The 227,620-nt window shown below is 67.2% G+C and carries 200 protein-coding genes, 3 tRNA genes and 1 pseudogene (1 of these 204 running past the window's edge); 88 read left to right on the top strand and 116 right to left on the bottom strand.

What is annotated here, in order from left to right:
• Positions 1-65: 65 nt before the first annotated feature.
• From CAL15_RS02825 to CAL15_RS02800, 6 genes are all read right to left on the bottom strand, one after another.
• Positions 66-1,262, bottom strand: coding sequence for an IS91 family transposase (locus CAL15_RS02825; RefSeq protein WP_086077242.1), 1,197 nt, complete (start codon positions 1,260-1,262; stop codon positions 66-68).
• A gap of 7 nt (positions 1,263-1,269) precedes the next feature.
• On the bottom strand, positions 1,270-2,145 hold the full coding sequence (locus tag CAL15_RS02820; protein WP_086077241.1) for a tyrosine-type recombinase/integrase: 876 nt from the start codon (positions 2,143-2,145) through the stop codon (positions 1,270-1,272).
• 333 nt (positions 2,146-2,478) lie between these two features.
• Positions 2,479-4,332, bottom strand: coding sequence for a tyrosine-type recombinase/integrase (locus CAL15_RS02815; RefSeq protein WP_033470438.1), 1,854 nt, complete (start codon positions 4,330-4,332; stop codon positions 2,479-2,481).
• Between the two features lie 238 nt (positions 4,333-4,570).
• A tRNA-Gly gene (locus tag CAL15_RS02810) sits at positions 4,571-4,644 on the bottom strand.
• Positions 4,645-4,757: 113 nt separating this feature from the next.
• Positions 4,758-7,484: a hybrid sensor histidine kinase/response regulator gene (locus CAL15_RS02805; RefSeq protein ID WP_232468104.1), complete on the bottom strand. Its 2,727-nt coding sequence runs from the start codon at positions 7,482-7,484 to the stop codon at positions 4,758-4,760.
• Entirely contained in the window at positions 7,477-8,286 is an 810-nt protein-coding gene (locus CAL15_RS02800; RefSeq protein WP_420042532.1) for a response regulator transcription factor, read from the bottom strand. The genes CAL15_RS02805 and CAL15_RS02800 overlap by 8 nt, the downstream gene beginning before the upstream one ends.
• A 234-nt stretch (positions 8,287-8,520) precedes the next feature.
• Between CAL15_RS02800 and CAL15_RS02795 the strand changes: the two genes are divergently transcribed.
• Positions 8,521-9,441, top strand: coding sequence for a hypothetical protein (locus tag CAL15_RS02795; RefSeq protein ID WP_086077240.1), 921 nt, complete (start codon positions 8,521-8,523; stop codon positions 9,439-9,441).
• 36 nt (positions 9,442-9,477) lie between these two features.
• Here CAL15_RS02795 and CAL15_RS02790 read toward each other — a convergent pair whose 3' ends face one another.
• The 4 genes from CAL15_RS02790 to CAL15_RS02775 form a co-directional block, all read right to left on the bottom strand.
• Entirely contained in the window at positions 9,478-10,476 is a 999-nt protein-coding gene (locus CAL15_RS02790; protein WP_232468103.1) for a Bug family tripartite tricarboxylate transporter substrate binding protein, read from the bottom strand.
• Positions 10,477-10,595: 119 nt separating this feature from the next.
• Positions 10,596-11,546 carry a hydroxymethylglutaryl-CoA lyase gene (locus CAL15_RS02785; RefSeq protein ID WP_086077239.1) on the bottom strand — a complete coding sequence of 317 codons (951 nt, stop codon included), beginning with the start codon at positions 11,544-11,546 and terminating at the stop codon, positions 10,596-10,598.
• Positions 11,543-12,736, bottom strand: a complete 1,194-nt coding sequence (locus CAL15_RS02780; protein ID WP_086077238.1) for a CaiB/BaiF CoA transferase family protein — start codon at positions 12,734-12,736, stop codon at positions 11,543-11,545. The genes CAL15_RS02785 and CAL15_RS02780 overlap by 4 nt, the downstream gene beginning before the upstream one ends.
• A gap of 640 nt (positions 12,737-13,376) precedes the next feature.
• Entirely contained in the window at positions 13,377-14,276 is a 900-nt protein-coding gene (locus CAL15_RS02775; RefSeq protein WP_086077237.1) for a LysR family transcriptional regulator, read from the bottom strand.
• Positions 14,277-14,406: 130 nt separating this feature from the next.
• On the opposite strand from CAL15_RS02775, the gene trmB reads away from it, so the two are divergent.
• The 4 genes from trmB to CAL15_RS02755 are packed head-to-tail and all read left to right on the top strand — an operon-like array spanning position 14,407 to position 17,222.
• A complete protein-coding gene (trmB, locus tag CAL15_RS02770; RefSeq protein ID WP_198299130.1) occupies positions 14,407-15,174 on the top strand; it encodes a tRNA (guanosine(46)-N7)-methyltransferase TrmB in 768 nt (255 codons plus the stop codon).
• Between the two features lie 2 nt (positions 15,175-15,176).
• The gene (pip, locus tag CAL15_RS02765; protein WP_086077235.1) at positions 15,177-16,127 is read left to right on the top strand and encodes a prolyl aminopeptidase; all 951 of its coding nucleotides are present in this window, start codon (positions 15,177-15,179) and stop codon (positions 16,125-16,127) included.
• A gap of 18 nt (positions 16,128-16,145) precedes the next feature.
• Positions 16,146-16,346, top strand: coding sequence for a sulfur carrier protein ThiS (gene thiS, locus CAL15_RS02760; RefSeq protein ID WP_086080891.1), 201 nt, complete (start codon positions 16,146-16,148; stop codon positions 16,344-16,346).
• 48 nt (positions 16,347-16,394) lie between these two features.
• A complete protein-coding gene (locus tag CAL15_RS02755; RefSeq protein ID WP_086077234.1) occupies positions 16,395-17,222 on the top strand; it encodes a hypothetical protein in 828 nt (275 codons plus the stop codon).
• A 74-nt stretch (positions 17,223-17,296) separates the two neighbouring features.
• Here CAL15_RS02755 and ffh read toward each other — a convergent pair whose 3' ends face one another.
• Positions 17,297-18,700: a signal recognition particle protein gene (ffh, locus tag CAL15_RS02750; RefSeq protein ID WP_086077233.1), complete on the bottom strand. Its 1,404-nt coding sequence runs from the start codon at positions 18,698-18,700 to the stop codon at positions 17,297-17,299.
• An 87-nt stretch (positions 18,701-18,787) separates the two neighbouring features.
• Between ffh and CAL15_RS02745 the strand changes: the two genes are divergently transcribed.
• From CAL15_RS02745 to CAL15_RS02730, 4 genes are all read left to right on the top strand, one after another.
• Complete coding sequence (locus tag CAL15_RS02745; RefSeq protein ID WP_086077232.1) at positions 18,788-19,633, top strand: cytochrome C assembly family protein; 846 nt, start codon at positions 18,788-18,790, stop codon at positions 19,631-19,633.
• 1 nt (position 19,634) lies between these two features.
• On the top strand, positions 19,635-19,904 hold the full coding sequence (locus CAL15_RS02740; RefSeq protein WP_086077231.1) for a PP0621 family protein: 270 nt from the start codon (positions 19,635-19,637) through the stop codon (positions 19,902-19,904).
• 97 nt (positions 19,905-20,001) lie between these two features.
• The gene (gene ampD / locus CAL15_RS02735) at positions 20,002-20,580 is read left to right on the top strand and encodes a 1,6-anhydro-N-acetylmuramyl-L-alanine amidase AmpD (RefSeq protein WP_086077230.1); all 579 of its coding nucleotides are present in this window, start codon (positions 20,002-20,004) and stop codon (positions 20,578-20,580) included.
• A gap of 18 nt (positions 20,581-20,598) precedes the next feature.
• Positions 20,599-21,222 carry a glutathione S-transferase family protein gene (locus CAL15_RS02730; RefSeq protein ID WP_086077229.1) on the top strand — a complete coding sequence of 208 codons (624 nt, stop codon included), beginning with the start codon at positions 20,599-20,601 and terminating at the stop codon, positions 21,220-21,222.
• A gap of 39 nt (positions 21,223-21,261) precedes the next feature.
• Here CAL15_RS02730 and CAL15_RS02725 read toward each other — a convergent pair.
• Both CAL15_RS02725 and CAL15_RS02720 read right to left on the bottom strand, forming a co-directional pair.
• A pseudogene (locus CAL15_RS02725) lies at positions 21,262-22,143 on the bottom strand (spermidine synthase); the annotation flags it as partial.
• A 22-nt stretch (positions 22,144-22,165) separates the two neighbouring features.
• Entirely contained in the window at positions 22,166-22,963 is a 798-nt protein-coding gene (locus tag CAL15_RS02720) for an IclR family transcriptional regulator (RefSeq protein ID WP_086077227.1), read from the bottom strand.
• Positions 22,964-23,147: 184 nt separating this feature from the next.
• Here CAL15_RS02720 and CAL15_RS02715 point away from each other — a divergent pair, with 184 nt between their 5' ends.
• From CAL15_RS02715 to CAL15_RS02700, 4 genes are read left to right on the top strand one after another with little or no spacing between them, the layout of a single operon-like run.
• The gene (locus CAL15_RS02715) at positions 23,148-24,137 is read left to right on the top strand and encodes a 2-dehydro-3-deoxygalactonokinase (protein ID WP_086077226.1); all 990 of its coding nucleotides are present in this window, start codon (positions 23,148-23,150) and stop codon (positions 24,135-24,137) included.
• A gap of 10 nt (positions 24,138-24,147) precedes the next feature.
• Positions 24,148-24,801 carry a 2-dehydro-3-deoxy-6-phosphogalactonate aldolase gene (locus CAL15_RS02710; protein ID WP_086077225.1) on the top strand — a complete coding sequence of 218 codons (654 nt, stop codon included), beginning with the start codon at positions 24,148-24,150 and terminating at the stop codon, positions 24,799-24,801.
• Complete coding sequence (gene dgoD, locus CAL15_RS02705) at positions 24,798-25,946, top strand: galactonate dehydratase (RefSeq protein WP_086077224.1); 1,149 nt, start codon at positions 24,798-24,800, stop codon at positions 25,944-25,946. Before CAL15_RS02710 ends, dgoD begins: the two co-directional genes overlap by 4 nt.
• A gap of 35 nt (positions 25,947-25,981) precedes the next feature.
• Positions 25,982-27,298 carry an MFS transporter gene (locus CAL15_RS02700; protein WP_086077223.1) on the top strand — a complete coding sequence of 439 codons (1,317 nt, stop codon included), beginning with the start codon at positions 25,982-25,984 and terminating at the stop codon, positions 27,296-27,298.
• Positions 27,299-27,331: 33 nt separating this feature from the next.
• Here the strand turns inward: CAL15_RS02700 and CAL15_RS02695 are convergent, their stop codons facing one another.
• The 3 genes from CAL15_RS02695 to htpG form a co-directional block, all read right to left on the bottom strand.
• Entirely contained in the window at positions 27,332-27,655 is a 324-nt protein-coding gene (locus CAL15_RS02695) for a helix-turn-helix domain-containing protein (RefSeq protein ID WP_086077222.1), read from the bottom strand.
• Entirely contained in the window at positions 27,639-28,022 is a 384-nt protein-coding gene (locus CAL15_RS02690; RefSeq protein WP_086077221.1) for a type II toxin-antitoxin system RelE/ParE family toxin, read from the bottom strand. Before CAL15_RS02690 ends, CAL15_RS02695 begins: the two co-directional genes overlap by 17 nt.
• 325 nt (positions 28,023-28,347) lie before the next feature.
• Complete coding sequence (gene htpG, locus CAL15_RS02685) at positions 28,348-30,249, bottom strand: molecular chaperone HtpG (protein WP_086077220.1); 1,902 nt, start codon at positions 30,247-30,249, stop codon at positions 28,348-28,350.
• Positions 30,250-30,521: 272 nt separating this feature from the next.
• On the opposite strand from htpG, the gene CAL15_RS02680 reads away from it, so the two are divergent.
• From CAL15_RS02680 to CAL15_RS02670, 3 genes are all read left to right on the top strand, one after another.
• A tRNA-Leu gene (locus tag CAL15_RS02680) sits at positions 30,522-30,606 on the top strand.
• A gap of 350 nt (positions 30,607-30,956) precedes the next feature.
• Complete coding sequence (locus CAL15_RS24495) at positions 30,957-31,448, top strand: hypothetical protein (RefSeq protein ID WP_198299275.1); 492 nt, start codon at positions 30,957-30,959, stop codon at positions 31,446-31,448.
• A 91-nt stretch (positions 31,449-31,539) separates the two neighbouring features.
• Positions 31,540-31,935 (top strand): hypothetical protein, encoded by a 396-nt coding sequence (locus tag CAL15_RS02670; RefSeq protein WP_086077219.1) that lies wholly within the window; start codon positions 31,540-31,542, stop codon positions 31,933-31,935.
• Positions 31,936-32,010: 75 nt separating this feature from the next.
• Here the strand turns inward: CAL15_RS02670 and CAL15_RS02665 are convergent, their stop codons facing one another.
• The gene (locus CAL15_RS02665) at positions 32,011-32,520 is read right to left on the bottom strand and encodes a hypothetical protein (RefSeq protein ID WP_086077218.1); all 510 of its coding nucleotides are present in this window, start codon (positions 32,518-32,520) and stop codon (positions 32,011-32,013) included.
• 114 nt (positions 32,521-32,634) lie between these two features.
• Positions 32,635-33,492 (bottom strand): NAD(P)-dependent oxidoreductase, encoded by an 858-nt coding sequence (locus CAL15_RS02660; RefSeq protein WP_086077217.1) that lies wholly within the window; start codon positions 33,490-33,492, stop codon positions 32,635-32,637.
• Positions 33,493-33,702: 210 nt separating this feature from the next.
• Here CAL15_RS02660 and CAL15_RS02655 point away from each other — a divergent pair, with 210 nt between their 5' ends.
• On the top strand, positions 33,703-34,311 hold the full coding sequence (locus tag CAL15_RS02655; protein WP_086077216.1) for an alpha-ketoglutarate-dependent dioxygenase AlkB: 609 nt from the start codon (positions 33,703-33,705) through the stop codon (positions 34,309-34,311).
• Here CAL15_RS02655 and CAL15_RS02650 read toward each other — a convergent pair.
• The 6 genes from CAL15_RS02650 to CAL15_RS02625 form a co-directional block, all read right to left on the bottom strand.
• Positions 34,308-35,084 carry a sulfite exporter TauE/SafE family protein gene (locus tag CAL15_RS02650; RefSeq protein ID WP_086077215.1) on the bottom strand — a complete coding sequence of 259 codons (777 nt, stop codon included), beginning with the start codon at positions 35,082-35,084 and terminating at the stop codon, positions 34,308-34,310. The two genes, CAL15_RS02655 and CAL15_RS02650, sit on opposite strands and share 4 nt — an antisense overlap.
• 17 nt (positions 35,085-35,101) lie before the next feature.
• The gene (locus tag CAL15_RS02645; RefSeq protein ID WP_232468102.1) at positions 35,102-35,536 is read right to left on the bottom strand and encodes a sel1 repeat family protein; all 435 of its coding nucleotides are present in this window, start codon (positions 35,534-35,536) and stop codon (positions 35,102-35,104) included.
• 160 nt (positions 35,537-35,696) lie between these two features.
• Positions 35,697-38,060, bottom strand: a complete 2,364-nt coding sequence (gene bglX / locus CAL15_RS02640) for a beta-glucosidase BglX (protein WP_086077214.1) — start codon at positions 38,058-38,060, stop codon at positions 35,697-35,699.
• A gap of 154 nt (positions 38,061-38,214) precedes the next feature.
• On the bottom strand, positions 38,215-38,673 hold the full coding sequence (locus tag CAL15_RS02635; RefSeq protein WP_086077213.1) for a DUF3597 domain-containing protein: 459 nt from the start codon (positions 38,671-38,673) through the stop codon (positions 38,215-38,217).
• 176 nt (positions 38,674-38,849) lie between these two features.
• Positions 38,850-41,213, bottom strand: coding sequence for a mechanosensitive ion channel domain-containing protein (locus CAL15_RS02630; protein ID WP_086080888.1), 2,364 nt, complete (start codon positions 41,211-41,213; stop codon positions 38,850-38,852).
• Positions 41,214-41,412: 199 nt separating this feature from the next.
• Positions 41,413-42,357 (bottom strand): LysR substrate-binding domain-containing protein, encoded by a 945-nt coding sequence (locus CAL15_RS02625; RefSeq protein ID WP_086077212.1) that lies wholly within the window; start codon positions 42,355-42,357, stop codon positions 41,413-41,415.
• Positions 42,358-42,487: 130 nt separating this feature from the next.
• On the opposite strand from CAL15_RS02625, the gene CAL15_RS02620 reads away from it, so the two are divergent.
• Positions 42,488-43,189, top strand: coding sequence for an FMN-dependent NADH-azoreductase (locus CAL15_RS02620; protein WP_086080887.1), 702 nt, complete (start codon positions 42,488-42,490; stop codon positions 43,187-43,189).
• A gap of 34 nt (positions 43,190-43,223) precedes the next feature.
• A complete protein-coding gene (locus tag CAL15_RS02615) occupies positions 43,224-44,156 on the top strand; it encodes an NADP-dependent oxidoreductase (protein WP_086077211.1) in 933 nt (310 codons plus the stop codon).
• Between the two features lie 32 nt (positions 44,157-44,188).
• Here CAL15_RS02615 and CAL15_RS02610 read toward each other — a convergent pair whose 3' ends face one another.
• Positions 44,189-44,587 (bottom strand): YidB family protein, encoded by a 399-nt coding sequence (locus CAL15_RS02610; RefSeq protein WP_086077210.1) that lies wholly within the window; start codon positions 44,585-44,587, stop codon positions 44,189-44,191.
• A gap of 197 nt (positions 44,588-44,784) precedes the next feature.
• On the opposite strand from CAL15_RS02610, the gene CAL15_RS02605 reads away from it, so the two are divergent.
• Positions 44,785-46,038 carry an Hsp70 family protein gene (locus tag CAL15_RS02605; RefSeq protein ID WP_086077209.1) on the top strand — a complete coding sequence of 418 codons (1,254 nt, stop codon included), beginning with the start codon at positions 44,785-44,787 and terminating at the stop codon, positions 46,036-46,038.
• Positions 46,039-46,093: 55 nt separating this feature from the next.
• On the opposite strand, the gene CAL15_RS02600 is transcribed toward CAL15_RS02605, so the two are convergent.
• Positions 46,094-47,572, bottom strand: a complete 1,479-nt coding sequence (locus CAL15_RS02600) for an NAD-dependent succinate-semialdehyde dehydrogenase (protein ID WP_198299219.1) — start codon at positions 47,570-47,572, stop codon at positions 46,094-46,096.
• Between the two features lie 105 nt (positions 47,573-47,677).
• Here CAL15_RS02600 and CAL15_RS02595 point away from each other — a divergent pair, with 105 nt between their 5' ends.
• The gene (locus CAL15_RS02595) at positions 47,678-48,622 is read left to right on the top strand and encodes a LysR family transcriptional regulator (RefSeq protein ID WP_086077207.1); all 945 of its coding nucleotides are present in this window, start codon (positions 47,678-47,680) and stop codon (positions 48,620-48,622) included.
• A 27-nt stretch (positions 48,623-48,649) separates the two neighbouring features.
• On the opposite strand, the gene CAL15_RS02590 is transcribed toward CAL15_RS02595, so the two are convergent.
• Positions 48,650-50,092 (bottom strand): aldehyde dehydrogenase family protein, encoded by a 1,443-nt coding sequence (locus CAL15_RS02590; RefSeq protein ID WP_086077206.1) that lies wholly within the window; start codon positions 50,090-50,092, stop codon positions 48,650-48,652.
• Between the two features lie 675 nt (positions 50,093-50,767).
• Between CAL15_RS02590 and CAL15_RS02585 the strand changes: the two genes are divergently transcribed.
• A complete protein-coding gene (locus CAL15_RS02585; protein ID WP_086077205.1) occupies positions 50,768-51,556 on the top strand; it encodes an SDH family Clp fold serine proteinase in 789 nt (262 codons plus the stop codon).
• Between the two features lie 97 nt (positions 51,557-51,653).
• A complete protein-coding gene (locus tag CAL15_RS24315; RefSeq protein ID WP_157666585.1) occupies positions 51,654-51,863 on the top strand; it encodes a hypothetical protein in 210 nt (69 codons plus the stop codon).
• Positions 51,864-51,969: 106 nt separating this feature from the next.
• On the opposite strand, the gene CAL15_RS02580 is transcribed toward CAL15_RS24315, so the two are convergent.
• Positions 51,970-55,914: a DUF3683 domain-containing protein gene (locus tag CAL15_RS02580; RefSeq protein ID WP_086077204.1), complete on the bottom strand. Its 3,945-nt coding sequence runs from the start codon at positions 55,912-55,914 to the stop codon at positions 51,970-51,972.
• 156 nt (positions 55,915-56,070) lie between these two features.
• Positions 56,071-56,643 (bottom strand): YqaA family protein, encoded by a 573-nt coding sequence (locus CAL15_RS02575; RefSeq protein WP_086077203.1) that lies wholly within the window; start codon positions 56,641-56,643, stop codon positions 56,071-56,073.
• 104 nt (positions 56,644-56,747) lie between these two features.
• On the opposite strand from CAL15_RS02575, the gene CAL15_RS02570 reads away from it, so the two are divergent.
• From CAL15_RS02570 to CAL15_RS02555, 4 genes are all read left to right on the top strand, one after another.
• Entirely contained in the window at positions 56,748-57,218 is a 471-nt protein-coding gene (locus CAL15_RS02570) for a type III secretion system chaperone (RefSeq protein WP_157666584.1), read from the top strand.
• A gap of 16 nt (positions 57,219-57,234) precedes the next feature.
• Positions 57,235-59,535: a hypothetical protein gene (locus CAL15_RS02565; RefSeq protein ID WP_086077201.1), complete on the top strand. Its 2,301-nt coding sequence runs from the start codon at positions 57,235-57,237 to the stop codon at positions 59,533-59,535.
• Positions 59,536-59,617: 82 nt separating this feature from the next.
• On the top strand, positions 59,618-61,126 hold the full coding sequence (gene ilvA / locus CAL15_RS02560; RefSeq protein ID WP_086077200.1) for a threonine ammonia-lyase, biosynthetic: 1,509 nt from the start codon (positions 59,618-59,620) through the stop codon (positions 61,124-61,126).
• Positions 61,127-61,305: 179 nt separating this feature from the next.
• A complete protein-coding gene (locus tag CAL15_RS02555; RefSeq protein WP_086077199.1) occupies positions 61,306-62,196 on the top strand; it encodes a LysR family transcriptional regulator in 891 nt (296 codons plus the stop codon).
• A gap of 10 nt (positions 62,197-62,206) precedes the next feature.
• Here the strand turns inward: CAL15_RS02555 and CAL15_RS02550 are convergent, their stop codons facing one another.
• The 8 genes from CAL15_RS02550 to purT form a co-directional block, all read right to left on the bottom strand.
• A complete protein-coding gene (locus CAL15_RS02550; protein WP_086080886.1) occupies positions 62,207-62,761 on the bottom strand; it encodes an adenine phosphoribosyltransferase in 555 nt (184 codons plus the stop codon).
• Positions 62,762-62,814: 53 nt separating this feature from the next.
• The gene (gene cydC / locus CAL15_RS02545) at positions 62,815-64,563 is read right to left on the bottom strand and encodes a thiol reductant ABC exporter subunit CydC (protein ID WP_420042531.1); all 1,749 of its coding nucleotides are present in this window, start codon (positions 64,561-64,563) and stop codon (positions 62,815-62,817) included.
• Positions 64,560-66,338, bottom strand: coding sequence for a thiol reductant ABC exporter subunit CydD (cydD, locus tag CAL15_RS02540; RefSeq protein ID WP_086077198.1), 1,779 nt, complete (start codon positions 66,336-66,338; stop codon positions 64,560-64,562). Before cydD ends, cydC begins: the two co-directional genes overlap by 4 nt.
• Positions 66,335-66,451: a cytochrome bd-I oxidase subunit CydX gene (cydX, locus tag CAL15_RS02535; RefSeq protein ID WP_086077197.1), complete on the bottom strand. Its 117-nt coding sequence runs from the start codon at positions 66,449-66,451 to the stop codon at positions 66,335-66,337. The genes cydD and cydX overlap by 4 nt, the downstream gene beginning before the upstream one ends.
• 16 nt (positions 66,452-66,467) lie before the next feature.
• Complete coding sequence (cydB, locus tag CAL15_RS02530; protein WP_086077196.1) at positions 66,468-67,622, bottom strand: cytochrome d ubiquinol oxidase subunit II; 1,155 nt, start codon at positions 67,620-67,622, stop codon at positions 66,468-66,470.
• A gap of 11 nt (positions 67,623-67,633) precedes the next feature.
• Complete coding sequence (locus CAL15_RS02525; RefSeq protein ID WP_086077195.1) at positions 67,634-69,205, bottom strand: cytochrome ubiquinol oxidase subunit I; 1,572 nt, start codon at positions 69,203-69,205, stop codon at positions 67,634-67,636.
• 123 nt (positions 69,206-69,328) lie between these two features.
• Positions 69,329-69,874 (bottom strand): GbsR/MarR family transcriptional regulator, encoded by a 546-nt coding sequence (locus tag CAL15_RS02520; RefSeq protein WP_086077194.1) that lies wholly within the window; start codon positions 69,872-69,874, stop codon positions 69,329-69,331.
• 219 nt (positions 69,875-70,093) lie between these two features.
• A complete protein-coding gene (gene purT, locus CAL15_RS02515) occupies positions 70,094-71,308 on the bottom strand; it encodes a formate-dependent phosphoribosylglycinamide formyltransferase (protein ID WP_086077193.1) in 1,215 nt (404 codons plus the stop codon).
• A gap of 139 nt (positions 71,309-71,447) precedes the next feature.
• Between purT and CAL15_RS02510 the strand changes: the two genes are divergently transcribed.
• From CAL15_RS02510 to CAL15_RS02465, 10 genes are all read left to right on the top strand, one after another.
• A complete protein-coding gene (locus CAL15_RS02510; RefSeq protein WP_086077192.1) occupies positions 71,448-72,437 on the top strand; it encodes a KpsF/GutQ family sugar-phosphate isomerase in 990 nt (329 codons plus the stop codon).
• A gap of 11 nt (positions 72,438-72,448) precedes the next feature.
• On the top strand, positions 72,449-73,048 hold the full coding sequence (locus CAL15_RS02505) for a KdsC family phosphatase (protein ID WP_086077191.1): 600 nt from the start codon (positions 72,449-72,451) through the stop codon (positions 73,046-73,048).
• A gap of 9 nt (positions 73,049-73,057) precedes the next feature.
• Complete coding sequence (gene lptC / locus CAL15_RS02500; protein WP_086077190.1) at positions 73,058-73,702, top strand: LPS export ABC transporter periplasmic protein LptC; 645 nt, start codon at positions 73,058-73,060, stop codon at positions 73,700-73,702.
• Positions 73,699-74,346: a lipopolysaccharide transport periplasmic protein LptA gene (gene lptA, locus CAL15_RS02495; RefSeq protein ID WP_086077189.1), complete on the top strand. Its 648-nt coding sequence runs from the start codon at positions 73,699-73,701 to the stop codon at positions 74,344-74,346. Before lptC ends, lptA begins: the two co-directional genes overlap by 4 nt.
• A 38-nt stretch (positions 74,347-74,384) precedes the next feature.
• Positions 74,385-75,176, top strand: coding sequence for an LPS export ABC transporter ATP-binding protein (gene lptB / locus CAL15_RS02490; protein WP_086077188.1), 792 nt, complete (start codon positions 74,385-74,387; stop codon positions 75,174-75,176).
• 218 nt (positions 75,177-75,394) lie between these two features.
• Positions 75,395-75,733, top strand: a complete 339-nt coding sequence (gene hpf, locus CAL15_RS02485; protein ID WP_086077187.1) for a ribosome hibernation-promoting factor, HPF/YfiA family — start codon at positions 75,395-75,397, stop codon at positions 75,731-75,733.
• Between the two features lie 309 nt (positions 75,734-76,042).
• A complete protein-coding gene (locus tag CAL15_RS02480) occupies positions 76,043-76,498 on the top strand; it encodes a PTS sugar transporter subunit IIA (RefSeq protein WP_086077186.1) in 456 nt (151 codons plus the stop codon).
• 7 nt (positions 76,499-76,505) lie between these two features.
• On the top strand, positions 76,506-77,432 hold the full coding sequence (gene hprK / locus CAL15_RS02475; protein WP_086077185.1) for an HPr(Ser) kinase/phosphatase: 927 nt from the start codon (positions 76,506-76,508) through the stop codon (positions 77,430-77,432).
• Positions 77,433-77,669: 237 nt separating this feature from the next.
• Positions 77,670-78,539 (top strand): RNase adapter RapZ, encoded by an 870-nt coding sequence (gene rapZ, locus CAL15_RS02470; RefSeq protein ID WP_086077184.1) that lies wholly within the window; start codon positions 77,670-77,672, stop codon positions 78,537-78,539.
• A gap of 19 nt (positions 78,540-78,558) precedes the next feature.
• Positions 78,559-79,524, top strand: coding sequence for a septal ring lytic transglycosylase RlpA family protein (locus tag CAL15_RS02465; protein ID WP_086077183.1), 966 nt, complete (start codon positions 78,559-78,561; stop codon positions 79,522-79,524).
• Between the two features lie 34 nt (positions 79,525-79,558).
• Here the strand turns inward: CAL15_RS02465 and CAL15_RS02460 are convergent, their stop codons facing one another.
• Both CAL15_RS02460 and rsmI read right to left on the bottom strand, forming a co-directional pair.
• A complete protein-coding gene (locus CAL15_RS02460; protein WP_086077182.1) occupies positions 79,559-80,122 on the bottom strand; it encodes a methylated-DNA--[protein]-cysteine S-methyltransferase in 564 nt (187 codons plus the stop codon).
• On the bottom strand, positions 80,119-81,063 hold the full coding sequence (rsmI, locus tag CAL15_RS02455; RefSeq protein ID WP_086077181.1) for a 16S rRNA (cytidine(1402)-2'-O)-methyltransferase: 945 nt from the start codon (positions 81,061-81,063) through the stop codon (positions 80,119-80,121). Before rsmI ends, CAL15_RS02460 begins: the two co-directional genes overlap by 4 nt.
• Before the next feature lie 154 nt (positions 81,064-81,217).
• Here rsmI and CAL15_RS02450 point away from each other — a divergent pair, with 154 nt between their 5' ends.
• From CAL15_RS02450 to CAL15_RS02435, 4 genes are read left to right on the top strand one after another with little or no spacing between them, the layout of a single operon-like run.
• Positions 81,218-81,715 carry a YraN family protein gene (locus CAL15_RS02450; RefSeq protein ID WP_086077180.1) on the top strand — a complete coding sequence of 166 codons (498 nt, stop codon included), beginning with the start codon at positions 81,218-81,220 and terminating at the stop codon, positions 81,713-81,715.
• Positions 81,716-81,731: 16 nt separating this feature from the next.
• Positions 81,732-82,325 carry a phosphoheptose isomerase gene (locus CAL15_RS02445; RefSeq protein ID WP_198299129.1) on the top strand — a complete coding sequence of 198 codons (594 nt, stop codon included), beginning with the start codon at positions 81,732-81,734 and terminating at the stop codon, positions 82,323-82,325.
• Positions 82,325-83,080 (top strand): BON domain-containing protein, encoded by a 756-nt coding sequence (locus CAL15_RS02440; protein ID WP_086077178.1) that lies wholly within the window; start codon positions 82,325-82,327, stop codon positions 83,078-83,080. The genes CAL15_RS02445 and CAL15_RS02440 overlap by 1 nt, the downstream gene beginning before the upstream one ends.
• Entirely contained in the window at positions 83,077-83,568 is a 492-nt protein-coding gene (locus CAL15_RS02435; RefSeq protein ID WP_086077177.1) for a peroxiredoxin family protein, read from the top strand. Before CAL15_RS02440 ends, CAL15_RS02435 begins: the two co-directional genes overlap by 4 nt.
• A gap of 38 nt (positions 83,569-83,606) precedes the next feature.
• Here CAL15_RS02435 and CAL15_RS02430 read toward each other — a convergent pair whose 3' ends face one another.
• The 3 genes from CAL15_RS02430 to CAL15_RS02420 all read right to left on the bottom strand — a co-directional run bounded on the left by CAL15_RS02430 (position 83,607) and on the right by CAL15_RS02420 (position 87,846).
• Positions 83,607-85,346, bottom strand: a complete 1,740-nt coding sequence (locus CAL15_RS02430; RefSeq protein ID WP_086077176.1) for an ATP-binding protein — start codon at positions 85,344-85,346, stop codon at positions 83,607-83,609.
• Positions 85,339-86,826 carry an ATPase domain-containing protein gene (locus CAL15_RS02425; protein WP_086077175.1) on the bottom strand — a complete coding sequence of 496 codons (1,488 nt, stop codon included), beginning with the start codon at positions 86,824-86,826 and terminating at the stop codon, positions 85,339-85,341. The genes CAL15_RS02430 and CAL15_RS02425 overlap by 8 nt, the downstream gene beginning before the upstream one ends.
• Before the next feature lie 231 nt (positions 86,827-87,057).
• Positions 87,058-87,846 carry a MetQ/NlpA family ABC transporter substrate-binding protein gene (locus tag CAL15_RS02420; RefSeq protein WP_086077174.1) on the bottom strand — a complete coding sequence of 263 codons (789 nt, stop codon included), beginning with the start codon at positions 87,844-87,846 and terminating at the stop codon, positions 87,058-87,060.
• 249 nt (positions 87,847-88,095) lie between these two features.
• On the opposite strand from CAL15_RS02420, the gene argB reads away from it, so the two are divergent.
• From argB to slmA, 3 genes are read left to right on the top strand one after another with little or no spacing between them, the layout of a single operon-like run.
• Positions 88,096-88,998 (top strand): acetylglutamate kinase, encoded by a 903-nt coding sequence (argB, locus tag CAL15_RS02415; protein WP_086077173.1) that lies wholly within the window; start codon positions 88,096-88,098, stop codon positions 88,996-88,998.
• Positions 88,998-89,747, top strand: a complete 750-nt coding sequence (locus tag CAL15_RS02410) for a pyrimidine 5'-nucleotidase (RefSeq protein ID WP_086077172.1) — start codon at positions 88,998-89,000, stop codon at positions 89,745-89,747. Before argB ends, CAL15_RS02410 begins: the two co-directional genes overlap by 1 nt.
• A 46-nt stretch (positions 89,748-89,793) precedes the next feature.
• Positions 89,794-90,387, top strand: coding sequence for a nucleoid occlusion factor SlmA (slmA, locus tag CAL15_RS02405; RefSeq protein ID WP_086077171.1), 594 nt, complete (start codon positions 89,794-89,796; stop codon positions 90,385-90,387).
• On the opposite strand, the gene CAL15_RS02400 is transcribed toward slmA, so the two are convergent.
• From CAL15_RS02400 to CAL15_RS02360, 9 genes are all read right to left on the bottom strand, one after another.
• Positions 90,361-91,629, bottom strand: a complete 1,269-nt coding sequence (locus CAL15_RS02400) for a complex I 51 kDa subunit family protein (protein WP_086077170.1) — start codon at positions 91,627-91,629, stop codon at positions 90,361-90,363. The two genes, slmA and CAL15_RS02400, sit on opposite strands and share 27 nt — an antisense overlap.
• Positions 91,626-93,245: an FAD-binding protein gene (locus tag CAL15_RS02395; protein ID WP_086080884.1), complete on the bottom strand. Its 1,620-nt coding sequence runs from the start codon at positions 93,243-93,245 to the stop codon at positions 91,626-91,628. The genes CAL15_RS02400 and CAL15_RS02395 overlap by 4 nt, the downstream gene beginning before the upstream one ends.
• A complete protein-coding gene (locus CAL15_RS02390; protein ID WP_086077169.1) occupies positions 93,245-93,940 on the bottom strand; it encodes a 2Fe-2S iron-sulfur cluster-binding protein in 696 nt (231 codons plus the stop codon). Before CAL15_RS02390 ends, CAL15_RS02395 begins: the two co-directional genes overlap by 1 nt.
• Before the next feature lie 25 nt (positions 93,941-93,965).
• Positions 93,966-95,471, bottom strand: a complete 1,506-nt coding sequence (locus CAL15_RS02385) for a DASS family sodium-coupled anion symporter (RefSeq protein ID WP_086077168.1) — start codon at positions 95,469-95,471, stop codon at positions 93,966-93,968.
• 236 nt (positions 95,472-95,707) lie between these two features.
• Positions 95,708-96,844, bottom strand: a complete 1,137-nt coding sequence (gene rodA / locus CAL15_RS02380) for a rod shape-determining protein RodA (protein ID WP_086077167.1) — start codon at positions 96,842-96,844, stop codon at positions 95,708-95,710.
• Positions 96,841-98,958: a penicillin-binding protein 2 gene (mrdA, locus tag CAL15_RS02375; RefSeq protein ID WP_086077166.1), complete on the bottom strand. Its 2,118-nt coding sequence runs from the start codon at positions 98,956-98,958 to the stop codon at positions 96,841-96,843. Before mrdA ends, rodA begins: the two co-directional genes overlap by 4 nt.
• A 17-nt stretch (positions 98,959-98,975) precedes the next feature.
• Positions 98,976-99,494, bottom strand: coding sequence for a rod shape-determining protein MreD (gene mreD / locus CAL15_RS02370; protein WP_086080883.1), 519 nt, complete (start codon positions 99,492-99,494; stop codon positions 98,976-98,978).
• A gap of 31 nt (positions 99,495-99,525) precedes the next feature.
• Complete coding sequence (mreC, locus tag CAL15_RS02365; RefSeq protein ID WP_086080882.1) at positions 99,526-100,413, bottom strand: rod shape-determining protein MreC; 888 nt, start codon at positions 100,411-100,413, stop codon at positions 99,526-99,528.
• A gap of 80 nt (positions 100,414-100,493) precedes the next feature.
• Positions 100,494-101,537: a rod shape-determining protein gene (locus CAL15_RS02360; RefSeq protein ID WP_086077165.1), complete on the bottom strand. Its 1,044-nt coding sequence runs from the start codon at positions 101,535-101,537 to the stop codon at positions 100,494-100,496.
• A 286-nt stretch (positions 101,538-101,823) separates the two neighbouring features.
• Between CAL15_RS02360 and gatC the strand changes: the two genes are divergently transcribed.
• From gatC to gatB, 3 genes are read left to right on the top strand one after another with little or no spacing between them, the layout of a single operon-like run.
• On the top strand, positions 101,824-102,132 hold the full coding sequence (gene gatC / locus CAL15_RS02355) for an Asp-tRNA(Asn)/Glu-tRNA(Gln) amidotransferase subunit GatC (RefSeq protein WP_086077164.1): 309 nt from the start codon (positions 101,824-101,826) through the stop codon (positions 102,130-102,132).
• 3 nt (positions 102,133-102,135) lie between these two features.
• Entirely contained in the window at positions 102,136-103,833 is a 1,698-nt protein-coding gene (gene gatA, locus CAL15_RS02350; RefSeq protein WP_086077163.1) for an Asp-tRNA(Asn)/Glu-tRNA(Gln) amidotransferase subunit GatA, read from the top strand.
• 1 nt (position 103,834) lies between these two features.
• Positions 103,835-105,292, top strand: coding sequence for an Asp-tRNA(Asn)/Glu-tRNA(Gln) amidotransferase subunit GatB (gene gatB, locus CAL15_RS02345; protein ID WP_086077162.1), 1,458 nt, complete (start codon positions 103,835-103,837; stop codon positions 105,290-105,292).
• 90 nt (positions 105,293-105,382) lie between these two features.
• On the opposite strand, the gene CAL15_RS02340 is transcribed toward gatB, so the two are convergent.
• Positions 105,383-105,772: a VOC family protein gene (locus tag CAL15_RS02340; protein WP_086077161.1), complete on the bottom strand. Its 390-nt coding sequence runs from the start codon at positions 105,770-105,772 to the stop codon at positions 105,383-105,385.
• Between the two features lie 103 nt (positions 105,773-105,875).
• Positions 105,876-106,559, bottom strand: a complete 684-nt coding sequence (gene pyrE, locus CAL15_RS02335; protein ID WP_086077160.1) for an orotate phosphoribosyltransferase — start codon at positions 106,557-106,559, stop codon at positions 105,876-105,878.
• Between the two features lie 160 nt (positions 106,560-106,719).
• Between pyrE and CAL15_RS02330 the strand changes: the two genes are divergently transcribed.
• Positions 106,720-107,508 (top strand): exodeoxyribonuclease III, encoded by a 789-nt coding sequence (locus tag CAL15_RS02330; RefSeq protein ID WP_086077159.1) that lies wholly within the window; start codon positions 106,720-106,722, stop codon positions 107,506-107,508.
• A gap of 3 nt (positions 107,509-107,511) precedes the next feature.
• Here CAL15_RS02330 and CAL15_RS02325 read toward each other — a convergent pair whose 3' ends face one another.
• On the bottom strand, positions 107,512-107,880 hold the full coding sequence (locus CAL15_RS02325) for a VOC family protein (RefSeq protein ID WP_086080881.1): 369 nt from the start codon (positions 107,878-107,880) through the stop codon (positions 107,512-107,514).
• Between the two features lie 68 nt (positions 107,881-107,948).
• The gene (locus CAL15_RS02320) at positions 107,949-108,647 is read right to left on the bottom strand and encodes a helix-turn-helix transcriptional regulator (RefSeq protein ID WP_086080880.1); all 699 of its coding nucleotides are present in this window, start codon (positions 108,645-108,647) and stop codon (positions 107,949-107,951) included.
• Between the two features lie 287 nt (positions 108,648-108,934).
• Between CAL15_RS02320 and CAL15_RS02315 the strand changes: the two genes are divergently transcribed.
• Positions 108,935-110,329 carry an APC family permease gene (locus CAL15_RS02315; RefSeq protein ID WP_086077158.1) on the top strand — a complete coding sequence of 465 codons (1,395 nt, stop codon included), beginning with the start codon at positions 108,935-108,937 and terminating at the stop codon, positions 110,327-110,329.
• Between the two features lie 92 nt (positions 110,330-110,421).
• Here the strand turns inward: CAL15_RS02315 and CAL15_RS02310 are convergent, their stop codons facing one another.
• Positions 110,422-111,519 (bottom strand): porin, encoded by a 1,098-nt coding sequence (locus tag CAL15_RS02310; RefSeq protein ID WP_086077157.1) that lies wholly within the window; start codon positions 111,517-111,519, stop codon positions 110,422-110,424.
• Between the two features lie 147 nt (positions 111,520-111,666).
• Positions 111,667-112,929 carry a muropeptide transporter gene (locus CAL15_RS02305; protein WP_198299218.1) on the bottom strand — a complete coding sequence of 421 codons (1,263 nt, stop codon included), beginning with the start codon at positions 112,927-112,929 and terminating at the stop codon, positions 111,667-111,669.
• 439 nt (positions 112,930-113,368) lie between these two features.
• Between CAL15_RS02305 and mqo the strand changes: the two genes are divergently transcribed.
• Positions 113,369-115,006: a malate dehydrogenase (quinone) gene (gene mqo, locus CAL15_RS02300; RefSeq protein WP_198299217.1), complete on the top strand. Its 1,638-nt coding sequence runs from the start codon at positions 113,369-113,371 to the stop codon at positions 115,004-115,006.
• A 100-nt stretch (positions 115,007-115,106) separates the two neighbouring features.
• Here mqo and metW read toward each other — a convergent pair whose 3' ends face one another.
• From metW to CAL15_RS02285, 3 genes are all read right to left on the bottom strand, one after another.
• Complete coding sequence (gene metW, locus CAL15_RS02295; protein ID WP_086077155.1) at positions 115,107-115,721, bottom strand: methionine biosynthesis protein MetW; 615 nt, start codon at positions 115,719-115,721, stop codon at positions 115,107-115,109.
• 7 nt (positions 115,722-115,728) lie between these two features.
• Complete coding sequence (gene metX / locus CAL15_RS02290; protein WP_086077154.1) at positions 115,729-116,958, bottom strand: homoserine O-succinyltransferase MetX; 1,230 nt, start codon at positions 116,956-116,958, stop codon at positions 115,729-115,731.
• Between the two features lie 107 nt (positions 116,959-117,065).
• Positions 117,066-117,815 carry a GntR family transcriptional regulator gene (locus CAL15_RS02285; protein WP_086077153.1) on the bottom strand — a complete coding sequence of 250 codons (750 nt, stop codon included), beginning with the start codon at positions 117,813-117,815 and terminating at the stop codon, positions 117,066-117,068.
• 164 nt (positions 117,816-117,979) lie between these two features.
• Here CAL15_RS02285 and CAL15_RS02280 point away from each other — a divergent pair, with 164 nt between their 5' ends.
• From CAL15_RS02280 to CAL15_RS02260, 5 genes are all read left to right on the top strand, one after another.
• Positions 117,980-118,261: a UxaA family hydrolase gene (locus tag CAL15_RS02280; RefSeq protein WP_086077152.1), complete on the top strand. Its 282-nt coding sequence runs from the start codon at positions 117,980-117,982 to the stop codon at positions 118,259-118,261.
• Positions 118,262-118,296: 35 nt separating this feature from the next.
• Positions 118,297-119,472 (top strand): UxaA family hydrolase, encoded by a 1,176-nt coding sequence (locus tag CAL15_RS02275; RefSeq protein ID WP_086077151.1) that lies wholly within the window; start codon positions 118,297-118,299, stop codon positions 119,470-119,472.
• Positions 119,473-119,677: 205 nt separating this feature from the next.
• A complete protein-coding gene (locus CAL15_RS02270) occupies positions 119,678-120,685 on the top strand; it encodes a Bug family tripartite tricarboxylate transporter substrate binding protein (RefSeq protein ID WP_086077150.1) in 1,008 nt (335 codons plus the stop codon).
• A gap of 53 nt (positions 120,686-120,738) precedes the next feature.
• The gene (locus tag CAL15_RS02265) at positions 120,739-121,671 is read left to right on the top strand and encodes a hydroxyacid dehydrogenase (RefSeq protein WP_086077149.1); all 933 of its coding nucleotides are present in this window, start codon (positions 120,739-120,741) and stop codon (positions 121,669-121,671) included.
• Positions 121,672-121,731: 60 nt separating this feature from the next.
• A complete protein-coding gene (locus CAL15_RS02260) occupies positions 121,732-122,742 on the top strand; it encodes an Ldh family oxidoreductase (RefSeq protein WP_086077148.1) in 1,011 nt (336 codons plus the stop codon).
• An 81-nt stretch (positions 122,743-122,823) separates the two neighbouring features.
• Here CAL15_RS02260 and CAL15_RS02255 read toward each other — a convergent pair whose 3' ends face one another.
• Positions 122,824-123,714: an AEC family transporter gene (locus CAL15_RS02255; protein WP_086077147.1), complete on the bottom strand. Its 891-nt coding sequence runs from the start codon at positions 123,712-123,714 to the stop codon at positions 122,824-122,826.
• A gap of 92 nt (positions 123,715-123,806) precedes the next feature.
• Here CAL15_RS02255 and CAL15_RS02250 point away from each other — a divergent pair, with 92 nt between their 5' ends.
• Positions 123,807-124,082 (top strand): helix-turn-helix domain-containing protein, encoded by a 276-nt coding sequence (locus CAL15_RS02250; RefSeq protein WP_198299128.1) that lies wholly within the window; start codon positions 123,807-123,809, stop codon positions 124,080-124,082.
• Here CAL15_RS02250 and CAL15_RS02245 read toward each other — a convergent pair.
• Positions 124,054-124,602, bottom strand: coding sequence for a hypothetical protein (locus CAL15_RS02245; protein ID WP_086077146.1), 549 nt, complete (start codon positions 124,600-124,602; stop codon positions 124,054-124,056). The genes CAL15_RS02250 and CAL15_RS02245 overlap by 29 nt on opposite strands.
• A gap of 44 nt (positions 124,603-124,646) precedes the next feature.
• On the opposite strand from CAL15_RS02245, the gene CAL15_RS02240 reads away from it, so the two are divergent.
• Both CAL15_RS02240 and gshA read left to right on the top strand, forming a co-directional pair.
• Positions 124,647-125,582: an alpha/beta hydrolase gene (locus CAL15_RS02240; RefSeq protein ID WP_420042530.1), complete on the top strand. Its 936-nt coding sequence runs from the start codon at positions 124,647-124,649 to the stop codon at positions 125,580-125,582.
• A gap of 35 nt (positions 125,583-125,617) precedes the next feature.
• On the top strand, positions 125,618-127,201 hold the full coding sequence (gene gshA, locus CAL15_RS02235) for a glutamate--cysteine ligase (RefSeq protein ID WP_086077145.1): 1,584 nt from the start codon (positions 125,618-125,620) through the stop codon (positions 127,199-127,201).
• A gap of 29 nt (positions 127,202-127,230) precedes the next feature.
• On the opposite strand, the gene CAL15_RS02230 is transcribed toward gshA, so the two are convergent.
• From CAL15_RS02230 to CAL15_RS02220, 3 genes are all read right to left on the bottom strand, one after another.
• Positions 127,231-127,719, bottom strand: coding sequence for a hypothetical protein (locus CAL15_RS02230; protein ID WP_086077144.1), 489 nt, complete (start codon positions 127,717-127,719; stop codon positions 127,231-127,233).
• 77 nt (positions 127,720-127,796) lie between these two features.
• Positions 127,797-128,366, bottom strand: a complete 570-nt coding sequence (locus CAL15_RS02225; protein WP_086077143.1) for a hypothetical protein — start codon at positions 128,364-128,366, stop codon at positions 127,797-127,799.
• The gene (locus CAL15_RS02220; RefSeq protein ID WP_086077142.1) at positions 128,363-128,887 is read right to left on the bottom strand and encodes a hypothetical protein; all 525 of its coding nucleotides are present in this window, start codon (positions 128,885-128,887) and stop codon (positions 128,363-128,365) included. Before CAL15_RS02220 ends, CAL15_RS02225 begins: the two co-directional genes overlap by 4 nt.
• Positions 128,888-130,035: 1,148 nt before the next feature.
• Here CAL15_RS02220 and CAL15_RS02215 point away from each other — a divergent pair.
• Positions 130,036-132,135: a TonB-dependent siderophore receptor gene (locus CAL15_RS02215; RefSeq protein ID WP_157666583.1), complete on the top strand. Its 2,100-nt coding sequence runs from the start codon at positions 130,036-130,038 to the stop codon at positions 132,133-132,135.
• Between the two features lie 65 nt (positions 132,136-132,200).
• Here the strand turns inward: CAL15_RS02215 and CAL15_RS24310 are convergent, their stop codons facing one another.
• A complete protein-coding gene (locus tag CAL15_RS24310) occupies positions 132,201-132,428 on the bottom strand; it encodes a hypothetical protein (protein WP_157666582.1) in 228 nt (75 codons plus the stop codon).
• 338 nt (positions 132,429-132,766) lie between these two features.
• Here CAL15_RS24310 and CAL15_RS02205 point away from each other — a divergent pair, with 338 nt between their 5' ends.
• A complete protein-coding gene (locus CAL15_RS02205) occupies positions 132,767-134,170 on the top strand; it encodes an FAD-binding oxidoreductase (RefSeq protein ID WP_086077139.1) in 1,404 nt (467 codons plus the stop codon).
• A gap of 100 nt (positions 134,171-134,270) precedes the next feature.
• On the opposite strand, the gene CAL15_RS02200 is transcribed toward CAL15_RS02205, so the two are convergent.
• The 8 genes from CAL15_RS02200 to CAL15_RS02165 all read right to left on the bottom strand — a co-directional run bounded on the left by CAL15_RS02200 (position 134,271) and on the right by CAL15_RS02165 (position 140,312).
• Entirely contained in the window at positions 134,271-134,789 is a 519-nt protein-coding gene (locus CAL15_RS02200) for a hypothetical protein (RefSeq protein WP_086077138.1), read from the bottom strand.
• Positions 134,790-135,021: 232 nt separating this feature from the next.
• Positions 135,022-136,008 (bottom strand): FecR family protein, encoded by a 987-nt coding sequence (locus tag CAL15_RS02195; RefSeq protein WP_086077137.1) that lies wholly within the window; start codon positions 136,006-136,008, stop codon positions 135,022-135,024.
• 100 nt (positions 136,009-136,108) lie between these two features.
• Positions 136,109-136,639, bottom strand: a complete 531-nt coding sequence (locus tag CAL15_RS02190; protein ID WP_086077136.1) for an RNA polymerase sigma factor — start codon at positions 136,637-136,639, stop codon at positions 136,109-136,111.
• 24 nt (positions 136,640-136,663) lie between these two features.
• Positions 136,664-137,272 carry an STN domain-containing protein gene (locus CAL15_RS02185; protein WP_086077135.1) on the bottom strand — a complete coding sequence of 203 codons (609 nt, stop codon included), beginning with the start codon at positions 137,270-137,272 and terminating at the stop codon, positions 136,664-136,666.
• 266 nt (positions 137,273-137,538) lie between these two features.
• The gene (locus CAL15_RS02180; protein WP_157666581.1) at positions 137,539-138,048 is read right to left on the bottom strand and encodes an RNA polymerase sigma factor; all 510 of its coding nucleotides are present in this window, start codon (positions 138,046-138,048) and stop codon (positions 137,539-137,541) included.
• Positions 138,049-138,233: 185 nt separating this feature from the next.
• Positions 138,234-138,842, bottom strand: a complete 609-nt coding sequence (locus CAL15_RS02175; RefSeq protein WP_157666580.1) for a transposase — start codon at positions 138,840-138,842, stop codon at positions 138,234-138,236.
• Between the two features lie 69 nt (positions 138,843-138,911).
• Entirely contained in the window at positions 138,912-139,574 is a 663-nt protein-coding gene (locus CAL15_RS02170; RefSeq protein ID WP_086077132.1) for a transposase, read from the bottom strand.
• A gap of 285 nt (positions 139,575-139,859) precedes the next feature.
• Positions 139,860-140,312, bottom strand: a complete 453-nt coding sequence (locus CAL15_RS02165; protein WP_157666579.1) for a general secretion pathway protein GspC — start codon at positions 140,310-140,312, stop codon at positions 139,860-139,862.
• Between the two features lie 150 nt (positions 140,313-140,462).
• Here CAL15_RS02165 and CAL15_RS02160 point away from each other — a divergent pair, with 150 nt between their 5' ends.
• Genes CAL15_RS02160 through CAL15_RS02150 form a run of 3 tightly spaced genes read left to right on the top strand, consistent with a single transcriptional unit; the run spans position 140,463 to position 142,050 of the window.
• Positions 140,463-140,951: a prepilin-type N-terminal cleavage/methylation domain-containing protein gene (locus CAL15_RS02160; protein ID WP_157666578.1), complete on the top strand. Its 489-nt coding sequence runs from the start codon at positions 140,463-140,465 to the stop codon at positions 140,949-140,951.
• On the top strand, positions 140,951-141,346 hold the full coding sequence (gspI, locus tag CAL15_RS02155; protein ID WP_086077129.1) for a type II secretion system minor pseudopilin GspI: 396 nt from the start codon (positions 140,951-140,953) through the stop codon (positions 141,344-141,346). The genes CAL15_RS02160 and gspI overlap by 1 nt, the downstream gene beginning before the upstream one ends.
• Positions 141,343-142,050, top strand: coding sequence for a prepilin-type N-terminal cleavage/methylation domain-containing protein (locus CAL15_RS02150; RefSeq protein WP_157666577.1), 708 nt, complete (start codon positions 141,343-141,345; stop codon positions 142,048-142,050). Before gspI ends, CAL15_RS02150 begins: the two co-directional genes overlap by 4 nt.
• Before the next feature lie 160 nt (positions 142,051-142,210).
• Here CAL15_RS02150 and CAL15_RS02145 read toward each other — a convergent pair whose 3' ends face one another.
• From CAL15_RS02145 to CAL15_RS02100, 11 genes are all read right to left on the bottom strand, one after another.
• On the bottom strand, positions 142,211-155,521 hold the full coding sequence (locus tag CAL15_RS02145) for a filamentous haemagglutinin family protein (protein ID WP_442857421.1): 13,311 nt from the start codon (positions 155,519-155,521) through the stop codon (positions 142,211-142,213).
• Positions 155,522-155,744: 223 nt separating this feature from the next.
• Entirely contained in the window at positions 155,745-156,881 is a 1,137-nt protein-coding gene (locus CAL15_RS02140) for a substrate-binding domain-containing protein (RefSeq protein WP_198299125.1), read from the bottom strand.
• Complete coding sequence (locus CAL15_RS24305; protein ID WP_157666575.1) at positions 156,878-157,039, bottom strand: hypothetical protein; 162 nt, start codon at positions 157,037-157,039, stop codon at positions 156,878-156,880. The genes CAL15_RS02140 and CAL15_RS24305 overlap by 4 nt, the downstream gene beginning before the upstream one ends.
• Positions 157,040-157,610: 571 nt before the next feature.
• The gene (gene gspF, locus CAL15_RS02135) at positions 157,611-158,813 is read right to left on the bottom strand and encodes a type II secretion system inner membrane protein GspF (RefSeq protein WP_086077126.1); all 1,203 of its coding nucleotides are present in this window, start codon (positions 158,811-158,813) and stop codon (positions 157,611-157,613) included.
• Positions 158,813-160,270: a type II secretion system ATPase GspE gene (gene gspE, locus CAL15_RS02130; protein WP_086077125.1), complete on the bottom strand. Its 1,458-nt coding sequence runs from the start codon at positions 160,268-160,270 to the stop codon at positions 158,813-158,815. Before gspE ends, gspF begins: the two co-directional genes overlap by 1 nt.
• A complete protein-coding gene (gene gspD, locus CAL15_RS02125) occupies positions 160,267-163,038 on the bottom strand; it encodes a type II secretion system secretin GspD (RefSeq protein WP_232468100.1) in 2,772 nt (923 codons plus the stop codon). The genes gspE and gspD overlap by 4 nt, the downstream gene beginning before the upstream one ends.
• Positions 163,035-163,661 (bottom strand): type II secretion system protein GspM, encoded by a 627-nt coding sequence (gene gspM / locus CAL15_RS02120; protein ID WP_086077124.1) that lies wholly within the window; start codon positions 163,659-163,661, stop codon positions 163,035-163,037. The genes gspD and gspM overlap by 4 nt, the downstream gene beginning before the upstream one ends.
• Positions 163,658-164,887 (bottom strand): type II secretion system protein GspL, encoded by a 1,230-nt coding sequence (gspL, locus tag CAL15_RS02115; protein WP_232468196.1) that lies wholly within the window; start codon positions 164,885-164,887, stop codon positions 163,658-163,660. Before gspL ends, gspM begins: the two co-directional genes overlap by 4 nt.
• Positions 164,888-164,913: 26 nt before the next feature.
• A complete protein-coding gene (gene gspK, locus CAL15_RS02110; protein ID WP_086077122.1) occupies positions 164,914-165,966 on the bottom strand; it encodes a type II secretion system minor pseudopilin GspK in 1,053 nt (350 codons plus the stop codon).
• A gap of 9 nt (positions 165,967-165,975) precedes the next feature.
• On the bottom strand, positions 165,976-166,413 hold the full coding sequence (gene gspG / locus CAL15_RS02105) for a type II secretion system major pseudopilin GspG (RefSeq protein ID WP_198299215.1): 438 nt from the start codon (positions 166,411-166,413) through the stop codon (positions 165,976-165,978).
• Positions 166,414-166,712: 299 nt separating this feature from the next.
• A complete protein-coding gene (locus CAL15_RS02100; protein WP_157666573.1) occupies positions 166,713-167,765 on the bottom strand; it encodes a Bug family tripartite tricarboxylate transporter substrate binding protein in 1,053 nt (350 codons plus the stop codon).
• A gap of 318 nt (positions 167,766-168,083) precedes the next feature.
• Between CAL15_RS02100 and CAL15_RS02095 the strand changes: the two genes are divergently transcribed.
• The 7 genes from CAL15_RS02095 to CAL15_RS02065 all read left to right on the top strand — a co-directional run bounded on the left by CAL15_RS02095 (position 168,084) and on the right by CAL15_RS02065 (position 177,719).
• Positions 168,084-169,187: a TauD/TfdA family dioxygenase gene (locus CAL15_RS02095; protein ID WP_086077119.1), complete on the top strand. Its 1,104-nt coding sequence runs from the start codon at positions 168,084-168,086 to the stop codon at positions 169,185-169,187.
• Between the two features lie 120 nt (positions 169,188-169,307).
• Positions 169,308-170,051: a class II aldolase and adducin N-terminal domain-containing protein gene (locus tag CAL15_RS02090; RefSeq protein WP_086077118.1), complete on the top strand. Its 744-nt coding sequence runs from the start codon at positions 169,308-169,310 to the stop codon at positions 170,049-170,051.
• A 28-nt stretch (positions 170,052-170,079) separates the two neighbouring features.
• Positions 170,080-171,342 carry a flavin-containing monooxygenase gene (locus CAL15_RS02085; protein WP_086077117.1) on the top strand — a complete coding sequence of 421 codons (1,263 nt, stop codon included), beginning with the start codon at positions 170,080-170,082 and terminating at the stop codon, positions 171,340-171,342.
• Entirely contained in the window at positions 171,339-172,481 is a 1,143-nt protein-coding gene (locus CAL15_RS02080) for an alpha-hydroxy acid oxidase (RefSeq protein WP_086077116.1), read from the top strand. The genes CAL15_RS02085 and CAL15_RS02080 overlap by 4 nt, the downstream gene beginning before the upstream one ends.
• A 186-nt stretch (positions 172,482-172,667) precedes the next feature.
• Positions 172,668-173,342 carry a protein-L-isoaspartate(D-aspartate) O-methyltransferase gene (locus CAL15_RS24575; RefSeq protein ID WP_086077115.1) on the top strand — a complete coding sequence of 225 codons (675 nt, stop codon included), beginning with the start codon at positions 172,668-172,670 and terminating at the stop codon, positions 173,340-173,342.
• Positions 173,332-174,651 carry an erythromycin esterase family protein gene (locus tag CAL15_RS02070; RefSeq protein WP_157666572.1) on the top strand — a complete coding sequence of 440 codons (1,320 nt, stop codon included), beginning with the start codon at positions 173,332-173,334 and terminating at the stop codon, positions 174,649-174,651. Before CAL15_RS24575 ends, CAL15_RS02070 begins: the two co-directional genes overlap by 11 nt.
• Before the next feature lie 173 nt (positions 174,652-174,824).
• The gene (locus tag CAL15_RS02065; protein ID WP_086077113.1) at positions 174,825-177,719 is read left to right on the top strand and encodes an autotransporter family protein; all 2,895 of its coding nucleotides are present in this window, start codon (positions 174,825-174,827) and stop codon (positions 177,717-177,719) included.
• Between the two features lie 12 nt (positions 177,720-177,731).
• Here CAL15_RS02065 and CAL15_RS02060 read toward each other — a convergent pair.
• A tRNA-Arg gene (locus CAL15_RS02060) sits at positions 177,732-177,806 on the bottom strand.
• 213 nt (positions 177,807-178,019) lie between these two features.
• Between CAL15_RS02060 and CAL15_RS02055 the strand changes: the two genes are divergently transcribed.
• The gene (locus CAL15_RS02055) at positions 178,020-178,952 is read left to right on the top strand and encodes a c-type cytochrome (RefSeq protein ID WP_086077112.1); all 933 of its coding nucleotides are present in this window, start codon (positions 178,020-178,022) and stop codon (positions 178,950-178,952) included.
• A 130-nt stretch (positions 178,953-179,082) separates the two neighbouring features.
• Here CAL15_RS02055 and CAL15_RS02050 read toward each other — a convergent pair whose 3' ends face one another.
• The 4 genes from CAL15_RS02050 to CAL15_RS02035 form a co-directional block, all read right to left on the bottom strand.
• Positions 179,083-180,606 (bottom strand): 3-hydroxyacyl-CoA dehydrogenase, encoded by a 1,524-nt coding sequence (locus tag CAL15_RS02050; RefSeq protein WP_086077111.1) that lies wholly within the window; start codon positions 180,604-180,606, stop codon positions 179,083-179,085.
• A 64-nt stretch (positions 180,607-180,670) separates the two neighbouring features.
• Entirely contained in the window at positions 180,671-181,897 is a 1,227-nt protein-coding gene (locus tag CAL15_RS02045; RefSeq protein WP_086077110.1) for a CaiB/BaiF CoA transferase family protein, read from the bottom strand.
• Between the two features lie 127 nt (positions 181,898-182,024).
• Positions 182,025-183,173, bottom strand: coding sequence for an acyl-CoA dehydrogenase family protein (locus CAL15_RS02040; protein ID WP_086077109.1), 1,149 nt, complete (start codon positions 183,171-183,173; stop codon positions 182,025-182,027).
• Between the two features lie 42 nt (positions 183,174-183,215).
• Positions 183,216-183,839, bottom strand: a complete 624-nt coding sequence (locus CAL15_RS02035) for a TetR/AcrR family transcriptional regulator (RefSeq protein WP_086077108.1) — start codon at positions 183,837-183,839, stop codon at positions 183,216-183,218.
• 145 nt (positions 183,840-183,984) lie between these two features.
• On the opposite strand from CAL15_RS02035, the gene CAL15_RS02030 reads away from it, so the two are divergent.
• Positions 183,985-184,983 carry an NAD(P)H-dependent flavin oxidoreductase gene (locus tag CAL15_RS02030; RefSeq protein ID WP_086077107.1) on the top strand — a complete coding sequence of 333 codons (999 nt, stop codon included), beginning with the start codon at positions 183,985-183,987 and terminating at the stop codon, positions 184,981-184,983.
• Complete coding sequence (locus CAL15_RS02025; protein WP_086077106.1) at positions 184,980-185,726, top strand: enoyl-CoA hydratase-related protein; 747 nt, start codon at positions 184,980-184,982, stop codon at positions 185,724-185,726. Before CAL15_RS02030 ends, CAL15_RS02025 begins: the two co-directional genes overlap by 4 nt.
• A gap of 105 nt (positions 185,727-185,831) precedes the next feature.
• Here CAL15_RS02025 and CAL15_RS02020 read toward each other — a convergent pair whose 3' ends face one another.
• Positions 185,832-186,665: an enoyl-CoA hydratase/isomerase family protein gene (locus CAL15_RS02020; protein WP_086077105.1), complete on the bottom strand. Its 834-nt coding sequence runs from the start codon at positions 186,663-186,665 to the stop codon at positions 185,832-185,834.
• A 79-nt stretch (positions 186,666-186,744) separates the two neighbouring features.
• Here CAL15_RS02020 and CAL15_RS02015 point away from each other — a divergent pair, with 79 nt between their 5' ends.
• Both CAL15_RS02015 and CAL15_RS02010 read left to right on the top strand, forming a co-directional pair.
• Positions 186,745-187,593, top strand: coding sequence for an NAD(P)H-hydrate dehydratase (locus CAL15_RS02015; protein WP_086077104.1), 849 nt, complete (start codon positions 186,745-186,747; stop codon positions 187,591-187,593).
• 161 nt (positions 187,594-187,754) lie between these two features.
• Complete coding sequence (locus tag CAL15_RS02010; protein ID WP_086077103.1) at positions 187,755-187,991, top strand: hypothetical protein; 237 nt, start codon at positions 187,755-187,757, stop codon at positions 187,989-187,991.
• 409 nt (positions 187,992-188,400) lie between these two features.
• Here the strand turns inward: CAL15_RS02010 and CAL15_RS02005 are convergent, their stop codons facing one another.
• Positions 188,401-188,985, bottom strand: coding sequence for a class I SAM-dependent methyltransferase (locus CAL15_RS02005; protein WP_157666571.1), 585 nt, complete (start codon positions 188,983-188,985; stop codon positions 188,401-188,403).
• A 445-nt stretch (positions 188,986-189,430) separates the two neighbouring features.
• Here CAL15_RS02005 and CAL15_RS02000 point away from each other — a divergent pair, with 445 nt between their 5' ends.
• From CAL15_RS02000 to CAL15_RS01990, 3 genes are all read left to right on the top strand, one after another.
• Positions 189,431-190,390, top strand: coding sequence for a succinylglutamate desuccinylase/aspartoacylase domain-containing protein (locus tag CAL15_RS02000; RefSeq protein WP_086077101.1), 960 nt, complete (start codon positions 189,431-189,433; stop codon positions 190,388-190,390).
• A 153-nt stretch (positions 190,391-190,543) separates the two neighbouring features.
• The gene (locus CAL15_RS01995) at positions 190,544-191,449 is read left to right on the top strand and encodes an alpha/beta hydrolase (RefSeq protein ID WP_086077100.1); all 906 of its coding nucleotides are present in this window, start codon (positions 190,544-190,546) and stop codon (positions 191,447-191,449) included.
• Positions 191,450-191,495: 46 nt separating this feature from the next.
• The gene (locus tag CAL15_RS01990) at positions 191,496-192,626 is read left to right on the top strand and encodes a M20 family metallopeptidase (RefSeq protein WP_086077099.1); all 1,131 of its coding nucleotides are present in this window, start codon (positions 191,496-191,498) and stop codon (positions 192,624-192,626) included.
• A 131-nt stretch (positions 192,627-192,757) separates the two neighbouring features.
• Here the strand turns inward: CAL15_RS01990 and CAL15_RS01985 are convergent, their stop codons facing one another.
• From CAL15_RS01985 to CAL15_RS01910, 16 genes are all read right to left on the bottom strand, one after another.
• Entirely contained in the window at positions 192,758-193,480 is a 723-nt protein-coding gene (locus CAL15_RS01985; protein ID WP_157666569.1) for a HepT-like ribonuclease domain-containing protein, read from the bottom strand.
• Positions 193,481-193,610: 130 nt separating this feature from the next.
• A complete protein-coding gene (locus CAL15_RS01980) occupies positions 193,611-195,683 on the bottom strand; it encodes a UvrD-helicase domain-containing protein (protein WP_086077097.1) in 2,073 nt (690 codons plus the stop codon).
• A gap of 25 nt (positions 195,684-195,708) precedes the next feature.
• Positions 195,709-197,826, bottom strand: a complete 2,118-nt coding sequence (locus CAL15_RS01975; RefSeq protein WP_086077096.1) for a primosomal protein N' — start codon at positions 197,824-197,826, stop codon at positions 195,709-195,711.
• Between the two features lie 327 nt (positions 197,827-198,153).
• A complete protein-coding gene (gene hemE, locus CAL15_RS01970; RefSeq protein WP_086077095.1) occupies positions 198,154-199,230 on the bottom strand; it encodes a uroporphyrinogen decarboxylase in 1,077 nt (358 codons plus the stop codon).
• 57 nt (positions 199,231-199,287) lie between these two features.
• Complete coding sequence (locus CAL15_RS01965; protein ID WP_086077094.1) at positions 199,288-200,118, bottom strand: helix-turn-helix domain-containing protein; 831 nt, start codon at positions 200,116-200,118, stop codon at positions 199,288-199,290.
• Between the two features lie 169 nt (positions 200,119-200,287).
• The gene (locus CAL15_RS01960; RefSeq protein WP_086077093.1) at positions 200,288-200,713 is read right to left on the bottom strand and encodes a F0F1 ATP synthase subunit epsilon; all 426 of its coding nucleotides are present in this window, start codon (positions 200,711-200,713) and stop codon (positions 200,288-200,290) included.
• Between the two features lie 163 nt (positions 200,714-200,876).
• Positions 200,877-202,277 carry a F0F1 ATP synthase subunit beta gene (gene atpD, locus CAL15_RS01955; RefSeq protein ID WP_086077092.1) on the bottom strand — a complete coding sequence of 467 codons (1,401 nt, stop codon included), beginning with the start codon at positions 202,275-202,277 and terminating at the stop codon, positions 200,877-200,879.
• Between the two features lie 43 nt (positions 202,278-202,320).
• Positions 202,321-203,220: a F0F1 ATP synthase subunit gamma gene (atpG, locus tag CAL15_RS01950; protein WP_086077091.1), complete on the bottom strand. Its 900-nt coding sequence runs from the start codon at positions 203,218-203,220 to the stop codon at positions 202,321-202,323.
• Between the two features lie 99 nt (positions 203,221-203,319).
• Positions 203,320-204,861, bottom strand: coding sequence for a F0F1 ATP synthase subunit alpha (gene atpA / locus CAL15_RS01945; protein ID WP_086077090.1), 1,542 nt, complete (start codon positions 204,859-204,861; stop codon positions 203,320-203,322).
• Between the two features lie 43 nt (positions 204,862-204,904).
• The gene (locus CAL15_RS01940) at positions 204,905-205,444 is read right to left on the bottom strand and encodes a F0F1 ATP synthase subunit delta (protein WP_086077089.1); all 540 of its coding nucleotides are present in this window, start codon (positions 205,442-205,444) and stop codon (positions 204,905-204,907) included.
• Between the two features lie 93 nt (positions 205,445-205,537).
• Complete coding sequence (locus CAL15_RS01935) at positions 205,538-206,008, bottom strand: F0F1 ATP synthase subunit B (RefSeq protein ID WP_086077088.1); 471 nt, start codon at positions 206,006-206,008, stop codon at positions 205,538-205,540.
• A gap of 134 nt (positions 206,009-206,142) precedes the next feature.
• Positions 206,143-206,385, bottom strand: a complete 243-nt coding sequence (gene atpE / locus CAL15_RS01930; RefSeq protein WP_003815363.1) for a F0F1 ATP synthase subunit C — start codon at positions 206,383-206,385, stop codon at positions 206,143-206,145.
• 119 nt (positions 206,386-206,504) lie between these two features.
• Positions 206,505-207,386 carry a F0F1 ATP synthase subunit A gene (gene atpB, locus CAL15_RS01925; protein WP_086077087.1) on the bottom strand — a complete coding sequence of 294 codons (882 nt, stop codon included), beginning with the start codon at positions 207,384-207,386 and terminating at the stop codon, positions 206,505-206,507.
• A gap of 68 nt (positions 207,387-207,454) precedes the next feature.
• The gene (locus CAL15_RS01920) at positions 207,455-207,871 is read right to left on the bottom strand and encodes an ATP synthase subunit I (protein ID WP_086077086.1); all 417 of its coding nucleotides are present in this window, start codon (positions 207,869-207,871) and stop codon (positions 207,455-207,457) included.
• Positions 207,872-208,239: 368 nt separating this feature from the next.
• On the bottom strand, positions 208,240-209,787 hold the full coding sequence (locus CAL15_RS01915) for a DUF1254 domain-containing protein (RefSeq protein ID WP_086077085.1): 1,548 nt from the start codon (positions 209,785-209,787) through the stop codon (positions 208,240-208,242).
• A 275-nt stretch (positions 209,788-210,062) separates the two neighbouring features.
• Complete coding sequence (locus CAL15_RS01910; protein WP_086077084.1) at positions 210,063-210,839, bottom strand: enoyl-CoA hydratase; 777 nt, start codon at positions 210,837-210,839, stop codon at positions 210,063-210,065.
• 30 nt (positions 210,840-210,869) lie between these two features.
• Here CAL15_RS01910 and CAL15_RS01905 point away from each other — a divergent pair, with 30 nt between their 5' ends.
• Complete coding sequence (locus CAL15_RS01905) at positions 210,870-212,669, top strand: M61 family metallopeptidase (RefSeq protein WP_086077083.1); 1,800 nt, start codon at positions 210,870-210,872, stop codon at positions 212,667-212,669.
• Here the strand turns inward: CAL15_RS01905 and CAL15_RS01900 are convergent.
• The gene (locus tag CAL15_RS01900) at positions 212,666-213,568 is read right to left on the bottom strand and encodes an NAD(P)/FAD-dependent oxidoreductase (protein WP_086077082.1); all 903 of its coding nucleotides are present in this window, start codon (positions 213,566-213,568) and stop codon (positions 212,666-212,668) included. The two genes, CAL15_RS01905 and CAL15_RS01900, sit on opposite strands and share 4 nt — an antisense overlap.
• A 273-nt stretch (positions 213,569-213,841) precedes the next feature.
• Here CAL15_RS01900 and folB point away from each other — a divergent pair, with 273 nt between their 5' ends.
• Together folB and ttcA are read left to right on the top strand one after the other, a co-directional pair.
• Positions 213,842-214,219 carry a dihydroneopterin aldolase gene (folB, locus tag CAL15_RS01895; protein ID WP_086077081.1) on the top strand — a complete coding sequence of 126 codons (378 nt, stop codon included), beginning with the start codon at positions 213,842-213,844 and terminating at the stop codon, positions 214,217-214,219.
• Positions 214,216-215,184 (top strand): tRNA 2-thiocytidine(32) synthetase TtcA, encoded by a 969-nt coding sequence (gene ttcA / locus CAL15_RS01890; RefSeq protein ID WP_086077080.1) that lies wholly within the window; start codon positions 214,216-214,218, stop codon positions 215,182-215,184. The genes folB and ttcA overlap by 4 nt, the downstream gene beginning before the upstream one ends.
• 22 nt (positions 215,185-215,206) lie before the next feature.
• Here ttcA and CAL15_RS01885 read toward each other — a convergent pair whose 3' ends face one another.
• The 5 genes from CAL15_RS01885 to apaG are packed head-to-tail and all read right to left on the bottom strand — an operon-like array spanning position 215,207 to position 219,955.
• Positions 215,207-216,169 carry a D-2-hydroxyacid dehydrogenase family protein gene (locus CAL15_RS01885; RefSeq protein ID WP_086077079.1) on the bottom strand — a complete coding sequence of 321 codons (963 nt, stop codon included), beginning with the start codon at positions 216,167-216,169 and terminating at the stop codon, positions 215,207-215,209.
• A 56-nt stretch (positions 216,170-216,225) separates the two neighbouring features.
• Positions 216,226-217,023 carry a DsbC family protein gene (locus tag CAL15_RS01880; RefSeq protein WP_086080874.1) on the bottom strand — a complete coding sequence of 266 codons (798 nt, stop codon included), beginning with the start codon at positions 217,021-217,023 and terminating at the stop codon, positions 216,226-216,228.
• Positions 217,024-217,060: 37 nt separating this feature from the next.
• The gene (locus CAL15_RS01875; protein WP_086077078.1) at positions 217,061-218,230 is read right to left on the bottom strand and encodes a UbiH/UbiF family hydroxylase; all 1,170 of its coding nucleotides are present in this window, start codon (positions 218,228-218,230) and stop codon (positions 217,061-217,063) included.
• Complete coding sequence (gene mltA / locus CAL15_RS01870; RefSeq protein WP_086080873.1) at positions 218,227-219,537, bottom strand: murein transglycosylase A; 1,311 nt, start codon at positions 219,535-219,537, stop codon at positions 218,227-218,229. The genes CAL15_RS01875 and mltA overlap by 4 nt, the downstream gene beginning before the upstream one ends.
• Before the next feature lie 43 nt (positions 219,538-219,580).
• The gene (apaG, locus tag CAL15_RS01865) at positions 219,581-219,955 is read right to left on the bottom strand and encodes a Co2+/Mg2+ efflux protein ApaG (protein WP_086077077.1); all 375 of its coding nucleotides are present in this window, start codon (positions 219,953-219,955) and stop codon (positions 219,581-219,583) included.
• A gap of 136 nt (positions 219,956-220,091) precedes the next feature.
• Here apaG and rpe point away from each other — a divergent pair, with 136 nt between their 5' ends.
• The 4 genes from rpe (at position 220,092) to CAL15_RS01845 (ending at position 224,927) form a co-directional block, all read left to right on the top strand.
• Complete coding sequence (gene rpe, locus CAL15_RS01860; RefSeq protein ID WP_420042529.1) at positions 220,092-220,796, top strand: ribulose-phosphate 3-epimerase; 705 nt, start codon at positions 220,092-220,094, stop codon at positions 220,794-220,796.
• Positions 220,796-221,521, top strand: a complete 726-nt coding sequence (locus CAL15_RS01855; protein WP_086077075.1) for a phosphoglycolate phosphatase — start codon at positions 220,796-220,798, stop codon at positions 221,519-221,521. Before rpe ends, CAL15_RS01855 begins: the two co-directional genes overlap by 1 nt.
• Positions 221,522-221,850: 329 nt before the next feature.
• Positions 221,851-223,419, top strand: a complete 1,569-nt coding sequence (locus CAL15_RS01850) for an anthranilate synthase component I family protein (RefSeq protein ID WP_086077074.1) — start codon at positions 221,851-221,853, stop codon at positions 223,417-223,419.
• Positions 223,420-223,586: 167 nt separating this feature from the next.
• Positions 223,587-224,927, top strand: coding sequence for a PQQ-dependent sugar dehydrogenase (locus CAL15_RS01845; protein ID WP_086077073.1), 1,341 nt, complete (start codon positions 223,587-223,589; stop codon positions 224,925-224,927).
• A gap of 36 nt (positions 224,928-224,963) precedes the next feature.
• On the opposite strand, the gene CAL15_RS01840 is transcribed toward CAL15_RS01845, so the two are convergent.
• Positions 224,964-225,605, bottom strand: coding sequence for a DUF1109 domain-containing protein (locus CAL15_RS01840; RefSeq protein WP_086077072.1), 642 nt, complete (start codon positions 225,603-225,605; stop codon positions 224,964-224,966).
• Positions 225,602-226,174: a sigma-70 family RNA polymerase sigma factor gene (locus tag CAL15_RS01835; RefSeq protein ID WP_086077071.1), complete on the bottom strand. Its 573-nt coding sequence runs from the start codon at positions 226,172-226,174 to the stop codon at positions 225,602-225,604. Before CAL15_RS01835 ends, CAL15_RS01840 begins: the two co-directional genes overlap by 4 nt.
• Positions 226,175-226,433: 259 nt before the next feature.
• Here CAL15_RS01835 and CAL15_RS01830 point away from each other — a divergent pair, with 259 nt between their 5' ends.
• The 3 genes in view from CAL15_RS01830 to CAL15_RS01820 are tightly spaced (at most 22 nt apart) and all read left to right on the top strand, a layout consistent with a single transcriptional unit that may run on beyond the window.
• Positions 226,434-226,727 carry a BufA1 family periplasmic bufferin-type metallophore gene (locus CAL15_RS01830; RefSeq protein ID WP_086077070.1) on the top strand — a complete coding sequence of 98 codons (294 nt, stop codon included), beginning with the start codon at positions 226,434-226,436 and terminating at the stop codon, positions 226,725-226,727.
• A 22-nt stretch (positions 226,728-226,749) separates the two neighbouring features.
• The gene (gene bufB / locus CAL15_RS01825; protein ID WP_086077069.1) at positions 226,750-227,583 is read left to right on the top strand and encodes an MNIO family bufferin maturase; all 834 of its coding nucleotides are present in this window, start codon (positions 226,750-226,752) and stop codon (positions 227,581-227,583) included.
• Positions 227,583-227,620, top strand: the 5' portion of a protein-coding gene (locus CAL15_RS01820; protein WP_086077068.1) for an HvfC/BufC N-terminal domain-containing protein. It continues 808 nt past the right edge of the window; 38 of the gene's 846 nt are visible here — the first part of the coding sequence; its start codon is at positions 227,583-227,585; its stop codon lies off the right edge, out of view. The genes bufB and CAL15_RS01820 overlap by 1 nt, the downstream gene beginning before the upstream one ends.

The following is a 227,620-nucleotide window of genomic DNA, read 5'->3' as shown; positions in this document are numbered from 1 at the left end:
CGGCTGTGCCGGCCATGAATGGATCATGGCCAGCGCGCGGATTGAGTGCCGGCGTGCGACGGCAGTCATGGCGAATCCGCCGGATGCGGCGGTGCGCGAATGGGCGGGGTGCGCGCCAGAACCTCGACGACGTGCATCGCACTGCCGCAATGCCAGCACACGAAGGTCGGTCGCTCGCGCGGCTGTTGTGCCGCGGGTTCGGCATTCGGTGCGTCCGGGGCAGGCGCCACGTGCAGCAGTTCGCGCGCAAGTGCCAGCTTGCTCTTGCGCACTCTGTTGGCGAGCAGCCCGTAGTGACGGATGCGATGAAAGCCGCTGGGCAGCACATGCAGCAGGAAGCGGCGCATGAACTCGTCGGGGCTGAGTGTCATCGTCTTGTGGCGCGTCCGGCCCTTGGCCCGATGGTCCTTCCAGCGGAACGTGACGCCGCGCTCGTCCATCGCGACGAGTCGACTGTTGGAGATCGCCACGCGGTGCGTGTAGCGCGACAGGTAGGCCAGCACGGCTGAAGGCCCGGCGAACGGCCGCTTGGCGTAGACCACCCATTCGCACTTGCGCAGCGGCGCCAGCCACCGCGCGAACACGCGTGCGTCGCTGAGCGCGGCGTACTCGCCGAAGAACTGCAACCGCTCGCAGGCGTGCGCACGGCCGAGTTCTTCGAGGAAGCGCCGCCGGAACAGCCGTGACAGCACGCGCACGGGCAGGAAGAAGCCCCGCTTACACGAGATCCAATGTTGGCCGTCCGGTGACAGGCCGCCGCCTGGAACGATCCCGTGCACATGCGGGTGGTGCGTGAGCGCCGAGCCCCAGGTGTGCAGCACCAGCGTGACGGCGATGCGAGCGCCGAGGTGCTTGGGGTCGGCAGCGATGGTCTGCAGCGTCTCGGCTGCCACGTCGAACAGCAGCTCATAGATCACGGCCTTGTTGTAGTACGCGATGTCGGCAATGGGCGCCGGCAGCGTGAAGACCACGTGGTAGTAGTCCACCGGCAGAAGATCGGCCTGTCGCGCCTCGAGCCAGCGTTGCGCCGCACTGCTCTGGCACTTCGGGCAATGCCGGTTGCGGCACGAGTTGTAGGCGACCGTGTCCGTGCCGCAGCCCTCGCAGCGCAGCACGTGTCCGCCCAGCGCCGCGCTGCGGCACTGCTCGATGGCCGACATGACCTTGAGCTGCGTCAGGCTCAGATGACCGCGCCGCGCCTCGCGCCACGCGGGTCCGTGGATGCGGAAGATGTCGGCAACTTCGAGGGCGGCGCGCCCCACCGGCCGCCTATGACGGTGGCAGGTTCTCCAACGGGCTGATCACCTTGCGCAGCACTTCGGTCGCCACGTGCGTGTACAGGGCAGTGGTCTCCAGCCGCTTGTGGCCCAGCAGCACCTGGATCACACGGATGTCGACCTTCTGCTCGAGCAGGTGAGTGGCGAAACTGTGCCGCAGCGTGTGCATCGACACGCGCTTGTCGATGTGCGCGGCTTCAGCTGCAGCGTGGATGGCGCGGTTGAGTTGGCGCGTGGTCAACGGGTCCGTCACGTTCATGCCGGGGAACAGCCATCCGTTAGGCAGCATCTTGCCTTGCGCGTGTCCAAGGCGCCACCACGCGCGCAGCCGCTCGAGCAAGATCGGCGAGAGCATGGCATAGCGATCCTTGCGGCCCTTGCCCTGCTCGACGCGCAGCGTCATGCGCTCGCTGTCGATGTCGGTGACCTTCAGGGAGATGACTTCGCTGGCGCGCAGCCCCGCGCCGTACGCCACCGACAGCGCCGCCTGGGACTTGAGGTTCGGCGCCGCGGCGATCAGGCGTGCGACCTCCTCGCAGCTCAGCACGACGGGCAGCTTGCGCGGCTGGGGCACCGGCTGCATCTTGACCAATAGATCGGCGCGGCCGAGCGTGACGTCGAAGAAGAACTTCAGTCCGCTGAGGGTGCTGTTGATCGTGGCCGGCGAGGTGCCGGTGTCGACCATGTGCAGTTGGAAGCGCCGGAGCTCGTCGGCGTCGGCGGTGTCCGGCGAACGCTTCAGGAACGCGGCGAGTCGGCGCACAGCGCGGATGTAGCCGATCTGGGTCTTGCCTCCCATCTTGCGCATGCGCATGTCTTCGATCATGCGTTGGCGCAGTGGCGAGACGTTGGGCGTCAATGAGACCATGGCTCTGCTCCAGTCGATAGGCGAGGCGGATTGCCTCGCCCGTCAACATGGCAGAACAACGGGCGCCACGAACACACTCAACGCTTCGTCGAAGGGTTACCGCGCGAGCGGTTTAGTCCTTCGCTACAGGAATGACCGGTCTTCTGTTGAACCGCCGGCTGCTATGGGTCGAGTCCCGCCGTTGGCTCGATCACGCTGTCTGAATTACTAACCAAGATCAATCAGACTGGGTGGTCATGAGCGATCAGAGTCTGCATTCTCGACGCGCAGTTCGATAGGCATCTTACCGGGATGCATGCCAAGCCCGAGAGGCCGGCGTTCGCCGCGCGCCGCTCAGGCCAACCTCGCCTGCTGCGGGGACCACTCGTTTTCCTTTACGGTCGTGCTCACCGCCATCACGAGCTTGTCGAGATTGCCGGCCGTCACGCCCTCCAGTGCCGAACACCCCCGCAGCATCGAGCGCGGTTGCAGCAGTGCATGGTAGATCTGCCAAGGGTCCGCACCCCTGGTCAGCTTCAGGACGGACTGGATCAGCTCGTGCTTGAGTGGGTCGAGGTGCCAGTCCGGCACGCGCTGGCCGCGGTTGCCTACGTTCAACGCCAGCAAGTTGCCCGCCTTGATCTCGTAGCTGATCCACCTGCGGGATTTGCCCGCCATCTTGGCAAACGCAGCGACGGGAAGGTTGTGCGGCGCTTCGAAGACATCGAACAGCTCCATCCTCTCGCGCTGAATGTCCGAAGGCACCAGCGGCGCGGCTGATCGAGGGGGCGGAACCGCCGGCAGCCGATGTGTGGCGGCAGAAACCAACGGCATGGCGTCACCCGGCTTCGTCACGAGCAGGATTGGCGAAGCGGCAACCGGCGTGGAGGGTGCGCTTGCGGTTTGCTCATTCGGGAACGCGGGCACGCCTTCCAGATGCACGGTGAGCGGCATGCTGGCCGCCTCGACCTGGTTCTGCTCGAAGAGGTCGAGCCGATCGGCCCAGTCCTGCATCATGCGGCGACGCTGCTCCACGTACTCGGCATGGTTGTAGGTCGCGCTGACCTTGTTGGGATCGACGTGCGAGAGCTGTGCATCCACCCAGACCTTCGGGTAGCCGATCTCGTTGAGCGCAGTGGACATCGTGCCACGGATACCGTGTCCGGTCAGGCGTTCCTGATAGCCCATGCGTTTGAGCGCACCATTGAGCGTGTTCTCGCTGATGCGCTTCTTCAAGTCGCTGTCGTGCCGGAACAGGTAGCGCTGGGCCGGCTTGAACTCATCCAGCAGGTGCCGGACGATCTCCATGGCCTGAATCGACAGTGGCACGATGTATGGCGGGATGTCCTTCGGCTGCTGCCGCTTTTTGCGCATGTCCACCTGGAGTTGCTTCACGACCTCGGGCGGGATGATCCACAGCCCACGGTCCAGATCGAATTGATCCGGCGTCGCCTGCCGCAGCTCACCGGTTCGCACGCCCGTCAGCAGCAATAGCCGCAGCCCGAGCTGGGTCTGCCGCCGGCCGCGATAGCTCCGCAGCCGCTGCAACAGCTTGGGCAGCTCGGCCATGCGCAGGAACGGGTTGTGGTTGACGGGTGGCAGTGGCAGCGCCACCACATCGAGATCGGAGGCAGGGTTCTGCTCCAGGCCCGGCACGATCACCAGCGCGTAGCGGAACAGTTGGTTGAACCACGTCCTGACTTTCTCGGCGACGGAGAGCGCCCTGCGCTTCTCGATTTTGGCGATCACCTCCAAGAGGTCGGGACGCTTAATCTCATAGATCGACCGCTTGCCCAAGGTCGGCAGCACATCCTTGTCGAAGATGCGCGGAAGGATCGAGAGAGTCGTCTGCCGGCCTTCCTTGAGGCTGAGCCCGCGATGCTTGAGCCACTTGCGATACACCGCCTCGAAAGTGTTTTCGTCGGCGAGCCGGACAGCGGTGCGCTTCTGCTTGCGGTGAACGCGAGGATTGATGCCTTTGGCCAGCAGGGCGCGGCCGTCATCGCGTAGGCTGCGGGCCTCTCGAAGCGTCACCTCCGGGTAGGTGCCGAGCGACATCCGCTTCTGCTTGCCCGCCCAGTAGTAGCGGAAGTGCCAAGTCCTGCCCCCTGCCGCCGTGACGGCCAGGGAGAGGCCATCCAAGTCAGGGAGGGTGTATGCCTTGCCAGTTGCCTTGGCCTGTCGAACGGCCAGGTCTGAGAGTGCCATGCTCTTGCTCCTGAACATGAGTCAGGAACCAGATGCTGGTCACGTCGACCTCGCCCCTCCATCAACAATCCGGAATCAGCCGCGCCCGCAAAAATGGACTTGTTTGTGGACTTAAAAGTCCCGGCTGTAGGCGGATCGCAGTGGACCACAGCAGAACATCAAAGAGAGGAAAAGTCTTTGCGTGGCAACGACTTACAGACTCTCTTGGACTTCTGCGGAAGTCCGCAGATTGATGCGGTGGAGCGGGTGATGGGAATCGAACCCACGCTTGAGGCTTGGGAAGCCGCCGTTCTACCATTGAACTACACCCGCATCGACGCAATGCCGCCATGCTGCGGCACTGCCGACGCACCGATCGCATGGCGCGTTGTCCATGCGGTGCGTCGAACTCGGGATTCTAACTCAGAAAGCCTGGCCGGCAGCACCTACGCCGCCCCTCCCTCGCACAACGCCTGCAACCCCGCCAGGTCTCCCATACGAGCCAGCCGCCGCGCTTCGTCGCAGAACGGCGCCAGGCGCGCGTCTTCGGCCTGCAGCCCGTCCGCCCAATCGAGCAGATCGGTCACGGCGCCGCTATCCAGCAGCCTGCGCCCGTGCGCCAAGGCACCCGCCGGAGGCATCAGCATCCCTGCATGAGGCGCCGCGGGCGCAGACTGCGCTGCGTCCGTGCGAGGCAGGTCCAGCAGGCGCGCCAGGGTATTGCGCAGTTCGGCGAGGTTCACGGGCTTGAGCAGGCTGGCGTCATAGGCCGGCCCGTCGCTCGCGTCGTCCGCCGAGCCGGTAGCATGCGGCGTGGCCGAGACCGCGACCACCGGCACGCCCGGCCAACGGCCTCGCGCGGCGGCCAGCACGGCGGTGCCGTCGGCGCCGGCCATGTGATGGTCGGTCAGGATGAGATCCGGAGGCGTCGCATCGGGCGCCTGGATCCGCGCCAGCATCGCCAGCCCGTCGCCTTCGCTCTCCACCCCGAAGCCCAGGCTGGCCAGCTCCTCGGCGAGAAAGTCGCGGATCTCGGGCGTGTCTTCAGCCAGCCAGATGCGCCGGCCCTGCCCGTCGATCGCCGGCAACACGCCCGCGGCATCCTGCACGTAACGCTGCACCACTTGCGATTCGTCCAGCGGCTGCACCGGCAGAGTCAGCGTGAACACGGTACCCGCGCCCGCCGCGCTTTCCACCGCCAGCGTTCCTTCCATGCGCTGCACCCACTGCTGCACGATCGCCAGCCCAAGGCCCACGCCCGGCTGGTCGTCCGCCTGGTCCAGGCGCTGGAAAGGCTCGAAGATGCGTTGCAGATCCTGCGGTGCGATCCCGCGCCCGGTATCGGCAACGGCCAGCGTGACGACTGCCGAACCGCTGTCGGCAGGCGGTGCATAGCCCACCCGCAACGACACCGTGCCGTCGCGCGTGAACTTCACCGCGTTGTCGATCAGGTTGCCCAGCAGTTGCCGCACGCGCTTGCCGTCCATCTCGAGCACGGGCGGCAGGCCCTCCTGCACGTCCAGCATGAAGCGGTTGCCGTGGCGGGCCGCCAGGCTGGCGCTCTCCTTGGCCACGGTATCCAGCAGCGCGTACACGTACACCGGCGCCAGCCGCACGGCCTGGCCGTCCGCGCCGGCCGCGTAGTCGATCAGGTCGTTGACCATGCCGAGCATGTGGTCGGCGCTGCGCCGGATGATGGCGCCGCGCGGCGCATCGTCGCGGCCGCCCGCCTGGATCAAGTCCGCGAAGCCGATGATGGAAGTCAGCGGCGTGCGCAGGTCGTGGCTGATGCGGGCCAGGAAGTCCTGCCTGACCCGGCTGGCCTCGTCGGCGGCGATCAGCGCGGCCTGCAGCGCCTGCGTGCGCTCGGTGACGGCACGCTCCAGGCGCTCCTGCTCGCGGGCGCGCCCATCCAGCAGTTCGCGCTGCGCGGTCTCGCGGGCCTGGCGCAGCTGGCGCGACCGCCCGTACAGAATCATGGACATCATCAACGTGACGAACAACAGGTCCCACGCGACCTCGGGCCCGCCGCCCCAATGCCCCGGCAGCAGGCCATGGACGAAGGCCAGCCTCGCAAACAGGGCGACGCAATAGATGGCGAACGACAGCAGGATCAGGCGCGCATTGGCGTGGCCGCGACGCCACGCATGGATCATCGACACTACCCAGATGACGTTGCCTAGGAAGATCACGCCGATCATCGTCTGCGCGCTGACGCGGTAGTCGCCCAGCGCGGCCCACAGCGCGCCGCCCGCGGCGCAGGCGATCAGCCCGATATACGCCCACTTCCAGAACCGGATGCGGTGCAGCTCGGCGAACAGCATGACCATCGCGCTGAAGAAGACCGTGGCAAGCGACCCCAGCACGCTGGGCGCGCGCAGCACGGCCTCGCCGCCATCGGTCAGCACATAGCGATACAGCAGGCCCTGGAAGGACAGGCTGTAGAGAATCTCGGTCACCATCGCGGCCGCGAACAACAGGAAGACCCGATCGCGCTGCGCCACGCCCTGCACCACGGCATAGATGGCGGTCATGGCCAGCGCGCCTTCCAGCAGCATGAGAATCACGCTGGTGCGCTCATCCGCTTCCCTGAAGACGGAGGGCTCCCACAAGGCGGGGTCGATGCTGACGGCCGAACGGCTTTGCACGCGGACCAGCACAGTAGCCCGCTCACCGGGCTCGAGAGTGACCGGAAACACCGATAGCGCCGAGGGCACCGGTCCGTTGTCCAGCGGCAGGCGGTTGCCGGACAGCTGGGCGGCGCGCGGCGTGGCCTGCCCCGGCGCGAACAGGAAGAAGCGCACGTCCTCCAGGCGCGGCACGCCTATGGACAGCCAGCGGGTCTGCGGACGGTCGCTGCCGTTGGAAAATTCCGCGCGCAGCCAGACCGCCACCGGAGTGAAGCCGTGATTGAGCATGCGGCCGGATACCGGCTGCCAGTCGTGCCGCAATGCCTGGGCGGCGTCCAGCGCACCTGTGGGGTCCTCGAATCCGGCCAGATGCGGCGCCAGCGGAAGATGGCCTGGCGCCTGCGCAAGATCCACCGCCGCGGGCAAGGGCTCGGCCCGGGCCGCGCCGCACACCTGCAGCCAGGCGCACAGGCAGGCCAGGCACAGCGCCCACATGACGCCGCGCGATCGGCCGCGCCAGGCCGGCAGCCAGCCGCTAGACATCGGCGCCGGGCGCCTGGCGCAGGGCGCTGGGCGACATGCCGAAACGCTCGCGGAACGCGGTGCTGAAGTTGCCCCGATTGCCGTAGCCCACGGCTTGCGCGATGGCCTGGATATCCAGCCCGGTATCGCACAGCAGCCTGCGGGCCTCGCGCATGCGCTCTTCGCGCAGGAACTCGAATACCGTGGTGCCGGCGCAGCGCCGGAACGCCATGTTCAGCCGCCGCGCGTTGGTGCCCACCGCATGGGCCAGCTCTTCGAGCTCGGGCGTGCGGTCCAGGCGCTCGGAGAGCATCTTGCGCGCCGCGCGGAACAGCACGCCGTCCAGCGAGGGACTCGCCTCGGCGTCAGCGGCCTGCGGCTGCCGCGCGGGGCGCGCCGCCGGCAGGGATCCCCGCAGGTGCACCAGCACGCGCAGCCGCACTTCCTCGAAGTCGAAGGGCTTGGCCACGTAGTCGACGGCGCCCGCCGCCAGGCCCGCCACGCGCTCGGCGGGCAGCACGGCGGCGCTAAGGAAGATGACCGGGATGCCGCGCGTGACCTGATCGGCCTTCAGCAGCCGACAGGCAGCCAGTCCGTCGCAGACGGGCATGGTGACATCCATCAACACCAGGTCGGGCACGACCAGCTGGGCCTTGCGATATCCATCGTGGCCATCGACAGCCATATACACCCGGCACCCCTGGCTGCCCAGGAAATCCATCAGCAGCATGCGGTCTTCCGCACAGTCGTCGACGATGAGCACGCGCAGGCCGGCGAAGGGGCCCGTGCCAGGTTGGGTCGGGGAGGCAGTCATGGAGCGCATTCTTCCACGCCGCGGCTGGATGGCGTGGCGTGCAGGCGACAGTGCGGCCCCTCGCTGCAAATATTTTTCCGTCCGGCAAACGTACCCTGCATTTCGGCAAACCTGCGATGGGGCGATATATGTTCGGGTTTGATAAGGTCTGTTACAAGACGCCAGGAAGCATCCAGGACCGATCGCATCGCCCGAGCCTCCCGCATGCCCCCCGGCGTCGTCTGAAAGGAAAGGACAGACGCCATGACGGATTCATCCACGCACCCGGCCGACCGCACAATGCCGGGCACGATACCCCCCATCGAAGCCGCACCGGGCTGGGAGGTGGTATGCGCGGTGAAATATAGCACCCTGAACAAAGCCCTCCTGGCCGGCGCCCGGCCGACGCCTCAATGGAGGCGCGGTGGTCCCGTCGACCTGCAGGGCAGCAGCACCGCGGGCCGGCTGGCGCAAGGCTTGATCGACGCCATACAGCTGGCGCCCGGCTGCGGCGGTCTCCTGAGATGGCGGATCGAGGTGAACGCCGCCCAATATCACAACCTTTCCTCGCGGCTGCGCATCGACGGAGCCTTTCGCTTCAGCGTGCTGATCCGCACGCAACTGTGCTTCGCGGCCACGCCCGGGCAGCCCGGCCTGCTGTGCGTGCAGGTGGACCCGGATGCTTCCCTGCCCGCGCACATGCCGCAGGTGACCAGCGTGACGCTCGACCCGGAGTTCCTGGCCGACACGCGCCTGAACATCTTCGACGTGGCGAATATCGAGGCCGACCTGAAGGCCATCGTGGCGCGCACGCTGCCGGCGCATCTGCCCGAGATGCTCGGCGCCATGCCGCTGTCCGGTCCGCTGTCGCCGCCCGCGCTGCGGAGCGAGCTGTCGCGTTCGAGCCCCCAGGCCTATACCTACGGCGCCGGACAGATCGGCGCGCAGCACGAGGAACTGCTGGTCGTGCTGGTGCCTGCCGATGAGTCGGTGGACTTCCACGGATACGCGGCGCGCGACAGCGCGCCGCTGCTGCGCCAGGCGCGTGCCGCGGGCGAACCTTACCGGGACGACGCTCCCTCCATGTTCGAAGACAACGACGAGCTCGCGGCGCAAGCGTCGCGCGTGCCGCACGGCCTGTGGCTGTCCGGATACTCGCGGGCGGTCAATACCCTGGCTCCATGACGATCCTGCTCTACCGCACGGCAATGCACGAGGCCCTTACTCCGCAGTGATGTTCGCGGCCTTCACCACCTTGTTCCAGCGCGCGAGTTCCTCGCGGGTGTAGTCGCCAAGCTCCTTCGGACCCATGAAGCGCGCTTCCGCGCCCTGCTCCGCCGCCTTTTGGCGGAACGCATCGGTCTTCATGATCTTCTCGATCTCGCCGGCCAGCTTGTTCACCACCTCGGGCGGCGTGCCCGCCGGCGCATACATGGCGAACCACGACGAGACCTGAAGGTCGGGGTAGCCGGCCTGCGCGGCGGTGGGCACATCGGGCAGGGACGGCAGACGGTTCTCGCCCGTGACGGCCAACGCGCGCAGCTTGCCGGCGGCGATCTGGCCCAGCAGAGGCGGCGGCGTGGTGATGGTCATGTCCACCGACCCGCCCAGCAGGTCGTTCAGCGCGGGGCCGGTGCCCTTGTACGGAATGTGCGTGGTCTTGATGCCGGCCATCTGGTTCAGCAGCTCGGTGGCGACCTGCTGCAGCGAACCGTTGCCCGAGGACGCGTAGTTCAGCCCGCCCGGGTTGGCCTTGGCGTAGTCCACCAGTTCCTTCAGGCTGTTGATGGGCAGGCCGGGACGCACCACGATGACCTGCGGCGCCGACAACACATTCGCCACGGGCGCGAAGTCCTTGATCGGATCCCAGCCGATGTTCTTCATCACGCTGGGCGTGATGACCTGGAATCCCGAGTACTGCAGCAGCAGCGTGTAGCCGTCGGGCTTGGCGCGCGCCACGGCCTGCGCCGCGATGCCGCCCGAACCGCCCGGGCGGTTTTCCACCACCACGCTCTGGCCCAGCGCCTGGGCGAGCGGCTGGGCGATCAGGCGCGCCGCGATGTCCGTGGTGCCGCCGGGCGCCGCCGACACGATCAGCGAGATGGGGCGGTCGGGATACTCAGCCGCCGCGGCGGTTCCTGCCGACACCAGCATGGCGGCGCCGGCCGCCAGGCCGAGCAATAGCGAGTGCATGGGTTTGCGAGCAAAGCGGAAAGTCATGAGTCGTCTCCTGGATGTTGTGAAAGTCGTTGCAGCAGGATGGCGCGCGCGAGCGCGCCCCCGCCGCCCGCAAGGAACGGCGGAATCGAAAAAGGGAATGTGAGCGAGCCTGCCCGCCGTCAGCCCGGGCTGAAGCGCTCGGCCAGCCAGGCCGGCGGCTCGTGCGTGGCCAGCCGCGGGCCCGCCGCGATGAGCGGATTGGCCAGTTCGCGCTCGACCAGCCTGGGCAGACCGCGCACCACGTCCATCAAGGGCGGCAGCGCCACCCCGGTGTCCACGCCCATGCAGGCGAACATGTGGACTAGCTCTTCGGTATTGACGTTGCCGCTGGCGCCGGGCGCGTACGGACAGCCGCCCAGGCCGCCGGCCGCCGCGTCGAAGCGCACGATGCCGGTTTGCCAGGCCGCCACCGCATTGGCCAGGGCCATGCCGCGCGTATTGTGCAGATGCACGGTCAGCGCGGCGCCTGGCAGTTCGCGCGCCGCACGCTCGCACAGCTCGGCCACCTGCGTCGGATACGCCATGCCCGTGGTGTCGCACAATGTGATGCCGACGGCGCCCGCGTCCACCAGGCTGTGCGCCAGGCGCATCACCTCGTCGGGCGACACGTCGCCGTCGAACGGGCAGCCGAACACGGTCGACAACGAGACGTTGCACGGCGCGCCGGCCTCGCCCGCGGCGCGCAGCACCGCCGTCAACTCGGCCAGCGACTGCTCGCGCGTCATGCGCAGGTTGGCGCGGTTGTGCGTCTCGCTGGAAGACATCACCAGATTCATTTCGTCGGTGCCGCACTCCAGCGCACGCTCCAGACCGCGTATGTTGGGCACCAGGGCGGTGTAGACCACGCCCGGCTTGCGCCGGATGCGGCGCATCACTTCCTGCGCATCGGCCAGCGCGGGAATCGCCTTGGGCGACGTGAAACTGGTGACCTCGATGCGCGCGAAGCCGCACTCGGACAGCGCGTCGACGAAAGCCACCTTGTCGTCGGTGGCCACCATGGCCTTCTCGATCTGCAGGCCGTCGCGCGGCCCGACCTCGTTGATCTCGATGCGGGCGGGACCCTGGTTCATGCGATGACTCCCTGGGCGCGCAGGTGCGCCCGCTGCGTCTCGTCCAGGCCCGCGGCCTGGAGCACGGCATCGGTATGCTCGCCGAGCGTGGGCGCGCGATGATGGACCTCGCCGGGATTGCCCGACAGGATGGGGAACACGGCGGGCATCTCGACCTGGATGCCGCTGGCCGCCTGCACGCCCACGATGGCCTGGCGCGCGCGATAGTGCGGGTCGGCGGCGATGTCGGCCACGGAATACACGCGCCCGGCCGGCACGTCGGCCTCGCGCATGGCCTCAAGCACCTCGTCGATGCTGCGGTCGGCAGTCCACGCGCCGATGGCGGCGTCCAGCTCCTCCACGCGGGCGGCGCGGCCATCGTTGCGCGCCAGGCCGGGATCCTGCGCCAGGTCTGCACGGCCGATGCGCGTCATCAACCGCACGAAGATGCCATCGCCATTGCCCGCGATCAGCACGTAGCCGTCGCGGCACAGATAGGCGTTGGAAGGCGCGATGCCGGGCAGCGCCGCGCCGGAAGGCTGGCGCACCGTGCCGAATACCGAGTACTCGGGCAGCAGGCTCTCGGTCAGGTTGAACAGGCTTTCGTACAGCGCCGCGTCGATCACCTGCCCCTGTCCCCCGCGCGCATCGCGCTGGTACAGGGCCAGCATCACGCCCAGCGCGCCATGCAGCCCCGCAATGGTGTCGCCCAACGACAGGCCGCCGCGCACGGGCGCCCGGCCCGGTTCGCCATTCAGGTATCGCACGCCCGCCATGGCCTCGCCGATGGCGGCAAAGCCCGGCTCGCGCGCCTTGGGACCAGTCTGCCCATAGCCGGAGACACGCAGCATGATGAGCCGCGGATTGAGGGCATGCAGGGCCTCCCACGACATGCCCCATTTCTCGAGCGTGCCGGGACGAAAGTTCTCGATGAGCACGTCGGTCTCGGCCGCCAGCATGCGAACGATGTCCTGTCCTTCGGGCTGCCGCAGGTCCACGCACACGGACTGCTTGTTGCGGGACTGGGCCTCCCACCACACCGAGGTGCCCTCATGCAACAGACGCCACTTGCGCAAGGGATCGCCCTGCCCGGGCGGCTCGATCTTCACGACCTGCGCACCGAAATCGGCCAGCGTCTTGGCCGCAAAAGGTCCGGCGATCAATTGGCCGAGTTCCAGCACACGTATGCCGGCCAGTATCTGCGCAGCCATGTCTCCTCCGTTGTGCGACGTATCCGTCTGTCAGGTCCGAAAGTCTGCGCGCAAAGCCGCGCCAAGGGGAATCGACTTTACGGGAAAAGGGGTTTCTCGGTATGCGAAAGGGATCAACATTGGGTTCTTGAGGCGTCCTTCATGATCCCTTCGCGGCCGTGCCGGCCAAGTCGTTCGGCTCGGGCGCGCCATCAGGCGCCCTCGGCCCCCTGCGGGGGCTTCCCTCTCTCCAATTGGCCGGCACGGCCGCGAAGGGATCATGAAGGACTCAAGACAATGTTGATTGGGCGATGGGAAAAACCGCTCGTCTATGGTGCGGTGTATGCAGGGCGATAGAAGCCCTGTCTCTCACCACGTCTTCAGTGCCGCGCATTCATCGACGCCGCCATAGACCAATCCCACACCGCACGAAGCCAACGCCGTCGAGGAATTTGATCTCATGCAGCATCGTTGGGGTGGGTGGGGTGGCACGGCCAATTGGAGGAGGGGAAGTCCCCGAAGGGGACCGAGGGCGCCTGATGGCGCGCCCGAGCCCGACGACTTGGCCGGGACGCCCCGCGCCAGCCCGCCCACCCCAACGATGCGTCTGAAGAACCCAAACCTTCCACAAAGACACCCCCCTTCCAACCCCCCCCTCCCGTTACGGTTCGTCGCTGCGCAGATGCATCACGAGCGAACGAGCCGCAACGGTCAACGTCTCCACGTCCCGCACGGCGAGCAGCAATCCGCGATGCGCCCACTCGTCGGTCAACGGGATCAACCGCAACCGCATCGACCTGGCATGCGGCTCCGCCGCCAGGCGCGGCAACAGTCCCACGCCGCCGGTTGCCGCCACCATCCGGCAGATCGCGTCGAAGCTGCGAACCTGGATCCGCAGCCGCATCGGCTTGTCCAGCTGCGCGCTGGCCTCGGCCAGGCGCATGGCCAGCGAAGTGGCCGGCGGGAGACTCACGTAGTCGTAGTCCAGCGTGTCGGCGAAGTCCAGGCGGCGGCGTCCCGCCAGCGGATGGCCTGGCGGCGTGACGAGCACCAGCTCATCCAGCCGGTACGGCATGGTCTGCAGGCCCTGCATGGGCGTGCGGTCGGCCACGATGCCCACGTCCGCGCGGTTCTCCACCAGCGCCGCCACCACGTCGCTGCTGTTCTGCTCTTCCAGCTGCACGTTGACCGCCGGGTGCGCCTCCATGAAGGTCGTCAGGTCTTCGGGCAGGAACTGCGTGATGGACGAGGTATTGGCGGCGACGCGCACCTGGCCGCGCACGCCTTGCGCATAGTCGGACAGCGTGCCGGCCATCTGTTCGATTTCCTGCAGCACGCGGCGGGCGTGCGCCAGGCAGGCCTGGCCGGCGTCGGTCAGGGCCACGCCGCTGGCATTGCGGAACAGCAGCGGCGTGCCCAGCGCGTTCTCGAGATCGGATATACGTCGGCTGGCCGCGCCCACCGCCAGATGGGAATGGCGCGCGCCCCCCGAGATGCTGCCGTGCCGGGCCACGGCGATGAACAGCGCGAGCGTGGTGAGGTCGATACGGGCGAGATTCATGCGCCGATGCTACTCCAGGAGGACGATGTCCACATCGGCGCACCGGATGGGATTACGCCCCTGCCTCGGCCGGCCGGCCGATCCTCACGCCGCAGGACGCGGAGCGTCGCCGCCCACTACAATCCCAGCCATGAACACCCGCATTCCCGAACAGAACGACCCGGCCGCCCCGCTGTCGCCGGCCACCCAGGCTGCGCTCGAACCCGCCGCCCATGCGCCCGACAGCCCGGGCGCCACGCACATCCGCAGCTTCGTGCACCGCCGCGGCCACATCACGCAGGGCCAGCGCGACGCACTGGAACGCCTGCTGGACAAGTGGTCGCTGCCCTATGCCCCGAAACCGCTCGACCCCGCGGCCGCCTTCGGACGCTCGGCCCCCACCATCCTCGAGATCGGCTTCGGCATGGGCGAGACCACCGAGAAGATCGCCCTGGCCCGCCCGGGGGACAACTTCCTGGGCGTCGAGGTGTTCAACGCGGGCGTGGGCTCGCTGCTGCGCCGCATCGAAGACTCGTCCATCGCCAACCTGCGCATCATCCAGCACGATGCCGTCGAGGTGGTCCGCGACATGATCGCCCCCGACTCGCTGGACGGCGTGCACGTGTATTTTCCCGACCCCTGGCCGAAGAAGCGCCACCACAAGCGCCGCCTGATCCAGCCGCCCTTCGTGGCGCTGCTGGCCAGCCGCATCAAGCCGGGCGGCTATCTGCATTGCGCCACCGACTGGGAAGACTACGCGGTGCAGATGCTCGAGGTCCTGGGCGCCGAGCCGCTGCTTCGCAACACGGTGGACGGCTACGCGCCGCGCCCCGACTATCGTCCCCAGACCAAGTTCGAGACGCGCGGCCTGCGTCTGGGCCATGGCGTATGGGACCTCATTTTCAAGCGAGCCGCCTGACCATGCTGTATCCACCGATCGAGCCGTATCGCCACGGCATGCTGGATACCGGCGACGGCCACCAGGTCTATTGGGAGATGGCCGGCAATCCCATGGGCAAGCCGGCCGTGTTCCTGCATGGCGGCCCGGGCAGCGGCTGCTCGCCGGTACATCGCCAGTTGTTCGATCCGCGCCGCTACAACGTGCTGCTGTTCGACCAGCGCGGCTGCGGCCGGTCGCAACCCCACGCCAGCCTCGAGAACAACACCACCTGGCACCTCGTATCCGACATCGAACGGCTGCGTACCGAAGTGATGGGCGCCGAGCGCTGGCTGGTATTCGGCGGCTCATGGGGGTCGACGCTGGGGCTGGCCTATGCGCAGCGCCATCCCGAAAGCGTCAGCGAACTGGTGTTGCGCGGCATCTTCGGCCTGCGGCGCGCCGAAATCCAGTGGTTCTACCAGGAAGGCGCATCCTGGCTGTTTCCCGACCATTGGGAAGACTACCTCGCGCCCATTCCGCCCGAAGAGCGCGGCGACATGGTGGCCGCCTATCGCAGGCGCCTGACCAGCCCCGACCCGCAGGAGCAACTGCGCGCCGCCAAGGCCTGGAGCCGCTGGGAAGACAACACCATCACACTGCTGCCCAGCCCGCGGCATCAGCAAAGCCACGCCGCCGACCGCGCCGCGCAGGCCTTCGCCCGCATCGAGAACCACTATTTCGTGCACGGCGGATTCATGGAAGTCGACGGCCAGCTGCTGCGCGACGCATACAAGCTGCATGGCATCCCGGGCACCATCGTGCAGGGCCGCTACGACGTCTGCACGCCGGCGCGCACCGCATGGGAGCTGCATCGCGCCTGGCCGCAGGCGCGCTTTCACCTGGTGCCCGATGCGGGCCATGCCTTCGACGAACCCGGCATCCTGGCGCACCTGGTCCAGGCTACCGCCGCCTACGCCGCCAACGGCGGCTGACGGATCATCATCATGGAAATGCACATCACCCTGAACGGCGACCGACGCCCCCTGCCGCCGGCCACCACCGTCACCGGCCTGCTCGAAACCCTGGGCTACGCGGGCAAGCGCGTGGCGGTCGAGCGCAACGGCGAGATCGTTCCCAAAAGCCAGCACGCGCAGACGGCGCTGGCCGATGGCGACCAGATCGAGATCGTGGTGGCGGTGGGCGGCGGCTGAGCACTGCGCCCCCTTCCCTTTTTTGCACCGCAGGACAATCCCGGATCCATGCTGCCCGACCATCTACACGCCGTGTGCGTCAGTACCGGCGAGGCGTTCGACGACCTCGACATCCATCGCCTGTACAACATGCTGCGGCGGCATTGCCCCATTCCGTTCACGCTGCATTGCATGACGGACCGGCCCCGCAACGTGCCCCCGGCCGTGCAGGTGCACGTGCTGGACGACTGGCACGAGCTCGAACGCCCGGACATGCGGCAGACCACCAAGAAGCTGCGCCTGTTCGCCGAGCACGGCATGCCGGCGCCCGAGTTCCTGTACATGGACGTCAGCCTGGTCATCCGCAGCGACATGCGGGACATGCTGGAGTTCGCGTTCAACTCGCCCGCCGACCTGGTCATCGTGCCGCACTGGCGCAACGAGGGGTTCAACTCGTCGGTGATGCGCATCCGCAGGGGCGCGCTGTCAGTGATATACGACGCGTTCCGCGCCGGCGAACACTACGTGCAGACCGTGAAGGGCGACCAGGAGTTCATCTATTTCAGCCTGCGGGCCCGCAACATGCTGGACCGCACGATGACCTTTCCGGATGGACAGATCATCAGCTACAAGACGACCCGCCGCCTGGATCGCAAAGACCACAAACGCGCGAGCGCACGCCTGGCCAATGCGATCATCGTCAAATTCCACGGCAGGCCCAAACCGGCCCAGGTGCTGGGCGGCTTCTGGGAAAGCCTGCATGCCCGCCTGCGCCGCAGCGGCAACTTCGGGCGCCGCGATCTGCAGGAACACTGGCGGCTGCCGGCATCATGGCCCGAGTTGGAAGAGCCGCAAACCGGGCAACAACGCCCCATCGCGGTGGAACAACACAAGTAGCCCGTGCGCATGCGGCGCTGCACCGGCCGGGCGCCGCAAGACGCGCCGCCCCCGGGCGCGCCGCGTCCGCGGCATCAGCGCCCGAAGCGCCCCAGCCCCTTCATGCCGCCCATGGCCCGCATCATCTTGGCCATGCCGCCCTTCTTCATCTGCTTCATCATTCCCTGCATCTGCTCGAACTGCGACAGCAGGCGGTTGACCTCTTGCACCGGCACGCCGGCGCCCGCGGCGATGCGGCGCTTGCGCGAGGCCTTGATCAATTCGGGCTTGGCGCGCTCGCCCGGGGTCATGGAATTGAGGATGCCTTCGGTGCGGCGCATCTGCTTCTCGGCCTGGCCGCCTTGCAGCTGGCCCGCGGCCTGCTGGAACTGAGCCGGCAGCTTCTCGAGCAGCGAGTTCATGTCGCCCAGCTTCTTCACCTGGCCGATCTGCTCGCGGAAGTCGTTCAGGTCGAACTTGTTGCCCGACTTGATCTTGGCCGCCAGCTTCTGCGCCTCGGCGATGTCGATGTTCTTCTGCGCCTGCTCGACCAGCGACACGATGTCGCCCATGCCCAGCACGCGCTGCGCCATCCGCTCGGGGTGGAAGGGCTCGATGCCGTCGAGCTTTTCCGAGACGCCGACGAACTTCAGCGGCTTGCCGGTGACGTGACGCACCGACAGGGCGGCGCCGCCGCGCGCGTCGCCGTCCAGCTTGGTCAGCACCACGCCGGTCAGCGGCAGCGCGTCGGCGAAGGCGCGCGCGGTGTTGACCGCGTCCTGCCCTTGCATGGCGTCGACCACGAACAGCGTCTCGACCGGCTTGACCAGGTCGTGCAGCGCGCGGATCTCGCGCATCATGGCCTCGTCGATGCCCAGGCGGCCGGCCGTGTCGACGATGAGCACGTCGTAGTGATGGCGGCGCGCGTGCTCAACGGCGTTGCGCGCGATGTCCTCGGGCTTCTGGCTGGCGTCGGACGGCAGGAAATCGACCCCCGCCTGCGCGGCCACGGTTTTCAGCTGCTCGATGGCGGCCGGACGATAGACGTCGGCGCTGACCACCAGCACTTTCTTGCGGCCGGTCTTGCGGCCGGCCTGGCTGTGCTGGCCCTCGGCCAGCCAGCGCGCCAGCTTGCCGGTGGTGGTGGTCTTGCCCGCGCCCTGCAGGCCCGCCATCAGGATGACGGCCGGCGGCTGCACGGCCAGCGACAGTTCGCCGGCGGTCGGCCCCAGGTCGCCGCCCATGAGGCTGGTCAGTTCCTTGTGGACGACGCCCACCAGGGCCTGGCCGGGGCTGAGGCTGGCGGCCACCTCTTCGCCCAGCGCGTTTTCCCGCACGCGCGCGACGAAGTCGCGCACCACCGGCAGCGCCACGTCGGCCTCCAGCAGCGCCATGCGCACTTCGCGCAGCATCTCCTGGGTATTGGCCTCGGTCAGGCGGGCTTCGCCGCGCAGCGTCTTGACGACGCGCGACAGTCGTTGGGTAAGGTTATCGAGCATGAGAGACGTTTCGCTTACACTAGCCGGCTGAACCGAAGCTGCGGCGGGCGGCTGCGCCCGCGTGCTTCCATCCAAACGACGGTTTCTATGTCACCAGGCATTGTATTTCACGCCGGGGCGGCCCTGGCGTACGCGACGCTGGGTGTCGTGCTGGGCCGCCGGCTGCAGCAGGGCGCGGACAGCGTCGAGCAGGCAGGGCGCACGGCTCGCCTGTGGCTGCTGGCCGCGCTGGTGCTGCACGGCATCGGCCTCTACCAGGCGATGCTGGGCTCGGGCCAGCTGTTCGTGGGCTGGGCGCTGGCGCTGTCGGCGGCCGTTTGGCTGGGCCTGGTGGTGTTCTGGCTCGAAAGCCTGCTGGTGCGCCTGGACGGCCTGCAGCTGCTGCTGGTGCCGGCCGGCATGCTGGTCACCCTGCTGGCCGCCGTATTTCCGCAGGGCGTGTATGTACAGCACGCCGACAGCAACTGGCTGCGCGCCCACCTGCTGGTGGCACTGGCCGCCTACGGGCTCATCACCATCGCCGCCCTGCAGGCCACGCTGATGGCGCTGCTCGACCGGCACCTGCATCGCCCCCAGGCCGCGCCCGGCGAGCGCGGCCTCGTGGGCCGGGTGCTCGACGTGCAGCCCCCGCTGCTGATGCAGGAACAACTGCTGTTCCGCGTCATCTGGATCGGTTTCGTGGTGTTGACGATGGCGGTGTGCCTGGGATCGGTGGCCTCGCTCAGCCTCACGGGCCAGGTGCTGCCTTTCGACCACAAGACCGTCTTCACCCTGCTGTCGTGGCTGACCTTCGGCGTGCTGCTGCTGGGTCGCCACATCCGCGGCTGGCGCGGCCGCGTGGCGCTGCGCTGGACGCTTACCGGCTTTGCCCTGCTGATCCTGGCCTATACGGGCAGCCGGTTCGTGCTCGAAGTGATATTGCATAGAGGTTGACGTGAGCAAGCTGCTGTTGTGGGTTCTCATCGTGCTAGTGGTGCTGGTCGCATGGCGCATCATCAATGCGCGCGCCGCGGCGCGCGTCGACAAGGGGCGGCAGCCGGCGGCCGACCGGCCCGTCCGCGGCAAGGGTGGCCCGGCCACGCCGGCCGAAACCATGGTCCGTTGCGCCCATTGCGGCATCCATCTGCCGCGCTCCGAAGCCGTACAGATCGATGGCCGCTCATGGTGCAGCCAGGAGCACGCAAGACTGGGCCCGGGCGCCTGAGCGCCATCGGCAAGCAGCAGGCGCCCTGCTCCCAGGGCTTTTTGCATCCTGCCTGCCCCCCGGCATAATGGCCGCTGGATCAACAACCGAGTCGCTCATGCGCTTGCACCTGGATCGGCATGGCTGGCTGGCGCCCGGACCTTCCGTCGCGCTGCTGCCTTCTCCCAACGTGGACGCGCGCCCCCGTGACGCCCAGGTGTCGCTGCTGGTGCTGCACAACATCAGTCTGCCTCCGGGCCGCTTCGAAGGCCCGTGCGTCGCCGACCTCTTCCTGAACCGGCTCGACCATGGCGCCCATCCCTGGCTGGAACGCCTGCGCGGCCTGCGCGTCTCGGCCCACTTCTTCATCCGCCGCGACGGCTCGGTGATCCAGTTCGCCTCCACCGACGCGCGCGCCTGGCATGCCGGCGCGTCGTGCTTCCTCGGGCGCGAACGCTGCAACGATTTCTCGGTGGGCGTCGAACTCGAAGGCGCCGACACCACGCCCTATACCGACGCGCAGTACGCTACGCTAGCGCGGCTCGCCCGCGTGCTGCGGGTGCGCCACCCCATCGCCCACGTGCGAGGCCACGAACACATCGCGCCGGGCCGCAAGACCGACCCCGGGCCGGCCTTCAAGTGGGCGAAGTTCGGCCGCGACAGCGGTTTCCCGCGGCGCGCCTTGCCGCCCTACTGACCAGACCGAAGGATCGTCATGCTGAAGATCTGGGGCCGCCAGAGCTCCGTGAATGTGCAGAAAGTGCTGTGGACCGTGCGCGAGCTGGCGCTGCCGCACATCCTTACCGCGGCGGGCGGCGCCCACGGCGGCCTGGACACCCCCGAATTCCTCCGCATGAATCCGAACCGCCAGATTCCGGTGATCGACGACGGCGGCTTCGTGCTGTGGGAGTCCAACGCCATCGTGCGCTATCTGTCGGCCCGCTACGGCGAGGGCACGCTCAGCCCCGCCGGCCACGTCGGCCGTGCCGACGCGGACCGCTGGATGGACTGGCAGGCCACCGAATGGCAGCCCTCGATGCTGCGGGCCTTCCTGGGCCTGGTGCGCACGCCCGAGGCGCAGCGCGATGCCGCCGCCATCCAGGCTTCCTTCGAACTGTCCGTCAAGCGCGCGATGGTGCTCGAGGACGCCCTGCAGGGCAAGGACTACGTGACGGGGTCGCGCTTCACCATGGCCGACATCGTGCTGGGCTGCGCCGCGCACCGTTGGCTGGGCCTGCCCGGCGTGCAGCATCCGCCGACGCCGGCCATATCGGCCTGGTACCGCAGGCTGATGATGCGCCCCGCCACGCAAGGCGTGCTGACGCTGCCGCTGGCGTGAGCGCCGCCTGGCGCGCGATGCGCCCGAAGACTGCAGTCTTCAGCCGCCGTCGCGCAAAACCTGGGTGCCTTCCGGAAATGTCAGCCCGCGCTGGAACCGCTCGCGTTCGCGCTCGAGATCCACGCCATAGCGCTCCAGCGGCTTGGCCCAGCGCGCCTCGTTGCGCGCCAGGGCCGCGTCGTCCGGCAGCGGGCCGTTGACGGCGATGATGACGCGATTGTTGGCGCGCAGGTTGAAAGCGGATTCGAACACGCCGGCATAGGTGGCCGACTCGCGATCGTAGAAATCGCTGTTCGAGAACGTGTTGGCCGCCGCCACGCCCTGCGGCGACAACAGCGCGCGCACCTGCTGCAGAAATTCGAGCGTGGTCAGGTGGCGGGGAATGTAGTCGGCGTCGAAGGCGTCGATCAGGATCAGGTCGTAGCGCCCGCCTTCGCGCACGCGCCGTTCGACGAAGGCGCGGCCGTCCTCGTGGTGCACCCTCACGCGTTCCGACACGCGAAAGCCGAACCACGCGCGGGCCACGCGATCCACCGCCGGGTCGATCTCGACCACGTCGATCTCGGCCGCGGGCAGCACCTCGCCCAGCGCCTTGGGCAGCGTGCCGCCGCCGAGGCCGATGATCAGTATGCGCGACGGCTCGGGCTGCACCAGCAGGGTGGACATCATCATGCGCGTGTAGGTGAACGGCATGCGCGGCGAGCCGTCGACGTAGATGCAGGTCTGCCGGGCGTCGGTATCGGCCTGGCCGAACGACAGGCAGCGCTGCCCGTCGCCGGTGTCGTAGACCACCACCGGCGCGTATTCCGATCGTTCGGTATGCAGCACCTGCGCCGCCGGCGCCGGCCCGCATGCCAGCGCCAGCAGCAGCGCGGCCGCTCGGCGTAATGCCCTCAACTCTTTCATCGATACCCTCGCTTCGAGTAGGACCGCGGTAGCGCCGTCAACGCAGGCCGAAACCCAATTCCGCCGAAATGCCGGCCGCCGCCTGGCGGACCTGCGGTGCCAGTTCCCACATGCGCTCCAGTGACAGGTACGGCACCGTGCTGGACACGCTGATCGCCGCCACGATGCCGCCCGTCATGTCGCGCACGGGCGCGGCGACGCAGCGGATGGAGGGCTCATTGTCTTCCAGATCGAAGGCATGGCCCGCGACCGCGTATTCAGCCATGCGTGCCCTGAAGGCATCCCATCCCTGCCTGGCTCCGGGTGCATTGCCCGACACCGGCGCGCCGATGTCGTACAGCGCCCGCCACTGGGCCTCGTCGGCGTCCAGCAGCAGGGCCTTGCCGACGCCTGTCGCCGTCATGGGCATGCGGTGGCCGACGCGGGATCGCATCTCCAGGCCTTTCTTGCCGGGAATTTTTTCCAGGTAGAGCACTTCGTCATTGTCGCGGACCGCCAGATGAATGGTGTCTCCGGTGTCATGCGCGAGGCGGTCGAGATAGGGGCGCGCCAGCGTGGCCAGCGGTATCGCTTCGCGAGCCTGGAAGCCCAGCTCGATGAGCCGCGGGCCCAACACGTAGCCCACGCCGGGCATCACGCGCAGATAGCGCTCCTGCACCAGGCAACTGGCCAGCCGGTGCGTGGTGCTGCGGGCGGCGCCCACGCGCGCGGACAACACCTTCAGGTTGCGGGCGCCCTCGGCCACCGCCTGGATGACGGCCAGGCCGCGGAACAGCGTTTGCGTACCGGTGGGCGCGGCGGCCTCGCCGTCGGGGGGAAATGAAGAACGTGCCATGGATCCTCCGCGCTCGACGCGCGCCACGCATCATATCATCCCTATATATGGGATTTAATTCCTATTTTTGAGATTTTTCCATGACTCCTCTAGAATTCGGCCGGAACGGACACGGCGCCGCAGCGCCGTACCCAGAACTACACCGCGGATCTGGCAGCGCCTGGCCGCATAAACGAGACGACTCATGAATTCCGCCCTTCCCGGACGCGCGCGCCTGATCGCGCTGGACTGGGGCACGTCCTCCCTGCGGGCCTATCGCCTCGGCGACAACGGCGCGATCCTGGACACCCGCCATCTGCCCTGGGGCATCATGCGGCTGCCGCAATCGGTTTCGGTGGGCGCGGCGCCCGCGGTGACCTCTTCCGGGTTCGAACTGGCGTTCGAGCAGGCTTGCGGCGACTGGCTGCGCGCCGAGCCCGGCACGCCGGTCATCGCCAGCGGCATGGTCGGCAGCGCGCAGGGCTGGAAGGAAGCCGCCTATCTCGACGTGCCTGTGCAGCTGGACCAGATCGGTTCCGCGCTTACCGTCATCGACCGCCCCGGCGGACAACCGGTGCACCTGGTGCCCGGCCTGATCCAGCGCCAGGGCCTGCCCAACGTGATGCGCGGCGAAGAGACCCAGGTGTTCGGCGCCCTCGGCCGAGACGACGCCGGCGACGTGCTCGTCGGACTGCCCGGCACGCATTCCAAGTGGGTCACCGTGCGCCAAGGCGGCGTCACCCACTTCGACACTTTCATGACCGGCGAGGTATATGCCGCGCTGCGCGGCCACACCATTCTGGGCCGCACCATGAGCGAAACCCCGGCCCCCGACATGACGGCCTTCGAGCACGGCATGAAAGTTGCCGGCAGCGAGGCGGGCCGGGCCGGCGTGCTCTCCACCATCTTCAGCACCCGCACGCTGGGCCTCACGGGCGCACTGCCTGGACACGCCCAGGCCGAATACCTGTCGGGCCTCCTGATCGGCCACGAGATCGCTGCCCTGGCGGACCTGGTGCGTACGCGCGGCGAGCCGTCGCGCATCGTGTTCTGCGGCGAGGCGTCGCTGTGCCGGCGCTATGGCCTGGCCGCGCAGCATTACGGCCTGGGCTCGCCCGAAGTCGCGGAACACGCGACCGAGCGCGGCCTGTGGCGCGTGGCGCTGGCGGCCGGCCTGGTCTCAACCCAATCCTGAAGGAGCGCCCATGATGCATTCCGCCCTGCAAACCGCCATGGCCCACTGCGGGCTCGTCGCCATCCTGCGCGGCATGCGGCCCGAAGAATCCGTCGAGGTCGGCCAGGCCCTGTACGACGCGGGCTTTCGCGTGATCGAGGTGCCGCTGAATTCCCCCGAACCGCTGCAGAGCATCCGCCTGATGCGCGAGGCGCTGGCCATCGATTGCGTGATCGGCGCCGGCACGGTGCTGGATCCCGACGATTGCACGAAGATCCGTGACGCCGGCGGCGAGCTCATCGTCATGCCGCACAGCGACCCGGCGGTGATCGGCGCGGCCAAGAACGCCGGCATGGCCTGCACGCCCGGCGTGGCCACGCCCACCGAAGCCTATGCCGCGCTGGCCGCTGGGGCCGACGCGCTGAAGCTGTTTCCCGCCGAGCAGCTCGGCCCCGCCGTGGTGAAAGCCTGGCGCGCCGTGCTGCGCAAGCCCGTCGGGCTGATTCCCGTGGGCGGCATCACCCCCGAAACCATGGCCCCCTATGTGCAGGCCGGAGCCAGCGGCTTCGGCCTGGGCTCGGCCCTCTACAAACCCGGCTACACCGCCGCCGACGTCGCCCAGCGCGCCGAGTCTTTCGTAGCCGCATGGCAGCAGGCGCTTTCCAGTCAGGAGACCCAAGCATGAAGATCACCAAACTCACCACCTACATCGTGCCGCCGCGGTGGTGCTTCCTGAAGATCGAGACCGACGCGGGCATCGTGGGCTGGGGCGAACCCGTGGTCGAAGGCCGTGCGCATTCCGTGGCCGCCGCGGTCGAGGAACTGGCCGACTACCTGGTCGGCAAGGACCCGCGCAACATCGAGGACCACTGGACCGTGCTGTACCGCGGCGGCTTCTACCGCGGCGGCGCCATCCACATGAGCGCGCTGGCCGGCATCGACCAGGCGCTGTGGGACATCAAGGGCAAGGACCTGGGCGTGCCGGTGTCGCAGCTGCTGGGCGGCAACGTGCGCGACCGCATCCGCGTGTACTCGTGGATCGGCGGCGACCGCCCGGCCGATACCGCCGCCGCGGCCAAGGGCGCCGTCGAGCGCGGCTTCACCGCCGTCAAGATGAACGGCACCGAAGAACTGCAGTACATCGACACGCACGACAAGGTCGAGAAGTGCCTGGCCAACGTGGCGGCGGTGCGCGATGCGGTGGGCCCGAACGTGGGCATCGGCGTGGACTTCCACGGCCGCGTGCACAAGCCCATGGCCAAGGTGCTGATCAAGGAACTCGAGCCGTACAAGCTCATGTTCATCGAGGAGCCCGTGCTGAGCGAACACTACGAGGCCCTGAAGGAACTGGCGCCGCTGAGCTCCACGCCCATCGCACTGGGCGAGCGGCTGTACTCGCGCTGGGACTTCAAGCGCATCCTGTCGGAAGGCTACGTCGACATCATCCAGCCCGATCCTTCGCATGCGGGCGGCATCACCGAGACGCGCAAGATCGCCGCCATGGCGGAAGCGTACGACGTGGCCCTTGCGCTGCATTGTCCGCTGGGTCCGATCGCGCTGGCCACCTGCCTGCAGATCGACGCCGGCTGCTACAACGCCTTCATCCAGGAGCAGAGCCTGGGCATTCACTACAACGCGGCCAACGACCTGCTCGACTACGTCGTGAACCGCGATGCCTTTGCCTACCGCGACGGCATGGTCACCATTCCGCAAGGGCCCGGCCTGGGCATCGAGGTGAACGAAGAGTACGTGAAGGAACGCGCCACGACGGGCCACCGTTGGCGCAATCCCATCTGGCGCCACGCCGACGGCAGCTTCGCCGAGTGGTAAGCAAATAATCAAACCGCGCTTTCGAGGAGACACCCGTGTCCACGTCCGCTTCCACGCACGTCGGCGCAGCCGCGCAACAGCCGACGCGCAGCCGCTACATCATCATGGTGATGCTGTTTATCACCGTGGTCATCAACTATCTGGACCGCAGCAACCTGTCCATCGCCGCGCCCGCGCTGCGCGATGAACTGGGCCTGGACACGGTGCACGAAGGCCTGATCCTGTCGGCCTTCGGCTGGACCTACGCCGCCATGCAGATTCCCGGCGGCTGGCTGGTCGACCGCGTCGCGCCGCGCGTGCTGTACGCGCTGGCGCTGATCCTGTGGTCGGCCGCCACCTTCGTCATGGGCTTCGCCACCAGCTTCATCGCGCTGTTCGTGCTGCGCCTGGCCGTCGGCGCGCTGGAAGCCCCGGCGTACCCGATCAACAACCGCGTCGTCACCGCATGGTTTCCCGAGAAGGAACGCGCCTCCGCCATCGCCTTCTACACCTCGGGCCAGTTCGTGGGCCTGGCCTTTCTCACGCCGGTGCTGGCCTGGCTGCAGCACGCGTACGGCTGGCACATGGTGTTCGTCAGCACGGGCCTGATCGGCATCGTGTGGGGCGTGGTCTGGTACCTGGTGTACCGCGAGCCGCGCCAGTTCAAGGGCGCGAACCAGGCCGAACTCGACCTGATCCAGCAGGGCGGCGGCGTCATCGACCTGAACCAGCGCGTGGCCGAGAAGAAGAAGGAGCCCTTCAGCTGGAGCGACCTGGGCCTGGTGATGTCCAAGCGCAAGCTGTGGGGGGTGTACCTGGGCCAGTTCTGCCTGACCTCCACGCTGTGGTTCTTCCTGACCTGGTTCCCCACCTATCTGGTGAAGTACCGCGGCATGGACTTCATCAAGTCGGGCTTCCTGGCCTCCGTGCCCTTCCTGGCCGCGTTCATCGGCGTGCTGTGCTCCGGCGTGGTGTCCGACTTCCTGGTCCGGCGCGGCGCCAGCCTGGGTGTGGCCCGCAAGCTGCCCATCATCCTGGGCCTGCTCATCTCCACCAGCATGATCGGCGCCAACTACACCGATTCCACCTCGTGGGTGATCTTCTTCCTGGCGGTGGCGTTCTTCGGCAACGGCCTGGCGTCGATCACGTGGTCGCTGGTGTCCACGCTGGCGCCCGAGCGGCTGCTGGGTCTGACGGGCGGCGTGTTCAACTTCGTGGGCAACCTGTCGTCCATCTGCACTCCCATCGTGATCGGACTGCTGGTGTCCAAGGACAACTTCGCGCCCGCCATCGTGTACGTGTCCACGCTGGCGCTGCTGGGCGCGCTGTCGTACATCCTGCTGGTGGGCAAGGTGGAGCGTATCGAGGCTTGATGGTTCGCGAGGGGTTCTCTGACCTGGATCAGGTCAGAGAACTGCCTCGAGCCCCTTGCGTTCGATAATGTCGAGCAGGCGCTGCGAGGGGCCGCTGGGCCGCTTGTCACCAGTTTCCCATTTGCGGACGGTGGACGGGCTGGTATTGAGTACGGACGCCAACACGGCTTGGCTCAGCTGCAGGCGCTCACGCAAGGCCTTCACCTTGGCGGCGTCATAATCCTGGACCGGCTCCAGGCACAAAGCCTCGTACTTCTGCATCTTGCGCTTGTCTATGAAGCCCAATCGATGCAGATCGAGGGCACCTTCATGCACCGCTTCCATGATGCGGCTCTTGGGTCTAGCTTTTGCAGTCATCGGTAATCTCCAGCAGAGCGCCGTCGGCAACAGCGTTGTCCAGCTGCATGGCCGTGCGCTTGAGCCAGTCGGCAGCGTAATCTTGCAAGGCCTGTAGTTCCTCGTCGTGGATACTGTCGCGGTCGTTGTTCTCGAATCCGAATACGAAGATCCAGCGGCTTTCCTTGTTTGTGGCGACCAGCGTGCGAGCGCCGCCACGCTTGCCGCGCCCACCCAGTCCAACACGCTTCTTGACCACGCCGCTTCCGAGATCCGCGTCGATCAACCCTGCGGCCATTTCAGTGACGGCGTTGCACAGAATGACATCGGTCAGTTCCGTCTTGCGCATCCACCGCTGAAAATACCGGGTCTTGAAGACTCTGATCATAGCGCCTTTCCCTGCCACCAGGTGGCATAGTTTCATGGTGAGAAGGCGCACGGAAACCAACCCTGCCAGGAGCAGCGTGTCGCATCCTTCATGAAGAAAGTCTAAAAGGGTCGCGGCCGGAGTCGCTTGTCACCGGGGGCGTTCTTGTCACGGCAAACAGAGGCTCTAGCAGCCAGCCATGGCGTGCGGCTGGACTCAAGCCGGCGGACAGGCGTCTGCCTCCGCCTCTTTGGTCAGCTTTGCCGACAAAAAGAAAAAAACCCAGCCACCCCACAGGAGCGGCTGGGCGCAGCAGGAACCCATGCCCCGCCCTCGATAACGCCGATCAGCCCTTCAGCAGCAATGCATTCATGCGCTTGACGAAAGCCGCCGGATCGGCGATTTGCGCGCCTTCGGCCAGCATGGCCTGGTCCAGCAGCAGATGCGCCCAATCGGCGAACTCTTCGTCGGACGCGCTGCGGATGCGGCCGACCAGCGCGTGTTCGGGATTGATCTCGAGCACGGGCTTGACGTCGGGCGCTTCCTGGCCGGCCGCCTTCAGCATGCGCAGCAGGTGCGGGCTGAGTTCGTTCTGGCCCACCACCACGCACGCCGGCGAATCGACCAGGCGCAGGGTCACGCGCACTTCCTTCACCTGATCGGCCAGGGTCTGCTGCAGGCGCTCGACCAGCGGCTTGAAATCTTCGGCCACTTCGGTCTGGCGCTTCTTTTCTTCCTCGTCGGCCAGGTCGGCCAGGTCGAGGCCGCCCTTGGCCACCGAGACCAGCGACTTGCCGTCGAACTCGCGGAGGTACGACAGCATCCATTCGTCGACGCGATCGGACAGCAGCAGCACCTCGATGCCCTTCTTGCGGAAGATTTCCAGATGCGGGCTGCTGCTGGCGGCGGAATACGAATCGGCCGTCACGTAGTAGATCTTGTCCTGGCCTTCCTTCATGCGCGACACGTAGTCGGCGAAGGACACCGTCTGCGCGGCATCGCCGCCGTGCGTGGACGCGAAGCGCATCAGCTTGGCGATGCGTTCCTGGTTGGCCGTGTCCTCGCCCGCGCCTTCCTTCAGCACCTGGCCGAACTCGCTCCAGAACGCCGCGTAGTCCTCGGGCTTGTTCTCGGCCAGGTCTTCCAGCAGCGACAGGATGCGCTTGGCCGAGCCCTCGCGGATCGCGCGCACGTCGCGGCTTTCCTGCAGGATCTCGCGCGACACGTTCAGCGGCAGGTCGGCCGAGTCGATCACGCCGCGCACGAAGCGCAGGTACGAGGGCAGCAGTTGCTCGGCGTCATCCATGATGAAAACGCGCTTCACGTACAGCTTCACGCCGCGGCGCGCGTCGCGGTCCCACAGGTCGAACGGCGCGTGCTTGGGCACGTACAGCAGCTGCGTGTACTCGCTGCGACCCTCGACGCGGTTGTGCGTCCAGGCCAGCGGATCGTCGTAGTCGTGCGAGACGGTCTTGTAGAACTCGCGGTACTGCTCGTCGTCGATCTCGCTCTTGCTGCGCGTCCACAGGGCATTGGCCTTGTTGACGGTTTCCAGCTCTTCGGTCTTGGCCTGCTCGTTCTTCTCGGCGTCCCACTGTTCCTTCGCCATGCGGATGGGCAGCGAGATGTGGTCGGAGTAGCGGCGCAGGATCTCGCGCAGCTTCCAGCCGTTCAGCAGGTCGTCCTCATCGGCGCGCAGGTGCAGCGTGACGTCGGTGCCGCGGCTGGCGCGCTCGGCCTCGGCGATGGTGAACTCGCCCTGGCCATCGGACTCCCAGCGGATCGCCTGCGTGGAGCCCGCGCGGCGGCTGACCACCGTGACCTTGTCGGCCACGATGAACGACGAATAGAAGCCGACGCCGAACTGGCCGATCAGCTGCGCGTCTTTCTGCTTGTCGCCGGTAAGCTGGCTGAAGAACTCGCGGGTGCCGGAGCGGGCGATGGTGCCCAGGTTGGCGATGGCCTCGTCGCGCGACAGGCCGATGCCGTTGTCCGAGATGGTGATGGTGCGCGCGGCCTTGTCGTAGTCGACGCGGATGCCGAGTTCGCTGTCGCCCTCGAACAGTTCGGGCTGGTCGATGGCCTCGAAGCGCAGCTTGTCGCAGGCGTCCGACGCGTTGGACACCAGCTCACGCAGGAAGATTTCCTTGTTGCTGTACAGCGAGTGGATCATCAAGTGCAGCAATTGCTTCACTTCGGCCTGGAAACCCAGGGTTTCGGGTGCGGAAGAGGCGGCGGATTGGCTCATGGCGGTCCGGAATGTAGATGTCGGATTTGGGAAATTTGTTGCGCTGCGGTGTCGCCCTGGCGTGACGCTTCGGACGACGTGCCCAGTGTTGTGGGGTCGGGCGTGGGGTTTTTCAAGAGGCGAGATGGCGGCGTCCCCGCTCGTTCGCTCTCCCGGCATGCCCGCTGGCGCGGGACAGCGGCGCAAAGTCGGCATATAATCACTGGCTTCGCACCGCCCGCCGACGCATCGGCATCCCGGCGGCGCGCGCCTCGGCACCCCTTGCCGACGCTGCCCGAGTGGTGAAATTGGTAGACGCAGGGGACTCAAAATCCCCCGCCGCAAGGCGTGCCGGTTCGATTCCGGCCTCGGGCACCACAGATAAATCGAGCGCTTACGTCAGAACGCCTTCCCTTGCCGGAAGGCGTTTCGCATTGGCGGCGAGCCGTGCGCGCGCCCTTCGTTGGGGATGACGAAGGAGGCCTTCGCATGCGCCCGGTGCGCCTGGAAATCCAGGTATGAGCGACCGGACGCCGGCGACCGAGCCACGCCGACAAACAGACAGGGTGCTGAATCGTAAGACTACGGAACAGGTTGCAAAGCATCGGTCGGAGTATCCCGCTACTGTCGCAGCGGCCAGAATAGCGGGGCCATGCGTGACCCTCGCACCGCCGATCCGTTGTGCCCGGCGGCAGGCCGCCACGCGCCTGTAAGTTCGACGAACCGATATGCACGAACCCATGAAGTCGTCAGCGGATTTGCCAAGGCGACGCAAGCAACTGCAATCCATCATAGGGGGCAACGCGCGGGCCATTGCTGTCTTCCAGCGCATACTGGCGGGCGAGCAGCCGCTGGCAGAGACGCGCCTGTTGTTGGCCGAGCACAAGAGTCTGGATCTGATGGCGGAATATCGAATGCGGCTGGCTGAAGCGCAGGAGAAGGTGGCATCCGCACAGGCCGAGCTGGAGCAATTGGAGAGCCAGGAGCAAGGCACGCACGTCGCGCGCTTCCCGTCGCGCGAAGTCAGTGTTCTGAATCACCGCGACTTCTATATCGGAAAGGAGTTCTGGACCGAGTCGGGGCCCTGGCGCTGTACGGATGTGGGCACTAGGACGATCTGTGCCATCCGTTTGGTGGGAGACCCGCGCGGGTGGGCAGGCCCGCCGTATGGCGTACCTGAGGTCGTCTTCGACGAACGACATTTCTCGACCCCGCCCTGATTTGGCGGTTACGTAAGCATCGGTCACTGGCCTTGCTATTCCCGTTGCGGTTCTGTTCTCATGAATTTCCCTTGGCAACCGGAGAAAGGCGATGTCCGAATTTCCCTCAGCCTTGGTCGTCGCGGAACCGCACCCTCTGATCCGCACGTTGCTGTCCGACGCGCTCAAACGCCAGGGCATCCAGGCGTTACCCGTGGCGGACACGGACGAAGCTATCGTGGCTTTGGAAACCCGTGGCGATGTATGCGCAATCATCTGCGACGCTACCGTCGCCGGCACCCTGGACGGCTACATGCTGGCGTGGGCGTCCAACCAGCGTTGGCCCCTTGTGTCCTTTGCTTTGACGGCGGAGCATTTTTCGGCCGACCTTGAAAAGGTCCCGGACGATGTATTCGTCATGCGCAAGCCGTATGCGCTGTCCACCATGCTGACCTGGGCGGATCAGGCAAGGCGCGCCGCCGCTTTGCGGCGCGACACTCACCCGTAGCGGCACTGCCACATCAAAAAGCCGCTGCTGCCCGAGGGGCAGCAGCGGCTTTTTGCTTTGGTAGGTCCAACGGCCTTAAACGCGCGCTTCCTTCGAGCGCCAGTTCTGCGGCATCTCGAAACGGCCATCATCCCGCCTCGCACGCAGATACGGAAGCTCTTCCGGCGGCACGACCATCTGCAGCCACTGCGCATCCGCCGCCGGGTCCAGTCCGGGGCCGCCGTTGTTGTAGAGCGCGGCCTTGATGAACGACAGGTCGCCCTGGTTCATGATGTTCCACTTGCAGCGCTGCAGCGGACGCGTGGAGTAGATCTTCAGGATTGCCCGCTTGGCGCCGCTTTCGAGCAGCGGATTCCTCGCTTCGCCGGTAAGCATGCTGAGCATGCGAACGTAGAATGGCTGGCGCCCGCGCGCTTGTTCGGTCGCGTTTACGGCGCCCCACTGCGGCAGCGTACCGTTCATTTTCGCCACGTAGAAGCCTCGGCCGATCTGCCCCGTGGGTGGAAGGAACTTCTCCTGGATCCCTACGGTAAGTATGTTTACGGCCGAAGCCTCGCTGGTGCCGTGATAGCCAATGAAGTACATGCTGATCTTCCACGTCGAGTTGGATGGGGCAGGTCTTTCAGCGTCCGACTGTACCGGTTTTCGTCGGCCAGGCGTGAACTGTCCCCAGTTGAAAACGCCTGGATGCCCCGCTGCTCAGCGCGCCTTTGCGTTGTCGATGGTAAGTTTCGCCATCGCCGACCAGTCGAGTTCCCCCCAACCGGCGTCCACCGCTTCGCTCATGCGCGAGTGCACAGCCGCCAGCATCGGCAGCGCGCCGCTGGCCGCGCCCGCCGCTTCCTTCGCCAGGCGCAGGTCCTTCAGGCCCAGCGTGGCCTTGAATCCGGGCTCATGGTTTTCCGAGGCGATATTCGCCGAGTAGGTCTGGTAGGGACGGCTGCCGAACAAGGTGCCCAGGATCAGTTCGAAGAAGCTGTCCCGAGACACGCCGTTGGCCTCGGTCAGCACCACGGCCTCGGCCATGGCCTCGATGGCCATGGCGATCATCATGTTGACGGCGATCTTCGCCGCGTTCGCCGCGGGGGCTTCGTCGCCCATCGGCCAGATGCGCCCGCTGACTGCCTCGAGCGCCGGCCGCACGCGTTCGATCGCCGCCGGCGCGCCTCCCACCAGTACGTTGAGCTTGGCCTGCGCGGCAACGTCCGGCCGTCCCAGCACCGGCGCCGACACGAAGCCGACGTTGGCCTGCTCGTGGGCGGCGGCCAGTTCTTGCGCGAACGCGACCGAGATGGTCGAAGAGACGACATGGACCAGGCCGGGGCGCGCCGCGCCCAGCAGATCCGGATCCAGGATCACGCTGCGTATCGCCGCATCGTCCGACAGCATCGTGAAGACCACGTCCGCGTCGAAAGCCTCGGAAGCCGAACCCAGCATGGTGACGCCCTCGACCGAACCGCCCGACCGGTTCCAGGCCTGTACGAGGTGGCCCGCGGCCGCCAGGTTTCTTGCCATGGCGGAGCCCATCGCGCCCAAGCCTATGAAGCCGATATCCATATTTTCACCCGTTCGTTGAAGTTGAATGCTTGCCGTGCCGCTGCTTGAAGAAATACCGTCGGGGCGCGGCGCAGTCCGGCGCCAGTTGCCGCGGCCCATCCCCAATCACAACACAGACTTCCGGTACCGCACACTCTCTACCGCCAGCCACACCGGCGCGACGCGTTACATTGGACCCACGGCCTGCGCCACCAGCAGCCGGAACCTGCGATGACGACGATACAAGGCAGCCTGTTCGAAGAGGGGCCGTTCGATGCCTCGATACCGGGCCTGGTCTACCAGCCCGGGTTCCTGTCCGCGGCCGAGGAAAGCGAGCTGCTGGAGATCATCGCCACCCTGCCGCTGCGCGCGGCGCGCTACAAGGGATACCTGGCGCGCCGGCGGGTGGCCAGCTTTGGCGGGTCTTATGACTTCGACGCCAACCGGCTGCTGCCGGCGGCGGAGCTCGATACACGACTGGAACCCTTGCGCGCCCGCGTGGCGGCGTGGCTGGGGACGCCGCCGGAGAGACTGCAGCATGCCCTGGTGGCCGAATACGCGCCGGGCACGCCGCTGGGCTGGCATCGCGACGTGCCCGATTTCGAAATGATCGTGGGCGTGTCGCTGGGCGGCGCCGCGACGCTGCGATTCCGCCCCTATCCCTACGACCCCGGACTACGAAACAGAATGATGCGGCTGGAGGTCGCGCCGAGATCGATCTACCGCCTCGAGGCCGAGGCGCGCTGGAACTGGCAGCACAGCGTCGAACCGACGCGAGAGCTGCGCTGGTCCATCACGTTCAGGACCAGGGCCCCGAGGGACCGCTCGCGGCGCGGCTAGAACGCCCACACGCCCGCCTCGAGGATCTGGTACAGCCCCAGCACGATGAGGCTGATCATGAACCACAGTTTGAACACCGGCGGCGACAGCGCCTGGCGCAGACGCGTGCCGGCCCACATGCCAGCCAGCGCCGGCGCCAGCATCAGCAGCGAAGCGCCGGCCGCGCCCGACGCGTAGTCGCCGGTCAGCCACAGCCCCGCGGCCAGCGCCAGGGTGGACACCGTGAAAGACACGCCCATGGCCTGTATCAATCCGTCCTTACCCAGGCCCAGCGCCTGCAGATAGGGCACGGCGGGCACCACGAACACGCCGGTGGCCGCGGTGACGGCCCCCGTGACGATGCCCACCAGCGGACCCAGCCACGGCTCGGCGTTCGGATCGACGCGCGGCGCCTTGCCGAACAGGCCCCACAGCGCATAGGCCACCAGCGCCACGCCCAGCGCAGCGGTCGCCCAATCGCCAGCGGGCGCGCCCAGCAGCAAGGCGCCTCCCACCGTGCCCACGCACACGCCGACCTGCATGCCGCCGATGCGGCGCAACAGCGGCCCCAGCGCGACGAACGGCCGGCCCTGCCAGACGTTGGTGACGAACGAGGGCACGATCAGCAGGGCCGCGGCCTGCGCGGGCGGCATGGCCAACGCCAGCAGCGCCATCGAGATAGTGGGCAGTCCCAGCCCGACCACGCCTTTCACGATGCCGGCCAGCACGAACACCATGGCGATGAAGCCCCACGCGCCCGCGGGCAGGTGCGAGGTCATTACTGCGAGATCCATTCGCTTCGATCCCTTGTTCAGCGGCAGGCGCCCGGCGCTTGGCCGTGCGGCCGGCCCACCAGCGCGCGCGGCATGCTGGCCACGCTGCCGTTCAGCGCGGCCTGGCCCAGCCAATGGCGCGCCTCGCAAGGATCGGCCGACATACCGTCGCCATACAGTACGGGCCCGCCCAACAGGACCACCCCCAGCAGTTCCTGCGCGGGCAGGTGGCCGGCGCTTGCCGATGCGCGCAGCCAATACAGCAGGGCGGCATGGTCCTGCTCCGTCTGCGCTTCCAGCGCCAGGCCATACTGCTGCGCGGGCGTCAGGGCGTAGACGGCCTCGCGCGGGATATCGGCAGCGGCCCGTGGCCGGGTTTCGGCCAGCGCCAGCGTTGCGAAGCCGAGGGACGCTGCCGCCAGCCAGCCGCCGGCACACGTGGCGCCTACCCAGGCCTGAAACGGGATCTTCATGCTGTTCTCCTGGTAAAGGCCGCGGCGCGCGCCGCGCCTGCATGGCGCGGCGGGCCGGGGCTTGCGGCCACGACGCGTGCCCGATGCGGGCATTCTGCCAAGGAAGCGCGGGCCGGCGTTATCAGGAACTTCAGGAGCCAGGCTAAGGCAGCGCCTTAGGCTAATGCAGCGTGAAACTGGCGGACTGGGCGGCTCGCGAATCGAGCCCCAGGAACACGTTGAACTTGCCGGGCTCGACGTTGAAACGGCCCTGCGCGTTGTAGAAACCCAGCTGTTCGTCGCCGATCTCGAAGCTGACTTCGCGCGACTCGCCCGCCTTCAGGAATATCTTGGAAAAGCCCTTCAATTCCCTGACGGGGCGGCTGATCGACGCCACCGGGTCCTGCACGTACAACTGCACCACGGTCTCGCCGTCGCGGCGTCCCGTGTTGCGGATGGTGGCGCTGGCGGTCAACTGGCCTCCGCGGGCCATCTCGGCGCGCGACAGCTTCACGTCCGACACGTCGAACGTGGTGTAGCTCAGCCCATAGCCGAACGGATAGAGCGGGCCGTTCTCATGGTCGAAATAGCGCGACGTGTACTTGTTGGGATTCTCGGGATCGAAGGGGCGGCCCGTGTTGAGATGGTTGTAGTACAGCGGCACCTGCCCCACCACGCGCGGGAAAGTCATGGGCAGCTTGCCGGAAGGGTTGTAGTCGCCGAACAGCACGTCCGCGATGGCATGGCCGCCCTCGGTGCCGGCGAACCAGGTCTCCAGCATGGCATCGGCATTGGCATGCTCCCATTCCAGCGCCAGCGGGCGCCCGTTCATCAGCACGATCACCAGCGGCTTGCCGGTGGCCTTCAGCGCATGCAGCAGGCGGCGCTGGCTTTCGGGAATGACGATGTCGGTACGGCTGGAGGCTTCGTGGGCCATGCCCTGCGATTCGCCCACCACGGCCAACACCACGTCGGCCTTGCGCGCGGCCTGCACGGCCTCGGCGATCATGGCCTCCGCGGTACGCGAATCCACCTCGACGTCCTTCTCGAACTCGTTCAGATAGGTCACGACCTCGGCGTCGTCGATGACGTTGGCGCCCTTCGCGTAGAGCAGGGTCGCCCGGCCCGCGGTGGCCTCGGCCAGGCCCTGGTACACCGACACGGCCTGGCGCGCCTTGCCGGCCGCCGACCAGTTGCCCATGACGTCGCGCTGGCTCTTGGCAAGCGGGCCGATCACGGCGATGGTGCCCTGCTTCTTCAGCGGCAGCGTGTCGCCCTCGTTCTTCAGCAGCACCAGGCTGCGGCGCGCCACCTCGCGCGCGTCGGCGCGGTGCAGGCGGCTCTCGGCCTCGGTGTCCGCGGGATCGTCCTCGGCCCGTCCGATGTGGCGATAGGCGTCGCGGAACAGGCCCAGGTCATACTTCACGCGCAACACGTGGCGGACGGCCTCGTCGATCTCGGCCATGGAGACCTCGCCGCTTTCGACGAGCGGCTCGAGGTCCTTGCCATAGACCTTGTCGTTCATGCTCAGGTCGGTGCCCGCCTTGATCGCCAGTCGCGCCGCATCGCGGCCGTCGGCCGCCACGCCGTGCCGGATCAGTTCGAGAATGGCGCCGTGATCGCTGACGGTGATGCCCTTGAAGCCCCATTGCTTGCGCAGCAGCTCCTGCAACAGCCACGGATCGGCAGTGGCGGGCACGCCGTTGACGGCGTTCAGCGCCACCATCACGCCGGCCGCGCCGGCATCGATGGCGGCCTTGTAGGGCGGCAGGTAGTCCTGGTACATGCGCTGCGGGCTCATGTCCACGGTGTTGTAGTCGCGCGCGCCTTCGATGGCGCCATACATCGCGAAGTGCTTCACCGCGGCCATGATGGTGCCGGGCTGCGAAGGATCGTCCCCCTGCAGCGCCTTGACCAGCGTCGCGCCGATGCGCGAGGTCAGGTAGGTGTCCTCGCCATAGCCCTCGGAATTGCGGCCCCAGCGCGGGTCGCGCGAGATGTCCACCATGGGCGCGAACGTCATGTTCAGCCCGTCGGCGTTGGCCTCGATGGCCGAGATGCGGCCGCTGCGCGCGATCGCGTCCATGTCGAAGCTGGACGCCAGCCCCAGTCCGATGGGGAACACCGTGCGGTGTCCGTGGATCACGTCATACGCGAAGAACAGCGGCACCTTCAGGCGGCTCTGCATGGCCGCGTCCTGCAGCACGCGCATGCCCGGGCGGGTCACGGTGTTGAAGATGGCGCCGACCTGGCCCGAGCGGATTTCCTGCAGCAGGGCCTCTTTGTCCACGTTGGGGCCCGCGTCCACGCTGCGCAGGCGCAGCTGGCCGATCTTCTCCTGCAGCGTCATGCGTTGCATCAACTCGCTGACGTAGCGCTCGCGCTCCTGCTGGGCGGCAAGCGTGGGCGCGGTATCGGGGCCGGTGGAAGGAGAGGACGAAGCCTGCGCGGACAACGACTGTGCCGGCGGCGTCTGCACGCACGCGGCGAGCAATGCGGCAGCCAGCAAGGCCGGCAGCAGCCTGGGAAGGAATAGCCTGTTCATGTACGAGTCCCGGACCGGCCGGCATGGCGCCGGCTGCGGATATTCAAATCGCGCAGTTTGCCATACCGTACCCGCACCGTGTCCCGTGCGGATGCGGCCATGAACGCACCCGGGGCGCGCACGGACCGGCCGAAGCCGGCCCCACTGAGCGATGTCAGTCCTGCAAGTCGGCGGGCAGTTTGCCGCCGTTCTGGGCCAGCTTGGTCATCACCTGTTTGTGCAGCCAGATGTTCATTGCGGCGGAATCACCGGTATCGCCGGTGTAGCCGAGTTCCTGCGCCAGTTGCTTGCGCGCCGCCAGGCTGCTGTCCAGGCCCAGCAGCTTGAGCAGGTCGACGATGGACGTCTTCCAGTTCAGCTTCTCGGAATGCTTGGCCTGCATGCCGCTCAGCACGGCATCGACGTCGACCGGTGCGGCGGAGGCTGCCGGCGCCGCGGGAGCGGTCGGCGCCGCGCCAGCGCCAGGGGTAGTCGGAGTGCCGGGCGTAGCCGGAGCACCCGGCGCCGCGGAAGCGGCGTCGGTCGTCTGCGCAGGGGTGGGGCTGGCCCCCTCGGCGTTGGCGGGATGGTCGGACGGGAAGATCTTGTTGAGGATGGCTTTGAAAATGTTCATTTTCCGTATCTCCAGACAGCGACTGCGGGGCACAGTGAAAGGACGCCGCCACCGGACTCGAGCGGCAGCGCGTTCCAAGCATACCGGCGCGCCGCCGCAAGAAGGGCCGATGGACATAAGACGTTTCACTTCGCGCGTTCGCGCAGGCAGCGCCGCCCGACCGTCGCCCGCCGCATTCACTCGCGTCGCGGCTCCAGCTCGTTGCCCAGCACTTCGGCCGTATCCTCGCCGCCCGCCTCCTGCCGCAGACCTCGACGCGTGTGCCCCGCGGCGCGTGCGTCGCCGTCCTGGTCCGGACGGTCGGTCTGCACGGCCACGTTGGCCGGCGGCGCGTAGCCTTCCTTGTCCTGCCCGAAGTACAGCACCATGTGCGGGTACGGCAGCTCGATGCCGGCCGCGTCGAAGTGCTTCTTGACCAGCCGGTTGTAGCCGCGCTGCACGGCCCACTGCATGCCCGGCGCGGTCTTGATCAGCACGCGCACGGTCACGCCCTTCTCGTTGACGGCCGTCACGCCGGCCACGGTCATCTCTTCCAGCACCTCGGGCGCCAGCACGGAATCGGTCATCAGTTCGGCGAACGCCGCGCGCAGATGTTCGATCGCGTCGTCCACGCTTTCGCGGTGCGCGATGGTGTACTCGCCCAGGTGATACGAGAAATCGCGCATGTGATTGGTGACCACGTCCACCGACGAGAACGGCACCAGGTGATAGGCGCCGTCCAGCGTGCGTATGCCCACCGACCGTATCGTCATCTTCTCGACGGTGCCGAACACGCCGGCGACCTGCACCACGTCGTTCTCGTTCATGCCGTTTTCCAGCTGGATGAAGACGCCCGTGATGATGTCCTGCACCAGCTTCTGCGCACCGAAGCCGATGGCCAGGCCGACCACGCCGGCGCCCGCGATCAGCGGCCCCACATCGATGCCGATCTGCGACAACACCACCATGGTGGTCATGGCGACGATCACGATCAGGGCGGCATTGCGGAACAGCGCCAGCAGCGTGCGCTCGCGCGCGCTGGGCATGGCCCGCCCTTCGCTCTGGCTGAGGCGATGCTCGATGATGCTGGCGATCACGGTCCATGCCAGTGCCGCGATCAGCAGCACGATGCCCACGTTCAGCACGACCTTGATGGCCGCAGCGCCCGCCTCCGAGGCCAGCCAGCGGGACAGGTCGAAGGCGCGCCATGCGTCCAGGATCAGCAGCAGCACGACGATGCGGATGATCCAGCCGACCAGCTTCAGGCCGGCCGGCACATAGGCGTTCACGCGCGCTTCGAGCAGCGGCAGGCGCCGGCGCAGGTCGCCCGACAGCTGGATGGGCTTGGCCAGCACGGTGTTGAGCAGCAGGATCAGCAGGCTGCCCACGCCGATGGCCAGCAGCGTCTGCGCGGTGGCGCGCGCCATGAAGGGCAGCGCGTTGGTAGGATCGATCTGGCTGACGACCAGCAGGACGGTGAAGTAGCCGATGCCCAGCACGTGCCAGACGCGCGACAGGAAGCGCAGCCGCGTGCCCAGGAAAGTGGCCGCATGCGTCGCGCGGCGCTCGAGGCGCTCGCGCACCGCCACGCGGTTCTGCCAGATGACGCGCACCGCATACACGTACACCGCCAGCATGATGACCATGCCGGCCAGCCGACCCAGCGCGGGCGACAGCGCCACCGACATCACCGGATCGACCAGCAGCGTGCCGTAGCCGGCCGCCGCCACGATGCGCACCAGCCAGCCATTCCAGTACCTCGCCAGTTCGTCCGACATGGGCAGCAGGCGCAGATGCGGATGGCGCACGGCGAACACCGTGCGGATCAGTACTTTAACGATTTCCACCGACAGGAAGGCCTTGAGGAACACCGCCGCGAGCGGATCGAGCGCGCCGCGCGCGGGCGTACCCCACAGGCCCGCCGTGCCGCCCGCCATGGCCGCCAGCATCACGACGCCAACGTCGATGGCCAGCGCCCCCACGATGGCGCCCGCGCGCCGATACAGCACGCGCATCGACGAGGGCGCGCCAGGCTGGACAGGCGTCTCGGGCTCGCAGCCCTGCGCCGCGACCCAGCGGTCGATGCGCGTATAGATGCGCATCGCGACCAGCCTCAGCAGCATGAAGGCCAGCAGCGTGGTCACGCCAGCCAGCGCCAGCGGCATCAGCGCGCGGCCCGCGGTGTCGCCGTCCATCCGCAGGGTCTCGCCCGATGCCAGGGCGCGCATGTCTTCGACGCCCTGCCCCATGTCGGCGGCCACACCGGTCAGAAAGCGCTGCACGCCGTCGGCCATGCGTTCCTGCAGGCCAGGCTCGGATGGCTGCGCAGCAGGCGCAGCGGCGGGTGCGGACGCGGCCGACGCGCCAGGGGCGTCCGGCGCGGCCGGTTTGGCCGGTCCGCTCGTCTGCGCACGCAGCGAGTCGATCAACGCCTGGCGCGCCTCGGCATTGTCCAGAAGATCGGCCAGCGCCGCGGGGTCGAGCGTGGCCGCAGGGGCTTGCGCCGACTGCTGCGGTTGCGCCGACATGGCGATGCGAGGCAGCGACAGGCAACTGAGCATCGTCGCCAGCAGCAGAGCAATCAACCATAGGCTCTCGCGCTGGCGCCGCCACAGGCGGGCGGCATGACTCCGTGGATGGAGAAAAACAGATGCTCTCGTCGCGAATCGAACCACTAACAACTCTCCTGGGACACCTTGAAAAAAGGGGCGAGATGGATTTCCCGCCCGACCGCTGCCTCGATGATAAAGCCCCGCGCGGTCATCTCCGTGCGCCCTTGCCGGCTTTAGAGGAGACCGCCGGCACAGCGGCCTGCCGCGCCGCATCGAGCAGCCACGCCTCCACCGCCTCGGCGGCCCGTGACCGCGCACTTTGTGCGGGACGCAGCACGAAGTACGCCAGTCCCTCCAGGGCCGGTTCGAGCCGCGCTTCCAGCAGGCCCAGTTCCAGTTCGTCGCGCACCAGCACCATGCTGACCAGCGCCACGCCCTGGCCCGCCACGGCGGCCTGGATGGCGTGGCTTTCATCGGAATAGCGGATGCCCGTGCTCACCTCCAGCCTCGTCTGCCGCGCAGCGCGCGCCCATGCGGCCCAGGTAAGCTCGACCGGCAGCCTGCGGTGCCAGTCGAAGTGGATCAACGCGTGCTTGCGCAGGTCTGCCGGACGCGCCACCCGCAGTGCCGGACTGGCCACGGGCGCATAGCGATCGCGCATCAGCAGCGTCGACCGCATTCCGGGATAGTCGCCCGCTCCATAGCGTATCGCCAGGTCGGCGCCGCCGCCTTGCAGGTCCACGGGGTCGTCGGATGCGTGCACGCGCAGATCGAAAGACGGATGCGCGGCCTGGAACGCCGCCAGGCGCGGCACCAGCCAGCGCGCCGCGAAGGCCGGCGTGGTCGACAGCGTCACCGACGGACGCGCGCGCGGACGCAGGCGCTCGACGCCGGCCGATATCGCGGCGAACCCTTCATGCACGGACTGGTACAGCGCCTGGCCCGCCGGCGTCAGCTCCACCGCCCGCGTCTTGCGCACGAACAGCCGCAGGTCCAGGTCGTTTTCCAGCACGCGGATGCGGTGGCTGATGGCCGTGGCGGTAACCGAGAGTTCTTCCGCGGCCTGCTTGAAGCTGCGCAGGCGCGCCGCCGCCTCGAAGGCGCGCAGCGCCGAGAGCGACGGCAGGCGGGCGCTGACCGCGGACGGCGTCATGCCCCCCGCCATGAATCACTTTGCATCATGTGTCGGCTGATAAACCATCGATTGTCGTGCATTTCATCTCCCCCCAGACTGGCCATATGCATGATTTTTCATCATGCATTTTCAACCGGAGATCCGCACCATGTCCACTCTGCTGCACATCGACTCGAGCGCTCGCGGCGGCGCATCGGGCGCCCAGCCCCACGGTTCGCACACACGCCGCTTGACGCAGCGTTTCGTTCGGCAGTGGCGCACGGCCCGCCCCGCCGATACGATTCTCTATCGCGACGTCGGCGCGCATCCTCCCGCGCCGGTCACGGGCCGATGGATACACGCCGCCTTCACCCCCGCGGCGCGGCGCGAACCGTGGATGCACGACCTGCTGGCCTGCAGCGATGAACTGGTCGACGAACTGCTGGCCGCCGACATCATCGTGGCCGGCGTGCCCATGTACAACTTCGGTCCGCCCGCGCAGTTCAAGGCGTACATCGACAACATCGTGCGGGTCGGCCGCACCTTTGGCTTCGACCGCAATCGGCCGGGCGAACCGTACTGGCCCATGCTGGCCGGGCAGGGCAAGCGACTGGTGCTGCTGTCCTCTCGCGGTGACTATGGCTACGGCCCAGGCCAGCGCATCGCGCATCTCAACCACGTCGAGACGTCGGTGCGCACGGCTTTCGCCTATATCGGCATCACCGACGTACACAGCGCCGCCATCGAGTACGACGAGTTCGGGGACGAGCGGCTGGACGATTCCATCGGCCGCGCGGAAAGGGCCGTGGACGCGCTGGCGCTGCAATTGGGGACGAACTCGGGAGCCACGGCAGGGCATGGAATTTGCTGAATACAGGCGTTTCCACCCGCCAAGGAGCCCGCGCATGAACCGGATGCAAGCATTCCGCATCGACCGCTTCGGAGGACCGGAAGTTCTACATCGCGAGCACGTCACCGTGCCCGCGCCACGCGACGATCAGGTGCTGGTGAAGGTGGCCGCGGCCAGCCTGAATCCCGTCGATGTCAAGACGCGGTCCGGCGGGTATCCGCCGGTGCAGGAAGCGCAACTGCCGTACACGCTGGGACGCGACTGTGCCGGCATGGTGCAGTCGTCGGGCGACCAGCACGGGCCGTTCCGCGCGGGCCAGCCCGTGTACGCCTTCATAGGCCAGGGCCAGGGCTCATATGCCGAGTACGCGCTGGTGCCGCGCGAGGCACTGGCGCCCAAACCCGAATCGCTGGATCTCGTCGAAGCCGCGGCCGTGCCGCTGGCCGCGTTGACCGCCTGGCAAGGCCTGTTCGACCATGGGAGGCTGCAGCCCGGACAAACCGTGTTGATCCACGCGGCCTCCGGCGGCGTGGGCCATTTCGCGGTGCAGTTCGCGAAGGCGCGCGGGGCGCACGTCGTGGCCACCGCATCCGGCGAGGCCGCCGAATTCGTGCGGTCGCTGGGCGCCGACAAGGTCATCGACTACCGCAGGGCGCCGTTCGAACGGCATACCGGTCCCGTGGACATGGTGTTCGACCTGGTCGGCGGCGATACGCAGGACCGCTCGTGGGCCGTATTGAAGGATGGAGGCGTGTTGGTGTCCACCGTGTCGGCGCCGTCGGCCGACGAGGCCGCCGCGCGCGGCGTGCGCGCGGTGCGCTACACGGCGCGCGCCGACGGCGCGGAGCTGGCCTTGATAGGCCGGTTGATCGACGCGGGTTGCGTGCGCGTGCACGTATCCGAGATCTACCCCTTCGACGCCATGCAGCAGGCCTTGCATCGCCTGGAAGAAGGCCACAACCGCGGCAAGATGGTGGTGCGGCTCTAGGCAGCACCCTGCGCCCTGCGCAACCGCAGCGATCAGCGCGCCAGGCGGGCCAGCATGCCCAGCATGGCCGAGGCGCCCTGCACGTCGTCGAGACTGCCGTTGGGAGTCGCCTGGTCTACCAATCGCGGCAGCATGCCCGCCAACGATTCGAGCACGTCGCCGCGGTCACGGCCGCTGTCGGCGGCCACGGCATCGATCACGCCAGGCTCGATTACCGAAGCCAGCTGCTGCGGCGTGATGGGCAGGTTCTGGCCCGTGCCGATCCATGACTGCACGATCTCGCCAAGGCCGCCGCGTTCGAACGCCGCGATCAGGCCGGGAATGCCGCCGGGATACTTCGCCAGCTGTTTCAGCACGGCGGGCATGAGGCCGCCGCCTTCGCCGGGCGATCCGGAAGTGAGCGAGGTAAACAGGGAATCCAATAAACCCATGGAGCAGTAATCCTTCGAATGCAGGCCGGGCAGGCCGTATGAGGCGCGCGGCAGCGCCGCGCGACCGCAAGCATACCGGGCCTTGCCGCGCGTGCCCGAGCAAAGAAATGTGAACGCCGCAATGCCGGTATTTTTTCATATCCGGTAGGCAGGCCCGCCGGCGGGCGGCCGAGCGGGATGCGAATACAATCGGCCGGATGTCTTCCACTGCCTGCGGCGTCGACTTCGGCACGTCCAATTCCACCGTGGGCTGGCACAGCGCCGGCCGCCCCGCCTTGCTGCCCCTCGAGGACGGCAAGCCCACCCTGCCGTCCGCGGTCTTCTTCCACACCGAAGAGATGCGCACCAGCTACGGCCGCGCCGCGATGGCCGACTATCTCGACGGCTACGAAGGACGGCTGCTGCGCGCGCTCAAGAGCGTGCTCGGCACCTCGCTGATGGATGGCCACACCGAACTGATGGGCGGCGCCACGCCGTTTCGCGCGCTGCTGGCACGCTTCATCCTCGAACTGAAGCGCCGCGCCGAAGCCTCGGCGGGCCGCGAGTTCAGCCAGGCCGTGCTGGGCCGGCCCGTGTATTTCGTCGACGACGATGCCAAGGCCGACCGCAAGGCGCAGGACACGCTGGCCGAGGTGGCGCGCGAGGCCGGCTTCGCCGAGATCGCCTTCCAGTACGAACCTCTCGCCGCCGCCTTCGAGCTCGAATCGCGCATCGCGCGCGAAGCGCTGGTGCTGGTGGCCGACATCGGCGGCGGCACGTCCGATTTCACGCTGATACGGCTGGGACCGCAGCGCGCCGGCCAGGCCGACCGCCGCGACGACATCCTCGCGCATGGCGGCGTGCACATCGGCGGCACCGACTTCGACAGGCATCTCAGCCTGGCGCGCGTCATGCCCGAGCTGGGCCTGGGCACGCAGCTGAACAGCGGCAAGGATATGCCCTCCACCCAGTATGGCAACCTGGCAAGCTGGCACACGATCCCGCTGGCCTACTCGCGCAAGGTCTGGGCGCAGCTGACCGAGCTGTACGGCATGGCGGCCGACAAGGAGAAGGTGGGCCGCCTGCTGGCGCTGGTGCGGCAGCAGGCAGGCCATTGGCTGGCCCTGCAGGTGGAAGAGGCCAAGATCACGCTGTCCGAGGCGCAGCAGGCCCGGATCTCGCTGGAGCGCGTCACCGCCGGCCTGCAGGTGGACGTGGCGCGGCCCGAGTTCGAACGCGCCGTGGATGGCCTGGTGGCGCGCATCGAGGACACGGTGCAGGCCCTGCTGCGCAGCGCGGGCACGTCGGCCGACGCCGTGGACGCCCTGTTCTTCACGGGCGGATCCAGCAGCATCCCCGTGCTGCGCCGGCGGCTGGCGGCGCACTTCCCGCAGGCCCGGCAGCTGGAGGGCGACCGGTTCGGCGCCATCGGCATCGGCCTCGCGCTGGACGCCAGCCGCCGCTACGCCTAGCGGCTGCGTAGCCGGCTGCCGCAGCCCGGCAGCCGCCTTGCCCCGGGCGCGACGCTTACTTCAGGATGTCGCCCACGCACATGTACTTGATCTCGACATAGTCGTCCATGCCGTGATGCGAGCCCTCGCGGCCCAGGCCCGACTGCTTCACGCCGCCGAACGGCACGTGTTCGCTGGCCAGCAGGCCGACGTTGACGCCGACCATGCCGCTTTCCAGCGCTTCGGTCACGCGGAAGATGCGGCCCACGTCGCGGCTGTACAGGTAGGCGGCCAGGCCGAACTCGGTGGCGTTGGCGGCGTCGATGGCTTCCTGGTCTTCCTTGAAGCGGAACACCGGCGCCAGGGGCCCGAAGGTCTCTTCGCTTGCGCACAGCATGTCCGCGGATGCATCGGCGACGACGGTCGGCTCGAAGAACAGCCCGCCCAGGCGCTTGCCGCCGGTGACGACGCGTCCGCCCTTCTGCAGCGCGTCGGCCACGTGGCGTTCGACTTTGTCCACCGCGCTGGCCTCGACCAGCGGCCCCTGGGTGACACCGTCGTCGAAGCCCGAACCCACCTTCAGCGCCTTGACGGCAGCGGCCAGTTTCTCGACGAAAGCGTCGTAGACGCCGTCCTGCACGTAGATCCGGTTGGCGCACACGCAGGTCTGGCCGGCGTTGCGATACTTGCTTTGCATCGCGCCTTCGACCGCGCTGTCGAGGTCGGCATCGTCGAACACGATGAAGGGCGCATTGCCGCCCAGTTCGAGCGACATCTTCTTCACGGTGGGCGCGCTCTGCGCCATCAGGATGCGGCCGACCTCGGTCGAGCCGGTGAAGCTGATGTGGCGCACCACGTCGCTCGCGCACAGTTCCTTGCCCACGGCGATGCTGTTCGAAGAATCGGCGGTGATCAGGTTCAGCACGCCCGCGGGGATGCCGGCGCGCAGCGCGAGCTCGGCCGCCGCCAGCGCGGTCAGCGGAGTCAGTTCGGCCGGCTTGACGATGACGGGGCAGCCGGCCGCCAGCGCGGGCGCGACCTTGCGCGTGATCATGGCCAGCGGGAAGTTCCACGGCGTGATGGCGGCGCACACGCCGATGGGCTGCTTCAGCACCAGCAGGCGTCGGTTGTTGTCGAAGGTCGGCAGCGTCTCGCCGTTCACGCGCTTGGCTTCCTCGGCGAACCATTCGACGAAGCTGGCCGCGTAGGCGACCTCGCCGCGCGCTTCGGCATACGGCTTGCCTTGCTCGGCGGTCATCAGGCGGCCCAGATCGTCCTGGTTGGCCATCAGCAGGTCGAACCACTTGCGCAGGATGACGCTGCGCTCCTTGGCGGTCTTGGCGCGCCATGCGGGCCAGGCCGCGTCCGCGGCCGCGATGGCCTCGCGAGCCTGCTCCGCGCCCAGGTTGGCCACGTCGGCCAGCTTGGCCCCGGTGGCCGGGTCCAGCACGTCGAAGCGCGACGGGCCCGCCACCCAGCGGCCGCCCACCAGGGCGTCGGTCTTGAGCAGCGAGGGATCTTTCAACAACTGCAAGGGCGAGGTAGTCATGGCGATGGTGTGTGGTGTGAAGGTGGCCGATCTTACCGTAGGCCGCGCGCCGAAACGCATGCGCGACCAGCGGTATAGTGCGGGCAACCGCAAACGGAGCCGCGTCCCCTCATGGCCATCACGACCGACAGCGTTCTTTCCCGCCTGCGCCTGAAGCAGCTGGGCCTGATGATCGCTCTGGACCAGCACCGTTCGCTGCGCCGCGCGGCCATGGACCTGTCCATGACCCAATCAGCCGCCAGCAAGGCGCTGGCGGAAATCGAGAGCGTGATGGGCGGACCGCTCTTCGAGCGCAGCCGTACCGGCATCTTGCCCAACGACCTGGGCCGCTGCGTCATCCGCTATGCGTGGCTGCTGCGGGCCGACGTCGAGTCCATGTGCCAGGAAGTGGCCCGCATCCAGCTGGGCCGCGGCGGGCACCTGTCGGTGGGCGCCATCATGGGATCCGTGCCGAATGTGCTGGTGGACGCGGTGGCTGCCCTGCGCGAGGCCGAGCCGGACGTGTCCATCCAGATCCTGGAGGACACCAGCGCCCGGCTGCTGGGCATGCTGGACCAGGGCCAGCTGGATCTGGTGCTGGGCCGCACCACGGTCAGCACTAATCCCGGCCAGTACGAATACCGCCATCTGCGCGAAGAGCCGCTCTGTATCGCGGTCGGCCTGGGCCATCCGCTGGCGCGCGCCCGCAAGGTGCAATGGAACGACCTGCGGCGCTACAGCTGGGTGGTGTATCCCAGCCGCATGCCGCTGCGCGCGCTGCTGGAACGCGAGATCGCCGATGCCGGGATGGCCTTGCCTTCGAACCTGATCGAGACGTCCTCGGTCTTTGCCACCGTGACGCTGCTGCGCCGCTGTACCGACCTGGTGGCGCTGCTGCCCGAAGAGGTGTGCGCGCATTTTCGCGAGCACGGCATGCTGCGCGTGCTGCCCATCGCGCTGGTATCGCGCGGGCAGCCGTTCGGGCTGGTCACGCGCGCCGGCGCGCAGCCCTCGCCGGTGGCGCAGCGCTTCATCGACATCCTGCTGCGCCAGCGGCCCGCCGCGACGCCCGCATAGCGGGCCCGCCGTGGCGGCACGCAGGCATCAGGCCAGCGTATAGGCCGTCTTCACCGTGGTGTAGAACTCGCGGGCATACGCGCCCTGCTCGCGCGGGCCGAAGCTGCTGCCCTTGCGGCCGCCGAACGGCACGTGATAGTCGACGCCGGCCGTCGGCAGGTTCACCATCACCATGCCGCTTTGCGCGTGTCGCTTGAAGTGCGTGGCGTACTTCAGCGAGGTGGTGGCGATGCCGGCCGACAGGCCGAACATCGTGTCGTTGGCCATCTGCAGCGCTTCTTCGTAGTTCTTCACGCGAATCACGCTGGCCACCGGTCCGAAGATTTCTTCGCGGTTGATGCGCATGGCGCCCGTGCTTTCGGTGAACAGCGCCGGAGCCATGTAATAGCCCTCGGTCGCGGCCTTGACGGGATCGCCGCCGGCCACCAGGTTCGCGCCTTCGTCGCGGCCGATGGCCAGGTAGCCAAGGTTCTGCTCGAGCTGAGGCTTGGAAGCGACGGGGCCCATGTCGGTGCCCTGCGCCAGCGCATCGCCCACCTTGATACGCGCCATGCGGGCCTGCAGGGCCTGCACGAAGCGGTCATGGATGCCTTCGGTGACGATGAGGCGGCTGGAGGCCGTGCAGCGCTGGCCCGTGGAATAGAACGCGCTCTGCGCGCTCAGCTCCACCGCCACGTCCAGGTCGGCGTCGTCCAGCACCACCTGCGGGTTCTTGCCGCCCATCTCGAGCTGCACTTTCTTCATGGTGTGCGCCGCGCGCTCGGCGATGGCACGGCCCACGCCCACCGAGCCGGTGAAGCTGATGGCGTCCACGTCGGGATGATCGACCAGCGCGTTGCCGATGACGCTGCCGCGGCCCATCACCAGGTTGAACACGCCGGCGGGGATGCCGCTGCGGCTGATGATGTCGGCCAGCGCCCAGGCGCAACCCGGCACCAGGTCGGCGGGTTTGATCACCACGCAGTTGCCATAGGCCAGCGCGGGCGCGATCTTCCACGCCGGAATGGCGATGGGGAAATTCCAGGGGGTGATGAGGCCGATCACGCCGACCGGCTCACGCGTGATCTCCACGCCGATATTGGGCCGCACCGAGGGCAGCAGCTCGCCGGCCTGGCGTACCACTTCGCCGGCGAAGAAACGGAAGATCTGGCCGGCACGGACGACTTCGCCGACCGCCTCGCCACGCACCTTGCCCTCTTCGCGGGCCAGCAGCTCGCCCAGCTCGTCGCGGCGGGCCAGGATCTCGGCGGCGATCTTCTCCAGCGCATCGGCGCGCGCCTGCACGCCGCCCGTGGACCAGGCCGGGAAGGCGGCGCGCGCGGCCTGCACGGCCGCATCGAGCTGGGCGGCATCGCCCTGCGCGTATTCGCCGATCACGTCGGTGAGATTGGACGGATTGAGGTTGGGCGAATAGCTGTTGCCAGCCACCCACTTGCCGTCGATGAGATTGTCGTAGCGAGGTGTCGTCATGGTGCGTCTCCAAGGGTTGCCCCCCGGGCGCGGACAGGACGCATGGGCCCTGCACAGTACAGCGGCGCGATGCGCGGCGCGACGATGGCGGACAGTCCGCCAGCACGCCCGGGATACGGTTCCCGGGCGAGTGTATGGGTCGGCGGGGGACGCTGTCGAGGGAATTATTTCGATAAGGTGTTCACCTACGGGAATATGGGGTTAGCTTTGGGAGTCAGCTTACGCAAGTAGTGTGGGCCGTCTTTTTTGGTCGGCTGGTTCCCGGGGACCACCACCGACATGGCCCTGACGGTGGCCGAATTTATTACGAGCGGCAAAGCCCTCAGAAACCGAAAGCCGGCAGGGACCCGGACGATCATAAGCATTAGGGCCATCAAGCCGAATGCCGACAGTGAACTGGCTCATGTGGTCAGGTGCAGGACCGACCTGTTCACACTGCTTGATAGCGGTCGGCTGCGATCTATAGATGAGCGGAAGCTTGCTCATCGCCTGATTTTTTGCTTATAGCGGCCTCAAACGCTGGCGAAAGCGCGATAAAGCAGGTGGCTTGCCATACATAGATAGGTATGGCGGGCACGCAGATCACCGGCAGATCGGGAGAACTACCAGTGCCGCGTGCTCACGAGCCGCCGCTATATTCGCCGCATCAACCCTCCACCTCGAACCGAATCGAACATGGCTAATCTGGACACCCACATCGGACTAGGGCTTGATTACTACTGCTCCTCGCTGGAATCCTACTTCGAATGCCCGCTGCTGGCGTACCTGGGCCCGATCCATCCGGCTATCCTCGGCAGCTTCATACAAGCCATTGAAGAATTGGTCCGGCTGCGCGACACCGGAAAATTCGAGAAAACCAGACGAATTGTCATTGTCTTAGACACGCCAGGTGGAATCGTGGAAGCCGTGGAAAAGATGGTGGATGTAGTGCGCCATCACTTCGACGAGGTGTTCTTCATCGTTCCCCGCTCTGCGATGTCGGCAGGAACCATATTCTGCATGTCCGGCGACAAGATCTTCATGGACTACACATCGTCGCTGGGCCCGATCGATCCGCAGGTCAGCTTGCAGAACGGAGAGTTCGTCCCTGCCCTGGGCTACATCGACAAGGTGCAGGAGTTCATCGAAAAGTCTAGAGGCAACACTCTCACCGATGCTGAATTGATCATGCTGCAACGACTTGACCTCGCGACACTACGCCGCTACGAGCAAGCCCGCGACCTGTCGGTAAGCCTTTTGAAGGAATGGCTGGTCAAGTACAAGTTCAAGGGCTGGGATCATCACGCCACAACGAATCCTGGCACTCCAGTAACCAATGCCGAAAAGCAGGACCGCGCCGAGCAGATCGCCAAGGATCTCAGTGACAACCGCATGTGGCATTCGCACGGTCGCATGATCGGCATAAACCGGCTGCAAAACAGCCTTAGATTAAAGATTGAAAATTACAGTCAAGATGATAATTGAGGGGGTTGATACGGCAGTACTCCGATCTGTTGATCGAATTCGCAGAGAAGCAGTCTGACCCCTTTTTCCTTCACCATCGGAAAATTTGAGGATAACCATGGCTCTAAGCGAACTTGCGACCGCAGTGATGCTCAAGGAATTGCGCACCCGCAGCCCGGAAGAGCGACAGCGGCTAGCTGAAGTCTCGGAGAATTTCGATAGACTCGTCCGTGCGGGCGCCGTCCAACCGGACCGCTATCAACTGCAGCCAACCAGCCCGAGCGCCAATTACAACGCCTTCGCTCTGCCACCGGGCATCAAGAGCTGATCCGAAGCGGTGCAGCGACTGACCGGCATGGTGCCGCGAAGGAAGCTAAAAAGCCGCCCTGGGGCGGCTTTTTCACGCAGAGCAAGATGCCTCTCACTCTGACGTCCTACACCAGCACCCTCTCGATGCCGCCCTCGTTCGCGCGCTTCACGTAGTCTTCCATCCAGGTGGCGCCCAGCATGTGGCGCGCCATCTCGACCACGATGTAGTCCGCGTCGGCGCCCGTATCGCCCTGGTAGCGCGACAGGCCCTGCAGGCACGACGGGCACGAGGTCAGCACCTTGATCTCGCCGTCGAAGCCATCGGCGCGCAGGCCGCCGGTGTTCTTGCGCAGCTCTTCTTCCTTGCGGAAGCGCACCTGCGTGGAAATGTCGGGCCGCGTGACGGCCAGCGTGCCCGACTCGCCGCAGCAGCGTTCGCTCTTCACGGTGGCGTCGCCCACCAGGGAACGCACCGTCTTCATGGGCTCCTGCAGCTTCATCGGGGTGTGGCAGGGGTCGTGGTACATGTAGCGCACGCCCTGCACGCCATCCAGCTTCAGGCCCTTTTCGAGCAGGTACTCGTGGATGTCGATCAGCCGGCAGCCTGGGAAGATCTTGTCGAATTCATACCCCGCCAGCTGGTCGTAGCAGGTGCCGCAGCTGACCACCACCGTCTTGATGTCGAGGTAGTTCAGCGTGTTGGCCATGCGATGGAACAGCACGCGGTTGTCTGTGATGATCTGCTCGGCCTTGTCCGTCATGCCGTTGCCGCGCTGCGGATAGCCGCAGCACAGGTAGCCCGGCGGCAGCACCGTCTGCACGCCGGCATGCCACAGCATCGCCTGGGTGGCCAGGCCCACCTGCGAGAACAGGCGCTCCGAGCCGCAGCCGGGGAAGTAGAACACCGCTTCCGTCTCGGCCGTGGTGGCCTTGGGATCGCGGATGATGGGCACGTAGTTGGCGTCCTCGATGTCCAGCAGCTTGCGCGCGGTCTGCTTGGGCAGGCCGCCCGGCATTTTTTTGTTGACGAAGTGCACCACCTGTTCGCGCAGCGGCGCGCGGCCCACCGTGGCCGGCGGCTGCGCCGTCTGCTTGCGCACCAGGCCGCTGAGCAGCTCGTTGGCCGCGCGCTGCACCTTGTAGCCCACGCCGACCATGGCCTGGCGGGTGGCGTTGATGGTGGCCGGGTCTTTGGCGTTCAGAAAGAACATGGCGGCCGACGTGCCGGGATTGAAGGACTTGCGGCCCATGCGGCGCAGCAGCGCGCGCATGTTCATGGACACGTCGCCGAAGTCGATGTCGACCGGGCACGGGTTGTAGCACTTGTGGCAGACCGTGCAGTGGTCGGCCACGTCCTCGAACTCTTCCCAATGCTTCAGGCTGACGCCGCGGCGCGTCTGCTCTTCGTAGAGGAAGGCCTCGACCAGCAGCGAGGTGGCCAGGATCTTGTTGCGCGGCGAGTACAGCAGGTTGGCGCGCGGCACGTGCGTGGCGCACACGGGCTTGCACTTGCCGCAGCGCAGGCAGTCCTTCACCGAGGCCGAAATGGCGCCGATGTCGCTCTGCTGCATGATCAGCGACTCGTGTCCCATCAGGTTGAAGCTGGGCGTCCATGCATGGCGCAGGTCGGCGCCCGGCATCAGCTTGCCGGCGTTGAAGTGGCCGTTGGGATCGATGCGGCGCTTGTACGCCTGGAACGGCGCCAGTTCTTCCTCGGTAAGGAATTCGTACTTGGTCAGTCCGATGCCGTGCTCTCCCGAGATCACGCCGTCCAGGTCGCGCGCGATCTGCATGATGCGCTCGACGGCCTGGTGCGCCTCGCGCAGCATGTCGTAGTCGTCGGAATTGACGGGGATGTTGGTGTGCACGTTGCCGTCGCCGGCGTGCATGTGCAGCGCCACGAACACGCGGCTCTTCAGCACGCGGCCATGGATGGCGCGCAGCTCGTCCAGGATGGGCTTGCCCGCGTTGCCGGGGAACAGCCCCTGCAACGCGCCCAGCACCTCGGCGCGCCAGGACACGCGCACGGTGCGGTCCTGCACCACGTCGAACACGCGCGCCTGCGGCTGGCGCGCCAGCCGTTCGGCCAGCGTGCCCTGCAGGTGCGCCATGCCCAGGCGCGGCAGCTCGGGCAGCATCTGCGCCAGCGGCAGGTCGAGGTTGTGCAGCAGCCAATGCCAGCGCAGACGCGCGCCATCGATCACCTCGACGGCCTGGCGCGTGCGTTCTGCCAGCACCTCGGCGCTGGTGATGCGGGCGTCGTCGTCGTCCTCGGCCTTGCCCAGCGGCAGCGGCTCGGCCAGGTAGGCATCCAGCGCATCGAGCAGGCGCAGCTTGTTGCGCGTGGACAGTTCGATGTTGATGCGTTCGATATGGTCGGTGTACTCGCCCATGCGCCCCAGCGGTATCACCACGTCTTCGTTGATCTTGAAGGCGTTGGTGTGGCGCGAGATGGCGGCGGTGCGGGCGCGGTCGGCCCAGAACTTCTTTCGAGCCTCGGGGCTGACGGCGATGAAGCCTTCGCCGTGGCGCGTGTTGGCCAGGCGGATGACCTCGCTGGCGGCGGCGGCGACGGCCGCCTCGTCATCGCCGACGATGTCGCCCAGCAACAGCATCTTGGGCAGCGTGCCGCGCTTGCTCTTGGTGGCATAGCCCACCGCGCGCAGATAGCGCTCGTCCAGATGCTCGAGGCCGGCCAGGATGGCGCCGCGCGCGCGCCCTTCGCCATCCAGGTATCCCTTCACTTCGACAATGGACGGAATCGCGTCCCGGGCCTGGCCGAAGAATTCCAGGCAGACCGTGCGCGTGTACTTGGGCATGCGATGCAGCACCCAGCGCGCGGACGTGATCAGGCCGTCGCAGCCTTCCTTCTGCACGCCGGGCAGGCCCGCCAGGAACTTGTCGGTGACGTCCTTGCCCAGGCCCACCTTGCGAAAGCGCGGGCCTTCGATGGCCAGCGTTTCGGTGCGCAGCAGTTTCTCGCCTGGCTTGGCGGCGCCGTCGAACCACTTCAGTTCGAAGCGCGCCACGTCCACGTCGTGGATCTTGCCCATGTTGTGCGCCAGGCGCGTGACCTCGAGCCAGTTGCCGTCGGGGTCGACCATGCGCCACCACGCCAGGTTGTCCAGCGCGGTGCCCCACAGCAGGGCCTTCTTGCCGCCCGCGTTCATGGCGATGTTGCCGCCCACGCACGAGGCCTCGGCCGACGTGGGATCGACCGCGAAGACGAAGCCGGCATGCTCGGCCGCCTCGGAGACTCGCTTGGTGACCACGCCCGCGCCGGTGGCGATGACGGCCACGGGCTCGGTCAGGCCGGGCAGGATACAGGACTCCACCGGACCCAGCGTATCGAACTTCTCGGTGTTGATGACGGCCGACTTCCACGTCAGCGGAATGGCGCCGCCCGTGTAGCCGGTGCCGCCCCCGCGCGGCACGATGGTGAGGTTCAGCTCGATGCACGCGCGCACCAGCGGCGCGATCTCTTCCTCGTGATCCGGCGTCAGCACCACGAAGGGATATTCGACGCGCCAGTCGGTGGCGTCGGTGACGTGCGACACGCGCGACAGGCCGTCGAACTTGATGTTCTGGCGCGCGGTGATGCGGCCCAGCACGCGCAGCGCGTCGCGGCGCAGCTGCTCGGTCTGGTCGAACTGCATCTCGAATTCGGCGACCGCCGCGCGGCCCCGGGCCAGCAGTTCGACGACCTTGGCATCGTGGCCTCCCTCGCCCGAGCCGGGCGCGCGGCGCTTGTCGATCTCGCGCAGGCGGTGATGCAGGGCCTCGATCAGCAGCTTGCGGCGCTTGGGGTTGTCCAGCAGGTCGTCCTGCAGATACGGATTGCGGCGCACGACCCAGATGTCGCCCAGCACTTCGTACAACATGCGCGCCGATCGGCCGGTGCGGCGCTCGCCGCGCAGGTCGGTCAGCAGTTGCCAGGCGTCGTCGCCCAGCAGCCGGCCGACCACTTCGCGGTCGGAAAACGACGTGTAGTTGTAGGGAATTTCGCGCAGGCGCGCGCCGGCGGACACGGGGGTTGCCGCAAGGACTTGGCTGGCAAGAGGGGCGTTCATGGAAGCAGCAGAGAGGGCCCTTAAAAACACATTTTATGTCATTACTGGAAACAGACGCCCAGGGCCGCGGGCTCGCCGCGCTTTAAGCGACATGAAAGCCGCCATAGCCGGACGTTGCCATGTCTTTACCGGACGATGGCGCAAGCGGCGTGGCCGCTACAACTGCATTCCGGAAGTCGCCCACAGCAGGCCGGCCGTCAGCGTCACGTAGCGCAGCAACTTGCCCAGGGCCATGTAGGCCACGGAAGGCCAGAACGACAGCCGCAGCCATCCGGCCACCGCGCATAAGGGATCTCCGATTACTGGCAGCCACGACAGCAGCAATGCCGGCGGCCCCAGCCGCGTGAGCCATGCGCGAGCGCGTACGTGCCAGCGTCCGCCCCAGCGGCCTTCCAGCCCTGCGCCCGCGGTCTTTGGAGGCTCGCCAGCGCCGTCGGCGACCGTCTCGCGCGCTTTGTGCGCGCGCCAGCGCTCCACGGCGCGGTGCGCCCCGCTGCCCATGAAATAGCTGATGATGCCGCCGACGGTATTGCCGGCCGTGCCGACCATCACCGCAGGCCAGAACATGTCGGGTGACACCTTGACGTAGGCGAAGACGGCCGGCTCGGAGCCCAGGGGCAGCAGCGTGGCCGACACCACGCTGACGACGAAGATGGCGGACAAGCCGACCTCGGGCAGGGCCAGCCATCCCAGCGCCGCCTGGATCGCGCTCAAGAGGGTCTGTTCCATATGGCAAGCAGTGTAGCCGCGCCGACTTGGAACTTTGGTGCCGCAATCGTCACACATGCGCATTGGGCATGCTGCCCGCCAGCCAACGCAACAAGGACCACCAGATGGACAAACGCGCCCTCGCCAGCCAACTACTCGCCAATCTTGGGGCCACCCTTACCGTAGGCCCCCTGGCCCTGGACGAGGCCACGCAGAGTTGCGTGCTGGTGTTCGACGGCGACCTGATCCTGAACATCGAGTACGACGATACGCAGAGCCGGCTGGTGCTGTCGTGCTATCTGGAGGAATTGCCGCGCAGCGGCGCCGAGCCGCTGCTGCGCGAGCTGCTGGCGGCCAACCTGTACTGGCACCGCACCCAGGGCGCCACGCTGGGGCTGGAAGAAGGCACCGGCGGCGTCATCCTCACGTATGGCCACGGCGTGTCCGAACTGGACGGTCCGGGTTTCGAGGCCGCGGTCGAGAACTTCATGAACCAGGCCGAACGATGGCGACGGCGCATCGCCGACGCGGCCACCTCCGAGCCCGGCTCAGACCTGCCCCATCCGGCGCCTTCCGGCCCGCCCACCTACGCCTGAGCGACCGGAGACCGCCATGACGATTACCGCCTTCAACAATCTGATCCACAACCAGGGCGTCAATCCCGACCACGCACTGGCGCAAGGGCAGGGAAACTCCGTCGTCGCCCGCGAACCGCTCGATCCGCCCAGCGCCTGGACGCGCTTCAAGGCCGCGCTGTCGAACGTGCCGCTGCTGGGGCAGATGGGTTCGCTGCGCCAGGCGCGCGCCGAGTGCGATGCCTACCCTGTACGGCTGCAGCAGTACGAGGCCAGCAATCGCCAGATCCTGGCGGGCTTCCTGAACGACGTGAAGCACGCCTACGGCGAGAACATCGGCAACATGGTCGCGCGCGACATCGACGTCGCCGACGGCAAGCCGCTTACCGCCCGCACCGTCTCCACCGCCATGCAAAGCATCGAGCGCCAGCAGGCCAGCAATCGCGCGATGAACAACGTGCACATCATGCGGTTCCTGGAAAACGGGGTCACCGGCGCGCGCGCGCGCGGCGAGACCGACATGATGGGCCTGTTCCTGGAACGCAACCTGCCGCTGAAGGACCAGTCCACCTGGCAGGCCGCGATGGGCGACGGCGGCGCATCGCGGTTCCTGTCCCAGCTTGTCATGAAAGGCTGCGCGGAACTGCCCGACCACTCGCAGGGCGCATTGGGCAACGCGCAGATCGCGCAGGTGGCCAACCAGGCGCTCGACCTCTACCAGGAGCTGCTGTCGGCGCCGGGCATGACGCCCGGCAAGCTGGATGAACTGCTGGATCGCGCGATCGGCCACGGCCGCACCGCCGCCACGATGATCGACCTGGCGCGCGAGTTCGTGGTCACCGAACATGCGGCAACCCTGCTGGACCGCAGCAACCCAGAATCCATGTTGCGCCAGATCGCCGCGGACACCGCGCGCGAAATGGGCATGGACGCGCTGCCCGACGGCGCGCTCAAGTCCATCTCGCGCAACATGGTCGAGGGCCTCAGTTATCAAGTGAAGGGAATGCCCGAGAAGTTCGGCTGCGCCCCGGATGCCAACTCCATCCTCCGGGCGCTGGAACCGCGGCTGGAAGAACAGGTGCGCCAAGCCGTCGGCGAGCACTTCCAGGCGCTGAAGATGATCGACGAGTCCACTACGCTGGGCGATGCGGGCAAGGCCCAGCTGCGCGAGATCGCGCAGACGCGCCGGCTGGACCCCGTGCAGGTCCGGGCTTACGAGGACGCGGCCGCCGTGATGGGCGGCGCGCTCGCATCGATAGCCGATGGACTGCGCACCGGCCGTCCGGGCGCCGGCCTGGACGGCCTCGAGCGCGCGCTGCAAAGCTTCGAGAACGGCCTGACGGCCATGAAGCAGCACGGGCACGCGATGGGCGAAGACGTCAGCCTGTCGGGCGGCGACTTCACCACCATCCTGATGGACCAGATGGCGGCGTTGGCGGTGCATGGCCTCTCGCCGGAGCAGGCCACCGACATGCTGGAGGACCTGCGCGGCGAGGCCGGCCAGCAGTTCGGCCAGGCCATGCGCGCCTCGCCCGAGATGCGCACCGCGGCGCAGTACCCGCTGGTCTACATGCCGCTGGTCGAGGCCCTGGCGCAGCGCGCGGGGCACAGCGTCGAACAGAGCCGCGACATATCGAAGGACATCATGGCCGGCGACGCGCCGTTGGCCGACATGCCGCCCGACCTGACGCGCGCCGTGCTGCCCGGCCCCGGATCCGATTCACTGGACAACCGCGGCGTGGTCACGGGTGCGCGCATCGGCTCGCTGGTCGCGCGCGACTTCAGGCCCGATCATCTGATCGACGAACAGCGCGACGAACTGGTGCAGTGGACGCTGCGCGACGGCGTCGGCACGCAGCCGTGGATGAGCAAGACGATGGAGGTGGACCTGGGCCGCGCGACCTTCGTGGTGGACGGCCACACCCTGTCCAAGCCGGGCGAAGGCGCGAACGCGATGCAGCAGTTCCGCGCCCACTTCCCACAGGGCGAGCAAGGCGACGCGATGGCGCTGGCGGTGAGCCGCTGCATGAGCCAGGTCAGCATGAACGCGTTCACCACCTCGTGCCAGGGGGCCGCGTTCGGCGACGCGATCCCGCTGTTCGCGCGCGGCAAGAACATGTTCGAAGCCACGTCCAATCCCGACGGCAGCTGGACGGTGCGCGGCACGCACACCGGCCGGCTGATCGCCGTCGAACACACGCCGGGCGAACCGGTCAGCGAGGTGGACTACGACAACGTGATGATGAACGAGCTGACGTTCACCATCCGGCCGCCCGGCAACTCGGGCGAGCCGCCGACCACGCACCTGACCGGCTCGCACGTGGTGTTCTCCAGCTGAAAGCCCCCACCGGGGGCTGTGGTACTCTCGTGAGCCGGCCGGCGCGCCGCGTCGGCTCACGCTCTCCGCTTGCATCCCTTTCATGTCCACCGACTACCTCAAACGCATCCTGACCTCCAAGGTCTACGACGTCGCCGTCGAATCCCCCCTCGAAACCGCTACCCTGCTGTCGCAGCGAATTTCGAACACGGTGATGCTCAAGCGAGAGGACACGCAGGCGGTATTCAGCTTCAAGCTGCGCGGGGCATACAACAAGATGGCCAACCTGCCCGCGGCGGCGCTCAATCGCGGCGTCATCGCCGCGTCCGCGGGCAATCACGCGCAGGGCGTGGCGCTTGCCGCCAGCCGGCTGGGCTGCCGCGCCGTCATCGTCATGCCCACCACCAGCCCGCTGGTGAAGATCGAGGCGGTGCGCCGCCTGGGCGGCGAGGTGGTGCTGGCAGGCGAGAGCTTCACGGATGCCTACCAGCATGCGCAGAAACTGGAGAAGACCGAGAAGCTCACCTTCGTGCATCCCTTCGACGATCCGGACGTGATCGCGGGCCAGGGCACGGTGGGCATGGAAATCCTGCGCCAGCATCCCGGCCCCATCGACGCGATCTTCGTGGCGATCGGCGGCGGCGGCCTGATCGCCGGCGTGGCCGCCTACGTGAAGCAGCTGCGGCCCGAGATCAAGATCATCGGCGTGCAGACCGAGGACTCCGACGCCATGGTGCGCAGCGTGCGCGCCGGGCGCCGCGTGCAGCTGAACGACGTCGGCCTGTTCTCGGATGGCACGGCGGTCAAGCTGGTGGGCGCCGAGACCTTCCGCCTGACGCGCAAGTACGTGGACGACTTCGTGGTCGTGAACACCGACGCCATTTGCGCCGCCATCAAGGACGTCTTCCAGGACACGCGCAGCGTGCTGGAACCCGCCGGCGCAATGGCGGTGGCCGGCGCGAAGCAGTACGCGGCCGAGCACAAGCTCAAGGGCAAGACCCTGGTTGCCGTGGCCTGCGGCGCCAACATGAATTTCGACCGGCTGCGCTTCGTGTCCGAGCGCGCCGAGGTCGGCGAGATGCGCGAGGCCGTGTTCGCCGTGACCATGCCCGAGCAGCGCGGCAGCTTCCGCCGCTTCTGCGAACTGGTCGGCGACCGCAGCGTCACCGAGTTCAACTACCGCATATCCGATGCCGACCGTGCGCACGTGTTCGTCGGCCTGCAGGTGTCGTCGCCGTCCGAGCCGGCCAAGATCGCCACGCATTTCCGCCGCAACGGCTTCGACACGCTGGACCTGACCCACGACGAGATGGCGAAGACGCACCTGCGCCACATGGTGGGCGGCCGGTCGGTGCTGGCGCACAACGAACTGCTGTACCGCTTCGAATTTCCCGAGCGGCCCGGCGCGCTGATGCGCTTTCTCAACGCCATGAAGCCGGACTGGAACATCAGCCTGTTCCACTACCGCAACCAGGGCGCCGACTACGGCCGCATCCTGATCGGCATTCAGGTGCCGCCCGCCGACAAGAAGCAGTTCAAGGCCTTCGTCACCGAGCTGGGCTATCCCCACTGGAACGAGACCGACAATCCGGCCTACAAGCTGTTCCTGTAGTCCGCACACCTGCGGGTCACGCCCCAGGTTGCCGATAGACAACAGAATTGGCGCGATCGGCTTCCTGTCAGTAAAAACCCTCGCTTTCGCCAGGTTCATTCCATAAATGGAAATATGAACTGGGATAACATCCATTGCAAACATAAGAGGCACAATGCCCGCACGCTTGCAAAAGAACAATGGATATCCAGCTCAATGACATTGCGCTCTTCGTCGAAGTCGCCAAGCGCAAGAACTTCAGCCATGCCGCGGAAGCCCTGGGCATTCCCACGTCCACCCTGTCGCGACGGGTCACGGAACTGGAACGCGGCATCGGCATGCGGCTGCTCAATCGCAGCACCCGCCGCATCGACCTGACCGAAGCTGGCGCGGTGTACTTCGAACGATGCCGGCACATCGTCGAGGAAGCCCGCGTGGCGCACGAGCAATTGCTCGACATGGCCGCGCAGCCCAAGGGCCGGCTGCGCATCTCGATGCCGACCAGCCTGGCGCAGCTGTTCCTGCCGGTGGTGATCCGCGAGTTCCGCGCCCAGTACCCCGACATCGAATGCGACTTCGACCTGAGCATGCGGCCCATCGACCCTATCAGCAATCCCTACGACCTGGTGCTGCGCTTCGGCCAGCAGCCGGACTCGAGCCTGATCGCGCGGCAGATCGTGCTGATGAGCCAGCACCTGTACGCGTCGCCGGCTTATCTGGAGCGTTACGGCGAACCGCGCACGCCTTCCGACCTGAGCCACCACGAGTGCCTGCGGCCCGCCATGACGGACGTGATGTCCTACTGGGTGCTGCACTCGGGCGAGAAGGTGGAGCGGGTGCAGGTGTCGGGCCGGCTGGCGGCCAACAACGTCGGCATGCTGGGCAGGCTGGCCGGCCAGGGGCTGGGCATCACCCCGCTGCTGGTGTTCGAGGCCATGGAGCACGCCATCCTGCAGACGGGCCTGGTGCGGGTGCTGCCCGACTGGGCCCTGACGCCGCTGCCGCTGTTCGCGCTGCTGCCGTCGCGCATGGTGCCGGCCAAGACGCGCGCGTTCCTGGACTTCATCCAGCCCCGCTTGAACGAGGCCTGAGCCGGGCGCCTCAGTCAGCGTCGTCGGGCCCGAATTGACAGACCGTGTAGAGCGGCGTGCCGGTCGACGCGATATGCGCCGACCCGCCCAGCGCGGGCAGGTCTATGACCGCGGCCGCCTCGACCACATTGGCGCCCAGCCGCTGCAGCAGCTTGATGGCGGCCATCATGGTGCCGCCCGTGGCGATGAGGTCGTCGACCAACAGCACGCGCTGGCCGGTGCGCACCGCGTCGGTATGCATCTCGACCGTGGCATTGCCGTATTCGAGCGAGTATTCCTCGGCCACCGTGCGATAGGGCAGCTTGCCCTTCTTGCGCACGGGCACGAAGCCCAGGTTCAGTTCGTAGGCCAGCACGCTGCCCAGGATGAAGCCGCGTGCGTCCACGCCGGCCACCAGGTCGAGGCGCTGGCGCATGTAGCGATAGACGAACAGGTCGACCAGCGCGCGGAAGGTGCGCGGATCCTGCAGCACCGGCGTGATGTCCCGAAACGTGATGCCGGGCGAGGGCCAATCGGGAACGCTGCGTATCGTGCGCCGGACGACTTCGGCGTAATCAGTCTGCATGGTGTACATCCCCGGAATGGCAAAGCAAGCCGCACTATAACCGCGCGGCCTGCTCAAGCCAATGCGGACGCGGCGGCGGGAGCCGCCTCCACCGAGCGCGGCGACGCGGACGCCGTCTCCAGCCGTCCGGCATGCAGCCGCAGGCGCCGATCCACCGCTCCTTCGGGCAGCGCGGCATGCGTGGCCAGCACCACGGTGCGGCCCTGTACGGCGTACTCCAGGTCGCGCAGGAAATCCGCCTCGGTGGCCGCATCCAGTCCGGCGGTAGGCTCGTCCAGCAGCAGCACCGCCGCGCGCGACAGCACGGCGCGTGCCAGGCATAGCCGCCGCGCCTGTCCCGCCGACAGTCCGGCTCCCGTCTCGCCCACCCACGTGTCCAGGCCCTGCGGCAGCTCCCGCACGAAACCGTCCAGGCGCGCCGCCGCCAGTGCATTCCACAGCGCCGCATCGTCGGCGTCGGGGTTGCCGATGAGCAGATTGGTGCGCACCGTGCCCAGGAACACCGGGGCATCCTGCGACAACAGGATGATGCGTTCGTGCAGCGCCTGTTGCGTGCACAGGCGCACGTCACAGCCGCCGTACGTCACCTGCCCGGCCTGCGGATCGTCCAGGCGCAGCAACAGGTGCAGCAGCGTGGACTTGCCCGACCCGCTCGCGCCTTCGATGGCCACGCGCTCGCCCGGCGCGACGTCCAGGTCGACGCCGTCCAGCACCCATGCGCCAGGCGCGGCCTCGGGGTACGCGTAGCGCACTCCGCGCGCCCGCAGCCGGCCCGAGGCGGGCAGCGGCAGCGGCTGGGACGGGTCGGCCAGGTCGGGCTCGGCGGCGATGATGTCGCGGATGCGGGCGGCGGCGGCCTGAGCGGCGCCCAGCTTGGATACGCCGCGCATCACCGGGCCGGCCACTTCGAAAATGCCTATGGTGGCCAGCACCAACCCCGCCAGCAACGGACCCGAGACGCGGCCTTCGGGCAGGCCAGCCAGGCCCACCCACAACACGGCCATCATGGCCGCGCCGGCCGCGGCCTGCAGCAGCCACTGGCCGGCGGCCGCGATGCGCGCCTGCCCTTGCCTGGCCCGCGCGGCATGCCCGCACAGCTGGTCGAAACGCTGCTGCGCCGGCGCCGAGGCATGCATGGCCAGGATGTCCGCATGGCCCTCCACCGCGTCCAGCACGGCGGAACGCAAGCCCGCTGCGCTTTCCTGCAGGGCCGCGCCGGGGCGACGCGAGGCGCGCACCAGCAGCAGCGGCACCAGCACGCACACCGTGAGCAGCGCCAGCGCCACGGCCAGGCCCGCCGCGGGCAGCCACCACCCGACGACCAGCGCCAGCACCGCGCCCGCCAGCAGTGCCGTGGCCACCGGCGCCGCAACGAAGAGAAATACCGTGTCCAGCGCGTCTACGTCGCCGGTCAGGCGCGCGACGAGATCGCCGCCGCGATAGCGCGCCAATTGGCGGGGCGACAGTTGCATAAGCGAGCGGAACACCGTGCCGCGCAGGTCCGCCAGCAGGCGCAGTGTGGCCGAATGACCCACCACCCGTTCGGCATAGCGGGCGCCGATGCGTATGAAGGAGAAGGCGCGTACCAGCGCGGAAGGCACGAACAGATTGAAGACGGATCCCGCCCCGGCCAGCGCGGCGCTGGTAAGGAACCAGCCCGACACGCCCAGCAGGCCGGTGCCCGCTGCAACGGTGACCACGGACAGCACCAGCGCGGCCAGCAAGCCGCGCCAGCGATGCAGGTACAGCGTGCGCAGCCGCGAGCGGCGCGGCATCGGATCGTCGCGGGATGGCCGCGTCATGCCGATACCTCCACCAACCTGCCGGCGTGCAGGAACACGCGCCGCGGCAGGCGGCGCGCCACCGTCTCGGAATGCGTGGCCAGCAGCATGGTGCGGCCGCGCGCGAATGCCAGCAGGGCATCCAGTACGCGCGCCTGCGTCTCGGCGTCCAGGTGCGACGTCGGTTCGTCCAGCAGGATCAGGCCGGGATCGCGCAGGAACAGCCGGGCGAGCGCCACGCGTTGCGCCTGCCCGCCGGACAGGCCCCGACCGCGGCTGGCCAGGCGCGTCTGCAGCCCATGCGGCATGGATTGCGTGAACTCGAGCACGCACGCCCGGCGCGCGGCCTCGGCCACTTCCGCGTCGCCGGCGTCGGGGCGCGCCAGGCGGATGTTGTCGGCGATCGAGCCCTCGTACAGATATGGCTTCTGCCCGATCAACGCCACCCGGCCGCGCAACGCGGCCTCGTCCCAGCGCGGCAGCGCCACGTCGTCCAAGGCGATGGAGTCCGCGCCGTCGCGCAGGCGGCACAGGGCTTCCAGCAGGGTGCTCTTGCCCGCTCCGCTCGCGCCCATCAGGGCGACGTGCTCGCCGGGGGCGAGCGACAGATCGAGTCCTCGCAGGATGGGCTGCGCGCGGCCCGGCGCCATCACCAGCAAGTCCCGCGCGCGGACCCGGGCCCCGCCGCCGGCCGCAATCGCCAGCGCGTGCGCGGACGCGCCGGCGGCCGGGCTGCCCGGCGCGCCATCGTCAGCCGCCGCGTCGCCCGGCAGGCCTTCGAATGCCTGCTCGATCTGCGTGACCGCTGCCCGGGCCGCCGCGCGGTCGTGATAGTGCGCGGCGAACAGGCGCAGCGGCGCATACACCTCGGGCGCCATCAACAGGCAGAAGAAGCCGGCCTGCAGCGTCAGCGCCTGGCTGCGTATGTCGATGAAGCCCAGGTACGTAAGCCCGATGTACACGGCCACGCCCGCCACGCCCAGCGCGGCGAAGAACTCGAGCACGGCGGAGGACAGGAACGCCACGCGCAGCACCGCCATGGTCCGTTCGCGCAGCGCCGCGCTGGCATCGGCGACGGCCCGCGCCTCGGCCTCGGCGCGGCCGTACAGCTTCAGCGTGGACAGGCCGCGCAGCCGGTCGGCGAAGAAACCGGACAGGCGCGCGAAGGCGCGCAAATGGCGGCGGCTGGCCGCCTCGGCTCCCCACCCCACCAGCGCCATGAACAAGGGAATCAGCGGCGCGGTGACCAGCAGCAGCAGTCCGGACACGATGTCCACCGGCAGCAGCACCACGGCGAACGCCACGGGCAGCACCGCGGCCGCGCCCATGGCAGGCAGGTACCGCGAAAAGAAGCCGTCCAGCGCCTCCACCTGCTCGACCACCGCGCTGGCCAGCTCGCCGGAGGCGCGCCGCCGGGTCCACTGCGGGCCGGCCTGCAGCAGCCGCCCGAACAGGGCCTGCCGCACCTGGCGCTTGATGCGCTCGGCGGCGAGCGCGCCGGCGCGTTCGCCCGCCCACGCCAGGCCGGCCCGCAACAGGATCAGTGCGGCAATGGCGGCGAGCGGGCCGATCAGCTCGCCACGCGCCGCGTCCTGGATGATCGCCGCGTCGAGTACACGCGCCAGCAGCCACGCCTGCACCACCAGCAGCGCACCGCCCACCAGCGGCGCCGCCGCGGCCACCGCCAGCGGCATGCGGGCGGCGCGGGCCCGCCCGGCCAGCCAGCGCGTCTGCGCTCGCGTGGGCCGGCCCAGTGCGGCGGAGGGATCGTGCTCGATGCCTGGCGCGCCGCTCACTTTTCCTCTAGCGGATCGTGCCCGCGGCCTTCGCGCAGTTCAAACCACATTGCGTTCAGGATGCCGAACGCGCAAGCCAGGCTCAGGCCCAGAATCCAAGAGAAGTACCACATGGCCGAAGGCTCCTGATCAGTAGGAATTGGGCGACTCGCCCACCGATTCGTGGGTGACGGTGCCGCGCATGACGCGGTACACCCAGGCGGTATACAGCGTGACGATGGGCAGGAAGAACGCGACCGCCAGCACCATGATCCACAGCGTCATCGGGCTGGACGAGCTGTCCCACACCGTCAGGCCCGCGCCCGGCTGGGTGGACGAAGGCATGATGAACGGGAACAGCGCGAAGCCCACCGTGAGAATGATGCCGGTGATCGACGCCGACGAGGCCAGGAAGCTGCCCCAGCCGGACCGCACGCCCAGCAGCGCCAGCGTCAGCAGCGCGCCCGCCACGCCCAGCACCGGCCCGATCCACATCAGCGGCCACTTCTCGAAGTTGCCCATCCATGCGCCCTGCACGACGTCGACCGTCTTGAGCATGGGGTTGGAGGGCGCGGCCATGTCTATCTGGCTGGTGATGACGTGGCCATCAATGCCGTATGCGACCCAGAAGCCGCCGCCCACGAACAGCCCGGCGGTCACCAGCGCCGCCAGGCGGCCCCAGTTGCGCGCGCGCTGGGCAACCGCGCCATCGGTGCGCCATGCCAGCAGCACGGCGCCATGCATGGCCAGCATCGCCACGCTGAGCACGCCGGCCAGCAGCGCGAAGGGCGTGAACAGCTGATAGAAGTGCCCTTCGTACAGCGGCCGCATCGAGCCCTGGTCGAAGCCATGCGGCACGCCCAGGATGATGTTGCCCATGGCCACGCCGAACACCAGCGAGGCCACCACGCCGCAGAAGCACAGCACCGCGTCCCAGCGGCTGCGCCAGCGAGCGGCCTCGAACTTGCTGCGGTACTTGAAGGCCACCGGACGCAATATCAATGCGACCAGCACCAGCATCATCGCCAGATAGAAGCCCGAGAAGGACGCGGCGTACAGCAGCGGCCAGGCCGCGAAGATGGCGCCGCCCGCCGTGATGAGCCACACCTGGTTGCCTTCCCACACGGGGCCGACGACGTTGATCACGACGCGCCGTTCGGCATCGGTCCTGGCCACCAGCGGCAGCAGCGCCGCGGCGCCCAGGTCGAAGCCGTCCATCACGGCGAAGCCGATCAGCAGCGCGCCCAGCAGGGCCCACCACACGACGCGCAGGGTGGGATAGTCGAGAGGAATGAGAGAGTCCATGTCGGGTCCGTTCAGGCTTCAATCGCCGCGTGGATGGGATCGGCAGCGCTGTGCGCGGGCTTGCCTTCCGGCTTGGGCCCCGCCTTGATGGCGTGCACCATCACTTTCACGCCGATGATCAGCAGGATCGTGTACAGCACCAGGTAGCCCGTCAGGGTGATGACCAGGTCGGTGATCGTCAGTCCCGAGGCCGCATAGAACGTCGGCAGCACGCCCTCGATGACCCACGGCTGGCGACCGTATTCGGCCACGAACCAGCCGCACTCGATCGCGATCCAAGGCAGCGGCAGGCTCCAGACGGCGATCTTCAACAGGCCCGGGCGGGCGTCCAGCCTGCCGCGCGAGGCCAGCCAGAAGGCCACGCCGAAGAACAGGATCAGATACATGCCCACCGCGACCATGATGCGGAACGTGATGAACAGCGGCCACACCGTCGGTACCGTATCCAGCGCCGCCTGCTTGATCTGGGCCTCGGTGGCCTGGGACAGGTCGTCGGAGTAGCGCTTGACCAGCAGGCCGTAGCCCAGGTCGGGCCAGGTCTTGTCGAAAGTCAGGCGCGCGTCCATGTCCTTCGGATTGGCGCGGATGCGCTGCAGCGCCTCATAGGCCACGATGCCCGCGCGGATGCGCACTTCGGCGCGCGCCACCAGGTCTTCGATGCCGAGCATGGGCGTGGTCAGCGAGCGTGTGCCGATGATGCCCATGACGTATGGGATCTCGATGGCGAAATCGTTGCGGCGCTCTTCCTGGTTGGGAATGGCGAACAGATTGAAGCTGGCCGGCGCCGGTTCGGTGTGCCACATGGCTTCCATCGCGGCGATCTTCATCTTCTGGTGTTCGGTGGTCAGGTAGCCGCTTTCATCGCCCAGCACCACCACCGACAGCGACGCCGCCAGGCCGAAACTGGCTGCCACCGCCATCGAGCGCTTGGCCAGGTCGATGTGGCGACCCTTCAGCAGGTACCACGCGCTGATGGACATGACGAACATGGCGCCCGCCACGTACCCCGCGCTGACCGTATGCACGAACTTGGCCTGCGCCACGGGGTTGAACACGACCGCGGCGAAGTCGGTCATCTCCATGCGCATGGTGTCGGGGTTGAACACCGCGCCCACCGGGTTCTGCATCCAGCCGTTGGCGATCAGGATCCACAGCGCCGAGAAGTTGGTGCCGAACGCGACCAGCCAGGTCACCACCAGGTGGGCGACCTTCGACATGCGGTTCCAGCCGAAGAAGAACAGGCCCACGAACGTGGCTTCGAGGAAGAAGGCCATCAGCCCTTCGAGCGCCAGCGGCGCGCCGAAGATGTCGCCCACGTAGTGGCTGTAGTACGACCAGTTCATGCCGAACTGGAATTCCATGACCACGCCGGTGGCCACGCCCAGGGCGAAGTTGATGCCGAACAGCGTGCCCCAGAACATGGTCATGCGCCGCCATATCTGGCGCCCCGTCATGACGTAGACGCTTTCCATGATGGCCAGCAGGAACGACAGGCCCAGCGTGAGCGGCACGAAAATGAAGTGATAGAGCACGGTCGCGGCGAACTGGATCCGCGACAGGTTTACGACGTCGAGATCGATCATGTCATGCTCCGGGACGGTTCAGGTGGACAGCCTGCCCAGGGGCCTGCCTGGGCAGCCTCCCGGGCCACGATACGGAACAAAGGCGCATCTTCATGGTTCTACTTCCTACGGGCGCGCCGGGCCTCATTCCCGGCCGCGCAGCTTACCGGCGAAGCCCAGCACCCGCTGCACCCTGGACCCCAGCTTCATCAGGCTTTGCAGAGTCTCGGGAGGCAGGCGCTGTATCTCATCGAACCAGCCGGTGGACAGTTCGATGAGTTCGAGCATCTGGTGCATGCGCTGCTGCGCGTAGGCCTCGGTCTCGTCCTTGGGTTCGGCCAGCAGCGTGTCGCGCAGCAGCGTGAGCGTGGGATCGATCTCGCGCTTGCGCTTCTCTTCCATCAGGATGCGGAAGATCTCCCACACGTCCTTGGGCGTCTCGAAGTAGTCGCGCCGGTCGCCCACCTGGTGCACCAGCTTCACCAGGCGCCACGATTGCAGCTCTTTCAGGCCCATGCTGACGTTCGAGCGCGAAAACCCCAGGGTTTCGGCGATGTCGTCGGCATGCAGGGGATCGGCGGACAGGAACAGCAGGGCATAGATCTGCCCGACCGTGCGATTGACGCCCCAACGGCTTCCCATTTCGCCGAAGTGAAGAATGAAGCGTTCGGTCTGGGGAGTGAGAGACATGTGGGTTTATTTTTGTTACGTTGGATTCAGTAATTTCTGAAATTATCGAACCTTACGAAATCAAAAGCAAATCGCACCGACAAAGGCCCCACTTGTTGTAGTGGCATTTTGGGACTTCTCCCGGACGCGTGTCCATCCTTTGGAGCCGACGTTGTGGCGTAAAAGCAAAGGCGGCGCCCGCAGGCGCCGCCTTTTACCCGGCAAGCGGATGCGGAAAGCTCAGGTCTGCACCGAGACGGCGGACGACACGCGACGCGCCTTGGCGCGGGCCTGGTTCACGTCCAGCGCGGTGGCCAGGCCGACGCCCATGCGGCGCTTGGCGAACGATTCCGGCTTGCCGAACAGGCGCACGTCCGTACCCGGCTCGGCCAGCGCCTGCGCCACGCCATGGAACGACACGCCGCGCCCGTCCACGCCGCCATAGATGACGCTGCTGGCGCCCGGCCGCAGCAGCGCCGTATCGACAGGCAGGCCCAGCAGCGCGCGCGCATGCAGTTCGAACTCGTTCTGTGCCTGCGTGATCATGGTGACCATGCCGGTGTCGTGCGGACGCGGGCTGACTTCCGAGAACCAGACCTCGTCGCCCGCCACGAAGAGCTCGACGCCGAAGATGCCCAGACCGCCCAGGTCGGACGTGACCGCCAGTGCGACGTCGCGCGCCCGCGCGAGCGCGGCGGGCGACATGGGATGCGGCTGCCAGCTTTCGACATAGTCGCCGTCGACCTGCTTGTGGCCGATGGGCTCGCAGAAGCGGGTTTCGATTTCGCCGCCGGCGCCGCGGGCCCGCACGGTGAGCAGCGTGATCTCGTATTCGAAGTTGATGAAGCCCTCGACGATGGCGCGTCCGCCGCCTACCCGGCCGCCCTCTTGCGCGTAGCGCCAGGCCTGGGCCACGTCGTCCGCGCCGCGGATGACGGACTGCCCCTTGCCCGACGAGGACATGACGGGTTTGATGACGCACGGATAGCCGATGCCGTCGTCGATGGCGCTGCGCAGTTCGGCCTCGCTGTCGACGAAGCGATAGGGCGAGGTGGGCAGGCCGAGCGTTTCGGCGGCCAGGCGGCGGATGCCCTCGCGGTTCATGGTGAGGCGCGCCGCGCGGGCGGTGGGCGTGACGCGCACGTCGCCGGCGGCCTCGAGCTCGACCAGGAGATCGGTCGCGATGGCCTCGATCTCGGGCACGATGACGTGCGGCCGTTCGGCCTCGATGACCTGGCGCAGGGCCTGCGGGTCCGTCATCGACACCACGTGCGCGCGATGCGCGACCTGCTGGCCCGGCGCGTCGGCATAGCGGTCGACGGCGATGACCTCGACTCCCAGCCGCTGCAGGGCAATGACCACTTCCTTGCCCAACTCGCCCGCGCCGAGCAGCATGACGCGGGTGGCGGACGGCGAAAGCGGGGTACCGAGGACGGGAGCGGGAAAGGAAGACATGGAAGAGCCTGGGAGTAGATGAAAACGGCATGCCTGGCGCCATGGGCGGCGCCCCGGAGGCGGACGCCGGGACCGCCGCCAGAATGCCATAGGGGGTACGGCCGGGCAACCGGGCCCGGGTACGATTAAAATCCCGCGAATGATTGATCACCCCACCCCCAAGGCCGGTGACGCCATCGCGTCGGCCCGCCGCACGCTCCAGGTCGAAGCCCGGGCCATCCAGGATCTGTCGACACGCCTGGACGACAGCTTCACCCGCGTGGTGCAGATGCTGCTGGACTGCCGCGGCCGCGTCGTCGTCAGCGGCCTGGGCAAGACCGGCCACATCGCCCGCAAGATCGCCGCCACGCTGGCTTCCACCGGCACGCCCGCATTCTTCATGCATGCCGGCGAGGCCGTGCACGGCGACCTGGGCATGATCACGCCCGATGACGTGCTGATCGCCATTTCGTATTCGGGCGCCGGCCAGGAATTGCTGACCATCCTTCCGGTCGTGCGCCGCATGGGCGCGAGCCTGGTCGCCATCACCGGCAATCCGGCTTCCGAACTGGCGCAACTGGCCGACGTGCACCTGGACGGCAGCGTGGCCCAGGAAGCCTGCCCGCTGAACCTGGCGCCTACGGCCAGCACCACCGCGGCCCTGGCGCTGGGCGACGCCCTGGCGGTGGCCTGTCTCGAGGCACGCGGCTTCGGCACCGAAGACTTCGCGCGCTCGCATCCCGGCGGCGCGCTGGGCCGCCGCCTGCTGACGCACGTGCGCGACGTCATGCGGCACGGCGCCGGGCTGCCCACCGTGTCCGCGGATGCGCCCCTGTTCCGCGCGCTCGAAGAGATCTCGGCCAAGGGCATGGGCATGACCGCCGTCGTCGATGCCGACGGCTACCCGGTGGGCATCTTCACCGACGGCGACCTGCGCCGCCTGATCGAACGCCACGGCGACGTGCGCGGACTGGCCGTCAGCGCCGGCATGACGCGATCGCCGCGCACCATCGCGCCCGAGGCCCTGGCCGCCGAAGCCGCCCAGCAGATGGACGAGCTGCGGCTCAACCAGGTGCTGGTGGTGGACGCGCAGGGCAAGCTGGTCGGCGCCCTGCACACCCATGATCTGATGGCCGCGAAGGTCGTCTGAGGAAAATAATCATGAACGCTACTTTCGCCACGCATCCCGGCGAGGCCCTGGTGCTGGCCCGAATCGCGCCCGGCGTGCGCGAACGCGCCGCCGCCGTGCGCCTGATGGTGTTCGACGTCGACGGCGTGCTGACCGACGGCAGCCTGTACTACGGCGAGAACGGCGAGGTCTTCAAGCGCTTCCATTCGCTGGACGGCCACGGGCTGCGCCTGCTGATGGAGGGCGGCGTGAAGGTGGCGCTGGTCACCGGCCGGTCCGGCCCCATCGTGGCCCGCCGCGCGGCGGAACTGGGCATCGCGGACGTGCAGCAGGGCGTACGCGACAAAGGTGCGGCCCTGGCTGAACTTGCCCAGCGCCATGCAGTCCAACTGACCGAGACCGGCTTCATGGGCGACGACGTCATCGACCTGTCGGCCATGTCGCGCGCCGGATTTGCGGCCAGCGTGCCCAACGCCCCTGGCTACGTGGCGCAGGCGGCCCACTGGGTCGCCACCCAGCCGGGCGGCAGCGGCGCCGTACGCGAGTGCTGCGACCTGCTGCTGGCGGCGCGCGGCCGGCTTGGCGGCTTCCTTACCGGCCCCGGCCTGCTCGACCGGGGCGTCATACAGTAAATCCTGCCGATGAAAGAACGCTTCCCTGCCCTCATCGCCCTGTTCCTGCTGACCGCACTGGTCATAGGCACGTGGTGGGCGGCCGACTATGCGCAGCGCGCCGTGCAGGTCGATCCGCCGCGCCGCCTGACGCACGAGATGGACAGCTGGGCGCGCGGCTTCGTCATGCTGCGCACCGATCCCACGGGCAAGCCCGTCAACCGGCTCGAGGGCGACTACGCCGAGCACTTCCCCGACGACGACTCGTACCACGTCACGGCGCCGCGGGCCATCGGCCAGCACGAGGGCAATCCCATCACCGTGGGCATCTCGAAGACCGCCGTGGTCGAGGCGGGCGGCGAGCGCATCGTGATGAACGGAGACGCGCACATCCATCGCCAGCAAGACGCGCGCAACGATCCGCTGGACGTGCGCAGCCAGCAGCTCATCATTCTTCCCGACGAAGACGTGGTCTATACCGATCTGCCTGCGCAAGTGTTAAAAGGCAACTCACGCATGAACGGTACGGGCATGCACTACGACAACAAAACACGGCAACTGCGGGTATCGTCGTCTTCGGACGTCGAGATCGCCGGATCCGAAACGCGCAAGCGCCAGCAAGGCGAAGGCGCGCCGGACGCCAACACGACACAGAAACAACCAAAACAACCATGACTCTTCCGATCGCCTCCGCCCTGCCCCGCCTGTTCTGCGCCCTGCTGCTGGCCGCCGTGTGCGCGCATGCGCAGGCCCAGAACGGCTCGTCCGGCAAGGGCGGCGGGGCCGCCCAGGAAGAAGAGCCCAGCACGCTCATCCTGTCGGACACCCTGCACTACGACGACATCAAGCGTCTCAGCATTTTCACGGGCAACGTCGTGCTGACCCGCGGCCTGATGAAGCTCAACGCCGACCGCCTCGAAGTCCGCGAGGACGCGCAGGGCAACCAGCTGGGCACCGCCACGGCCAACAAGGGCAAGATGGTGACGCTGCGCCAGGAACGCCCCGAGACCTTCGAAACGCTGGAAGGCGTGGGACTGCGGGCGGAATACGACGGCGGCAAGAGCCAGTTCGACCTGATCGGCCAGGCCGTGGTCACGCGCTACATCTGCGGCAAGCCCTTCGATGTCATCCGCGGCCAGCGCGTGCGCTACAACGACAAGACGGGCACCTACGAAGCCGAGGGCGGACCCGAGTCGTCCGCGCCCGGCGGCCGCGTGCGCTCGCTGGCCGAACCTCGCGCCAAGACCGATGCCGCCATTGCCCAATGCCGCGCGCAGCAAGGCCGCAAGCCGGCCGCCGATTCCGCGAAAGCCAAGTAATCGCCGTCGGCATGCCTCCTACCGCCTTACGCTCCACGATGATCCAATCCAATCAGTCAGTCCTGTCCGATGCCGTCGCCGGCACCAAGCGGGGGATCCTGCGCGCCACCGGCCTGCGCAAAACATATAACGGCCGCACCGTGGTGCAGGACGTCTCGCTGTCCGTGTCGGGCGGCGAAGTGGTCGGCCTGCTGGGGCCCAACGGCGCCGGCAAGACCACCAGCTTCTACATGATCGTCGGCCTGGTGCCAGCCGATGCCGGGCGCATCGAGATCGACGACGCGCCCATCACCTCCATGCCGATCCACAAGCGGGCGCGTCAAGGGCTGTCGTATCTGCCGCAGGATGCCTCGGTGTTCCGCCGCCTCACCGTCGAGCAGAACATCCGCGCGGTGCTCGAACTGCAGCTCGACGCCAATGGCAAGGCCCTGTCGAATGCCAAGATCAAGGAAGAGCTCGAGGCGCTGCTGGACGAACTGCAGATCGGCCACATCCGCGGCAACGCGGCCATCTCGCTGTCGGGCGGCGAACGCCGCCGCGTCGAAATCGCACGCGCCCTGGCGACGCGTCCCCGCTTCATCCTGCTCGACGAACCGTTCGCCGGCGTGGACCCCATCGCGGTGATCGAAATCCAGCGCATCGTGCGCTTTCTCAAGGGCCGCGGCATCGGCGTGCTGATCACCGACCACAACGTGCGCGAAACGCTGGGCATCTGCGACCGCGCCTACATCATCAGCGAAGGCAAAGTCCTTACCGACGGCCATCCCGACGAGATCGTCGGCGATCCTGCCGTACGCCGCGTCTATCTCGGCGAACACTTCCGGATGTAAGCGTCCGAAATCCCGGCGCTCGGCGTCTGCGGACACCCCCGATACGTCCCCCGGCGCGGTCACAATTTAGGTGATCCGCGCCGCTTGTTTTGGGCGGCAGAGTCTATACACTAGGTATTGAAGACCATTTGATGACAGCTCTACAGGAGGATCGCCTAACGACTCGACACGCGCATCCTGCGCACCGTTTTTTCTCTTTTTTTGAAGGAGAGCAACTTATGAACCTGAGCATCTGCGGTCGTCATCTCGACGTCACCCCGGCCATCCGGGAATATGTCATGAACAAACTGGCGCGAGTGCTACGGCATTTCGATCACGTCATCGATACCCAGGTCATGCTCTCAGTGGAGCCCCTGCGCCACCGAGCCGAGATCACCATGCGCCTGCGAGGCAAGGACATCCATTGCGAGGCAGTGGACGATAACCTCTACGCAGCCATCGACCTGCTGGCCGACAAGATCGACCGCCAGGTCCTGAAGCACAAGGACAAAGTGCAGAGTCACGCCACCGATTCCGTCAAGCGGCAAGCAGCCGCCATGGCGCAGCAGTCGGTGTGATGCCAGATGGCGTCCATACACTGAACGCCTGTGCCTGACTCAGGGTCCGTAGCGGCCCACAGCCCGATGTCCCGCGGTAAGCGCTACCCTGCCGGGACATCGGCCGCCAGGTTTTCCCATCGCGCAACCCCTGCTTGCTCCGACTGCCCTTCCCAGGCCAGGCAGCATGCGGCTATGCTTGTGAATCAACTCGCGGTGCCCGGGGCGTCCCCGCGGCCGCCCCGCCTTCCCGGCGGCGCGCCGGCGGGCCGCCGGAGATCCGGACCACGTCTTTTTTGCACTGCGACATAAAAACTTATAATACTTCGCATGAATCATCTGTCGCGCATCCTTCCCGTCGGCAACGTCGTGCTCGACATGCCGGCCACCAGCAAGAAGCGGGCATTCGAACAAGCCGGCTTATTGTTCGAAAACCATCATGGCCTGGCCCGCTCCGTCGTGTTCGACAGCCTGTTTGCACGCGAACGCCTGGGATCCACCGCATTGGGACAGGGCGTGGCCGTACCCCACGGCCGCGTCAAGGGCCTGGACCAGGCGCAGGCCGCGTTCCTGCGCCTTGCCCAGCCGATCCAGTTCGACGCTCCCGACGGCCAGCCGGTCAGCATGCTGCTGTGCCTGCTGGTTCCCGAAACCGCCACGCAGCAGCACCTGGACATCCTGGCCGAACTGGCGCAGCTGATGTCGAACAAGCCGCTGCGCGATGCGCTGGCCACCGAGGCCGACGCGACCGCGGTGCATCGCATGCTTACCACCGGACAACTCTGATACCGCCATGCTCACCGTCCAGGAACTGGTCGACGACAATGCCGACAAGATCCCGTTCCACTGGATAGCCGGCGCCAATGCGGGCGACCGGGCCATCCCCGACGACGGCATGGCCGCCGCCGATCTGGTCGGCCACCTCAACCTCATCCACCCGTCGCGCGTCCAGGTCTTCGGCCAGGAAGAGCTGGCGTATTACACGCGCTTCGACCTGCGCCGCCGCATGCACCATATGGACGAGCTGCTGATCGGCGGCGTGCCGGCCATCCTGCTTGCCGACGGCCTGACGCCGCCGCAAGACCTGGTCGACCAATGCGAACAGCATCAGGTGCCGCTGCTGTCCACGCCCGTGGCCGCCGCGCAGCTGATCGACCTGTTGCGCATCTACCTGGGCAAGAAGCTGGCGCCCACCACTACCGTGCACGGCGTGTTCATGGACGTACTCGGCCTGGGCGTACTGATCACCGGCGAATCCGGCCTGGGCAAGAGCGAACTGGCGCTCGAACTGATTTCGCGCGGCCATGGCCTGGTGGCCGACGACGCGGTGGAGTTCTCGCGCACCGCACCCAACATGATCGAAGGCCACTGTCCGCAGCTGCTGCAGAACCTGCTCGAAGTGCGCGGCCTGGGCCTGCTGGACATCCGCACCATCTTCGGCGAGACCTCGGTGCGCCGCAAGATGCGCCTGAAGCTCATTGTGCACCTGGTGCGCGCCAGCGCCCAGGACAAGTTCGAGCGCCTGCCGCTGCAGGACATCACGCAGGACATGCTGGGCCTGCCCGTGCGCAAGGTCATGCTGCAGGTCGCGGCCGGCCGCAACCTGGCGGTGCTGGTCGAGGCCGCGGTGCGCAACACCATTCTCAAGCTGCGCGGCATCGATACGCTGGGCGAGTTCATGGAACGCCAGGCCATGGCGATCCTGCAGAACAGCAAGTAGGCAGCGGACCGGCGCGGCGCGGCGCGGCGCGGCGCGGCGCGGCAGCATTGCGGCTCAGGGCCGAACGGCCGCGATGAAATATTCCCTTGACGGTCGTCCGGTAACATCTAGACGTGTACCGGATGGGCGTCATCAGGGTGCGGAAATCCGCCCCCCATGGGCCGGCAGGCAGCGCCAGCAGCCCCGGGGCCAACTTTTCAGCCGTCAATCGCCGTAAACCGTGCCACAATCACTGCCATGTTGAGCGTCGTCCTAATTACCGGTATCTCAGGCTCCGGCAAGTCCGTCGCCCTGCGCATGCTGGAAGACACTGGCTACACCTGCATCGACAACCTGCCGGTGCGCTTCCTCAGTGAGTTCATCGCAACGACCACTGCCGATGACAGCATGGAACGCGTGGCCATCGCCATCGACGTGCGTTCGCCCGGCGAACTGGCCGAGCTTCCCGACGCCATCAAGGCACTGCGCGCCATGGGCACCAGCCTGCGCGTCGTCTTTCTCGATGCCGACACGGGCACGCTGGTCCAGCGGTATTCCGAGTCGCGCCGCCGCCATCCGCTCACCGATCGCGCGGCCCGCCTGGGACGCAATCCCTCGCTCACCGGCTGCATCGCACTCGAGCGCGACATGCTGGCGCCGCTGCGCGAACAGGCGCACGTCATCGACACCTCGGGCCTCACGCCCGGCCAGCTGCGCGCCTGGATGCGCGACCTGATCCAGGCCGACCGCGCGCCGCTGGTGCTGACCTTCGAATCCTTCGCATACAAGCGCGGCGTGCCCAACAGCGCCGACCTGGTGTTCGACGCGCGCTGCCTGCCGAACCCGTACTACGACAGCACGCTGCGCCCGCTCACCGGGCGCGACGAACCCGTCGCCAACTGGCTGGCCGGATTCGACGTGGTGTGCCACATGATCGACGACATCACCGCGTTCATCCGCCGCTGGCTGCCCGAGTACACCAAGGACACCCGCAACTACCTCACCGTGGCGGTGGGTTGCACGGGCGGGCAGCACCGCTCGGTGTACGTGGTGGAACAGCTGGCCCGCATTTTTTCCGACCACCAGCCGCTGCTGGTGCGCCACCGCACGCAATTGCCGGACGAATGACACTGCCGACCATCGAACCATGACCCTGTCCCGCTCGTATGCCCTCGTGGCGATCCTGCTTCTGGCCGCTGTCATGGCGGGATGCTCGTCCACCGGGAAACGGCCCAGCGCCAGCGCGGGCGGCGGTGGTTACTACAAGGACGATGGCCCGGGCGACAATCCGCCGGCCGACATTGAAGCCATCCCGGATGCCGTGCCAAGGCTCGAGCCCCTGGCCAGCGGGGCCAACCGGCCCTACGTGGTGTTCGGCAAGCGCTACGTGCCCAATGTCGAAGAAAACCCGTTCCGTCAGGAAGGCGTGGCCTCGTGGTACGGCCGCAAGTTCCATGGCAATTCCACGTCCAACGGCGAGACCTACGACATGTACGCCATGACGGCCGCGCATCCCACGCTGCCGATTCCCAGCTACGTACGGGTCACCAGCAAGATCAACGGCCGCACCGTCGTCGTGCGCGTGAACGACCGCGGGCCATTCCACAGCGACCGCATCATGGACCTGTCGTACGTGGCGGCCTACAAGCTGGGCATCATCGGGCCGGGCAGCGGGCCCGTCACCGTCGAGCGCATATTGCCCAACGAGATCCGAACGATGCTGGCCAACGGAGGCCCCGCCGCGTCGGACAACGCGCCCGTGGCCACGCCCATTGCGGCGGGCAGCGGCAGCCAGGCGTCGGCACTGCCGGCAAGGCCCGCGCCGCCGGCCGTCTCCGTTCCCGCCGGCATGGTGACGCCGGCTTCGGCCACGCTGCCCACCGGCGCCTATTACCTGCAGGTGGGCGCCTTCAGCCAGCAGGCCAATGCGCAATCGCTGGTCAGCCGCATCAACACGCAGCTGGGCGGCGACATCCCGCCCGCCGTCATCGAGCAGAGCAACCAGGTCTATCGGGTGAAGATCGGGCCGTACGCCAATCGCGAAGCCGCGCTCAGCGCTGTGCAGCAGGTGTCCGACCGCACCGGCATCCTGCCTTCTCTGGCCTCGCGCTGAACGGCCGGCGCATGAGCCCGGCCGCCGGACCGGGCTAAAAGGGCAGTACCGCCTGGCCGTCGGCCACGCGCCGGGCCCGGGCATCCGGCCCGACGTAACGGTGCCCCTCGTGGGCCAGCAGTTCGTGCTTGCGCGCCAGGCCGCTGCTGAAGCCGGTCAGCGAGGTGTCGTAACCGATCACGCGATGGCAGGGGATGAAGACCACCAGCGGGTTGCGGCCCACCGCGCCGCCCAGCGGCCGTATCGCCTTGGGCCGGCCGATGCGGCGCGCCAGTTCGCCATAGCTGATCACTTCCCCGAACGACAGTTCCTGCAGCCCGCGCCAGACCTGCCGCTGGAATTCGGTGCCCACGGGCTGCATCGCCACGTCGAAATGGCGGCGCTGGCCGGCGAACCACTCGGCCAGTTCTCGCTCGGCCTGCCGCAGGACGGGGGTGGATTCGCACAGCCAGTCGGCGGGCGCCGCCGGGATCTCGCCATCCACGAAGAATGCCTCGCACAGTGCCGCGCCGCGGCAGACCACGCGGAGCGTGCCCAGGCGGGTGGCGACGTCCTGATACCGCAGCACGGCGTCGTCCGGCGATGGTCCGTCCGTCATGCGTGCTGCTCCTTGCGCGCCAACGCGCGGTTGTACAGGCGGTCGCGCGGCTGGCCGGTGACCCGCGCCGCCACGCGCACGGCATCGCGCACCGACAGGCTTTCCAGCAAGGCATCCAGCAGGGCATCGGTCTGCGGATCGGCCTGATCATCGCCGTCCTCGTCCGCGGGCGCGGACACGGCCTCGTGCACAATCAGCACGAACTCGCCCTGCCCGCGGTGGGCGTCGGCGGCCAGCCAGGCGGCCGCGTCGCCCAGCGGCAGGGTGGCGATCTCTTCGAAGCGTTTGGTCAGTTCGCGCGCCACGGTCAGGCGGCGTGCCGGACCGCACACCTCGAGCAGGTCGGCGAGCGTGGCCGCCAGGCGGTGCGGCGACTCGAACATCAGCACGGGCGCCGGCAAGGCGCACCACGTGCGCAGCCAGCGCTGGCGCGCGGCGGCCTTGGACGGCGCGAAACCGGCGAAGGCGTAGGCGGGATTCTCATCGGACGTGGCGCCGCTGCCCATCAGCGCCGCGATGACGGCGCTGGGACCGGGGATGGGCACCACGCCATAGCCGGCTTCGCGCACCGCGCGCACCACCCGGGCGCCCGGATCGCTGACGGCCGGCGCGCCGGCGTCGGAGACCAGCGCCACGCGCTGGCCCTGCGCCAGGCGCTCGCAGATCGCCTGCGCGGCCGCCGCTTCGTTGTGGCGATGGGCCGCCATCAAGGGGGTGGCCACGCCCCAGGCATCCAGCAGCGTGCGGCTGGCGCGCGTGTCCTCGGCCGCGATGACGTCGGCCCGCGCCAGCGCGTGCCAGGCTCGCAACCCCAGGTCGCCGAGATTGCCGATGGGCGTGGCCACGACGTACAGCGTGGCCTGCGGCCAATGCTGCGCGGCCACGCGTTCGGCCACGCGCCGCCACGCATCGCCCGCAAGCGGTGAGACATCTTCATTCATCGCATAGCTTCGCGGCAGTGAGAACTGTGCCAGTGTAGCCCCTGCCACGAATCTGCCCCGACCGTCCCGCGAACCCGCCAGGCCCTTCGCGATGCCTGCACCGTGTCCATGGCCGACGGGCTCACATCGAAAAGACCGGCTCGACCCTCGCGCCATGCCAGACGACCATTCCGATCCTTCCACCCTCGCCTACGCCCTGGCCGCCGAACGCCGCCGCCGCATGCGCAAGCGCCGTCCGCGCACGCGGCGCGCGGGCGCGGACGAGGCGGATCCTCCTCGCCTGTCGCCCACACAGCGGCGCGGCCTGGCGTTCGAGGAACGGGCGCTGGAACTGCTGGCACGCCATGGCCTGCAGCCCCTGGCGCGCAATCTGCGCGCGACGCCCGGCGAGATCGACCTGGCGCTGCGCGATGGCGACACGCTGGTCCTGGTGGAGGTGAGGGCGCGCGGCAGCGAACGCTACGGCGGCGCGGCGGCCAGCATCGACCGCGCCAAGCAGCGCCGGCTGGCGCGCGCCGCGGCGCTGCTGCTGCCGCGCCTGGCGCAGCGGCACTGGAACGGCCGGCTCCCGCCGGTGCGATTCGACGCCGTGCTGTTCGACGGCGCCAAGGTGGAATGGGTGCAAGCCGCCTTCAGCGTCGACAACGGATAGTGAGATAATGCCGGCCATGGATATGACCTCCCGGATGACGTCGCATTTCCGCGATGCGATCGTCCTGTTCGAAGCAAGCATGCACACCCTGGCCGCGCCCCTGGCCGCCGGGGTCGACGTCCTGTTCTCGGCCCTGGCCAACAACGGCAAGATCCTGGCCTGCGGCAACGGCGGCTCGGCGGCGGATGCCCAGCACTTCATCGCCGAACTGGTCGGCCGTTTCGAGCGCGAACGCCTGCCGCTGGCGGGCATCACGCTCAGCGCCGACACTTCCATCCTCACCGCCGTGGGCAACGACTACGGCTTCGACGAAGTGTTCGAACGCCAGGTCAGCGCCCTGGGCCAGCCGGGCGACGTGCTCGTGGCGCTGTCCACCAGCGGCAATTCACCCAACGTGGTGCGCGCCATCGAAGCCGCGCGCGACCGCGACATGCACGTCATCGCCCTCACCGGCAAGGGCGGCGGCATCATCGGGGAACTGATCACGCCGCAGGACGTCCATCTCTGTGTCGGGCACGACCGCACCATGCGCATTCAAGAGGTCCATGGCCTGCTGCTGCATGCGCTGTGCGACGGCATAGACGCCCTACTGCTAGGAGACACCGAATAATGACCCGCGACGCATCCGTCGTCCGCGCGCCGCTGCTGGCGGCCGCCCTGGCCTGCGCCATTGCCCTGCCGGGCTGCGTGCCCCTGCTGGTGGGCGGCGCGGCAGCCACCACGGCCGTGGTCGCCACCGACCGGCGTACCTCGGGCATCCAACTCGAAGACCAGAACATCGCGTTCAAGGCGCAAAGCCAGATCTCGCAGAAGCTGGGCGACGCCGCGCGCGTCAACGCCACCGCCTACGAAGGGCGCGTCCTGCTCACCGGCGACGTGCCTACCGAAGCGGCGAAGGCCGAGGCCACTTCCATCGCGCAGCGCGTCGAGCACGTCAAAGCCGTGGTCAACCAGCTCAACGTGGGCCCCGCCGCCTCCTTCGGCACGCGCAGCAACGATTCCTGGCTCAGTTCCAAAGTTCACACGGCGCTGCTCAATGCGCGCTACGTGCCCTCCAGCGCCATCACCGTCACCACCGACCGGGGCGTGGTGTACCTGATGGGCAAGGTCACCAAGGTCGAGGGCGACTACGCCGCCTCGTCGGCGGCCGGCGTCGGCGGCGTCAGCAAGGTCGTCAAGCTGTTCGACATCATCAGCCGCGACGAGGCCGTGCGCCTGTCGGGCGGCGCCAGCAACCAGGTCGAGCCGGCCAAGCCCGAATCCTCCGCCACGCCCGCTTCCACCCAGGCGCCCATCGAGAACGGCCAGGTCGGCACGACCGGCACCGATGCGGGCGGCGCCTTGCAGACGATGCCCATCAAATGAAAAAGCTGATCCTCGCCCTTGCTGTCGTGGTGGCCGCCGGCATCGGCGGCTGGTTCGTCTGGCGTCCCGCCCCCACCGCGCCCGACGTCACCTTCACCATGCTGGACGGCAAGCAGGTCAGCATGCACGACCTGCGCGGCCAAGTCGTGCTGGTCAAGTTCTGGGCCACCAGCTGCGTCACCTGCGTGAAGCAGATGCCCGACACCATCAAGGCGTACAACCAGTACTCGGCGCAGGGCTACCAGGCAGTGGCGGTCGCCATGGCCTACGATCCGCCCAACTACGTGCTCAATTTCGCCGAAACCCGCAAGCTGCCGTTCCCGGTGGCGCTGGACACCAAGGGCGAACTGGCCAAGGCCTTCGGCGACGTCCGCCTCACGCCCACGGCCTTCCTGATCGACAAGCGCGGGCACATCATCAAGCGCTACCTGGGCGAATACGACCAGGCCGAGTTCCACGCCACGGTGCAGAAGGCGCTGGCGGGCTGATCGGCGCGCCAGCATATCCAGGCGACAGGCGGCGCCGCTTATCGCGGCGCTTCAGGCGGCACGGCCGGATTGCCCCCGTCTGCCCGGGTAAGCATCTCCGATATCTTGGCCGCCAGCGCATCCAGCGCAAACGGCTTCGTGATCATTTCCATGTTCGTGCCTAGAAAACCCGCACGGATCGCCGCGTTCTCGGCATAGCCGGTCACGAACAGGATCGGCAGGTCGGGACGATGCTGGCGTGCGGCCTCGGCAAGCTGCCGCCCGTTCATGCCGGGCAAGCCCACGTCGGAGATCATCAAGCGAACGGGGCGGTCGGACCGCAGCACGGCCAGCGCGGCTTCGGCCTCGGCGGCCTCCACCGGCTGGTACGACAACTCTTCCAGCACGTCCTTGATCAGCAGCCGGACGGACGCGTCGTCTTCCACTACCAGCACGTGCTCGCCCGCCCCGTGCGGCGCCTGCGTCGGAAGCTTGGGCGCGACGTCGGCCGGCGCCGTCTGCGAACTGCGCAGATAGATGGATACCGCCGTGCCCACGCCTTCCCGGCTGTGGATGCGGACCTGGCCGCCGGACTGGCGCGCAAAACCATAGACCATGGACAGGCCCAGGCCGGTTCCCTGGCCCACCGCCTTCGTGGTGAAGAACGGTTCGAACGCCTTGTCGACCAACTCCGGCGACATCCCCACGCCGGTGTCCGTGACGCTCACTATCACGTACCGTCCCGGACTCAGTTCCGGGTTGACGGTGGCGTAGTCGTCTCCGATGTCGATAGCGCGGGCTTCCACGGTCAGTTGCCCGCCGTCAGGCATTGCGTCGCGGGCATTGATCACCAGGTTCAGGATCGCGCTCTCGAGCTGGTTCGCGTCGGCGACCGCATGCGGCAGTTCGTCCCCGGTGACGATGCGCAGGTCGATCGATTCACGCAGCGTGCGCCGCAGGAGTTCGTGCAGGGACCGCAGCAGCAACGCCACGTCCAGCGGCTTGGCATCCAGTGACTGGCGGCGCGAGAACGCGAGCAGCCGGGCGGTCAACGTGGCGGCCCGTTGCGCGGACGTGGAGGCCGCCTCCATGTAGCGCTCCAGGCCATCGAATCGGCCGGCGTCCATCCGGCGGCGCATGATGTCCATCGCGCCGATGACGCCGGTCAACATGTTGTTGAAATCATGGGCGATGCCGCCCGTCAGTTGGCCCACCGCCTCCATTTTCTGGCTTTGCCGCAGTGCCGCCTCGGCCTGCATCAAGCGCGCGGTACGCTCCTGCACGCGCTCTTCGAGCGTTTCGTTCAAAGCCAGCAGGCGCGCGTTGCTTTCGGCCAGTTCCTGACGGGCACGATCGCGCTCGACCAGGCGGTCCCGCATTTCGAACTGCCTGCGGCGCGAACGGATCGCCGAATCGATGGCGCTGAGCAGCGAATGGCGGCCCAGGGGGCGCTCCAGCACGATGGCATTGCTGAACATCGTCCAAAGCCGCGTGCGAATCAGTTCAGTGGACCGCGCCTGCGCCGTGCGCGTTGCGGCGAGGATGACGAACGGGATATCGGACCAGTCGTGCTGCCGCTTCAGGGCGGCCTGCAGCTCGTCGGCGCCGGACCGCAGAGCCTCCTCCGTCAGCAGCACTACGCCTACGTGCTCGTCTAGCGCCGCGGCAAGCGAAGCAAGATCCGCATGCACCGTCGCGGGGTAGCCCTGTCTGAGCAGCAATTGGGCGGCGCTGTCCGCATCGCGGCCATAGGGCGCGCAAATGAGGACTTCACGCCCCTCGGCCGTCGGGCTAGCCATGGCTATTCCGGCTTTCCATCAATGGTTTCGACTCGCCGGTATATTCCGGCGTGCCCGTCATGACGCCCCGGAAGGCAGTAAGCGGCTCGCCCACTCTGACGCCGGAAACATCGATCCTGAGCTCGCGGATCGCGTCTTCGTGGGGGCCTCCGCGGTTCTTCACGACCGAGATCGCCTTGCGCATCCGGCCGCCGGCTTCGAAGAAACGCAACAGCAGCACCGCATCGGCGACATACGAGATGTTCAGATTGGTGGACATCGATCCCAGCAGGCCCTGCTGCGGATTGATGAGGAGGGTGACGACGCCCTTCTGGCTGAGATAGGAAAGCAGCTCGTGCATCTGCAGGATCAGTTGCCTCTCTTGCTGCATCGCCGCCATATAGCCGTTCAGGCTGTCGATCACCAGCATCTTGATGTTCCGCTTCTCTACTTCGCGCCTGACGAGCGAGGTGAACTCGCCCGGCGACAGCGCGGCGGGATCCACCTGCTTGATGGCCAGGGACCCGTTCTCGATGTACCGACCAATGTTCAGTCCGAAGGCCTGCGCGCGTGCGCCCAGCGTGCCGACGCGCTCGTCGAACTCGAATATCGTCGCACACTCTCCGCGCGCGCAGGCAGCATGCAGGTACTGCAGCGCGATGGTCGTTTTCCCGGTGCCCGCCGGCCCGGTGATCAGCGTGCTGGTGCCGCGCAGCGGGCCGCCGTTGAGCAGAGAATCCAGTTCCGGCACGCCGCTGGAAACGGGCTCGCCCGTGAACGGGGCATGATGATCCGCCGCCACCAGGCGCGGGTAGATCTCGAGGCCGCCGGTGCGGATCGAGAAATCATGGTAGCCCGCAAGAAAATCCACGCCGCGCAGCTTCTGCACGTGCAGACGCCTGCGCGACGGGCCATAGTCCAGCGTCAGGCGCTCGAGGCTGATGACGCCGTGGCACAGGCTGTGCAGGTCGGAATCCTGCCCCCCGCCCATCCCGGTCATGTCATCCACCAGAATCACCGTGGAATTGCGGCCCGCGAAGAATTGCTTCAGGGCCAGCACCTGGCGACGATAGCGCATGGGGTCCTGCGCCAGCAGCCGCAGCTCGGACAGGCTGTCGAACACGACGCGCTGCGGCTGCAGACGATCCACTTCCTGCTGGATCAGCTTGATTGTCTCGCCCAGTTCCATCTCCCACGGGTGGAGAATAGACTGCTCGCGGCCGTCGCCTATGACCTGGTCGACGGCGCTGAGTTCGAAGACTTCGAAATCGTCGATGTCCCAACCATGCGAAGCTGCAACTACCGCGAGCTCTTCGCGCGTTTCGGACAAGGTGACATAAAGCGATCGCTGCCCTTCCTGCACGCCCGCGCGCAGGAATTCGAGCGCCAGGGTGGTCTTGCCGGAGCCAGGCGCCCCCTCGACCAGATAGAGGCGTCTCGGGGGCAGCCCACCATGCAGGATGAAATCCAGTCCCGCATTACCGCTGCTGATCAGATCCATTTCTGCCCTCCCTTGCAGGTTGTTCCGGCGCAAAGGGCGCCGACACCTGACGACAGGCCTACTACCTAGGGCAGACGGCCTGCGGTCGTCCTGGTTACATCCTAGACGGCTTCGCCGGTCATGGCGCGTGCAAGTGTTCGTGGTTGTTACCACCGATATCGTGACACGTCACCATTTTTAGGTCGGCGTGCACGGAGGGCGCCCACGCCGGGAGAGGGCGGCAACAGAGGATCAGAAAGCAGGGACCACCGCGCCCTTGTACTTCTCGGCGATGAACTTCTTCACGGCATCGGTCTGCAGCGCCTGCACCAGCTTGCGCACGTTCTGCGCGTCCTTGTTGTCGTCACGCGCCACGACGACGTTGGCGTAAGGCGAGTCGGAGCCCTCGATGAACAGCGCATCGCGCGTCGGCACCAGGCCGGCCTCGAGCGCGTAATTGGTGTTGATCAGCGCCAGGTCCACGTCGCCCAGCGCGCGCGGCAGGATGGCCGCCTCGAGTTCGCGGAACTTCAGCTTGCGCGGGTTTTCGGCCACGTCCAGCGGCGTGGCCACGATGGTGGAAGCGTCCTTCAGCTTGATCAGCCCCTGCTTCTGCAGCAGCAGCAGCGCGCGGCCGCTGTTCGAGGGATCGTTCGGGATGGCCACGGTGGCGCCTTCCTTCAGTTCGGACAGGTTCTTGATGCGCTTGGAGTACGCGCCGAACGGCTCGACGTGCACCAGACCCACCGGCACGAGCTTGGTTCCGCGGTCTTTGTTGAAAGACTCCAGGTACGGACGATGCTGGAAAAAGTTGGCGTCCAGCTCCTTATCGGCCAGTTGCAGATTGGGCTGTACGTAGTCGCTGAAGACTTTGATGTCGAGTTCGACGCCTTCCTTGGCCAGCGTGGGCTTGACCACCTCGAGGATCTCGGCATGGGGAACCTGGGTAGCCCCGACGACCAATTTCTCGGCCGCGGCCGTGCCGGCCGCCAGACCCAGGGAGGACGCCAGGATGATGGCGCGCAGAATATTGAAACGCATGGGTAGCCTCGCTCGTTGTGGGTATGAACGGATGCACCGCCCGCCGGGCCGGACCGGATCGTGTCCGGCCCACGGGCGCGCAGGGTTGCTCAATTTACCGAAAAGCGCGGCGGCTTGCCGGTATAACGACATCGATTTGCGGCATAAGCCGTTCGGCGAGTCTACAATCTGCCGTATGCTTGTACCCCTGCATCTGCGCACGGGCGCAGGCATTTTTTCCAATTGGCCTTCATTTATTCGTAATACGCCATGACCGACACACCCGACCCTGCCGCCGTATCGTCTCCTGCCCTGAAAGCCGCCGTGCTGTCCGAGGCGCTGCCTTATATTCGACGATTCCATGGCAAGACCATCGTGGTGAAGTACGGCGGCAACGCCATGACCGAAGAACGCCTGCAGCGCAGCTTCGCCCATGACGTGGTGCTGCTCAAGCTGGTCGGCCTGAATCCCGTGGTGGTGCACGGCGGCGGCCCGCAGATCGACGACGCGCTGCGCCGCATCGGCAAGCAGGGCACGTTCGTGCAGGGCATGCGCGTCACCGACGCCGAGACCATGGAAGTGGTCGAATGGGTGCTGGGCGGCCAGGTCCAGCAGGACATCGTCATGATGATCAACGAGGTCGGCGGCAAGGCCGTGGGCCTCACCGGCAAGGACGGCGGTCTCATCCAGGCCCAGAAGAAGTTCATGGCCAACAAGGAAAACCCGTCCGAGCCCATCGACATCGGTTTCGTCGGCGACATCTCCCGCGTCGAACCGGCCGTCGTCAAGGCCCTGCAGGACGACCAGTTCATCCCGGTCATCTCGCCCATCGGCTATGGTGAAGACGGCACCGCCTACAACATCAACGCCGACGTGGTCGCCGGCAAGATGGCAGAAGTGCTGGGCGCCGAGAAACTGCTGATGATGACCAACACTCCCGGCGTGCTCGACAAGAGCGGCAACCTGCTGCGCAAACTGTCGGCACAGACCATCGACGAACTGTTCGCCGACGGCACCATCTCGGGCGGCATGCTGCCCAAGATCTCGTCCTCGCTGGACGCCGCCAAGAACGGCGTGAACGCCGTGCACATCGTCGACGGCCGCGTCCCCCACTGCCTGCTGCTCGAGATCCTCACCGACCAGGGCGTCGGCACCATGATCAGCGCGCATTGATGCAGGCGCGCCGGCATCTGCTGCGGCCAGCGGCGCGCCAGCGCCGCAGCCGGCGCATCGCCACCGGGGTGCCGCAGCGGCTGTGGCTGTTCGACCTCGACAACACGCTGCACGACACCTCCCACGCCATCTTCCCGCGCATCAACCTGGGCATGACGCAGGCGGTGGTGGAAGCCCTGGGCGTGGACGTCGACGCCGCCAACCTGCTGCGCACCCAGTACTGGAAGCGCTACGGCGCCACGGTCATCGGGCTGGTGCGCCACCACGGCATCGACGCCGGCAGCTTTCTTTTGCGCAGTCACGACTTCGACGTGGCGCCCCTGATCCGCGCCGAACGCGGGCTAGCGCAGCGCCTGCGCAGCCTGCCGGGGCGCAAGGTGCTGCTGACCAACGCGCCGTTCCATTACGCGCGCGCGGTGCTGCGCCACCTGGGCATCCTGAACCAGTTCGACAGCCTGTGGGCGCTGGAGCACATGCGCCTGCACGGCGAGTTCCGTCCCAAGCCCTCGCCCGCCCTGCTGCGCTACGTGCTGGCGCGCGAGGGCGTGCCGGCGTCCCGCGCGGTGCTGGTCGAGGACACGCTGGACAACCTGCGCGGCGCGCGGCAAGTGGGACTGCGCACGGTGCACGTCTATCACCCGGGTACGCCGTTTGCTAAATCCCATGCACGCAACCGGCCTGGTTACGTGGACTTACGGGTAAACTCCATCCGCGACCTGCTGCTGCGCCGCCGCCCCTTGCGTGGGTGACCGCGGACGCCCCTCCATCCACCGCCCCGATATACAGGCCCTTGCCATGGCCAGCAAACCCGGCGAACGAAAGCAACAGATCCTGCAGACCCTGGCCGAGATGCTCGAGCAGCCGCATGCCGCTCGCATCACCACCGCCGCGCTGGCCGCGCGCATGCAGGTGTCCGAGGCCGCGCTATACCGGCACTTCGCCAGCAAGGCGCAGATGTTCGAAGGCCTCATCGAGTTCATCGAGACCAGCATCTTCACGCTGGTCAACCAGATCGGCGCCACCGAGCCCGACGGACTGGCCCAGGCGCGCAAGACCGTCTCCATGCTGCTAGCCTTTTCCGAGCGCAATCGCGGCATGACCCGCGTGCTGACCGGCGATGCCCTCGTCACCGAAGACAACCGGCTGCAGGAACGCATCAACCACATCAACGACCGCATCGAGACCACGCTGAAGCAGTGCCTGCGCACCGCGGCCAGCGACGGCGCGCTGCCCGCCGATTCCGCGGTGGCGGCGCACGCCAGCCTGCTGACCCACCTGGTGCTGGGTCGCTGGCTGCGCTATGCGCAAAGCGGCTGGCGCGTCTCGCCCACCGCCCACCTGGAAGAGCAGCTGCGCATCGCGCTAGGGCCGGTTCACGCGCGCACCTAGCCCGCCGACCGCGCGTTCGTATTCTTCCCGGAAGGTGGCAAGCGAGCTTGCCAGCACGGTGGCCGCGCCGTCCACCAGGCCGCAGCGGCCCGATCCCGGCAACAGGCCGGCAAGATTCTCCAGTGCCTGCAGATCCGTCGGACGCCCCGCCCCGCATTCGATGCGTTCCAGGATGCGCGAAATCTGGTGCGTGCCTATCTTGCACGACGAGCACTGCCCGCACGAATTGGCGGCGAAGAAAGCCACATACTCGGCCGTCTTGCGCAGGATGCTGGTGCCCTCGCTTACCACGATCATCGCGCCCGTGCCCAGGCGCGAGCCTCGCGCGCGCAGGCTGTCGAAATCCAGCGCCACGTCCAGGTCGGCAGCGGTGAGCAGCGTGTTCGACGGGCCGCCCGTGAACACGGCCTTGAACGCGCGTCCCCCCAGCATCCCGCCGCCATGCGTATAGATCAGTTCGCGCAGCGAGGTGCCCATGGGCAGTTCGTGCAGCCCGGGCCGCATCACGTCGCCGGACAACGAATACAGCTTGGTGCCGGCCGCCTGGCCGATGCCCAATGCGGCGTACCACTCGGGTCCGTGGCGCAGGATGTGCGGCACGTGGGCAAAGGTCTCTACGTTGTTCACCAGCGTGGGCGCGCCATGCACGCCGGCTTCGGCCGGGAATGGCGGCTTCAGCGAGGGAAACGGAAACCCGCCCATTACGCTGGCGACCGCGGCGGTTTCCTCGCCGCCCACGTACAGGCCCGCTCCGGGCGTGACCCCGAGGCTTGGCGGCCGCCCCACGGCCAGCGCCACCCGCGCCAGCAGGGGATGGTCGCGCCATGCCTCCACCGCGCTCGTCATGGCCCGCAGCGAATCGGCCTGGTGCGGATTGACATAGAAAGCGATGTGGTCGGCCCCCACCGCCAGCGCGGCGATCAGGGCTCCCTCGATGACTTGATGCGGCGTACGCGACAGCAGGAAGCGGTCCTTGAACGTGCCGGGTTCGTCCTCGTTGCCATTGCAGATGATCCATTTACCGTACGGTGCCAGCGCCGGCTGATCGCGCACGGCCGCCCATTTGCGATGCGTCGGGAAGCCCGCGCCGCCCAGGCCGCGCAGGCCGGCAGCTTCGATACAGGAAACGATCGCGGCCGGATCGGCAAGGGCGCGTTCCAGTCCCTGCCCGCCGCCGGCTGCCAGCCATGCGGGCAGGTCGGCGCCGACCTGGTTCGATGCGGCGGTGAGCACGAGCGTCATGCGGCGATTCCCCTGTCGCGGGCGATGTCGAAATTGCCATAGGGCGGAAACACCATCGGCGCCTTGCGGGCCAGAGGCAGCGATTGCCGCAGCAGCGAGCGGCGCCAGTCGGCCAGGTGGTTCAGCCCCACGTTGCGCGGCCGCTCGCCGCGCGCGTCCATGGCGGCCGCCGCCCCCGCGTGGCGGCCGAACACCACCAGCTCGAGCAGCGCATTGCCCATCATGCGATTGCGTCCGTGCAGTCCGCCCGTGACCTCGCCGGCGCACAACAGGCGAGGCACGGGTGTGCGGCCCTGCGGATCGATCACCACGCCCCCGTTCTGGTAGTGCAGGGTGGGACGGACCAGGAATGGTTCGTTCGCCGGGTCGAACCCGGCGCGCTGCGCGAGATGGCGCAGCGTGACCAGGCTGCTCTGCAGGACGCCGGGCTTGGCCTGCTCGAGCATGGGCGTGTCCAGGAACACGCCTGTCTTGCCGTCGCGGGTCACGCCGCGACCCTCGGCGATCTCGCGCAGGATGGCGGAGGCCACGATGTCGCGCGGCTGCAGTTCGTCCACGAAGCGCTCGCCCTTGCCGTTGACCAGGAAGGCGCCGCTGGATCGCGCCGCCTCGCTGACCAGCGCGCCCTCCATGTGTGCCGGCCACGCGATGCCGGTAGGATGGTATTGGAAGCTGTCGACATCGCGCAGCGGCGCGCCGAGCCGATAGGCCAGCACCAGTCCGTCAGCCGTGGCCCCGTAATGATTCGACGTGGGAAAGCCCGCGAGATGCAGCCGGCCCGCTCCGCCCGTGGCCAGCACCGTGGCGCCGGCACGCGCCAGTACGGCACCGCCGCGCGCCAGGTCATGCAGCACCGCGCCCGCGCAGTAGCCGCGGTCGTCGCTCAACAGCTCCAGCGCGGGATGCCGGTCGAGCACCGTGATGCCGGGCTGCAGCAACACCGCTTCGCGCAGCGCGCGCATGAGCTCCAGCCCCGTGAAGTCGCGATACGACAGCAGGCGCGCCGCGGTGGCGCCGCCCGGCTTCTTGCGCAGCAAGGTGCCGCCCATGCGCTGGCTGCCGTCGGTCAGGTCGAAGCTCATGCCTTCCTGGATGAGCCAACGTATGGCCTCGGGTCCGCCCGACACCAGCTCGGCCACCAGGGTCTTGTCGGCGGCGTAGTGGCCGGCGCGCAGCGTGTCCTCGAAGTGCCGCTGCAGGCTGTCGTCCGCGCCCACCGCGGCCTGGATGCCGCCCTCGGCCATCACGGTATTGCTGTCGCCCAGACGCAGCTTGGTGGCCAGCAGCACGCGCGCCCCGGCGCGCGCCGCGGTCAGCGCCGCCACGCAGCCCGCGCCGCCGCCCCCGATCACCAGCACGTCCGTATCCAGCGGCGGAGCGCCGGCGATGTCGACGTCCTCCAGCAGGGAATCGGCCTGGAGCAGCTCGGCCAGCGCGGCGGGACAGTCCTGGCCGGCGCTGGCGCCGACGAGCAGTGTCGCCATCGCGCCAGGCCGGCGGTCGGGATGAAAGCCCGCCAGCAGTTCGGGGACCGGCAGATCGAGCGCCCGCGCCGGCGCCGGCGCGGCGGACCGCCAGGCCCGCAGCGCGTCTTCATGTGGGATGCCGGCCGCGATCATGATGGGCTCCGGTGCGAGCCGGGATCCTGCGCGGGCGGATTGGCGCCGGGCGCGTCGAAGTCGATGGGCTGCAGTCCCGCCTCGATCTCGCGCAGGCGGGTGATGAGGTCCGATGGGCGCAGGGTCAGCGAGGCGCTCATGCGCCGCACGAACTGTCCCAGGTGCGCGGGATCGATGTGCTCGGGACAGGCGGCAACGCAGAGATTGCACAGCACACAGTGGTCGAACAACGCGGCGGCCGCGTTGGCCTGGCCCGCGGCGGCCAGGTTCACCATGCGCTGCACCTCGATGCCCTTGGGACAGGCGCGGTCGCAGCCGCTGCAATGGCGGCAATGCCTGGCCTCGGGAAACACGGCGTCGATCTGGTCGAGCGCGGTCCAGCTGTCGGTGAGCGCGCGCAGGTCGTAGGCATGCACGCGGCGAGCGGGGAAGTGGTCGACGAACGAGACCTGCATTCCGTCCTCGACGAGCATCTCGCACGCCAGCGCGGTGCCGGCCAGGCGCTCGCCGCGCCGGCGCACCAGCACGCGGCAGGCCCCGCAGGCGCCCTGCCCCATGCAGCCTACGTTCTCGGTAAGCGGATAGCCGGCCTGCAGCCAGGCCTGCAGCAGCGACACACCCGCCGCGGCGTGAATGGAATGGCCGTCGAAGGTCAACTGGACTGCGCCGGAAGCGGCGGCATGGTCGGACATGATGGCACCTCCTGTGCGGCGTGGATCACCAGAAGCCAAGCACCTTCCACCACAGGTTGCCCAGGATGGCGTAGATGATGAGCTCGATCACGCACATGACGAATCCCACGCGCCACCACGTGCCCAACGTCACGTAGCCGCTGCCGAAGATGATCGGCGAGGTGCCGGTGGCATAGTGCGTCAAAGTCATCATGATGGTGGATCCGGCCGCCATCATCAGCAGGAACGGCGCGACGTAGTCGGGCGGCACCAGCGCCACGCCGACGGTAAGGAAGGCCAGCATCATGGCGCTGATGTGCGCCGTCGTGCTCGCGAAAAAGTAGTGCGAGAAGACGAACAGCAGCACCAGCAGACCGGCCGCGGCTTCCCAGCCCAGGCCCGCCGACACGATGCCGTTCTTCAGCAGGTTCGAGAACCAGGCGATGACGCCGGTCTTGTTCAGCTGCTCGGCCATCATCACCAGCGCGCCGAACCAGATCAGCGTGTCCCAGGCGCTCTTCTCGGACAGCACGTCGTCCCAGTCGAGGGTGCCCGTGATGATGAGGATGAACAGGCCCAGAAAGGCGACGGCGGTAGGATCGAGCGTGAAGGCGGGACCGAAGATCATCGCCGGCACGTTGGCCCACAACACCAACAGGATGGCGAAGGTTCCGATCATGACGCGTTCGCCGCCGGACAGCGGCCCCATGCGGGCGAGCTCGGTGCGCGCATACTCGACGGCATGCGGCGTGGTCTTGACCTGGGGCGCCGCCAGGAACGACAGCAGCAAGGGCATCAGCAGCAGGCAGACCAGGCCCGGCAACAGCATGCACTGCGCCCAGGTGGTCCAGGACAGGTGCAGGTTCTGGTTGGTGACGCGCGCGATGTAGTCGACCACCAGCGGATTGGGCGCCGTCGCGGTGACGAACATGCCCGAGGTGATGGTGTTGGCGTGCATGTTGACCAGGGCCAGGTAGGTGCCCATCTTGCGTTCGGTGCCCTTGGCCGGATCCGAATCGAACGCGCTGGCGATGGATTTCATGATCGGATGGACGATGCCGCCGCCGCGCGCAGTGTTGCTGGGCGTGAAGGGGGCCAGCACCAGTTCGCACACCGCCAGACCATAGCCGATGCCCACGGTCTTGCGCCCCAGCAGCGAGATGAAGATCAGGCCGATGCGCTGGCCCAGCCCCGTCTTCTTCAGCCCGCGCGATATCAGGATGGCCACGACGATGAGCCAGATCAGCGGGTTGGCCAGGCTCGACAGGGTATCGGCGATCGCGCCCCGCGATGACGTGGACGTGACCTGCGACAGCGCCACGATGGTCATCGCCATCATGGCCATGACGCCGATGGGCATCACCTTGAGAATGATGGCCAGGATGGTCGTGAGGAAAATGGCCACGAGCGCCCACGCCTTGGGCGTCAGCCCGTCGGGCACCGGCAGCAGAAGCATGACGAACAGGAAGACCGTTGTGATGGCGGCGGGCAACAGTCGAAAGGGCACGCTTTTCTGAAAATACAAAAGCACTGCCTTCAGCCGGTCGAACATGACGGAGTCCTTGCGGAGTGATCACGCGACGCGTCCTGCCGCCCCCATTGACGGTTCTGGCCGCGACATGGCCAGCATATAGCGAGCCTTGGCGACCCGTATTGATTTTCGTCAATGCAATCTGTGGAGACGATTGCCAGACGGCTTGCCGACAAGGCGCCGCCCATGAGCCGTGCCGCGGAAGGGCGGGCCGCCTTACCGGCACCAGCCCCGGGATGACGGCCTGCGGCCCTTCGCTATGTCTTGGCCGATCGGTGCCGGCTGATGCTCATCAGGATGCCGTTGGCGATGCCCATGGTAAGCAGCGCGGTGCCGCCGTAGCTCATGAAGGGCAGCGGCACGCCCACCACGGGCAGGATGCCTGTGACCATGCCGACGTTCACGAACACGTAGATGAACATCATCATCGTCAGCGCCCCCGCCAGCAGGCGCCCGAACTGGGTGCTGCAGTTGTTCGCGATAGCCAGCCCCCGGGCGATCAGCAGCCCATACAAGACCAGCAGGGCCACGCCGCCATACAGGCCGAACTCCTCGGCATAGACGGCGAACACGAAGTCGGTGGTGCGCTCGGGGATGAAGTCCAGATGGGTCTGCGTGCCCTGCATGTAGCCCTTGCCGTACAGGCCGCCCGAACCCACGGCGATCATCGACTGGATGGTGTGGAAGCCCTTGCCCAAAGGATCGGAGCTGGGATTGAGCAGGGTGCAGACACGATGCTTCTGGTAGTCGTGCAGCACGACCCAGTCCACCTCGGGCGTGCAGAGGTGGTCTTCGTAATAGACCAGCGTGCCCAGTCCCACCACCGCGGCCAGCACGGCGGGAATCAGCAGCTTGAACGACAGGCCCGCGAAATATATGACGAAGAAACCGGCGCCGAACACGAGCAGCGCGGTGCCCAGGTCGGGCTGCAGCACGATCAGCCCGAAGGGCGCGGCCAGCATGGCGGCCGCGACGATGAAGTCGACGATGCGCACCGCCCCCTCGTGCCGCTGGAAGTACCAGGCCAGCATCATGGGCACGGCGATCTTCATCATTTCGGACGGCTGGATCCGCGTCACGCCGAGATTGAGCCAGCGCGTCGCGCCCTTGCTGGTCTCGCCGAAGAACTCCACGCCCAGCAGCAGCACCACACCGACGATGTAGAACGGCAGCGCCAGCTTCATCAGCACGTTCGGCGGCACCAGCGCCACGATCCACATGGCGATGAAGGCGAACAGGAAATTGCGCGACTGGTCGGCGAAGCGCCAATCGGTGCTGCCCACGGCCGAATGCATCACCGTGAGGCCCAGGCCGGCGAACAGCACGAGGATCAGCAGCAGCGGCCAGTCGAACGCCGTGACGACCCGCAGCAGGACCATGCCGAGGCGCTTCATCGATCCACTCCGGATCGGCCGGCCGCGGCCACCGTGGGCGAGCCGGGCCGGGCAGGCAGGGCCGCGTCGGCCGGCGGCGGCGCGGGCTTGGGCAGAGGGCCGGGCGTGACCGGCATGAGCGGCTTGGGTGCCCGCGCCGCCGCACGCGGGCGACCTGGCGCGTCGCCGCTGGCGGCGTTGGCGGGATCGGCGCCATCGGCTGCCGCCTCCCCCTGCGGCACGGCGGGCGCTTCGGCATTCTGCCCGGTCGCGCCGGCGCTGCGGGTCTGGCGAGCGGGGTTCAGCCAATAGTCGAATACCTTGCGCGCAACCGGCGCGGCCGCGCTGGCGCCCCAGCCGGCGTTCTCGACGATCAGCGCCACCGCGATACGCGGCCGGTCGACCGGCGCGAAGCCCATGAACAGGGCGTGATCGCGCAGCCGCTCGGACACTTCGGAGGCGCGGTACTGCGCGCCACGCAGGCTGAACACCTGCGCCGTGCCGGTCTTGCCGGCCGCCTGATAGGGCGTATCGGCAAAGGCGCGCCGCGCCGTGCCCGCCTTGACCACGTCGGCCATGGCGGCCTTGATCACGTCCACGTTCTGCTGCTTCAAGGGAATCTGATAATCGGGCGCCGTCTTGGTGCGCTCGGCGATGCCCGAACGCGGATCGCGCAGCGCATGCACGAGATGCGGCTTGCGATACAGGCCGTTGTTGGCCAGCGTGGCCGTGCCCTGCGCCAGCTGCAGCAGGGTGAAGGAGTTGTAGCCCTGCCCCACGGCCACGGAGATGGTCTCGCCGGCGTACCAGCGCTGCCGTTCGCGGTCTTTGTAGGCGCGGCGCTTCCAGTCGGTGGAGGGCAGTACGCCGGCCTTCTCGCCGTCCAGGTCGATGCCGGTTACCTGGCCGAAGCCGAACTGCTTGGCAAAATCATGCAGGGCGTTGACGCCGATCTCGGGCCCGAGCGAATAGAAGTAGGTGTCCGATGACACCACGATCGCCTTGTGCATGTCGGTCATGCCGTACGCGGCGCCCCCGGCGTTGCGAAAGCGCTGCCCGCCGAACTCGAAGTAGCCCGGATCGGGAAAGCGCTCGGTGGCGCTGCGCTTGCCCAGCTCGAGCGCCGCCAGCGCGACAAAGGGCTTGTACGTCGAGCCGATGGGATAGGTGCCGTACAGCGGCCGGTTGATCAGCGGATGATCCGGCGACTCGTTCAGCAGTTTCCAGTTCTCGGCGTCGATGCCGTCGATGAAGAGGTTGGGGTCGAACGAGGGCTGCGAGACGAAGGCGAGGATCTCGCCGGTATCGGGATCGATGGCCACCAGCGCGCCGCGGCGCCCCTGGAAGGCTTCTTCGGCAATGCGCTGCAGCGACATGTCGATGGACAGCATGATGTCCGAACCCGGTACGGGATCGATGCGGCGCAGCGTGCGCACTGGCCGTCCGCCCGCGGTGACTTCGACCTCCTCGAGGCCGGTGCGGCCGTGCAGGGCGCTTTCCCAGGACTTCTCGATGCCCTTCTTGCCGATGACCTCGGTGCCGCGGTAGTTGCCCGTCTCGCCGGCCTTTTCGAGGTCTTCGAGGTCGTTCTCGGCGATGCGGCCGATGTAGCCCACCACGTGCCCGGCGGCGGCGCCCTGCGGGTACTCGCGCACCCAGCGCGCGCGCAGTTCCACGCCCGGGAACTGGAATGCATGCGCGGCGAACCACGCCGCCTCGGTGTCGTTCAGGTTGTTGCGCAGGGTCAGCGTGGCATAGCGGCCCGATTCGCCAACCAGCCGCCGAAAGCGCCGCTGGTCGGAGGGGCTGAGATACACCACCGGCGCCAGCCGCTCGAACAGGTCGTTCAGGTCGCCGGCCTTGGCCGGGACGACGTCGAGCGTATAGGTACGGTAGTTGCGCGCGAGCACCTCGCCGTTGCGGTCGAGGATCTCGCCGCGCCGCGGCGGAATGGGCACCACCGCGATACGGTTGCGGTCGGCGCGTTCGGACAGGCCCTCATAGCGATCGACCTGCAGATACCAGAAACGCGCGACCAGCACGCCGAAGCAGACGATCGCAGCCAGCGCGCCCACCCAGGCGCGCAGGCGGAAGCGCTGCTTCTGCTGCTGACCGGTTTTCTTGAATTCGAACATCGCGCCTCCCGCCCGGCCTACCCGGCGGAAGATTCCACATCATCGAGGCGGCGCTGGGGCAACAGCAGCACCCATCCCACCATAGGCCAGACGGCCGCCGTCAGCAGCGCGCCCAGGGCCCAGTCCCAACCCGGCCAACGTCCCGCCAGCCACGCCAGCACGATCTGGGTGGCGAACTGGGCGCCGAGGAAGACGGGGAGCATATGCATGGCCTGGCTCCAGAGATCGAAGCGCTGCAGGCGACGATACAGGGCCACCGAACCATATGCGATGAGAGTATAGGCCAGCGCATGCCCGCCCAGCAGGCCGGCATCGTGCACGTCGATCAGCAGGCCGAAGACGAACGCGGCGACCAGGCCGACGCGGCGCGGCTCGTGCGCGCACCAGAAGGCGATGACCAGCGCCAGCACGTCGGGCGCGGCGGCCCACTGCCGCCAGGGCAGCAGCGACACCAGCCAGACCAGCAGCAGCGTGCCCCAGACGAACGCGCCGTGCGCCGGGTGCGCCAGGCGCTCGGGCTCGACGTTGCTGGGCATGCCGATGCGGCGCGCGCCCCGCGGGGAAGGATTATTGCGGTCCAACGACGTCGGCCTCCTGTCGGTTGGATTCGGCTTGCGCCACGTCGGCCTGCAGGACCAGGAAGTGCCGATAACGTTCGGGATGGGCCAGCGGCTCGGCCAGCGCGCGCGCGAAGCCCGACGCGGTATCGCGCTGGACGGCGGTGACTCGTCCCACCGGCAGGCCCGCGGGGAACAGCCCCCCCACGCCGCTGGTGACCATGGTGTCGCCCTCGCGGATGTCCGCGTTGGCCGCCAGGTAGCGCACTTCGATGGTACCCGGCGTGTTGGCGCCGAAGGCGATCAGTCGCAATCCGTTGCGCAGCACCTGCACGGGGATGGACACGCGCTCGTCGGTGACCAGCGCGGCCTCGGCCGTCATGGGAGTGACGCGCACGATCTGTCCGACCACGCCGCCTTCGTCGATGACCGGCATGCCGGCGGCCAGGCCGTCGCGGCTGCCCTTGTTGAACACCAGCCGCTGCTGGAAGGCATCGGGCGGTTCGTACAGCACCTCGACCACGGTGGCCGGCTGCGGCGCGTTGTCGGTGACGCCCAGCAGTCGGCGCAGCTGCGCGTTCTCGGCGGCCAGCTGCGCGGCATGCGAACTGACCTGGGCCAGTTCGATGCGCTGGCGCTGCAGCGCTTCGTTCTCGGTGCGGATGAGGTTGGCGGCGTTGACCCACTCGTCGACCTGTTCGGCCAGGTCGCGGGGCGCCATGACGGCGCGCTGGAACGGATAGAGCCCGATGGCGACCGCGCGGCGCACCGGCTCGAGCACGCGCAGCTGCGAGTCGACCACCAACAGCGCCAGGGCGAGCACGACCAGGACGGCGAGCCGCACCTCGGCCGGCGGGCCGCGCCGAAACAGCGGGGGGGTGGTCCCTTGTCGTTGCATGGATTCAGCCCGGACCGTGGCGCCCGCCACCGCCGCGCGCACCGGCGCGGGCGAGCCGCGCGCCGGCAAGCGGAACAGACTCAGTCGTTGATGAAGATGGCGCCCAGTTTTTCAAGGTGTTCCAGCGCCTCGCCGCAGCCGCGCACCACGCAGGTGAGCGGATCGTCGGCCACCACCACCGGCAGGCCGGTTTCTTCCTGGAGCAGGCGGTCGAGGTCGCGCAGCAGCGCGCCGCCGCCGGTCAGGGCGATGCCCTTGTCGGTGATGTCGGCGCCGAGTTCGGGCGGCGTCTGTTCCAGGGCGATCTTGACGGCCGACACGATCTGGTTGAGCGGATCGGTCAGCGACTCGAGGATCTCGTTGGACGAGACCGTGAAGCTGCGCGGCACGCCTTCGGCCAGGTTGCGGCCCTTGACCTCGATTTCGCGGACCTCGGACCCGGGGAATGCGGAACCGATTTGCTTCTTGATGAGTTCGGCGGTGGGTTCGCCGATGAGCATGCCGTAGTTGCGGCGGATATAGTTGACGATGGCCTCGTCGAACTTGTCGCCGCCCACGCGCACCGAGCCCTTGTAGACCATGCCGCCCAGCGAGATGACCGCCACTTCGGTGGTGCCCCCGCCGATGTCGACGACCATCGAGCCGCTGGCGTCGGAAACCGCCAGGCCCGCGCCGATGGCCGCGGCCATGGGCTCTTCGATGAGGTACACGTGCGAGGCGCCGGCGCCCAGCGCCGATTCGCGGATGGCGCGGCGCTCGACCTGCGTGGAGCCGCAGGGGACGCACACGATGATGCGCGGGCTGGGAGCCAGCATGTTGCGCGGATGGACCATCCGGATGAACTGCTTGAGCATCTGCTCGGTGACGGTGAAGTCGGCGATGACGCCGTCCTTCATGGGGCGGATGGCCTCGATGTTGCCGGGAACACGCCCCAGCATCTGCTTGGCCTCCTGGCCGACCGCCTGGATGATTTTCTTGCCGTTGGGGCCGCCTTCGTGGCGGATGGCAACGACCGAGGGTTCGTCCAGCACGATGCCCTTGCCTCGGACGTAGATGAGCGTGTTGGCGGTACCGAGGTCGATCGCCATGTCGCTGGAGAAATAACTGCGCAGGAATCCGAACATGAGAGATCAGCGAGATTCAGAAATTAGGGTCACGTAGAGTGCTCAGGTAGCGCTGCAGGGACTGCTGGGTGCCAGTCTGTCAGACTGCTTTTGCGCGCCCGGCCGGCCGCCGTATTTGCCGGACGTACAATGGCCTCGACGATTAAACCGTGAATCATAACTTATAATTTCACGGGAAATAGCGTAAAAAAGCGGCCTATTCAAGGTTTGTAACGGGTCCGGCCTGTACATACTGTCCCGCCGACCGCGCGTCGCCCCGGCGCCTTCTCACCTTCCATTACGTCCCATGGACCTCAACGAACAAGACGTGGCCCGCATCGCACGGCTGGCCAGAATCGAATTGACCCCCGAACAGCGCGGTCGCGCCCAGCAAGAGCTCAACGGCATCCTGCACCTCATCGAGCGCCTGCAGGCCGTCGACACCCAGGGTGTCGAGCCGCTGGCCCATCCGCTGTCCGCCCACGAGGACGTGGTGCTGCGCCTGCGCGAAGACGCCGTGTCCGAGCCGGTCTCCGAGGCGCGGCGCGACGAGCTGCTGGCCAACGCGCCCGACGCGCAGTCCGGCCTGTTCCTGGTTCCCAAGGTCATCGAATAACCCATGTCGACTTCCTCACTGCACAACGAGTTCGGCGACATCGCCAGCCTGCGCGAGGCCCTGGCGCAGCGCCGCGTCAGCGCGGTCGAGCTGGCCGGCAGCGCCCTGGCCGCCGCCGAGGCCGCCGCCGGCCTCAACGCGTTCCTGCACATCGATCCCGAACTGACCCTGGCGCAGGCCGCGGCCGCCGATGCCGCGCTGGCGTCCGGCAACGCGGGGCCGCTGGCGGGCATTCCCATCGCCCACAAAGATGCCTTCGTCACCCGCGGCTGGCGCACCACCGCCGGCAGCAAGATGCTGAAGGACTACGTCAGCCCGTTCGACGCCACCGTGGTGCAGCGCCTGGGCGAAGCGGGCGCCGTTTCGCTGGGCAAGCTCAACTGCGACGAATTCGCCATGGGCTCGGGCAACGAGAACTCCGCCTTCGGCCCGGCGCGCAATCCGTGGGACCCGGCCGCCGTGCCGGGCGGGTCCTCCGGCGGCTCGGCGGTGGCCGTGGCCGCCCGCCTGGTCGCTGCCGCCACCGGCACCGACACCGGCGGCTCGGTGCGGCAGCCCGCCTCGCTGTGCGGCGTCAGCGGCATCAAGCCCACGTACGGCACCGTATCCCGCTACGGCATGGTCGCCTTCGGCTCCAGCCTCGACCAGGCCGGTCCGCTGGCCCGCTCCAGCCGCGACCTGCTCGAACTGCTGGACGTCATGGGCGGCTTCGACCCGCTGGACGCCACCAGCCTAGAGGCCTGCGACGGCGTGCCCAACCAGCCGGGCCGCGTGCGCGCCGCCTTCGTCGCCGCGCAGCAGGATTTCGACGCCGCCGGCAGCCAGCCCCTGAAGGGACTGCGCATCGGCGTGCCGCAGGAATTCTTCGGCGCCGGCCTGGCGCCCGACGTGGCCGCCGCGGTCGAGGCGGCGCTTGTGCAGTTCGAAGCCATGGGCGCCGAGCGCGTGGCCATTTCGCTGCCCCGCACCGAACTGTCCATCCCCGCCTATTACGTCATCGCCCCCGCCGAGGCCTCCAGCAACCTGTCGCGCTACGACGGCGTACGCTACGGCCACCGCGCCGCGCAGTACGGCGACCTGGCCGAGATGATCAGCCGCTCGCGCGCCGAAGGCTTCGGCGACGAGGTCAAGCGCCGCATCCTCATCGGCACCTATGTGCTGTCGCACGGCTACTACGACGCGTATTACCTGCAGGCGCAGCGCCTGCGCCGCATGATCGCGCAGGACTTCCAGCGCGCCTTCGCCGACCGGTGCGACGTCATCATGGGGCCGGTGGCTCCATCGGTCGCCAAGAACATCGGCGACAACCGCGATGACCCCACCGCCGACTGGCTGGCCGACATCTACACGCTGGGCGTCAGCCTGGCAGGCCTGCCCGCGATGTCGGTGCCGTGCGGATTCGGCGGCGACAACGCCGCGCTGCCCCGCCCGGTGGGCCTGCAGATCATCGGCAATTATTTCGACGAAGGCCGCCTGCTGGCCATTGCCGACCGCTACCAACAAGTCACCGACTGGCATGAACAGGTGCCCCCACGCTCACTGCGTTCGCTGCCCCCCGAGGGGGCCGCCAGCGCCTTGGGGCGGCCCGGCGGCGCTGATGGACAGCCCCCACGCTCACTGCGTTCGCTGCCCCCCGAGGGGGCCGCCAGCGCCTTGGGGCGGCCCGGCGGCGCTGGCACCCCTTCGATGCAGGGAATCTAAGATGGATTGGGAAATCGTCATCGGCCTGGAAACGCACACGCAGCTTTCCACCGACTCCAAGATCTTCTCGGGCAGCAGCACCCGGTTCGGCGCCGCGCCGAACACGCAGGCCAACGTGGTCGACCTGGCGCTGCCGGGCAGCCTGCCCGTGATGAACCGCGGCGCGGCCGAGCGCGCCATCCGCTTCGGCCTGGCCGTGGGCGGCACGGTGGCGCCGCGCTCGGTGTTCGCCCGCAAGAACTACTTCTACCCCGACCTGCCCAAGGGCTACCAGATCAGCCAGTATGAACTGCCCGTCGTGCAGGGCGGCTCCATCTCGTTCTTCGTCGGCGAGGAAGAGAAAACCGTCAATCTGACGCGCGCCCACCTGGAAGAGGACGCCGGCAAGTCGCTGCACGACGACTACTCGCTGGCCGACGGCCGGCCGGGCAGCGGCATCGACCTTAACCGCGCGGGCACGCCGCTGCTGGAAATCGTCACCGAACCCGAGATGCGCTCGGCCGCCGAGGCCGTGGCCTACGCCCGCGCGCTGCACAGCCTGGTGGTGTGGCTGGGCATCTGCGACGGCAACATGCAGGAAGGCTCTTTCCGCTGCGACGCCAATGTGTCGGTGCGGCCGCGCGGCCAGAAGGAATTCGGCACGCGCACCGAGATCAAGAACGTCAACTCGTTCCGCTTCCTCGAGCGCGCCATCCTGTTCGAGGCCCGCCGCCAGATCGAACTGATCGAGGACGGCGGCACGGTGGTGCAGGAAACCCGCCTGTACGACGCCGACCGCGACGAGACCCGCAGCATGCGCAGCAAGGAAGACGCGCACGACTACCGTTACTTCCCCGATCCCGACCTGCCTCCGCTGGTCATCTCGCGCGAGTGGGTCGAAGAAGTGCGCGCCGCCATGCCCGAACTGCCCGCCGCGCTGCGCCAGCGCTTCGAGGCAGACTACGGCCTGTCGGCGTACGACGCCGCGCAGCTCACCGGCAGCCGCGCAATGGCCGCCTACTTCGAAGCCGTGGCCGGCGCCCTGCCCCAGGGCCAGGCCAAGGTGGCCGCCAACTGGGTCATGGGCGAGGTCGCCGCCACGCTGAACCGCGAAGAGAAGGACATCTCGCAGGCGCCCGTGCAGGCCCCCGCGCTGGCGGCGCTGCTGGGCCGCATCCTGGACGGCACCATCTCGAACAAGATCGCCCGCGAAGTCTTCGCCGCCATGTGGGCCGGCGAGGAAGGCGGCCAGCCCGACGCCATCATCGAGGCGCGCGGCCTGAAGCAGATCAGCGACACCGGCGCCATCGGCGCCATGATCGACGAGGTCCTGGCCGCCAACCCGGCCATCGTGGCAGAGTACCGGGCCGGCAAGCAGAAGGCATTCAACTCGCTGGTCGGCCAGATCATGAAGGCGGCCAAGGGCAAGGCGAATCCGCAGCAGGTGAATGAACTGCTCAAGCAGAAGCTCGACGCCTGAGCGTAGCGGCTTCGAGATGCCAGCGGGCGGCCAGACGGCCGCCCGTTGCTTTGGTTCAGTGAAAGCCCGCCCGGCCGTTGTTTCCCGGGTTCACTTCACCCCGATCTGCCACGACACCCCGAACCGGTCCTGCACCCATGCATAGCGGCGGTTGAAGGGATACTGGTCCAGCGGCATCAGCACGCCGCCCTCTTCAGACAGCGTCTGGTACAGCGTATCCACCTGCTCGTCGGTGTCGCAATCGATGAACAGCGACATCGAAGGCGTGAAGGTGAAATCATGCACCGGCGGGCTGTCGATGCACCGGACCTGCTGGCCGTTCAGCTCGATGACCGCATGCTGCACGGTGCCGCGCGCGCCGGGGCCTTCATCGCCGTAGTAGTCGATGGACACGATGCGCGAGTTCGGTATGGCGCGCACGTACAGGTCGATGGCCGCCTTGGCTTCGCCGACGAACATCAGAAAAGGCGTGATCTGCATGGCACTGCTCCCTGGATGGGGCAGCCAGGCCTGCAGTCCCGACTGCCGGAAACCATGGAGCGGCGACTGGCCGCTCCCTGGGAAAATCCGGCCCGCGCGCCGCTCAGGCGACGCCGTACTTCGCGCGGTACGCAAGCACCGCGTCGCGGTTCTCGGCGAACTGGGCGTCCTGCTGCAGCAGGCCCAGGATGTCGTTCAGGTTGGCGATGCTGACCACCGGCATGCCGTAGGTGCGCGCCACGTCTTGCACCGCCGAGTGCGGCGACAGCGCGTCGTCCGGGCCCGCGCGCTCCATGCGGTCGAGCGCGATCAGCACGGCGGCAGGCTGCGCGCCCGCCGCGCGGATGATCTCCACCGACTCGCGCACCGAAGTGCCGGCGGTGATGACGTCGTCGATGATGACCACGCGGCCGGCCAGCGGAGCGCCGACCAGCGTGCCGCCTTCGCCGTGGTCCTTGGCTTCCTTGCGGTTGAACGCGAAGGGCACGTCGCGGCCTTGCATGCCGGGATGCCCGGCAAGCGCCACCGCGGCGGCCGTGGCCAGGGGAATGCCCTTGTAGGCCGGGCCGAACAGCATGTCGAAGCCCACGTCCGAGTCCAGCAGCGCCTGAGCATAGAACTGCGCCAGCCGGCCGACCGAGCGGCCGCCGTTGAACAGACCCGCGTTGAAGAAATAGGGGCTGATACGACCCGACTTGACCTTGAAGCTGCCGAAGCGCAACACGCCCTCATCCAGGGCGAAGCGTACGAAATCGGCGGAAGTGGCGGAGGAAGGGGTGGCGGCCATGCAGGATCCGTGTGCGGTTCTGGAAATTCCTCCATTATCCGCGATCCGGCTGCCTACGGCGCGGCGGCATGGTCGGCTCGGTTAAAGTCGTGGGTTGGCGTGCCCACTCCGGCCCGCGCCCACGCGGCGCCGCGGCCGGTCCAGACGACAGGAGTTTTCCGTGCTGCGTATTACCTCGATCAATCTCAACGGCATCCGCTCGGCCTTCCGCAAGGGCCTGCAGCCCTGGATGGCGACTCACAATGCCGACATCCTGTGCCTGCAGGAGATCAAGGTATCCCACGAGGACCTGACGGACGACCTGCGTCACCCGCCGGGCTACAACGGCCATTTCTGCCACGCCACCAAGAAGGGCTACAGCGGCGTGGGCATTTACCTGAAGCAGCCCGCCGAGCGCGTCGCCACCGGGCTGGGCTGCGAAGAATTCGATCCCGAAGGGCGGGTCATCCGCGCCGATTGGCCCGGCCTGTCGGTCATCAGCGCGTACCTGCCGTCCGGATCCAGCGGCGACGAACGCCAGCAGGCCAAGTACCGATTCCTGGACCGCTTCGCGCCCTGGCTGGACGCCGTGATGGACGAGCACCGCAGCACCGGCCGCGAGTTCGTCATCTGCGGCGACTGGAACATTGCCCACAAAGAGATCGACCTGAAGAACTGGAAGGGCAACATGAAGAATTCGGGCTTCCTGCCCGAAGAGCGCGCCTGGCTTACGGACGTGTTCGACAAGCGCGGCTTCATCGACGTGTTCCGCCAGCTGGACGACCGGGCGGACCAGTACACCTGGTGGAGCAACCGCGGCCAGGCGTGGGCCAAGAACGTGGGGTGGCGCATCGACTACCAGATCGCCACGCCGGGCATCGCGGCCAAAGCCAAGGCCACCGCCATCTACAAGGACGAACGCTTCAGCGACCACGCGCCCCTGACCGTGGACTACGACTGGACGCTGTAGCGCTCAGTGCGCCAGCGCGTATACCCGCAGGCGATGGCCGTCCGGATCCAGGGCCAGGAAAGTCCGTCCGAAGTCCATATCGGTGGGCTGCTGCGCGATGCAGACGCCGCGCTCGGTCCATCGCGCATGCACGTCATCCACTTGCGACACGGACTCCACGGGGATGCCGAGCTCCACGCCGCCGGCGAACGCCACCGGCCGTGGCTGCACCGTATGCCGGGCCCAGAGGCTCAGCGTCAGGCCCGAATGCAGCGTGAACATGACGAATCCGGGACTGGTTTCAGCGGGCGGTATGTTGAGCAGGCTGGCATAGAAGCGGCCGCTGGCCTCGGGATTGTCGACATACAGCAAGACGTGATTGGGGTGTTGCATGGCGGGACGCCTCCTGCGATGAATGACCGCGGGATGATAGGCACCGATGCTGCCAGTTTCCGGCAGCATCAATCGGCCGGGGCCCGTCCCTGGTCGCGCTGGTTCCAGTCCGCCATCAGGGCATGCCGGCTGCGCGGATAGCGGGCCTCGAGCACCGTGGCCGCGGCGATGCGATCGACGCGGAAGTGGCGAAAGTCCTGCCGCAGCTCGCACCAGCACAGCACGATGCGCACACTGTCGAAGAACGCCAGCCCGAACGGCCAGATGCGCCGCCGCGACTGGACGCCGGCGGCATCGCGGTAATCGATGTCGAGCTTGCGCTCGGCGCGTATGGCCTGACGCACCACCGACAGCTCGATGCCGTCCGGCGGGATCGCTTCGCCGGGCGGCGCCACGAACAGGGTCGAGGTATCGAGCCCCGCCCGCAGCTCGTCGGGCAGTACCGCCGCGATGCGGGCCAGCGCATTGCGCGCCGCGTCGCGCAGGCGATGATCGGTGCGCCCGGCCACCCAGCGCGAGCCGAGCACCAGGGCCTCGATCTCGTCCTCGGTGAACATGAGCGGCGGCAGCATGAACCCGGGACGCAGCACATAACCCACGCCGGGCTCTCCGTCGATGTGCGCGCCCTGCGCCTGCAACGTCGCGATGTCGCGATACAGCGTGCGCAGACTGACGCCGACCTCCGCCGCCAGCGCCCGCCCGCTGACGGGCAAGCGATGACGGCGCAGGACCTGCAGCAACTCGAAGAGGCGCTCGGAGCGAGACATGGCGCGCATGCTACGCCAATATCGCCCGGTCCGATCGGTCTCGTACAAACGAACACCACATGCCTTGAACCGTGCCGGGTGACCGGCGTGCGGAAGGCGGCAGGCGCTACGAAATCCACTTCGCTGCAAGTGTCCGCACCAGCCGCCGCCACGACTCACGTTCCCCGACAAAATAGACATTTCGTTTCAAGGCCATAACCGTTACATCGATCTTCCCTGCGTAGAATTTATCGGGACGCACCAGCTGTTGCGTGCGTCGCATCCCTGACCCCCTCTCGGAGAAGAAGATGGCTACCACGGAAGGTCAAGAGCACACCCCGCTGAAGCGGGTCATGGGCCCGAAACTGCTGCTGCTTTTCATCATCGGCGACATCCTGGGCACGGGCGTGTATGCGCTGACCGGCCAGGTGGCCGCCGAAGTGGGAGGCGCGGCCTGGCTGCCGTTCCTGGTCGCTTTCGCGGTGGCGCTGCTCACCGCGTTTTCCTATCTCGAACTCGTCACCAAGTATCCCCGCGCAGCCGGTGCGGCCTTGTACGTGCACAAAGCCTTCGGCGTGCACTTCCTCACCTTCATCGTCTGCTTCACGGTGATGTGTTCCGGGTTGACGTCGGCTTCCACCGCCTCGAACGCCTTCGCGGCCAATCTGTTCAGGGCGATGGGCATCGAGGCCGACAGCGGCCTCATCACGCTGGGCGCCGTCGGGTTCATGCTGCTGGTCATGATCATCAACTTCCGCGGGGTGTCGGAAAGCGTGAAGGCCAACGTGGTGCTGACCCTGATCGAGCTCAGCGGCCTGCTGCTGGTGATCGGCCTGGGCTTCTACGCCATCGCCGGCGGCCAGGCCGACTTTTCGCGCGTCGTGGCTTTCGACACGCCCGAGGACAAGAGCGTGTTCCTGGCCGTCACGTCGGCCACCGCGCTGGCCTTCTTCGCCATGGTCGGCTTCGAGGACTCGGTGAACATGGCCGAGGAAACGCACGACCCGCACCGCATTTTCCCCAAGGTGATGCTGACCGGCCTGGGCATCACGGCCGCCATTTACGTGCTGGTGTCGATCTGCGCGGTGGCGCTGATTCCGGTGGGCGAACTGGCGGCCAGCTCGACGCCGCTGGTGCTGGTGGTGCAGCGCGCCGCGCCCGGGCTGCCCATGGACACCATCATGCCCATCATCTCGATGTTCGCCGTGGCAAACTCGGCGCTGATCAACATGATGATGGCCAGCCGGCTGCTGTACGGCATGTCGCGCCAGGGCGTGCTGCCCACGTTCCTGGCCCGCGTGCACGAGCGCACGCGCACGCCATGGGCCGCCATTCTGTTCACGACCGCGCTGGCGGTGGCGCTTATCGTGCTGGTGTCCAACACCGACTCGCAGGCCATCCGGGCGCTGGGCGGCACGACCGCGCTGCTGCTGCTGGGCGTGTTCGCCTTCGTCAACGTGGCCGTGCTGGTGCTGCGGCGCGACCGCGTCGAGCACGAGCACTTCCGCATCAATACGGTGTTTCCGTGGCTGGGGGCGATCGCCTGCGTTTTCCTGGTGACGCCGCTGACGGGCCGCGACGTCATCCAATACCAGGTGGCGGGCTGGCTGCTGGCTTTGGGCGTGGTGATGTGGGGCGTGACGCTGCTGACACATCGCAAGGAAGCGCCGCACCTGGATCCCACGAAGTTGAACGAAGATTGAGCTGAAGTGGATTCCGGCGGCGGGGCGCGCCGCACAAGAAAACGGGCGGCGCTTCCATGAAGCGCCGCCCGTTTCGCGTACCTAGCCGGGAATCAGAAGATGTGGCGCATGCCCACCGCCGCGCCCACCTGGCTGCTGCCGCCCGGGATTTCGCTGCGTGCGGCGTCGCTGACCTTGTTGTAGTCGACGGTGCCGTACAGCTGGGTGCGCTTGGACAGGGCGTATTCGGCCACGCCGACCAATGCCCAGCGGCGGCCCTTGTCGCCCTCTTCGACCACGTTCTTGCTGCGGTCGTAGTATGCGGCGCCGGTGATCGCCCATGCGCCCGTGGCTTGCCACGTAGCGCCCAGGAAGAAGCCGTCGTCCTCGCGTTCGAGTCCGGCGCCGCCGTCCGCGTTGCCCATGACGGCGTTGACCCAGCCGGTTTCATCGCGGCCATTGAGGTAGCCCGCGAACAGCTTGACGGCGTCGATCTTGTAGGCGACGTTGATGTTCCAGACGCGCTGGTCGAGATCCGAGTCGCTGGAAGAACGCGAGAGCTGGTAGCCGCCGCCGATCTGGAAGGGGCCGGCCGTGTAGGACAGCGTGCCGCCGTACTGCTGGCCCAGCTTGCGGTTGCTGAAATCTTCGCCGGCGGAGCTGTCGGAGTTGAACGAATACTGCAGGATGACGTCCAGGCCATTCAGCAACTTGTCGTTGCGATAGCGCACGGAGTTGTCGCTGCGCGCGCGCGACATGGCGACGGGCAGCCAGGAGTTCTGGTCGTAGTTGCCGACGGTGAGGGGATCGTACGTGTCGGCCAGCAGGGTGAACAGCGGGGTGTCCTGGCGGCCCAGCGAGACGGCGCCGACGCTGCCTCCGTCCAGGCCAACGTATGCCTGGCGGCTGAACAGGCGGTTCGAGTCGGAGCGCTGGCCGTTCTGGACGTTGAAGCCGTTTTCCAGACGGAAGAAGGCCTTGTTGCCGCCGCCCAGGTCTTCGACGCCGCGCAGGCCCCAGCGGCTGCCGGAAATCGCGCCGTTGTTCATGCCGATGCGGCTATGGCCCTCGTCGTCACCGTTGTTGAGATAACGGATGCTGATGTCTGCGATGCCGTAGAGCGTCACGCTGGTTTCGGCGTGAGCGGCGCCGGCAAACGCGGCGCCCGCGAGCACGCCAGCCGACATCACGGCCGGGACGAATCGCTTCATGGGTACTTCTCCTCTTTTTCAGGCCTGGTGGGCCCCACATTTTCTTGGTGTGCCGTTCGGATCGAACGCGCCTTGCACGGATCGTGCTGGCGGTCACATTACCACTGGCTGTTACAGATTGACGCCGGGGGAAACCCGTAAACGGGATCAATTCACCCCTGTGCGCTCCAGTTCGCCGATCTCCCTGCGGCGTAAATGCAACAGTGCCAGCCCGGGCAGCGCGATCGCCACGGTCAGGAGGAAGAAGCCCGGCCAGCCCAGGGACTGGACCAGGGGCGGAGTGAGCGGGCCGGCCAGATACGTGCGGCCCACCGCCGACAGGGCCGACAGCAGCGCGAACTGCGTGGCCGAGAATTGCTGCCGGCACATCGCCATCAGCAACCCCACGAAGGCCGCCGTGCCCATGCCGCCGCACAGGTTCTCCACGCCGACGGCCGCGCCCATCAGCCAGATGTTGCGCGGACTGACCGCGATCAGCCAGTACGCCAGATTGGACACGGCCTGCAGGAGTCCGAACGCCAGCAGCGAGCGATACAGCCCCCAGCGCGTCATCAGGCTGCCGCCGGCCAGCGCGCCCACGATGGTGGCGGCCAGGCCCATCACCTTGTTGACCTCGCCCACCTCGGCCGCCGAGAAGCCGGCTCCGCGAATCAGGAAGGTAGTGGACAGCGCGCCGGCAAACGCGTCGCCCAGCTTGTACAGCACGATCAGCAGCAGCATGCTCATCGCGCCGGGACGGCCGAAGAACTCGCGGAACGGTTCCACCACGGCCTCGCCCAGCGTGCGGGCCGGCTTGACGGGCGTTTCGGGCTCGGGGGCCCACAACGTGGCCAACGTGCAGGCCAGCATCAAGGCCCCCATCAGCACATATGTGCTGCCCCACCCCAGCCAGCGCGCGGCGAGCACCAGCGCCAGGCCGCCCGACACGAGCATCGCCAAGCGATAGCCCAGCACCTTGACCGCCGCGCCCGCGCCGCGTTCTTCCTTGCGCAGCACATCGGTGCAATACGCGTCGAAGGCGATGTCCTGCGATGCCGACAGCAGCGCCACGAAGACGGCCAGCAGCGCCAGCGGCAGCAGCGCGCTGGAAGGAGACAGCAGGCCCATGGCCATGATGGTGGCGGCCAGCAGCAGCTGCGTCAGCAACATCCAGCCGCGGCGCCTGCCCAGCAGCGGCGGCGCATAGCGGTCGATGAGGGGAGCCCACAGGAATTTGAGCGTGTAGGCGCTGCCCACCAGCGTGAGAAAGCCGATCTGCTGCAGCGAAATATTCTCGACAGTGGCCCAGGCCTGCAGCGTGCCGCTGGTCAGCGCCAGCGGCAGTCCGCTTGCAAAACCCAATGCCAGCAGCGGCGCCACGCGGCGGCTGAGATACACCTTGCCCGCGGTGGGCGCTTCTGCATCAGCGATGGTCAATCTCCGGAGATGAAGGGCCGGCGCGGCGCCGGCCCGGTTCCGGCATATTACTGAATGACGCGGGCCGGGGTGGCCACTTTGGTAAAATGCCGGTCTTCAAGAAAGAAACGCGCAGCGCGGTGGCTCAAAGGCGATATCCGATGGCAAACGTCGGATGCCAAACATCGGATGCCAAACATCGGGTGGCCAACATCGCGCCAAGCGGGTACCGCGGTTCGACATGCCCTGAACGAGATTCCTCTCGCGGGCAAGCGGCCGCACCGGGGGAGATGGTTCATTCGGCCGGCGATCCGGTCGAGTCAAAGCAGCAGCCCTGTCAGGGCCTTCATCCCCCCGGAGCATCACCAAATTGCCTTCGAAATCCCATGCTGACGCGACCGCTCGCGACAGCCGCAAGCCTTTCTTCACCCGCCGCCGCTTCCTGGGCACCGCGCTGGGCGCGGGCGCCGTCGCGCTCGGCTACGACTACCTGACCGACGACCAATACCGCGCCGAACAAGCGGATCGCAGCGTGGACGTGCTGCTGATCGGCGGCGGCATCATGAGCGCCACGCTGGGCGTCTACCTGTCCGAACTCGAGCCCGACTGGTCCTTCGAGATCTTCGAACGCCTCGACGACGTGGCGCAGGAAAGCTCCAACGGCTGGAACAACGCCGGCACCGGCCACTCGGCCCTGTGCGAACTGAACTACACGCCGATGGACGTCAACGGCAACGTGCAGATCACCAAGGCGATCGAGATCAACGAGCAGTTCCAGATCTCCCGCCAGTTCTGGTCGCACCAGGTGCGCCGCGGCGTGCTGGGCGCGCCGCGCCAGTTCATCAATTCGACGCCGCACATGAACCTGGTCTGGGGCCAGAACAACGTCGACTTCCTGCACAAGCGCTTCCAGGCCTTGCAGGCCAGCCCGCTGTTCGCCGGCATGCAGATCACGACGGACCCGGCCCGGATCGCCGAGTGGGTGCCGATCATGATGCAGGGCCGCCAGCCCGGCCAGACGCTGGCCGCCACCCGCTCGCCGTTGGGCACCGACGTGAACCTGGGCGAGATCACGCGCCAGTTCTACGGCCACCTGGCCGGCTCGTCGAGACTGAAGCTGTCCACCGGCCATGAGGTGCGCTCGATCACGCGCAATGCGGATGGAACGTGGCGCGTGTCGGCCTTCGACATGAAGGACGATTCGAAGGTCCAGACCGTCGACGCGCGCTTCGTGTTCATCGGCGCGGGCGGCGCCGCGCTGCCGCTGCTGCAGTTGTCCGGCATTCCCGAGGCCGGGCAATACGGCGGCTTCCCGGTGGGCGGCGCCTTTCTCGTCACCGAATCGCCCGAGATCGTCTCGCGCCATCTCGCCAAGGTGTACGGCATGGCCGAGACCGGCTCGCCGCCGATGTCGGTGCCGCACCTGGATACGCGTGTGCTCGACGGCAAGACCGTGCTGCTGTTCGGGCCTTTCGCGACCTGGTCCAGCAAGTTCCTGAAGGAAGGCTCGTACTTCGACCTGACCGCCTCGCTGACGCGCGAGAACATCATTCCATCGATGCAGGTGGGCATGCACGAGTTCGCGCTGGTCAAATACCTAGCGCAGCAGCTGTCTTTGTCCAAGGAAGAACAGATGGACGAGTTGCGCCGCTACATGCCCGAGGCCCGCGATGAAGACTGGCGCCTGTGGCAGGCCGGCCAGCGGGTGCAGATCATCAAGAACGAGCCGGGCAAGGGCGGCGTGCTGAAGCTCGGCACGGAGATCGTGATGGCCGAAGACCGCTCCATCGCGGCGCTGCTGGGCGCGTCGCCCGGCGGCTCCACCTCGCCCGCGATCATGCTGTCGCTGCTCGAACGCGCCTTTCCGGATCGCGTGAAGACGCCCGCGTGGCAGGAACGGCTGCACCGGATCATCCCGAGCTACGGCCGCAAGCTGAACGAAAATCCCGAGTTGTTGGCCAGTGTGTGGCGAGACACCGAAGAGGCCCTGCAACTGGCGATTCCCTCGCCCAGCCTGGCGGGCGTGCAGGCCGGCGCCGCCGCGCCGCAGAATCCGGCCGCGGTGCCGAAGGTGTCGGACATACAGCTGTGATGCGCTTGCCCGCGCTTCGGCGCGGGCAAGCGCAGGGCGCCGGCGCAGGCGTGATCGCCCGTGTTGCCCGCGCACGTCCGCGCCGTATCCGGTGACGGACTTACTCGGACGCGAACCGGTAAACCGCCAGCGTGCTGCGCCAGCCGGGCATCACGCGCACTTCGCGGTCATTGTTGAACGTGGCGCGCTCGAGGATGCGCAGGCGCAGCTTGGCCGCCAGGTCCTCGAAGTCGCGCAGCGTGCACAGGTGGATGTTCGGCGTGTCGTACCACGAGTACGGCATCTGCCCAGTGACCGGCATGCGGCCGCGCAGGATGGCCCACCCATGCGGCCAGTAGCCGAAATTGGGAAACGACACCACGCCATGGCGCCCGACGCGCGCCATCTCGCGCAGGATGTGCTCGGTGCGGTGCATGGACTGCAGGGTCTGCGACAGCACCACCGTCTCGAACTGCTTGTCGTCGAACATCGCCAGGCCGTCTTCCAGGTTCTGCTGAATGACTTCCACGCCGCGCTGCACACATGCGATCACGTAGTTGTCGTCGATCTCGACGCCGGCTCCGCGCACATGGCGATGGTCGCGCAGCCAGGCCAGCAGCGTGCCGTCGCCGCAGCCCAGGTCCAGCACGCGGCTGCCGGGCTCGATCCAGTCGGCAATGCGGGCAAGGTCAGGCCGCAGCACGGTGCGCTCGGGACGAGCGGATACGGGATTCATGGGCGCTTCATCCTTGTGCGGCGGCGGACCCCGTCAGGCCCAGTTCGCGCGCGATGCGTTCGTAATAACCGCGCACCACCGCGTGATAGCGCGCGTCGTCCAGCAGAAAGGCGTCGTGGCCGTGCGGCGCATCGATCTCGGCATACGTGACCGGGCTGCCGTTCTTCAGCAGCGCGCGCACGATCTCGCGCGAGCGCTCGGGCGGGAAGCGCCAGTCGGTCGAAAACGACACCAGCAGGAAATCCGACTTGGCCGGCGCCAGCGCCCGCGCCAGGTCGCCGCCGGTGTGACGGGCCGGATCGAAGTAGTCCAGCGCGCGCGTGATCAGCAGATACGTGTTGGCGTCGAAATAGTGCGAGAACTTCTCGCCCTGGTAGCGCAGGTACGACTCCACCTCGAACTCGACGTCGTAGCCGTAGCGGTACGCGCCGTTCTCGGCCGGCTCGCGCTGCGTGCGGCCGAATTTCTCGGCCATGTCGTCGTCCGACAGATAGGTGATGTGGCCTATCATGCGCGCCACCGACAGGCCGCGGCGCGGCACGGTGTCGTGCTTGTAGTAGTCGCCGCCGTGGAAGTCGGGGTCCGTGATGATGGCGCGCCGCGCCACCTCGTTGAAGCCGATGTTCTGCGCCGACAGGCGCGGCGTGCTGGCGATGACCACGCAATGCGCCACGCGCTCGGGACACGTGATGGCCCAGCTCAGCGCCTGCATGCCGCCCAGCGAGCCCCCCATCACCGCGGCGAAGCGTTCGATGCCGAAATGGTCGGCCACCCGCGCCTGCGCATGCACCCAGTCCTCGACGGTCAGCACCGGAAACGCGGCGCCCCACGGCTTGCCCGTGGCCGGATCGATACTGGCCGGCCCCGTGGAGCCGAAGCAGGACCCGAGGTTGTTGACGCCGATGACGAAGAACCGGTCGGTGTCCACGGGCTTGCCGGGGCCGACCATGTTGTCCCACCAGCCGATGTCCTTGGGATTGGACGCCGACACGCCGGCCACGTGGTGCGAGGCGTTCAGCGCGTGGCACACCAGCACCGCGTTGCTGCGTTCGGCGTTCAGGACGCCATACGTTTCGACGGCGAGTTCGTATGAGGACAGCGACTGGCCGCTGGCCAGCGGCAGCGGCTCGGTGAAACGCAGGAACGTGGGGGAGACGGTGCCCACGGAGCCGTGATCGTCGGCCTGTGGCACGGGTGCGGCAAGCGCCGCGCTCGAGTCGAGAGCAGGAAGGGTCATTCGGACCTCTTTAGCAGGATTTATAGAGGCGCCCGCAAGCGGATCAGGCAAATCGGCGCAGTTCGAAGCCGGAATTCTAGCACCGGCGCGCGGCTATGGAGGCTGGCTCAGGCGAGGGCGCCGTCCTGGCCCAGGTACTCGTAGTGCTCGGTGTTGACGCGCGAGACACGCCACTCCACGGGCTGGCGGCTGTACGAATACGCCACGCGGCGCACCTCGAGCAGGGGCCGGCCCTCTTCGACGCCGAGCCAGGCGGCGTGCTGCATGTCGGCGAGGCAGGTGCGCAGCCGCTCGTCGGTGGCGATGACGTTCACGCCGAAAACGTCCTGGTAGAAGCTGTAAAGCGTGCTGGTGCGCTCGCGCAGGATGCGCTCGGTCAGGCCGGCGAAGCGCGTCTCGGGCAGGCTGATGTCGTCGACCTGCACCACATCGCCGTTCAGCGACAGCACGTTGGAGAACTCGAACACGCTGGCGCCCGTGGGCAGCCCCAGCTTCTCGCGCACCAGCGCGCTGGCGCGCACGCGCCTGAAGCGCTGCAGCGCGGTGGTGGGATACGACTTGTGCCCATCCTGCCGCACGATGCGGAAGAACTTGAAGAAATGCGCGTTGCGGCTGTGCACCGCGACGTAGGTGCCCCGGCCCTGCTGGCGCACCAGGATGTTCTCGGCCGCCAGGTCGTCGATGGCCTTGCGCAGCGTGCCGATCGACACGCCGAAGCGCTCTGCCAGCTGCTTCTCGGGCGGAATGGCATCGCCCTGCTTCCACTCCCCCTGCGCCAGGGCCGTCAGGACGGCCTGCTTGACCTGTTCGTACAGGGGGCTGCCGGGCAGCGCTTCGGAAAGGAGACTCTGGTTCATTGCGCACATCGTGATACGGATCGCCGCAGTGTACCGGCACGGGCGTCGCCCCCTCAAGTCATACAAGTCATATATATGATCTAGTTGACTTAGCGCAAACCGGCACCTAAGATGCGTGCTCCAGCCGGCCGCGGGACGGCCGCGCCACACCTCAGGAGGAAACGATGATTCACGCCGTATTGCACGACGCCAAGGACACCGTGGCGGTCGTCGTGGTCGAGGGCCTGACCGCGGGCACCGAACTCAATGCCTGGATCATGGACGAGGACCGGGTCATCCAGGTCCGCGCACGCCAGGACATCCCCATCGGCCACAAGGTGGCCCTGTCCGACATGTCGGTGGGGGACACGGTCTTCAAGTACGGGGAGGACATAGGCAAGGTGGTGGCGCCGATCCAGGCCGGCCAGCACGCCCACGTGCACAACATCAAGACCAAGCGCTGGTAAGCCGCGCCCCGTCCACCCCACACAGGATCCACACCATGGCTATCGTCAACCGCTCCACCACCTTCCACGGCTACCGCCGCGACAACGGCCGCGTCGGCGTGCGCAACCACGTCATCGTGCTGCCCGTGGACGACATCTCCAACGCCGCGGCCGAGGCCGTGGCCAACAACATCAAGGGCACGATGGCCCTGCCCCATCCGTACGGCCGGCTGCAGTTCGGCGAAGACCTGGAACTGCACTTCCGCACGCTGATAGGCACGGGATGCAATCCCAACGTGGCGGCCGTCATCGTCATCGGCATCGAGGAAGGCTGGACCAAGCGCGTGGTCGACGGCATCGCCGCCACGGGCAAACCGGTGGCCGGCTTCAGCATCGAACTGCACGGCGACCACGACACCATCATGCGCGCCTCGCGCCAGGCCAAGGAATTCGTGCACTACGCCACGGCGCTGCGCCGTGTCGAATGTCCCATCTCCGACCTGTGGGTATCCACCAAGTGCGGCGAGTCCGACACCACCTCGGGCTGCGGCGCCAATCCCACCGTGGGCAATGCCTTCGACAAGCTGTACGAACTGGACACCACGCTGGTGTTCGGCGAGACCTCGGAACTGACCGGCGGCGAGCACATCGTGGCGGCGCGCTGCGCCGACGACGCCGTGCGCGAGCGCTTCATGTTCATGTTCAACCGCTACCAGCAGATGATCGACCGCTGGAAGACCAGCGATCTCTCGGAATCGCAGCCCACCAAGGGGAACATCGCCGGCGGCCTCACCACCATCGAGGAAAAGGCCATGGGGAACATCCAGAAGATCGGCAAGAAGTGCCGCATCGACGGCGTGCTGGACAAGGCCGAGATCCCCGACCACAAGGGCCTGTGGTTCATGGACTCGTCGTCGGCCGCGGCCGAGATGGTCACCCTGTGCGCGGCCTCGGGCTACGCGGTGCACTTCTTCCCCACGGGCCAGGGCAACGTCATCGGCAACCCCATCCTGCCCGTCATCAAGATCTGCGCCAATCCGCGCACGGTGCGCACCATGGCGGAACACATCGACGTGGATACCTCGGGCCTGCTCCAGCGCGAGATCGACCTGGACCAGGCAGGCGACAAGCTGCTGGAATGCATGCTGGCCACGGCCAACGGACGGTGGACCGCCGCCGAGGCGCTGGGCCATCGCGAGTTCGTGCTGACGCGCCTGTTCGAAAGCGCCTGATCTTCACGCAGGCAACTGCCGCGGCCGCCGGAACCGGGACGCCAGATCCGGGCCGGCCCGCCGCCGCGAGCGACGAGACGAAGACCCGTAGGTCCGCGCGCCCATGCGCGGCCACGACAGCAGACCCGGGCGCGGTATCGCCCCGCGGCAGCACAGCGGAGCAGGGCCGGTCAGCCCGGGCGTTTTTCCACACGAGGAGGAAGGCATGCAACGCAATACCGAGACGCCCGTCGATATCCGCCGCCGCCAGACGCTGTGCGCCGGCGCCGCCGCTGGCCTGCTGGGCATCCTGCCCACGGGCGCCAGCCTGGCGCAGGGCAAATGGCCCGCGCAGCCCGTCAACTATGTCGTGCCATTCCCGCCCGGCGGGTTGACCGACGTGGCCGCGCGCAACGTGGCCAAGGCGCTGAACGACGCGCGGCGCTGGAACGTCGTCATCGAGAACAAGCCGGGCGGCAATGCCAACATCGGCGCGGCCTTCGTGGCGCGCGCCCAGCCCGACGGCTACACGTGGCTGGCCATCACGCTGTCGCACGCGGCCAATGCCACGCTGTTCGAAGGCAAGGCGGGCTACGACCTGCTGAAGGACCTGACGCCGCTGGCCGGACTGGCCTCGTCCACCATGATGGTGGTGGTCAACGCAAAGAGTCCCATCAAGACCATGGCGGACCTGCGCAAGGCGGCGGAGAACGGCAAGCTGGCTGCCGCCTCCAGCGGCAACGGCACGCCGCCGCATCTGACCTTGGCGCTGTACCAGAAGCTGACCGGCACGAAGCTGATGCACGTGCCCTACAAGGGCGGCGCACCTTCGCTGACGGACCTGATGGGCGGCCACGTGGACGTGATCTTTTCCAACTACCCCGAATCGCTCGCCCACGTGCAGGGCGGCGCGCTGCGGGCCCTGGCCGTGACGACGAAGCAGCGCAGTCCCGACCTGCCCGACGTGCCGACGGTTGCCGAAGCGGGCATCCCGGACCTGATCGTCGAGAACTTCACCGGCGTGATGGCGCCGGCGGGCCTGCCGGCCGACGTGGCGAAGCAGGCGGGCGAGGCCATCGCGGCCGAGATGCGCAAGCCCGAGATGCAGCAGGCCATGGTCAAGCTCGGCTTCATTCCGCAGCCGCGCGGCCCGGCCGAATTCAGCAAGTATCTGCAAGCCGAGGTACAACGCTGGAGCAAGATCATCAAGGAGGCCGGGATCCAGGCCGCGTGAGCGGGGCAAGCCCGCAAGCCCTCCCGCCCCCGCTCATTCCAGGAACATCGCTAATGCTCATCGTCATCTCCGAATTCATGGACGAAGCCGCCGTCGCGGCGTTGGCCGCCCGCTACACCGTACGCTACGAACCCGACCTGGTCGACCGGCGCGAGGCGCTGCTGGCGAGCTGTGCCGACGCGGATGCGCTGATCGTGCGCAACCGCACCCAGGTCGACGCCGCGCTGCTGGAGGCGGCGCCGCGGCTGCGGGCGGTGGGCCGGCTGGGCGTGGGGCTGGACAACATCGACGTGCCCGGCTGCGCGGCGCGCAACGTGCAGGTCCTGCCTGCCACGGGCGCGAACGCGCGCGCCGTGGCCGAGTATGTGGTGGCCACGGTGTTGATGCTGCTGCGCGGCGCGTATACGCACAGCGCTTCAGTGGCGGCGGGCCAGTGGCCGCGCAATGCGCTGTCCGCGGGACTCGAGGCCGAGAACCGCACGCTGGGCATCGTGGGCTTCGGCGGCATCGGCCGGCTGACGGCGCGGCTGGCGCAAGGGCTCGACATGCGGGTCGCGGCGCACGATCCCCTGCTGCCCGACCACGCGCCGGCCTGGAAGGAAACCGGCGTGCGGCCGATGGCGCTGGACGCGCTGCTGGCCGAGTGCGATGCCATCAGCCTGCACCTGCCGTTGACGCAGCAGACCGCGGCGCTGTTCGACGCCGCCCGGCTGGCCCGCATGAAGCGCGGAGCCGTGCTGGTCAACACCGCACGCGGCGGCATCGTGGACGAAGCCGCACTGGCCGCGGCCCTGCGCAGCGGCGCGCTGCGCGGCGCCGCGATCGACGTGTTCGGCCAGGAGCCGCTGCCGGCCGGCAGCCCGCTGGCCGACGCGCCGAACGTGGTCCTCACTCCGCACATCGCCGGCCTGACCGAAGAGGCCAACGTGCGCGTCTCGACGCTGGTGGCGCGGCGCGTGGCCGAGGTGCTCGGGCAGCCGATCTGATCCCGCCGGGCCCGGGCGGGTCCGCGCGTCCCATCCTCAACGCATACGGAGCACCCATCCATGGCACGTATCGCCATCGACGAATTGCGGCGCCTGGCCGCGCAGGCCCTGGCCGCCAGCGGCGCCGGTCCCGACATGGCCGACAGCACGGCGCACGCGCTGGTGCGCGCCGACGCGCAGGGCCTGGCCTCGCATGGCGTGTCGCGCGTGCCCTCTTACGCTGCGCATCTGCGCAACGGCCGCGCCGCGGGCATGGCGCAGCCCGCGGTCACGCATGAGCGCGGTGCGGCCCTGCTGGTGGATGCCGCCGACGGCCTGGCCTTTCCGGCCTGCGCGCTGGCCATCCGCCAGGCGATCGAACGCGCGCGCCAGCTGGGCGCGGCGTTCGCCGGCGTGACCAACAGCCATCACTTCGGCGCGGCCGGCCTGCATCTCGAGGCGGTGGCGCAGGCGGGCATGGTGGGCCTGGCCTTCAGCAACTCGCCGGCCGCCATGCCGGCCTGGGGCGGCAGGCGTGCGCTGTTCGGCACCAACCCCATCGCCGCCGCCTTCCCGCGCCGCGATGGAGAACCGCTGCTCATCGACCTGTCGTTGTCCGCCGTGGCGCGCGGCAAGTTGATGGTGGCGGCCCGCGACGGCAAGCCCATCCCCGAAGGCTGGGCGCTGGACGACCAGGGCCGCCCCACCACCGATCCCAAGGCGGGTCTGGCGGGCAGCATGCTGCCCGCCGGCGGCGTCAAGGGAGCCATGCTGGCATTGGTGGTCGAGCTGCTGGTGTGCGCGCTGACGGGGGCGCAATTCGGCTTCGAGGCCGATTCGTTCTTCAGCGATACGGGCAACCGGCCGCGCATCGGCCAGGCCTTCCTGGTCATCGACCCGGACGCGCTGGCCGGCCGCGAGGTGTTCCTGGATCGCGTCGAGACGCTGATCGGCGCCATGCTGGAGGACGAGGGCGTGCGCCTGCCCGGCGCGCGCCGCGGCGAATTGGCCCGTGCCGCGCAGGCCGACGGCATCGACGTGCCCGATGCGCTGCTGAAGCAGATCCGCGAGCTTGCCGGGCAGGCCTCCTAAGCCGTACGCCGGCGCCGCCGGTTTCCGCGCGCCTTTACGAAAAGCGGCCAACGGCCGTCGCGGCCCCGCCGCGGCGGCGCCCTACTTCATCAGCCACAACAGCACCGGCGCCGCCCCCAGGAACACCACCGTGGACACCAGCACGGCGCCGGCCGCCGTATCGCCCAGGTCTGTGTAACGCTGCGCGTACATGTAGCTGACCACCGCGCAGGGCATGGCCATCTGCAGCGCCAGCGCACCGCCCAATGCGGGGCCGAGCCCCAGCGCCAGCACCACGACATAGCCCGACGCCACGCCCAGCGTCAGGCGCAGTCCCGCCACGGTGGCGCCGCTGCGCAGGCCTTTGGAGGGAATGATCGCCAGCGCGTGCCCCAGGCTGATCAGCATCAGGGGAACGGTGACGGCGCCCAGCATGCTGGCCGTTTCGATCACCCACGCAGGCACGGGGATGCCCAGCGCGCGCAGGCCCACGGCGGCAAGCGCCGCCAGCAGCACCGGGCTGCGCCACGCGCGGTTGGTGCCCGAGTCGGCCACCAGCCTGACGCCGACGGTATGCATCACGAACGAACTGATGGCGAAGAAGGCCACCGCCACGGACAGCCCCGCATCGCCGAACGCCATGTGCGAAATGGGCAGCCCCAGGTTGCCGGCATTGGGCATCATGGCGGTGGGCAGCAGCTTGCGCACGGGCAGTCCGGCCAGCCGCAGTCCCGCCGCGCACAACAGCCCGCACACCAGCAGGGCCAGCAGCGAGCCCGCCGCGATGTCGACCAGTGTGGCGTTGTCCAGCTGGGTGGTGGTGAAGGTGTGGAATACCAGCGCCGGGGTCGTGACGGAGGTGACCAGCGTGGTGGCGAAGGCGCCTCCGAACGGATGGTTGCGCTTGCCCCAATACACGCCGATGCCCACACAGAACAGCAGCGGCGCCATCATCCCCAACATGTACCAATAGAACTGCGCGACCTCGAGCATGATTGCCTGATTATTCGAACGAAAATTGCGGCGGCAATGCCGCGCTGAATGATTGCTGGGCGCGCCAGGGACCGGCGGTACATGATGCGCGCATGCGCCGCATGCCCCTGATCCTCGCACCGCCCGCCGACGACTTGCCGCCCAAGCCGCTGTCCGCGCGCGAACTGGCGTGCCTGCATTGGGCGGCCGCGGGCAAGACCAGCTGGGAAACCGCCCTGATACTGGGCCTGAGCGAGCACACGGTGAACTTCCACCTGAAGAAGGCCTGCGGCAAGCTGGGCGTGCGTACCCGCCGCGCCGCGGTGGCGGCGGCGCTGCGGCAAGGCCTGCTGGGGTCGATCACTGATGCACCCGGACCCCATCGATGAATTCGCGCGCCTTGTCGCCATCCAGCCTGTCCTCGGCGCCCGCCGCCACGGCTTCTATCAGCATGCCGTCGGCCACCCAGACGCGCGCCAGCAGCCAGCTGGGCGGCCCGCCGTTCACCGCCTCGCCATGGACCTCGATGTCGTGGCCATAAGACGGCATGGCCTCCGGCGCGTCGCGGCCCAGGTTGGCATGCAGCGATTGCACCAGCGCGCGGGCCAGGTCCTGGCTGGCCGCCGCATCGCCCGCTACGCCGGGCGGCAGCGGGGCATAGCCCACCGCATAGACGGCCCGGTTCACCTGGGCGGCGGTCAGCGAAAACTGCAACGACTGCCCGCCCAGCGCCAGTTCGCGGGTCTCTGTCTGCACTCGTGCCGGGAAAGCGGCGCGCACACGGCCATCAGCCACGTCCAGTTCGCGCCAGTTGTATTCCGGCGAGCACGCGGCCAGCAGCAGCACCGCCGCGGCAGCGGCCGCGCGCATGGAATTCTTCAACATGAAACGGAATGGCGTTGAAATCATGGCTACGCTGTCCCAACCGGACGGAACTTCCAGGAGGCATCGAATTGTCGCCGATATCCTACACCCCTGCCCCCGACGGCACCCGGCTGGCCAATTACGTGTGGCCCCAGGCCGGCCACGTGCCGCCGCCCCTTCCGGGGCCGGGTACGCCCAGCATCTACCTGCTGCACGGCCTCAGCGAACACGCCGGGCGCTACGACCGGCTGGCCCGGCGGCTGGCTGCGCTGGGCTGGCGCGTCGGCATGCACGATCATCGGGGCCATGGCCATTCCGAAGGCGCCCCCGCCACGCTGGCCACGCAGGAAGACCTGGTCATCGACGCCGCGGCGCAACTGCAAGCCTGGACCGCCGCCCAGGGCCGGCCGCCGGTGCTGCTGGGCCACAGCCTGGGCGCACTGGTGGCGGCCCGGCTGGCGCTGCAGCGCCGCGCCGAACTGGCCGGGCTGGTCCTGGCCTCGCCTCCGTTCCAGGTGCGCGTGCCCGGATGGACCAAGCCGGCCCTCACCTGGCTGGCCCTGCGCTATCCCGACGTGCGCGTACCCCATGGCCTGGCGCCGGCCGCCATCTCGCACGACCGCGAGGTCGTGGCCGCCTTCAGGGCCGACCCGCTGGTGCACCGGTGCATCACCGGCCGGCTGGCCCACTTCATCGACCAGGGCGGCCGCGAGGCCGTACGCGACGCTGCGATGCTGCCCTGCCGCACGCTCTTGCTGGTGGCCGGCGCGGACCGCATCGTTTCCGCCAACGGCAGCCGCGTCTTCGCGTCCCGGGCGCCAGCCGGACTGCTGACCATGAAATGGTACGACGAAGCCTGGCATGAACTGTTCAACGAGATCGCCAGCCTGTCGGATCCCGTGCACGCCGACCTGGAGCATTGGCTGGCGAAACTGGCCGGCGACCTGCATCCCGATCCGGCCCAGAACGCATTGTCCCTTCCCCGCGTGGCACTACCCGAAGCAATCGACGCCGTCACCCCGTAAAATCCGGCGATTGACCTTCGGATAAACATCCCATCGTGACTGATACCGCCGCCACACGACATGCCCGCCTAGAGGCAAACGCTTCCCTGCTCGCGCAGGCCCTGCGCGGCATCGAGAAAGAAGGCTTGCGAGTCGACGGCCGCGGCGCGCTGGCGCTCACCCCTCACCCGGCCGGACTGGGCTCGGCGCTGACCAACGAGAGCGTCACCACCGACTACTCCGAGTCCCTGCTCGAGCTCATCACCGGCACGCACGGCCAGGTCGACAGCCTGCTGGCCGAGCTGTCCGATATACATCGGCACGTCTACGGCGTGCTCGACGGCGAGTACATCTGGAACCAGTCCATGCCGGCCGCGCTGCCGGCCGAGGCCGACATCCCCATCGCCTGGTATGGCACGTCCAACACGGGCATGCTCAAGCACGTGTACCGTCGCGGCCTGGCCGTGCGCTACGGCAAGACCATGCAATGCATCGCCGGCGTGCACTACAACTTCTCGCTGCCCGACGCGCTGTGGGACGTGCTGTTGCCTGCCGAAAGCGATCCCGCCCGCCGCCGCTCCAGCGGCTACATCAGCCTGATCCGCAACTTCACGCGCTATTCCTGGCTGCTGATGTACCTGTTCGGCTCGGCGCCCGCGCTGTCGCGCGACTTCATGCGCGGCCAGCCGCACGAGCTGCAGCCGCTGGGCGCCGACACGCTGCACCTGCCGTATGCCACCAGCCTGCGCATGAGCGATCTGGGCTACCAGAACAAGGCGCAGTCGCAGCTCAAGCTCTGCTACAACGACCTCGAGACCTTCCTGGCCCGCCTGTATGGCGCCGTCACGCAGCCTTGGCCGGCCTACCAGGCCCTGGGCACGCATCGCGACGGCCAGTGGATCCAGCTCAACACCAACGTGCTGCAGATCGAGAACGAGTACTACTCGAGCATCCGGCCCAAGCGCGCCACCGGGCGCTGCGAACGGCCCATCACCGCGCTGGCCGAGCGCGGCGTGCAGTACGTGGAAGTGCGCTGCCTCGACATCGATCCCGCCTCCCCCGTTGGCATCGCGCCCGACACGGCGCGCTTCGTCGATGCCTTCCTGTTGTTCTGTGCCGCCTCGGACAGCCCCTATTTCACGCAGAACGGCTATTGCCAGCGCAGCGCGGACAACTTCTCGACGGTGGTGAAAGAAGGCCGCACGCCGGGCTTGATGCTGGACCGCGAGGGCACGCCCATCGCCCTGGCGCAATGGGGCAGCGAACTGCTGGACGCCATCGCGCCCTACGCGGCGCTGTACGACACCGCGCTGGGCGGCTCGGCTTACGCCGACGCGTTGCAGCAACAGCGCGCCAAGCTGGCTGATCCCGAGCTCACGCCTTCGGCCCGCCTGCTGGACCAGTTGCGCGCATCGGGGGGTTCGTTCCACGAATACTCGCTGGAACAAAGCCGCCGCCATGGCGATGCGCTGCGCGCGCAGCCACTGCCTGCCGACGTCGCCGCCGCATATGCCCAGGCCGCGCAGCGCTCGCATGACGAGCAGCTGCAGCTCGAACGCGGCGACGACGTCGACTTCGATACGTACGTGGCGCGCTACCACGCCGCGCTGAAGGATCCGCTGGCGGCTCGCAACGCGTAAGGGCTGGCGCGGCGGCTCGCGCCCCGGGCTCAGCGGTTGGTCTTCCAGCCGCTGCCGGTCAGGCTCTGCGCCACGCTGCCCGACTGCACCACTTCCGGTTCGGTGGTGTATCGCGCGGCCACCTGGCCGTCGGGGTAGAAACGCAGGGTCAGCACCGCATCGTCCGAGGGCCTGCGGGGCAGCTCCAGTGTGGCGGCATAGGGGTAGTCGGTCTGCCCCGCCGAGCCCGCCGAGTCGCCGTTCACGTAACGCCAGCGCACGGGCAGCGGCGCGTCCGGCGCGGGCGGGGTATAGCCGTCCTTCAACACCGTACGCCCGTCCGCCGCGCCGGGCGGCAGGTACGCCAGCAAGGCGGCGCCGATGGCATATTGCACGCCCTGGCCGGTGAAGTTGTACGGATGCACGGTGATCGGCGCCGGCTCGGCGCCGCGGCCGGTGCGCTCGGCCCACCACTGCTGTACCTGCCCGGAATTGGCTGCCAGGCCGGCCACGCCGAACAGGGCCACGATCATCGTCATGCGAAGCGCACGTCGGGCGGGACCGCGCCGAACTGGATTTTCCTGCATCGAATTCTTCCTCCCGCGCGGCGGCTGTGTCAGGGTTCGGGCGCGGGCGATGGCGCGCCGATGGAGAGCCCCGGGGTCCACCCGGCGGGCACCGCTTCGGCCAGCAGGCCGGACGTGACGTCCACGTCGGCGCCGGCCTCGACGTAGCGGGCCGCGGCCTTGCCTCCGGGATACAGGCGCACCGCCAGCCCGGTGACGTCGTCGGGCCGCCTCAGCCCCGGAAAACTGGCGACGTACAGCCGCATCGATCCCGGCGCCAGATCAGGAGCATAGCGCGACCAGGCTATCGTCAGATCCGCGCCGTCGGACGGAGGCGCGACGATGCAAAGAGACGGCAGCTGCAGATCGCGGCGATTGCCCCGCGAAACGTAGTCCCAATGCAGCGGACTTTCCAAGTCGATGTCTTCCTGTCCGGGCAACGCATATCGGATGTCGTGCCGGGTCAGGTTCTGCACCATGCAGCGGACCATGCGCTGCGCGTTCAGCTCGCGACCCAGTTCCAGGGTAGAGGTATAGAGTGCGCCCGAAGCCAGCGAGGCAAGCAGCACGAGGCCGGCCAGCGCGCGGCGCGAGACACGTGGCGCTGCGCGCGCGGTCAATTCAAGCCTCGATAGCCGGACGGCTCAGGCTCGCTGCCGTCCAGCATCCGGCGCACTTCGTCATTGCCCAGATAGCGGGCCGCGATACTGCCCTGAGGCTCGAACTTCAGCAGCAGCATGGCGGGATTGTCGGGCCGCGCGACATGCAGCACCGCGCTGTACGTATAGTCATAGGCGATGTCGTTGGGATCGTCTTCGTAGCGCCACTTCACCATGAGCGGCTTGCTGCGCGACAGCGACACGTAGGAACAATTGCGCATGGACACGTGGCGACCCTGTCCGGGCGGCACGTAGATCAGCGTGGGCAATTGGCCCGCTTCACGAAACTCGAATTGCACGCCATGGCCGGTGTCGTTGGCCGGCACGCACGGAATCGACACGACGTCGGCATGACGCGCGGCGAGCCACGCCGCATACGCATAGAACAGCCCCGACAGCGCCAGCGCCGCCACCGTTGCCAGCAGCCAATACACCGCCCAGCGCGGCCAGCCGCTTTGCGCGAAATGGATATGCGGCGCCATGCGTGATTGCCGTCGTGCGTCTTTCACGCCGCCGGCTAGCGCGACGAGAACGCGGCGAAGCCAGTGGAAGCGGACCTGGAAGGGCGACGTCGTGCTTGTTCGTATCGTGCCATGCGGACTTTCCGTGCCGGCGGAAGCCCTGCGCCCCCGCATCTTCAGGCGCGGAGCTTACTCCAATATGTATCGGCGCCGAGGCGGTTTTGTTACGTTTTATTGGAAACCGACGTGTACGGAAATAAAGCGATATAGCAGGCAATTCCCGTCATCGCGGCGTTATGGCTTTGTCTCCGCAAAGCGCGTCCGCCATGCAGCGGTACGTTCCGTAACGGTTTGGCCATTACAAGCGCCTCCCTCGAGAGAGGGAGCTGGTGCTCAATCCGAATGACCCGCCGCGGGCGCTTGTAAAAAATACCTGTGGGCCAAGAACCATTTCAGCATTCAGTTACCTTTATGTCACTGTCGATGCACCAGCGCGGCGCGCTGAGCGCATCGACCAGCACAGGCAGGGCCACGCTCCGGCGGCGTCATGCAGCCTCTTGCTCAGCGTAGCCAAAGGGCCAGCGACGCGGCTGCGACGGGGTAGGAGCAGGTACGGGACCCTCGTTCATCATGCACCCTCATGAGTTGTTTAGGCGGTTCAAGCATAGACCTGCGGGAATCGCGTCATTGTTAATAAGCCCAAACAAACTCTGACAAACTCTGTACGCCGGGCAGGGAGGTTTTTACAAAAAGCGCGGGAAGCGATGGCCACTGCCCCGAGGAAATGCGGTCCAGCGCCTAGGGATGGCAGGTGATTCGGGGATCGGCCTGCGTGAAGGCGTCGAAGCACAGCCAAGTCCAGCCAGTTGGGCCGATTGAGCCCAGTTGAGCCGGTCCAGCCCTGTTCGGTTCAGTCTGGTCCGGCCCAACCCAGTGCTCCAGTGGGATCCGGTCCAGCCCGCTTTAGTTATGTTATATCATTGCAATTCGTAAGCGACGCTGGGGCTGTCCCGGCACTGCGCGATGTTCTTCGTTCGATAGCAATGACAACAAAACACCTGCCGCGCCCGCGTTCCCGAAAGCGTCTTCCCACCCACCACGATCACGAGCCGGGTCGCCGCCATCTCTCTTTCTCCGGCCGCGCGTTTGCGCTTGCCTGCTGGGCCGGCGTGGCGACCGCACAAGAAGACGCCCGACCCCCCGCCGCCCCGGGTGCGAACCCCGGCGCGGTCATCGGCCTGCCCGCGGTGGTCGTTACCGGCGCCGCGCTGCGCGATGCCACCAGCGAGGGGGCGGACAGCTATGCGGCGCCGCTGGTCACCGTGGGCGGCAAAACCGCCGTTCCGGTCATGGAGCTGCCCAATTCCGTAAGCGTCATCACGCGACAGCGCATCGAGGACCAGAATCTGCAAAGCGCCGAAGAAGCGCTGGCGCAGGTCACCGGCGTGACCGTCACGCCCTGGGATGGCACGTCGTCGCAGATCCGCTCGCGCGGCTATTTCCTCGAGCCCAGCTATGACGGCGTGCCGGCCTTCAACGGCTTGAACGCCACGCAGCAGTACGACCTGGCGATGTTCGACCGCATCGAAGTGCTGCGCGGTCCGGCAGGCCTGTTCCAAGGCTCGGGCCAGCCTGGCGGCACGGTGAACTTCGTCCGCAAACGGGCGCCCTCGGACTTCAGCGGATCCGCCGCCCTGACCTATGGCTCGTGGAACGACAAGCGCGCCGAAGCCGACGTGGGCCTGCCGCTGAACGCGCAGGGCACCTTGCGCGGACGGGTCGTCGCCACCTTGCAGGACCGCGACTTCCATTACGACCACGCGCACAGCGCCAAACAGTTCGTATACGGCACGCTGGACTATGACCTGACGCCAGCCACGTCGTTCTCGCTGTACGCCGCCTTCCAGGACGACAAGACCGATCCCTACACGGGCTTGCCGGCCTACACCGACGGAAGGTTCATCGACGCGTCGCGCTCCGCCAATCCCATGGCTCCATGGAGCCGCTACGACACGCACCACCGCACCGTGGCGGCCGAGGCCGTGCACCGCCTGTCCAGCGGCTGGCAATTCAAGCTTCATGTCGCGCACGCCGAACGGGATTGGCGCGTGCATGACGGCTATCCGAACACCGGAGTGAACCCCGACACCGGCCTGATAGGCAACTACATGCGGCGCGGCTGGGACGACAGCTCCACGCGCAAGGCGGTCGATCTGTATGCGGCGGGCCCGTTTCAACTGCTGGGCCGCAGGCATGAAGCCACGGTGGGCTACAACTATGAGGTCTATGAAGGTGAGACGTTGTACGGCGCTAACACCTCCGTGCCCGGCATACCGTTCGGCCGGCCCGACCTGGTGCCCGAAAGCGCGATAGGCCCCTACGTACGCGGATCGGGCTACGAGACGCGGCAGGACGGCTTCTATGGCCAACTGCGGTTGTCCATCGTCGACCCGCTGACGCTGGTGCTGGGCGGGCGGTTGAGCGACTTCACCACGCGCAACCGCAGCGTGGCGCCGTCCGCGCCCACCGAATGGGCTGTCGCCTCGCGTGAGCGCGGTGTGTTCACGCCGTATGCGGGCGTGGTCTATCGGCTGTCCCAACAGTGGACCGTCTACTCCAGCTACTCCGACATCTTCATGCCGCAATCGCAGAAAGACGCCAACGACAGCAACCTGGACCCGCGCGAAGGCAAGCAGATCGAATTCGGGTTCAAGGGGCAGTTGAACGACGGCAAGCTGCTGTTCAGCGCCGCGGTCTTTCGTACCCGTGACGTGAACCGCTCCTACCCCGACCTGGACAATCCCGGCTTCTTCCTGTCCGCGGGCGAAGTGGAGGTGAAGGGCGCCGAGGTGGAAATCAGCGGCAGCCCCATCCGCAACCTGCAGCTGACGGCGGGCTACGCATATCTGATCAGCCGCTACGCGACGGACCGCAACAACGAAGGCGCGACGTTCTCGCTGTTCGAGCCGCGTCATGCCTTCAAGCTGTACGGCAACTATCGCGTGGCTGACACGCCGTGGATCGTTGGTGGCGGGGTGCTGGTGAGTTCGGCCGCGCCAGGCACCGGTGTGGCCGGCGTGCGGGAAGCCGGCGGCTACGCGGTGATGAACGCCCAGGTCGCCTACGCCGTCACGCCGCAAACGCGAGTAACGCTGGCCGTGAACAACCTGGCCGACCGCCGATATTACGCACGGGTGGGCACGCTGAGCAGCTACAACATCTATGGCGAACCACGCAGCGTGTCGTTGAACCTGAGGACGCGCTTCTAGGCTCGAGACAACGCCCCGCGCGAGGCCGAGCTGGCGCCTTCGGACCGGGCCGGCGCCCTCCTACCCTACGGCACAGATCGGTTCCGAGCCGCATCCTCGTCTTCATTGGCGCCAGGCGACGCGGGCGCGGGCTGGTTCTCGCCCTCCACCACCCCGCCCGGCGGCAGCACCGTGCCCGGGTCCGGCTCGGGACCGCGGCGCACTCCATGCCCCTGATGCGAGTCATCGACGTCTTCACGATTCTCCTGCCGGGCCGGCGTGCCGACAGGAAGCGATGGCGATCTCTGGTTCATTGCGGCGTCCTTGGCGATTGATAAGCGGCTTCGAGAAACACAAAGCCGCTCGCATGCCGCAAAAGCCATGCCGGCGCCGGATGGCTACCTACGCCTGAACGGGTCCAAAGCATGTACGCGTATGGTTTAACCCCGACGATGGGCATCATCGGAGGCCTATACTTTTTTGACACGCTCCGGCCCGCAAAGAGGGTAAGCCGCCAGCCCTGCGCGGCGCGCCGGCGCACGGTGCACAGGGACATGGCCCCTGTCGCGAGGAGGCAAACGCCATGCCGCGCCAAGCATCGACGGCTCATGCAGAAGTTCGCTACGAAGCAGCTCCTTCAAGGAGGTATGTGATGAGCAATCTGTCTCAAGGTGCCATCGATGATCTGAAAGCATCCACCCGGGGCCAGGTGCTTACGCCCGACGACCCCGGCTACGACGATGCCCGCAAGATCTGGAACGCCATGATCGACCGCCGTCCCGCGGTGATCGTGCGGTGCGCGGGCGCGGCCGACGTGCGCCGCGCCGTGGACTTCGCCCGCAGCACCGGTTCGCTCGTGGCCGTGCGCGGCGGCGGACACAATATCGCGGGAACCGCAGTCTGCGAGGGCGGCGTGATGATCGACCTGTCGCAGATGAAATCGGTGCGGATCGATCCCGAGCTGTCCGTTGCCCATGTAGAGCCCGGGGCCACTCTGGCGGATCTGGATCACGAAGCCCAGGCATTCGGCCTTGCCGTGCCGCTGGGCATCAACTCGACCACCGGCGTCGCGGGCCTGACGCTGGGCGGCGGGTTCGGCTGGCTGAGCCGCAAGCACGGCATGACGATAGACAATCTGCTGTCGGTCGACATCGTCACCGCCGACGGCGAACTGCGGCACGCCAGCGAGGAAGAAAACGAGGATTTGTTCTGGGCGATCCGCGGCGGCGGCGGCAACTTCGGCGTGGTGACCATGTTCGAGTACAAGCTGCACCAGGTGGGGCCGATGGTGTACGGCGGCCTGGTGATACTGCCGTTGGAACAGGCTCGCGACGCATTGATGAAGTACCGCGCGGCGCTGGCCACCATGCCGGCGGACCTTACCGTGTGGGTCGTGCTGCGGCAGGCGCCCCCGCTGCCCTTTCTTGCGCCCGACGTGCATGGCAAGCCGTGCGTCGCATTCGCCAGCTGCTACCTGGGCAACCTCGACGACGGACCGCAGGCCGTGTCGGCCATCCGCCAGCTGGGCACGCCTTATGGTGAACACCTGGGCCCCATGCCGTACACCGCGTGGCAGAAGGCGTTCGACCCGTTGCTGACGCCGGGCGCTCGCAACTACTGGAAGTCGCACAACCTGGACTCGCTGCAGGACGGCCTGATCGACGTCGTGGTCGAGGCCGTGAAAGACGTGCCTTCACCGCAGTGCGAGATCTTCCTGGGCTGCATCGGCGAGGCCACGCAGCGGCCTGCAGTGACATCGATGGCGTATCCGCATCGCTCCACGCAGTTCGCCATGAACGTGCACGGACGGTGGGATGATCCCGCCGACGACGAACGCTGCATCGCGTGGGCGCGTGCGCTGTTCCGCGACACCGAACCCTATTCCGCAGGCGGCGTGTACGTGAATTTCATGACGGAGGAAGAGCTGGAGCGGATTGGCTCGGCATATGGACCGAACTTCGACAGGCTGGTCGAGATAAAGACCCGATACGACCCGCAGAACCTGTTCCGGCACAACCAGAATATCCGGCCGAGCGGCGAGAAGAAGGCGGCGTAGCCCCCGAAGCGCCGATACGGATTACGGCATGGCCATGCGCGGTCGAGCGGCCGCGCAGGCATACGCCAGCACGCATCGGCGCCCGCGCGATGTGCGGCGCCTACCGTCCGCAATGCGCGAAGCTGCGCACCAGATCATCGGCATCGCCCAGCAGCTTCGCCATCAGCCCGGTTGACACGACAAGCGCTGCCTCGTTCTGCTCGAGGCGATGCAGCGACCGCACGACGGATTCGACCTGCTGCTGCCCCGCGGGTATCGCCACGAACCAGCGATAAAGCGTATTGAAGCTGAGCAGCTCGCGAAAGCCCTGCCCGCTGCCCATCGAGGTAAGCGACTTGAGTATGCATGCCCGCAGCAGCATCTGCGGCGACAGGCCTTCGCTGGCGATCTGCGCGAGCGGCGCCATGGCCTGCGACGGCAAAGTCGCCAGGCGCGCGTCCACATGTGTACGCAGCAGGACCAGGGGATGGCGAGCGGGAATGCGGTCGTACCAGGCATCGGCCGAGTGCCACATGCCGGCCGGCACCACGGACAGCCAAGGTTCGTGCCGACGATAGAGTGCTACGGGACGGTCGTGCAGGGTCGGGATCCAATCCGTGGCAACGTTGTCGGTATGCATTGCGGCGCGCTCCAGTCGAACCCGCCCTGGCACAGGGCGGCGATGATTGACGGATGTCGCGGAAGAAAACCGCACGGTTTCGTATTGGAACGGACGCACGGGCTTGCAAGACCGGCACGTGCCGCACCGAAAGAAAGCGAGCGTGTGCCGCGCGACCGGTCCGCGCGGCCGAGGGCACGCAGACCGCCGACCCGGCCGCCTTGTTCGAGCGCATGAGGGCGCCGCGTGAAGCCTAGGTAAGAAGCACCAGACCGCCGGCTTCGCGGATTTTCACATTGAACGCCTGGCTGATCTGCACCAGCGCGTGATCCAACTGATTGATACGGAATTGGCCGTTGAGCAGTTCGCCGGCCTTGCTGTCGTCCAGCAGCACCACGCGGCCGGGGCGATATCGGTTGATCTCGGCAACCACGTCGCGCAACGCCGTGCGCCGGAACACCAGCATTCCTTCGCGCCATGCCGACACGGCGCGCGCCTCGACCGGCAGTACGCGCCCCAGGCCGCCGGCATCGTAGAACACCTGTTCGTTGGCGTGCAGCAGCAGGTCGCGGCCACCGAACTGCACGGTGACCGTCCCGTTCATGCAGCTGACGCAGATCTGTCCATCGAGCTTGCGCACTTCGAACCGGGCGCCCGTGCCGGAGGAACGGGACTGCCCGCCCGCGGCCAGGACAGTGAACGGCTCGTCGGAACGCAGGTCGACCGCGGCTTCGCCGCTGAGCAATTCCATGCCTTTGCCCGCATCGGCCGCCTTCAGCACGGAAATACGCGTTTGCGTATTCAGGGCCACCAGGGCCTGACCCAGTGCAAGCTCGCGCTGCTCGCCGGTAGCTGTGGCATAGTCTGCGCCCCATTCGTTCACCGCCGGCCACAGCCCAAGCGGGGGATAGACCATGGCGGCCACGCCGGCAGCGCCGGCGCCCATGGCAACCCCCAGCCACGCCCGTCGGCCCGCGTGCACGGGGGTGGAAGCGGGACGGCGAGCGCTAAGCGGCAAGTGGCCTTTGACCATCGCGGCGGCCTGACCCGCCAGTTGCCATTGGTGACGCGCGTCGGCAAAGGCGCCGGCATGCTCGGGACTTTGCGCGCACCATTGTGCAAGCATGCGCAGGTCGTGCTCGGTGACGCGGCCGGACGCCAAACGACGAATCCAGGCATGGGCCTGGGATTCGAGCCCGTCGTGGCGGGCCCTGCGTTTGGCGAAGAGATTCCTCAACATGTTCTTGTATGGACGATCGGGGTGGACGCGATACCGGCGCTCGAGGTTTTCAAGGCGTCGCTGTAGTAAGACGGAGGGATAGACTCAAAACCGCACAACGTTACATTCTTTTTACATATTGGGCGATCTGTTCCTGAGCGCGCTGCAGTTCCCGTTCGACTACGCGCAGCGAGATTCCCATCTGCGCGGCCACCTCGTACTGTGGCAAGCCCTCGAGGCGCACGGCCATGAAGACCTCGCGCCGGCGCGCCGGCATGTGCTCGATCAACCGAGCCATCGCTTGGATCGTTTCCCGTGACTCGGCAATGCGCGCCGGCGTGGGCACGCGCCCGGGATCGTCCGTGACGAGGGCGTCGGCGAACGCCTCGATTTCCCCGACCGAGACGAATCTTTCGACGCTGCGATGTTCGTCTACAGCTAGGTTGGATGCGACCCGCAGGAGGTAGGCCGTCGGATTGTGGACCGCGTTGATCTCGGTACTGGCGGCTTCCTTGCCGTGCAGGTGCAGCCAGGTTTCCTGCAAGGCGTCGCCCGCCAGCTCGGGATTGCCCAGCCGTCGGGAAAGCTGTCCCTTCAGTTCGTCATAGCGCGCCACGAGCAGCGCCTTGAGAGAAGCCAGATTCGTGGTCATGGATGCTTGTGCGGTTCGGCGACGCTAGCCGGCATGGCAATCAGCGGTAAGCGCTTGCTCGCGCGGGAGAAGCACCATGAGCACGGGCTGCGGCAACTCCTGCGGAGGCGGTGCCACCGTGAGCCCCGTCAAAGTCTGGCGCAAGACGTCGTCCCGTTGCGGATCGCCCGTGGTGTCGAGCAGATGCACACGGTCGATATGGCCGAGCGGATCGATCCAGAACTGCAGGGCCGCGCGGTAAGAGGCCGGCGCGACACGGGCATTCGCGCACAGCGCCCGCCGCAGGCTGCGCTGGACGAGACCGTAGTAGCTTTTTTCGGAGGCTGAACGCCATTGCCGGGCCGTCGACGCGGAGCTGGCGGGCGGGGCCGAGGTGATGACATACGAGAACTCCGCCGTGCGGCGCACATTCAACTGCGCGTTCGACACCATCATGCGCAAGGCGGTGTCAGGCAGGTAACGCCCCGACACTGGCACGGAAGAACGTCCGACTGACAGCGAGGCCTGATAGACCACTGAAATTCCCGTGATTGCACTGAATTGCTCGACGGCGTCTTCCAGGGGTTGCGCCTCGATATTGAAGTCGATTTCCCGCGCCGTGGGCCCGCTGGGGAAGTCTTGCGCGGACGCCATGCGCGACTCCGCCCCAAGCAGACAAATACCGAAGCCAAGGCACGCGGCAATAGGCAGCCTACGCCACATATGCTCTCTTCTCCGGCTAAGGGGGGCGATATCGGACCGATATGTGCCAGATGCGTGCAGGCGACCAGCCATTACGTACCGCTTGAAGCGGCATCTAGCTGGCGCACACGTTACCCCCGACATATGTCAGTTCTGTGACGTGCAGTGGCCCACACTGGCCCTGGGCCGCGCCGCACTGCTTGCTGCCGAAGCGGCAGCTAGACGAGGGAACAGGCGTCTCGCCGGGCGGCGTTGATTTCGCGAAAGACCATGCCCACCGTGACGCCGAAGCGCTGGGCCACTTCATGCCTAGGACAGTCCTGCACCCAGACATCGAGGCAGATGGCCTGCCGACGCCGCGGCAATCGGCCTATCGCCCGTAGGACTCGTCCTAGTTCATTGCGGACCTGGGCCAGATGCTCGGGCCCGGGAGACGAATCGGCGATGTCATCCCACGGCGCGGACTCGTCGGCCACTTCCAGCCCGCGGCGCAGCCGGTGATCGCGTGTGATGTCGACCGCGCGGTTGTAGGCCATGCGATAGACGTAGGCCCGCGCATCGATGATGGGCGCGCATTGCGGCCGCTCGGCCAGCCGCAGCCACGTATCGTGCAATGCGTCGGCGGCCAGGTCGCGGCACCCGAGCCGATGCGTGAGGCGCTGCAGCAGGTCGTCATAGTGCCGCACCAGCGCAACTTCCAATGGCTCCTGTCCGGGTCGCGTCGTCATCCGTTTGCACCGTAGTTCCATGCGCCAGGAGACAGGCTGCCCGCGCGTTGCACCAGACCCATTCGGGGCCATTCAACCGGCAACCCTAAAGCCCAAAAGCCGATGGATGCGGTTCTGCGCTAAGACGGTTCCAGCCGAAAAAAACCGACCGCTTTCTGCAACATGAATTTGTTACCCGCCACCGCTCAGTGAGGCGGACACCACTGCGCCACCAGCTCGCCATGGATCGTGAAGTGCGCAGCGTCGGGCGACATGGCGCGCTCGGCCACGGCTATCGCGCCCAACAGCAGATTTCCGACGTCGACCTCGTCTTTCAGTTCGGCCAGCGTTGCCTCGATCTCGGCTGCGCACGGCGGAACGTAAAGCAGGTACTGGTCGCCATAGAACCATCGAAACAGCAGGTTGTAGGCCACGTCTTCCGCCAGGCACCGCTGCGTACGAAAGGAATACAGGATCTGCAGTACCAGGGCGCGGAACGCCACCAGGCGCAGCATCGCATCCGCATCCCGCACCGAAATCTCGTCACGAGTCTGCCCGATGTCGCCCAGCAGTTGCGGATCGACCACGGCATCGATGTGCCTGCGCACTGCGGCAAGCGGGTGATCGGCCGGAATAGTCCGCAGCATGGGCGCGATCCGCTGCTGCAAGGCGCTGTGCGAAACCATGAGGTACGCCGGCCTTCCGTCCCGCCCTTCGACCCACACCTCCTGGCGCGCGGCGATCTCCGCGATCTCGAGGAAACGGTCTTGCAGGTCCTCCACCGTCACGACGTATCGGCTTTTACGGGATTGCATCGGTCTTCCGCGGCCTTGGCACGCCGCGCTGCGGGCAAGGCCCGCGAGCGCTATCAGGAAAGTACTACGTCATTGGGGCGGCTGTGCGCCGCCGACCGGCTTGTCGCCGCCCGCCGCCGTCGCGTCGAGCGCGCTGCGTGCACGCAGGGCCTGGATCAAGCCCGTGTTCACGCTGAACTCGCTGACGCCGGCGTCGATGATGGAACTGTGGTCCAGGCACCGGAACACGATCTCGATGATCCGTGGGTCCGCGCTGACCATGGCCATGTCCTGCACGAACGCCTCGACGGCAGGCAACTGCTGGGACGCGTAGTCGTACCCGACAAACCAGCGCCAGCGCATGTTGTACGCCAGGCCTTCGCGCAACGTGTCTGCGCCGCCCACGGAATAGACGATCTGCAGCAGCCAGGCACGAATCAGCATCTGCCCCGGCATCCTGGACTGGGACCGTTCGGCCAGTGCCAGCACGAGTGCCGCCTCGTATGCCAGCAAGGTATCGATGGCCCTGCGCAATCCGACAAGCGGGTGGCCCTCGGGAGGACGGTACGTTTGCAGCGCGTCGATCTGCAGCCAGGCGTGATAGTCCACCAGGCATACCCACGGCTCTTCATAACGCATGATCAGCACAGGCCCCTCTTCCCGTGCCTTGTGAGCCCAGCTGGACAGATCGTTCACCAGCCGGCTCATGGAGACCATTCTATCGGCGCATACGGCCGCCCGCGTGCTCTTCATGTCTCGTTCCTTGTCGGTGCATATGACAGGCTGCCTGCGGCCGATGCGGTGTTGGAATCGCGCAGCGTGGTGGTCAGACGAGCATCCAATGCGTCGGCTGCCCGGCTTACGTTGCGCAGACCGGCGGACGTGCATACGTGCTGTGTGCCGTGACGCCGCACGCGTTTGTCACCCGAAGTGCGGCGAACGGCATGCCGCGCCATGTTGCAATCAGCAGCCGCCTTTGTATCAAGCAGGAATGACGCGGCAATGACGAATGTTCCGTAGGACAACGCATACGCCCCGTCAAGGCACGCGCACGATGCCGTTTTTGCCGCTGGCGTCTTCGCGCTTGGGCACAGCCAGACGCAAGAGGGAGCCACCGCGCTCGAGCGTCACCGTCCCGACGTCGATGGACCTCACCACCACGCCTTCCATAAGCGGCTCGCCGGCCATCACCGCCTTCGGCGGCGCGCCGTTGACGCTGACCAGCGCGACAGCGCGGCCATCGACGCTTCGCGCCAATCCCAGTACCCGCGCGTCCAGACGGACCTCTCCTGCCCCCAACCAGGCTGCCACCACTTCGCTGGCCGGGTCCGCGGCCGGAGCGGCGGCGGCCTGCGCCACCGGCGACTGCGCCTGCGGGGAACGCAGGATATATCCCCAGAACAGCAGGCTTGCCGCACATGCCGCCGCGCCCGTCAGGTGCGCGAGCCGGCGGGACGAGATTGCACGCGTCGAGAAGCCGATGCGTTCCATGGCAGACATCATGGCAGGCGTCCTTGGATGCGCGACGCGAATGCGGCGCTATGGGCGATAGCTTTAGCAGACTCATGTTGGACTTTCATTGCAACGCCACATTGTGTGCTTATGATCTGCGGCATCCGATCACTGTGCAGCACCAATGCCGTGAAGCGTATCCATCCTGTCCAACGCGGGTTCTCTCTGATCGAAGTGATGGTGGTGCTGGTGATCATAGGCATCATTGCAGGCACGATCAGTGTCAGCATCGCGCCCACGGCGGGCAGCACGCTGCGACTGGATGCGCGCGAGCTGGCGCAACGCATGACCGCGGCCCAGCAGCAGGTGCGGCTGGACGGCCGCGTGATCGTCTGGCAGGCCCGCGGCGACGGCTATGCGTTCATGCGTGGAACCTGGACCGCGGTGCCAGGCAGCGTCGTCCCTGCGGTGTCCACCGCAGGCGCCCTGGACCAGTTCGAACGCGATGACGTGCTGCGTCCCCGGCAATGGCGTACCGGCACCGTCACCGTGTCGCCTGTAGGACCAGTCCTGCTTACTTCGGAATGGGTCGGCGAGCCGCTGCGCCTGGAACTGCACAGCGGCGACCATACGGTCGAACTCATCCGCGACGCCACCGGCGGATTCCAGGTGCAGTGATGAAAAGATTCCCCCATCCGCTTCTACGTGCAAGCCGGCAAACCGGATTCACCCTGGTCGAGGTGCTGATCGCGCTGGCCATCATCAGCGTGGCGCTGGCTGCGTTCGTGCGCACCACCAGCCAGGCCACCAGCAACCTGGGCGGACTGGAGCAGCGTTCCCTGGCCATGCTGTCCGCCGAGAACGCCATCGCGCTTACGCAGCTGGGCACGCCGCAGGCGCCGGGCGTGCAGGTCATCGACTGCCCCCAGGCGGACCAGGCCTTTGTATGCCGCGTGCAGATCGGGCCGGTGCAACAGGGGATGCGGGCCGTGACGGCCGAGGTCTACGTGGGCCGCAACAGCAGCCAGCGGCTGGCCAGCGTACAGACTCAACTTGCCGAGCCGCCCCGATGAATCGCCCGCGTCGATGCCAGGCCGGATTCACGCTGATCGAGGTCATGATCGCCGTGCTCATCATGGCCTTGATCAGTCTGATCGCATGGCGCGGCCTGGACAGCATGACGCGCACCAACGACCGACTGCAGGCGCGCATGGAAGAAACCGCGCGGACGACGCGGGCCCTGCAGCAGATCGAGATGGATCTGACATGGCGGGCCACGGTGGAGCTGCCATCTGCGGCCACCGAGGCCTTGGCCGCCGACGGCGAAGGCGAAGGCAGCGAGTCGCAGGGCGACGCAGGCGGCGCCCCTCAGACCGCCAAGCCCGGCACGCCCATGATGCCCTTGCTGCCGGCAGGACTCAGCGCGCGACGCGGCCTTCAGGGCGCCTTCACGTTCGAGGTGGTGCGCGCCGCGGCCGCCCGGCCGGGCCAGTGGCAGCGGGTGCAATGGTGGCTGCAAGGCGGTACGTTGTACCGTGCCGCGGGCGAAGCCTCTTCCGCATATCCGTTGCCGGCCCCGTCGGCCGCGGATCGAGTGGCCGTGGTCGAGGGCGTCGCCAATTTCGATATGCGGGCCTATGAACCAGGACAAGGATGGCGATCCCTGCCAACCATCCGCGCCGTGCCCAAGCCTGCCACGGGCCTCGATGTGCTGGTCAGCGTACGCCGCAGCGCCGGACCTGCGTTGCAATACCGCCGCGTGATCGCGCTGAACTGAAGCGCTGAAGCCTTAAGCGGTGAAGCGGCGCTGCTTATCGCGGCGTACGTGGCTGTTCGCGGAGGAGGGACAACAGGGCAAGGGGCCACGCCCGCCGTACGGAAGTGGCCCCTTGAGGACTGTGTGCCTGCGCCGTTGTGCGGCGCCAACCCACGGACACTTACAGCATGTTGGCTCGCTCCTTGTCGGTCAGGGCAGGCTGACCGGCTTGTCCGACGGAGCGGCTGTTCATCAGTTGGATTGCGCTGCCCGGGTCGTAGCTGACGGGCTCGCCGGTAGCCCGGCCGTTGGCGGCCGGCGCACGCGAAGGCGCAGGCGCAGGCGCCGGTGCGGGAGCCTGGCTGCCGTCACCGAAGCCCAGGATCTGCACGCTGATGATGGACGGCAAGGCGCGCTGGGCGGCGGCTCGCGAACGAGACACCGCATCCTGCGCGGCGCTGGCGGCATTGGTGGCGGCACTGCTGGCCGACGTCAGCGCGCCGACGTTGACGGCGGCCACCACCGGAATGCCGGAGGATTCTCCTTGCGTCTGAATGTTGGCCGCGTTCACCACCTGCAGCGCGGCGATGTTCACGTTGCCCGACACCCGGATGCCTGCCTCGCCGGCGTCGATGGTGCCCAGGGGCGCGATCAGGTCCACGTCGCCGGGCGGCACTTCCGGAATGGGCGCCAAGGTTGCGATACCCGCCCCCGTGCCGGGCACGTCAGGCGAAATCGCCACGTTGCCGAACGCATCGTAGATGCGCCGCGGCGGGGTGTAGACCACCGAAGTTCGCGATCCGCGGCCGGCGTTGATGTCGCCTTCCGCCGACCATCCCAGGATGCTGCCGCCGAAGGTCGTCATGATGCGGCTCTGGCCCAGCAGGATGCTGCCCAGCGAGTAGAGCTGAATGTCGCCTTGTCCCAGAGTGACCACCCCTGCGGTGGAAGGCGGAGCCTCTCCTTCCACGCCGTAGGTCTGGGCGCCTGCCGGCGTCAATACCTGGATGTCTCCGCCCGCATTCGTATGAATGCCGGCGCCGCCATAGGCGAACAGATTGCCCCCATAGACTGCTGGGCTACCATCCGGATCCCGCTCGGGGAAAAGCGCCTCGATCGCGTTCCGGCCTCGCAAGTAGCTGCCAAAGCGCGGGCCATCCTGGTCGTTGTACTCCCGGCCGCCTGCCCGTAGTTCAGAGAAATAGACAAAGCGGGCGAAGATACGTTGCTGCTCACCTGGCAGCGTCGCGAAGAAGGCCAACGCCTGTTCCGCCGTTGACTCATCGGCCGTCGGAGAAAAGCCATAGCGATCCGCCAGCCAGGCAGCCAACTCCGCTTCGTAGGTGTGCGCCACGTCGCCTTCCTGATCGGCTAGCGGCCGCTCCGGATCAGCGAGGTTGTCAGGGTTGAGGTATCTAGCGAGGAAGCCATTCCAGTCCCCACTGCGGCTTCCCATACCTGCCTGCACGACGATATTCGCGCCTGGACGACTGTCGCCGGGGACGACGGGACCGAGGCTGGTGATGGAGGATTCGCCGTAGTTCAGGCTACTGCCCGAACGAGCGGCCTGCCCAACCATGACGATATTGCCCCCGGCGCTGATTTCCAGCGTACCCGGACCCGCCACCATGAAGTTGCTGAAGAGGATTTCACCCCCGGCCTCGACAATGGAAACGTCGTTGGCATTGGAATGGATGAAGAGATTGCCCGTGCTGGAAGCGCTGCCGAGATTAGTGCTGGACGGTGTTTGCTTAATTTCGCTCGGGATTGCTACCGACTCGCTGAGCAAGGTACCGGACCGTACGATGTCTCCACCCGCACGCATCCAGACCGGACCAAGCCCCTCGTACCAGGTCTGGCCCGCACGACCTCCGCTGCTGAAAGCAAGCACCTCCCCGGTTCCCAAGCCCAATATGTCTCCTTCACGCGCATAGAAACGGACAGGGGAAGCCGTAGAAACCAAGGACGTAGCGGTGTTTGGTCCAAAGGCAAAGATGGGGAATCGGCCGACGGTGGGCCGGATCGCTTGTGCATCCAGGTTATGGATAGCGGTAAGGCCTCCGTCGTTCGCCCTGAATACCCCGAAGGCGGGATCAAGCGGCGTCGGAAGCGCGGACATCGGCGCCGCCGATCGACTTACGACATAACCGCCTGCATAGATCGAATCGCCCGCAAGGACTTCCAGACGGCCGTTCCTGGAAGGCGCCAGCAAAAGCGAATACGCCGCGTTGTACTCCGAGGCTGACGCCTGCCCAAGTGCCGAAGGCCCGATGAAGATGCTACCGTTGGCCGCCACCGTGGAAAGCTGACCGGGCCACACAAAGCGGCCGTCGGTCGCGGAGTAATTCCGTTCCGCAGCCACAAGGCCGCTAGCCTCTACCGCGGCAATCTGGACGCTAGGCGTCACGTCGCCGCCAGCCGAAAACAGCCGGATCGCGGTATTGTCGGTCCACAGGGAGAACCATCCGTAGCCGCCGGCTTGCCGCTCGCCGCCGTTCTGGCTATAGGGCATCGAAACCGGCAGCGCGACCCGCCCCGGATCCCCGGCACCGGAGAGCACCAGATCACCACGGCTGGAAAGCGAGGCGGCCGAATCGCCCAGCATGATCACCGGGCCGCCCGTCGCTGCGCCCAACGAGGCGGAATAAGGATCGAATGCGCGCGTCTCTCGTTGGTCGACTTGCACGCCACTACTTCGGAAATAAGAGAGAGCGATCCCTCCCAAGCTGCCTGCCTGCACGCGCACGCTTCCCCGCAGGTTCGCCAGTACGCCATTGAGGTCGAGATTTTGGCGGCGATAGTCGAAAGGCGATGCCTCAGAATTCCGCGAACCCGTCGAACTACGCGCGGCCAAACCCGGATTGAGCGCGCCGCCCAAGTCCAGGCGCAGATCGCCGCCTCCGCTCATCAGCACGTCGCCGTTGTCGAGAACGCGTCCAGTGCTGCCGACCGCCAGTATCAACCCTGCGCTGCGCTGCGGATCCGTGCTTCCGGGGGCATCTCCGCGACGGCTGATAAGGCCTGCGTCGCCGCTTACCTGAACGGTCAGGTTACCGCCCCCCAAGGTTCCAACGCCGGTAAAACCCACGAGCTCGGGAATGGCGCCAACCAAATATCGATCTTCGTAGGGCACCCCGGTCAAAGTATTCGTCAGCTCCGCATCCGGCCCCCGAACGTAAGTTCCGAAATTGATCCACCAACTGGTGGGAATCCGGTCGACCCCTTGGGTATCGCCGCTACCCTGACGCCACAACCAGTTGCCAAGGTCAGCACTGCCGCGCTGCGGCCGCAGATCGATGTCTGTCGTCACCCCCGGCCGACTCGCCAGTACATCCCCCGTGAAGTCGCCTCCGGCCCTCAGCAGGAGGTTGCCGCCGCCGTCGGGATACCATGCCCCGTACGTGCTGTTCTCGCCGCCATTCACCACCGCCTCGTAGGCCACTCCCACACCAGGATCGGCGCTCATGCTGGTGTTGAGGTAGGTGTCATCGCCGCCACCCCCTTTGGCGCGCGGCTGGTTGAATGCGCCGGCTTGCGCGCCGCCTCGCGAAGCGCTGCTGGCGCCGGCTGTGTAAACGCCATACAGTGAATGCATGGCCACGTCGCCGCCCGCGATCAAGTCCAGGTCGCCGGTGCCGGTACGCAACACACTGAAGTTCTGCGTGACGGGATAGGCCGCCTTGACGGTATCCCCTGGTAGTTCCAGGCAGGATCCCGGCATATCGCAAAATAGCCAACCCTGAGGATCTACCACCGGGTCGCCAACCGCGGGCGGACCACTCAAGCCATAGTCCTGCCAGTAGTTGTCTGTTTCCCAACCGGCAATGCCTTCCTGGGTCCACACGTGAGTGGCCGTCCCGCATGTCACGCTCGGGTCGGAGCAGAACCCCCACTCCTGGGGATCCGCAACCGCATCGCCTACCTTGACGGGGCCGCTCAATCCATAGTCGGCCCAGTCGACGTCCACCTGCCAGTAGTCGATAGCCTCCTGGGTCCATACCTGGATGCCGCCCGGCTGGAATGTCTTATAAAGACCATAATGGGTGTCGGCCAGCACCAGCCTGCCCGTTGCGTCGGGGCGCGTCAGCCGCGGGTCGGCGGCGTCCAGGTCCGCGCCTGCTACCAGACGCAGGCTCCACGAGAGCGAGCCCTCGGGCAGCATTTTTGCCACCGCCCAGTTGCGGCCCATGCGATCGCCGGACACCGTGCGCAACTCGACCAGGGGAGCCCCATCCACCAGCTTGACGTTGGTCATCGACGGAATCAGGGCTCCGACGGGCAAGCTCACGTCGCGCGCCAACGTAGCGGCGACCGGCAGCGCCACGTTCGCCGGCCAGGTCAATGCCTCGACCTGCGCCTGCGCCGGCAACCGCATGCCGGCCCCCAGCACTGCGCCAGCAGGTATCGACAATGCGTCGCCCAGCACCGCGCCGGCGGCCGCGAGGACGCGGCCCGACGCGTCGCGAATCTCCGCGCCCACCACGGTTCCGGCAGGCAGGGTCATGCCCGCGACCAAGGTTGCCGCCACGGGCAACTCCGTTCCTGCCGGCAGGGTAAGCGCCTGGAGCGGCACCGCGTAGTTCAGCGTCTTGTCCGCGGGAAACACGGTGCCCTCTGCCAGCTGCACGCCCGCCCCCGGCACCACCACGTCGCCGCCATATCCCTGCGTTCCCGGGGTCAGCACCCAGCCATTGTCGTCCGGCGTGTCGGGCGGAGGCGAGAAGCCATCGTTGACACTGCCGTAGATGTTCAGGTTGCCGCCGGCACGGATCACCAACGCCCCCGGCTCGCCGGAGCCGTAGATGCCGGTCTTCTGCGTTGCCGGATTCAGGCTGGCGTAGCGATGCCCCGACAGGTCCAGGTCGCCGCTGATGACGATGTCTCCATCCGGCGTGGCGCTGACGATCTCCACGCCGGGCCGCAAGTGGAAGACATCGCGGAGGCTGCCTCCGCTCAGTCCGGCCAGCTTCGTATTCAGCAGTGTTCCATTGGCCAATGCGGCATTGATGAACGCCACGCTATCGCTGTGCTTCCCGTCCAGATAAGCCTGCGTGATGATCTGATAGGGCCGTCCGCCGGCCGCCTCGTCGGTGCCTGCTGGCGCGTCGTCGTAACGCTGTACCGCATTGACCGCGATGGACTTCACACCCTGCACGTCCACCGCGCCGCGAACGTCGATCGCAATATCGCCGTAGGTGGCGGCAGCGTCCGTGTCGACACGGCCATCGGCGTCGATACGCGGCGCATTCAGTTCCAGCGTGCCCAGCGCGCGGCCATCGTGCAGCGCTGGCATGGCCGCTACGCGGGCATCGTTGGTGCCATGGCGCAGGTCGATGCGTGCGCCGTTCGCCATGGTCAGCAGCCCCGCGCCGGAACTGAGCTCGACGACCGCGCGATTGGGCGCGTCGACGATTTTCCCGTAGCTGTCCAGGCGCAACAGGGTGCCGTGCGCGTCCAGCACGGCGCCGCTGGCGAGCGTCAGCCCCTGGCGCCCCGCGAGGCGGATCATGCCCACTCGCTCGCCACTGGCATCCACCATGCCGGTAACCGCCAGGTGGCCCGCGTCGAGCGAGACCTCGATTTGATTGGCCCTCAGTCCGTTGCCGATGACCAGGTCGCCCTGCTTCAACTGGAAGCTGCGACGACCGAACACCTGGCCCTCGTTCAAGCGCTGGTTGAGCGCGGAAAATGCGTCGGTCAGGGCCGCCCCTACACCCAGGCGCTGTGCCCGGATATCCACGGCGCCCGCCAGGTACGGCACGTAGGTGCCGCCCGCGTCGTAGTAACCGCTGGCAGTGCCGTCGATGGCGCCTTGAAGATCCACGCTGCCCGCGGCTTCGCCCAACGCAATGGCGGTCAGACGGCCAGCGTTATTGTTCTCAGCGGAAAGATCGATGAGGGAAGCGGAAGCCTGGACGACATCGCCGTTCGTGCTGCGCAGACTCACGTCTCCGCCCCAGCTGTATTGCGTGGCGTCGTTGTCGTCAAAGAACGTCACGCTGCGCCCGGACACGTCGACTGTGGCGCCATTGCCCAGGACCACGCTGCCATCCGCCTCGAGGGCCAGCTTGCCGCTGGGCAAGGCCACCGTGGTGTCCAGGTTCAAGCCTAGAGCGGCGGTCAGTGAAAGTTCCGCGCCGATTGCCGTGACAGCCGAAGGATCAGCAGCTCCCGTTGCCGGTGCGGTAACGTTGATGGCCCCCCCTACGGTGATCTGATGCGTCGATCCGGACTCTCCGGTCCACAAGGGCGTGACCACGTTGAGGTTGCCGCCCGAGTACTGCCAACCTTCGCCGGAGACATATTCGCCTTGCGACTGGTAGATCGCCAATGTACCTGCGTTGTTGGCGCTGACGCGGTCGCTGGCCACCAGATTGACGTTGGCGAACCCCAGGGCCATGCGACCCAGCTTGCTGACGCCATCCGCCTGGCCATAGGTGCCATAGCCGAACGTAATCTTCTGGGCTTCGATCTGCAATGAGCCCGTGCCCGTGCCCGCGCCGCCGTTGACGACGGGGCCCGGCGCATCACCAGATCCGTTCCAGATCAGATGTCCGGTCCGGATCAACGCCATGTCGGCCGAGTCACCATAGCCGTAGATGGCTGGCGTGGTGATCATCAGGTTGTCCAGCAGCGATGCGCCGCTAGCGTCCAAGGTTGACAGCGTCACCGTGTCGAAGAAATTGACCGACTGCCCGGCAATCAGCTCGAGCGTCTCCAGAGCGGGAGCGCCCGTGCTGGTGTCACCCTGCAGCAAACGCTCCATCATCTGCTGGGTAAGCGCCAGCCCTGGGGTCAGCGCGCCGCGTGCGGACGCCGCCGCCAGCGCCTCACCGCTGCCGATGTTGAAGGCGCCGACCGCCAGGCTCAGGTGCCGCGTGCCGTACCGGACGGCGTCGTCCAGTTGAAAATCGTTGTCCGTGACGAAGGCGATGCTGCCTTCGGAGTAGAGCTGCGTCGACCCGCCGCACGCCCCCGACGCGCAGCCGCCGATCAGGATCGGGCTGGGGCCCTTGATGAGGCCGGCTTTCTCCGACGCCAGCCATCTCAGCAAGCCGTTCGATACCGACACCACACCGGTGCTGCCCGGCTGATAAATGAATCCGTCGGCGGAGTCGTAGGCGACCGCGCCTCTTCCTAGCGTATTGATCACCGCCCCCTGCTCGACGCTGATGCTGTTGGTCGAGTCCAAGAAGCCGCTACCGATCAACATGACTTCCGGCGCATATAGCTGAGCCCCGCTGCGTACGACGAGGGAGTCTGCCGGGGAAACGTTCTCGCCGGCCACCTGGCCGTCGAAGCGCACGATATTGCCGCCCTGGCCATATGCGACCCGCGGCATGCCGCCGATGGCCAGCCGGTTCACCTTCACCCGGTTCAGCTCGGAGGACCGCAGCGCGATCGCATATTCCGACGAGGGAACGGCGTCGTCGGCAAGGATCTCGATGGTCGAGCCCGTGACGGCGAGCGTGCTGCCATAGCCTCCTTTACCGGCTTCGCCCCGCACCTCGCCCGCGAACCGGAGACTGAGATCCCGGCTATCCTGCTCTCGATCCAGAAGCGCCAGACGCAAGGTCTTGGCGTCCGCCTCGATCTGTGCGCGCGGCACACCCAGTGTTGCCGCATCCGCCCGTACGAATTCGCTATAGGGCGTCTCGTTGTACTGCGAGTATGAACGCAGCACGTCGGCCGGGGTCAGGATGACCTGCTGGAACAGGCTGTCCTGGAACCGCGTGCCGGCAATCGATAGCCGGCCCGCGGCAGACCACGAACCGTTGCGCACGGTATGGGAAGCGGTGGGCCGCCCGATGCTGGAAAGACCGTTTATCTCGACGCGGAACGCACCTGGCAGCAAGGCGTACGTGGAGGGCAGCAACGTATAGGTTCCCGCGGGCAGGCCCGGCACGCCATCGCCCAGCGTGATCTGCTGGCCGACCACCGGATCGACGGCGCCGGCTTCGCCGCCGGCCGGCGCCGCCGGCGCCTGTACGCCTGGAACAATGGCATAGACAGGATTGCTGGACAGCCCGGGCAAGGTGAACCCGTTGCGCCCGATCTGCACCAAGGGGTGATAGCGGGCATCGGTGGAGCCGCCTCGCCCGGACACGAAGCCCGCACCGGTCAATTCACCGCCGCCCGACAGGTCTATGACGGCCCCCGCCTGCACATCTACATGCTGGCTGGTTAACGTCACCCGACCCGCGGCCAGCGAGCCGACGCCCGCCAGGTTGATTTTTTCTCCGGCGTACTGCCACGCCTGCCCGTCCTTCGTGCCACCGTAAGGCATCACCAGGCCATCGGCGCTGACCGACGTCAGACTGCCAGCCAGAAGACTGACGTTGCGGCTGCCACGCAGGTTAGTTTCGCTTCCCAGCTCCACTCGGCCCAGAGGCGCACGTACCACGCCACCTTGCTCGATGTTCGCAGCGGCCAGGGTCAGGCGTCCAAAAACGGAGTATGGCAGTTCGGGAATGACGTCGGTCGTGCGCGCAACGGACAGCACCCGATCCGGGTCGAGCGCGGCCGACGTTCCCCGCCAACCGGCATACAGCGCCGCACTCGCCCCCGTGCCGGGATAGAGCTGTGCGGCCGCCAGCGAGAGGTCGCCAGGCGTGTAGAGATCGCCACCCAGGAATCGGATGTCGCCCGCGCTGGAGAGCAGCAGCTTATCGAAACCGCGCCGATCGACCTCGGCGGGCAGGCCCACAGACGCGCCCGTTCCACCTCGGCCGCCGAAAGTCAGATTGCCGGCAACCTGCAGCAGCCTGCCGGCATTGATGGACAGCATGCCGACCGGTGCCCGTTCCGACACGCCGCCTGTGACAGTGGGGTGGAGACGACCGTCACCGCCCAGTTCTCCACCATAACTCGCCAGGTGTATGTATGGGGCGGAGAGCTGGACGCGGCTCGACTCGGCGGCGCCTTCGGCAAGGCTCATGACTCTCGCATAGAGGTTCATGGAGTACCCCGTCGCCAGGGAAACATCGCCCTCGAAACTCAGAAGCCCGTCGCTGGCGAGCGTGACGCTGTCGAAGCCGCCCGCGGCCACTTGCTCCGCAGCCACGCCGGCTCGGCCATAGACCAGTTGATCGGCCGCCGCGGCGGGGTCGAGGCCAAGGGACAAAGACGGCCGGGCCCATTGGCTCAGGGTCAGCTCCCTCGCCTGCCTGACCCGGCTATCAGCAGTGTTTCTGTAGATCGGGGTATTCAAGGCCAGCGTCAGGCTTCCCCCGGCAGCACTGTCGCCGCCCGCCTCGGCCCGTAGCGTACCGTCGAGGTACAGGCCATTGCTCGATGCGACGGTAATATCCCCCCCGGCGCTTGCCACCTCGCTTGCACCGAGCCCCGGCACATCGATCGTGGCCTTCGTGCCGGAAGCATCCAGCAATGCCCCCGGGCGCACCACGACGAACAGGTCGGCCGCATCCGCCAGGCCCTGGCCTGCGTCGAACGCGCCTCCGACGACGATGCTGCCCCCTGCGTCAACGAGGCCATACCGCCGGCCAAGCGTATCGGTGGCCAGCGTCGCGCGCCCGGACACATCGAGCACGGCTTGTTCGCCGACCCATATCGAGCGGCCATGGCCTTCGCTTCGAGCCGGTTCCGCCGTCGTTGCGGGAAGCGGTACCTCCCCGAGCAGGATATCTCCACCCGGAGCCCGCAGCGTGCCCTCGACGGTAAGCTGACCAATGCTGCGGACCTCGATGGTCTGGCCGGGGTCGACGTTCACGACAGCATAGCGGCCGATGATCGCCTGCACGACCGCCAGGTCGGCGGCCGCTGCCTCGGTACTGCCCGCGCGCAAGCTGAAGCTGGCGCCGGCGCGCCGGGTCAGCGTACCGGCAACCGGGTCTTCCTGGTACAGCGGCGGCATCCAGAGTTCGAGCGCCGCTCCCGGCGCCTCGACCGTAGCCTGTCGATGCGCGCCGGCTCCGCGCCGGTATACCGGCATGGCGACGTCGACGGCGCTGCCCTGGCTTACCAGGGCGCCCGTCAATCCCGCAACCTGATACTGCGAAAAACCACGATTGAAGTAGCCGCTCGGCAACTGGAGAACATCGAATCGAGCCTCGCGCTGCAACGCGAAACCCGGCTGCACTAGCGTGCCCGCGGCCAGCACAATGTCTTCCGGCGCAGCAGTCCCCGCGGCGTAGGAGTGCCTCACTTCAGTTTCGGGCAACTGCACGCCGTCTCGGCCGGCCACAGAGAACACCCCGCCCGGAATGACCATGCCGGACGGCAGGATGAGGTTGTTTGCACCCGACGTGGTGGTGTTGAAGATGGTGCCCACGCCGACCGTACTGCCCGCCCTGTAGACCTGCGTCCTGCCCGTATTCGGGTTGATGCCCGTGAACGTTCCAGTAACGTTGGCCGGGATGGTCCACAGCCTTTGTGCAACCAGCGTGCCCCCCGCCGCTCGGACGAGGTCGATGAACGCCGCGTCGCTCGGCAAAGCCTGTCCGCCAGGAACGAAAGGCGCTTCGACCCTGACGAGCGTGACGTCCGTCGGCAGTATCTCGCCCGCGCCAACGGTGTAGTCATCGGCCAGCGTCAGCCCGATCACCAAAAGCCCGCCGGCAGAAAGCGTTCCGTCTGCCGTCAGTGCGAGTTCATTACCTACCACTACCGTGCCGCCGGACTGCAGCGACAGCGTGCCGCCTCCCGCCACGCCATAGCCGCGGATGTCGCCGTCCACCGTCAGCATGCCGCCCTTGCCGGCCGATTGATTGACCCCGGAATGTAAGGTCACGTCACCGCCACGGCCTCCGGTGTAGCGGCCGTCCGTCAGGATGGCCGCCCCGGAAGATACGTCGATCACGCTGCCTTTGGCGAGCAGGACATCGCCCGTGCTGCGAATTGAGACGTTGCCGCCTTCCTGGAAAGGGAAATTGGCGAGGTTCTCCGGGTCGAGAAGCAGATTGCTCCACAGGCCGCTGGCGTCTATCGTGGCGCCAGCCGCAAGCGTCACCGACGCGTTGGCCACGTCACCCAGGATCGTGTCCTCGAATCTGCGATTGCTGCTGACCTGATGCAGTACGTTGCCCAGGAGTATCGTGCCGCCGTGGCTGACGATGTCAGCGTTGACCGCCACCGTTTCGCTGTAAAGCGTGATGTCTCCGCCGTTGCCAACCCGCAGGTCGTCCTCTACAGAGATGCGATTGCGCGCCGCGATACGAACCGAGCCCAGGCCCGCCTCGTCGATCAAGGAAGTATCGAGGTATAGCTTGCCCTGCCGATCTTCGGGCAGCCCGGTATCGAGATCGAGCCCGGCGGCAACTTTTTCGGCAGCACCGTTGAAAACAACGTTCTGGATGGTGTTCTCGTTCGCCGTCAGGTTGTACTGCAGCGTTCCGCTGTCCTTGGCGTAGTACGGCGTATAGGCGCCCACCACCAGGCTGCCCCCGCGCGCAACGGCACGCTGCGACTGGTAATAGCCGTCCAGACCCGACTGGGCGGCCTGTGTCTGGCGCTGCCCCTGGAAGGTTTCGCCAACAAGCTGCCCCTCGAGCACGGCGTTACGGGTGCCGATCACCAACGTGCCCGCGTCGCGGCCTACCGTGTAGCCGGACTCCCAACGGCGGCTCGGTGCGATCAGCGGACTGTAGAAGTGACGCGTATGCTGCCACCGCTCGCTGGTCAGCTCATATCCGCGGTACAGCCCTTCGTAGAGCACGTCGCCCGGTGCGCGTGAGACCTCGTACAGACGCCCATTCGCGCCCCTTAGCCACGACTGCCGGATATAGCCGCTTTGCACATCCAGCGTCCCGCCCGACAGGTTGATCAATGAACCGGCCCGAGTGACGACATCGCCGCCGGTGAAGCTGACGACACCGCCCTGCGCCATCCATTGGTCAACGCCGCGGCCGCTGGTGGCAAGATAGCCGCCTACCTCCAACAGGCCGCCCGCGGTGTACCACCGGTCGCTCTCATAGCCGTTGGTTCCCGCCGAAACGTAGACAAGCGATCGCCGATCTATCCACAGCTCGTTGCTATTCAGATTTGCACTGTCACGATTGACGGGCGCATCGCGTTGCTCGTTGCCTTGCACCCAGATGTTGAGATTGTTGCTCTCCATCGCGACCTTGACGCCGATGGCGCCAGAGACATCCAGCACCGCGTCGTCACGCACTAGCGCGCGAGCCCCCGCATCCACTGCGATCTGTCCGCCGGTTGCCAGGGTCAACGAGCCGCCCTCGAAGTCCACTGTGCCGCCGCTCTTGATCTCTACCAGCGAAAGATCACGGCGATACCGGTCGGCAGGAATGATGTTCTCGTCACTGGTGTCGACGGCCGGCGCTTGCAGGCTGTCGCGCTGTCCGTCCAGCGCCGTCGTGTCGGTATCCGCCAGGAGGATGGCGGTGGCACTGTCTTGTCCGAGAACGACCTTGCCATCGGCCGTGGAGGCATTCAGGTGTATCGTGCCGCGCACGTCGACCGATGTGGTGGCGACCGCGACCCCTTCCTGGCGCACCTCGGAAGCGGTCAGCGTGATGTCGCCGATCGGAGCATAGATCAGGCCGGTATTGGCGACCCTGCCCGCTCCGCTGGCCACCACCTCATTGCCGCGGGTGGTCGAGGCCTGGTTGCCCTCGGTTCCCTGCCCTTTCCGGATGACGAAGCTGTCGCCCGCCGCCAGTGCGACCTGGCCTTTGGGCGCGATCAGGGTGCCCGCATTGTCTACCTGCTTACCCAGCAGCAGTACGTATCCCCCGCCGGCCGTGGAGCCGCTGGGCGCCATGGTCTGGATCACGGCGCCGCGTTGCACGTCGATCTGACCGGCGGCACCGGTGAAGGTAGGATCGGCGCCGTTGTAAAGCCCGTTCTCGAACTGCTGATCCGTGATGTTGGCCGCCGCGACAACCAGATTGCGCACGTTGACCTGACTGGAACCGCTGAACACAACGCCGTTCTGGTTGACCACCATGACCGTGCCGTCGCCCTGGACGGTGCCCTGGATCTGGCTGGGTCGCGTATCGGCGCCGCGCACGCGATTGAGCACGGCATCCGAGGCGCCCTGCACGAACTTCAGATCCGTATTGCGTCCGACGTGAAAACTGTTCCAGTCCAGGATGGCGCGCGACTTGTTCTGGGTAATCGTCACCTTGTGGCGCCCATCGGCCCCCACGCCCAGCGCGTCGATCTCGCCCGCATCCCAGCGCCCACCCGCCAAGCGGTCCAGGCCGTCCGCACCCACGCCATCGCGCACCCAATCCGCGTTGGGCGCATTGCCGCGCGCCGCTTCCTGCGCCGCCTGCTGGGCGGCGATCGCGTTGGCCGTCCGGTTCAGATTTGCGATCGAACGCGACAACTGTAGTCGGGCTTGTGCCTGCTGGCGAGCCGTCGACTGCCCGCCCGTTGCGCTCTGCGCAGGGCCCCGTGGGACGGCGCGGGCCGCTTTGCCACTGCCGCTTGCGGCGAACCATGCTCCGCCACCCGGCGCGGCCGCTTGGGCGGTACCGCCCAAGCATCCCGCCAGAATCAAGGCCGACATTAGCGGCGACAGATAGTTGCCGGCAACCCCCGGTGTTTTTTTCTTTGCGTTGCTTTGGGGCCGAGGGGTTGGTTTACTAAACATGGTCTGTCGTCTCTGGAATATCAAATAAGGATTCAAAAAAATCAACAACACCAAACATTCAAAAAGCCGGACATGCGAAAAACGCACGTCCGGCTTCGACGACAGGGCTATCGCTTAGGAAGCGATAATTACCCAATCATCATTGCGGGCGACCGCGGTTCGCGCACTCCGTCGGGTGACCGACCGCCAGTTCCAGGCTGTTGCTCTGGTCCACGAAGGTCTGGCGAACCGCCGTCTTCCAGTTGGCCGGCAGCGGCACGAAGCCGTGCGTACCGATCGCGGCATCCCACGTGCCAGCCGTGCCGTACAGGGTGGCCAGCATGTCGCGGATGTCGCTGGTGTCCTGCGTGCTGACGTAGCACTGGCTCAGAATCAGGTTCGTCGACGCCACGATGGAGTAGCCCGAGGCCGGGTTGGCAATGGAAATACCCCAGGCCAGCGGATTGGCGCGATTGGCCGGCGAGGGCGGCGCGAGCGTGCCGACGGCGGTCTGCACATTGGCGGGCGTCGGAAGCACGCCGTTGACGCGGGCCACTTCGGCGTTGCTGGACTCGTTCACGAAATCCGGGCTCACGTAGCCGATGGAGTACGGGGTCGCGTCGACCACCTCGACAATGCCGGCGCTGCCGGTCGTACCGAGCGAATCGCCGGCTACGAAATTGGACGGCAGGGCAGCCTGGTTGGGCAGACCCAGAGCGGTCCAGAACACATTGCTGACAGAGGGGAAGTCCGAGGCCGAACGATTGTTCAGGTGGCGAGCGAAGATCTCGGTGGTGCCGCTGCCGTCGGGACGATAGACGACGGTGATCGGCTGGTTGGGACCGCCGACATCGCTCCAGTTCGTGATGCGGCCCGAGAAGATGCCAGCCAGTTGCTCGCTGGTCAGATTCAGGTTCGTCACGCCCGACACGTTGTAGGGCACCGTGACCGAGGTCAACACGGACGGGATCTGGATCAGAGGACCGAACGCGGCCTCGTTGTTGGTCGCGTAGTTGTTCGCTTCGGTGGAGCTCACCAGCGAATCGCTGCCAGCGTAGTCGACGGTGGTGCCCGTGGGCAGACCGAACTCGGCGGGATTGTTGTTGAAGAACGCGCGCTTGCCGGCGCCGCTTCCGACGCCGATGTAGTCTTCGAAGCTGGTGAACAGGTCGTTGTACAGAACTTCGGGCAGCGTCGCACCGCCACCGACCACCTGGGCGGAAGCCGCACCGGCGCCCATCATCAGACCAGCGGCGACCACGGCCGACAGCATCTTCATTTTGAACACGGATTTCATGAATGTTCCTTCAAAGCAATTTGAGTTGAGATCAAGGAAGCGAACCAATCATCGAAATGGGCGTCATTATTGGGACCTTTCATCCGCGACGCCCATGGCCCTTGCGCGGGCCATTCATCGCCGCTTTTGGCGATACGTTCATCTTCCAGATAATCCATGACATTCCGAAAATCAGTATTACCCCAACTCTCAAATCAAAATACCCAACATGCTTTGAGTCCACCGTTAATTCATCAAAACAACCCCGAGGGATTACCTTCGATCCCTATTAGATTATTTACCCAAGTGCCTGTTTTTCTTAAGGACACGCGCACATCAACACATAAACAAAGCAAAAATCAGACGGCAAAACGTGGCAACTCTTACATGACATGACAGTCATGTTTGGAACTTCGATTCCGGAAGTTTCCCAATATGGTGTTCCAGACGCTTTTCCTGCAGCCTTTCTCGAGCATCGAAGCAGCCTTTCATTCCGGTTGCCCAACTTCGCACCGGACATGCAGCGAACGAAGCAAGCATCTGCCCCAGACGAGCTGGAAACATAGCTTGACGACGCGGACCGGACTGCTACGCTGTTCGGCCCGCCATTGCAGGATCAGGTCGACCTAGTGCGAAGACGGCCCGGCACTTGAAAACCCGCCGGCTTTTTGCAGTCAGAGTTGTTACAGGCACGGGCTCGTGGGCGCGCCATGGCAGGATCACGGCAACGAATCGCGGCCGTCCGCGGTGCTACTGCACCATCTGATTGATTTCCATGATCGGCAGCAACACCGCCAGCACGATCATCATCACGACCCCGCCCATGCCAAGAATCATCATGGGCTCGAGCAACGCAGTCAGGCGCGACGCTCGCCGCTCCAAATCACGTGCCAGATTCGTCGCCGCGCGATCCAGCATCCGAGCCAGCTCTCCCGTCTTCTCCCCACTGGCCGCCATATGAATCAAGTTCGACGGAAACACCTTCTGCACGCGCAGGGCCGACGCCAGCGGCGCCCCCTCCCTCACCCGCGCGGTCGTGTCGACCACGCATCGCTTGAGCCGGTCATTGCTCATGGTGTCGCGCGCGGCGTCCAGGGAACGCAGCAAAGGGACGCCCGCATCCATCAGGATGGCCAGGGTCGAGGCGAACCGCGCCGTATTGGCTCCCAGCACATATCTGCCCACCATCGGAATACGCAGCAGCCGGCTGTGCCAGCGCAAGCGCCTGCCGCCGTCCCGCAACGACCGGCGCCACAACGCAAAAAGGCCAACCAGAGACCCAGCCGTTATCGCCCCCCATTCCTGCACGAAGTGGCTTGCGGCCAGCATCACCTGCGTGATCGTCGGCAGATCCTGCCTGGCCTGCGTGAACGCGCTGACCACCTGCGGCACTACGTAGCCCAGCAGGAAGATCACGATGCACACCGACACGAACGCGATCACGCCCGGGTAGATCAACGCGGTGATCATCTTGCTCTGCAGTTGATCGCGGTTCTCGAGGTAGTCCGCCAGTTTTTCCATCACGCGGGCAAGATCCCCCGAATCCTCGCCCGCGCTGATCAGCGCGCGATAGATGTCGGGAAAATCCCGCGGCCGCTCGCCCAACGCGTCGGCAAAGCGCATGCCGCCGCGCACGTGATTGCATACGTCGGTCAGCGCCTGCGCCACCGCCTTTTTCTCGGCCTGCTCGATGGTGGCCGTCAGCGCGGCCTCGAGCGGTAACCGCGCGCCCAGCAGGCTGGCCAGTTCGCGCGTGGCCCAGCACAGGTCGCTGGCCGACAGCTTGGGGCTGAACCACGAAAGGCCCGTGCCGGCCGGGGCTTCACGCACCTCGAGCGCGGTCAGGCCGCGCTCGCGCAATTGCAGGCGCGCGGCGCGAGAGGACTCGGCCTCGATCGTGCCCGACTGGATGGCCCCTGTAGCATTGGCGGCGTCGAATTGGAAACGCGGCATCACGACTCTCCGTCGTCCCGGGTGACACGCAAGATCTCTTCGGGCGTGGTGACTCCCGCGTCGATCCAGCGTTGGCCATCCTCGCGCATGCTGCGCATGCCGCGGCGCCGCGCGGCGTCGCGCATGGCCTGCTCGTTGCCGCCATCGTGGATCAGGCGGCGGACTTCGTCGTCGATGACAAAGAGTTCATGGATGCCGGTGCGCCCCTTGAACCCCGTGCCGTTGCAGTGGGCGCAGCCCACGGACTGCCAACGCACCGAACCATCGGCCAGTGTCACCTGCTGGCGGCATTCGGGGCACAGTCGGCGCACCAGGCGCTGGGCCAGGACGCCCAGCAGCGAAGAGGCCAGCAGAAAGGGCTCGATGCCCATGTCGGTCAGCCGGGTCACGGCCGACACCGCGTCATTGGTGTGCAGCGAGGCCAGCACACCATGGCCCGTCAGGGACGACTGGACCGCGATCTGCGCGGTCTCCAGGTCGCGGATCTCGCCGATCATGATGTTGTCGGGATCCTGCCGCAGCGCGGCACGCAACGCGGCGCCGAAGGTCATGCCGATCTTGCCGTGCACGGGTATCTGGTTGATGCCGGGCAGGTCGTACTCGACGGGGTCTTCCACCGTCAGGATGTTCTGGGTCGACTTGTCCAGCTGCCCCAGGGCCGCGTACAGCGTGGTGGTCTTGCCGCTGCCGGTTGGGCCGGTGACCAGCACGATGCCGTGCGGCTGGCGGATCAGGCGCGTCAGGCCGTCCAGGGTGTCGGGCGCCAGGCCGAGCTTCTGCAGCTGCAGACGGCCCGCATCCTTCTCGAGCAGGCGCAGCACGGCGCGTTCGCCATGCACCGTGGGAACGGTGGAGACCCGCACGTCGATGGGGCGCCCGCCCACGCGCAGCGTGATGCGGCCATCCTGCGGGATGCGCTTCTCGGCGATGTCCAGCTGCGACATGATCTTGATGCGGGAGATCAGCGCGGCATGCAGGGCCTTGCGCGGGGACACCACGTCACGCAGGGTGCCGTCGACGCGGTAGCGCACCACGGAGTGCGTTTCAAAGGCCTCGAAATGCACGTCGCTTGCGCCGTCGCGCGCGGCCTGCGCCAGCAGCGCATTGATCATGCGGATGACCGGGGCGTCGTCCTGCGCGTCGAGCAGGTCTGTCACCGCCGGCATGTCCTGCATCAGGCGTTCCAGGTCGACTTCGGACTCGGCGGCGCCCACCACCGCGGCGGCGCTGCCGGCCTCGGCATAGGCATTGGCCAGCAGGGCGTCCAGGTCGGCGTCGCTGGCCTCTTCCCAGGCGGTGGCGCCGGTCTGGCGCATGGCTTCGGCCAAGGCCCACCCCGGCGTGCGTGCGCCGACGACCAGGCGTACGCCTTGCGCGTCGTCGGCCTGCGCGACGATGCGATGCGCGCGTGCCCATGCATGGGGCAGCCTCGCATCGGCGCGCACGGCCTCGCTCATTGCGTCACCACGATCTCGGGCCGGTAACCCAGCTCGCGCAGTACGCCCACCGCGGTATCGACCGATTTCGCCTCGCGCGGCAGGTCCACGCGCACGGCATAGCCGGTGCCGCCCGGGCCGGTCACGACATAGGCCGGCATGCCGCTGATGCGCACACGGCGCGTGATGCGCACCGCCTCGTCTTCCTGAGTAACGTCGGCGATCTGCACCACGGTCTTGTTCGACTCGGACGTCGCGTACAGCGTCGCCGGATCGCCGGTCACGCCGACGTTCGAGGGCAGGCGCGATCGGGTCTGCGGAGGTTCGGGCTCGGCCTGACGCGGCGCCTGGCGGCGTTCGCTGGACAGCAAGGTGGGCGGCGCCGGCTGATTACGGGTCCGCTCCCATTGCTCGGGACGCAGGTCCACGGATGAAGCGGCGGGGCGGCCGGCGACCGGCACGTCCAGCGGCGGCAGGATTGGCGCGGTCATGTCCCGCAGCAGGGGGTTGCGGCCGGGCTGCGCGTGGCTTTGCTGTGTGCGCATGAAGTTGTAGCGGTCCTGCGTGAGGCCCCTGCCGGCGTGGGCGTCGCGGATCACGTAGGGCCGCAGGAACACCATCAGGTTGGTCTTGACGCGCTGGCGGCTTTGATAGCGGAACAAGGCGCCCAGCACCGGAATGTCGCCCAGCACCGGCACCGCGTCGGTCCTGTTGCTGACGCTGTCTTCCAGCAGTCCGCCCAGCACCATGATCTGCCCGTCGTCCAGCAACACGCTGGTGTCCAGCGCACGCTTGTTGGTCACGATGCCCGATATGCCGGAGTTCTGCGTGTCGATACTGCTGACCTCTTGATAGATGTCCAGCTTGACCGTTCCGCCTTCGGAGATCTGCGGCCGTATCTGCAGCTTCAGGCCGATGTCCTCGCGCTCGACGGTCTGGAACGGATTGTCCGAACCGCCGCTGCCGGACGTGATGTATTGGCCGCTGACGAAGGGCACGGTCTTGCCCACCATGATGGACGCGGCCTCGTTGTCCAGCGTGAGTATGTTGGGCGTGGACAGGATGTTGGCGCCGCCGCGCGTCTGCAGGGCGCGGGCCAGCACTTCCAGGTTCAATATCTCGCCCACGCCGGGAAGGTTGATGGTGCCGTCGATCACGCCCACATTGAGCCCGCGCGGCAACAGGTCGATCGTGTTCGTGGCATTGACGTTCAGTCCCGCTCCGCCCAGGTTGGTGCCGCCGAACACGCGTCCGCCGTGACGCATCCACTGGATGCCGAGTTCGGCCGCGTCTTCTTCCACGACTTCGACGATCAGGCTTTCCACCAGCACCTGCGCGCGCCGCTGGTCCAGCAGATCGATGACGCGCCGCAGGCTGCGATACATGGGTTCGGGCGCCGAGATGATGAGCGTGTTGGTGGTGGCATCGGCCTGGACCGTGACGCCATTGGCAGAGAAGGCGGTGCCCGTGCCCTGCCCTGGCGCGCCCTGCTGTCCCGTCGCGCCGCCGGTGCCGGCGAACCTTTGGCTGCCGCCCGTCGTCATGCTGCCGCTGGCGGACGAGCGGTTGTTGCTCGAAGCGCCCGCGCCCTGTGCCGACGTGTTCGCCGCGCCGGCCAGGCCCGCGCCGCTGGACATGCCGCCCGCTCCCAACGCGGCGCGCGTGCTGTCGGAGCCGCCCAGCGCGTTCTCGCCGGACTCGCCGGTAAGCAGGCCGCGCAGCACCTGCGAGAGATAGGTGGCCTGTGCGTTGCGCAGATAGACGACGTGCAGATTGCCGGGGTCTTCCTGCGCATTGTCCAGTTGCAGGATCAGGTCGCGCGCCAGCGAGGTCAGCGACGGACTGCTGGAGCGGATGACCACGCTGTTGGAGCGCGGATCGGCCAGCACCGCGATCTCGCGCCGGGCTTCCTTGCCGCCTTCCTGAAGCAGCTCCATGGCGAGGCCGGCGATGTCCACAGCCACGCCGTTGTAGACCTTGACCACCGCGGTGTCGAGCGACGTCGGCGTGTCGATGCTTTCGATGATGCGCCCGAGGCGATCCAGATTCTCCACGTAGTCGGTGACGACCAGCGTATTGTTGGCGGGGTAGGCGGCAATGCTGCTTTCCGGCGCGATCATGGGCTTGAGCACCGCGAGCATTCCTTCGGCGCTTTCGTACGCCAGGCGGAACGTGCGCGTCTGGACTCCCGAACCGGGATCGGGCTCGTCCACGCCGCCGCCCTGCAATTTGGCATCGGCCACGGGCACGACGCGCGTGACGCTGCCCACGTCCACCAGCGCGAAGCCGCGCATGCGCAGCGCGGCGACCAGCATGCGATGAGCGGTGGCCGCATCGATCTCGCCATCCGACACCAGGGTGATCTGCCCCTTGACGCGCGGATCCACCAGGAAGTTGCGGCCCAGGAAGCGCGACAGCGCGGTGATGACCGACTGGATCTCGACGTTGTCGAAGTTGAGCAGCACCTTGTCCCGCGCGTCCGTGGCCGCGCCACCGCCAGCGCCTGGCGGCGGTGAGGAAGCGGGACGCGTTGCCGCGCCGCGGGTGCCGGACAGCGGCCGGATGACGCGGCCGTCGCTGGGACGGGACGTCGAAGACGTAGCCGGCTGAGGACCTGACGCTTGGACAGGGCTGGTTTGGGCCGCTCCATCCTCGGGCGCATTGCTGCTGGGCACATAGGTCCCTTCGCGAAACAGCGGCGCCTCCTTGTCGGATGTCGCGCAGCCCGCGACCATGACGCAGCAGCTCATCACGGCGATGCCCGTGAGACGTAGAGGAATGAATCTCATGGTGCGGGTCCAGCCTGTAGGGGCGCGTTGGCGAGCACGGTTGCGGATATGTGGGTGCCGGCGCCATCCTGAGGCGCGTCGATGCGCGCAAGGGTCGCCTGGGTGATCGGCAGATCAGCGGGGGGCAAAGTGAGCAGCCAATGAGTCAACTGCTGGGCGTCCACGGACTTGAAGGTGATGCGCAATGCCGATGCCTCTTGCGTCAGCGTGTAGGTGCCCGTCAGTCCGGCGGCATCCAGGCTTGCACGCACCCGCGAGATGGGATCGTCGTTTCCGTTCCCGGACGGTGGCGAAACCGGGCGTATGCCTGTCTCGGCCAGCACCGTCTGCAGCGCAGCCGCCTGCGACCGCAGCCGCGGCATCTCCTGATCCCAGTGACGCAAGGCGTCCAGGGCTGGCTTGACGAGCAATAGCCAAGCCGCGGCGGCAACGACGACGATGGCCAACAGCACTACCTGCCTGCGCTCGCGTTCCGAAAGGCCGCGCCATTGCGCGACTAGCCGCGACGCCGCGGGCTGCAGTCTTGCACGAACTTTGTCGCGCATGCGGCTCAACCACATGGAGCGAGGTAGCCGCATGCCCGATGGACGGCGCAACGACAAGCCAGCGGAGCGGACCTTCATCGCCGCGGCTCCGCAGTATCTGCCTGGCCGTTCGGCGGGCCGCTCTCCTTGGCGCCATCGGCCGCCACAGTGAAACGAATGCCGTCAGGCTCCGCCTGCACGCCCACCCCGCGCTCCTGCGCTTGAGACTGAAGACGCTCGAGCTCGCCGGCAGGCAGCACCGCACCCTGACGCCACTGGACATGCAACGTGCCGGCTTCGAACGTCACTTGCCGTACCTGGCCGGAACTCTGTGTCAGCAATGCCGCTGACGCCCGCAACAGGCCAGCGATCTGGCCAACTTCATCCAGGTCTCCGGTGCCCGTCCGGCGCGCTTCGACAAGCTGCCGAGCCTGCTGCAATGGATTCAGCACCACCGAAACCTGCGGAAACGCGGCCTTCACTTGCTCGGCCATCTGGCGCGACAGCTGCCGGCCCTGTTCGGCAACGCGGCTGGCATGGAGGTTGAGCGCCACGAGCCACACTGCCGCCACGGCCAGGCCCCAACCCAGGGCAGGACGCATCCACGCCCTGTCGGCACTCGATCCCTGCCGGGCCACGGGGAACGCCCAGTTCCATGCCGTGCTGCTGCCGGAAGGCGGGGCCGCCTCGCCGTCCACCGCGCTGCGGTCTTCGGAATCTGTCGGCCAATCGCTCCAGTAGACGGCCTGAACGGCAGGCATCGCGTCGCGCAGTTTCTGCTCGCACAGTTGGCGGGTACGCTCGGCCGCAGGCAGCGGCAACAGGTCGCCGCTGTTCGCGCCGCTGCGCACGATCAACCAGCCGTCCAAGACGGCAACGCTGGCGCCGTCCACGTCTGGTGGCAAGGGAAGAAATGCGGGAGGAGGCAGCACGGCTGATGGCGCGGGCATGCCGTGACGCTGCAAGGCTGCCAACCAGTGGCTCATCACTGCGGTGGGCATCCACGCCACCGGTACCCGCCCGGAAGCGTCTTGCGCGCCGTAAGCGATGAGCAGATCACCCGACGGACCGAGCCCCATGAGCTCGACGGCGCCATGAACGCCCGCGCGCAGCCGCTTGGCCGGCAGCGGCGGCAGTTCGAGTTGCGCCATCGACACGTCGACCGGATGCGGACACACTTCAAGCCGCCTGGCTTCATAGCTGGCGGCGACCTCGGCCAGGCCGCGATGTGCCGCGCCCTGCCAGCGACCATCGCCAACCTGCCAGGCCGCGTGCACGGTCACCGCTTGATCGTCCTGGCCTGTCTGCGCGGCGGGCAGGACCACGCGCAAGAGTGGCACCTTCCTGCGCATCACGCCCCCTCGCGCAGCCAGACGACTTGCGGCAGGACCTGCTTGTCATCGTGGATCAGCGCCTGCATCAGCAGCGTGTGTCTCGGCGTACGCAAGGCGCCCGAGTACCGGTACCAGCGGCTGGTCACGCCGACCCGCACCTGCGCCGAGCTGACCATGTCCCGCATCTGCAGACGGTTGATGAAGTCGCCGCGATGCAGGAACCACTGCCCGCTGTCGCGGGCCTGCAGCAAGGCGCGGGCGCGATCCAGCGACAGGCCGGGTATGGTCGCGGCCAGCACTTCGGGCCTCGTCGTGTTCGCGTTCAAGCGCGTCCGGTGGGGCAGGATGGTGACGTAGGGGCGCAGACCTTCGACGGTGCCCCGCTCGATGCCCGGCACGGCCACGAGGTCGTCCAGCGTGCGCAACCGCGGCGCCTGCTCGCGGGTGGGCAAGGTGGCAATGCCCAGTTGCTCCGCTGCCGCCTGAGCGCGTTTCTCTTCTTCGATCTGAGCCGGCGTCCGTGGGGCCACCTGGCCGTCAGTACGCGATGCTTCCACCAGGCTGAGCACGACACGCCGAGCCACACGCATGGCCTGGTCCTGCGGCAGCCCAATCAATGCGCACAGCCGCAGAAACGATTCCGCTTCATCCGCATCGACCTGGCCGCCGCTGACGAGATTGCGCAGGTTGAACTTGGACTGCTCGTCGGTGATTTCAGAGTACACCTGCGCCACCCCGCCATCGAACTGGCCCACGACGCGTCCGACGACCGGCCGGTTCCATAAACCGTCCAGGCGAGTGGAGGGGGTTTGCCGCATTTCCTGGTACAGGGCCGCCTGCGCCCGCGCGACCTCGCCGCGCAACAGCCATCGGGCCTGTGCCCGGGACTGCTCCGACTGCGCCGTGTGGATGGCAGTCGCCTGCGTGGCCATCAACCCGGCAGCCAATATGGCGATGATGGCCACGATCAGCAGCACACTGACCACCGCCATGCCGCGCTGCGGCCTGGCCGGCACGCCGGAACAAGACCGGGTCAGGCCAGCGACGCGCTCGTCCGCCGGTTCGCGCATGGCCGCTTCCTACAGCTGCCACGAGCCGATGTCGGCATTCACGCCTTCGCCATTGGGTTCGCCATCGGCCCCAAGGCTGAAAACGTCGATTTCGCCGTTGGTGCCGGGATTCAGATAATGGTAAGGCGAGCCCCAAGGATCGTCGGGCAAGCGTTCAAGATACGTGCGCCAATTGGGCAGCGCGCGACCCGTGGTGGGTTTTTCGACCAGCGCGCGCAAGCCTTGCGCGGACGATGGATATTGGCCATTGTCCAGCCGATAAAGTTTCAGCGCCTGCATGATGGCGCCTACGTCCTGGCGCGCCGCCGTGGCCCGCGCCTGGTCGGGCCGATCCATGAGATTGGGCACGATCAGGGCGGCTAGCACGCCCATGATCACCACCACGATCATTATCTCGATCAGGGAAAAGCCCGCTTGTGCTCGCGGCGACCGAGGCGCGCCGGACATTTGGATGGCCATCGACATCTCCAGGCAGTCTGCTTTTACAGCTGGAAAATGCTAACAAGGCCAAGTTTCAATGGAGTGGAAGATGTTCGGGGATATATGGGTATATCGGCGGCGGTTTTGGGCAGTATTGCGGGTTATTTATGGTTATCTTGGGCAAGACTGGTAAATGACTGGCAATCTACTTGCCACGTTGGAGTCGAATTAAGGAAAGCGGCAGCAGAGCGTCTAGGCTGGCGCTCCGTCACCGCCCCTATTATTCAAACAGCCGTGTAAGCAAGCCTGCCAATCAAACCAGCAGACTACGCGCTCACCTGGATATTCCCCGCCTTCACCACCTTCGTCCACCGCTCCACTTCCGAGGCGACGAAATCCCTGTACTGGCCGGGCGATAGCGTACCGTCCGGCGTGATGCCCTGGTCCAGCATCCACGTCTTCGTCTCCTGCTTCGCCACATACTTCCCGATGGCGGCATTGAGGCGATCGACGATGTCCGTCGGAATGCCCGGGCTGCCGCAGAAGCCGAACCAGGAACTGGCAACGAGATTGGGCCAGCCTTGCTCCACGAACGTCGGCGTATTGGGAAGAATGGCAAGCCGCTCGGGGGAGAAGACCGAAATAACCCTCAGCGCGCCGCTGCGGATCTGCGCCATGTGCGGCAGCAGCGTGTCGCAAATGAGGGGAATATTGCCGGCAAGCAGATCCACCTGGGCCGGCGCCGATCCGCGATACGCCACGTGATCCATGTCCAGGCCCAAGGTCTGCTCGGCCATGGCCGCTGCCAGATGACCCAATGAGCCGACGCCGCCCGTCGCATAGAACAGGGGCTTCGAAGACGCTTTGACGGCCTTGGCCAGGTCCGCGGCCGACTGCCAGGGCGAATCGCTTTTCACGATGAAGCCGACCACGCCTTGTCCGATCAAGGCGATCTGGCTGAAGCTCTTCACCGCGTCGTAGCCGAGTTCTTTTTCGGGGAACAGCGCCGGCGCGCTGGCGGATGCGGCGGAACTCGTTGCGAGCAGCGTGTAGCCGTCTCCGGTGGCCTGCGACACCTGCCGCGTGCCGATCCGTCCACCGCCGCCCGCGACGTTTTCCACGACGAACTGCATCTTGAACTGGGCTTCGAGATCTGCCGCCACGCGGCGCGCCAAAATGTCGACCGGACCGCCTGGAGCGAACGCCACGACGATTCGTACGGGCCTGTTCGGCCAATTATTCGGCTGCGCCAAAACGACTCGTGGAAGAAGCGCCGGGACGAGCGCGGAGAGCGACGCGGCCAGCGCTTGCCGGCGGGTGAGTTTTACGGTCATGGTGGATGAACGATAGGTGGCAGGAATGCAAAAGCTATCGCTCACGCCCGGCACCGGAAAGAAGCCTTTCCTGATGCATGCCGACGGATTCGCCTATTCGCTCGAGTGGGGCATTGTCCGCACCAGGCCAAGGCATGACGGCACTGCGCTGGTGCTGCATCGAAATTTCCTATTCACGGCATCCGAAAACACTTCTTTCGACAACCGGAGGCCCGTATTTCAATGGCTCTCGTTGTCACGATCATGGGGTGCCGAGGTCGGCGGATCGACCCGGCTCCTTCTTCTTCCGCTACGGCGCGATGATCATCGGCGTGCAAGTCATCACGGCGCTGGACGTCATGCCCCCAACTCTTCAGGCACGAAATGAACAGTACGGAACTTCAGCCCTCACACCTCGCGCCCATCGAGGGGCCATACGCGTGGACTGGCAGCAGACTGCTTGCCGATCCGACGTGGCGTTGGGCGCTGTCCGACGCTGAGATCCAGACACTGCGCCGCGCGGCCGCGCACGTCGCCGAGAACGGCGGCCCCGTGGCGGGCTTCCCGGCTGAAGATTTCCCGGCGCAGGGCATGGAAGCCATGCTGAGCTGGCTTAGCTCGACGCTCGAAGGAGGGCATGGGATCGCGCGGATCTCCGGCTTGCCGATGCAGGACATGACGCCCGACGAAGCCCAGCGCATCTTCTGGGGCATCTCCGTTCACCTGGGCACGCCGGTCTACCAGACCTGGCAAGGCGAGATCGTGCGCCGCGTCGAGGACCTGACCGGCGGACAGAAGTTCGAATACCAGAAACCGGGCGAAGGAGGCGCCACGCCGATGCGTTCCGCGCGAACCATCTCGGCCTCGTCGACCGCGCTGCGCTTCCACACCGACAAGACGGACCTGCTCGCGCTCATGTGCGTGACGAACGGCATCGCGGGCGGCGAATCGAAAGTCGTATCCAGCGTCGCGGTGCACAACGAGATCGGACGCCGTCGCCCCGATCTGCTGGCCGTGCTGCACGAACCGTACTGGCGTATGCGCCCTTTGGACGAGGAAGGCGAGCGCGCGGACAAGGTGTTCCCGCTGCCGGTCTTTTCGATCGGGCCCAAGGGTGACTTCACCTCGCAATACTCGCGCACCTACGTCAATCAAGCCCAGGAAGTCGAGGGCGTGCCGAAGATGACGGATATCCAGAACGAGGCGCTGGACCTGCTGCACGAGGTAGCCGAGGAAATCTGCATCCAGATGCCGTTCGCCGTGGGCGAGATGCAGTTCATCAACCAGCATGTCACCTATCACGGCCGCACGTCGTTCTCGGACGAGCCCGGCACGTCCAACAAGCGCCTGCTGTTCCGCATCTGGCTGACGACGCCGCAAAGCCGAGAGCTGCCGCCGGGCCACGCCGTGCAATGGGGATCCGCGCAATCGGGCGCGCTGCGCGGCGGCGCCTTGCCGGGCCGATCGCCGTTGATCAATCCCATCTGACCTGATGCCGGCCGCGCGGGTGACGAATCGCCATGTCATCCGCGCCGCGGACTACCCATACCACGCCCTGCCGAAACGCCAGCCTGTTGCGACCGGCCTTTCGGGAATCAACACGCACACATGACTTCAACCATCTCCGAGCACGAAAGGTCCCTGCGGGTCGACCTTGCCGCCGCCTTTCGCCTGTTTGCCAAGCTGGGCATGCACGAGGCGGTGGCCAATCACTTCAGCGCGGCGGTCAGCGCCGACGGGAAGCAGTTCCTGCTGAATCCGAAGTGGAAGCACTTCTCGACGATCAAGGCCAGCGACCTGATCCTGCTCGACGCCGATTCGTCGAAAGACGATATCGCCACACACCAGGTCGACGTGACGGCGTGGGCAATACACGGCCAGCTGCACAAGCAGCTGCCCCACGTCAAGGTGGCGATGCATCTGCACCCCGTGTACACCACGGCCATCTCCACGCTTGCCGACCCGCGCATTCTTCCGATCGATCAGAACACGGCTCGCTACTTCAACCGCATGGCGATCGATCTGGCGTACAGCGGCATGGCGGACGACGCCAGCGAAGGCGAGCGCCTGGTCGGGCTGCTCGCCGACAAATCGCGCCTGTTGATGGGCAATCACGGTGTGCTGATCACGGCCGACACCATCGGAGAAGCCTTCGATGACATGTACACGCTGGAGCGGGCCTGCCAGGTGCTTGCCACCGCCTACGCCACCGGACAGCCGCTACGCTGCCTGCCCGATGCCGTCGCGGAACGCACCGCGCAGGACTGGGAAAAGATCAAGGACTTCTCGGTAGCGCACTTCGAAGAGATGAAGCGATTGCTGGACAAGGAAGATCCGTCATACGCAGATTGACGCGACAGACATCTACAGGAATCGCAAAATGTCAGTGGAAAGAATCAACACCGTCGTGGTCGGCGCGGGACAGTCCGGCATCGGGATGAGCGAGCATCTTACGCTCATGGGCGTGGAACACGTCGTGCTCGAGCGGCATCGCATCGCGGAACGCTGGCGATCGGAGCGATGGGACTCGCTGGTAGCCAACGGGCCGGCGTGGCACGACCGTTTCCCGTCGATGAAGTTCGACGACATCGCCCCCGGCAGTTTTCCCAGCAAGGAACGCATGGCGCGGTACTTCCAGGACTACGCCGAGATGATCTCGGCGCCTGTCCGCACGGGGGTCGAGGTTACGCAGGTCGAGCGTCACGCGGGGCGGCCCGGCTTCAAGGTGACGACGTCGCAAGGCGTGATCGATGCCGTCAACGTCGTCGTCGCGACCGGCCCGTTCCAGTTGCCGTCCTATCCGAACTTCGTTCCCGAAGATGCGGGCGTACACCAACTGCATTCCTCGGCCTACAAGAACCCGCGGCAGCTGGCCGATGGAGCCGTGCTGGTGGTGGGTGCCGGCGCATCCGGCTCGCAGATCGCCGAAGAGCTGCGCCAGGCGGGCCGAACCGTCTATCTGTCGGTGGGCGAGCATTACCGCCCGCCCCGCTCCTATCGCGGCCGCGACTATTGCTGGTGGCTCGGCGCCCTGGGCCTGTGGGATGAAGTCAGGATCAAGCCCAAGAAGGCGCACGTCGCCTTCGCGGTCAGCGGCTACGAGGGAGGAAGGACGGTGGACTTCCGCCGCCTGGCCCACAGCGGCATCACGCTGGTGGGCCTTACCGCGTCGTACCGCGATGGCGTCATCGAGTTCGCGGAAGGCCTGGCCCGCAATGTGGCGGAGGGCGACCGTGCCTATTTCGACGTGCTGCGCGATGCCGACGCCTACATCGAAGAGAACGGGCTGCCCTTCCCGCCCGAGCCGGCCGCCTGGGAATTGCTTCCGGACCCGGAGTGCCTGACGAATCCCGTCATGAGCCTCGACCTGAAGCAAGCAGGGATCACGACGATTCTGTGGGCCACGGGCTTCAAGTTCGACTACGGCTGGCTGAAGGTGAACGCCTTCGACGAGAACGGCCTGCCCTTCCACAAGCGCGGCATCTCCGCCGAAAGCGGCATCTATTTCCTGGGGCTGCCCAACCTGGTGAATCGGGCGTCGTCCTTCATCTACGGCACCTGGCACGACGCCAAGTACATCGCCGACCACATCGCGATGCAGGAAGGGTACCGGACTTTCGAAGAGGCGCCAGCGCGGGCATGAAGCACATCGCCTGCATAGAAGACCTGCGGGCGCTCGCGCGCAGGCGCGTGCCGCGCATGTTCTACGACTACGTGGATACGGGCTCGTGGACCGGGTACACCTATCGCAGCAACGAGGCGGATTTCCAGCGTATCGAGTTTCGCCAACGCGTGGCGCTGGACATTGCGGTGCGCAGCACCGCCACCACCATGGTGGGCCAGCCCGTCGCCATGCCGGTGGCCATCGCGCCCACGGGCATGACCGGTATGCAGCATGCCGACGGCGAGATCCTGGCCGCGCGCGCGGCACGGGATGCCGGCATTCCGTTCACGCTGTCGACCATGAGCATCTGCCCCATCGAAGCCGTGGCGGAGGCGACCGGCCGCCACCCGTTCTGGTTCCAGCTCTACGTGCTGCGGGACAGGGGCTTCGTCGAGAGCCTCATCGATCGGGCGCAGGCCGCCAACTGCTCGGCACTGGTGGTCACGATGGATCTGCAGGTGATGGGCTTGCGCCACAAGGACAAGAAGAACGGTCTGTCCGCCCCGCCTCGTCCCACGTTGCGCAATCTCGCGAACCTGGCCACCAAGCCGCGCTGGTGCTGGAACATGCTGGCCACGAAGCACCGCCAGTTCGGCAACATCGTCGGCCACGTGAAGGGCGTGGACGACATGCGTTCGCTGGCCGACTGGACCAGGGAACAGTTCGATCCGCATTTGTCCTGGCGGGACATCGAATGGATACGCGGCCGCTGGAACGGCAAGTTGATCGTCAAGGGCATCCAGCATCCGGATGACGCGAGGCTGGCGGTGAAGTCCGGCGCCGACGCCATCGTCGTCTCGAACCACGGCGGACGCCAGCTGGATGGCGCCTCGTCCTCGATATCCAGCCTGCCGGCGATCGTGGAAGCGGTGGGCCGCGACATTGAAGTGCACATGGACGGCGGCATCCGTTCCGGGCAGGATGTGCTGAAGGCGGTCGCGCTCGGCGCGCGCGGCACGTACATCGGCCGGGCCATGATGTATGGGCTGGGCGCCATGGGACAGCGGGGTGTCGCGGCCGCGCTGGACATCATCCGCACGGAACTCGACCTGTCGATGGCGTTCTGCGGGAAGACCGACATACGGTCGGTGGGGCGGGAAATCCTGCACATGAAGTAGCCATGGCGCCCCGGCCTTCGTCAGTCTTCGAAGACGCATGATTTCCAAGGCTTGAAAGCAGGACCGCGCGCGGCATGCCTCGTGCCCCGCCCGCCACGGGGGATGCACTCACCCTGGCACGCGCTTTGCTGACCTTCTCTGCCTGCGCGACGCAGGACATATCTCTATCCCGTTTCGGCGAGCGTGATGGACGAAGAGCAGCAACTGCGCGACAACATGGTGCGACTGCAATTGGAGGCGCGCGGAATACATGACAAACGCGTGCTGGAGGCCATGCGCCGCGTGCCGCGGTCGATGTTCGTGCCGGACGATGCACGCGCCCTGGCCTACGAGGACAGGCCCTTGCCCATCGGGTGCGGGCAGACCATTTCACAACCGTACATCGTGGCGCTGATGGTGCAGGCGCTGCAATTGCAGCCGGACGATGCGGTGCTGGACATCGGCACCGGCTCGGGCTACGCGGCCGCGGTGATGGGGTGCATCGCCGGGCGCGTGGACACGATCGAGCGGCATGGGCCGCTGGCGCTGCAGGCGGGCGAACGACTGCGGGCACTGGCGTACAACAATGTAAAAGTTCATCTAGGCGACGGCACGGAGGGACTGCCGTCGCGCGCGCCATTTCACGCCATCGTGGCCGCTGCCAGCGGTCCTATCGTGCCGCCGGCATGGCGCGAGCAGTTGACCATAGGAGGCCGCCTTGTCATGCCCATAGGCGGCACTGGCGGATGGCAACACCTCGTCAGGGTGACCAGGCACGGGCAGGCCGACTATGCGCAGGAGCGCCTGGGCGAGGTGAGGTTCGTTCCGCTGGTCGGCAGGCATGGCTGGCGGCCCGACTCGGAGACCGACGATGGGGAATGACCGGGATGACGATGAGCTGGCGGTGCGGGTAGGCAAGGCGGCGCTGCCGTGGACGGATGCGGATGGCCCCGCTTTCGCACGGCTGTTCGACAGGTACGCGGACCGCCGGGTCGTCCTTCTGGGCGAAGCCAGCCATGGCACGTCGGACTTCTATCGTGCTCGCGCGGCGGCCACACGCCGCCTGATCGAGCACCACGGCTGCACCATCGTGGCCTTGGAGGCCGACTGGCCCGACGCCGCCCTTCTGGACCGGCAGGCGCGCGGTCGCGGCGGCGCGGCGGACGATGATCCCGCGGCCTTCGGACGCTTCCCCACATGGATGTGGCGCAATACCGACTTCGCGGCGTTCGCGGCATGGCTGCGCGACCACAATGCGAACGTGCCGGCGGAACGGCAAGTACGCATCTACGGCCTGGACATGTACAGCCTGGGGCAATCGATGGCCGCCGTGCTGGCCTATCTGGACAAGGTCGATCCCACCGCGGGACGCATCGCCCGCCAACGCTACGGTTGCCTGGCGCCGTGGCGCAAAGATCCTGCCGCGTACGGGCATGCCGCACTGACGAGCCGGCATGCGGAATGCGAGCAGGCCGTGCTGGCGCAGTTGCGCGACCTGCTCGAGCGACGCCTGGAATATGCAGGCCAGGACGGCGATGATTTCTTCGACGCCGCGCAGAATGCGCGGCTGGTGGCCGCCGCGGAGCGTTACTACCGCGCCATGTACCTAGGCTCGGCGCAAAGCTGGAACCTGCGCGACACCCACATGTTCGAAACGCTCGAACACGTCCTGCGCGCCCACGGCGAGGGCGCGAACGCCGTGGTGTGGGCGCACAATTCGCACATCGGCGACGCGGCCGCCACGGAAATGGGCAGCGTACGAGACGAGATCAACATCGGACAGCTCTGCCGCGAGCGCTACGGCCGCGCAGCCGCGCTGATCGGCTTCGGCACGCACACCGGCACGGTGGCGGCCGCGGGCCAATGGGAAGGACCCATGGAAGTAATGGCAGTCAGGCCGGCGCTGGCGGAGAGCTACGAGTGCCTCATGCATCGCACGGACATCCCGAGGTTCATGCTGGACATGGACGGCCTGGACGATGGGTTGCGCGAAAACCTGGCCCGGCAGCGCCTGGAACGATTCATAGGCGTGATCTATCGTCCGGAAACGGAGCGGTACAGCCACTACGTTCGGGCCTCCCTGACTCGGCAGTTCGACGCCTATGTGTGGATGGACCGGACCAGCGCCGTAACGCCCCTGCCCACGGCACGGCGCGAAGGCTTGCCAGACACTTGGCCGTTCGGGCTGTAGCGCGGGGACGCGCCTGTTCTGCGGGCTGCACATATCGGGTTGGCAAGGCAGTGCCGCGAAGCGCGATGGCACGCCGGCGTAGCCTGAGCGTCATCCTTCGTTAAAGAAAAGCGAGTACTGCCGTAATAAGAATGAGCGTAAACGGCAAACTCAACGTCTGACGGAGACCCGCAATGGCCAATAAAACGACGAGCGTTGCACGCAATACAGGCCTTTCGGGCCGGCACGCCGGACATATATTCCAGGCGCAGGACGCCGTACTGGGCGATATCGCCGGGCGTAGGGGTCGCGGGGCGAAGGGCAAGGACGCGACTGCCTGCCACCACCGCTCCGTACTCTCGGCAGCCCTTGTCACGCTCTTCTGTACATTCGACGGCTTCGGGATTGCCAGCGCGCAATCGGTGACGGGTCTCGGCCAGGTAGGCCCGGGTACCGTCCAGTCACCCGAGTGGATTGTCGGAGACGACCTTGTCGTCGGCGACACGGCCGACGGCACTTTGACCATCACCGCCGGCGGCACGGTAAGCAATTTGTCGGCCTATATTGGCAACTATGCCGGCAGCAACGGAACGGTCGTCGTCTCTGGCGCCGACGGCAGCGGAGCTGCCTCGCGATGGACCAGTTCCGGTCAGGTCAATATCGGCGTCGAAGTGGGCGGCAACGGTACGGTCCGGATCCTCGATGGCGGGGTGGCGGACAGTAGCCAGTCGGTTCTTCTCGGTCTCGACAGCACGAGCGTCGGAAACATTACGGTTTCGGGCAGTGCCTCGACGTGGACGATATCGCGGACGGCCTCGCTCTACATCGGCGACCTCGGTACTGGCACGGTCCAGATCGACGATGGCGGCGCAGTGCGCAGTGGACAGGGGCTGATCGGCGTCTCCGGTGGCGGGAACGGCCGCGTCACCGTCTCGGGGCCCGCATCGATCTGGGACACGGTCGCGAACATCTATGCCGGCTTCGAGGGGACAGGCGAACTCGAAGTCCTGGACGGCGCAACCGTAAGCACCGTAGGATCAGCCGGGCCGACTTCGGCAGCATCCGTCTATATCGGCTACGGTACCGGCGGCTCCGGCACGGTGACGGTATCGAGCAGCACCGGCGATATCTCGACCCTGACCGCGACCGATCGCGTTGAAGTCGGCCGGAATGGAGCCGGCACGCTGACCATCGAAAGGGGCGGCCTCGTGCGGGCCGAGAGCAACACCCATATCGCCATCTTCAGCGGTTCCACCGGCACCCTCGATCTCAATGGCGACGCCAGCGGCCGCGGCGTGCTCGAGACGGGCTCGGTCGTCCATGGAGAGGGCACTGCGGCCCTCAACATCGACGGCGGCATTCTGCGCGCGCTCCGCAATCAATCCGATTATCTCAACGGCTTCGCCACGCAGGCAGTGGGCGCCGAAGGCGCCTGGTTCGATACCGACTCCTACGACGTCGTCATCAATACCGGGTTTTCCGGCACGTCCAGCTTCAACAAGCTGGGCGGCGGCATACTGACGCTGACCGGCGATAGCTCCGCGTTCACCGGCAACACGGAAATCCAGGCGGGAACGCTGCAGGTGGATGGCATAGTGGGCGGCCCGACGACCGTGTGGGCGGGCGCGCGGCTGACCGGCACGGGCCAGGTCGGCCCGACCGTCAACCGTGGCACGATCGCGCCCGGCCCCCGCAGCGGCTTCGGCACGCTGACCATCGCCGGCGACTATGCCGCTTCGGGCGGCAACCTCGCGATCAGGACCCGGTTGGGCGATGACAGTTCGCCGACCGATCGGCTGGTGATCACGGGAGCCACATCCGGCGTCACCCCGGTCACCGTGACGAACGTCGGAGGCGAGGGCGCGCCCACGCAGCATGGCATCCAGATCGTGCAGGTGAACGGCGCCTCGGATGGCCGGTTCGACCTGGCCAACGGCGATTACGTCATCGGTGGCCAGCCTGCATTGGTCGCGGGCGCCTACGGTTATGTGCTGGAGAAGGACGCGGCCGATGGCGACTGGTACCTGCGCTCTTCGTTGACGAACCCGGGCTCGCCGGATCCGGACGGAGCCACACCGCCAGGAGGCGTCACCCCGCCGGATGGCGGAAGCGCCGCGCCCGGCGGCAGCAGCGCCCCCCCGCTCTACCAGCCCGGCGTGCCGGTCTACGAGGCCTACGCCAACACGCTCATGTCCTTGAGCCAGCTGCCCACCCTGCGACAGCGGGTCGGCAATCGCCTCTACGACCCGCGGGGCGCCGGCCGAAACGGCGTCTGGGCCCGCGTGGAAGGCACGACCGCCCGCCTGGAACCCTCGGTCTCCACGACCGGATCGCGCCAGGACATCGACAGTTGGAAGGCGCAGTTCGGCGTCGATCGCATCCTGTCCGGCGAGCAAGGCGGATCGCGCCTGGTCGGCGGGTTCACCGTGCATTACGGCACGGCCGATACGCATGTGTCTTCGGGCCATGGCAACGGCCGGGTCGACACCACGGCCTATGGCCTGGGCCCGACGTTGACCTGGTATGGCAAGGACGGCGCCTACGTGGACGCGCAAGCCCAGGCGACCTGGTTCGACAGCGACCTGAGTTCGGGGCTTGCCGGCCGGCTGGCCAATGGCAAGAGCGCGCACAGCTACGGCCTGAGCCTAGAAGCAGGCAAGGCCTACGCGGTGAAGGAAGGATTCTCCCTTATTCCGCAGGCCCAGCTGAGCTACGTGTCGACCCGGTTCAACCGCTTCGACGACAGGTTCGGCGCCCAGGTCGAGAGCGACAAGGGCGATAGCCTGCAAGGCCGGCTCGGCGTGGCGCTGGACTACACGCGCAGTTGGGATGACGGCGGGGGCAAGACGCGCGAAGCCAGCATCTACGGCGTGGTCAACGTCAAGCACGAGTTCCTGGACGGGGCGCGGGTACAGGTGGCGGGCGTGCCGGTGGAAAGCCGTATGGGACGCACCTGGGGCGGCGTGGGCGTAGGCGGAAACTACAGCTGGGGCGAGCGTTATGCGCTGTATGGAGAAGTCGGAACGGACGCGGACTTTTCAGGCAGCTACGCGGTGACAGCCACGGCGGGCTTCAGGATGATGTTCTAGATGTGGATGCTGTGGCGCGCCCGACAGGAATCGAACCTGTATCAAGAGCTTCGGAAACTCTCATTCTATCCATTGAACTACGGGCACGGCGCGACCGCTATTGTACCGGACTTTCGGGCCGGCACGCCCGTGCCTGGCCACGCGTGCCTTACCACCCCACCCTGGCGATATATAATCAGCGGCTTACGGAGGAAGTGGAGGGGAGGCCACTGCTGTTGGGGTGTTCGCCTGCCCGAAGTAAAAAGTAAGAATGTTGCCGCCGACAGGCGCCCTGGTACCCGACTTGCAGGAACATAGGTTATGAGCAACGAGCAGGCACACGAACAACATGGATCGCTGATCAAAACGCCCAGGCAGTTGGCAGTCGTAGTCATCCTGGCCTTCATCTTACCCGTCGTCGTCATTCTGCTGCTCGTCAGCTACGTCACCTCCGGAGACAAGGTAGGGGCGGGGTCCGACTCCATGACCGAGCAATCGGTCGAAAAACGCATCATGCCCGTCGCGGGCTTCGAACTGGTCGACGCCAACGCGCCCAAGGTCTTCAAGACCGGCGAACAGGTCTATCAGTCCACCTGTACCGCCTGCCACGGCGCCGGCGTCGCGGGCGCGCCCAAGGTCGGCGACAAGGCCGCCTGGGAACCCTTCATCAAGACTGGCTTCGACTCGATGCTGCAGGTGGCGATCAAAGGCAAGGGCGCCATGCCGCCCAAGGGCGGCAATCCCGCGCTTGACGATTTCGAGATCGCCCGCGCCGTGACCTACATGGCGAACCAGTCCGGCGGCAACTTCCCGGAACCCAAGGAACCTGAGGGCGGCGCCCAAAAGACGGCGGCAGCCCCCGCGGCGCCGGCCGCCGCTGCCCAGCCGGCCCAGCCCGCGCCGCAGCAGCAGGCGCAAGCCCCCGCGGCGCAAGCTCAACCGCAGCAACCGCAACAGCAGCAGCAACCCCAGCAACAGCCAGCCGCTGGCGGGCAACAGCAGGCCGCGGTCAATCCGGCCGGCGAGAAACTCTACAAGACCACCTGTTTCGCCTGTCATGGCACCGGCGTGGCCAACGCGCCCAAGGTGGGTGACAAGGCCGCCTGGGCGCCCTACATCGCCACCGGCATGGACACCATGCTGAAGGTCGCCATCCAGGGCAAGGGCGCCATGCCGCCCAAGGGCGGCGCCATGTCCGCATCGGATGACGACATCCGCGCGGCCATCGAATACATGGTGAACGCGTCGAAGTAAACGTCGCAACTCCAACGCAAACGCGGCGCCGAGGCGCCGCGTTTTCTTTTCCCGCTCCGCACGAGCATCGCGAACAGGCTAGGCAAAGTAAGCACGGGCGGCCCCGCAACGGAGCCCGCCTGCCTCGTTGCTACGCCTTGGCCTCGTCCAGCAGGGACATGCCCAGTTGCACGCGACGCTGCAGCCACAGGCTGGGGCGATAGCGCGGATCGCCCGTGACGCGCTGCATGTTGCGCAGGATCTCGAGGATGCGGGCGCTGCCCAGCGCATCGCCCATGGCCAGCGGCCCCGCCGGATAGCCCAGGCCCAGCGTGACGGCGCGATCGATGTCCTGCGGCGTGGCAATGCGCTGCTGCGCGATGTCGCACGCGACGTTGACGATGGCGGCGACGATGCGTTGCGCGACGAAGCCCGCCGAGTCCTGCACCACCGATACCGGCGCACCGTCGGCCGCGCACAGCGCGTGAGCCGCGTCGCGCCATTCGGGCAGCGTGGCCGGCGACACCATCAGCGTGCGGCGCCGCTTGGCGTCGAAGCCATGCAGCGTATCCAGGGCCACGGTGCGCGCGCCGTCCAGGCCCTGCTCTTGCACGCAGGTGGAGACGTCATCGCCATAAGGCGTGACCAGGATCAAGGCATCGGCGGGCGGCTTGGCCGCGGCGACGAGTTCCGCGCCCAGCTGGCGCAGCAGTTCGGCCGCACGCGCGTGGCCATCGGCATGTTTGGGGCTGATCCATACCTTCAGTCCGGCCTTGGCGGCCGGCACGGGCGGTTCGGCGGGCGTCTGCTTCTGGCCGTCCTGATAGACGTAGAAGCCCTCGCCCACCTTGCGGCCCAGCAGGCCGCCGGCATGGCGCACGGTGGTGATGGGCGAAGGCCGGAAGCGCGGCTCGTCGAAGAACTGGCGGTAGATGGACTCCATCACCGGATGCGAGACGTCCAGCGCGGTCAGGTCCAGCAGTTCGAACGGCCCCATGCGGAAACCGCCCTGCTCGCGCATGATGGTGTCGATCTGGCTGAAGCTGGCCACGCCTTCCTGCGCGGTGCGCAGGCCTTCGATGTTCAGGCCGCGTCCGGCATGGTTGACGATGAAGCCCGGCATGTCCTTGGCGCGCACGGGCGTGTGGCCCATGCGGCGCGCCAGCGCGGTCAACGCGTCGCCTGCCGCGGGATCGCTGCGCAGGCCGTCGATCACCTCGACCACCTTCATCAGCGGCACGGGGTTGAAGAAGTGATAGCCCGCCACGCGCTGCGGCCGCTTGCAGGCGGCGGCGATGGCGGTGATGGACAGTGACGAGGTGTTCGACGCGAGAATGCAGTCGGGGCCGACGATGTCTTCGAGCCGGGCGAAGAGCTCGCGCTTCACGTCGAGCCGTTCGACGATGGCTTCGATCACCAGCTCGCAGTCGGCCAGGTCTTCCAGCGCGCCCGCGGCCTGCACGCGGGCCAGCGCCGCGTCGGCCTGCGCGGCATCCAGCTTGCCCTTCTGCGCCAGCTTGTCCCAGGTCTGGCGCAGCGACTCGCGCGCGGCCGACACGGCGTCCGCGCTGGTGTCGTACAGCCGCACCGTCAGGCCCGCCTGCGCCGCAATCTGCGCAATGCCGCGCCCCATGGCGCCGGCGCCCACGACGCCGATCGTCTGCATGTCCTTCATCGTCTGGCTCCTCGTTATCGATATGGATGAATGATGAAACGGAACGGCGCGGGTCCGGCGGCCGTCAGCCGCCTTGCGCCAGCGCCCGGATGTCGTCCTCGGACAGGCCCAGCCGCTCTTGCAGCACCTGTCGGGTATGTTGTCCCAGCAGCGGCGGCGCGTGGCGATACTGCACCGGACTGCCGGAGAACTTCAGCGGGCTGCCGGCCATCGGCACCTTGCCCGCGGTGGGATGCGGCAGGTCGAGGCGCATATTGCGGGCCAGCACCTGAGGGTCTTGATACACCTGGTCCACCGTGTTGATGGGACCGGCCGGCACGCCCGCCGCCTCGAGCTCGGCCAGCCACACGTCGCGTTCGCCCGTGGCCATGCGCTCGGCCAGCAGCGGGACCAGCACGTCGCGGTTCTGCACGCGCTGCGGGTTGGTGGCAAAGCGCGCATCGGCCGACAGCTCGGGCAGGCCGATCACGCGGCAGTAGTTGCGGAATTGACTGTCGTTGCCCACGGCCACGATCAGGTGGCCGTCTCGCGCGGCGAACACCTGATACGGCACCAGGTTCTGGTGCGCATTGCCCGCGCGCCGCGGCGCCTTGCCCGAGGTCATGAAGTTGAGATTCTGGTTGGCCAGCATGGCCACCTGGCAATCGAGCAGCGCCATGTCCAGGTGCTGGCCCAGGCCGCTGCGCGAACGCTCGTGCAGCGCGGCCAGGATGCCCACGGTGGAATACATGCCGGTCATCAGGTCGGCCACGGCCACGCCCGCCTTCTGCGGGCCGCCACCAGGAAGGTCGTCGCGCTCGCCGGTGATGCTCATCAGGCCGCCCATGCCCTGGATCATGAAGTCGTAGCCGGGGCGGCTGGCATACGGACCGGTCTGGCCGAAGCCCGTGATGGAGCAGTAGATGAGGCGCGGATTGACCTTGCTGAGGCTTTCGTAATCGAGGCCGTACTTGCGCAGGCCTCCCACCTTGAAGTTCTCGACCAGCACGTCGCTCTGCTCGGCCAGCTGGCGGACCAGTTCGGCGCCTCGCGGCGTGGCGATGTCCAGCGCGACAGACAGCTTGTTGCGGTTGGCCGAGAGGTAGTACGCGGCCTCGGTGGTGTCGTTGCCGGCCTCGTCCTTCAGGTACGGAGGGCCCCATTCGCGCGTGTCGTCGCCCGTGCCGGGGCGCTCGATCTTCGTGACCTCGGCCCCCAGGTCGGCCAGGTTCTGGGTGCACCAGGGGCCCGCGAGCACGCGGGTGAGATCCAGCACGCGTATGCCGGTCAGGGGGGCGGGACGTTGCGACATGAGCTCAGGCACGTAAGAGTAAGACGGGGAATCCGGCATATTAGCCCCGCGGGCGGCGCGGCATGTTCCGTTTTGCGCACGTTATTGTGCGGGGCAGGCACAAGGACGCGCCGCGCCGCGGATGCGTTCAGCGGTAGGCTTTCAGCGTCTCGCGCGCGATGACCAGCTGCTGGATCTGCGACGTGCCCTCGTAGATGCGGAACAGCCTCACGTCGCGATAGAAGCGCTCGACGGCGTATTCCGACATGTAGCCCGCGCCGCCATGGATCTGCACGGCCCGGTCGGCCACGCGGCCGACCATCTCGCTCGCGTACAGCTTGCAGCAGGCCGCTTCCAGCGTGGTGTTCTCGCCGCGGTCGCGCTTGCGCGCGGCGTCCAGCACCATGCAGCGCGCGGCATACAGCTCGGCCTGGCTGTCGGCCAGCATGGCCTGCACCAGCTGAAACTCGGCGATGGGCTGGCCGAACTGCTTGCGGTCCAGCGCATAGCGAGCCGCGTCGCGCACCAGGCGCTCGGCGATGCCCACGCACAGGGCCGAGATGTGCAGCCGGCCCTTGTCCAGCACGCGCATCGCGGTGCGGAATCCATTGCCCTCCTGGCCGCCCAACAGGCTGCTGGCAGGCACACGGCAGTCGGTGAAGACCACGTCGGAGGTCTGCGCGCCGACCTGCCCCATCTTCTTGTCGGGCTTGCCCAGCGACAGGCCCGGCGTGCCGGCCTCGACCAGGAAGCACGAGATGGCGTCGGCGCCGCGCTCGGAAGACGTGCGGGCCATCACCGAGAACAGCCCCGCGATGGGCGCATTGGTGATGAAGCGCTTGGTGCCGTTCAGCACGTAGTCGTCGCCATCGCGCACGGCGGTGGTGCGCAGCGACATCGCGTCCGAACCGGCCTCGGGCTCGGTCAGCGCGAACGAGCCGATCAGTTCGCCGCTGGCCAGGCGCGGCAGATAGTGGTTGCGCTGTTCGTCGGTGCCGCTCAGGACGATGGACTGCGAGCCGATGCCGATGTTGGTGCCGGCCAGCGAGCGGAACGCGGGCGAGGTCTGGCCCAGCTCGAACACCACTCGCACTTCTTCTTCCATGGTCAGGCCCAGGCCGCCATACTCGGGCGCGATCGACAGGCCGAACAGCCCCAGCGCGCGCATCTCTTCGATGATGCCTTCGGGCATGCGGCCGGTCTCGGCCAGTTCGTCTTCGGCGGGCACGAGCCGTTCATCGACGAAGCGACGCACGGCGTCCAGCAGCAGAGTCAGGGTTTCGTTATCGAGAGCCATTGCGGTTCCTGCAATTCATCACAAAGAAAGAGGCGGGCAGCGTCAGGGACGCAAACCGCCGGTGATCAGATCGAAATAGGCTTCGGCAATCCGCCGGGCGCTGTCGCCCTGGCCGGGCTTGTACCAGCGCACCATCCAGTTCAGCATCGACAGCACGGCGCGCCCCGTGGCCGCCACGTCCACCGCGCGGAAGTGCCCCTCGTCTACGCCCTGCGCCAGCACCTCGCGCAGCAGCGCTTCGTAGCCATCGCGCAGGCGCGCGGCATCTTCGCGTTCGGGCAAGGCCATGCCCGAATAGCCGATGAGCATGGTCACGAACTGCGCGTGATGGCGCTCGAAGTAGTCGGCATGCGCCAGCATGAAGGCGCGCAGGCGCGGCAGGCCGGCCTGCGCGTCGGCGATGTCGGCCCGCACGGCGGCAGACAGCCCCTGCAGCGTCTCGAGGATGATGGCGTCGTAGATGTCCTGCTTGGTGGGGTAGTAGTGGTAGATGGCCGCCTTGGATACGCCCAGCGCGCCGGCCAGGTCGGCGATCGAGCTGCTCTCGTAGCCGCTGCGTGCGAACAGGTCCGACGCGGCGGCGAGAATGCGTTCGCGCGGGGCTTCCAGCGTGGGAGGCCGGCCGGGGCGGCCGCGGCGAGCGGGAGATACGGACGAATCTGCCATGGGAACGAGGCCTTGCCGAGCATTGACAGTGCCGCGGCGCTTGCCGTTAAATTTGGGAATGGATTGATTACCGGACGACCGGTAGATAATTATAGGACGGCTTTGCCGCCATCGGCAACGGCCGTCATCTTTCCGAGGAGCCTGCATGAACGGACCCGCCGCCCCCACCCGCCCGGCGCTCGTGTCGGAGTTGTACGCCCACATGACGCTGCCCGTCGTGTGCTCGCCGATGTTCATCGTGTCCAACCCCGCGCTGGTGCTGGCGCAATGCGCGGCCGGCGTGATGGGCGCGTTTCCCGCGCTGAACGCGCGTCCGCAAAGCCTGCTGGACGACTGGCTGCACCAGATCGGCGAAGGACTGCAGGGACTGCGCCAGGCCGAGCCGCAGCGCAAGGTGGCGCCCTATGCGGTGAACCAGATCATCCACAAGTCGAACGACCGCCTGGACCAGGACCTCGAGGTGTGCGCGCGCCACAAGGTGCCCTACATCATCACCAGTCTGCGCGCGCCCGGCGACCTGGTCGCCGGCGTGCATGCCTGGGGCGGCAAGGTCTTCCACGACGTGACCACCCTGCGCCATGCCGAGAAGGCGCTCGAGGCCGGCGTGGACGGCCTGATCCTGGTGTGCTCGGGCGCGGGCGGCCACGCGGGCACGCTCAGTCCGTTCGCGCTCGTGTCCGAGGTGCGGCGCTTCTACGATGGTCCGCTAATCCTGTCGGGCGCCATCGCCACGGGCGGCGCCATCCTGGCAGCCCTGGCCATGGGCGCGGACTTCGCCTACATGGGCACGCGCTTCATTGCCAGCGCCGAGGCCAACGCCTCCGAAGGCTACAAGCAGGCCATCGTGGATGCCAGCGCGTCGGACATCCTGTACACGCCGTTCTTCACCGGCATTCCGGGCAACTACCTGAAGTCGAGCATCGTGGCCGCGGGCCTGGATCCCGCGGCGCTGCCAGACCCCGAGAAAGACGCATCGAACTTCGGCAGCTCGCGGGTCAAGCCGTGGAAGGACATCTGGGGAGCGGGCCAGGGCGTGGGCGCCATCGGCAGCGTGCAGCCCGCGGCCGACATCGTCGCCCGCCTGCGCACGGAGTTCGCCGCCGCGCGCGCACGGCTGGGCGGCGGGGACTTCGCGCTCTCATGAACGGCATCGACCACCATCGCGATGGCCCGGTCCTCACGCTGACCATCAATCGCCCCGAGCGGCGCAACGCGCTGGACAACGCCGCTTATGGCGAACTGACCGCGCAGCTGCGCCAGGCTGCGGACGACGCCGAACTTGCGGCGGTGATCCTGACGGGCGCGGGCGGCCAGTTCACGGCGGGCAATGATCTGCGGGATTTCCAGGCGCAGGCCCGACGGCCCGCCGGCGACAGCGCCGCCATCGGTTTTCTGCGCGCGCTGATCGACCTGGATGTGCCGGTCATCGCCGCGGTGGAAGGCCACGCGGTGGGCATCGGCGTGACGCTGCTACAGCACTGCGACTTCGTGCACGCCGCGCAGGACGCCACGCTGCGCATGCCGTTCGTGGCCTTGGGGCTGTGTCCCGAAGGCGGCTCCAGTCTGCTGATGCCGCGCCTGGCAGGGATGCGCAAGGCGGCGGAATGGCTGTTGCTGGGTCGCGCCATCGGCGCGCCCGAGGCCTGCGAAGCGGGCCTGGTCAACAGCGTCGTGTCCGCCGGTGGCGCTCTGGCGGCCGCGCAGGACACGGCGGCTCAGTTGGCGGCGCAGCCGGCGGCGGCCCTGCGCGTCAGCAAGGCGCTGCTGCGCCGCGCCGACCGGCCGGCGCTGCATGAGACACTGGACATCGAAGCGGAGCAGTTCCGCAAGCGCCTGGCCTCGCCCGAGGCGCAGCAGGCGTTCGCGCGGTTCTTCAAGAAACCTTGATATCCATGATGTGGGCCGCATGATGTGCGCGCGAGCCCGCACACCGGCGGCCGCACTTGCGCGGCCGCGTAGCGCCGGCGACGACGCGCACGCGCCAGCCACGCCTCAGAACGGCGCGCCCGACGAGAAATTCGGCGCGCGCCGCTCGCGCAGGGAACTGAGCCCCTCGCGCACGTCCGGCCCCGAGAAGCCCATGAATTCCAGCGCCAGCGACGCGTCGAAGCTGGGCCCGGCCAGGCGCAGCCAGTTGTTCAGCGCGTACTTGGTCCAGCGGATGGCAGTCTGCGAACCGGTGGCAAGACGCGTGGCAACCTCGAAGGCCCGCGGCAGCAGGTCCGCCTCGTCCACGCACAGCGATACCAGGCCGATGCGCTCGGCCTCCTCGCCGCTGACGGTCTCGCACAGCAGCAGGTAGTACTTGGCCTTGGCCATGCCGCACAACAGCGGCCACACGATGGCGGCGTGATCGCCTGCCGCAACGCCCAGGCGGGTGTGGCCGTCGATGATGCGCGCGTCGCGCGCGGCAATGGACACGTCGGCCAGCAGGCCCGCCACCAGGCCCGCGCCCACGGCCGCGCCATGCATGGCCGAGACCACCGGCTTGCCGCAGTTGATCACGTTGTAGACCAGGTCGCGCGCCTCGCGCCACACGCGCGCGCGCACCTCGAAGTCATCGGCCATCTGCTCGACGAGGTCCAGGTCGCCGCCGCCGGAAAAGCCCTTGCCTTCGCCTCGCAGCACCACGGCGCGCGTGTCGGGATCGGTATCGATGTCGCGCCAGATGTCGGCCAGTTCGCGATGCATGCGGTCATCGGCGGTGGAAAGCCGGCCGGGTTGATGCTGCGGCGACCCCATGATGACTTCCAGCACCCCATGCGGATGGCGGCGCAGCTTCAGCGACTGGTAGTGGGCGTAGTGATCGAGTTCGGGATTGAGCATTGCTGGTCTCCTCGTTTGCGTAAGCTTTTCGGGCACTATAGTGGCATCGGCCCTCGCCGGCCTGCCCGCCTCTCAACCTATGAACACTCGACCCATTCTGCGCGAGCACCTGCCTGCCCTGTTTGCCCCGCGCGCACCGGAGTCGCACAAGGGCACTTACGGCACGCTGGCAGTACTGGGCGGCGGCCCCGGCATGGCGGGCGCGGCGCTGCTGGCGGCGCGGGCGGCGCTGCGTACGGGTGCGGGCAAGGTGCTGATCGGCTTTGCGCAGGACGCCGCGCCGATGCCGTGCGACCCGGTGCAGCCGGAACTGATGCTGCGCGACGCGCATGGCCTGCTGGCGGATGCCAGCGTGGGCATCACCACCTGGGTGGCCGGCTGCGGACTCGGCACGGCGGCATTGGCGCACCGTCTGCTGGCCCGGCTGTTCGCGCAACGGGGCGACGTCCCCATGGTGCTGGACGCCGATGCCCTCAATCTGCTGGCGCATGGCCAGGTACAGCCGGAATGGGGTCCCGCCCCGGTGGTGTTGACGCCGCATCCCGCCGAAGCGGCGCGCTTGCTGGACTGCCCCACCGCGCAGGTCCAGGCCGACCGCCCGGCGGCGGCGCGCGCCCTCGCCGACCGGTATGGCGCCTGGGCCGTCCTGAAAGGCGCGGGCACGGTAGTGTGCGCGCCGGACGGCCCCTGCCTGGTCAACGCCACCGGTAATCCCGGTCTTGCCACTGCCGGAACCGGCGACGTGCTGGCCGGCATCGTGGGCAGCCTGATCGCGCAGGGCATTCCTCTGGACCAGGCCGTGCCCGGCGCCGTGTGGCTGCACGGCGCCGCGGCGGACGCCCTAGCCGCGGCTGGCATCGGACCCATCGGAATGACGGCCGGCGAACTGGCGGACGCCGCTCGGCGCATCCGGAACGCCGCGCCGTGAAAGCGGGCCTCGATGGTGCGGCCCCTTTATAAAAACCCGACGGAGACGGGCCTTCTTTTGCGCGTTAGCAACATTCTAGGGTTTTCCCTAAAATTCTTGTTGCGGTGCACATAGGGTATTCCCTATAATGGATTCCACTGATAGACCAACTGGAGTCCACCATGAGCGACCTGAGCCTGAACACGACCAATGTCCGTCTGACCGACGCGCTGGAACGTGAACTGCTGCGCGGCGCAATGGAAAACCCTTCGTCCCTGCGCCCCGCGAACGTGCTGAAGTCGGCCGTCTCGGGTATCGCCCGCGCGATCGGCAATCTGTTCGCCTTCGTAGACGAAGTCCAAGAATCGATGAACCGCGCCCGCGCCCAAAACGCCCGCTTCACCGGTTCTCAGTGGTAAACCGCTGAGGCGTGCGCCGGGCCGGCGACCGATCTCCCGCCCCCTCGGCAACGCCTCTTGGCGGCATCGGGCACGGCCCATTCGTGCCCGGACCGCGTCCCCGCGCAGCATTGCTCGGACGCGACCGCGCAGCATCGCAAGCGCCCTATGGCTACTCGATATCGAAGCCGTGGGGCGTTTGTCCATCTGAAGCCCGTTCGCGTCGCAAGGCCACCCTTTACGTCTCCAGGCATTCGGGCCCGGGCATCGGGCCTCCGGACGCCTCCCCGACATTCCACTCCCGCCGCAACGCCGTAGCGCTGCAGGGCCAGTTGATGGACCAGCCAGGCGTCGGACACCATGGTGTCGGCGTGCGCCCCAGGTCAGCAGGTGCGCCGCCCCCCCGCGGCGCGTGCCATTCCGACGCCGATCAAGATGCTTTCCTTCCGGGCTTGCGCCACACGTCGAGACGGAAGCGCTCGTCGTCGTGCGCCGCAAGACGGACGACCTGCCCGCCTGCGTCTACCAGTCCGTGAATGTGGCCGACCTGCTGCAGGCTGTCGTCGAATGCGTCCTTGAAGTGGCACATCACCCAGTCTCCCCCGGGCGCCAGCGAGGCCGCGCAGCGCTCGAGGAAAAGATCCAGATCCGGGTCATCCAGGTAGTAGGCCACTTCGGACACCACCACCAGATCGGCTGCGACGTCCATGCCGACGGGCCATTCGCCCGGCAACTGCAGCACTTCGGCCGTTACATGCGTGGCACCGGCCTGACTGGCCCACTGCTTGCAACGGGCGATCGCCGTCGCCGAACCGTCCACCGCGCGCACGGCATCGCAGCGATCGGCCAGGCGCCTTGCCGCCTCGCCTTCGCCGCAGCCCAGGTCCAGCGCATGGCGATACCGTTCGCGCGGCAGGCAAGCCATCAGCACGTCCAGCTTGCGCCGTTCGTACCACGTGGTGCGCAGTCCCCACGGATCGGAAGTGCGCGAGTAGAGAGCATCGAAGTCGGTCATGGCAGCAGTACCTCGAATGGTCCTTTCGCACCTCATCCGGGCGTGGAGATGCAAGCCTCGTCGCTGGAGCTGGAAATTCCGCCCGGAGCGTTCCTTTGCGTATGCGCGAGTAGACCGGTATCAGTGCCAGAACAAGGCGATCAGGATGATGATGGGAATGGGTACGCCAAGCAGCCATAGCAGGATCGAGCGCATGGTCCCTCCTTTCGGTTCGAGTCGCTGAACAGGCGCGGAGAACGCTTCGTCCGAACGGCTGACAACCGCGCATGCCGCGCCGGGGACTGTATAGCAACTGCCGTACCCGCGGCTTGCAACGACGACCCGCGCCGCCGCAGTCGATTTGTGGCGCGCGCCCGCGGCCACCTAGAATAGGCCGCACCACCATTCCCAACCGTGCCGCCTACCGTCCGGCAGCCGCCCGACGACGCCGCCGCCCGGAGCCGCCATGTCGAACATCCCGCAGCGCGCTTTCGAACTTCCCTGTCCCGACCTGCATGCCGAACGGGCGGGCAACACCGGCACCGAGGGAGTGTGGCACTTCGATTCCGGCGCGCCGGGCCGGCGCGTGCTGATCACCGCGCTGGTCCATGGCAATGAGCTGTGCGGCGCATGGGCGCTGAAGACCTTCCTGGCAAGCGGCCTGCGGCCGCGCCGCGGCGCGCTGACGCTGGCTTTCTGCAACCTGGCCGCATTCGACCGCTTCGATCCCGCCCACTACGCTCGCTCGCGCATGGTGGAAGAGGACATGAACCGCGTCTGGAGCGAGGACAAGCTGGCCGACCCTTGCACGCACGAACGCCGCCGCGCCATCCAGTTGCGCCCGTGGGTCGAACAGGCGGACTGGCTGCTGGACATACACTCGATGAGCAACTCCGACGTGCCGCTACAGCTGACGGGACTGCTGCCGCGCAATATCGAGTTGGGCCTTCAATTGGGCACGCCTTCCAGGATCATCGCCGACGCCGGCCATGCGGCCGGCGTGCGCATGCGCGACTACGGCCGTTTCGCCGAGCCCGACGACAACGGCACGCGTTCGCTGTTGATCGAGTGCGGATTCCATGGTGCGCCCGAATCGCGCGACGTCGCCATCGACCAGATGGCGCGTTTCCTGGCAGCCTCGGGCGCCTTGGAGCGCGAGGACCTGCCCTCGAAGTGGTTCGCGCCCGACGCCCCCTCGCGGCAGGCCCTGGAAGTGACGCACGCCATCGCGCGCAAGAATGAGAACTTCCGCTTCAGCCAACCCTGGCAGGGCCTGGAATGCCTGCCCACGGCCGGCACGCTGATCGGCTGGAACGATGACGAGGCCGTCGTCACGCCTTACGACAACTGCGTGCTCGTCATGCCCTCACTGGGCAGTCCGCGTCCCGGCGTCACGGTAGTGCGGCTGGCGCGCGCCATCGCCTGACGCGGGCCGGTCCGCATTCGCCGTACACAGCCGCGCGCCCGCGTACCCGCCGCTTGCGCGGACCGGTACACTCTCGCCATCTTCCATCAACACTCATACCGCGCAGGTGGCGTTTGCCCGACCGGCAAACCATCCGCTCCGTGCGAAAAGACCATGAAGCCCCTGGATCTCTCCAACGCCGACCGCATCGCGATGGAATTGGGCCATGCCGGCCGCAACGCCATCGCCTACGTGGACGAAGACCGCAACTCGGACCGCCCCTTCACGCTACACACCTATCGCTCGTACGGCTACACGCCGGACCGGCCCGTCGTGATCGTTCAGCATGGCGTGCTGCGCAACGGCGACGAGTACCGCGACTACTGGATCGACGTCGCCGATCGCCACAAGCTGCTCATCGTCGCGCCGACTTTCTCCGAAACGATCTGGCCCGGCGTGGAAAGCTACAACAACGGCCGCGTCTTCAGTCCCGGCGGCAATCCGCGCCACGTGGATGGCTGGACCTACGCGCTGCCGGCCCGCGTGCTGGCCGACATACGCGCCGCCGGCGTCAGCGACTGCGAACGGGTCTATCTGTTCGGCCACGCCGGAGGCGGCCAGTTCGTGCACCGGCTGATGAGCAGCCAGTCGCATGCGCCCTTCCACGCGGTAGCCATCGGCAATCCCGGCTGGTACACCCTGCCCACGCTGGACCTGCCTTTCCCCGAGGGGCTGGGCGGAGTCGGATTGAGCGACGGCCACGTCGAACGCCTGCTGTCCTATCCCCTGCTGATCCTGGCAGGGGACCAGGACATCGCCACGGAAGGTCCGTACCTGCCGTCGGACGAGGCCGCGCTGCGCCAGGGGCCGCACCGCTATGCGCGGGCGCACCACTACCTGGAGGCCGGGCGCGCCGAGGCGGCGCGGCGCGGCGTGCCGTGCAACTGGACGCTGCAGAGCGTGCCGGGCATCGGGCATGACGGCCGCGCCATGTCGGCGGTCTGCGCCAGCCTGTGGTTCGACGGGGGCATGCCGGACGAGGCCGCGCTGGCCCGCCTGGCCGGCCGTCCCGCCGCCTGACGCGCATCGTCTTCACACCGATTCCTCGTCCCAGCCCGGATCCGCCATGAACACGCTACCCGATACCGATCAACTGGTTGCCGGCATCCAGGCCTGGATGCGCTGCGAATCGCCGACGAACTCGCCCGCCGGCGTGGCGGCCATGGCGGACATCGTCGCCACGCATGCGCGCGCACTGGGCCTGCGCGTGGACGTGACGCCGCTGGGCGAGCGCACGGGCCCCCTGCTGTACGCCACTAACCGCGCCGAGGGCGACACACGCCCCGGCATCCTGGTGCTGGCGCACCTGGATACGGTGCATCCCATCGGCACGCTGGACGACAACCCGATCCGCATCGAAGGCGACAAGCTGTACGGCCCAGGGGGCTACGACATGAAGGCCGGCATCTATCTGGTCCTGTCGGCCATGACGGGCCTGGCCGAGCCGGGCGCCACGCGGCTGCCCATCGACTTTCTCATGGTGCCCGACGAAGAGACCGGCAGCCATGCCTCGCGCCAGCACATCGAGCGCTTCGCGCGCAACGCCAGGTACGGGCTGGTGTGCGAGCCGGCGCGCGCGAACGGCGGCAAGTGCGTGACGGCGCGCAAGGGCACGGGCATGCTGCGCCTGGGCGTGAAGGGCCGACCCGCGCATGCCGGCGTGCAGCACCAGCTGGGGCGCAGCGCGATCCGAGAAATGGCGCACCAGGTGCTGGCGCTGGAGGCGATGACCGACTACGAGCGCGGCGTGACCGTCAGCGTGGGCACCATCAGCGGCGGCACCGCCACCAACACCGTGCCGGCGCAGTGCCGGTGCGTGGTGGACTTCCGCGTGCCGGACATGGGCGCGGCCGAGGACGTGCTGCGCCGCATGCGCCAGCTGTGCGCGGTGGGACCGGATGTCGAATTGGACATCGACGTGGAACTGAACCGCCCGCCCATGGTGAAGGACGCCGCGGTGACCGCGCTGCTGGAGCTGGCGCGCGGCTATGCGCGCGAGGCGGGGTTCGTGCTCGACGACGCGCCGATGACCGGTGGCGGCAGCGACGCCAACTTCACGTCGGCCATGGGCGTGCCCACGCTGGACGGCCTGGGCGCCGATGGCGACGGCGCGCACACGCTGCACGAACACATTCTGATTTCGACGCTGGAGATGCGGGTGAAGTTCTGGAGCCTGCTGCTGCGCGAACTGGCCTGAAGGGCGGTCGGGTCGGGTACGGCGGGGCAGCGCAAGACCGGGCCGCGTTGCGGCCGAGTCGGGCCTGCGTGGGCCGTGTACGATCGGGACCGCGCGTCGCGCAGGACGGCTTCACCGCAATGCGGTTCTACTCACGCACCGGCGGGCACCGCCTCGTCCGCCAATGCCCGCAGCAGGGTTTCGACCTCGAGCCCGATGCGCGGCAGGTCCTGGTGGATGGTGTTCCACAGCACATGCCAATCGATGCTGTCCGGCGCCACGGCCTGCACGAGGATGTGGAACCAGGGTTCCACCTCGGGAAACGCCTCGTGCACGCCGGGGATGTCGGTGATGTCGAGAATGGCCATGCCCAGCGCGCGCAGGTTCTGCAGTACGGCGTCCTGCACCAGCGAATCGGCCAGGAACGCCTCGGCGTCGGTCTGGGCCACATAGCGCTGGATGCGTTCGATGGCCGCGAAGATTCTGCGGGCCGGCTCCTGCATCTCGTCGCGCGGGTGCATCAGGCACATGCCGGGAATCAGGGGCGGATACGGGGCTGCCAGAGGATTGACGCCGTTCACCCCGGTCGTCGTCAACTGCACATCGACGCCTAGACAGGACGACAGGCTGAGCTCCGCCTCGTACAGGGTCTGCAACGACGTCGTGGGGCCGGCTTCCACCACCATGCCGCAGCCGTCTCCCATGCCCTCGCACGGGAAAAGACGCACGTAGCGCAGGCCGAAGCGTGCCAGCGCCTCGCTGGCGGCGGCCTCGTCGACGTGAAGCTCGGGGTGGGGCAACCAGCCGGCGCTCATTCCCGCGACGACGCGCTCGCGCGGACCGGAGTGGAATGATCGAGTTTCGCTGAAGGACATGGACAAACAGGGGCCAGAAGAATAAAGGCCTGCCCGGCGGGTAGGGCCGACAACATGCCAATTATTTAACATGTTAATAGTCAGCGCAATAGCGGCCGCTGCCTGCCCACGGAGCAAGGCCGGTGGATCGCTACGATTTCTTCAGCAGGGCTTTCAGCATGCCAAGCCGCTCTTTCGGGCTCATGGCGCGGGTGGTTTCGTCTTCCTGCGGCACGGCTTGTTCCAGCCCCATTTCTTCGATGAACCGCGAAGGCTCGCAGACACGGTCTTCGCGCGCACGCCGGCGTCGGCGGCACCAGCTGAGATTCAGGCTGCGCTGGGCGCGCGTGATGCCGACGTACATGAGACGGCGCTCTTCCTGGATGCGCACGGCCAGGGTTTCAGCGACGCGCTCGGGATCGCCGGTGTCGTCGTCTTCCTTGCCCAGATGCGGCAGCAGGCCTTCCTCGACCCCCGCCAGGTAGACGTGCGGATATTCCAGCCCCTTCGAAGCGTGCAGGGTGGAGAGCTTCACCGCGTCGGGTTCTTCGTCCTCGCCGCGTTCGAGCATGGTGACCAACGCCACGTGCTGCACCAGGTCGACCAGCGTCATGTCGTCTTCTTCCGCTTTGCGCTTGAGCCAGCCCGTGAGTTCCAGCACGTTCTGCCAGCGTGTCTGCGCGGGCTTCTCATCCAGCGTGTCGTACAGGTAGCGCTCGTACTGGATGGCGCCAAGCAGCTCTTCGAGAAGCGCGCCGGCCGGGTCGGGCCTGCGCGCCTCTGCGACGGTGACGGCGCCGCGGCCGGCGCGCGGCTGGATGCGACGGATGAAGGCGGCGAAGGTGCGCAAAGGCTCGAGCTGGCGCGGCGCCAGCAACGTATCGAGGGCGATGTCGTCTACCGCGGCCAGCATTGAAATCTGTCGCTGTGCCGCATACTGGCCCAGCGTCTGCAAGGTGCTTTGGCCGATGCCGCGCTTGGGCGTGGTGGCGGCGCGGATGAATGCGGGATCGTCGTCGTCGTTGGCAATGAGGCGCAGATAGGCCAGTACGTCGCGGATCTCGGCCTTGTCGAAGAAGCTCTGCCCGCCCGAGATGGTGTATGGAATCTTCAGGTTGCGCAGCCCCTGTTCGAGCACGCGCGCCTGGTGATTGCTGCGGTAGAGAATGGCGAAGTCTTTCCACTGGGCCTGGCGCTCGAAGCGCGCGGCCGAGATCTTCATGGCGATGGACTCGGCCTCGTGCTCATCGCCGTCCATGGGCGAGATGACGATCGGTTCGCCCCAGCCCAGGTCCGACCACAGCTTCTTCTCGAACAGCTTGGGATTGCGCTCGATGACGCTGTTGGCGGCCGCCAGGATGCGCTGCACCGAGCGATAGTTCTGCTCGAGCTTGATCAGCTTGAGATTGGGATAGTCGGTGGTGAGCTTGGCCAGATTCTCGATGGTGGCGCCGCGCCAGGCATAGATGGCCTGGTCGTCATCGCCCACCGCGGTGAACATGGCGCGGTCGCCGGTAAGCAGCTGCACCAGACGGTACTGGCACACGTTGGTGTCCTGGTACTCGTCCACCAGCAGGTAGCGCACCCGGTTCTGCCAGCGTTGGCGCACCTGCCCGTTGCTGGCCAGCATCTCGGCCGGTATGCGGATGAGGTCGTCGAAGTCGACCGCCTGGTAGGCCGCCAGCGTGGCCGCATAGCTGCGATACACCGTGACGGCCTCGACTTCGCTGGGCGTGCCCGCAACGCGCGAGGCGGCCTCGGGATCCAGCAGCGCGTTCTTCCACAACGAGATGATGGACTGCACCTCGCGCAGGCGGCCCTTGTCCGTGGTGGCCATCAGGTCTTGGATGATGCCCATCGCATCGTCGGCGTCGAGGATGGAGAAGTTGGGCTTCAGGCCCGCATTGGTGGCCTCTTCGCGCAGGAAGCGCACCCCCAGCGCGTGGAAAGTGCTGATGGTGAGGCCCTTGGCCAGCTTGGGATCGACCAGTGTCTTCACGCGCTCGGCCATCTCGCGCGCGGCCTTGTTGGTAAAGGTGAGCGCGACCACGTTGCGGCCCATGTAGCCGCAGTCGCGCAGCAGATAGGCGATCTTCTGGGTGATGACGCGCGTCTTGCCGCTGCCGGCGCCGGCCAGCACCAGGCATGGACCGTCGAGGTACAGCACCGCTTCCCTTTGCGCAGGGTTCAGGCCGGCCGGTACGGATGACTGAGGGAAGGACATCGTCTTCGATGGGATGAGACGGCGGTTATATCTCGAGGGGATCGACTTCGAGCTGCCAACGCACGCGAGAGTCGGCCGCCAGATGCGGCAGCCATGCGGACCATGCGGGCAGAAAGGCCTGCAGCGCCGGGCGACTGGTGCTTTCGACCAGCAGCTGGGCGCGTTCGACGTGGGCCACGCGGACCACGCGCAATGGAACCGGATCGTACCGCGTCACGGCGTCCAGCGCAGGCAGGCCGGCCTCGTCGGCGATGTCGCGGGCGCGCTGCAGAAAGGCCAGCGCCTGCGCCAGTTCGCGTGCCTCGGCCGTAAGCAGCGCCTGGTAGGCAAAGGGCGGCAGGCCGGTGGCCTCGCGCTCTTCGAGCGCGTGGCGCGCGAAGCCCGGATAATCGTGCCGCAGCAGCGCCTGGTAGACCGGCTGCTCGGGATAACCGGTCTGGATGATGACCTCGCCGCCGGCGGTATGGCGGCCTGCCCGGCCGGCCACTTGCATCAGTTGCGCGAACAGGCGCTCGGGGGCGCGGAAGTCCTGCGCGAACAGCATGGAGTCGGCGTTGAGCACGCCCACCAAGCCCAGACGCGCGAAGTCGTGGCCCTTGGAGACCATCTGCGTGCCTACCAGGATGTCGACCTCGCCGGCGTGTACGGCGGCAAACAACGCCTGCGCGCTGCCTTTGCGCCGCGTGCTGTCGGCATCGATGCGGGAGATGCGCGCCTGGGGGAACAGCTCGGCCAGGTGTTCCTCGACACGCTGCGTGCCCCGCCCCATGGGCATGAGGTCTTGGTCGCCGCATTCGGGGCAGGCGCGCGGCACCGTGGCCTGATAGCCGCAGTGATGGCAGTTCAGCCGATAGCCGCCCGCGCCGGAGCCTCGATGCAGCACCGTGAATGCGGAACAGCGGGGACAATGGCTGACCCATGCGCACGAATTGCAATGCAGCACCGGCGCGTAGCCGCGGCGATTGAGGAAGACCAGCGCCTGCTCGCCGCGTTCGATGCGCTGCCCGATGGCGTCGATCAGTTGCGGCGACAGGCCCTGGCGCATCGCAAGCCGGCGCGTATCCACCAGGCGCACCTTTGGAAGGCTGCTGGCGCGCGCACGATTGGCCAGGGTAAGACGCAGATAGCGTCCCCGCTCGGCGTGATGCCAGGACTCGAGCGCCGGCGTGGCCGAACCCAGCACCACGGGGATGTCCAGGTCGCGCGCGCGCCACACCGCCAGGTCGCGTGCCGAATAGCGCAGCCCTTCCTGTTGCTTGTAGGAAGGATCGTGCTCTTCGTCGACCACGATGAGGCCCAGTTCGGACATGGGCGCGAAGATGGCCATGCGCGTGCCCAGCAGCATGCGGGCCTGGCCTCGCTGCGCGGCCGCCCAGGTGTGCACGCGTTCGCCGTCGGACAGCGCGCTGTGCAGCACGACGAGGGCGTCCGGCCCGATGACGGCTTCGAGGCGAGCGCGCAATGCCCCTTCGAGTTGCGGCGTGAGGTTGATTTCCGGAACCAGCAGCAATACCTGCCGTCCGGCCGCCAATACCTGCTGCGCGGCGCGCAGGTAGACCTCGGTCTTGCCGCTGCCGGTGACGCCATGCAGCAATACCGGCTTGAATGTACGCAGCGCGGCAATGGTGTCCACGGCGGCCTGCTGCTCTTCGTTGAGCACGGGAGCCTGGTCGGGCACGACGGCCGCCCCGGCCACGCGCGGCTTGCGGGCATCGCGGCGCGCCACCGGACCGAGGCCGGAACGCTTGCCCTGGTAGGCAGAGGGCTTGCGCAGCGGCGGCGGAAGCACGGGCAGCATGACCTCGCCCAACGGACGCTGGTAGTAGTCGGCGGCGAATCGGGCCAGCCGCATCCACGGATCGGGGAATGCCGGCAGGTCGCGCAGCACTTGCTCGACGTCGCGCACCTGCGCCGCGTCGACGGCAGGCTCGGCCGGCAGTGCGACCACGACCCCCACCAGCTTGCGTCGCCCGAATGGCACGATGACGCGCACGCCGACCTCGATCGGCTCGGCGCAGCGGTAATCGAACGGGCCGGGCAGCGGCACGTCCAGCGCGACACGCACCCAGCCGGCAGCGCCGGCAGCCGCGCCAGGCGCCGCGCTAGCAGCCGCGCTGGATTCAATGCTGGCCGGCTGGTTCATGGACACGATTCGAGGCAGGGACGACGGACAAACTTAAAGTGGATTCTGGATGTTGGCGCTAAGCGGCTGGCCCGCTTCACCGAAAAAAGTTGTGCCCCGCAGTCTGTGGATAACTTTGGGGAAAACACGCCGCACTGCACTAACGTCAAGCACGAGTTGTGGCTACCATGACTGGGTGCATTTCGGCAAATTCTCGTTTTCCACAAAAAATTCAATGACTTGTGAAATTTTCATAGAATACGCCGCAAGTTTTGGGGGTTTTCCCGGCCCGGCAAAATATTGTGCACAACTCGGGCGTGGGTCGGGCATGGCAGGCAAAGCGGACGCTTACTTTGCGTGGAACCGGCGACTGTATGCGTGAACTTCGTCGACCAGTTCGGACACCGCATCGGGCGGGGTGTGCTGCGAAATACCGTGGCCCAGATTGAACACGTGGCCGCCGCCTGCCACCTGGCCAAAGGCGTCCAGTGCCCGGCGCGCCTCGGCGCGTATGGCGGGGCCGCCGCCGAACAAGGTCATGGGGTCGAGGTTGCCTTGCAATGCCACGGCGTCTTGCACGCGACGGCGCGCCGAGCCCAGGTTGACCGTCCAGTCGAGCCCGACCGCATCGCAGCCACAGGCGGCAATGTCTTCGAGCCACATACCGCCGCCTTTGGTGAAGACGATGACAGGTATCGCCCGGCCCTCGCGCTGCCGCGTCAAGCCGGCCACCACCTTGCGTGTGTACGCCAGCGAGAACTGCTGGAACAGGCCATCGGCCAGCACGCCGCCCCAGCTGTCGAACAGCATGACCGCCTGCGCGCCGGCTTCGATCTGCGCGTTGAGGTACTGCCGCGTGGCTTCCGCGTTGATGTCGAGGATGCGGTGCAGCAGGTCGGGACGCGCATACAGCATCGATTTGATCAGGCGGTAATCGCTGCTGCCGCGACCTTCGACCATGTAGCAGGCGATGGTCCATGGGCTGCCGGCAAAGCCGATGAGCGGAACCTTGCCGTCCAGCGCGCGACGGATGCTGGCAACCGCGTCGAAAACGTATCGCAGGGCGTCCATGTCGGGCACCGACAGACGCGCCACGTCGTCTTCGTCGCGGACGGGACGCGCGAACTGCGGCCCCTCGCCTGCGACGAAGTCGAGGCCCAGGCCCATGGCGTGGGGCACCGTAAGGATGTCGGAGAACAGAATGGCCGCGTCGAGCGGATAGCGCTCGAGGGGCTGCAGTGTAACTTCAGTGGCGTACTCGGGGCTTTGAGCCAGCGCCATGAAGGAACCGGCGCGCGAGCGCGTGGCGTTGTATTCGGGCAGATAGCGTCCCGCCTGGCGCATGAGCCAGATCGGAGTGTAGGGCACGGGCTGGCGTAGCAACGCGCGCAGGAACACGTCGTTCTTCAGGGCGGGGACGGACACGGCGATCCTTTGAAAACAGGAGCAATGATTTTACTGCCCGGAGGCGAGGCGTTCGGCTCAATCGGGGGAAGCGGCATCCGCTAGCCGCGCGCGGTAGGGAGCCGCCTCGATGCGGTGCTTGCGCATCAGCGCCCAGAACGCGCGCCGATGCTTGCACGAGGCGCGGGCTGCCCTGGCGACATTGCCGCCATGACGCTCGAGCGCCCGCTGCAGGTACTCGCGTTCGAAGCCGTCGACCACGCGCGCCTTGGCCTGGCGAAAGGGCTCGCCGGGCTGGGCGACGACTTGCATGGCCTGCACGGCGTGATCGATGCGGGCAGACGACATGCGGCGCCGGCCCCCGATGAACTGCACCGGCAAGCCCGTGCCCGAGGCGCGCAAGTATGACAGACCTGGCTCGTGAACGGCCGCGTGCGCCATGGCTGCGCCCGCGGGCAGATCGTCGTAGCCCGTGTCCGCGTGGGGCGCCTGCACCTTGCGGGCGACCGCTCGGATGACGCGCGCGCGAAGCTCGTCGGGACACACCGGCGCACGCACGAAATCGGCCACGCCCAGTTCGAGCAGATCCGCCAGGGCGGGCGCCTTGACCTCATGTGCCAGCACCAGCAACGGCGTGCGCAGCACCGGCCTGGCGCGCAGCAGCGCGAGCCGCGCCCAGGACAACGAGCCAGGCTCTATTGCGAGCAGGCAGGCGTCGTATCGTTGCAGGTGCAGCGCAGCCGCCGCCACGAGCGAAGCGGGATCGGCCCCTGGCGAGACGCCATCGGCAAGATGATGAGCCTGCACGCGCAGCCTGTCGCTGGACAGGCCGGCGGGCTGCGCCCAAGCGGGAATGCCGTTCGCGACCATAGGCGCGGTCAGCAAGGCACATTCGAGAATTTCGCGCATGTCGTTGTTCCTGGAGCGGATGTCAGGAACAGAGATTACGTATCGCGCGAACCGATGGATATTCGTAGTTCACGTACTGCGGGAACTACGTAAGGGGAAGGCGTAGAAACCTCTACGCAGACCACGACGCGTGAAAGCGACCGGTGGGCTCATGCCCACCGGGTCGATCTCAATGACGCGAGGACGGCTGGCGCAGCTTGCGCGCGGCCACGGCCTGGGCGGCCAGCATGGCCAGCTCGGCTTCGACGACGGCGATGTCGGCCTTGTCCTTGGCATTGCGCAGGGCCTCTTCGGCCTTTTCGCGCGCCGCCACGGCACGGGCTTCGTCCAGGTCGGCGGCACGGATGGCCGTGTCGGCCAGCACCGTGACGGTACCCGGCTGCACTTCGAGAATGCCGCCGGCCACGAAGATGGTCTCTTCGCTGTTGTCCGGGCGCACGATCTTGACCGTGCCCGGACGGATGCGCGAGATCAGCGGCGTGTGGCCGGGCAGGATGCCCAGTTCGCCGGACTCGCCAGGCAGCGTGACGAACTTCGCCTCACCGGCGAAGATCGCTTCTTCCGCGCTGACGACGTCCACTTTCAGGATAGCCATGTAGGATCCTTATATCAGTTGTTCATGGCGCATACGCCACACTCGCCGAAGAAAGAACCCGTCCCCGGATCCAGGGCACCGCGGATCCGGCTTTGCCGGTCCGCCAGTGCCGCCCCCTGGGGGGCGCGCGCCAGCGCGCAGGGGGGGGCCTTACCCTCAGCGCTTATTGCAGCTTCTTGGCCTTTTCGAAGGCCTCGTCGATGGTACCGACCATGTAGAAGGCCTGCTCGGGCAGCGAATCGCATTCGCCGTTCACGATCATCTTGAAGCCGCGGATGGTTTCGGCCAGGGGCACGTACTTGCCCGGCGAGCCGGTGAACACTTCGGCGACGTGGAACGGCTGCGACAGGAAGCGCTGGATCTTGCGCGCGCGGGCCACGGCCTGCTTGTCTTCCGGCGACAGTTCGTCCATGCCCAGAATCGCGATGATGTCGCGCAGTTCCTTGTAGCGCTGCAGCGTCTGCTGCACGCCACGGGCCACCTGGTAGTGCTCTTCGCCCACGACTTGCGGGTCGAGCTGGCGGCTGGTGGAATCCAGCGGGTCCACGGCGGGATAGATACCCAACGCGGCGATGTCGCGCGACAGCACCACGGTCGAGTCCAAGTGCTGGAACGTGGTGGCGGGCGAGGGGTCGGTCAAGTCGTCCGCGGGCACGTACACGGCCTGGATCGAGGTGATCGAGCCGGTCTTCGTCGAGGTGATGCGCTCTTGCAGCACGCCCATTTCTTCGGCCAGCGTGGGCTGGTAACCCACCGCCGACGGCATACGGCCCAGCAGTGCGGACACTTCGGTGCCGGCCAGCGTGTAGCGGTAGATGTTGTCGACGAAGAACAGGATGTCGCGGCCTTCGTCGCGGAACTTCTCGGCCATCGTCAGGCCGGTCAGCGCCACGCGCAGGCGGTTGCCCGGGGGTTCGTTCATCTGACCGAACACCATCGCAACCTTGTCCAGAACGTTCGACTCTTCCATTTCGTGGTAGAAGTCGTTGCCTTCGCGGGTACGCTCACCCACGCCGGCGAACACCGACAGGCCGCTGTGCTGCTTGGCGATGTTGTTGATCAGTTCCATCATGTTGACGGTCTTGCCCACGCCGGCGCCGCCGAACAGGCCCACCTTGCCGCCCTTGGCAAACGGGCAGACCAGGTCGATAACCTTGATGCCGGTTTCGAGCAGTTCGACCGAAGGCGACAGCTCGTCGAAGGCCGGGGCGGCCTGGTGGATGGCGCGCGTTTCTTCCGCGGCGATGGGGCCGGCTTCGTCGATGGGACGACCCAGCACGTCCATGATGCGGCCCAGGGTGCCGGCGCCGACCGGCACCGAAATGGCGGCGCCGGTGCCTGCAACCTTCATGCCGCGGCGCAGGCCGTCGCTGGAGCCCAGCGCGATGGTGCGGACCACGCCGTCGCCCAGCTGCTGCTGGACTTCGAACGTCAGGCCCGGTTCGGCGAACGAGGAACCCTCGTCGGCGAGCTTGAGCGCTTCGTAGATCTTGGGCATCTGATCGCGGGGGAACTGAATGTCCACCACGGCGCCGATGCACTGAACGATGGTTCCGTTGCTCATGTCGATTCCTTGCTTGATAGCTTGTGACGGGTTGCGGCCTGCCTCAGACGGCGGCCGCGCCCCCTACGATTTCCGAAATTTCCTTGGTGATCGCCGCCTGGCGGGTCTTGTTGTAGACCAGCTGCAGCTCACCGATGACCTTCTTGGCGTTGTCCGACGCCGCCTTCATGGCGACCATGCGGGCGGACTGCTCGGACGCCATGTTCTCGGCCACCGCCTGATAGAGCAGGCCTTCGACGTAGCGCTGCAACAGCGCGTCGATCACGCTCCGGGCGTCGGGCTCGTAGATGTAGTCCCAGCTGTATTCCGACTTGATCTGCAGGTTCTCGTCGGTGGCGCCCTGGATGAAAGGATCTTCCAGGCCGTCTTCGAGAGGCAGCAGGCGAAGGAACACGGGTTCCTGGCGCATCGTGTTGATGAAACGCGTGGTCGCGACGTACAGCGCGTCGATGCGGCCTTCAAGGTAGTCGTCCAGCTGCACCTTGATGGCGCCCAGCAGGCGGCCCATGTCGGGCTGGTCGCCCAGGTGCACCTCGTGCGAGACCAGCTTGGCGCCGACGCGCGTCAACAGGCCCAGCCCCTTGTTGCCGAACGCCGTGGTCTGCACCGACACGCCGCGCTGCTGGAATTCCTTCAGCTTGGACAGCGTGACGCGGCTGATGTTGGTGTTCAGGCCGCCGCACAGGCCCTTGTCGGTGGTGACGAGCACCACACCCACGGCCTTGGGCTCGCGATGGACCAGGTACGGATGGCTGTACTCGGGGTTGGCCTGCATCAGGTGCGCCGCGATCTCGCGCACCTTGGTGGCGTACGGGCGGCCGGCGCGCATCCGGTCCTGCGCCTTGCGCATCTTGGATGCGGCGACCATTTCCATCGCCTTGGTGATCTTGCGCGTGTTCTGCACGCTCTTGATCTTGGTTCGGATTTCCTTGATTCCGGGCATTGCGCTTTCCTGTTGAATCGGCCTTGCCGGCTGAGCCGGGCTATTCCGTCCTATGCGGCGGCGGACGCATGCACGTCCGCCGGCCGGATCAGACCTGCCTTAAAAAGCACCGTGCTTCTTGAAATCCTGGACAGCGGCGACCAGAGCGGCCTCGTCGTCCTTGGACAGTTCCTTCGTGTCCTCGATGCGCTGGATCAGGTCGGCGTGCTTGGCCTTCAGGTGATCCTTCAGGCCCTTCTCGAAGGCCAGGATCTGCGGCACGTCCACGTCGTCGAGGTAGCCGTTGTTGACGGCGAACAGCGACACGGCCAGTTCCCAGACCTGCAGCGGCTGGTACTGCGGCTGCTTCAGCAGTTCGACCACGCGCTTGCCGCGCTCGAGCTGGCGGCGGGTGGCGTCGTCGAGGTCGGAAGCGAACTGCGCGAACGCAGCCAGTTCACGGTACTGGGCCAGGTCGGTACGGATACCGCCGGACAGCTTCTTGACGACCTTGGTCTGGGCGGCGCCGCCCACGCGCGACACCGAGATACCGGCGTTGATGGCGGGACGCACACCGGCGTTGAACAGGTCGGTTTCCAGGAAGATCTGGCCGTCGGTGATCGAGATCACGTTGGTCGGCACGAACGCGGACACGTCGCCGGCTTGCGTTTCGATGATCGGCAGGGCCGTCAGCGAACCGGTCTTGCCCTTGACGGCGCCGTTGGTGAACTTCTCGACGTACTCTTCGTTCACGCGAGCGGCACGTTCGAGCAGGCGCGAGTGCAGGTAGAACACGTCGCCCGGGTAGGCTTCGCGGCCCGGCGGACGGCGCAGCAGCAGCGAGACCTGGCGGTAGGCCCAGGCCTGCTTGGTCAGATCGTCATAGACGATCAGGGCGTCTTCGCCGCGATCGCGGAAATATTCGCCCATCGTGCAGCCGGCGTAGGCGGCCAGGTACTGCATGGCGGCCGAGTCGGAGGCCGAAGCGGCCACGACGATGGTGAACTCGAGCGCGCCGTGCTCTTCGAGCTTGCGCACCACGTTGTTGATGGTGGACGCCTTCTGGCCGATGGCGACGTACACGCAGGTGACGCCCTTGCCCTTCTGGCTGATGATGGTGTCGACGGCCACGGCGGTCTTGCCGGTCTGGCGGTCGCCGATGATCAGCTCGCGCTGGCCACGGCCGATCGGCACCATGGAGTCGATGGCCTTGACGCCGGTCTGCAGCGGCTGCGACACGGAGCGGCGGGCGATCACGCCCGGGGCGACCTTCTCGATGATGTCGGTCTGCTTGGCGTTGATCGGGCCCTTGCCGTCGATCGGGTCGCCCAGCGTGTTGACCACGCGGCCACGCAGTTCGGGGCCGACGGGCACTTCGAGAATGCGGCCGGTGGTCTTCACCGAGTCGCCTTCGGACACGCCCGTGTAGTCGCCCAGGATCACGGCGCCGACGGAGTCGCGCTCGAGGTTCAGGGCCAGGCCGAACACGTTGTTGGGGAACTCGAGCATTTCGCCCTGCATCACGTCGGACAGGCCGTGGATGCGGGTGATGCCGTCGGTGACGGACACGACGGTGCCTTGAGTGCGTACGTCGGTCGAAGCGCCCAGGCCCTCGATGCGGCTCTTGAGCAGTTCGCTGATCTCGGAGGGATTGAGTTGCATATTGACTCCTGGAATCCTGTTTGGTCTGGCGTGCCGGCCTGCGTCAGGCGGCCAGCTTGTCGCGCATGCGGGCCAGCTGGGCTTGTACGGAAGTATCGAGCACCTGGTCTGCGACGGCCACGCGCACGCCGCCGATCAGCGAGGGATCGACGGTGACGTGCGGACGCAGCTTGAGACCGAATTTGACTTCGAGCGCGGCAACCAGATCCTTGACCTGGGCCTCGGTGAGTTCGAACGCGCTGGTGATATCCGCCTGCGCCGTGCCTTCGTGACGATTCTTCAGCGCGATGAACTGGCTGGAGATGATCGGCAGCAGCAGCAGCCGGTCGTTCTGGACCAGCAGTTCGATGAAATTGCGCGCGGCCTGCGGCAGGCTGGTCTTGACGAGGCCGGCGAACAGCTCGACGCGCTGGGCGTCGCCCAGGCGCGGATCGGCCATGGCTTCGCGCACGTCGGGGTTGCCGGCGACCTGGGCCAGCTCGTCTACCAGGACGGCCCAGCCTTCGAGTCCGGCCTTGTCGTCGCGCGCCGTGGCGAACAGGGCCTCGGCGTACGGACGGGCGACAGTGGAAAGTTCAGCCATGTCAGCCTCCGCGCGACCGCCCGAAGGAGGCCGAAGCTCCGTCGGAGGGCAGCGAACGAATAGTGAGCGTGGGGGTCATCATCCCTTCCCGGATCAAAGCTGGGCCTTGAGCTGGTCGAGCAGCTCGGCGTGGGCGCGTGCATCGACCTCGCGCTTGAGGATCTGCTCGGCGCCCTTGACGGCCAGCGCGGCCACGTCGGCGCGCAGCGCATCGCGTGCGCGTTGCACTTCCTGGGCAGCGTCCTGGGCGGCCTGGGCCACGATGCGGGCACGCTCGGCCTCGGCTTCGCGACGGGCTTGCTCGATCAGCGATGCAGCCTGCTTCTCGGCCTCGACGATGCGGGCATGGTTCTCGGACTTGGCAGAAGCCTCGATGAGGCTGGCGCGCGCCTGGGCCTGGGCCAGATCGGCCTTGCCCTTCTCGGCAGCAGCCAGGCCATCGGCGATTTTCTGGCGGCGCTCGTCCATCGCCTTCGTCAGGGGAGGCCACACGAATTTCATCGTGAACCAGCCCAGAACGAAGAACACGAGCATCTGGAAAAAGATCGTCGCGTTCAGATTCACGGTCGTTCCTTAGACACCTTGCGCTCCGTCCGCCCATGGCGGACTCGGAGCTTTCGATACTTTGCCGGCGCGGGCGCCGTTGCCTGCACCCACACCGGCGTCAGAGCCCGCTGCCGACGGCAGCGGACGACGCCTTAGCCGACGAACGGGTTGGCGAAGGCGAACAGCATGGCGATACCCACGCCGATCAGGAACGCCGCGTCGATCAGACCGGCCAGCAGGAACATCTTGGTCTGCAGGGCGTTCATCAGTTCGGGCTGACGAGCCGAAGCTTCCAGGTACTTGCCGCCCATCAGTGCGATACCGATGCAAGCGCCGATGGCGCCCAGACCGATGATGAGACCGCAAGCGAGAGCAACGAAAGCGACGTTGGTCATGACAACTCCTTGGTTAGAAATCTGAAGTCAAATTGTTGGAAAACGGGGACTGCTTGAATGCAAGAAACTCTTGCGATCCGGCGCGTGCCGCGAGACACGCGCCAGAGGAACCGGAAAAATCAGTGGCCTTCGTGCGCCTGACCGATGTACACCAGCGTCAGCATCATGAAGATGAATGCCTGCAGCAGCACGATAAGGATGTGGAAGATCGCCCAGATCGAACCGGCCAGCACGTGGCCGATGCCCAGCCCGATGCTGGTGCCGTTGAAGCCGGTCCAGGCGCCGCCCAGCAGGGCGATCAGCATGAACACCAGTTCGCCGGCGAACATGTTGCCGAACAACCGCATGCCCAGCGACACGGACTTGGCCGCGTACTCGATGAGGTTGAGCAGCACGTTGAACGGAGCCAGCAGCAGCGCGGCGAAGCCGTGCGCGTGGAACGGCGCGGTGAAGAGTTCTTTGACGAAGCCGCCCGGGTGCTTGATCTTGATGCCGTAGTAGAACATCAGCAGCAGCACGCCCAGCGACATGCCCATGGGCACGTTCAGGTCGGCGGTGGGAAGCACGCGGTGGTAGTACAGCGGATCGCCGTGCTCGGCGCCCAGGCCGGTGAGGCGCCAGATGGACGGCAGCAGGTCGACCGGCAGCAGGTCGAGCGCGTTCATCAGGATGATCCAGAGGAACACCGTGAGGGCCAGCGGGGCCACGAACAGGCGGCTCTTGGCGTTGTGCACGATGCCCTTGGCCTGGTCGTCGACCATGTCGACGATCATCTCGACGAAGGCCTGGAAGCGGCCCGGCACGCCGGCGGTGGCGCGGCGCGCGGCCGACCACAGGAAGAACACAACGATGAGGCCCATGAGGATGGACCAGAACAGCGAGTCGTAGTTGATGACTTCGAACTGGGCGATGGCAGTCTGCTTCTCGCCAAGATTGTTGAAGTGCACCAGATGGTGCTGGATGTACTCGGACTGAGGCGACGCGCCGCTGGCTGCAGCCATGTGAAACCCACCCTTTTGCTGTGCTTTCCGGACTGGCGGCCCGGACTGACCACGATTGTTAAATACTGCTATGACAGCTTGCGCAACGACAGCAGCAGGAGATAGCCCTTCAGCGTGAGGATCAGGCCCAGCAGCACCGCCGGCCAGACCAGCCACTCGCGCGCCAGCCAGGACATGAGCCCCAGCAACAACGCCGTTGCGAACAGCTTGATCAACTCACCGAAGAGGAAGGCGAAAGGGTTGCTGCGTGCGGACTTGGCGACATTCACCAGCAGGCGCAGCGCGAACAGCGCATTGGGTACCAGATAGGCCCCCGCCCCGAGTAAAGCCGACAGCCCCGCAGCCGCCCCCGCAAATATCCCCGCTATCGTCGCCGCTGCGAGTCCCATCACCGCTTGAGCGGCCAGAACCAAGAGAATTTCCCGACACGCCCGTGCATTGAGCGCCGAACGATCGGCATCGGTTAGAACCAGACTCTTTTGCACGAAGCTGCCCCCTCAGGCCCAACCAGGGCAGGCTGATTTCCTTGCCCTACCCCATTGCGGTGGGGTTGAGTCCCGAGGCGACGAGGTGCGATACCGAGGCTTGATCCCCGAGTTCGATCCTCACCCGTTCGATCCTCACCCGTTCGATCCCCACCCCCGTGGGCGTCTCCCCTTGCTTTTTCCGCAAGCGTCAAACCCGCGAAGTATAGCTTGTTTCGGACAGTGGCGGCAAATTGAAAGCCGGTTGTCAGCCTGCCTCACGGGCGGACCGGCAACCGGCCTGTAAACGCTTCTGAAGCGCGGGCCGCAAGGGCGGCTCGCGCCGCCGGATCCGGCTGCACAGGCGGCTGGCGCCGCCCTGTTCGAAGTCAGTCCTCGCGCACCGGCGGCGGGGCCCACTGGCCGTCCAGCGCCGTGTTGCGCGGGGAATACAGCCGCATGTTCAGCATGAAGTTGCCCTGCCGCGGAGCGGGCAGCCAGTTGGGCTGCTTCTCGGTCGACGGCGGATCGCGCTGGATGTAGATCTCGAGCGAACCGTCCTGGTTGTACACCAGCTTGTCGGTGCTGCTGAGCGCGTAGCGGCCCAGCTGGTTCTGCGCGAAGCCGGGGCGGGCGTCGTACAGGATCAGCGTCCAGTACGCGTCGACCGGCGGCAGCTGGCCCTTCTCGAACCGCAGCACGTAGTCCTCGCCGCTGTCCAGCAGCTCGCCTTCATCGTCGATGCCCGTGACGGGATACAGCACTTCCTCGGGCGTGCTGGCGCCCAGGCCGGCATAGGCCACGGCGGCGCGGCGCGTGTAGTCCGTGCCATAGGTGCCGATGCCGTTGCGCACGATGGTCCAGCCGTTGACCTGCTCGCCCAGCGAGTGCACGCCGTCGGCGATACGGCGGCCGGCGATGGGCTTGGCCTCGGTCAGCGCCTGCTGCACGGCGGGCTCGAGCCCGCCGAACGAGAACGGCTGCGGACGGCCGAAGCCCAGGCGGCGCAGGCGGTCGAGCATCGGGTAGTCGTTGGCATGCGGCGGGTTCAGGCGCACCAGCTCATTGAACAGCGTGAAAAAGCTGGCGGCGTCCATCGCGGCGACCTGCTCGGCGGGCGTGCCCTGGCCTTCCCAGGCCGGATTCACCTGGCCGGCGGGCGCGGCGGTATTGCCCTTGCCCCAGTAGCTGAGCGGCAGCGCCGTCAGGCCCGCCTGGAACTGGTTGACGGCCTGGTAGTCGCCGGCGGTCGGCGTATGCACGCGGCCGATCATCCAGCCCTGGCTGGTGGGGCTGCGCACGGTGTCCACGCCGGGCGGCAGCGTGCCGACCCACGAGGGGCCGACGATGGCGAAGGTCTGGGCGACGTTGCCGGTGGTGCGCGTGCCCCGGGCGGCGTACATGTCGGCCCACATGTCGTACAGCGAGAGCATGTAGTAGCGCTGCCCGGCGGCCGGCACCTGCACGATCAGCGGCTCGCGGCTCACGTCGTACCACAGGCTCGAGTACAGCGCGTCGGTGCTGGGCCAGGCCACGTCGTTGGCGCGCGGATCGGGATAGGCGGTGCGATGACCGAACTGGTTCATCGGCGCGCGGCCGGCCAGCGGCGACTGCACATTGGTGGACGCGCGACGCGTCATCTCCATCAACACGAGCGGATAGGCGTAGATGTAGGCGTCGACGGCGGCATCGCGCAGCTCGGCTTCTGTCATCGGAGCCACCTGGATGGCCGGGGCGGCCGCGGGCGCCTGGACCGGGGTTTCGGACACCAGGCGCATCGAGGGCTTGGGATTGCCCGACGAATCGGTGGAAGGATACAGAGGCGTGGACTGCCGGGGCTGGGGCTGGGCCTGGGCCGAGCACGCCAGGACCGTGCTCAGAACGCCTGCCAGCGCGGCCGCCTGCCAGCGGGACGCGGGAATTGCATGAGTACGCATGAGGGGCTCCTGCTTGTCGAGGGAAGCAGAGCCGCGCCGTGGCGAGGACCTAGTGCTGCGCCGGGCCGGCTCGTCATTGTTGCCCGATCAAGGATAGGACGCACCGCTGCAACAGAGTTCAGCGCAAAGGTTTCAACGGGCAACGCCATATGGGGCCGGATCACACGCGACTGACGCATTGCGATGCGTCCCCGCCATAGACCCGACGCGGCCTGCGGCGGCCCGAAAGGCCGCCGCAAAATGTATCGGCCCCGCTAGCGCCGCTGTAACAACTTTTACCGATGCTTGAAGGCCGGCGCCCGCTTTTCGGCGAAAGCGGCCATGCCCTCTTTCTGGTCTTCGGTGGCGAACAGCGAATGGAAGACGCGGCGTTCGAACAGCAGCCCTTCATTGAGCGGCGACTCGAAGGCGCGATTCACGCACTCCTTGGCCATCATCACCGAAGGCAGCGACATCGAGGCGATGACGGTGCCGGCTTCGATGGCCTCGTCCAGCAGCTTCTCGGCGGGCACGATGCGCGAGACCAGGCCCGCGCGCTCGGCCTCCTCGGCGCCCATCATGCGGGCGGTCAGCGCCATATCCATGGCCTTGGCCTTGCCGACCGCGCGAGGCAGGCGCTGCGTGCCTCCGGCGCCGGGAATGACGCCGAGCTTGATCTCGGGCTGTCCGAACTTGGCGTTGTCGGCGGCGATGAGGATGTCGCACATCATCGCCAGTTCGCAGCCGCCGCCCAGCGCGTAGCCGGCCACCGCCGCGATCACCGGCTTGCGCACGCGCTTGAGCGTTTCCCAATTGCGCGTGATGTAGTCGGTGCCGTAGACATCCATGTAGCTCCAGCTTTTCATGGCGCCGATGTCGGCGCCGGCGGCGAAGGCCTTCTCGCTGCCGGTGATGACGATGGCGCCGATGTTCTCGTCGGCGTCGAAGGCCAGCAGCGCGGCGCCGAGTTCGTCCATCAGTTGGTCGTTGAGGGCGTTGAGCGCCTTGGGCCGGTTCAGGGTCAGCAGGCCGACCCTGCCGCGAGTTTCGACCAGCACGAACGATTCGCTCATGAATGTCTCCAGAGAGGGATGAAATAAGATATGTGGATGAACGACGCCCCCATAATTTACCGCCTGCAGCCTCATGATCCTGCCGGCCACCGCTACCGGGTTTCCCTGACGGTCACCCACCCCGATCCCCAAGGGCAGCAGTTTTCCCTTCCCGCCTGGATTCCGGGCAGCTACCTGATCCGTGATTTCTCCCGCCAGATCGAGGCCCTGGCCGCGCGCTGCGGCAACCGCCCCGTGGCGGTCGACAAAGTGGACAACCATACGTGGCGGGCCGCGGCGTGCGAAGGACCCCTGCTGGTGGAGTACACGGTCTACGCGTGGGACCTGTCCGTGCGCGGCGCGCATCTGGATGAAAGCCACGGCTTCTTCAACGGCACCAGCGTGTTCCTGCGCGTCGAGGGACAAGACCAGTCGCCGTGCCTGGTGGACCTGCAGCCGCCGCGGGGCATCGAGGGATGGAAGGTTTACACCAGCCTGCCCGAGGCGCGCGGGGTGGCGGGCGCGGCCCGCCGCCACGGTTTCGGCCTGTACCGCGCCCCGGACTACGATGCGCTGATCGACCATCCGGTCGAGATGGGCACGCCGCAGGTGGCGCGCTTCACGGCGCATGGCGCCGAGCACGAGCTGGTCTTCACGGGCGTGGCGCCGCGGCTCGATCTGGCGCGCATCGCCGACGACGTGCGCCGCATCTGCGAGACGCAGATTGCGTTCTTCGAGCCGCGCACGCGGCGCGCGCCCTTTCTCGACAGCAGCGATCGCTACGTCTTCATGACGATGGTCACGGGCGACGGCTATGGCGGCCTGGAGCATCGGGCAAGCACCGCCCTGATGGCCTCCCGCAAGGACCTCCCGGTGCTGGGGCAGCAGGGTCAGGGCGACGGCTACCGCACCTTCCTGGGCCTGGTCAGCCACGAGTACTTCCATACCTGGAACGTCAAGCGCATCAAGCCGGCCGCCTTCGCGCCCTACCGGCTAGAGCAGCCCAACCTGACGCGGCTGCTGTGGATCTTCGAGGGCTTCACGTCTTATTACGACGACCTGCAACTGCTGCGCGCCGGCGTCATCACGCAGGCCGACTATCTGCGGCTGCTGGGCAAGACCATCACGGGCGTGGCGCGTACGCCGGGGCGTCACAAGCAATCGGTGGCGGAAAGCTCGTTCGACGCCTGGACCCGCTACTACAAGCAGGACGAGAACTCGCCCAACGCGCTGATCAGCTACTACACCAAGGGCGCCCTGGTGGCATTGGGACTGGACCTGCTGATCCGCCGCGACAGCGGCGGTGCGCATTCGCTGGACGACGTCATGCGGCTGCTGTGGCAGCGCTACGGCCGCGATTTCTACAACGGCCGTCCGCAAGGCCTGGAGGAAGACGCCTTCCCGGCGCTGGTGCGCGAGGCCACCGGCGTGGACGTGCGCCGCTTCGTGGCGCGCCATGCCTACGGCACGGCCGACGTGCCGCTGGCCGAACTGCTGCAGTCCCAGGGCATCACGATGCAATGGAAGCCGGCGTCACCTATTCCGGGCATGGACGTGCGCACGCGCAAGCAGGGCGAGGGCCTGGCGCTGGCCACCGTGCTCGAGGGCGGCGCGGCGCATCGCGCCGGGTTGTCGGCAGGCGACGTGCTGGTGGCGGTGGATGGCCTGCGCGTGGACGCGCCGGCCGGTCTCGACGTGCTGCTGTCGCAATATCGGCCAGGCGACCGCGTGCGCGTGCACGTGTTCCGCCGCGATGAACTGCGCGCCTTCACGGTGCGGCTGGCCGCGCCGGCGGCGCTGGATTGCGTGCTGAGCGCGGCCGAGGATACGGCGCCGACACCGACGCGCTAGATCGCGCCGGGGCGTTCCCAGCGCCGCTGGATGTCCTTGGCCGCCACCACGCCATCGGCCATCGAGGTGACCACGCACGGGTGCATGCGGTGCGCCACCTCGCCGATGGCGTACACGTCGGGCAGGCTGGTCTGCGCGGTGGCGAAATCGGTCTGGATATAGCCGCGTTCGCCGCGCGCCAGATGCAGGCCGTCGGCGAAGGCGGCCTGCGGTTCCCAGCCGTAGAACACCAGGATCAGGTCGTAGCGCCGCCCTTCGACAGTGCGCGCGACGGGGTCGACCTGGTAGGGGCCCACGTGCACGTTCTCGCGGCCGGCACGCACTACCCATTGCTGCTGCGCGCGCACGGTGCGCGCGTACAGGTGCACGTCGCGCGCGCCGCGGTTGCGCACGTAGACGAAATTCTCGAAGGCGTTGTCGCCGCCGCCCAGCACCGCCACCGACAGGCCCGTGTAGTCCTGGGCGACGATGGGCGATCCGGGCCCGACCAGCACGCCCGGCCACGAGGCCGCGGGCGGGTGTCCGGGCAGCCCGCGGGCGCGCACGCCCGAGGCGATGACCAGCGCGCGGCCGCGCAGCGCCAGGCCTTCGGCCTGCCCGCCCAGCGTCACTTCCACGCCGCCCTTGCACGGCCGCGCGTGCACGACAGGCGCGCACAGATGCAGCGGCACGCCGGCCGCCTGCACGCTCTCGGCGATGTTGGCCGCGACCTGCTGGCCGGTCAGGCCGGGCAATGCCGCGATCCAGTCGTCGCGAAACGGATTGTCGTTGCCCAGGCCGCCCACGCGATCGCCGGCCTCGACCAGCACGGGCGCCAGGCCCAGCCGCGCCAGCCAGATGGCGCACGAGGCGCCGGCCGGACCGGCGCCCACGATGACCGCGTCGTATACCTGCTGCATTTACCTGTGTTCCTGAAAGTGGCCCCCGTGCGGCCCTGGCCGGTGCATCCGTGCCTGTACGCGCGCGGCGGCCGCTGGCGTGGGACAGCCCTGAAAGTGCCGCCGATGGGGCGCCTATACGCGCGCGCCATCGCCGGACACCGATTGTAGTCAGCAGGCCCGCAGCGCCGCCCAATGGCGGACCCGCGGCTTGGTGCGGCCGCCCTGCCGAGGCGCCCCGCTGATGGCCGCCCCACCGCCTTACAATGCAGTCTTCCCACCCAGGTTGCGATCATGGCGACACGCCGCATCATCATTTCCCGGCTTGCGCTGGATGCCCGCATCGGCATCCTCGAGCACGAGCGACGGGCCACCCAGCCGCTGCACATCGACGCGGAGTTCGACGTCGACGTCCGCCGCAGCGTGGACGACCACGACATCCACAGCGTGCTCGACTACCGGCGCCTGCGCGAGGCCATCGTCGAAGAGTGCACCCAGGCCCACGTGAACCTGATCGAAACCCTGACCGAACAAGTGGCCGAGCGCCTGCTGGCCGATTTTCCTGATATCCGTTCGCTGCGGCTGCGCATCAACAAGCCTATGGCCTTCTCGGATTGCGATGCCGTGGGCGTCGAGATCCAGACCAGCCGCCAAGCGACATCACTGCCATGAACGCCATCGAAGCCCCCATCGAGTCCGCCTCGCAGCAAGCCGAACGCGTGCGCACGCCCGCCGAAGAAAAGGCTCGCCACGAAGGCAACAAGCTGACCAAGCGCCTGGCGCGCGAGACCACGCGCGCCCTGTCCGACTACAACATGATCGAGCCGGGCGACCGCGTCATGGTGTGTCTGTCGGGCGGCAAGGATTCGTACTCGCTGCTCGACATCCTGATGGCGCTGCGCAAGCGCGCGCCGTTCGAGTTCGACATCATCGCCGTCAATCTCGACCAGAAGCAGCCGGGCTTTCCGGCGGACGTGCTGCCCAACTATCTCAGCTCGCTGGGCGTGCCCTTCCACATCGAGACGCAGGACACCTATTCCATCGTCACCCGCGTGATTCCCGAAGGCAAGACCATGTGCTCGCTGTGCTCGCGGCTGCGGCGCGGCATTCTGTATCGCGTGGCCGACGAACTGGGCGCCACCAAGATCGCGCTGGGCCATCATCGCGACGACATCCTGGGCACGTTCTTCCTGAACCTGTTCTATGGCGGCAAGCTCAAGGGCATGCCGCCCAAGCTGGTATCCGACGACGGCCGCCACACGGTGATCCGTCCGCTGGCCTACGTGCCCGAACGCGACCTGATCGCCTACGCGGCGCTCAAGCAGTTCCCCATCATCCCGTGCAACCTGTGCGGCTCGCAGGAGAACCTGAAGCGCAAGGAAGTGACGCGCATGGTGCAGGAATGGGACCGCAAGTATCCGAACCGTTCCTGGAACGTGTTCAACGCGCTGTCGCGCGTGGTGCCCTCGCACCTGATGGATCGCGAGCTGTTCGACTTCGTCGGGCTCAGGCCCACCGGCGCGGCGGACCCGGAAGGCGACACGGCCTTCGACCACGTCGACCCCGAGGACGCGGGCGCGCAGCCTTGCGACGAGCCTTCGGATGCGCTGACCGAACAGCGCATCGTGTTCCGCTAGGCCTGCCGCGAATCGGCGGACATCAGGCCGGGTTCAGCACCCGAATCGGCTTGCCGGCCGCCCACGCCGCGATGGCCTCCACCGCATTGCGGTAGAACGCCTCGAAGTTGGGCTGGCTGACATAGCCCAGGTGCGGCGTCAGCACCACGTTGTCCAGCGCCCGCACCGGATCGGTGGGCGACAGGGGCTCGGCCTCGAACACGTCCAGCCCCGCCCCGGCCAGGCGCCCCTTGCGCAAGGCATCCAGCAGCGCCTCGTGGTCGACCAGTCCCGAGCGCGAGGTATTGACCAGGAAGGCGGTGGGCTTCATCGCGGCGAGCATCTCGGCATCGACCGTATGGCGCGACCGCGCGCTGAGCACCAGGTGCAGGCTGACCACGTCGGACGTGGCAAACAGTTCGCGCTTGTCCACGCGCCTGGCGCCCACCTCGGCCGCGTGCTCAGCGGTCAGGTTGGGGCTCCAGGCCACCACGTCCATGCCGAAGGCGTTGCCTACCCGCGCCACCGCCGAGCCCAGCTTGCCCAGGCCCACCACGCCCAGGCGGCGGCCCGACAGCAGCAGCGGCATGCCGGTCTGCCACAGGCCGCGACGCATGTTGTCATGCTCGATGGGGATGCGTTTGAACAGGGCAAGAATGAGGGCCCATGCCAGTTCCGCCGTGGCGTTGTGGCCGTCTTCGCTGCCAGGCGCCCCGCACAGCACGATGCCGCGGCGGGTGCAGGCTTCCGTGTCGATGGCATTGTTGCGCATGCCCGTGGTGACCAGCAGCCGCAGGTTCGGCAAGGCGTCGATCAGTTCCGCCGGAAACGCCATGCGTTCGCGCATCGCCACGATCACGTCGAAATCCCGCAGCGCCTCGACGCGGGCCGCGCCGGCGGGCAGCGGGTCGCGGAAGACCTGCACCCGCGCCTGCGGGCCCAGCGTGCTCCAGTCCGCGTAGCGCTCGGCTACGCCGTGATAGTCGTCCAGGATGGCGATCTGCATGGGATTTGTCTCCGTGGTTCCCGTAGGTGCGCAGACGCCGGCGGCGAGCGTTCGGATCAGCGCGCGTCCAGCCGGGCCTGCAGTTGATCCAGGGGCATCGCGCCGCTGACGCGCGAGCCATTGGCAAAGAACAGCGTGGGCGTGCCGCGCACCATCAGGCGCTTGCCCAGTTCGACGACCTGCTCGGTGGGCGCGTCGCACGACTTGTTGGGCGGCGTCTTGCCGCGCAGCATCCAGTCGGCCCAGGCAGTGGCGGGCGCGTCGGCGCACCAGATGTTGCGCGCCTTGACCGTGGAATCGGGCGACAGGATCGGGTACAGGAAGGTGTAGATCGTGACGTTGTCCAGGTCCTTCATGGTCTGGTGCAGCTGCTTGCAGTACCCGCAGTTCGGGTCTTCGAAGATGGCCACGCGCCGCTTGCCGTCGCCCTTGACCTGCTTCACGGCCAGGTCCAGCGGCAGTTCCTCGAACGCGATCGCGCTGAGCTTTTCCTGGCGCTCGGCCGTGACGTCGCGGCGCGTCTTCGCGTCGATCAGCGGGCCCTGCATGACCCAGCTGACGTTCTCGTCGGTGTAGACCAGGTCCATGCCCAGCTGCACTTCGAAGAGGCCATAGGGCGTGCGGCGCACGGCCGTGACGTCCATGCCGGTGAAGCGTTCGCGGAACCGGTCGCGCACCGCGTCGGCCGCGGGGTCGGGCGGCGTGCGCGTGGAGGCGTCGCCCTTGCCGGGCTGGCCCAGCGCGTCGGTGGAATACGCCTTGCCGGACGTGGGGGCCGACTGGGCCTGCGCGGCGCCGGCCATGGCCAGGGCACACGCTGCGGCGGCCAGGCTGGCTGCGATGCGAAGTTTCATGATGATCCCCATTGCACGCGCACGAGCGGACTGACGCTCAGTTGCGCGATGCTCCTTCGATGAGTTGGCGTTTGACGAAAGGCAGCGCGTCGACCCACTGCATGCCGGCATTGCGCAGCCAGGCCAGGGGCGCGCCACGCGCGCCGAACAGCCGATGCAGCCCGTCGGTGGCCAGGCGCATGGCCAGCACGGGTTCGGCGCGGGCCCGTTGATAGCGCTGCAGCACGCGCGGATCGCCGGCCTGCCGATAGGCCTCGCGCCCGCCCACGATGCGCGCCAGCGCCTCGACGTCGCCCAGGCCGAGATTCAGGCCCTGGCCCGCCAGCGGATGCAGGCGGTGCGCCGCATCGCCCGCCAGGGCGATGCCGGGGCCGACCATCTGCGCCTGCTCGAGCGTCAGCGGAAAGCCGTGCAGCGCGCTGCGCACACGCAGCCCGCCCAGGCGGCCATGCGTGGCCTGCGCCAGCAGGCGCTCGAGTTCGATGGCCTGCTGCTCGGGCGGCAAGGCCCGCAGCGCGTCGGCAAGCTGCGTGCGCATGGACCACACCATCGACACCTGCGGACCGTCGGCGGTGTCCGGCAACGGCAGCAGCGCCAGCACGCCGTCGTCGCGGAACCACTGAAAGGCCGTGTGCTGGTGCGGCAGCTCGGCATCGAGGTGCACGACCAGGCCGGTATCGCCATAGGGCCGCGCCTGGTGGCGCAGGCCGGCGGATTGGCGCAGCGGCGAGCTGGCGCCATCGGCGCCGACGAACAGCTCGGCCTGCAGCGTGTCGCCGTTGGCCGTTGCGATGCGGCCGTCGCGCCAAGCGGTGCAGCGGTCGTCCAGCCACGGGATGCCGAACATGCGCACGGCCTGGATCAGCACGCGCTCGATCTCTCCGGACTCGACGATCCAGGCCAGGCATTCCTGCGCGGCCTGCCACGCATGCAAGGTGACGCGTCCGTCCGCATCGCCATGGATTTCCATGGCCTGCACCGGCGCGATGCGCCCGGCCGGCAGGGCATCCCATACGCCCAGCTCGCCCAGGAAACGGCGGCTGGCCGGCGAGATGGCATAGACGCGCGGGTGATACGTGTCGGCCAGCGCCGGCTCGATGGTGGTGCGCGGCGCCAGCACGGCCACGCGCTGGCCGCGACGCGCCAGGGCCAGTGCGCTGGCCAACCCCACGATACCCGCTCCGCAAACGACGATCTGGTGTGTCATCGCGCCGAAGGCTCCCCGGCCTGTTTGGGCCACAGCACCCACATCTGGCCGCGCTGCTTCATGCGGCCGGCCTGCTGTCCGGCTTCTTCGCCGTAGCCCCAGTAAAAGTCTGCGCGCGCCGCGCCGCGGATGGCGGTGCCGGTATCCTGCGCCAGCACCAGCCGCTGCAGCGGCGCCTGCGACGCAGGCATGGTGGTGGACAGGAACACGGGCGCGCCCAGCGGCACGAAGCGCGTGTCCACGGCAATGGCGCGGCCCGGCGCCAGCGGCACGCCATAGGCCCCACGAGGACCCAGCGAGGCATCCGGCACGGCCTCTTCGCGGAAGAACACCACGGCCGGATTGGCGTTGAGCATTTCCTGCACGCGTGCGGGATTGCGGCGCGCCCACGCGCGGATGTTCTGCATGGAAGCCTGGTCGGCGCTCAGTTCGCCCTGGTCGATCAGCCAGCGGCCGATGGACACATAGGGCTGGCCGTTGTGGTCGGCGTAGGCCATGCGGATGGTCTCGCCCGCATCCGGCCCTTCCATCAGCTGCACGCGGCCGGACCCCTGCACCTGCAGGAAGAAGTTGTCGACGGGGTCGTCCACCCACACCAGCACCGGCGGCTTGCGATCGGAGCTTTCGATGGCCGAGCGCGCGTCGTACGGCACCACGCGCTGGCCCTCGAGCTTGCCGCGCACGCGCTTGCCGGCCAGCTCGGGATAGACCGAGCCCAGGTCGACCGTAAGCAGGTCGGCGGGCGGGGCATACAGCGGCCATTGGTAAGGCCCGCCGCGTCGGCGCGAGCCGCGCACCAGCGGTTCGTAGTAGCCCGTGACGGTATTGGCGGCGGGCTGGTTGTCGGGGCCGTTCAGGCGCCAGGGCTGCAGGTGGGCCTGCAGGAAACGGCGCACCGCGGCGCCGTCGCCCGCCGCGGGAGCGCGTGCCGGATCGGCGGCCGCCGCGCACACCGGCTGCCAGGCGCGCGGCGTCGCGCGGGCCGGCACGGCCAGGCTGCCGCCGGTGGGCCGCATCAGGCCTTTGCAGTTGCGCAGGAACAGCGGCCAGAAGGCGGACAGGTCGTCGTCGCTCCAACCGGGCAGGTCGGTCCAGGCGGCGCGCGAGTAGCGGCCGGCCAGCGTACGAGGAGCGGAATCGGGCAGGGCCGACAGGGAAGGCACCGTCAGCGGGCCGTCCACGGCCGGCCCGCCGGACGTGGACGGCGACGTGGGCGTGCCGGGTGGCATGCCCTCGGGCGGAACCTCGGTGGTGGCGCAGGCAGCCAACAGGCCGGCCAGCAGGGAAGTGCAGAAAAGACGCTCGATACGCTGCTTCATGTAGATGTGGAGACTGGGTCGACCGCTGCGCTCAGTGCAGGGTGCGCGGCATGGCCAGCACGAACTCGGCGATGGGCACTTCGAACGGAATGCCGTTCTCGCCCACGCAATGGTACGTGCCGCGCATGGTGCCCACCGGCGTGGGCAGCGGGCAACCGCTGGTGTATTCGAAGGATTCGCCGGGCGCCAGCAACGGCTGCTGTCCCACCACGCCCAGCCCGCGCACTTCCTGCACCTGCTGGTTGCCGTCGGTGATGATCCAGTGCCGGCTGATGACCTGCACGGGGTTGGCGCCCGAGTTGGTGATGCGCACCGTGTAGGCGAACAGGTACTGGTGCTGACCGGGATCGGACTGCTCCGGCACGAAGCGCGGGGTTACGGACACGGTCAGGTCGTAGGGTTTCACAAGATATCCCGGGATGGCGCGGGACCTGCCGCGCGACGCTCGGCAGGTCGTGGACGGGCTCGGGCCGGCCAGGGCCGGCGCTGGGAGCGTCAAACTACAATAATTGCACATTATGCCCCCGGAACTTCTGAAAGCCATGTCCTCGACCCCGGCCGCTACCCGCATCGCCCCCAGCATCCTGTCCGCCGATTTCGCCCGTCTGGGCGAAGAGGTGCGCAACGTCGTCGCCGCGGGCGCCGACTGGATCCACTTCGACGTGATGGACAACCATTACGTTCCCAACCTGACCATCGGCCCTATGGTCTGTTCGGCCATCCGGCCTCACGTGCAGGTGCCCATCGACGTACATCTGATGGTGGAGCCGGTGGATGAGATCATCCCCATGTTCGCCAAGGCCGGCGCGGACATCATCACCTTCCACCCCGAGGCCTCCCGCCACGTCGACCGCACGCTGACGCTGATCCGCAGCCACGGCTGCAAGGCCGGCCTGGTGTTCAATCCGGCCACGCCGCTGTCCTACATGGACTACGTGATGGACAAGCTGGACCTGGTGCTGCTGATGTCCGTGAACCCGGGCTTCGGCGGCCAGGCCTTCATTCCGGCCACGCTGGCCAAGCTGCGCGAGGCGCGCAGCCGCATCGACCGCTGGGCGCAGGCCGGCGGCCAACCCATCCTGCTCGAGGTGGATGGCGGGGTCAAGGCGGACAATATCGCCGACATCCGCGCCGCGGGCGCGGATACCTTCGTGGCGGGCTCTGCCATCTTCGGCCAGCCGGACTATGCAGCGGTCATCCAGACCCTGCGCGAACAGATCGCCAAGGGCGAAGGCGTGAGCGTCTGATGGCCGCCGCGCGCATCGAGGCGGTGCTGCTGGACCTGGACGGCACGCTGCTGGACTCCATTCCCGACCTGACCGACGCGGCCAACGGCATGCGCGTCGAGCTTGGCATGGCGCCGCTGCGGCTGGACGTCGTGGCTACCTTCGTGGGCAAGGGCGTGGACAACCTGGTGCGCCGCGCGCTGGCCGGCAACCTCGAAGGAGGCGTGCACGACACGGCCCTGTACGCGCGTGGCCGGGAGGCCTTCTTCCGCCACTACCATCGCATCAACGGCGACAAGGCAGTGGTGTTCGACGGTGTGGTGCAAGGCCTGCAGGCCATGCGCGGCCAGGGGCTGCGCATGGCCGTGGTCACCAATAAGCCCACCGAATTCACGCTGCCGCTGCTGGAGCGCACCGGCCTGGCCGGCTTCTTTCCCGTGGTGGTGTGCGGCGACACCTGCGTGCGCCGCAAGCCCGATCCCGACCAGGTGCTGCACGCGTGCGATCTCCTGGACGTGTCGCCGGAGCAGGCGGTGACCATCGGCGATTCGATCAACGACGCGCTGGCGGGAAGAGCGGCCGGCACGCGCGTACTGGCGGTGCCTTATGGATACAACGAAGGCATGGACGTCAGCGCGCTCGACGTCGATGCGATCGTGGATACGCTGGTCGACGCGGCGCGGCTGATTGCCGAGTGGAACGGCGAGGCGTCCAGCACGACCGCCGCCACGGTCAGCGCGAACTGAGCGCCGCAGTGTGTTTGCCGATACTCGAATCAGCCCCTTCATCACCCCATGACAGGCAGGGCTTTGAACCAGTGGTATATTTGCCGGGCGTTTCTTCAACACACTCGTCCCACCCCACTGTCCAATGACCGCCCCGGCTTCCGTACTGGCCCTCGCAAACGCCCGCTGGCGTTGGTGGCGCTCGTCCTCCGGGTGGCGGTGAATCGTTCCCGGCGTTGGCGCACGCGCCACGCCGCAGCAGCAAGATACCGAACCCGGAACCTGCACAGGACCGGGTTTTTTGTTGCGCGCGCCCGGTTCCTCATCCTGATCCCAACATGAGATCCGACATGACCGAACTTGAATTCAAGGCGCTGGCCGCCCAAGGCTACAACCGCATTCCCCTGGTGGCGGAAACCTATGCCGACCTGGACACGCCCCTTGCCATCTACCTGAAGCTGGCCCACAGCGGCCCGACGGGCGGGCAGGCCAGCGCGGGGCCGACGGCCGGCGGGACACACCACCAGAACGGCGCCTACACCTGCCTGATGGAATCGGTGGTGGGCGGCGAACGCTTCGGACGCTACTCGTTCATCGGCCTGCCCGCGCGCACGGTGATCCGCGCCAGCGGCACGCTGACGGAAGTGCTGCGCGACGGCGCGGTCGTCGAGAGCCATGAAGGCGATCCGCTAGCCTTCATCGAACAATATCAAGGCCGCTTCAAGGTCGCGTTGCGCCCGGGCATGCCGCGCTTCTGCGGCGGACTGGCCGGCTATTTCGGCTATGACACCGTGCGCCACATCGAACCGCGCCTGGGCCCGGCGGTGAAGCCCTTCCCGGCCGGCATGGAGGGCGGCACGCCCGACATCATGCTGATGCACGTCGATGAACTGGTCATCGTCGACAACCTGGCCGGCCGCATCTACCTGATGGTGTACGCCGACCCGGCGCAGCCGGAGAGCTACAGCCGCGCGCAGCAGCGCCTGCTGGACCTGCGCGCGCGCCTGCGCAAGCCCGTGGACATTCCGTACAGCCACGCCAGCATGCAGACCCAGGAACGGCGCGACTTCGCCAAAGAAGACTATCTGGCCGCCGTGCGCCGCGCCAAGGAGTACATCGCGGCGGGCGACCTGATGCAAGTGCAGGTGGGACAGGTCATCGCCAAGCCGTTTCGCGACGCGCCGCTGTCGCTGTACCGGGCCCTGCGTTCGCTCAATCCCTCGCCCTACATGTACTTCTGGAACTTCGGCGATTTCCAGGTGGTGGGCGCATCGCCCGAGATCCTGGTGCGGCAGGAGCGCATCGTCGAGAACGGCGAGCCGAAGTCGCAGATCACCATCCGCCCTCTGGCCGGCACGCGCAAGCGCGGCGGCACGCCCGAAGAAGACGCGGCTCTCGCGCGCGAACTGCAGGCCGATCCCAAGGAGATCGCGGAGCACGTGATGCTGATCGACCTGGCGCGCAACGATGTGGGTCGCGTGGCGCAGACCGGCACGGTGAAGGTCAGCGACACCATGGTCATCGAACGCTATTCGCACGTCATGCATCTGGTGTCGAACGTGGCGGGCACGCTGGATCCGTCCATGACCAGCATGGACGTGCTGCGCGCGGCCTTCCCCGCCGGCACGCTGACGGGCGCGCCCAAGGTGCGCGCGATGGAGATCATCGACGAGCTCGAGCCGGTGCGGCGAGGCATCTACGGCGGCGCGGCGGGCTACCTGAGCTATGGCGGCGAGATGGACGTGGCCATCGCCATCCGCACCGGCGTCATCAAGAACGGCACGCTGTTCGTGCAGGCGGCGGCGGGCATCGTCGCCGACTCCAGCCCCGAGGCCGAATGGGCCGAGACCGAGGCCAAGGCGCGCGCCGTGCTTCGCGCGGCCGAGCAGGTGCAGCACGGGCTGGACGAACCGCGCTGAAGGCGCAGGCCGCCCGCGTGGTTGCGCCGGGACGCCCCACCCTCGGGGCAAGCACGCCGCACCGCACGCGGCGACTTGCGCAATCCGGCGATTCCGCCTAAATCGTTGCTGGTGACCCTGGCCGGGCGCGCGGCATGCGCCCGGTGCAACCCACTCAGGAGCGGCAAATGAAGCAAGAGCTGGTCGGAATCGCGTGTTCAATCGCAGTCCTGTCGATGGCCGCCCCGGCCGCGGCGCAGGACGTGCGCACCGGCGCAAGCGCCTATGGCGACTGGCGCAGCGATGCGCCGGGCGTGATGCGCCACATCCGGCCCGGCGATATGCCGCCCTCCGATCCACGTTCGTCGCGCGCGAACGCCTCGCGCGTCGGCGACCGTCCACCAGGAGCGGCGCCCAAGACCATGCCGGGCTTCACCGTCGAAACGCTGGCTACCGGACTGGAGGGAGTGCGCGTCCTGCGTGTGGCGCCCAACGGCGACGTGTTCGCCAGCCTCAGCCGCAACGGCCGCGTCGTGGTCATCCGCCAGCAGGCCGATGGAAAAGCCTCGGTGTCCGACTTCGCGAAAGGCCTGGACGACCCGTATGGCCTGGCGTTCTATCCGCCCGGGCCGGAGCCGAAGTGGCTGTACGTGGCGCAGCCGGGGAGCGTGGTGCGCTATGCCTACAGGAACGGCGACCTGAAGGCCTCCGGCAAGGCCGAGACCGTGATCGCCAAGCTGCCCACCGGCGGGCACTGGACGCGCGACATCGCGTTCTCGGCCGACGGCAAGGTGCTGTACGTTGCCGTGGGCTCCGACGGCAACGCCGGACAAGGCATGGGCGATCGTCCGGCAGACCTGGCCGCGCACGAAAAGGCGCACGGCGTGGGCGCCGCCTGGGGCGAGGAAGAAGGCCGGGGCGCGGTGCTGGCGTACGACCCCGACGGCAAGAACCGCCGCGTCTATGCCAACGGCGTGCGCAACTGCTCGGGCCTGGCGCTGCAGCCCGGCACGGACACGGTGTACTGCGCCACCAACGAGCGCGACATGCTGGGCGATGACCTGCCGCCGGACTACATCAGCAGCGTGAAGGAAGGCGGCTTCTATGGCTGGCCGTGGTACTACATCGGCAAGAACGAGGATACGCGCGCCTCGGGCGGACGCCGGCCCGATCTGGCGGACAAGGTGATCGTGCCCGACGTGCTGGTGCAGGCGCATTCGGCGCCGCTGGGCATGGCCTTCAATCCGGGCGGCCAGTTTCCCGACGAGTGGAAGGGCGACGCGTTCGCGACGCTGCACGGCTCGTGGAATCGCGCCAATCGCACCGGCTACAAGGTGGTGCGGTTGCCGTTCAAGGACGGCAAGCCCACGGGGCAATACCAGGACTTCGTCACGGGCTTCACCGCCGGCGACGGCAGCGAGGTATGGGGCCGACCGGCGGGCGTGACCTTCGCGAAGGACGGCTCGATGCTGTTCAGCGAGGATGCGAATGGCACCGTCTATCGGGTGACGTACAGGCGGCCTGGGTAGGCGGCGCTGCCGCGGCGCGCGCCGGCGGCGCGGACCCTACCAGCGCAGCAGGCGCGGCCCGAGCAGCGCGCCCAGCGCGGTCGGAACCAGCATGCCCAGCACGTACCACACCGCCCAGAACGGCGCCTGCATCTCGGGGCAGTGCAGGCAATAGGCGACGGTCGCGACGGCTCCGGCCAGCAGGCCGCCGGCAGCGCCAGCCAGGCGCGGCCGCGTCGGTGCCAACCCCTTGATCGCCCACCATGCGGCCAGGGATGACGGGATCGACAGCAGCGCGATATTGACCGGGCAGGTGCGCCAGGTACTGCCCAGGACCAACGGCACGCGGGCGCCGGCGGAGGCCTCGAGCAACACGAACGCGGAGGCCAGCCAGGTCACCACGAGAGGCACGGCCAGGGCCACCCAGCCTGCTCCCACGGCCACGCCCGGCCGCGACAGGCGCGCGGCAACCCACAACGCGGCGGCCGCCAGGCACAGGGGAAACGCCACCTTGGCCCAAAACAGCGGCGTGCGCATCACTTCGACCAGATCCGGCCGCGGGCCGAACATCAGCACCATCAACAAGGCCGAGCCAAGCCCGCCCGCGAGTATCGCCAGAGCGAACCGCTTGGGCACCACACGGCGATCCACCGGTTCGACGCCGGAAGCCAACAGCGTCACCATGTCACTTGTTTTCATAATTTGCCTCGAATCCTGGCCGCCAGGGCCTTCAACCCACGGTGCACCCCGACCTTCACCGCGGACTCCGACAGGCCCGTCAGCTGCGCCGTCTCAGCCACAGACAGGCCCTGCAGCTTGACGTGCACGATGGGCAGCCGCTGCCGGTCGGGCAACTGCTCGAGCAGCTTGCCCACGTCGCGCCGCGCTTCAGCCGCCTCGGTATCGCTGGAGGCGAAGATGTCCATCTGCTCGTCCAGGGGGTCGTTCAGCAATCCGTGACGCGAATGGCCGCGCAGGAAGTCCGCCAGCTTGTAGCGCGCGATCGCATGCACCCATGCCGTCAGCGGCTCTCCGGGCCGGTATGTATGGCGTCCATTGTGCACGGCAATCAGGACTTCCTGGACGAGATCTTCGACCTCGTCCTGTAGACGATAAAGGCGCTTCCTGAGAAACGCCCGCAGATGGCTGCTGAGCTGGTCCAGGAACGCGTGGTAGGCGGCCGCGTCACCCGACAGCCCGGCCGCGAACAGCGCCTGCAAGCGCGCTTCGACGGACTGCTGCGGCCCTCCCTTTGTCGTTCGTTCCATGACGCGTTCTGGTTACAGGGCTGTCGAAAAAAATTCCCACGCATTCTACTGCCCGCGCCGGCGACGGCCGCGCGACGGAAAGGTCGATGTGTCGAGAAAGAGACCGGCGCGGTGTGGCGGACGTTCAGCGCGCCAGAAAAAAAATCTGCCGTGCGGCGTAACCGGACGGCGAGCGGCGACGAACTACATCTCAGATCGACGCGCAGCACGGGCTGTGGCGGAGGTCGATACCGCAACTCACTCTTGAAGGAATCAAACCATGAACGTTCGCAACCTCGCCACCGTCGCCTTCACGCTCGGCGCCCTCGCCTCGGGCGCCGCCATGGCGCAACAAACCCAGTCTTCCTCGAAGGCCGCGCCCACCGCCGTCGAGAAGTGCTATGGCGTGTCGCTGGCCGGCCAGAACGACTGCAAGGCCGGCGCGGGCACCACGTGCGCCGGCACCTCCAAGGTCGATTATCAAGGCAACGCCTGGAAGAATGTGCCGGCCGGCACGTGCACGTCGATCAAGACTCCCAAGGGCATGGGCTCGCTGACGCCGCTCGGTTCGTGATCCGACAGGGCGCGCCCGCATCATGGCCACATACCTCGGCGCCGGCCTCGGCCTGAAGCCGCAGCACTACGAGGACGCGCTCGCGGCGTCCGCCCCCGGCCTGTGGTTCGAGGTTCATCCCGAGAACTACCTGGTCGCGGGCGGGCCGCGCCTGGCCTGGCTCGAGGCGGTGCGTGGCCGTCATCCCATATCGCTGCACGGCGTGGCGCTGTCGCTGGCCGCGGACGCGCCCCTCGACGAGCAGCACCTGCGGGGGCTGGCGCGGTTGGCCGACCGCATCGAGCCGGTGCTGATGTCCGAGCATCTCGCGTGGTCTGCCTGGAATGGCCACTACTACCCCGACCTGCTTCCCGTCCCGCGTACGCGTGCGGCGCTGACCCGGATCAGCGCCAACGTCGCGCATACACAGGACGTACTGGGTCGTCGCATCGCGGTCGAAAATCCGTCGCACTATCTGCGCATCGACGGACACGACTGGAGCGAGACGGATTTCCTGGCCGAACTGGCCCGCCGCACGGGCTGCGGCCTGCTGCTGGACGTGAACAACGTGCACGTCAGCGCGCACAACCTGGGCTTCGACGCGATGCACTATCTGCAAGCCTTTCCGCTGCACGCGGTGATGGAGATCCATCTGGCGGGGCATAGTCGGGACGAAGCGGCATCCGGCCTACTGATAGACAGTCACGATGCCCCTGTCGCGCCCGCCGTCTGGGCACTTTACGAACATGTCATCGAGCTCGCCGGCCCCCTTCCTACGCTGATCGAACGCGACGATGCCATTCCCGCCTTTGCCCACCTGATGCGCGAAGCGCGACGCGCGCGGCGGGTGCTGGACGTCCACGAGGAGGCGGCGTGATGGGCTCGCTCGCCGATTACCAGCACGACTTTGTGCG

Origin of the sequence: Bordetella genomosp. 13 (assembly GCF_002119665.1) — a bacterium.
GTDB lineage: Bacteria > Pseudomonadota > Gammaproteobacteria > Burkholderiales > Burkholderiaceae_B > Bordetella.
Note: the sequence above shows the minus strand (reverse complement) of the source record. Positions and strands in the feature narration are given on the sequence as shown.

What these genes read in the sequence shown, in the direction of transcription:
- CAL15_RS02820 (WP_086077241.1), bottom strand. Translation starts at nt 2,145, where the DNA reads ATGGTCTCATTGACGCCCAACGTCTCGCCACTGCGCCAACGCATGATC.
- CAL15_RS02815 (WP_033470438.1), bottom strand. Translation starts at nt 4,332, where the DNA reads ATGGCACTCTCAGACCTGGCCGTTCGACAGGCCAAGGCAACTGGCAAG.
- CAL15_RS02805 (WP_232468104.1), bottom strand. Translation starts at nt 7,484, where the DNA reads ATGTCTAGCGGCTGGCTGCCGGCCTGGCGCGGCCGATCGCGCGGCGTC.
- CAL15_RS02800 (WP_420042532.1), bottom strand. Translation starts at nt 8,286, where the DNA reads ATGCGCTCCATGACTGCCTCCCCGACCCAACCTGGCACGGGCCCCTTC.
- CAL15_RS02795 (WP_086077240.1), top strand. Translation starts at nt 8,521, where the DNA reads ATGACGGATTCATCCACGCACCCGGCCGACCGCACAATGCCGGGCACG.
- CAL15_RS02790 (WP_232468103.1), bottom strand. Translation starts at nt 10,476, where the DNA reads ATGACTTTCCGCTTTGCTCGCAAACCCATGCACTCGCTATTGCTCGGC.
- CAL15_RS02785 (WP_086077239.1), bottom strand. Translation starts at nt 11,546, where the DNA reads ATGAACCAGGGTCCCGCCCGCATCGAGATCAACGAGGTCGGGCCGCGC.
- CAL15_RS02780 (WP_086077238.1), bottom strand. Translation starts at nt 12,736, where the DNA reads ATGGCTGCGCAGATACTGGCCGGCATACGTGTGCTGGAACTCGGCCAA.
- CAL15_RS02775 (WP_086077237.1), bottom strand. Translation starts at nt 14,276, where the DNA reads ATGAATCTCGCCCGTATCGACCTCACCACGCTCGCGCTGTTCATCGCC.
- trmB (WP_198299130.1), top strand. Translation starts at nt 14,407, where the DNA reads ATGAACACCCGCATTCCCGAACAGAACGACCCGGCCGCCCCGCTGTCG.
- pip (WP_086077235.1), top strand. Translation starts at nt 15,177, where the DNA reads ATGCTGTATCCACCGATCGAGCCGTATCGCCACGGCATGCTGGATACC.
- thiS (WP_086080891.1), top strand. Translation starts at nt 16,146, where the DNA reads ATGCACATCACCCTGAACGGCGACCGACGCCCCCTGCCGCCGGCCACC.
- CAL15_RS02755 (WP_086077234.1), top strand. Translation starts at nt 16,395, where the DNA reads ATGCTGCCCGACCATCTACACGCCGTGTGCGTCAGTACCGGCGAGGCG.
- ffh (WP_086077233.1), bottom strand. Translation starts at nt 18,700, where the DNA reads ATGCTCGATAACCTTACCCAACGACTGTCGCGCGTCGTCAAGACGCTG.
- CAL15_RS02745 (WP_086077232.1), top strand. Translation starts at nt 18,788, where the DNA reads ATGTCACCAGGCATTGTATTTCACGCCGGGGCGGCCCTGGCGTACGCG.
- ampD (WP_086077230.1), top strand. Translation starts at nt 20,002, where the DNA reads ATGCGCTTGCACCTGGATCGGCATGGCTGGCTGGCGCCCGGACCTTCC.
- CAL15_RS02730 (WP_086077229.1), top strand. Translation starts at nt 20,599, where the DNA reads ATGCTGAAGATCTGGGGCCGCCAGAGCTCCGTGAATGTGCAGAAAGTG.
- CAL15_RS02720 (WP_086077227.1), bottom strand. Translation starts at nt 22,963, where the DNA reads ATGGCACGTTCTTCATTTCCCCCCGACGGCGAGGCCGCCGCGCCCACC.
- CAL15_RS02715 (WP_086077226.1), top strand. Translation starts at nt 23,148, where the DNA reads ATGAATTCCGCCCTTCCCGGACGCGCGCGCCTGATCGCGCTGGACTGG.
- CAL15_RS02710 (WP_086077225.1), top strand. Translation starts at nt 24,148, where the DNA reads ATGATGCATTCCGCCCTGCAAACCGCCATGGCCCACTGCGGGCTCGTC.
- dgoD (WP_086077224.1), top strand. Translation starts at nt 24,798, where the DNA reads ATGAAGATCACCAAACTCACCACCTACATCGTGCCGCCGCGGTGGTGC.
- CAL15_RS02695 (WP_086077222.1), bottom strand. Translation starts at nt 27,655, where the DNA reads ATGACTGCAAAAGCTAGACCCAAGAGCCGCATCATGGAAGCGGTGCAT.
- CAL15_RS02690 (WP_086077221.1), bottom strand. Translation starts at nt 28,022, where the DNA reads ATGATCAGAGTCTTCAAGACCCGGTATTTTCAGCGGTGGATGCGCAAG.
- htpG (WP_086077220.1), bottom strand. Translation starts at nt 30,249, where the DNA reads ATGAGCCAATCCGCCGCCTCTTCCGCACCCGAAACCCTGGGTTTCCAG.
- CAL15_RS24495 (WP_198299275.1), top strand. Translation starts at nt 30,957, where the DNA reads ATGCACGAACCCATGAAGTCGTCAGCGGATTTGCCAAGGCGACGCAAG.
- CAL15_RS02670 (WP_086077219.1), top strand. Translation starts at nt 31,540, where the DNA reads ATGTCCGAATTTCCCTCAGCCTTGGTCGTCGCGGAACCGCACCCTCTG.
- CAL15_RS02665 (WP_086077218.1), bottom strand. Translation starts at nt 32,520, where the DNA reads ATGTACTTCATTGGCTATCACGGCACCAGCGAGGCTTCGGCCGTAAAC.
- CAL15_RS02660 (WP_086077217.1), bottom strand. Translation starts at nt 33,492, where the DNA reads ATGGATATCGGCTTCATAGGCTTGGGCGCGATGGGCTCCGCCATGGCA.
- CAL15_RS02655 (WP_086077216.1), top strand. Translation starts at nt 33,703, where the DNA reads ATGACGACGATACAAGGCAGCCTGTTCGAAGAGGGGCCGTTCGATGCC.
- CAL15_RS02650 (WP_086077215.1), bottom strand. Translation starts at nt 35,084, where the DNA reads ATGGATCTCGCAGTAATGACCTCGCACCTGCCCGCGGGCGCGTGGGGC.
- CAL15_RS02645 (WP_232468102.1), bottom strand. Translation starts at nt 35,536, where the DNA reads ATGAAGATCCCGTTTCAGGCCTGGGTAGGCGCCACGTGTGCCGGCGGC.
- bglX (WP_086077214.1), bottom strand. Translation starts at nt 38,060, where the DNA reads ATGAACAGGCTATTCCTTCCCAGGCTGCTGCCGGCCTTGCTGGCTGCC.
- CAL15_RS02635 (WP_086077213.1), bottom strand. Translation starts at nt 38,673, where the DNA reads ATGAACATTTTCAAAGCCATCCTCAACAAGATCTTCCCGTCCGACCAT.
- CAL15_RS02630 (WP_086080888.1), bottom strand. Translation starts at nt 41,213, where the DNA reads ATGCTCAGTTGCCTGTCGCTGCCTCGCATCGCCATGTCGGCGCAACCG.
- CAL15_RS02625 (WP_086077212.1), bottom strand. Translation starts at nt 42,357, where the DNA reads ATGACGCCGTCCGCGGTCAGCGCCCGCCTGCCGTCGCTCTCGGCGCTG.
- CAL15_RS02620 (WP_086080887.1), top strand. Translation starts at nt 42,488, where the DNA reads ATGTCCACTCTGCTGCACATCGACTCGAGCGCTCGCGGCGGCGCATCG.
- CAL15_RS02615 (WP_086077211.1), top strand. Translation starts at nt 43,224, where the DNA reads ATGAACCGGATGCAAGCATTCCGCATCGACCGCTTCGGAGGACCGGAA.
- CAL15_RS02610 (WP_086077210.1), bottom strand. Translation starts at nt 44,587, where the DNA reads ATGGGTTTATTGGATTCCCTGTTTACCTCGCTCACTTCCGGATCGCCC.
- CAL15_RS02605 (WP_086077209.1), top strand. Translation starts at nt 44,785, where the DNA reads ATGTCTTCCACTGCCTGCGGCGTCGACTTCGGCACGTCCAATTCCACC.
- CAL15_RS02595 (WP_086077207.1), top strand. Translation starts at nt 47,678, where the DNA reads ATGGCCATCACGACCGACAGCGTTCTTTCCCGCCTGCGCCTGAAGCAG.
- CAL15_RS02590 (WP_086077206.1), bottom strand. Translation starts at nt 50,092, where the DNA reads ATGACGACACCTCGCTACGACAATCTCATCGACGGCAAGTGGGTGGCT.
- CAL15_RS02585 (WP_086077205.1), top strand. Translation starts at nt 50,768, where the DNA reads ATGGCTAATCTGGACACCCACATCGGACTAGGGCTTGATTACTACTGC.
- CAL15_RS24315 (WP_157666585.1), top strand. Translation starts at nt 51,654, where the DNA reads ATGGCTCTAAGCGAACTTGCGACCGCAGTGATGCTCAAGGAATTGCGC.
- CAL15_RS02580 (WP_086077204.1), bottom strand. Translation starts at nt 55,914, where the DNA reads ATGAACGCCCCTCTTGCCAGCCAAGTCCTTGCGGCAACCCCCGTGTCC.
- CAL15_RS02575 (WP_086077203.1), bottom strand. Translation starts at nt 56,643, where the DNA reads ATGGAACAGACCCTCTTGAGCGCGATCCAGGCGGCGCTGGGATGGCTG.
- CAL15_RS02570 (WP_157666584.1), top strand. Translation starts at nt 56,748, where the DNA reads ATGGACAAACGCGCCCTCGCCAGCCAACTACTCGCCAATCTTGGGGCC.
- CAL15_RS02565 (WP_086077201.1), top strand. Translation starts at nt 57,235, where the DNA reads ATGACGATTACCGCCTTCAACAATCTGATCCACAACCAGGGCGTCAAT.
- ilvA (WP_086077200.1), top strand. Translation starts at nt 59,618, where the DNA reads ATGTCCACCGACTACCTCAAACGCATCCTGACCTCCAAGGTCTACGAC.
- CAL15_RS02555 (WP_086077199.1), top strand. Translation starts at nt 61,306, where the DNA reads ATGGATATCCAGCTCAATGACATTGCGCTCTTCGTCGAAGTCGCCAAG.
- CAL15_RS02550 (WP_086080886.1), bottom strand. Translation starts at nt 62,761, where the DNA reads ATGCAGACTGATTACGCCGAAGTCGTCCGGCGCACGATACGCAGCGTT.
- cydC (WP_420042531.1), bottom strand. Translation starts at nt 64,563, where the DNA reads ATGACGCGGCCATCCCGCGACGATCCGATGCCGCGCCGCTCGCGGCTG.
- cydX (WP_086077197.1), bottom strand. Translation starts at nt 66,451, where the DNA reads ATGTGGTACTTCTCTTGGATTCTGGGCCTGAGCCTGGCTTGCGCGTTC.
- cydB (WP_086077196.1), bottom strand. Translation starts at nt 67,622, where the DNA reads ATGGACTCTCTCATTCCTCTCGACTATCCCACCCTGCGCGTCGTGTGG.
- CAL15_RS02525 (WP_086077195.1), bottom strand. Translation starts at nt 69,205, where the DNA reads ATGATCGATCTCGACGTCGTAAACCTGTCGCGGATCCAGTTCGCCGCG.
- CAL15_RS02520 (WP_086077194.1), bottom strand. Translation starts at nt 69,874, where the DNA reads ATGTCTCTCACTCCCCAGACCGAACGCTTCATTCTTCACTTCGGCGAA.
- purT (WP_086077193.1), bottom strand. Translation starts at nt 71,308, where the DNA reads ATGTCTTCCTTTCCCGCTCCCGTCCTCGGTACCCCGCTTTCGCCGTCC.
- CAL15_RS02510 (WP_086077192.1), top strand. Translation starts at nt 71,448, where the DNA reads ATGATTGATCACCCCACCCCCAAGGCCGGTGACGCCATCGCGTCGGCC.
- CAL15_RS02505 (WP_086077191.1), top strand. Translation starts at nt 72,449, where the DNA reads ATGAACGCTACTTTCGCCACGCATCCCGGCGAGGCCCTGGTGCTGGCC.
- lptC (WP_086077190.1), top strand. Translation starts at nt 73,058, where the DNA reads ATGAAAGAACGCTTCCCTGCCCTCATCGCCCTGTTCCTGCTGACCGCA.
- lptA (WP_086077189.1), top strand. Translation starts at nt 73,699, where the DNA reads ATGACTCTTCCGATCGCCTCCGCCCTGCCCCGCCTGTTCTGCGCCCTG.
- lptB (WP_086077188.1), top strand. Translation starts at nt 74,385, where the DNA reads ATGATCCAATCCAATCAGTCAGTCCTGTCCGATGCCGTCGCCGGCACC.
- hpf (WP_086077187.1), top strand. Translation starts at nt 75,395, where the DNA reads ATGAACCTGAGCATCTGCGGTCGTCATCTCGACGTCACCCCGGCCATC.
- CAL15_RS02480 (WP_086077186.1), top strand. Translation starts at nt 76,043, where the DNA reads ATGAATCATCTGTCGCGCATCCTTCCCGTCGGCAACGTCGTGCTCGAC.
- hprK (WP_086077185.1), top strand. Translation starts at nt 76,506, where the DNA reads ATGCTCACCGTCCAGGAACTGGTCGACGACAATGCCGACAAGATCCCG.
- rapZ (WP_086077184.1), top strand. Translation starts at nt 77,670, where the DNA reads ATGTTGAGCGTCGTCCTAATTACCGGTATCTCAGGCTCCGGCAAGTCC.
- CAL15_RS02465 (WP_086077183.1), top strand. Translation starts at nt 78,559, where the DNA reads ATGACCCTGTCCCGCTCGTATGCCCTCGTGGCGATCCTGCTTCTGGCC.
- CAL15_RS02460 (WP_086077182.1), bottom strand. Translation starts at nt 80,122, where the DNA reads ATGACGGACGGACCATCGCCGGACGACGCCGTGCTGCGGTATCAGGAC.
- rsmI (WP_086077181.1), bottom strand. Translation starts at nt 81,063, where the DNA reads ATGAATGAAGATGTCTCACCGCTTGCGGGCGATGCGTGGCGGCGCGTG.
- CAL15_RS02450 (WP_086077180.1), top strand. Translation starts at nt 81,218, where the DNA reads ATGCCAGACGACCATTCCGATCCTTCCACCCTCGCCTACGCCCTGGCC.
- CAL15_RS02445 (WP_198299129.1), top strand. Translation starts at nt 81,732, where the DNA reads ATGGATATGACCTCCCGGATGACGTCGCATTTCCGCGATGCGATCGTC.
- CAL15_RS02440 (WP_086077178.1), top strand. Translation starts at nt 82,325, where the DNA reads ATGACCCGCGACGCATCCGTCGTCCGCGCGCCGCTGCTGGCGGCCGCC.
- CAL15_RS02435 (WP_086077177.1), top strand. Translation starts at nt 83,077, where the DNA reads ATGAAAAAGCTGATCCTCGCCCTTGCTGTCGTGGTGGCCGCCGGCATC.
- CAL15_RS02430 (WP_086077176.1), bottom strand. Translation starts at nt 85,346, where the DNA reads ATGGCTAGCCCGACGGCCGAGGGGCGTGAAGTCCTCATTTGCGCGCCC.
- CAL15_RS02425 (WP_086077175.1), bottom strand. Translation starts at nt 86,826, where the DNA reads ATGGATCTGATCAGCAGCGGTAATGCGGGACTGGATTTCATCCTGCAT.
- CAL15_RS02420 (WP_086077174.1), bottom strand. Translation starts at nt 87,846, where the DNA reads ATGCGTTTCAATATTCTGCGCGCCATCATCCTGGCGTCCTCCCTGGGT.
- argB (WP_086077173.1), top strand. Translation starts at nt 88,096, where the DNA reads ATGACCGACACACCCGACCCTGCCGCCGTATCGTCTCCTGCCCTGAAA.
- CAL15_RS02410 (WP_086077172.1), top strand. Translation starts at nt 88,998, where the DNA reads ATGCAGGCGCGCCGGCATCTGCTGCGGCCAGCGGCGCGCCAGCGCCGC.
- slmA (WP_086077171.1), top strand. Translation starts at nt 89,794, where the DNA reads ATGGCCAGCAAACCCGGCGAACGAAAGCAACAGATCCTGCAGACCCTG.
- CAL15_RS02400 (WP_086077170.1), bottom strand. Translation starts at nt 91,629, where the DNA reads ATGACGCTCGTGCTCACCGCCGCATCGAACCAGGTCGGCGCCGACCTG.
- CAL15_RS02390 (WP_086077169.1), bottom strand. Translation starts at nt 93,940, where the DNA reads ATGTCCGACCATGCCGCCGCTTCCGGCGCAGTCCAGTTGACCTTCGAC.
- CAL15_RS02385 (WP_086077168.1), bottom strand. Translation starts at nt 95,471, where the DNA reads ATGTTCGACCGGCTGAAGGCAGTGCTTTTGTATTTTCAGAAAAGCGTG.
- rodA (WP_086077167.1), bottom strand. Translation starts at nt 96,844, where the DNA reads ATGAAGCGCCTCGGCATGGTCCTGCTGCGGGTCGTCACGGCGTTCGAC.
- mrdA (WP_086077166.1), bottom strand. Translation starts at nt 98,958, where the DNA reads ATGTTCGAATTCAAGAAAACCGGTCAGCAGCAGAAGCAGCGCTTCCGC.
- mreD (WP_086080883.1), bottom strand. Translation starts at nt 99,494, where the DNA reads ATGCCCAGCAACGTCGAGCCCGAGCGCCTGGCGCACCCGGCGCACGGC.
- mreC (WP_086080882.1), bottom strand. Translation starts at nt 100,413, where the DNA reads ATGCAACGACAAGGGACCACCCCCCCGCTGTTTCGGCGCGGCCCGCCG.
- CAL15_RS02360 (WP_086077165.1), bottom strand. Translation starts at nt 101,537, where the DNA reads ATGTTCGGATTCCTGCGCAGTTATTTCTCCAGCGACATGGCGATCGAC.
- gatC (WP_086077164.1), top strand. Translation starts at nt 101,824, where the DNA reads ATGGACCTCAACGAACAAGACGTGGCCCGCATCGCACGGCTGGCCAGA.
- gatA (WP_086077163.1), top strand. Translation starts at nt 102,136, where the DNA reads ATGTCGACTTCCTCACTGCACAACGAGTTCGGCGACATCGCCAGCCTG.
- gatB (WP_086077162.1), top strand. Translation starts at nt 103,835, where the DNA reads ATGGATTGGGAAATCGTCATCGGCCTGGAAACGCACACGCAGCTTTCC.
- CAL15_RS02340 (WP_086077161.1), bottom strand. Translation starts at nt 105,772, where the DNA reads ATGCAGATCACGCCTTTTCTGATGTTCGTCGGCGAAGCCAAGGCGGCC.
- pyrE (WP_086077160.1), bottom strand. Translation starts at nt 106,559, where the DNA reads ATGGCCGCCACCCCTTCCTCCGCCACTTCCGCCGATTTCGTACGCTTC.
- CAL15_RS02325 (WP_086080881.1), bottom strand. Translation starts at nt 107,880, where the DNA reads ATGCAACACCCCAATCACGTCTTGCTGTATGTCGACAATCCCGAGGCC.
- CAL15_RS02320 (WP_086080880.1), bottom strand. Translation starts at nt 108,647, where the DNA reads ATGTCTCGCTCCGAGCGCCTCTTCGAGTTGCTGCAGGTCCTGCGCCGT.
- CAL15_RS02315 (WP_086077158.1), top strand. Translation starts at nt 108,935, where the DNA reads ATGGCTACCACGGAAGGTCAAGAGCACACCCCGCTGAAGCGGGTCATG.
- CAL15_RS02310 (WP_086077157.1), bottom strand. Translation starts at nt 111,519, where the DNA reads ATGAAGCGATTCGTCCCGGCCGTGATGTCGGCTGGCGTGCTCGCGGGC.
- metW (WP_086077155.1), bottom strand. Translation starts at nt 115,721, where the DNA reads ATGAATCCCGTATCCGCTCGTCCCGAGCGCACCGTGCTGCGGCCTGAC.
- metX (WP_086077154.1), bottom strand. Translation starts at nt 116,958, where the DNA reads ATGACCCTTCCTGCTCTCGACTCGAGCGCGGCGCTTGCCGCACCCGTG.
- CAL15_RS02285 (WP_086077153.1), bottom strand. Translation starts at nt 117,815, where the DNA reads ATGAACCAGAGTCTCCTTTCCGAAGCGCTGCCCGGCAGCCCCCTGTAC.
- CAL15_RS02280 (WP_086077152.1), top strand. Translation starts at nt 117,980, where the DNA reads ATGATTCACGCCGTATTGCACGACGCCAAGGACACCGTGGCGGTCGTC.
- CAL15_RS02275 (WP_086077151.1), top strand. Translation starts at nt 118,297, where the DNA reads ATGGCTATCGTCAACCGCTCCACCACCTTCCACGGCTACCGCCGCGAC.
- CAL15_RS02270 (WP_086077150.1), top strand. Translation starts at nt 119,678, where the DNA reads ATGCAACGCAATACCGAGACGCCCGTCGATATCCGCCGCCGCCAGACG.
- CAL15_RS02265 (WP_086077149.1), top strand. Translation starts at nt 120,739, where the DNA reads ATGCTCATCGTCATCTCCGAATTCATGGACGAAGCCGCCGTCGCGGCG.
- CAL15_RS02260 (WP_086077148.1), top strand. Translation starts at nt 121,732, where the DNA reads ATGGCACGTATCGCCATCGACGAATTGCGGCGCCTGGCCGCGCAGGCC.
- CAL15_RS02255 (WP_086077147.1), bottom strand. Translation starts at nt 123,714, where the DNA reads ATGCTCGAGGTCGCGCAGTTCTATTGGTACATGTTGGGGATGATGGCG.
- CAL15_RS02250 (WP_198299128.1), top strand. Translation starts at nt 123,807, where the DNA reads ATGCGCCGCATGCCCCTGATCCTCGCACCGCCCGCCGACGACTTGCCG.
- CAL15_RS02245 (WP_086077146.1), bottom strand. Translation starts at nt 124,602, where the DNA reads ATGATTTCAACGCCATTCCGTTTCATGTTGAAGAATTCCATGCGCGCG.
- CAL15_RS02230 (WP_086077144.1), bottom strand. Translation starts at nt 127,719, where the DNA reads ATGACGATGATCGTGGCCCTGTTCGGCGTGGCCGGCCTGGCAGCCAAT.
- CAL15_RS02220 (WP_086077142.1), bottom strand. Translation starts at nt 128,887, where the DNA reads ATGGCGCCGCATATCCATTTCGCGCAAAGCGGCTGGCCGCGCTGGGCG.
- CAL15_RS24310 (WP_157666582.1), bottom strand. Translation starts at nt 132,428, where the DNA reads ATGAACCAGAGATCGCCATCGCTTCCTGTCGGCACGCCGGCCCGGCAG.
- CAL15_RS02205 (WP_086077139.1), top strand. Translation starts at nt 132,767, where the DNA reads ATGAGCAATCTGTCTCAAGGTGCCATCGATGATCTGAAAGCATCCACC.
- CAL15_RS02200 (WP_086077138.1), bottom strand. Translation starts at nt 134,789, where the DNA reads ATGCATACCGACAACGTTGCCACGGATTGGATCCCGACCCTGCACGAC.
- CAL15_RS02195 (WP_086077137.1), bottom strand. Translation starts at nt 136,008, where the DNA reads ATGTTGAGGAATCTCTTCGCCAAACGCAGGGCCCGCCACGACGGGCTC.
- CAL15_RS02190 (WP_086077136.1), bottom strand. Translation starts at nt 136,639, where the DNA reads ATGACCACGAATCTGGCTTCTCTCAAGGCGCTGCTCGTGGCGCGCTAT.
- CAL15_RS02185 (WP_086077135.1), bottom strand. Translation starts at nt 137,272, where the DNA reads ATGGCGTCCGCGCAAGACTTCCCCAGCGGGCCCACGGCGCGGGAAATC.
- CAL15_RS02180 (WP_157666581.1), bottom strand. Translation starts at nt 138,048, where the DNA reads ATGACGACGCGACCCGGACAGGAGCCATTGGAAGTTGCGCTGGTGCGG.
- CAL15_RS02175 (WP_157666580.1), bottom strand. Translation starts at nt 138,842, where the DNA reads ATGCAATCCCGTAAAAGCCGATACGTCGTGACGGTGGAGGACCTGCAA.
- CAL15_RS02170 (WP_086077132.1), bottom strand. Translation starts at nt 139,574, where the DNA reads ATGAAGAGCACGCGGGCGGCCGTATGCGCCGATAGAATGGTCTCCATG.
- CAL15_RS02165 (WP_157666579.1), bottom strand. Translation starts at nt 140,312, where the DNA reads ATGGAACGCATCGGCTTCTCGACGCGTGCAATCTCGTCCCGCCGGCTC.
- gspI (WP_086077129.1), top strand. Translation starts at nt 140,951, where the DNA reads ATGAAAAGATTCCCCCATCCGCTTCTACGTGCAAGCCGGCAAACCGGA.
- CAL15_RS02150 (WP_157666577.1), top strand. Translation starts at nt 141,343, where the DNA reads ATGAATCGCCCGCGTCGATGCCAGGCCGGATTCACGCTGATCGAGGTC.
- CAL15_RS02145 (WP_442857421.1), bottom strand. Translation starts at nt 155,521, where the DNA reads ATGTCGGCCTTGATTCTGGCGGGATGCTTGGGCGGTACCGCCCAAGCG.
- CAL15_RS02140 (WP_198299125.1), bottom strand. Translation starts at nt 156,881, where the DNA reads ATGAAATCCGTGTTCAAAATGAAGATGCTGTCGGCCGTGGTCGCCGCT.
- CAL15_RS24305 (WP_157666575.1), bottom strand. Translation starts at nt 157,039, where the DNA reads ATGGATTATCTGGAAGATGAACGTATCGCCAAAAGCGGCGATGAATGG.
- gspF (WP_086077126.1), bottom strand. Translation starts at nt 158,813, where the DNA reads ATGCCGCGTTTCCAATTCGACGCCGCCAATGCTACAGGGGCCATCCAG.
- gspE (WP_086077125.1), bottom strand. Translation starts at nt 160,270, where the DNA reads ATGAGCGAGGCCGTGCGCGCCGATGCGAGGCTGCCCCATGCATGGGCA.
- gspD (WP_232468100.1), bottom strand. Translation starts at nt 163,038, where the DNA reads ATGAGATTCATTCCTCTACGTCTCACGGGCATCGCCGTGATGAGCTGC.
- gspM (WP_086077124.1), bottom strand. Translation starts at nt 163,661, where the DNA reads ATGAAGGTCCGCTCCGCTGGCTTGTCGTTGCGCCGTCCATCGGGCATG.
- gspK (WP_086077122.1), bottom strand. Translation starts at nt 165,966, where the DNA reads ATGCGCGAACCGGCGGACGAGCGCGTCGCTGGCCTGACCCGGTCTTGT.
- gspG (WP_198299215.1), bottom strand. Translation starts at nt 166,413, where the DNA reads ATGTCCGGCGCGCCTCGGTCGCCGCGAGCACAAGCGGGCTTTTCCCTG.
- CAL15_RS02095 (WP_086077119.1), top strand. Translation starts at nt 168,084, where the DNA reads ATGAACAGTACGGAACTTCAGCCCTCACACCTCGCGCCCATCGAGGGG.
- CAL15_RS02090 (WP_086077118.1), top strand. Translation starts at nt 169,308, where the DNA reads ATGACTTCAACCATCTCCGAGCACGAAAGGTCCCTGCGGGTCGACCTT.
- CAL15_RS02085 (WP_086077117.1), top strand. Translation starts at nt 170,080, where the DNA reads ATGTCAGTGGAAAGAATCAACACCGTCGTGGTCGGCGCGGGACAGTCC.
- CAL15_RS02080 (WP_086077116.1), top strand. Translation starts at nt 171,339, where the DNA reads ATGAAGCACATCGCCTGCATAGAAGACCTGCGGGCGCTCGCGCGCAGG.
- CAL15_RS24575 (WP_086077115.1), top strand. Translation starts at nt 172,668, where the DNA reads ATGGACGAAGAGCAGCAACTGCGCGACAACATGGTGCGACTGCAATTG.
- CAL15_RS02070 (WP_157666572.1), top strand. Translation starts at nt 173,332, where the DNA reads ATGGGGAATGACCGGGATGACGATGAGCTGGCGGTGCGGGTAGGCAAG.
- CAL15_RS02065 (WP_086077113.1), top strand. Translation starts at nt 174,825, where the DNA reads ATGGCCAATAAAACGACGAGCGTTGCACGCAATACAGGCCTTTCGGGC.
- CAL15_RS02055 (WP_086077112.1), top strand. Translation starts at nt 178,020, where the DNA reads ATGAGCAACGAGCAGGCACACGAACAACATGGATCGCTGATCAAAACG.
- CAL15_RS02050 (WP_086077111.1), bottom strand. Translation starts at nt 180,606, where the DNA reads ATGAAGGACATGCAGACGATCGGCGTCGTGGGCGCCGGCGCCATGGGG.
- CAL15_RS02045 (WP_086077110.1), bottom strand. Translation starts at nt 181,897, where the DNA reads ATGTCGCAACGTCCCGCCCCCCTGACCGGCATACGCGTGCTGGATCTC.
- CAL15_RS02040 (WP_086077109.1), bottom strand. Translation starts at nt 183,173, where the DNA reads ATGGCTCTCGATAACGAAACCCTGACTCTGCTGCTGGACGCCGTGCGT.
- CAL15_RS02035 (WP_086077108.1), bottom strand. Translation starts at nt 183,839, where the DNA reads ATGGCAGATTCGTCCGTATCTCCCGCTCGCCGCGGCCGCCCCGGCCGG.
- CAL15_RS02030 (WP_086077107.1), top strand. Translation starts at nt 183,985, where the DNA reads ATGAACGGACCCGCCGCCCCCACCCGCCCGGCGCTCGTGTCGGAGTTG.
- CAL15_RS02025 (WP_086077106.1), top strand. Translation starts at nt 184,980, where the DNA reads ATGAACGGCATCGACCACCATCGCGATGGCCCGGTCCTCACGCTGACC.
- CAL15_RS02020 (WP_086077105.1), bottom strand. Translation starts at nt 186,665, where the DNA reads ATGCTCAATCCCGAACTCGATCACTACGCCCACTACCAGTCGCTGAAG.
- CAL15_RS02015 (WP_086077104.1), top strand. Translation starts at nt 186,745, where the DNA reads ATGAACACTCGACCCATTCTGCGCGAGCACCTGCCTGCCCTGTTTGCC.
- CAL15_RS02010 (WP_086077103.1), top strand. Translation starts at nt 187,755, where the DNA reads ATGAGCGACCTGAGCCTGAACACGACCAATGTCCGTCTGACCGACGCG.
- CAL15_RS02005 (WP_157666571.1), bottom strand. Translation starts at nt 188,985, where the DNA reads ATGACCGACTTCGATGCTCTCTACTCGCGCACTTCCGATCCGTGGGGA.
- CAL15_RS02000 (WP_086077101.1), top strand. Translation starts at nt 189,431, where the DNA reads ATGTCGAACATCCCGCAGCGCGCTTTCGAACTTCCCTGTCCCGACCTG.
- CAL15_RS01995 (WP_086077100.1), top strand. Translation starts at nt 190,544, where the DNA reads ATGAAGCCCCTGGATCTCTCCAACGCCGACCGCATCGCGATGGAATTG.
- CAL15_RS01990 (WP_086077099.1), top strand. Translation starts at nt 191,496, where the DNA reads ATGAACACGCTACCCGATACCGATCAACTGGTTGCCGGCATCCAGGCC.
- CAL15_RS01985 (WP_157666569.1), bottom strand. Translation starts at nt 193,480, where the DNA reads ATGTCCTTCAGCGAAACTCGATCATTCCACTCCGGTCCGCGCGAGCGC.
- CAL15_RS01980 (WP_086077097.1), bottom strand. Translation starts at nt 195,683, where the DNA reads ATGTCCTTCCCTCAGTCATCCGTACCGGCCGGCCTGAACCCTGCGCAA.
- CAL15_RS01975 (WP_086077096.1), bottom strand. Translation starts at nt 197,826, where the DNA reads ATGAACCAGCCGGCCAGCATTGAATCCAGCGCGGCTGCTAGCGCGGCG.
- CAL15_RS01965 (WP_086077094.1), bottom strand. Translation starts at nt 200,118, where the DNA reads ATGCGCGAAATTCTCGAATGTGCCTTGCTGACCGCGCCTATGGTCGCG.
- CAL15_RS01960 (WP_086077093.1), bottom strand. Translation starts at nt 200,713, where the DNA reads ATGGCTATCCTGAAAGTGGACGTCGTCAGCGCGGAAGAAGCGATCTTC.
- atpD (WP_086077092.1), bottom strand. Translation starts at nt 202,277, where the DNA reads ATGAGCAACGGAACCATCGTTCAGTGCATCGGCGCCGTGGTGGACATT.
- atpG (WP_086077091.1), bottom strand. Translation starts at nt 203,220, where the DNA reads ATGCCCGGAATCAAGGAAATCCGAACCAAGATCAAGAGCGTGCAGAAC.
- atpA (WP_086077090.1), bottom strand. Translation starts at nt 204,861, where the DNA reads ATGCAACTCAATCCCTCCGAGATCAGCGAACTGCTCAAGAGCCGCATC.
- CAL15_RS01940 (WP_086077089.1), bottom strand. Translation starts at nt 205,444, where the DNA reads ATGGCTGAACTTTCCACTGTCGCCCGTCCGTACGCCGAGGCCCTGTTC.
- atpE (WP_003815363.1), bottom strand. Translation starts at nt 206,385, where the DNA reads ATGACCAACGTCGCTTTCGTTGCTCTCGCTTGCGGTCTCATCATCGGT.
- atpB (WP_086077087.1), bottom strand. Translation starts at nt 207,386, where the DNA reads ATGGCTGCAGCCAGCGGCGCGTCGCCTCAGTCCGAGTACATCCAGCAC.
- CAL15_RS01915 (WP_086077085.1), bottom strand. Translation starts at nt 209,787, where the DNA reads ATGCGTACTCATGCAATTCCCGCGTCCCGCTGGCAGGCGGCCGCGCTG.
- CAL15_RS01910 (WP_086077084.1), bottom strand. Translation starts at nt 210,839, where the DNA reads ATGAGCGAATCGTTCGTGCTGGTCGAAACTCGCGGCAGGGTCGGCCTG.
- CAL15_RS01905 (WP_086077083.1), top strand. Translation starts at nt 210,870, where the DNA reads ATGTGGATGAACGACGCCCCCATAATTTACCGCCTGCAGCCTCATGAT.
- CAL15_RS01900 (WP_086077082.1), bottom strand. Translation starts at nt 213,568, where the DNA reads ATGCAGCAGGTATACGACGCGGTCATCGTGGGCGCCGGTCCGGCCGGC.
- folB (WP_086077081.1), top strand. Translation starts at nt 213,842, where the DNA reads ATGGCGACACGCCGCATCATCATTTCCCGGCTTGCGCTGGATGCCCGC.
- ttcA (WP_086077080.1), top strand. Translation starts at nt 214,216, where the DNA reads ATGAACGCCATCGAAGCCCCCATCGAGTCCGCCTCGCAGCAAGCCGAA.
- CAL15_RS01885 (WP_086077079.1), bottom strand. Translation starts at nt 216,169, where the DNA reads ATGCAGATCGCCATCCTGGACGACTATCACGGCGTAGCCGAGCGCTAC.
- CAL15_RS01880 (WP_086080874.1), bottom strand. Translation starts at nt 217,023, where the DNA reads ATGAAACTTCGCATCGCAGCCAGCCTGGCCGCCGCAGCGTGTGCCCTG.
- CAL15_RS01875 (WP_086077078.1), bottom strand. Translation starts at nt 218,230, where the DNA reads ATGACACACCAGATCGTCGTTTGCGGAGCGGGTATCGTGGGGTTGGCC.
- rpe (WP_420042529.1), top strand. Translation starts at nt 220,092, where the DNA reads ATGTCCTCGACCCCGGCCGCTACCCGCATCGCCCCCAGCATCCTGTCC.
- CAL15_RS01855 (WP_086077075.1), top strand. Translation starts at nt 220,796, where the DNA reads ATGGCCGCCGCGCGCATCGAGGCGGTGCTGCTGGACCTGGACGGCACG.
- CAL15_RS01850 (WP_086077074.1), top strand. Translation starts at nt 221,851, where the DNA reads ATGACCGAACTTGAATTCAAGGCGCTGGCCGCCCAAGGCTACAACCGC.
- CAL15_RS01845 (WP_086077073.1), top strand. Translation starts at nt 223,587, where the DNA reads ATGAAGCAAGAGCTGGTCGGAATCGCGTGTTCAATCGCAGTCCTGTCG.
- CAL15_RS01840 (WP_086077072.1), bottom strand. Translation starts at nt 225,605, where the DNA reads ATGAAAACAAGTGACATGGTGACGCTGTTGGCTTCCGGCGTCGAACCG.
- CAL15_RS01835 (WP_086077071.1), bottom strand. Translation starts at nt 226,174, where the DNA reads ATGGAACGAACGACAAAGGGAGGGCCGCAGCAGTCCGTCGAAGCGCGC.
- CAL15_RS01830 (WP_086077070.1), top strand. Translation starts at nt 226,434, where the DNA reads ATGAACGTTCGCAACCTCGCCACCGTCGCCTTCACGCTCGGCGCCCTC.
- bufB (WP_086077069.1), top strand. Translation starts at nt 226,750, where the DNA reads ATGGCCACATACCTCGGCGCCGGCCTCGGCCTGAAGCCGCAGCACTAC.